This window comes from Bacillus cereus group sp. BfR-BA-01309 (assembly GCF_022664315.1).
GTDB classification, from domain to species: Bacteria; Bacillota; Bacilli; order Bacillales; family Bacillaceae_G; genus Bacillus_A; species Bacillus_A mobilis.
Genome location: NZ_JAKUHE010000011.1, coordinates 1 through 219,124, shown reverse-complemented (window position 1 = coordinate 219,124; position 219,124 = coordinate 1). Strand labels below are relative to the sequence as shown.

The following is a 219,124-nucleotide window of genomic DNA, read 5'->3' as shown; positions in this document are numbered from 1 at the left end:
GCATGAAGCCCCCCTCAAGATGAGATTTCCCATAGCGTAAGCTAGTAAGATCCCTGAAAGATGATCAGGTTGATAGGTTCGAGGTGGAAGCGTGGTGACATGTGGAGCTGACGAATACTAATAGATCGAGGACTTAACCATATAATATGAAGCAAATGTTATCTAGTTTTGAGAGAACATAAAAAACTTATTGACTTTTAAAGTGAATAAGTTATAATAATGATTGTCTCAAAAGAATAATGTCTGGTAATGATGGCAGAGAGGTCACACCCGTTCCCATACCGAACACGGAAGTTAAGCTCTCTAGCGCCGATGGTAGTTGGGACCTTGTCCCTGTGAGAGTAGGACGTTGCCAGGCAATATTATTCCGCAGTAGCTCAGCGGTAGAGCTATCGGCTGTTAACCGATCGGTCGTAGGTTCGATTCCTACCTGCGGAGCCATTGGAGAGCTGTCCGAGCTGGCCGAAGGAGCACGATTGGAAATCGTGTATACGTCACAAGCGTATCAAGGGTTCGAATCCCTTGCTCTCCGCCATAGGATTTATAATATTTGGCCCGTTGGTCAAGTGGTTAAGACACCGCCCTTTCACGGCGGTAACACGGGTTCGAATCCCGTACGGGTCACCACTTTGGAGGATTAGCTCAGCTGGGAGAGCACCTGCCTTACAAGCAGGGGGTCGGCGGTTCGATCCCGTCATCCTCCACCATATAAATTATATAAATAGTATTATCGCGGGGTGGAGCAGCACGGTAGCTCGTCGGGCTCATAACCCGAAGGTCGCAGGTTCAAATCCTGTCCCCGCAACCAAATGGTCCCGTGGTGTAGTGGTTAACATGCCTGCCTGTCACGCAGGAGATCGCCGGTTCGACCCCGGTCGGGACCGCCATTTTAATAAGGCTCGGTAGCTCAGTCGGTAGAGCAGAGGACTGAAAATCCTCGTGTCGGCGGTTCGATTCCGTCCCGAGCCACCATTTATCTTAATAATATACGCCGGCTTAGCTCAATTGGTAGAGCAACTGACTTGTAATCAGTAGGTTGGGGGTTCAAGTCCTCTAGCCGGCACCATGTAAGTTTCGGAGGGGTAGCGAAGTGGCTAAACGCGGCGGACTGTAAATCCGCTCCTTCGGGTTCGGCAGTTCGAATCTGCCCCCCTCCACCATTTACATAGGGGCATAGTTTAAAGGTAGAACTGAGGTCTCCAAAACCTCCAGTGTGGGTTCGATTCCTACTGCCCCTGCCAAATATATTTACACAACATGGCGGTTGTGGCGAAGTGGTTAACGCACCGGATTGTGGCTCCGGCATTCGTGGGTTCGATTCCCATCAGTCGCCCCATTTTTATTTTTAAAATTACAAATAATCTAATGGATACTTACATATAATTAAGTAAGAAATCGATGGGCTATAGCCAAGCGGTAAGGCAACGGACTTTGACTCCGTCATGCGCTGGTTCGAATCCAGCTAGCCCAGCCATTTTTGCGGAAGTAGTTCAGTGGTAGAATACAACCTTGCCAAGGTTGGGGTCGCGGGTTCGAATCCCGTCTTCCGCTCCAATAAAATTTAATATGGCGGCATAGCCAAGTGGTAAGGCAGAGGTCTGCAAAACCTTTATCACCGGTTCAAATCCGGTTGCCGCCTTTTCTTTTGTGCCGATGTGGCGGAATTGGCAGACGCGCACGACTCAAAATCGTGTTCCTTCGGGAGTGTCGGTTCGACCCCGACCATCGGTATCATGAACGGCGTAAAAAAGCTCTATACTAACTGTATAGAGATTTTTTGTTTTCTTCACGTGACAAAATAAGCACAAAAAGTGTGCGGAAAAATTAAAAGGATAAAAACAAACATTCATTTTTATCCTTTTAATTCCGGTATTCTATACAATATTCTCTTTGAGTACTCTAGAGAGAATTTCTCCAGCCCGGTGACATGAAGTTAAATCCGACACCACCAGTAGATATTAGCACATTATCAGCTGTTAATTTTGTAATTTCTAAAAACTTCTTTTTAAACTCTTCTCTGTTGTACTTATACATGGTTGAGTGGCACGCCCACATGTGCGTTGAAGTACTCAACCAGTCCCCTAATTCCTTTAATTCAGGAAACGACTCAAATTGAATTGGTTCATCTAATTTCATAAATCTTACTTGATAGATAGTTGGGTTTAACTTCTCGCCAATTCCTTTAAGACCATGTGCTTTTTTCTCATTTGAATGTGTCATAATTCTCCCCCCATCTTCCCTTCAAATTTTTTCCTGTTTTTATTATACAACGATAGAAAGTAATTATGGTAATATTATGGAAATTGTTATCGAAGATATAAAAAAACTCTAACAGAAATGTTAGAGTTTTTTTGTTAAATTGTGCTATGTGCTTCTAAAATTCGTAATAAACGTAGGAATTCATGTATAATATAACTTGTCGAAAGAACAAAATGATAGTGATTTATATTATGTCTGTAATATGAATCAAAAATGAACTTTTTATATTTCTTTTAAAAATGTGTTGAATACACATTATATTTCATATTAATATTTTTATGTAGATTTAAAACGGGAAAGAGAGTGGAAAGTATGGGTCGTAAATGGAATAATATTAAGGATAAAAAAGCATCAAAAGATGCAAATACAAGCCGTATATACGCGAAATTTGGACGTGAAATTTATGTGGCAGCAAAGCAAGGTGAGCCAGATCCAGAATCAAACCAAGCGCTTAGAGTCGTATTAGAACGTGCGAAAACATACAATGTACCAAGAACAATTATTGATCGTGCAGTTGAAAAAGCAAAAGGCGGTTCAGAAGAAAATTATGACGAGCTTCGTTATGAAGGATTCGGACCAAATGGATCTATGGTAATTGTAGATACACTTACAAATAACGTAAACCGTACTGCAGCAGATGTACGAGCTGCATTTAGCAAAAACAGTGGTAACATGGGTGTAAACGGTTCTGTAGCGTACATGTTTGATGCGACAGCTGTTATCGGTCTTGAAGGTAAAACATCAGATGAAGTTCTTGAAATTTTAATGGAAGCAGATGTAGATGCACGTGATATTCTTGAAGAAGAAGATGCTGTTATCGTGTATGCTGAACCTGATCAATTCCATTCTGTACAATCTGCACTTAAAGATGCTGGTGTTGAAGAATTCACAGTTGCAGAATTAACAATGCTTGCACAAAGTGATGTAGAACTTCCTGAAGATGCTCAAGTACAATTTGAAAAAATGGTTGATGCATTAGAAGATCTAGAAGATGTGCAACAAGTTTACCACAACGTAGACTTAGGAGAATAATCCGATAGAAGCCCCCTGTTCGTTTAACGGATAGGGGGCTTTTTTTATGAGGTTAATTAAGTTGATGAATTAGTAAAGGTATTTTGTTGTAGACAGGGAATATGCTTATAGGGATATGTGAAATAATCATTATTGCTAGGAGGCTTAATATGGAACATAAAACACCAAAGCATATCGTTGCCGTAGCAGGCTATTTAACAAATGAAAAAGGTGAAGTGTTATTGGCTAAAGTACATTGGCGAGCGGATACGTGGGAAGTTGCCAGGAGGACAGGTGGAAGAAGGAGAAGCGCTCGATAAAGCAGTTTGTAGGGAAATGTTTGAGGAGACGGGTTTGACTGTGAAGCCGCTTGGAGTTACAGGTGTTTACTATAATGCTTCTATGCATATTTTATCTGTTGTTTTTAAAGTCGCATATGTGAGCGGTGAAATACAAATTCAGCCTGAAGAAATACAAGAGGCTAAATTTGTTGCTTTAAATGAAGAGAACATAGATGAGTACATAACGCGTCCTCATATGAAATCCAGAACGATTGATGCGATGAGAGCGACACATTTTATTCCATACGAAACGTGGGAAGTGCAGCCGTATAATTTAATAGCTAGATTATAAAGAAAAGGGTAGCTGGTTTGAGATACAATCAGATCACTACTCTTTTTTGTATACTGTTTAAGAAAAAGGTCAAAATAATAATAGTGCTAGTATTGATTTTGAGAACGTTTGTTCTGTATAATGTATGATATATTGTATACATTTAGATTACTAGATACTTACAAATATATATATTTGTAGATGATATAATGAAAATAGGGTGTTTTAATAGGGAAGTATAGGCTTAAGGTATACTCTACTATTGGTTTAGCATACTCTATATTCAATATTTCAGATGAATAGTAGATAAAAAAAGACTGTGATACAATACTTTTTTACCCCGTTATTTGCCGGACAGCCCGATTGGGGAGGGCTGATTAAAGTTTCACTTTATACCTTACAATGATGTAAGGTACGTGTAAGAGAAATCGATGGGATGTTTTTTTACAACAAGGTATTCTTAAAGTAAGAGTTATACGCTGTGTGGAAAAGAGGTGTTCAAGATGAAAGAACGAGTATTATCTAGGGTGAACTATCATCAAAAAGTTGCATTAAATCCAATGACTAAATTCTTTTATAAAGCCATTATTTTATTATTATTGTTAAGTTGTACGTTATTATTCATTGGAAATGTAATGATTGAGCAAAGTGATATTAGTAAATTACATGTACCGGCTAAGTTAGAGGTGCCAGAATCATTAACATATGCATTTATTGCGACAGAAGATAAAAGGTTTTATCATCATAACGGTTTAGATTATATAGCGATTGTCAGAGCCTCTGTTGAGAATATAAAGGCTGGTGGTGTTGTGCAAGGCGGAAGCACAATTACACAGCAGTTATCCAAAAATGCTTTTTTAACAAATGAACGTACATTTTCTCGTAAGTGGAAAGAGATTTTCTATACGAAAAAAATTGAACGCACATTTACGAAGGATGAAATTTTAAAATTGTATGTAAGCAATATTTATTACGGAGAAGGAGCATGGGGAATTGAAAAAGCGGCAAACCTTTACTTCGGTAAAAAAGTAAGCCAATTAACGCTGGCTGAAAGTGCAATGATGGCTGCTGTAGTAAAGGCACCTGCTTATTACTCGCCTGCACAAAATTATGATAAGGCCGTAGAGAGACGAAATGTCGTTTTGAGATTGATGGAGAAAGAAGGCTATATCAATCATGATGAGTATGTGCAAGCAGTTAGTGAGAAGTTAGTCATTCGTCATGATATCACAACAGAGCAGTCGATGTTAAATAATGCGCGTGAAAAAGCAGTAAGCTAAAGGAAGTTCCTACATAGGAGCTTCTTTTTTGAATAAATTGTGACAAAAGGCGACACAATATTGTCACAAATGTTCTGTTTTTGTAATTTATGTGAGCGTGTTCATTGCGTGACGCATATAAGTGTTGATATTATGTGTATTGTGTACAATGCTGTATACAGAATATGAATTTAAAGAGGAATGTATATGAAATCAAACAAACTCATGGCTCTTGGTATAGTTTTTTCTATCGCAGTATTGATTGTAATTGGAACAATTGCGTATAGCATCATAAATGACAAAAAAGATAAAGGGAATGAGATGTTTGCTTATTCCACACAACAATCTTTAGGGAAAGATGATGCACCAGTTAAGGTAGTTGAATTTGGAGACTTCAAATGTCCTGCTTGTCGTACTTGGGATGTAACAGTATTACCACGATTAAAAGAAGAGTATATTGATAAAGGTAAAGTGCAGTTATATTTTATTAACTTCCCGTTTATTGGAAAAGACTCTGATTTAGGTGCAGCAGCTGGTGAAGCAATTTATAAACAAGATCAAGATTCATTCTGGACTTTCTATGATGAGATTTATCAAAGTCAAAAGAAAGACACGGAAGAATGGATTACAGAAGAATTACTTCTTAACATTGTGAAAGAGAAGCTTCCGAAAGTTGATGTAGAACAATTTAAGAAAGATTTACACAGTAAAGAAATAAAAGAAAAAGTACGTAAAGATTCAGATCGTGCTCAAAAATTAAAAGTTCAAGGTGCTCCTTCAGTATACATAAACGGAAATCTTGCAAACCCTGATTTCGATAGTATGAAGAAGGCGATTGATAAAGAATTGAAAAAGTGATGAGCTACTCATCACTTTTTCGACTTTTTTCGATAAAATTCTTGCTTCCGTTTTTTTAACATGCTATACTACTTTACATAAGTTATTCTAATATCTTATATTTATTTCATATTTGCGGGTGTAGTTTAGTGGTAAAACAAGAGCCTTCCAAGCTCTGGTCGAGAGTTCGATTCTCTTCACCCGCTCCAAATTTTATTAAATATTTTTCTATAAATTGTGATCAACGCAGTGTTTCGTTTCTAAGATAAACGAGGCATTGCGTTTTTTAATGTTTGAAAAAGATAATTGTATGCGAAAATAGAAGTAAAGAATAGTATTCCAAAAGTGAATTGCTAACTAATATAGACGTTACATAAAGGGTGAATTCATCTGAGGAGGCGATTAGGAATGGATTTTGAACAATTAAAGCAAGATGTAATTGCGTATAGTAAAACAATTGGTATAGATAAAATAGGCTTTGCTAGTGCTTCACCATTTGAGGAATTAAAGCAGCGCTTAATCCAACAGCAACAATTAAATTATCAATCTGGATTTGAAGAGCCTGATATAGAAAAAAGAACGAACCCACAACTTTTACTACCTGGTGCAAAATCAATTATTGCGATTGCATTAGCGTATCCTTCAAAATTAAAAAATGCACCATTAAGTAAGCGTGGAGAACGCCGCGGGATTTTTTGTCGTGCTTCTTGGGGACAAGATTATCATCTTGTTTTACGAGATCGTTTGCAAAAATTAGAAGCATATTTAATCGAAAAACTTCCCGATATAGAAGTTAAGTCAATGGTTGATACGGGAGAGTTAAGTGATCGAGCTGTTTCGGAGCGTGCCGGTATTGGGTGGAGCGGTAAGAATTGCGCTATTATTACACCCGAATTTGGTTCGTATGTATATTTAGGAGAAATGATTACAAACGTTCCATTCCCACCAGATCAGCCAATAGAAGATCAATGCGGGAGCTGCACGAAATGTATTGATATTTGTCCTACAGGTGCTTTAATACAAGGAGGACAGTTAGACTCGAAGAAATGTATTGCATTTTTAACACAGACGAAAGGATTCCTACCGGAAGAATATCGTGACAAAATAGGAAACCGTATATATGGATGTGATACATGTCAGACTGTTTGTCCAAAAAACAAAGGAATGGATTTTCATAACCACCCTGAGATGGAACCGGATCCTGAGTTAGTTAAGCCGCTATTAACACCACTTTTAACAATTAGTAATCGTGATTTTAAAGAGAAATATGGAATTATGTCTGGTTCATGGAGAGGTAAAAAGCCGTTGCAACGAAATGCAATTTTGGCACTTGCTCATTTTAAAGAGGCATCAGCAATTCCTGATTTAATAGGTGTTATGAAAGATGACCCAAGACCAGTACTTCGCGGAACGGCAGCATGGGCACTTGGGAAAATTGGTGGAGATGGCGTGGGCGAAGCCATTGAAAAAGCAATGCAGCGTGAGAAAGATGAAGAGGTTCTTCATGAAATGAATCGCGGACTTGAATTGTTAGCGCAGAAAAAAGAGTAGATAATATCTCCCTTTTTCATATTGTAATATGGGAGGGAGACGAAATGGTTGTAAAAATAAATATTGAAAAGCAAGTACAACAATTTTTAGCCTATATAACAGAAAAAAGAACAAATGTAGAGGAGATTGCTGAAGATTTATTCCAGATAGCACAGAGAAAGAAACAATTGTTTCAAAAGCGTAATGCACATATAGTGAAAGCAACTGCGGACGTTTCTTTCATGAGACAATTAAATAATAGCAATCATCAAGAAATTGATTATCAAATACATTTTAAATATTTAATTAAGCATAAAGAATTATTTTATATCGAAGAGGAACAACTAAAACGAAGAGTTTGTTTAAATAATAGCCGGATAATAGGTGATTATGCTATTGAAGTGCCGGAAGCAGTTGGCATGAGTGAGACATTAGAAAGAGAAGTTATAAAAGAGAAGTATGGTTCTTATCAGTATAATCGTTTAGAGGCAGTTAAATATGCAGAGCGTTGGTGGGATGATCGAAACCCTGTATATCGTAATTTCCCTGATAATTGTACGAATTTTATTTCTCAATGTCTTCATACTGGAGAAGTACCAATGAATGGATATCCTAATATTCGTAAAGGATGGTGGCAAAGGGAGAATCAGTGGAGTTGGAGCTGGGCTGTCGCACACTCTTTTTATTGGTATTTATCAGGTGCTACAACAGGGCTTCGGGCAGAAGCGGTAGAAAGGCCAGAAGATCTTATTCTTGGTGATGTCATTGCTTATGATTTCGAGGATGATGGTAGGTGGAATCATACGACGATTGTAGTAGCAAAAGACGCAGATGGTATGCCACTTGTAAATGCACATTCAGCGAATAGCCGTCGGCGTTATTGGAACTATGAAGATTCTAGTAAATATACACCACAAATGAAATATAAATTCTTTCACATTATTAATGGGTAGAGATTTTTCGCTCAAGTGGTATAATACGTAGTAGACAAAAAATAGAGGTGAATATCGCGTGGGAGTACATGTTGTTTTATATCAACCAGAAATTCCAGCAAATACAGGGAATATTGCTCGTACTTGTGCAGCAACTGGAACAGAATTACATTTGATTAGACCGCTTGGATTTTCAACGGATGATAAAATGTTAAAGCGTGCAGGACTAGATTATTGGCAGCACGTGAAAGTTACGTATTATGATTCAATTGAAGAATTTTATGAGAAAAATAACGACGGTGAATTCTTCTATTTAACAAAGTATGGCGAGAAAGCTCATACAGCGTTTGATTATAGCAAACGTGAGAAGGATTACTATTTTGTATTTGGAAGAGAAACAAACGGTTTACCAGCTAATGTAATCGAAGAAAATTTCGATCACTGTTTACGTATTCCAATGACTGATAAAGTGCGCTCATTAAATTTATCTAATACAGCAGCTATTTTAATTTATGAAGCATTCCGTCAGCAAAATTATCCAGGATTAGATTTAGAAATTGTTTATTAAAAGTCGCCATATGGCGACTTTTTTTCTAAAAATAAAAATAATATATAATCATACATTTAAAAAAGGGTACATATTCATATAGAATGGGGATATATGAATAAAAATAGATTAGACGGGTTGAGATAAATATGAAGGAACGATATAGTAATCAAAATACCTTTTTAAGTATGATAGATATGGATTTAATAAGAAGAGGATTATTACATGCTATTCAAGATTTAGTATTTATTGTGAAAGTTATGGATGATGAAACCTTTAAATATATTTATGTAAATAAGATAGGTATGGATTATGCGAAGCTAAGCGAAGAATGTTATGGAAAAACGTTCGCTGAAGTATTACCGGAAGATACGGCGGAAATATTACAAGTGCAATATGCAAAAGTAGCGAGCGAAGCGAAAGCACATACCTTTTGTGATGTAGTTAGTTTACCAACTGGTAATTTACATTATGAATCTTCACTTAATCCTGTATTTGATGAAGAAGGAGTATGTCAGTTTATTATTTGTATTACAAGAGATATTACAGCTCAAATTGAGGAGAAGATTGAAATAGAGGAAAAACAAATGCTATTTAAGTCATTACTAGAATATAATAATGACTCCATTATATCTATAGATTCTATAGGTAGAATTACATATGCAAACCCAGCGACGTATGAAATATTTGGGTACCGATATGAAGAATTAAACAATAAATTTATTTTTGAATTTATTAATAAAGAATATGAAAAAGATTTCCAAATTATATTTAAAGGATCCATGCAAGGAAAAGCGAAGCAAATTGTTTCAAAGAAATATGTTCATAAAGAAGGGTACGAGCTCTATATTTCTTTGAGAACTATTCCAATTATTGTGAACGGGGAAATTGTCGGGATATATATTGTTACGAGGGATGTTACAAGGCAAGTATTAAATGAGATGAGAACGGAATATTTAGCTTATTATGACCAGTTAACAGGATTAATGAATAGAATTTCATGTACAAATAAGTTAAATGGTTTTTTAAATAAGAAGATAGATTTTGCGTTTATTTTTATAGATTTAGATGAATTTCATCTTATTAATGATACTTTTGGCCATAAAGAAGGAGATAAAGTATTACAAAAAGTTACAGAATGTTTAAGCAGTTTTAAAATAGACGGTATGCACTTATTTAGAGAACACGATGATCAATTTGTTATGTTAATAGAAAATATAACGAAAGAACGTGTAGAGATAGTTGCAAAAAACATACTAAAAAAGATTAGTGAACATTTTGTAATCGAAGAAGAAGACGTGTATTTAAGTGCGTCAATCGGAATTGTAATGGCTCCAACAGATGGAGAGGATGAAAAAATATTATTCCAAAGAGTTGATGCTGCTTTGGAAAAAGCAAAAGAAAAAGGAAAAGGGTATTATCATTTTTATTGCAATGGATTAGATTGTGAACGTGAACAAAGATTTATAATAGAAAACCAATTACATCGTGCTATAGAAAAAAACGAATTCTTCTTATATTATCAGCCACAAATGAATATTGAAACGAAAAAAATAGTTAGTATGGAAGCTTTAATAAGGTGGGAGAATAAAGAATTAGGATTTGTCTCCCCCAATCAATTTATTCCGTTAGCAGAAAGAACAGGATTTATTATTAAGCTTGATGAATGGGTAGTAAATGAAGTGTGTCAGCAAATACGTGAATGGTTAAATAAAGGATATGAAGTGGTCCCGATTGCAGTTAATATTTCAGCCAGGCACTTTCGTTCTATTACACTAATAGAGATGATTACACGAGCGTTACATAAGTACAATGTACCAGCTCATCTATTAGCGATAGAGGTTACAGAAGGAGCCCTTATACATAAAGACATATCGAAAAGAGTATTGCTACAATTAAAAGAACAAAATTTAAAGATTCATTTAGATGATTTTGGGACGGGATATTCATCTTTAAGTTATTTAAAAACGTATCCAATTGATACTTTGAAAATCGATCGTTCCTTTATGGAAGGTATACATGTAGATGAGCGTGATACGAATATTACGGCTGCGATTATTCATTTAGCTCATACTTTGGAATTGAATGTAATTGCAGAAGGAGTAGAAAAGGCAGAACAAATACAATTTTTGAAGGAAAAGAATGTGAAGTTTGTACAAGGTTATTATTATAGCAAACCACTATCAAAATACGACGTGGAAAATGTGTATTATAAATAATTAATAAAAAAAGTGATGTGCTAAGAAGCACATCACTTTTTATGTGTACCGGGTTTATCATTGTAACCGGATGTAAAAATAGCTGTAAGAAATGTGAGTGATACACCTAAAATTAATAATAATTTCATACTAATATCCCTCCTAATTTTTCAGTTTATGAATCTTAAATATGAATCGAAATGTATGTAAGGTTCTTGGAAGAAAAGAATTTATTTAAAATGAATAGCGGTGTAAAATCTTTAATACCTATATTATACAGAATTTTCTTTGAATTTTGGAGAGAATTTTATTGCACTACTGTATATTTCATTTTGATTTAAAGAATGTTTGAGGACATCCTAGCATACCTTTTATAATAATCCGATTGAACAAGGAGATGGGGGAGGAGCTATAATGGATATTCTAAAAAAAATTGAACAGCATCGAGAAGCAGAAGAACGCTTACAATGGGAAGGTACGTTTGCGGAGTATTTAGAGCTTGTGAAGGAAAGACCATGGGTGGCTCAAACAGCACACTCTCGCATTTACAATATGATAAAAGATGCTGGAATTGAAGAGGTAGATGGTAGAAGAAAGTATAACTTCTTTAGTAATCAGCTATTTGGATTAGAGGATGCTTTAGAACGTCTTGTAGAAGAATATTTTCATCCATCTGCAAAACGATTAGATGTTAGAAAACGTATTTTATTATTAATGGGTCCTGTTAGTGGGGGGAAATCAACATTAGTTACGATGTTGAAACGAGGATTAGAAACATATTCCCGAACAGATCGAGGAGCAATTTTTGCAATTAAAGGTTGTCCAATGCATGAAGATCCACTTCATTTAATTCCGCATCATTTACGAGATGAATTCTTTGATGAGTATGGAGTTAGAATTGAAGGGAATTTATCACCACTAAACGTTATGCGCCTAGAGCAAGAATATGGTTCAAGAATTGAGGATGTAGTTGTAGAGCGTATTTTCTTCTCGGAAGATCGCCGTACAGGGATTGGTACATTTAGCCCGTCTGATCCTAAATCACAAGATATCGCCGATTTAACAGGTAGTCTGGACTTTTCAACAATCGCAGAATATGGTTCAGAATCAGATCCACGAGCGTATCGCTTCGATGGAGAATTGAATAAGGCAAACCGTGGGATGATGGAATTCCAAGAGATGTTAAAATGCGACGAGAAGTTTTTATGGCATTTATTATCGCTTACGCAAGAAGGGAATTTCAAAGCGGGAAGATTTGCGCTTATCTCAGCAGATGAATTAATTGTAGCGCATACGAATGAAACGGAGTATCGTTCCTTCATAGCAAACAAGAAAAATGAAGCATTGCACTCAAGAATTATTGTAATGCCAGTTCCATACAATTTACGAGTGAGTGAAGAGGAACATATTTATGAAAAAATGATTCGTGAAAGTGATGTATCCAATGTGCATATTGCACCACACACACTTCGCGTTGCAGCAATGTTTACGATTTTAACTCGTTTAAAAGATCCGAAGCGTCCAGATATTGATTTAATTAAAAAGATGCGTTTATATGATGGAGAAACAGTAGAAGGTTATAATGCGATTGATGTAGAGGAGCTACAACGTGAATATCAAGATGAAGGTATGAAAGGTATCGATCCTCGTTATGTTATTAACCGAATCTCTTCTACAATTATTCGAAAAGAGGTACCATCTATTAACGCATTAGATGTACTTAGGTCGCTAAAAGACGGGTTGGATCAGCATCCGTCAATTAGTAATGAAGATCGAGAGCGTTATATGAATTTCATTTCATTAGCGAGAAAAGAATATGATGAAATTGCGAAGAAAGAAGTACAAAAAGCATTTGTATATTCATATGAAGAATCAGCGAAGACACTTATGGATAATTACTTAGATAATGTTGAAGCATATTGCAATAAGTCGAAATTACGTGATCCATTAACAGGTGAAGAAATGAGTCCAGATGAAAAGCTAATGCGCTCAATTGAAGAGCAAATTGGAATTTCAGAAAATGCTAAGAAAGCATTCCGTGAAGAAATTTTAATTCGCATTTCTGCTTATGCGCGTAAAGGAAAACGCTTTGATTATAATTCACACGAGCGTCTTCGCGAAGCGATTCAGAAAAAACTATTTGCTGATTTAAAAGATATAGTGAAAATTACAACATCAACGAAAACGCCAGACGAAAATCAGCTTAAGAAAATCAATGATGTTGTTGCACGCTTAATTGATGAGCACGGCTATAATTCTTCATCTGCGAATGAATTATTACGCTATGTAGGTAGCCTGCTAAACCGATAGTTTGATAACAAAACGCTGTCTCTTGTATTTTGCGGGACAGCGTTTTATTATCCATTCATATGTGTAAAGTGTCATACCTTGTCCAAATATAATAAATTAAGATGCAATTTCATGAATTTATTGTCAATTATTTTTACAATATGCATATGATAGAGTAACCAACCATTCATACGAAAAAAGCCAACACAATACAATATGTTGCAAAGTGTAAATGTGTGCAACTATGCATTGTGTTTCTTTCTTATCAACGGCTGAATGTTTCTTTCTAGTATATGAGTGGCAAAATTTTGTTTAGAATGCTCGGGGTATTATATGAAAAACGTTATATATGTTTATGGGATGAATTTCGATGGGCAGTTACCTTTCATTCTTGCTTGCACAGTATAAAATAAAATTTCTAGCTTGCTGTTCATATAGGAAGACAATTACAGTAAGGAGGGAAAGAAATGGGTGAAGAAAACCAACCAAATTATACGATTTCACAGGAAAACTGGTCCCTCCATCGCAAAGGATATGACGACCAACAACGCCATCAAGAAAAAGTACAAGAGGCAATTAAGAATAATTTACCCGATCTTGTAACAGAAGAAAGTATAGTTATGTCTAATGGCAAGGATGTTGTAAAAATACCAATTCGTTCTCTAGATGAATATAAGATTAGATACAATTATGATAAAAACAAACACGTTGGGCAAGGAAATGGTGACAGCAAAGTTGGTGATGTCGTTGCGAGAGATGGATCAGGTGGTCAAAAGCAAAAAGGACCAGGAAAAGGGCAAGGAGCAGGAGACGCGGCTGGAGAGGATTATTATGAAGCTGAAGTCTCTATTTTAGAATTAGAGCAAGCGTTTTTCAAAGAGTTAGAGCTGCCTAATTTAAAGAGAAAAGAAATGGATGAAAACCGGATTGAACATGTTGAATTTAATGATATTAGAAAAACTGGATTATGGGGAAATATTGATAAGAAACGAACGATGATATCTGCATATAAACGAAATGCAATGCGTGGTAAAGCATCCTTCCATCCAATTCACCAAGAAGATTTAAAATTCCGTACTTGGAATGAAGTATTAAAACCAGATTCAAAAGCAGTTGTATTAGCGATGATGGATACAAGTGGATCGATGGGAATATGGGAGAAGTATATGGCACGTAGCTTCTTTTTCTGGATGACAAGATTTTTACGAACGAAGTATGAAACAGTAGATATTGAGTTTATTGCCCATCATACGGAGGCAAAAGTCGTTACAGAGGAAGAGTTCTTTTCAAAAGGAGAAAGTGGCGGAACAATCTGTTCTTCTGTATACAAAAAAGCACTTGAGTTAATCGATAATAAATATTCACCAGACCGCTATAATATTTATCCATTCCATTTTTCAGACGGTGATAATTTAACATCAGATAATGCTAGATGTGTAAAGCTTGTTGAAGAGTTGATGAAGAAGTGTAACATGTTTGGATATGGGGAAGTGAACCAATACAACCGCCACAGTACCCTCATGTCAGCCTATAAAAATATTAAAGATGAGAATTTCAGATATTATATTTTAAAGCAAAAAGCAGATGTATTCCACGCAATGAAGAGCTTCTTTAGAGAAGAATCAGGAGAGAAAATGGCATAACCCCTTTAAAAAGGGGTTATTTTTTTGTAAACTTTTTATTTTCCTAGTTGACAATGAAAATGAAAATCATTATCATTTATTCGAGATATGATTACATTTAGATTTATATATTTTGGAGGAGATGTAAAGTTGAAAAAAATAAAAGAAAACATATAAATGCAATGTTAGTGGCTGCGACATTATCGTTGCCGTTTGCGGTTTATGCGACACCTGTCTTAGCGACTACTGCTGCTACAGAGAGTATGGCTGCACAAAGTCCAAAAAAGCATGTTTTTGATGCGGTAATTAAGGCTTATAAAGAGAACTCAAATGAAGAGTCATATGCAACTGTATATATAAAAGATCCAAAGCTGACGATTGAAAATGGGAAAAGAATAATTACAGCAACATTAAAAGATAGTGATTTCTTTGACTATCTGAAAGTCGAAGATAGTAAAGAGCCAGGTGTCTTCCATGATGTAAAGGTGCTTTCAGAAGATAAAAGAAAACATGGAACGAAAGTTATACAATTCGAAGTAGGTGAGTTAGGAAAAAGATATAATATGCAAATGCATATTTTAATTCCCACTTTAGGGTACGATAAGGAATTCAAAATTCAGTTTGAAGTAAATATGCGTACATTTGTAGAAAGCGATATAGAAGAGGATGAAGAAGAACAAATTGAAGATACACAAAATATCATACGTGATAAACGATTACAACAAGTAATTAATAAAAATGTATTAAATAGAAAAGATGTAAATGAACATATATTTGAAGAAGATTTAAAAGAAATTAAAGAGTTAAATATATATGCAGGTCAAGGAATTGAGAGTCTAAAAGGATTAGAGTATATGGAAAATCTAGAAAGACTAATAATACAAGGGTCTGATGTACGAAATATAGCTCCTATTTCACAGCTAAAACGTTTAAAAGTAGTTGATCTATCTTTTAATAAAATAGAAAATGTTGAGCCGCTTGTAAACTTAGAAAGACTGGATATATTAGAGCTACAAAATAATAGAATTGCTGACATTACTCCACTGAGTCAACTTAAAAAGGTTAGAACAATTAACTTATCAGGTAATAAAATTAGTGATATAAAGCCTTTATATAATGTTTCTTCTTTAAGAAAGCTATATGTAAGTAATAATAAGATTACTGATCTTACAGGCATTGAGCAAATGAATAAGTTAGGGACATTAGGGGTAGGAAGTAATGGGCTTGTAAATATTGAACCAATTAGTAAGATGAGTGGCATTGTGGAACTTGATCTTCAAAAAAATGATATTAAAGATATTACATCATTATCTAAACTAGCTGGCTTACAATCACTTAACTTAGAAGAAAACTATGTTTCGGATGTATCACCACTTAGTAATTTGAACAATTTATATGATTTAAAACTTGCGACAAATGAGATTCGTGATATAAGACCTATTCATGAATTAGGAAAACGAATTAAGATTGATGCTCAAAGACAAAAAGTCTTTTTAGATGAAGCCTACATGAATGAAGAAGTGAAAATTCCTGTATATGATTTAAATGGGACAGCGCTTCAAAATATTGAGTGGAAGAGTGAAGGCGGAAGTATTACGAACGGAGCAATAAAGTGGAATAGCCTTGGAGAAAAAACGTATGAATTTAAGATGGATACTGGCGAAAGTAAGATAAGGTTCCAAGGAAGGATAATACAAAATATCGTTGAAAAACGAGAAGAGAGTTCGAACGTAATTCAAGATATGAAACTAAGACAATACATGAATAAACATAATTTTGAACGTAAAAATGTAAATACACCTATAACGAAAGAAGATTTATTAACAGTTAAGGCTTTGAAAATTACGGATGGGAAAAAAGAGGGCATAACAGATTTTTCTGGATTAGAATTCATGACAAATATGGAAGAATTGACATTACAAAATGTTAATATGGAAAATGTGGAATTTATCTCAGGTTTGAGAAATTTGAAGTCAGTAGATTTGTCCTATAATCAAATTGAAGATATTAAACCACTTCATTCATTAGAGAATCTTGAAAAATTAAATATTAACAATAACGGTATAAAAAATGTTCCCGAACTATTTAAGATGCAGAAATTAAAAACTCTAGACCTCTCAAATAATAAACTGGATAATGCTGCTTTGGATGGAATTTATCAATTGGAAAATCTAGATGCATTGTTAGTAAATAATAATGAAATCAATAATTTAGATGAGATTAGCAAAGTTAGCAAATTGAATAAGCTTGAAATGATGGGCAATAAAGTACGAGATATTTCTCCATTAGCTAGCTTGAAAAACTTACAGTGGTTAAATTTATCTGATAATAAGATTAAAGATATCTCTACTTTATCTTCTATGCTTGATTTACTTAGCTTGAAATTAGCTGGAAATGAGATCCGTGATGTAAGACCGATTATTCAATTGGCTCAATGGATAACAGTTGATATTAAAAACCAAAAAATTGTTTTAGAAGATGGACAAATGAATCAAGAAATCCAAATTCCTATCTACGATTTAGAGGGAGAAATCTTCGAAGATATTGAACTGAAGATTGAAGACGGTATCGTTACCGATAGAGGAACAGTCGTATGGAAAACCCCAGGAGAAAAAGTTTATGCATTCTCCTTAAATGGAAATTATCACGGTCTATCTCTATTATTCAATGGTACAGTTATGCAAAATATAGTAGCGAAAGAAGAACCGAAAGAACCAACACCAGAAGTTGAAGGTCCGAAAGAAGAGCCAAAAGAACCAACAAAAGAAGAAGTAAAAGAACCAGCAAAAGAAGTTGAAGAACCGAAAGAAGGAGTAAAAGAACCAGTAAAAGAAGTTGAAGAACCGAAAGAAGAGCCAAAAGAACCAACAAAAGAAGTTGAAGGTCCGAAAGAAGAAGTAAAAGAGCCAGCAAAAGAAGTTGAAGAATCGAAAGAAGAAGTAAAAGAATCAGTAAAAGAAGTTGAAGAACCGAAAGAAGAGCCAAAAGAACCAACGAAAGAAGTTGAAAAACCAAAAGAAGAGCCAAAAGAACCAACAAAAGAAGTTGAAAAACCGAAAGAAGAGCCAAAAGAACCAACAAAAGAAGTTGAAGAACCGAAAGAAGAAGTAAAAGAACCAACAAAAGAAGTTGAAGAACCGAAAGAAGAAGTAAAAGAACCAGCAAAAGAAGTTGAAGAATCGAAAGAAGAAGTAAAAGAACCAACAGCGGAAGTTGAAGAACCAAAAGAAGAAGTGAAAGAACCAACAACAGGAGTTGAAGGATCGAAAGTCGAGGTAAAAGAACCGGCAAAAGAAGTTGAAGGATCGAAAGACGCAGTAAATCAATCAGCAGTAGTTCAAGAACAAAACGTGAATAATCAAGTTGTGAAAGAAAAAGTAGTAGAGAATCAAAAAATGAAAGAAAGTAAACCAGCTGTTAATAAACAAGAAGAAAGTAAGAAATCATTAGGAGCAACAGGTGGGCAAGAAAATAATGTATCTTTATTTGGTGGCTTAGCATTAGTTCTTTCAGCATTAAGTATGTTTGTATTTAGAAAGAAATTATTTAAGAAATAAAAACGTTTTATCTTACTATAACGCAAAATAATTATATGATTTTTTGAGAAGACATTATTATGGCGATTTCATTTTGAAATATGCTTATGATAATGTCTTTTTTTTTGAAGGATATAAATGGAAAAAGTGTAAATGTATTAGAGAAGGAGGAGAGGTTATGCATGTTAGTTCTATTTTGAAAATTGAAGAGGTGGCAGCATGTATTGCGAATATGAATAAAGATGCTACTCATCATGTTGGTTATTGTGGAGATGAGAAAGAGGAGTTGTTACAGACAATTATTCATGATTTTTCGGATATAGGATGGGAACAATCTTTTGTTGCTACTTATGAGAATAATAATTTAATAGGTGTATTAGGATTTGATGTGGATGAAGTAAAAAAATGTGCAGAGATTTGGGGACCGTTTATTCTTTCAGCGAATTGGGAAGAAGTTGCTTTACATATGTGGAAGGAACTTATCGAAAAGGTGCCTTTTCATATTGAAAAGTTTTATGGTTTTTATCATGTGGAAAATAATAATTGTGCCCGCTTAATGAAGGAGTTATATGCAAAAGAACAAGATCGACATAGTATTTTCAGTTTAAGCCATAGTATTGTAGAAGAACGTAGTATATGTAATGTAGAAGAAGCTTTACCAAAGGTATTTGAGCAGTTTATCTCTTTACACAAGAATACTTTTCCTAATACATATTATGAAGGAAATGAAATTATCGAACGTTTAAGTGATACGAATAAATTATTTGTAAGTATGAAGAATGATAAGTTAGAAGGTTACGTATATGTTGAAGTAAATCCGGAGTTTCAAGAAGCGAATATCGAATTTATTGCAACTGCTGAAAATAGTAGAAGAAAAGGTGTCGGAGAGCGGTTATTACAAGCTGCTATTCGGTATATTTTCTCGTTCCACGGGATGAGAGAGATAGAGTTATGTTTGAATACGAATAATGATCGTGCGATGAAGTTGTACAAGAAAGTAGGTTTTGAGGAGAAAGCATGTTTACAACACTATATAATAGAGTAAAAACCCATTCGTATGAAGAGTATAATTCATACGAATGGGTTTTATTTAATTTACTTTGCCGCCCTCAGTAATAATGGATTCGGGTGCTAATCTTTACATAACTTTTTTTATTTTTTTCGGAACTTCTTTCGTTTGCGAATTAACATCTTCTTTTCGCAGCTCTTTAAAGAGCGAAGTAACCATAAGAACAACTACGATAGAAAATGGTAGTGCTGCGATTATAGCTGCAATTTGTAGTGCATTTAATCCTCCAGCTTGTAATAAAAGAGCTGCAATGATCGCGATTGTTAATCCCCATATAAGTTTTAAACTATTTTTCGGTGATAAGCTTCCGTTACTCGTTTGCATTGAAACAACAAACGTTGCCGAGTCGGCAGAAGTAACGAAAAATGTGGCTACTAAAATTAACCCGATAACCGTTAAAAATGTAGAGAATGGTAGGTGTGAAATAACAGCAAATAATCCAATCTCTGTACCGTTTTTTGCGATTTCATCAGCTATTCCAAGCGATTGGAACATTTCCATATGGATAGCGGTACCGCCAAATACTGCAAACCAAAATGTACAGATAAGAGTTGGGACTAATACAACTCCAATAATAAATTCTTTTATTGTGCGCCCTTTAGAAATACGAGCGATGAATGTACCGACGAATGGAGACCAAGAGATCCACCATCCCCAATAGAAAATAGTCCAGTTTTCAATCCAAGAAGAAGATTTTTCATTAAATGCTCCTAAATTTAATCCCATACTAGGTAAAGCTCCGATATAAGAACCGAGTGTAGATGTGAAATATTTCATAATAAATACAGTTGGTCCTAAAAGTAAAAAGGAGATGAGTAATATACCTGCAAGAGAGAAATTTAAGTTACTCAAATATTTAATCCCACGATCTAAGCCCGTTTGTGCGCTTGTTAAATATAAAACAGCGAAGATGGCGATAAGTACGAGCTGTGTAAGTAAAGTGTTATGAATAGAAGGGAATAAATAGCTTAATCCTCCGGCGATTTGTTGAGCACCAATCCCAACAGATGGCACAATACCGAATACTGTAGCTAAAACAGCTAAAATATCGACTGTTTTTCCGATAGGAGAATTTTTCGATCGATTAAATAATGGAGTAACTGTAGCCCCAATTGTGCTACCTTTTTGTTTGCGGAATGTGAAATATGCAATTGTTAAAGCAACCATTGCGTATAGTGACCATGGAAAGAGACCCCAGTGGAAAAATGAATATTGCATAGCGAGCTTGGCGCTTTCCTCTGTACCTGCTTTTCCTGTTAATGGATTTGTAAAATGTGAAATTGGTTCAGCGATTCCATAAAAGAGGAGTCCAATTCCCATTCCTGCTCCAAACAACATGGATAGCCAAGATGGATAACTATACTTTGGTTTTTCTTCATCTTTACCAAGACGAATAGAACCGTACTTAGAAAATGCTAAATAAGTGGCTAAAATAATCATTGCGGTCATAAGTAGAGAGTAAAACCATCCAAATTTATTGAGGATAAATGAATTTAAGGAAGATGTAACACTTTGTAAATCATAGCCTTGTATCCAACTTGCCGGGGTAATTCCCCATATGATGAATAATGTTGTTAGCAAGATGGAGATATAAAATACACTGTTCTCTTTTTTTATCATAGAATCCCACCCTTGTTTAATAAAGTTAACAATTATATTAATCATAACAATTAAAAGTTGAATTGTCAAAAGATTCCCTTTTTAATGCATGGAAAAGGACTGTTTAATCGCTATAGATTCATACCTATTGGAGGTTAGATAAAGGAGAGGTTGTTCACGATATGTACAAAATGTAAGAAGAAATAATATGAAATATTGCATTTTATATTTTTATATCTAGATTTTATGTTAAATTCTTGGATGGAATATTTAAATAGGGGGCAAGGATATGAACAAGAAATCAAAAATTAATAAAATAATGCTTAGCATTAGTACAATGGCTCTATCACTGGGGGCAATTCAAACTCATGTATCAGCAGAAGAAAAGGTGCCATATAATGTATTGCATTCGAAACCGGTTGGAATCGAAAAGCCAGTAGATGAGATTGGGCACGTTTCTAAAGCAGAGGAGACATTATCGTTTAAAGAACGGTTACAAGTAGGAGACTTCTCGCAGCGACCAGCATCTATTATGAAGAGCTCAGAAGTAAAGCAAATGAAAGAAAGCTATTCAATGGCTGATTTAAATAAAATGAATGATCAAGAATTAGTTGAAACACTAGGGGGTATTAAGTGGAATCAAATTACAGACTTATTCCAGTTCAATGAAGATGCAAAGGCTTTTTATAAAGACAAAGGAAAAATGCAAGTGATTATAGATGAATTAGCTCATCGAGGTAGTACATTTACGAAAGATGATTCAAAAGGAATTCAAACGTTTACGGAAGTGTTACGTTCAGCTTTTTATCTTGCATTTTACAATAATGAATTAAGCGATTTAAATGAGAGAAGCTTCCAGGATAAATGTTTACCTGCTTTAAAAGCAATCGCAACAAATCCAAACTTTAAGCTAGGTACATATGAGCAAGATTCAGTCGTATCTGCATACGGTAAATTAATCAGCAATGCTTCAAGTGATGTAGAAACGGTTCAATACGCAGCTAATATTTTAAAACAATACAATGATAATCTTCGTACGTATGTAGACGATCGTATGAAAGGACAAGCTGTATACGATATGATGCAAGGTATTGATTATGATATGCAATCTTATTTATTTGAAACCCGTAAAGAGGCAAAAGATACAATGTGGTATGGGAAAGTAGATGGGTTTATTAATGAAATAAATCGTATCGCTCTTCTAAATGAAGTAACACCAGAAAACAAGTGGCTCGTTAATAATGGAATTTATTTCGCTAGTCGTTTAGGGAAGTTTCATAGTAATCCTAATAAAGGATTAGAGGTTGTTACACAAGCAATGCATATGTACCCGCGTCTAAGTGAGCCATATTTTGTTGCAGTAGAACAAATTACAACAAATTATAACGGGAAAGATTATAGCGGGAATACAGTAGATTTAGAGAAAATACGTAAAGAAGGAAAAGAACAGTACTTACCAAAAACGTACACATTCGATGATGGATCTATTGTGTTTAAAACAGGGGATAAAGTATCAGAAGAAAAAATTAAGAGACTATACTGGGCTGCAAAGGAAGTAAAAGCACAGTATCATCGTGTAATTGGAAATGACAAAGCGTTAGAGCCAGGCAATGCAGATGATGTATTAACGATAGTAATTTATAACAGTCCAGAGGAGTATCAGTTAAATAGACAACTGTATGGATATGAAACAAACAACGGTGGAATTTATATTGAAGAAACAGGAACATTCTTTACATATGAGCGTACGCCAGAGCAAAGTATTTATAGTTTAGAAGAGTTATTCCGTCATGAGTTTACTCATTATCTTCAAGGGAGATATGAAGTGCCAGGTTTATTCGGAAGAGGGGATATGTATCAAAATGAAAGATTAACTTGGTTCCAAGAAGGAAATGCAGAATTTTTCGCAGGATCTACTCGTACAAATAATGTAGTACCGAGAAAGAGCATTATTAGTGGATTATCATCTGATCCTGCAAGCCGTTATACAGCAGAGCGCACATTATTTGCTAAATATGGTTCTTGGGATTTCTATAATTACTCATTCGCATTGCAGTCTTATTTATATACACATCAATTTGAAACGTTTGATAAAATTCAAGACTTAATTCGTGCAAATGATGTGAAAAATTATGATGCTTATCGTGAGAATTTAAGTAAAGATTCTAAACTAAATAAAGAGTATCAAGATTATATGCAGCAGCTAATCGATAATCAAGATAAATATAATGTACCGGAAGTAGCAGATGATTATTTAGCTGAACATGCACCAAAATCGTTAACAGCAGTAGAGAAAGAAATTAGTGATACGATGCCTATGAAAGATGGGAAAATGACAAAACATAGCTCACAATTCTTTAATACATTTACATTAGAAGGTACGTATACGGGTAGTGCAACAAAAGGTGAGGCAGAAGATTGGAATGCAATGAGTAAGAAAGTAAATGAAGCGCTAGAACAACTGGCACAAAAAGAGTGGAGTGGCTACAAAACGATTACAGCATACTTCGTCAATTATCGCGTGAATAGCTCAAAGCAATTTGAATATGATGTAGTCTTCCACGGTATCGCAAAAGATGACGGAGAAAATAAAGCCCCAACAGTTAATATAAATGGGCCTTATAATGGGCTTGTAAAAGAAGGTATTCAATTTACCGGTGATGGCTCAAACGATGAAGATGGAAAAATAGTCTCTTATTTATGGGAATTTGGAGATGGAAGCACAAGTGCAGAGGTTAATCCAGTACATGCATATGAAAGAGAAGGAACTTATAAAGTGGCGTTAAGAGTAAAAGATGATAAAGGTAAAGAGAGCAGAAGCGAAACAACTGTTACGATTAAAGATGGAAGTTTAACAGAATCAGAACCAAATAATCGTCCAGAGGAAGCAAATCGTATTGGGCTAAACACTACTATAAAAGGCAGTCTTATAGGTGGGGATCACACCGATGTTTATACATTTAATGTTGCATCAGCGAAAGATATCGATATTTCCGTTTTAAATAAGTATGGAATTGGGATGACATGGGTACTTCACCATGAATCAGATATGCAAAATTATGCCGCTTTCGGTCAAGCTAATGGAAATCATATAGAGGCAAAATTTAATGCAAAACCAGGTAAGTATTATTTGTATGTATATAAATATGATAATGGCGATGGAACGTACGAATTATCAGTAAAATAAATACTTTTCCAATGTATGTTTAACTTTACTTTTTGTGGAAAATAGTATATTATATAGATATATAATATATCGGTTATTTACTAGGAGGAGCCTGTCACAATAGGTTTCTCCTGTTCTTTTTTAGAGACCTGTTTTACAGGCTTTTCTTTAAAGAGTAAATAACTGAAAATTAAGAACGATAATCTTTGAAAGAGGTGGGGCATACACATAACAAAAAAGGATTGTTTAAGAGAGGGGGATAAGAAATGGTTTTGTTTGGTTATCCACTTGAAATAATTTATTTATATGGATTTATTATTGCTACTATACTCACTGTTATTTATATCTTTTTTGGAGATATATTTGAATCCATATTTAGTTTTGGAGGCGGATCTGTATCCGTTGTTACTTTATTACTTAGTTTTTTCGCCATGTTATGTGGACTTAGTTATATAGGAGAATATTTATTTTCCTTTAATAGCATTCTTATTTTTGGAGCTGCATGTGCTATATCCTTTATTGGTGTATTCATAATGAAAATACTAATTTTAAAGCCGATTGCAGAAGCAGAACAAAATACTGTGCAACGTATGGATGAATTTATAGGTTGCAAAGGAGAAGTCATTACAACAATTCCTACAGAAGGATTTGGTGAAGTATTAATCTCCTCCCAATTTGGAAGTAATGCAATTCCAGCTAAAACAATTGGGAAAAAAGATATTTCACAAGGAACTGAAGTTATTATTGAGGGAGTCCAAGATGGTGTTTTGCTTGTACAGAACATCGCTTATTCTTTAAAGAAACCAAAATTATAAGGGGGAATTTACATGACGATTCCATTAATTATCGGTGGAGTATTACTCGCAATTTTAATTCTACTCATTTTAGTATTCATTACAAAGTATCGAACAGTTGGACCAGATGAAGCATTAATTGTTACAGGAAACTGGCTTGGCGGCGGGAAAAATGTAGTTACCACTGATGATGGAAAGAAGATTAAGATTATTCGTGGTGGCGGTACTTTCGTAGTTCCGATTATGCAAAGAGCAGAGCCCTTAAGTCTATTAAACTACAAATTAGAAGTGGGAACACGTGATACGTATACGAAACAAGGTGTACCGATTACAGTAAACGGTGTTTCTATTATTAAAGTAGGATCTACCATTGAAGAAGTTTCTACAGCAGCTGAACAATATTTAGGAAAAGAAACAGAAGAGTTGAAAATAGAAGCAAAAGAGGTTTTAGAAGGGCATCTACGTGCTATCTTATCTTCTATGACAGTAGAAGATGCGTATAGTAATAGAGAGCAATTTGCTCAAAAGGTGCATGAAGTAGCTTCTACAGATTTAAAGAAGATGGGACTTCGCATCGTTTCCTTTACAATTAAAGAAATCATGGATAAGAACGGTTATTTAGATGCACTTGGTCAGCCGCAAATTGCGACAGTTAAGCGTGATGCAACAATTGCGAATGCAGAGCGTGAAAAAGAAGCTCGTATTGAAAAAGCTCGTGCTGAGAAAGAAGCGAAAGAAGCTGAATACCAACGTGATGCCCAAATCGCTGAAGCTGAAAAACATAAAGAGTTAAAAGTACAATCTTATAAGAGAGAGCAAGAACAAGCTCGTGCAGATGCGGATCTTTCTTACGAATTACAACAAGCGAAAGCGCAACAAGGTGTTACAGAAGAGCAAATGCGCGTTAAAATCATTGAGCGTGAGAAACAAATTGAATTAGAAGAAAAAGAGATTGCGCGTCGTGAAAAGCAATACGATGCAGAAGTAAAGAAAAAAGCAGATGCAGATCGCTATGCTGTTGAGCAATCAGCGGAAGCAGAGAAAGTAAAACAAATTAAAAAGGCAGATGCGGATCAATATAAGATTGAAGCTGAAGCGAGAGCTCGTGCAGAAGAAGTACGTGTAGAAGGTTTAGCGAAAGCGGAAATCGAAAAAGCGCAAGGTCAAGCAAAAGCAGAAGTACAAAAAGCACAAGGTACAGCGGAAGCAGATGTTATTAGGTTAAAAGGTTTAGCGGAAGCAGAAGCGAAACAAAAAATTGCAGAGGCATTTGAGTTATATGGCCAAGCGGCAATTATGGATATGGTTCTTAACATGCTTCCAAGTTATGCGAAGGAAGTTGCAAGCCCACTTAGCAACATTGATAAAATTACAGTTGTCGATACAGGCGGCGGTGGTAAAAATAGCGGCGCCGGAAAAGTTGCAGGTTATGCGACTGATTTAATGGCAACGATGCAAGAAACATTAAAAGCTTCTTCTGGCATTGACTTAAAAGAGTTATTAGAAGGATTTGCTGGAAAAGGAGCAGTACAACAATTATCAAACGATAAACCTGTTGTATCTGTAGTAGAAGATGAGAAAAAAGAAGTAGCAAAAGATAAAGAATAGCAAAGTGAGGAACCTCTAGTAAGTGAGATACTAGAGGTTCTTCTGTGAATTATAATATTTCGAATAATATACATTTTTATATATTGTTTTAATTATATAAATTATATAGAATGAAAAAGGTATGTATCAACTCTTCAATAGAGAAAGATATAGAGAGTCACATTGATACATTTTAATCGTAAGATTTATATAAAGAAATTAAATGTAAGGTAATTACATTTAAAACGGTATGGAGGGGTAGAAACATGTTTCAAGGAAAATTAAGGAGTAGTAGCTTAAAAGCAAAGTTACTTGTATCATTTGTTATCATTTTAATTCTTCCAAGTATTGTAATTGGTTGGACGTCTTATCAACAAGCGAAGACAAATTTTAATGAAACGATTTCACAATCGGCGAAAGACAATATAAAAATTTTGGATAATGTAATTAATAAAGAATTGGATAGTAAAAAAGTAGATGCAGTTTATTTTACGAAGTTATTTACACAATCAAGTTACCAAGCGGATCAAATACAAAATATCCAAAATAAACTAGAAGAATATAATAAGTTACATCCAGAACTGGAAGCCATCTATACTGGAACCAGCAATGGGCAGTTTATTCAATCACCGTCTATTCAAATGCCAGAAGGATATAATCCTACAGAAAGAGATTGGTATAAAGAGGCAGCGAAAAAAAGTGGAGAAGTAATTATTACAGCTCCATATAAATCAAAAACGACAGGAAATATTGTTATTACAATAGCGAAACAAAATGAGGATAAGAGCGGTGTTCTCGGTATTGATTTAATTATTAATGATATCGTAAACACTTCGAAGATGGTTAATATCGGTAAAAGTGGATATGTAGCAATTTTTGATCAAGATAAAAATGTAGTAGCGCATCCAACGATGAAGCCAGGGGATAAGGTAGAAGAGAAGCTTGAAAAAAAGTTGTATAAACAAGAAATAGGTGATTTTAATTTCACATTAGATGGTGAAGAGCGCCATATCACTTTTAAAACAAATAAGATAACTGGATGGAAAATAGCAGGAATTATGCCTTCAAAAGAAATTATTGAAGCAGCTGAACCTATTTTCTATAAAACGATAACTGTTATTGGTATTTCATTAATAATTGGTGGGATTTTAATTTACTTCATCATTGCTTCTATTATTAATCCGTTAAAACAACTTGTTATATCATCGAAAAAAATTAGTGAAGGCGATTTAACAGAATCCATTACAGTTCATTCTAGGGATGAAATTGGACAGCTAGGAGAAAGTTTTAACGAGATGGCAGCATCATTACAGAAGGTTATTTCCAATATAAATACTTCAGCAAGTCATGTAGCGGCATCTTCAGAAGAATTAACAGCTAGTATGAAGCAGACGAGTGAAGCGACGGAACAAATTACACAAGCGATAGAACAAGTGTCGAGTGGAGCGGAAATACAAACGAAAGAAGTTGAAGAAGGCGCAACATTATTAGAAGAAGTTACAGAAGGAATTCAGCGTGTTGCAGATAGTTCTTCATTAGTATCCACAGCATCTATGTATACGAAGAAAAAGGCTGAAGATGGTGGGAAGTTAGTTGAACAAACTGTGAATCAAATGCAATTAATCCATGAGTCTGTTTCACAATCAGATAAAGTGATTGTGTTGTTAGATGATAAATCGAAACAAATTGGAGCAATCCTTGAGGTGATCCAACATATTGCAGAGCAGACAAATTTATTAGCATTAAATGCTGCCATTGAGGCTGCGAGAGCTGGAGAGCAAGGAAGAGGATTTGCAATTGTAGCAGATGAAGTGCGAAAGTTAGCAGAACAATCAGGACAGTCTTCTACGGAAATTGGAAAACTAGTAAAAGAGATACAATTTGACATAAAAGAGACAGTAAGTTCTATGAAGCAAGTTGGAACAGAAGTACAATCAGGACTTGTAGTTGCAAATGAAACGAAGCAAAGCTTTGCTGAAATATTGAAGTCTACAGATGATACAGTTGTACAAATTGATAGTATGGTAGAAGTAGCGAAACAAATGACAGTAGATGCAAAACAAGTTAGTGCATCTATTAATGAAATTGCAGCTACGATTGAAGAAAATGCAGCAAGTGTTCAAAATATTGCTGGTTCTTCAGAAGAACAATTAGCTTCAGTAGATGAAATCAATGCAGCAGCAGTTCATTTATCGCAAATGGCAGAAGAATTACAAGAGATGATTGGGAAATTTAAAGTGTAATAAAAAATGTTAAGAAACGAGGTAGTAATTGTACTTCGTTTCTTTTTTTATTCCGCTATTTGTGGGGTGATTAAAGTTTCGCTTTATGAAGATAAAAAATAAAGAAATATAGAGTAACCGTGTTATGATTAGGTGTAATTATAAAAGACTGTAAATTCGTTAAATTCTATCTTTAATCATGTTAGGGGAATGGTTTTGAAATTTAAAAAGTTAAAACTACAACCGAGAATTACGATAACAATTAGTACACTTATTCTAGTCGTACTTCTATTAACAAGTTATTTATTTTATTACATATTGTCTGAAACGGTAGAAGAGCAAATTGGGAAACGGGCTTTGCATGTTGCGAAAACAGTTGCTGCTATACCTGAAATAACGGAAGCTTTTCAAAAAGAAGATCCAGCTTCTATTATTCAGCCAATTGCAGAAAAAATTCGAATTGATACAGATGCTGATTTTATTGTAGTTGGAAACAAAGAGGGGATTCGATATGCACATCCTAAGCGAGATAAAATAGGAGAAGAAATGGTTGGTGGAGATAACGAAGGGGTTCTATTAGAAGGAAAATCATATGTTTCGAGAGCAACTGGATCATTAGGCCCTTCATTACGTGGCAAAGTTCCAATCCGTAATCAGGAAAATGAAATTATTGGCGTGGTGTCTGTTGGATTTTCAATGGATGATATTCATGGTGCCGTAGAAGTGTATGGAAAGCGTGTATTTTGGATTACAATAATCGGTCTTTTAATTGGAATAATTGGCTCTATATATTTAGCGGGAAGTATAAAAAGAATGATGTTTGGGATGGAGCCAGAAGAAATTTCATCTTTATATGAAGAGCATAGTACAGTAATTCAATCTGTACGTGAAGGGATTATTGTTATTGATCAACATGGCATGATTAGTTTAGTCAATCAAGCGGCTTATGATATTCTTTCGCTAGATAGACAACGAAATATTATTGGAGAATTTATTTTAAATGTAATTCCTAATTCAACAATACTAGATGTATTTCAAACTGGTGAAGAACAGTTTGATCGTCAATTAAATATAAAAGGGCAGGCTGTGATTGCGAACCGTCTACCTATTAAAGTAAAGAATAAAGTAACTGGCGTTGTATCGAGCTTGCGTTTGAAATCTGAAATGGATCAATTAACAGCAGAATTATCTCAGACGAAGCAATATACAGAGGCATTACGAGCGCAAACACATGAATATAACAATTTATTGTATACGCTTTCAGGGCTTATTCAGTTAGAATCATATGAGGATGCTTTAGAGCTTATTCATAAGGAAACAGCGGTATATCAAGATTTTGTTCAATTTATTATGAAGCGAATTCAAAATCCATGGTTAGGTGGGATTTTAATTGGATTATATAACAGAGCAAGAGAGTTGAAGATTGATTTTATGCTAGATCGAGAAAGTAGCTTAGACAAATTAAGCCCGCACATTGAGAGTAATTATGTCGTTTCTATTTTAGGAAATTTAATTACGAATGCATTTGAAGCGATTGAAAGAAATGAAGAGAATGATAAGAAGGTAAGAATGTTTGTAACTGATATCGGAGAAGAAATAGTAATTGAAGTGGAAGATTCAGGACAAGGGATTCATGATGAAGTCATTACTAGTATATTCTATAAAGGCTTTTCGACGAAAGAGGGCGGGAAGCGAGGATATGGATTAGCAAAAGTGAAAGAGTTAGTAGAAGATTTAAATGGAAGTATTGCAATCGAAAAAGGGGATTTAGGTGGTGCATTATTTATTATCGCATTACCAAAAGAGAGAGGCGAATTGTAATGGGTGAGGAGATTGAAGTATTGATTGTAGAAGATGATATTCGAATTGCGGACATTCATCGTCGTTTTACTGAAAAAGTTGAGGGATTTAAAGTAATTGGAACAGCGACGACTGGAGAACAAGCGAAAGAATGGCTAGATCTTGTGAAGCCGCAGCTCGTTTTATTAGACGTGTATTTACCTGATATGCAAGGAACGGAACTTGTTACATATATTAGGCATAATTTACATGATACAGATATTATTATGATTACAGCTGCATCGGAAACAGATGTAGTGAGGCATGCTTTACGAGGCGGAGTAACAGATTATATCGTAAAGCCACTTATGTTTGATCGATTTAAAGCAAGTTTGGAAGGTTATCAAAAAAAGATTGTGCAGCTGAAGAAAAATAATCAATTATCTACAGAACAAATAGAACATTTATGGTCTCAAAGAGGCGTAAAGGGAAATGAAATAGAATATGCGCCGAAAGGGATCGATCCTTTAACTTTAGCAAAAATAAAAAAGCATATGTTAATAGTGAATGAAGAAGGAATTACAGCAGAAGTGTTAAGTACAATGGTAGGAGTAAGCCGGTCAACAGCGAGGCGCTATTTAGAGTATTTAATATCTGGAAAGAAAGTTCATGCGGAGCTTACATATGGGAGTGTAGGGAGACCAGAGAGACGGTATTTTCTTGTTTCTTCATAACAAAAAACAGTAGAGAATTACATTTCTTCTACTGTTTTTTTGCGTCTTATATTGGAATAATCCCAATTACAATTCCAGTAATCAACATCACCATTGTCGTTCCAACTGCCCACAATAAAGTGAAGCGTTGATGTTCACCAAAATCAACTTTGGCCATTCCGACTAATAAATAAGTGGAAGCGACAAGAGGACTTAATAAGTGAACAGGTTGCCCAAGTAATGAAGCACGTCCCATTTCAGCTGCACTAATTCCGTAAGCAGCGGCAGCTTTCGTTAAAATAGGTAATACTCCGAAGTAAAATGCATCATTGGACATGAAAAATGTGAACGGCATACTAAGAAGAGCTGTAATAATTGGTAGTTGTGGTCCAAGAGCGTCTGGTATAAGAGTGACTACACTTTGAGCCATTGCATCTACCATTTTTGTTCCTGATAGAATCCCAGTGAAAATTCCAGCGGCAAATACGAGAGAAACAACTGCTAATACGTTTCCTGCGTGAGAAGCAATACGTTCTTTCTGTTGTTCTAAGTTCGGATAGTTAAGCATAACAGCAATCGCGAAAGCAATTGTAAATAAAACAGGTAACGGCATAACTTCTAGTATAAGGCAGACAAGTAAGGTAACAGTTAATAAAAAGTTAATCCATAGAAGCTTAGGGCGTTTATGAACGGCAGCTTCTACTGTTGCAGCTTGCTCATCCATCGTTTGCATTTGCTTTAAATATTGTACATCCATAATTCCTAATCGTTTTCTTTCTTTTGTTCCAAGATAGTAAGCAACGAAAACGACCCAAATTGCACCAGCGATCATTCCTGGTATAAGTGGTGTAAAGAGTTCTGATGCGTCTAGTCCAAGAGCACTCATAACCCGAGCTGTCGGTCCACCCCACGGTGTAAGATTTGTTACTCCTGCTCCTAACATAACAACCCCAGCTAATATAAGTGGATTCATTCCAAGGCGTTTATATAGTGGGTACATTGCGGAAACAGTAATCATATACGTTGTTGTTCCATCCCCATCCAATGAAACGATAATCGTAAGAATCGCTGTACCAACAACAATTTTTAAAGGATCTCCTTTTACAAATTTCAAAATCCTACTAATGACAGGATCGAATAAACCGCTATCAATCATAATTCCAAAATACAAAATAGCAAACATAAGCATAATACCAGTAGGTGCTAGTTTTTGAATCCCTTCTAACATCATAGGTCCCATATTTGCATAAAAACCGCCAATTAATGCGAAAGTAATTGGAATTAATATTAATGCTACTAGTGCCGACATACGTTTCGTCATAATTAAAAACATAAAGACAAATACCATCGCAAATCCAAGTAGTGCTAACATGTAATCTCCCCCTCGAAAATGATTGCGCTTTCAAAATGTAATGAAAATTCAGATAAAATGTTTTTTGTTTATCATAAAATCAATCATTCAAATGGTAAATAATTTGAAAAATAACATCATTAGAAGCATAATTTTTATTTTGGTCATTTTGTTCACAGGAGTTAATTTGAATTTTTAAAAAGTAAGCTGCTCTCCGTAAGAATGGTAGAATAAGATGAAAATATTGAAGTGTGAAATAGGGAGTAGATTTTATATGAAAACGAGAATGGAAGAGATTTATAGTTCTTATGAAGGAAAAGTAGAAGAGGTTTTTGTTAAAGAATCTTCTTACGTATATGAGTGGGAAAAATTAATGATGATCCGAAAAAATAACGGTGAACTTGAAAAAGTTGCGATCGGTATTAGTGGAAATATAAGGTTAGTAAATGTAGTTGTTGGACAGCAAATTAATACAGATACATTATTAGTTAAGTTAGAAGATGATTTATTAATTACAGGTTGTGAATGATGAGAGATGTGTAGATATGACTACACATCTTTTTTGTTCCATATATTACAAAAAGAACATTATTTTTTCACAAATCTCACACAAGTTTTTGATATTCTCCTAGTGGAAGATACGGTTAGGGAGGAAATGAAATGAGAACAAAGTATGTGATGCTTGCTATATGCTTATTTTTTGTCTTTACAATAGTAGGATGTGGCAAGAAACAAGTAGAGGCTGTGGTAATTGATGAGAAACATGATAAATGTGATATTTGCCAAATTGGGGTAATGGATAATCAATTTGCAACAGAAGTTATTTTAGAAAATGGAAAAGCGTTAAAGTTTGATGATATCGGTTGTATGTATAAATGGATGGAGATTAATCCAGGAGAAAAGACGAAAGAAAAATTTGTTCGCGATTATGATTCGAAAGAGTGGATTTCATTAGAAGATGCGACTTATGTATATGATAAAACAATAACGACACCGATGGCTTATAATGTTATTTCATTTGAAAGTAAAAAGGATGCAGAGAATTTTGTGTCTAACTATAAAGGGAAAGTTCTTTCATATAAAGAGCTAGCAGTGCATAAATGGGAAATGAATAAAGAGATGATGGGGAACCCGAAAAAAGGAAATCACGGTGGGCACCATTAATAATAAAAAAGGCAACTACATAGTTGTCTTTTTTTATTATTACTCAGGTGCAAATATAGAAAAGGTGTAAAATTTTTAGAAGAACGGTTACAATGGAATATAGTAACCTAAAGCAATCATGTATGTACTTTTTAGAAATGTATACAAATGCGGTAAAATCGTGCTAAACTAATTGCTGCGCTAATATAGGTTGAGAAACTTCGGTATAAGTTTGGATAATCCGATTAAAGAAGGAATATAAAGGGCTTATGGATAAATGTACTCAAGAAGAGTTATTGTATGTGATGGAGGAATGGTTAAGAAAACATTATCTTTCATAGGAGCTGTAGTTGTGAGAAAACAAAAAATTTTATTATGTATGTTATTAGGACTTTTAATGACGGTAGTGGCTTGCGATAAGCAAGAGGAGCCAGAATCGAAACCGGTTCATGTGAAAAACGAAAAGAAAAAAGAAAAGCATAAAGAACAGGAAGAACCTAAAGAAGAAAAAAGTATAAATTTAATGGACAAACAGTTGCTACTTTCTGCGACTCTTGGAGACACAGAAACAGCTATGAAGCTGATTCAAGATGGAGCCAATATAAACGTAGAAGGTGACAATGGAGAAACGCCAATCCTTGCAGCAACGTATCAAAATCATGTAGAGACAGTTAAATCGTTAATTGGTGCAGGGGCTAATCTTGAAAGTAAAGATGAGAAACAAAGTAATCCATTTCTTTATGCAAGTAGAGAAGGCTATACAGACATTGTAAAGCTACTAATTAATGCAGGGGTTAATACGAAAGAAATTACTAAATCAGGTGGAACAGCACTCATTTCCGCATCTGAACGTGGCCATGTAGAGGTAGTAAAAGAGTTATTAGAGCATACGGATATTGATGTGAATTATAGAAATGCTCGCGGTGGAACAGCTTTAGTAGAAGCAATCGTATTAGGAAATGGTAGTGAAAGCCATAAGAAAGTAATTCAAATGCTTATTGACCACGGGGCGGATGTAAATATGGCCAATAAGGAAAATGTTACACCACTGCAATATGCTGAAAAAAGAGGTTTTAAAGATATTGCAAATATGTTGAGGGTAGCTGGAGCGAATGAAGTCGTACAGCCACAACCACAACCGGTGGAATAATAAGTATGAAATAATCCCATTTAGATAGACAGGATGAAGAAGTCATTTCGTATGATGGATTCAGTAATGTGTATGTGAATGGGATTTTTGTTTTGGGCATGAAAAATAGATTATGAATGGTATATGGAGTAACTAAGGAGGATATAAATGAGGCTCTCAGAACTTGATTTAATAGCAATTCAGGTAGAGGTTTTATTTGTTCATAATCAAGTAGGAAAAATGAAATATGTAAATGAACAAGGAAATCCAAAAGCACCACGCTTTTTTCTTGGCGGAACTCGTGAAGGTAGTATAACGAGATATCATTGTGATCTGGATGATGAAACGGTAGGTCAGATTGAGAAATTAATTCGAGAACCTTCAAATCATATAGAATTAGCTAAGATCATTGATGTATTAAATGAAGAAAGAACAGTAAAAAATATTTGGATGGGCCCTGCTTTCATGTTCTCTAATAATTTACATAAGCCAACTAGAACAATACAGATAACAGAGAAGAATAAAGAGCTTTTGCGAGAAAATTTTCCTAATCTAATAGAACAGATGGAATGGAGGCAACCTTACTTTGCAATTGTAAAAAATGAAAAGGTAGTTTCTATATGTTGCAGTGCTAGGAGTACGCCTGTAGCTGCTGAGGCGAGTGTGGAAACTTTAGCGGAGTTTCAAGGGAATGGATATGGTGCTGATGTTGTTACAGCCTGGGCGATATCAATACAAGAAGAAAAACGCATTCCACTTTATAGTACTTCTTGGGATAATTATGCTTCACAAGCAGTTGCGAGAAAACTAAAACTGATTAACTATGGAATGAATTTGCATATCACTTAAATTTAAAAAATAGTTGTTTGCTGTTGGGATTCATTCGTATATTTAGATTATCGTTAAAAAATATGGTGAATATTAACATTCGATTAACACCTAATTAACAATCTATCAAAACTGACTTAATAAATGCGTAATATAGTAAAGGTAACAGAATAACTAGGGTAGAGAACATTTGAGAACACCCGCTTACATATAACGTGCCACTTTCTTAGGTGTGCTCTATTTCCTAGAGTTCAAATAAGGAGAAAGGTGTTCTATGTAAGTAGGTGTTTTTAGTTTGGATAAAAATAGAAAAGCTAGGTGGAATAAATGTTCAAAGAACCTTATATTGCGATGATAAAGGATTGGAAGGGGTACAAAACATACAAAAAATTACCGAAAACAGTTTTTCTTATGACTGGTTCAATGCTGGAGTTACCAGAGCGTGTATATGAATTACAGAAACATGGACATGATGTATTTCTTCATTGTGATTTTATACAAGGTTTAAATACAAATACAGAGGAAGCCCTTTTGTATATTCAAGATGTTATTGGGGCGCAAGGCATTATTTCAACAAAAGGCTCGACAATTCGAAATGCTAATAAAATTGGATTAAAAACGATTCAACGCATTTTTATTGTTGATACTTTGTCTCTTACAAAATCAATTGAGAATTGTAAAACGACTAAACCGAATGCGGTAGAGATTATGCCTGGTATTATGCCTTCCATTATTAAGCGGTTAGCAGAGGAAATAGAGTTTCCTATTATTGCAGGCGGACTAATTCAAACACGAGAAGATGCGGAAATTGCTATTCGTGCAGGAGCAAGTGCGATTTCAACGAGTCATTATGAAGTATGGATACAAGAAGAAAAAAGGAGTGCAATCTTGTGATTGAATTGAAAAATGTTTCAAAGGTGTATAAAAATGCGGAAGAGATAGCGGTTAAAGGTGTATCGGTTCACATTAAGAAGGGCGAGTTTTTTGTTTTAGTTGGGCCTTCAGGATGTGGGAAAAGTACACTATTACGAATGATCGCTGGTTTAGAAGAGATTTCTTCGGGAGATTTAATTATTAATGAACATGTTGCAAATGATTTAGAGCCGAAAGACCGTAATCTATCAATGGTATTTCAAAATTATGCACTATATCCACACTTATCTGTAGAAGAAAACATTTTATTTGGACTTAAGGTAAGAAAAATACAAAAAGAAGAGCGACAAAAGCGATTAATGGAAGCAATTGAAATGGTAGGACTGAAAGAGTATGTAAAAATGAAGCCAGGACAGTTATCAGGGGGACAAAGACAGCGTGTGGCACTTGCTAGGGCGATCGTGAGTCAAGCACCGATCTGTTTAATGGATGAACCACTTTCAAATTTAGATGCGAAATTACGTGCGCAAATGAGGATTGAAATTAGAGAAATTCAGCAACGTCTAGGAATTACAATGATTTATGTTACTCATGATCAAATAGAAGCGATGACTATGGGAGATCGTATCATGGTCTTAAATAAAGGAAGTATACAGCAAGTTGGAACACCACTTGATATATATAACGAACCCGCGAATGAATTTGTTGCAAGTTTTATAGGTTCTCCTTCGATGAATATAAATGATGGAGAAGTGGACAAAGAAAAAGGCGTATTACATATAGGACAATTGCAAGTTCCGTTATCTATTGGACAGTTAAAGCAATTACCAGAAGGAACTATTCGAATAGGTATGCGTCCTGAACATATTACACTGTCTGAGGAAGGGCAAGAAGTGACGCTACAATCTGTGGAAGTATTAGGGAATGAATCTATATTAAATTTCGCGGTAAATGGAACAACTTGGAGTGCGAAAGTCATTGGACAGCTACTCCTGAACAAAGGTGACAAAGTAAAATTATTATTCTCGCAAGAAAAGTTATGCTTCTTTCACCAAAATACGAATGAACGGTTAAAAGTGGTAGCTGAAGAAGAGTTGAAAGTGGTGGCGAAATAATGATTGAAGTAGGTAAGTTACCAGCTCAAGCAAAAGTGTCAAAAAAGAAGAATTTATGGAGTAGAACGAAAGATTTAAGAGTAGGATTATTGTTTTTGGCGCCATCTATTTTACTGTTTTCAATTTTTCTTTTCTATCCATTATTTAGAACGATCTACTATAGTTTTTATTTAACAGATATACACGGAGAAGCTAATCTTTTTGTTGGCTTAGAAAATTATCAATACCTATTTTCTGATCCTGCTTTCTACAAGAGTATAAATTCAACTTTATTATTTGTTGTATATACAGTGCCGACGAGTATTATAATCGCTTTATTTCTTGCATTGATTGCAAATGGAAAAGTAAGGGGTGTTGGGTTATTCCGTGTGTTATTTTCTTCCACTATGGGAATATCAGTAGCTGCTAGTGCGGTGATTTGGCTATTTTTGTTTCATCCAAGTGTAGGGTTATTTAATAATATATTAGCCTCTATGAATCTACCTGCAATCGCATGGTTAACGAGTCCAGATTGGGCGTTGTTCTCTGTATCGGTTACAACGGTTTGGGTGAATACAGGATTTGCATTTTTAGTTATATTAGGTGGTTTACAAAATATTGATACGTCTTTATATGAGAGTGCATCTATAGATGGTGCTAGCTATTTATATAAGCTTCGTCGTGTTACATTACCGATGCTATCACCAACTTTATTCTTTATCGTGACAGTAACGTTAATTAGTGCGTTTCAAAGCTTTGGAAAAATTGATATTTTAACGCACGGTGGGCCAAATGATGCAACGAATTTAATTGTGTATTCGATTTATAAAGAGGCATTTGTGAATCATCAATTTGGAACGGCAAGTGCACAAGCGATGGTATTATTTATTTTCATTTTCATTGCTACATTACTTCAATTCAAGTTTGCTGAGAGAAAGGTGCATTATAAATGATCGTTAAACAGTGGAAACAAAATTTCCTATTATACATGCTGCTCATTATTAGTGCAGTAATGGTATTTTTTCCTGTACTCTATGCGTTTTTAATAAGCTTTATGACACCAGATGATATTCAAATGAGAAGGTTATTTCCGACCCAATTTACTTTTGATAATTTTATTAATATCTTTCAAAAAGTACCGCTGTTTACATACCTATATAACAGTTTAATCGTATCAACAGTCGTTATGATTGGACAACTTATCGTATCAAGTTTAGCGGCTTATGCTTTTGTCTTTCTTCAGTTTAAAGGAAGAAACCTTATTTTCTTCCTGTTTATTTCAACGATGCTTATTCCGTGGGAAGCGACGATGGTACCTAACTTTTTAACGATTCAAAACTTTGGTTGGATCAATAGTTTTGCTGGGATGACAGTGCCGTTTTTTGCAACAGCTTTCGGTATTTTCTTACTTCGTCAACATTTTATGACGCTTCCAAATGAACTGAAAGAAGCTGCTTTTATTGAAGGAATTGGAAATGTAAGGTTTTTATTTCGTGTCGTAATTCCGTATTGTAAAACGAGTTTTATTACGCTTGGAGTATATAGCTTTTTAACAACATGGAATATGTACTTATGGCCACTCTTAGTGACCACTGATGAAAAAGTGAGAACAGTCCAAATTGGTATAAAGCAGCTTCAGTCTCAAGAAGTTGCAACTGATTGGGGAAGTGTAATGGCCGGTGTTACGGTTATTGTAATTCCAACATTGATTTTACTATTTGTAGGGCAAAAGCAATTACAACAAGGGTTAACAAAAGGTGCAATTAAATAACGAAGAGAAGGTGAATGTAAAATGAATTTAGTTAAAAAAGGTGCTGCTCTATTAATGGCAGCAACAATGGCATTATCTAGTGCCGCTTGTTCAAATAGTAAAACGGAGGGGAAACCTGAAGCACAGGCAAAAGTAGCACCAGTTGAAAAAAATGGTGATAAAACTGTAATTCGTTTCTGGCACGCAATGGGTGGAAAAACACAAGGTGTATTAGATGGGCTTGTTGCAGACTATAATAAATCGCAGAATAAATACGAGATAAAGGCAGAATTCCAAGGGACATATGAAGAGTCTTTAACGAAATTTAGAACGATGTCTGCAACGAAAGAAGCACCAGCTCTTGTTCAATCGAGTGAAATTACAACGAAATATATGATTGATAGCAAAAAGATTACGCGAATTGATAGTTGGATAAAAAAAGATAAGTATGATACTTCAAAGTTGGAAAAAGCAATTACAAATTATTATTCAGTTGATGGGAAAATGTATTCTATGCCATTTAATTCATCTACACCAGTATTAATTTATAATAAAGATGCTTTTGCAAAGGCGGGCTTAGATCCAGAAAAAGCTCCGAAAACGTATGCGGAATTACAAGAAGCAGCGAAAAAGTTAACGATTAAAGAAGGCGGAAATGTAAAACAATATGGATTCTCAATGCTGAATTATGGTTGGTTCTTTGAAGAATTGTTAGCGACACAAGGAGCTTTATATGTAGATAATGAAAATGGTCGTAAAGATGCTGCAAAGAAAGCGGTATTTAACGGTAAAGAAGGACAAAAAGTATTTGGAATGTTAGATGAATTAAATAAAGCTGGTGCACTTGGAAAGTATGGAGCAAGTTGGGATGATATTCGTGCCGCGTTCCAGTCTGGACAAGTTGCTATGTATTTAGATTCTTCAGCTGGTGTTCGCGACTTAATTGATGCATCTAAGTTTAATGTAGGCGTGTCGTATATTCCGTATCCAGAGGATTCGAAACAAAATGGCGTTGTTATTGGTGGAGCATCATTATGGATGACGAATATGGTTTCAGAAGAAACACAACAAGGTGCTTGGGACTTTATGAAATATTTAACGAAGCCAGACGTACAAGCAAAATGGCATACTGCAACAGGCTATTTCTCTATTAATCCAGATGCATACAATGAACCGTTAGTAAAAGAGCAATATGAAAAATATCCACAGTTAAAAGTAACAGTGGAACAATTACAAGCGACGAAGCAATCTCCAGCAACTCAAGGAGCATTAATTAGTGTATTCCCAGAATCAAGGGATGCGGTTGTAAAAGCATTAGAAGCAATGTATGACGGAAAGAATAGTAAAGAAGCGCTAGATGAAGCTGCAAAAGCAACAGATAGAGCAATTAGTATTTCAGCTCGTACGAGTCAAAAATAAGAGAAAGCCGTATCCTGATAAAGGATACGGCTTTCTTTACAAGGAGATAAGGGATCAAAAAAATGAAGAAGTCTTATCTTCTTTTATATGAGTAAAGGGTCTAGAATGAATTTTGTCCTTTTCATTATTTGTTTAACTCCATTGCAACTTGTTTGCCATTTACGAAAACCTCTGCCACTGCTACTACAACTTCCATCACTTTTTTCATGTCTCATCTCTCCTTGTTTTTTGTTTCATTTCTTACTTTTAGTATAAGGAAATATAGCAATTGCAACTATCGAATTGGATGACAAGAGACTTACATTGTTGTAAGGATAATAGTTTAGTTTGTAATAAATGTGATTCGGAATTACAGTTCGTAACTTTCTGATGTTTTGAACTATAATTAGAAAGGGGAGGGATAATATGAAAAGAATTCTTGTTATTAGTGATATTCATGGAGAAATAGAAAAGTTTGAACAGTTATTGGAAGAAGCTCAATACGATGCGAGACAAAATCAATTGATTTTATTAGGGGATTATGTAGATCGTGGTCCAAATGCACGTGCAGTAATTGAAAAGGTAAAAGAGTTAAAGGAAGAGGGCGCTCTTGTTCTAAAGGGCAATCATGAAGATATGATGATTAAGGCGTTAACGACTGATGAGGAACGTTCATGGAACCATTGGGTAAAAAGAAATGGTGGAGATAAGACTTTATATAGTTATGGATTTGTAGAAGAAGATATTGTGGTTAATGAGGGAGATTTCCAAAAACCGATTTTACAATCTCATGTTTTAGAGGAACATGTAAAATTTATTCAAGAATTAGATCATTACATTGAAACAGAAGAGTATATATTTGTACATGCTGGTGTTGAGCCAATGAAACGAGTTTCTGAATCTGAACCATACACGTTAATGTGGATCCGTAATGAATTTCATAATGGATATAGCGGGGAAAAGGTTGTTGTATTTGGTCATACGGAAACAAAAACGCTTCATGGTAGTGAGGATTGCGGAGTATATTTTGGTAGTAATCGTATTATTGGAATTGATGGCGGAGCTGTGTATGGTGGTCAGCTAAATTGTTTGGAGTTGCCGAGTGAAAAGGTATACGTAGTAAAAAGTTGAAAGAGATAAGGGGAATCTTATTTCTTTCAATTTTTTATTAAGCTAAATTTAAGGAAGAGCTTGTATAATAAGTCTTCTAAATTTTATATCGAGAAAAACGTTAAAATGTAATTATAAATAGAATTGAACAATATGGTGGAAGGTGAGAATATGCGCTTACTCGTAGTAGAAGATAATGCTTCTTTATTAGAATCTATTGTCCAAATATTACACGACGAATTTGAAGTAGATACAGCATTGAATGGGGAAGATGGATTATTTCTAGCACTACAAAATATATATGATGCCATTTTGCTTGATGTGATGATGCCAGAAATGGACGGTTTTGAAGTGATTCAAAAAATACGTGATGAAAAGATTGAAACACCAGTCCTATTTTTGACAGCGAGAGACTCTCTAGAAGATCGCGTGAAAGGGTTGGATTTTGGTGGGGATGACTATATCGTTAAGCCGTTTCAGGCTCCAGAATTAAAAGCAAGAATTCGTGCTTTGTTACGACGAAGTGGTAGTCTAACAACAAAGCAGACCATTCGCTATAAAGGGATTGAACTGTTCGGAAAAGATAAAGATATTCAAGTAGATGGACAAGGTATTAAGCTAACATTAAAACAATATGAGCTTCTAGAGTACCTTGTTCAAAATAGCGGAAAGATTTTAATGCGTGAACAAATTTTTGATCGTGTTTGGGGATTTGATTCAGATACGACAGTAGCAATTGTAGAAGTGTATGTACATCATTTACGTAAAAAATTAGAGCCATTCGGTTATCAGAAAGATATTCAAACCGTTCGAGGTATTGGATACATATTAAAAGAACAATGAAAAAGGGAAGTATGTTTCAGAAGACGCGTATTCGATTGACTATATTGAATTCATTAGTATTTATCATTTTGATAGGCATATTAGGTAGTATTATTTATTCGTACACATATAAGCGGATTTATAGTGGAGTAAATGAATCGATAGAAAAAGCCGTTCAACATAGGGAGAATGCAGATGATAAAAAACTACCTAAAAAAATTAGAGGATATCCTCCAATTGGGGATCCGAGGATAATGGAATTAACTTGGAATGGAAACACAGTGGAGATAGGTGTTGAAAACGGCAAACGCCGTTTTATCTTTGAAGATAATTTGGAAAAGTTTTCGCCAAAGAAATTAGGAACTTTGCAAGATATAGAGGCGCAAGGGATATATTTTAGAACATTTGCATTTCAACAAAGTGGAAAAATAGTTCAAATCGTACGTGATATAACAGCTGAAGAAGAAATGTTAAATACTTTATTTTTAATTCTTGTTATAGGTTGTAGTGTAGGAAGCCTATTTGCAATAGGAATCGGCTTTTTCTTAGCTGGCAGGGCGCTCGTACCCATTCAAAATTCATGGGAAAAACAGCAACAATTCGTGTCGGATGCATCGCATGAATTAAGGACACCACTTGCAGTTATTCAATCCAAAACAGATATATTATTTCAGTCACCATCTGCGACAATAGAAGAAAAAGCGATGGATATTTCTACGATTTCAAAGGAGTGTAGACGGTTATCTAAGCTTGTAGCTAATTTATTATTGTTAGCACGTTCGGATTCTAATCAAATTGAGATGGATAAGAAAATATTTGAAATGGATACATTGTTAGAAGAAATAGTAGATCCATATAAAGAGATTGCTTCCTATCAAGAAAAAGAGATGATATTGAAAGTAGAGCATGGCATATCATTTATGGGTGATAGAGAGCGAATCCATCAAATGATGGTCATATTGTTAGATAATGCGATGAAGTATACGAATGAAGGTGGGCATATTCAAATAGATTGTACGCAAACGAACAGCTCGATTCGTATACGAGTGAAAGATGATGGGATAGGAGTAAAAGATGAGGACATCCCAAAACTATTTAATCGTTTCTATCAAGGAGATAAAGCGAGAAGTGCGTCAGAAGGAGCGGGATTAGGCCTTTCAATCGCGAACTGGATTGTAGAAAAGCATTATGGGAAAATATCAGTAGAGAGCCAATGGGGAGAGGGTACTTGCTTTGAAGTGATTCTTCCTAAAAACCAAAGAATATAAGTGAGAAGACGATCTTGTTTTTACAAGGTCGTCTTTTTTTAAGGGAAAGTTAAGAAACTATTTTTAACATGTATTATATACGGAAAGTTCGTCCTATGAAGAAGTGATTATAAAAAGGTATTTGAGCAGATTATATCAATCAGAATGTTATTTCGATTATGTATAGTATTAAAAAATTTATGGGCATGATGGAAAAGAAATTGTAAGAGGGAGGAATTAATTTTGAAAAAGAAAATGATGACGGTATTCACTATTGGAGTAATGAGCTTAAGTATATTAGGGGGTGCCTCTCCTTCTGAAACAGCAAAAGGAAAGACAAATTACACGCAGCGCAGTAAAGAACAATTAAATAATGGAAAGGTACATGCTGTACACACAGAAGAAAAGGCGGAGAATCTAGGTATTGAAACGGAAGGTAAAGAACAAATTACGCTAGAAAAAGAGATCCATGAAACAGAAGTAGGAAGAGAAGCTGAGCAGTTAGGAATTGTGATTGAAGGAAAAGATGTTGGAACTCTTTCAGAAGAAATCTATGAAACAAAAGTGAAGCAAGAAGCGTTAAAGCTAGGCATATCTATAGAGAATACAACGATTGTAAATTTAATTAATCAAATTAATACGATTAAAATTAATGATGAAGCGGATAAATTAGGCATTTCAACAAATAGAAAAGAAATAGAAGACATTGCGGAGGAAATCTATGGAACGAAAGTAAGAGAGGAAGCAGGGAAGTTAGGTATTCCCCAAAAAGGAAAAGAGATAGAAACGTTAGCACAAGAAGTGTATGAACAAAAAGTACAGGAAGAAGCAAAAAAATATCATATTGATTTGTATGGTAAAGATATATATCAAGTATTAAAAGAAATTAATGAGCAAAAAGTATTACAAATGGCAGATGAGCTTAATATGGATAAAACGAATATGAACGTTCAAGAATTAGCCGAAAAAATAAAAAAAGATCAGCCTGAAAAAGGAAAAGAACTAAATTTTGTACCGGTGATTCGCACGGATGCTGACGCGTTTTATTCTTATTTAACGAACTAAAAAGGGCGTGAGAGTGATACGGAGATGGAAGTGGTATTTATGTATGGCCTTACTCGGTATAGCAGTATGGAACGTATATACAAATGGAATTACAAAGTATATGGAGAAGTTAACATTCTTCAATATACAAGGCGGAAAAGAAGCGGAGTTTAGTAAGAATGATGAAAAGGTTATCTTATCAAATGTACCTTTAATTCAGCAATTACCAGAGCTAGATAGAGGATGCGAAGTAACGAGCTTAGCGATGTTATTACAATATGCAGGTGTTTCAGTAGATAAGATGCAATTGGCAAGTGAAATCAAAAAGGTTAATTTTTTAGATGACGGTGTAAGAGGGAATCCGAATGAAGGATTTGTAGGAAATATTTATACTTTTTCTGAATCTGGATATGGTGTATATCATGAACCACTTTTTCAATTAGCAAAAAAATATTTACCTAATAAAGCTGTAGACTTAACAGGGAAGAGTATAGAAGAAATGTATAAGAGTGTAAAATCAGGACAACCGGTAGTTATGATTACGAATGCAACATTTGCACCATTAGATGAGGAGGAATTTACTACATGGGAAACAAATAGCGGAGATGTTTCTATTACGTATAATGAGCATTGTGTTGTGCTTGTTGGATATGATAAGGAATTTGTATATATTCGAGATCCTCTCAGTGAAAATTTGGATGTAAAAGTACCGAGAGATCGTTTTGAAGAGGCATGGATGCAAATGGGGAGTCAGGCGATTAGTTATGTGAAAAGCAATTAGTAAGGAAAGGGATGTAAGGAATTATAAGAGGAGTTTTTGTGGGTGTATTTTGTTAAGAAATAAGAGAACTTCAGCTTATTATATAAGCTGAAGTTCTCTTATTTTTTATGATTAAATCTTTAGAAGTAGTGAATATGTAAAAATGCATAATTGACGAAAAAATTACATGTTATCATTATATATTGTTTTATACATGTTTATTGTATAAAATTACACAAGTATTCGCATTACATCAAGGAGGCTTATTATGCAAAAAATATTTAACTGGGTTAAATGTATGAGTATCAAGAAAAAATTAATCATTTCATTCTTTCTTATTTTAATTATACCAGGATTTATTATCGGTGGTGTTTCATATCAAACTGCCAAAACAAATTTTGAACAACAAATCACAGGTAAAGCAAAGGAAAACATTTCGATTTTAAATACTGTTATTTCTCAAAATATAGAAGAGAAATTTGTTGATGCAGCATACTTTGCAGACATCTTAACAGAGGATACATATCCAAACGGGCAAGAAGAAATAGTAAGAACGAAGTTAGCACAATATATAAAACTTCATCCAGAAGTAGAAGGCATTTATATTGGAACGCAGACGGGAAAGTTTATAAGAGAACCATTTATCCAAATGGCTGATGGATATAATCCAACAGATAGATCTTGGTATAAAGAAGCGCATGAAAATAAAGGGAAAGTAATTGTTACTCCACCATATCAATCAGCATCTACTAAAAATATGGTAGTGACAATTGCTAAAGAAGTAAAAGATGGTAAAGGTGTTATAGGAATTAACTTAAATTTAGATAACATCTTAAAAATTTCCAAAATGATTAATATTGGTGAAAAAGGTTATGCAGTTATTTTAGATCAAAATAAGCAAATTGTTAGTCACCCATCCAGAAAACCAGGTGTAAAAGTTACTGATCCTTGGATTAAACCAATTTATGAAGAAAAACAAGGAAATGTGTCTTATACAGAACAAGATGATAAAAAGAATTTAATCTTTGCAACAAATGAGAAAACAGGATGGAAAGTAGTTGGGGTTATGTTCGACGAAGAAATTACCCAAGCTGCGAATCCCGTTTTTTATAAGACTTTGATTGTCATAGCTATCGCTATTGTATTTGGTAGTGTATTAATTTATTTCATTACAAAGTCTATTACAAGACCATTAAGAAAAATAGCTGACTCGGCACATAAAATTAGTAAGGGAGATTTGACAGAGAAAATTACAATTCATTCCAAGGATGATATAGGGAAATTAGGGAATTCATTTAATGAAATGTCTGCCTCTTTACAAGATGTAATTACTCAAATTAGTTTTTCAGCAGAACATGTCGCTGCATCGGCTGAAGAGTTAACAGCGAGCGTACAGCAAGCAAATGATGCGACAGATCAAATTACAATTGCAATGGAACAAGTATCAGGTGGGGCTGAATCACAAAGTCAAGGTGTTGAAGAAGGTGCGGCTACATTACAACAAGTAAATACAGCAATTCAAGATGTAACTGGAAGCGCGGAATCAATTTCTCTCTCCTCATTACATGCGAGAGAAAGAGCTGAAGAAGGGGAAGAATTGGTTGAACAAACAGCAAAACAAATGCAGTCTATTTCTAGATCGGTATCCGAGTCAGATGCTATTATTAAACTTCTTGATGAGAAATCAAAACAGGTAGGAGCTATTTCTGAAGCAATTCAAAACATCGCGACTCAAACGAACTTATTAGCTTTAAATGCGGCTATTGAAGCAGCAAGAGCTGGTGAACAGGGCCGAGGGTTTGCTATTGTAGCAGATGAGGTTAGAAAATTAGCGGAGCAATCAGGAGAATCATCTGGAGAGATTGCAAATTTAATTGCAGAAATTAAGGCTGATATTGAACATACTGTTAAGGCGATGGATAATGTGAATGGGGAAGTTCAACAAGGCCTTGATGTTGTAACAAAAACGAAAGTAAGTTTTACGGAAATTTTAAGTTCTACTACACATATTGTTTCTCAAGTGAATCAAATGGTAGAAACAACGAAGAGAATTGCTGGAGATGCAAATGAAGTGACAAATGCTATTGATGAAATTGCAGCGGCTGCAGAAGAAAATACAGCTAGTATGCAAAGTGTTGCTGCTTCAACAGAAGAACAAATGAATTCGATGGAAGAAATTAGTTCAGCTTCGCAGAATTTAGCTGAGATGGCCGAAGAACTACAAGCGATGACTAGTAAATTTAAAGTATAATAACAGCAGATAAGTAAGGTGAAAATAATATCACCTTACTTATTTTTCTATTTAGTAATTAGGGGAGTCATTAACGGGATGAAAAAAAGAAAAAGACTATGGAATTTATGGAAAACGATTACATTGTTAGTTTGTACAGTTGTAATTTTTTCTTTACTTGTGACAGATATATTAATTAGTCATAATGTAGAACGGACGACGGAAGATAGCCAGGCAGAGAAAGCAAAAACAATTGCACACATTGTGGCGAATGATTCGATTGTCATCGATGGTTTGACTGGGAAAGCAGATACTTCTGCAATCCAAACGTATACAAATAGAATATTAAAAAACACAGGTGTTCAATTTATTGTAGTTATGGACATGAATGGAATAAGAAAATCACATCCAAATCCTCACAAAATAGGTCATCATTTTATTGGGGGAGATGAAGGGCCTGCATTGAAAGGAGAGGAACATGTATCGCTGGCAGAAGGAACTTTAGGTATTTCAATGCGAGTGTTTGTACCTGTATTTTCTGAAACAGGTGAACAACTTGGAGCGGTGGCTGTTGGTATTTCAGCAGATAATGTAAAAGAGAGAGTTAAGGAAAGTAGACATATCATTTATATTGGAGTTGGGGTTGGAGTACTAGTCGGAATTATAGGAGCAATATTACTAGCTAGACATATAAAGAAAAGTTTATTTGGTCTTGAACCTCACAGGATAGCAAAAATTCTTGAAGAAAGAAATACGATGCTACTTTCTGTAAAGGAAGGTATTATTGCTGTAGATAAAGAGGCCAATGTAACTTTAATAAATAATGAGGCAAAACGATTGTTTAAGAAAAGTGGTCTTGAAGAAGATTTTATTGGTAAAGATGTTGAGTTGTATATGCCTAATTCACGTATAAAAGAAGTATTACAAACGGGAGAGGTACAATTAAACGAAGAACAAAATATTTATGGAATTACGATTGTGACGAATCGTGTTCCTTTATATGTAAAAGGAGAAATAGTTGGTGCGATTGCAACATTTCGTGATAAAACAGAGATTAGAAAATTAGCAGAAGAATTAACTGGTATTAGACTATATGCGGAAGCATTACGGGCACAATCGCATGAATTTATGAATAAAATGCATGTCGTATTAGGGCTTACACATATGAAACAGTATGAAGAATTACAGAAGTATATAAGCGGTATGGTATCAGAGCATCAATATGAAATTGGTGGGGTTATGGAAAGAATAAAAAGTCCAGTATTTGCTGGTTTTTTACTTGGGAAACTTAGCTATGCTAGAGAGGAAAATATAAAATTAATCATAAATGAAGACTCTTACATGCCGGAAATAGATGATGAAAGTATTATTCATGAACTAATTACGATTGTCGGAAATTTAATTGATAATGCATTAGAGGCAGTGATGAATTGTGAAAAGAAGCAAGTTGAACTTGAGATACAATATGGGGATACATTAACCATTACAGTACAAGATACGGGGAAAGGTATACCAGAAGAAGAAATAGGGGCATTATTTACGAAAGGCTATTCCACAAAGGGAGATAACCGTGGTTATGGCTTGTATCTTGTAAAAGAAAGTATACAGAGAATAAATGGGGAAATTCATATGCATTCATTAGTAGGAAAGGGAACAACGATAACAATTGAAATACCTAGAGGTAGGGATGAGAGGCAAATATGATTAAAGTTTTAATTGTAGAAGATGACCCGATGGTAGCGATGTTAAATACGCATTATTTAGATCAAGTAGGAGGGTTTGAACTTGTTCAAGCAGTTAACTCCGTTAAAGAAGCGATAGAAGTATTAAAGGAATCACGAGTAGATTTAGTATTACTTGATATTTTTATGCCTGAAGAAACTGGATTTGAGCTTTTACTGTATATTCGGAACCAAGAAAAAGAAATCGATATTATGATGATTTCAGCTGTACATGATATGGGAAGTATTAAAAAAGCATTACAATATGGTGTAGTAGATTATTTAATTAAACCATTTACATTTGAACGATTTAAAAAGGCGTTAACTATATATCGAGAAAAACTTACTTTCATGAAAGAACAACAAAAAATTAGTCAATCGGAATTAGATTCGTTAATTTTGCAAAAAGAAAAAAGAGAGCCTACTGTCACTAAAGAGCTTCCAAAAGGATTAACGAAGCAAACGATGCGATTAATTTGGCAGAAGATCGAGTCGCTGAATGGACGAGCATTTACAACAGACGAAATGGCACAGTTAGTAGGAGTTTCAAGAGTTTCTATTCGAAAGTATGTAATGTTTTTGACTGAAATTGGAGTATTAGAAAACGAAATGGTGTATCAAAATGTGGGAAGACCAGTGAGTAAATTAAGATGTATTGACCAAAATAAAATAGAGTTTTACGTATAAGCGACTTATTATAAGTCGCTTATACTTTTTTTAATTACAAAATCAATTACAAAACTTACAAAAACTATTTTTACTATTGAAAGCGTTTTAATATTGTTATTAAGAAAACAAGGGGGTGCCATATGGGAATTCAAAAGAATGTGGAAGCGGTATCATTTCCTGAAGGAAATGAAGCACAAAGAGAATCGTTCGCTTCTAAAATTATGAATGTAAAAATCGGTGTTATACCTTTACCGTTATATGTAGTATTGGCTGCTATTATTTATGGAGCATCTGTATATAATAAATTGCCAGCAGATATGATTGGTGGATTTGCAGTTATTATGATCATGGGTATTTTCTTAGGCGACATTGGGATGAGAATTCCAATTTTGAAAAATATCGGTGGTCCAGCAATACTTTCGTTATTTATTCCATCATTACTTGTATTCTTTAACTGGATGAATCCAGCTTCAATGGAAGCTGCAACTATGTTAATGAAAAAATCGAACTTTTTATATTTATATATTTCTTGTTTAGTAGTCGGAAGTATTTTAGGAATGAACCGTAAAGTGTTAGTACAAGGTTTCGTTCGTATGTTTATTCCCTTAGTAGTAGGGACGTTAGCTTCTGTAGCAGTAGGATTATTGGTCGGTTCACTATTTGGATTTGAAATGAAGCAAACATTCTTCTTTATCATCGTACCAATTGTGAGTGGTGGTATCGGGGAAGGGATTTTACCATTGTCATTAGCTTATAGTGATATTTTAAATGAATCATCAGCAACGTTTGTATCGCAACTTATTCCAGCGGCTATTATTGGAAATATGTTCGCAATCGTGAGTGCAGGGTATATGAAGCGTTTAGGTGAGAAGAAGCCGGAACTTAGTGGTAACGGTGTATTAGTGAAAACAGATAATCAAGCAGAGTTATTAAAAGAACAAAATACAGAGAAGCCAATTGACTTCTCATTAATGGGAGCAGGTTTATTAATTGCGTGTACGTTCTTCATCTTTGGAGGATTTGCTTCTAAGTTCATCGGTATTCCTGGAGCAATCATTATGATTTTTTCAGCAGCACTTGTGAAATATTTTAAATTAATGCCAGCAAAAATGGAGCAAGGAGCATTCCATTTATATAAATTTATTTCGAAGAATTTAACTTGGCCGTTAATGGTCGGATTAGGGTTGCTATATATTCCGCTAAAAGACGTAGCAGCAGTTCTTTCAGTAGGATATGTTGTCGTGTGCGCATCAGTTGTTCTTACAATGGTAGCATCAGGTTTTCTTGTAGGGAAAGTGATGAAAATGTATCCAGTTGAATCAGCAATTGTAACGGGATGTCATAGTGGTTTAGGCGGAACTGGAGATGTTGCTATTTTATCAGCTTCAAATCGTATGGAATTAATGCCGTTTGCGCAAATTTCGACACGTTTAGGCGGGGCAGCAATGGTTGTAACAGCGACAATTTTATTAAAAATGTTTTCATGATCAAACAAGCTAGCTATATTCATATAGCTAGCTTGTCAAATTAAGGGGAGATTATAAGTATGTTAGAGAATCAAATTAATGAAAGATCATTGTTACTGCATAAAGAATTAGTAGGGAAAATTGAAATTACAAGTAAAGTAGAAGTAAATTCAGCGGATGATTTAAGCCTGACATATACACCAGGTGTAGCGGAGTCTTGCAAAGCAATTGCGGCGGATGAAGAAACAGTGTATGACTATACGGCACGCGGTAATATGGTGGCAGTTGTTTCAGATGGAACAGCGGTACTTGGTTTAGGGAATATTGGACCGAAAGCAGCTATGCCTGTTATGGAAGGGAAGAGCATTTTATTTAAGAAGTTTGCGAATGTAGATGCTTTCCCGTTATGTTTAGGTACGACTGATGTGGATGAAATCGTTACCCTCGTGAAAAATTTAGAGCCTACGTTTGCAGGAATTAACTTAGAAGATATTGCGGCACCACGTTGTTTTGAAATTGAAAAGCGATTAAAAGCAGAAACAAATATTCCTGTATTCCATGATGATCAACATGGAACCGCTATTGTCGTCTTGGCAGCTGTTATTAATGCATTAAAAGTTGTTAGCAAACAAATGGATAATGTAAAAATTGTTATTAACGGTGCGGGTTCGGCAGGAATTGCAATTGGAAAATTATTATTAAAGGCTGGTGCAAAGCGCATTACGTTAGTTAGCTTAGAAGGTATTGTTTGTGAAGGTGAATCATGGATGAACGAAGCACAAATTGAAGTTTCTAAAAAGACAAATCGAGAATATGTGCGTGGAACGTTAAAAGAAGCGATTCATCAAGCTGATATTTTTATTGGCGTATCTGCTCCTAACGTATTAACGAAAGAACTTGTACAAACGATGAATGAGAAAGCAATTGTGTTTGCTATGGCGAATCCAATTCCAGAAATCTTCCCAGAGGATGCATTAGAGGCTGGGGCAGCTGTAGTAGGAACCGGGCGCTCGGATTATGCGAATCAAGTAAATAATGTATTGGCGTTCCCAGGGATATTCCGTGGTGCGTTAGATGTGCGCGCGACGGATATTACAGAAGAGATGAAATTAGCGGCAGCATATGGGATCGCTAACATCATTACGGACGAAGAACGTAATGCGAATTATGTAATCCCGAATCCGTTAGATAAAAGAGTTGTTCCAAGTGTTGCGGAAGCAGTAGCGAAGGCAGCTATTGATTCAGGCGTGGCGCAAATTACGACAATACCAAGTTATTAATAGCAAAAAGCAGTGCCTAAAAAGGCACTGCTTTTTTGAGATAAGAAATCAAAATAATGAAGAAGTGTAGAATTATTTATGTTTCTTCACTATTTATTTAATTCCATTGCAACTTGTTTACCATTTACTAAAACCTCAGTTACTGCTACGATCACTTCTATCACTTTTTTCATCTCTCATCTCTCCTCGTTTCATTTCTTACTTTAAGTATAAGAGAAGAGAGATACTTCAACTATCGAAGTACATGACGTAGAAATTACATTGTTGTAAGAAAGTGGTTTATTTTTGTCATTTTACTTAGCGGTGATTACAAATTGCTCATAATATTTTTCATTTACATATATGTTTAATACCCATAATCCAGATGAAGGTAGTGACATAGTGAGTGGGAGTTCGGTTGTAGTAGAATCAATTGTATTTGAAGTAGTCCAAGTTGGTTTAGAAGTTTCTTGTTGAAAGAGTACGGGTGTTGGGGTTACTGATCCTTGTTTTAGTGCAATAATAGATAGTTTTCCAGTTGGCATTTCAGGATCTAAAAAGTACCACATCATTTCATTTTTTTCATTTGCGATAATAGGTCTATCGGCCATTGCGACTTTTTCTTCGATGCCTTTTAAAGGTATTTTTTCTTGTATGAAGGAGGGTGTTTCTTCCCAATTTACATCTTTTAAAACGCTAAGATGAAAAAAGGAAGGTGCATTAACTTGAGTGGATGACGTTGTGATGGCTTCTTTTTTAGATGCTTTTGAATCAGGTTGTGCTTGTGTGCATCCAGCGATGAGAAAGGAAAAAAGTAGCATAGTTCCGATTTTTTTCATGGTGTCACACTCCTAATTTTTATTGTTAGTGTAATTGTATTTGCTAGAAAGCGGGACAATTCCTTTAAAACGTCAAAAGAGGTCGTAAGTTTTGTACGACCTCTTTTGACATTTTCTATATTTGCTCAGTTGTAAAGGTTGGTTCTCGTTCTTTTTGCGGCATCGTTAAGAAAATAACAGAAAGAACGATACATACGCCGCCTAGTAATTGATATGCTCCAAAGGATTCATTTAGCCAAGCGATTGAAACAATGGCAGCTACAAGTGGTTCAATGCTAGATAAAATGCTTGTTTCTGTTGCTGCTAAATATTTCAGACTACCGATATAAAGAAGGAAAGAAAGGGTGCCACTTATGATGATAAGAATAAGCATAGAAAAAGTTTTTGGTGTGAAAGTTTGTGAAAGCTGATTCCATTCAAACGAGCGATTACAAATAAGCAGGGCAATGCCGCCGATTAACATCCCCCAGCCAATTACTACAGTTGTTCCGCATTCTTTAATAAGAGAAGCTGGATGAAGGGTATAAAATGCAAAGCCAATTGCTGTTAATAGACCAAAAATAATGGCTTCTTTTGATAAAACAATATTTTCAATTGAACCGTTTGTAATAATAAAGTACGTTCCCGTTAGGGCAGCTATAATTGCGAGTAGTTGCATAGAAGCAGGGAATTTTCTTTGTCCAAATGCGACATAAATGGTAATAAGAACAGGACCTAGAAATTGAAACAATGTCGCTGTGACCGCATTACTAATATGAACTGTTTCGATAAAGGCATATTGGGCACCGAGCATGCCGAGAATAGAGAAAATAATAAGTTGTATAGAATGTCTAGGATGTTTCCAAATTTGAAATATGTTTTGTTTCTTTATAAGCAAGAAAGATAAAATAAATATTCCCGCAAGCAACAAGCGTATCGTCAAAAAATCAATTGATGATACGTTAGTATGTTGAAATAGCCACTGAATCATTGGGCCAGATAATCCCCATAAGGTAGCTCCTGTAATAATCATAATGAGTCCAATCCGTCTATTGTTGTTCATGATCATGCATCTCCTCTCGAGTATTTGATTTTTTATGTGTGACATGATAAAAGGAATTATATATAAATTCTGGTACTGTAAAAAGTATCAGATTTCAGTTTTGTTAAGGGGTCAGATGTGATGTTAGAATTAACGCCTAATTTAAATATGAATAGTAAAAAGGCATTGTACGTGCAATTGTATGAGTATATAAAAAAAGAAATTAAAGATGGAACAATTTCGGCTTTTACAAAATTACCTGCAAAAAGAAAGCTCGCGAGCTATTTACAAGTGAGTAAGAATACAGTAGAAGCGGCTTACGAGCAATTACTTGCCGAAGGTTATATAGAGTCGGAATCGAGAAAAGGTTATTTTGTATGTAAAGTTGAACAAATGATTTATATAGAAGGAAGCGAAGAGGAAGTAGAAGAAGTACCGTTTCGGCAGGAGAACTATAAATTTGATTTCACCCAAACAGGAGTTGATACGAATACTTTTCCGTTCACTATGTACCGCAAGCTTATAAATGATGTATGGCAGCCACATAATAATGAGTTGCTTTTTCTTGGACACCCTCAAGGGGAATTGAGCTTAAGGGAGGAAATTGCGAACTATTTGTATGAATCTAGAGGTGTGCGTTGTTCAGCTAGCCAAATCGTATTAGGCGCGGGTACACAAATATTAGTAAAGCTGCTGTTTCAATTGTTAAAAGGAAGCAATTATGCAGTTGAAAACCCAGGTTATCATAGGAAAATGGTCGTTTTTGAACAGGGCGAAAAGAAGGTTCAAATGTTGTCTTTAGATCGGGACGGAATTTGTATGGCAGATTTAGAAAATAGCGATGCAAATGTTGTATTTGTAACTCCCTCTCATCAATTCCCATATGGAATGATTATGCCTATTACGAGAAGGACGCAGCTTTTACAATGGGCGAAGAAAGAAGAAGATAGATATATTATTGAAGATGATTACGATAGTGAATTTCGCTATTCAGGAAAGCCAATCCCAGCACTACAAGGACTAGATACAGATGGGAAAGTTATTTATATGGGGACGCTATCAAAAGCTTTGTTGCCCTCATTACGGATGAGCTATATAGTATTACCGAAGAATTTAATTAACAAGTATCAAAAGGAATACTTGTTTTATACACAAAGTGTTTCAAGAATGGATCAAGAAGTGATAAGAAGGTTTTTAAATGAAGGCTATTGGGAAAAACACATTCATAAAATGCGTGTCGTTTACCGAAAAAAGAGGGATCGACTTGTCTTTGAAATAGAAAAGTATTTCTCTAATCGTGTTGAAGTAATAGGAGAAGATTCGGGATTACACATTTTATTACAAGTGCATAATGGAATGCGAGAAGGAGAACTCATTCAAGAAGCTGCAAAATATAGTATTAAAATATATCCTGCTTCTACGTACTATAAAGACAGTACTGCACCTGAAAATGTAGTTTTACTTGGGTTTGCGATTTTATCAGAAGAAGAAATTGCGAAAGCAATTCAACTACTACATAAGGCATGGTATACAAGAAAGTAAAAAAACATCCTCCAAGCATGAGGATGTTTTTTATTATTTATTTTCATCTAAGAATAAGACCATATGCTCTTCGTCCCAATATTGTCCGTTATATTTTAACGAACGTTCTTGTACACCAAATGTTTTAAATCCTAATGATTCATAAAGTTTTTTTGCTCCATCGTTGCCAACAACAACATCAAGCATAACTTGTTCTACTTCTAAAGATTTAGCAAGTTCAAGACATTCTTTAATAAGTGCTTTTCCTGCTCCAAGTCCGCGTGCTTTTGGAGATACATATACAGAACCGATTTTAGCTTTATGTTCTTGTTTTACATATGGTTTCGTTTCCAGTGTTGCAACCCCAATTAATTGTCCATCTTTAAATGCACCTAGCGTATAGTTTTCATCTTGTGCTAATTTTTGTGCTTTATATTCAATCGCACACTCTTTATTAATAATATCTTCATAAGAAGAGCTGAAAGCTTCAGGGTTTTGCTTTAATCCTTCTACACGAAGTTCTAAGTAAATTTCCGCTTCGTCTTTTGTTAATACATGGATATCCAATTATATCACCCTCCAAATCTTTGCAAATGTACCTTTATTTTATATTGAAATAAGAATAATTTCAAAAGCTTAGCTTATATGAGCTGATTTTATGAACAAAATAACACCAGTAGTGTTTACTACTACTGGTGTTTTCACACGCATCTTATTCAAAAGGTAGCTCAATTATAAAGTTTGTTCCTACTCCTAATTGGCTTGTTACTAGAATAGAACCGTTATGCAATTCTACAATTTCTTTTGCAACAGCTAGCCCGATACCTTTTCCTCCAGTAGCTCTCGTTCTGGATTTATCAACACGATAAAAACGATCAAAAATATGTGAGACATCTTCTTCAGGAATACCTTCTCCTTCATCGTCTACACTTATTGTAAAAGAATCTGTTTCTGAGATTACGCGTATCGTAATAGTTGTGTTTTCTGGCGAATGTTGATAAGCATTGTGTAATAAATTTAACATAACTTGTTCCATACGTCTTTCGTCTATGCAAACTTCTAAATCATCTTTGCAATATACATGGAGTTGCATCTGTTTATTTGTTAATGTTGTTTTTGTTTTTTCGACCATTCGTTCTAAAAATGGTTGAAGAATCACTTTTTGTTTTTTTATAACAAACTGGTGTTGTTCTAATTGCACTAGCATAAATAAATCTTGGACGAGATCGGTTACACTATCTGTTTCATCCTCAATGATTTGTAAGTATTCTTCACGCTCTTCTTTCGTTAAAGAGTCTCTCTTTGCTACCTTCGCATAACCTTTCATATAGGTCAATGGAGTTAATAGTTCATGGGCGACACTAGCGAGAAATTCATTGCGTTCTTTTTTCATATAAGTCAATTCACTGGATAAATCTTCAATCGTTTTTGCTAAGCTTCCAAGTTCATCATTCCGTTTAATACCTAATTGAATTGGCTTATTTAATTTTGACATTTTTTCTGTCGCCCTCTTCATTTTTATAAGCGGTTCTGTAATAACACGAGAAAAAACAAAGACAGAAATAGTCGTTAAAATAATCGTTAAAACACTAATGATCAGAAATTGATTCATGAGTTTAAGTAACATTTTTTCTAAGAAAGATGTCTTTAATAACATATATAACTTACCTTGAAATCCTTGAATTTCAATTGGACTTACTGTTGAGATGAATTTTGATTTTTTCCAATTTCTTTCAATGATTAATCCGTCTTTTGGGATAGGTTCTGTTTTACAAGTAAGTTGTTTTTTCATTTCTTTTGTTACGGGTTCTGAGTTAGAAATAATTTTCCCTTCATTGTCAGTGATAATGATAGATATATCCGAGTTAGCAATTAACTCGGATTCAATTAATCCTTCAGCCGCATGTTCGATAGTGAACTCTTGATACCCATAACGTTTTGGACGTTCAGTGTATGGCTGTTGTTTAGCACGTTCATTCCACTCTGCACGTTTTTTTAGTGTTTTACTATAACGATTTCCTTTCTCTAAAAGAGCGAGCGTTTCCTCTTCAATCCGCATTGTTGAAATACTTTTATAAAAAGATACGAAAGCAATTGTTTCAATACATAAAGCTAATATTAAAAAGTATGTCCCAATTTTAAGTGAAAGTTTACTCATTTTCTCACCATACCTTATTTCATATAAAGGGTCAGTGGTATACTATTGTCCACTGACCGAAGTAATTATTCACTTTTCCATTTATATCCGACTTTATAGACAGTTTCTAAGTGATTTTCAATTGGAAATCCTTTTTTACGTAATTTATCACGGATATTGCGAATATGTGAATCGATCGTTCTATATTCAATGTCTGTTTCATAACCCCAAATTTTTTCGATTAGATCATCTCGACTATAAGCACGGTTTGTATTTTGTAAAAATAGTCCAAGTAACGAAAACTCGATAGGTGTCAGTGAGATTTTTTCATCATAAACTGTGACAGTATGTTTCGTTTTATCCCACTCGATACCATTGAAGCTAACGAAGCCATCTTTCTTTGTACGCCGTAATATAGCCTCGATTCTTGCGACTAATACATGCTCATCAAATGGTTTTGTAATATAGTCATCCGCGCCCATAGTGAGGCCTTTCACCATATCGTAATTTTGATTACGAGCTGTTAGCATAATAATTGGAACGTTGGAAATTTGACGGATTTGATAGCAAGTATCCCATCCATCCATATTCGGCATCATAACATCTAACAAAATAATATCGAAGTCTTTTTGTTCTATTAACTTTAGTGCTTCAAGGCCAGAAGTAGCTTTCATACAAAAATAGCCACGAGGACTTAAGAACAGATCTAATAATCGTAACATACGTTCTTCATCGTCTACTAATAAAATTTTTACCATAATCTTGTGCACCCCAAACTGTTCATTCTACTTGTATAGTTTACATGAAAATAATAAAAAACTCTTTTTATGTGTTTGAGTGGAAGAGTGATTTTTTCACTCAAAGCAATTGACATAAAAAATGCACTAGTTTTGCACAACTATTTTTTATAATAGAAAACGTAGCGACACAAAATACCCTATGTTGCGACATAACGTCATGTCATTTTATTTATAAAATGACAATTCCATTCTATTGTGTATGTGAGATAGAGAGGTTTTTCGTATTCACCTCGCATCGGATAAGAAAAAATTCCTATCTCACACTTTTTTTAAAAGGAGATCATACACATGAATCCAAAAGAAGAAATTTCAAAAAAAGAAAAGCAAGATCGTAATACGGTTGTCATGTGCATTGCCGTATCTATGGTTATTATTATAAGTTGTGTAAATAAAATTTTGGGGATTTTATAATAACGAAAAAAGCTTATTGCTTCTTAAGAAGCAATAAGCTTTTTTCGTTATTAGGGGAATAGTTCTATATAATAAACCAAGGTAAAATTGCTAACCCAGAAGTTACAATTGCTGTAGTAAATATTAAAAGCATAGCTCGTTTGTTTTGTTTCATGTCACATTCTCCTTTATATATCAATTGAATGCTATACGTTCATTTTATGATTGTTGCCTCACTTTATACTTTTAGTATAATGAATGGAAAGGTTTGGTACGATCGATAAAGGTGACATGAAGATTACATTGTTGTAATGAAAAAAGCACCTTCCTTAATAAGAAGATGCTTTTAAAAAAACTATATTGAAGTATTAATCATTTAAGAACAAAACCATATGTTCCTCGTCCCAATATTGACCGTTATGTTTTAATGAACGCTCTTGTACGCCGTAAGTTTGGAAACCTAATGATTCATATAATTTTTTGGCACCAGCGTTACCAACTACAACATCGAGCATAAGTTGTTCTACATGTAATTTATCGGCGTTTTCAATAATTGCTTTAATTAGAGCTCGTCCTGCTCCAAGGCCACGCGCTTTTGGGGAAACAAAAACGGAACCGATTTTTGCTTTATGTTCTTGTTTAATGAAAGGCTTTGTTTCTAAAGTAGCAATGCCGATTAAATCGTTATCTTTGAAGACCCCTAGAGTATACTTATCCGGATTGCTTAATCGTTTTGCCATAGCAGCTACAGGATCCTCATGTTTCAGAACATCTTCATAAGAAGAGCTAAAAGCTTCCGGGTTTTTCGTTAAACCTTCCATACAAACTTTTAAATATATTTCTGCGTCCTCTGTCGTTAATAAGCGAATTTCCATAGTTGTAACCTCCTTGGTCGATTTCAAATCAAATAAATCCATTATTTTTATAAGATTGTGTATGCGTTTTGTTAGCAGTCTCTTTTAATTTGTAAAAGAATGAAAAGATATATGCTACAATGTTTTGTTTTTAATATGTAATGAAATTATATATTAACTTTATTAACTATTCAAGTCTTTAATATATTACATTTTTATAACTAAAATAACTCCTCGGTTGAGGAGTTATTTTAGTTATTCGATTGATAACCATCAATTCGCCTTGGATGGGTGTAAATATTACAAGATTCATTTCTAATAAATCCTACGACTGTAATGCCTAAATCGTGAGCGAGTTGCAATGCTAATTTTGTTGGAGCGGATTTAGATAGAACAATTTCACATCCGATTTTTGAAACTTTGAGTAGAATTTCGGATGAAATGCGCCCGCTAAATGCAATGATTTTTCCTTTAACGGATATATCGTTGCGCAAACAATGGCCATATATTTTATCTAATGCATTATGTCTTCCGATATCCATTCTTGATAGGAGAATATTGTTTCGATCACATAGAGCGGTATTGTGGACACCGCCGGTTTGGCGAAATGTAGTGGAAGATTGTTGTAAAGTATTCATTAAATAAAAACATTCTTCAGGAGTAATTTTCACGTGTATATCATGTAAATCTTTTGCTTTTGCTGCATCGTTAACGAAAATAAAACCTTGTCTACCTTTTCCACAGCAAGAAGTGATGTAGCGCTTATTATATAAAGTTTGATAGAGTGGATTTACTTTTGATGATCTTACATGGACAATTCCGTTATCTTTTTGCACCCATAGTTCTTCCACATCTTTATAAGAAGAAATAATCCCCTCAGAAATTAAAAAACCAATTACCATATCTTCAATATAGGTTGGTGTGCATACGACTGTTACATATTCTTCACCATTCAATTTAATAGTAATAGGAGATTCTGTAACAATCTCATCAAGCTGTTTTGAAAATGTACCAGATTGATAGCGTACAATTGTATAAGTTTCTTGCGTAGGCTCCATATTAAATTCCCCTTTTTTATGTATTTCTCTCCCATATTTATCATAAAACAATGGAAAAAATAAAAACACCTATTAGGAAGAAGATCACAGATTATTTTGGTTATTATTGTATATGTACGATATAATAGAACTGTAGAATAGTGATATTTTCAAGCTTTCGTAGTTATACCTTATAACATCTAGAATCGACTTCATAAGAAAAGTATTCGGGCAGAGCGTTTCAAAAATATGTACAGTAATGCGATTTTGAAAACGGATTCATAATTGTGTTGTACAGTTGGTTGTAAGGAGAGGGGAAACTATGGCAGAACAGACAGTCCGTGTAACCGTGGATGGTAAAGAATTTTCCACATCAGGTGAAAAGACGATACTACAATTATTTAACGAGAGTAATTTGGAACATCCTCAAATTTGTCATGTACCAGAAGTAGATCCAATTCAAACTTGTGATACGTGTATTGTAGAAGTAAATGGGAAGTTATTACGTGCTTGTTCAACGAAATTAGAGAATGGTATGCATATCGAAAGACAGTCCCAGCGTGCAAAAGAGGCACAGACTGAGGCAATGGATCGTATATTAGAGAATCATTTATTGTATTGTACCGTTTGTGATAACAATAATGGTAACTGTAAAGTCCATAACACCGTACATATGATGGGAATTGAAGAACAGAAATATCCGTATGAGCCGAAAGTAAGTGCTTGTGAAGTGGATATGTCACATCCGTTTTATCGGTATGATCCAAATCAATGTATTGCTTGTGGACAGTGTGTAGAAGTATGTCAAAACTTACAGGTTAATGAAACTATATCGATAGACTGGAACTTAGATCGTCCACGTGTTATATGGGATCATGGTGTAAGTATAAATGACTCATCTTGTGTAAGTTGTGGACAGTGTGTAACAGTATGTCCGTGTAATGCGTTAATGGAAAAATCAATGTTAGGTGAAGCTGGGTTCATGACAGGATTAAAACCAGATGTGTTAGATCCGATGATTGATTTTGTAAAGGATGTAGAGCCGGGATATAGTAGTATTTTAGCGGTTTCAGAAGTAGAGGCTGCCATGCGTAAGACGAAAGTTAATAAAACAAAAACAGTTTGTACATTTTGTGGTGTTGGTTGTTCCTTCGAAGTATGGACGAAAGATCGCCATATATTAAAAGTTCAACCTGTTTCAGATGCACCGGTTAATGGTATTTCCACATGTGTAAAAGGTAAATTTGGATGGGACTTTGTAAATAGTGAAGATCGAATTACGAAGCCATTAATTCGCCAAGGAGATATGTTTGTTGAAGCTTCATGGGAAGAAGCATTAGAAGTTGTTGCTTCTAACATGCAGCATATTAAATCTGAATACGGCAGCGATGCATTTGGATTCATTTCTTCTTCGAAAGTAACAAATGAAGAGAATTACCTTATGCAAAAGCTAGCTCGTCAAATATATGGAACGAATAATGTGGACAACTGTTCTCGTTATTGTCAATCTCCAGCGACAGACGGTTTATTTAAAACTGTCGGTATGGGCGGGGATGCTGGAACAGTGAAAGATATAGCTGAAGCAGGCCTTGTTATTATCGTTGGTGCGAATCCAACAGAAGGACATCCTGTACTTGCGACGAGAGTAAAACGCGCTCATAAATTACACGAGCAAAAACTAATCGTAGCAGACCTTCGTAAACATGAAATGGCAGAGCGTGCGGATTTATTTATTCATCCGCGCCAGGGTACGGATTACGTATGGCTTGCTGGTATTACGAAATATATTATTGATCAAGATTGGCACGATAAAAAGTTTTTAGCTGAAAATGTGAAGAACTTTGATGAATATAGCAAAATGTTAGAAAAGTATACGCTTGATTATACAGAAGAAATTACGGGGATTTCAAAAGAAAATCTGAAAGACATGGCCCGTATGGTATATGAAGCAGATGGTACTTGTATACTTTGGGGAATGGGTGTAACGCAAAATACAGGAGGAAGTACAACGTCCGCTGCTATTTCAAATTTACTGCTTGTTACGGGTAACTATCGTCGTCCTGGTGCAGGTGCATATCCATTACGAGGACATAATAACGTACAAGGTGCTTGTGATATGGCAACATTACCAAACTGGCTTCCAGGTTATCAAGCAGTATCAGATGATACGCTTCGTGCGAAGTTTGAAAAAGCATATGGTACAACTATTCCGAAAGCACCAGGATTAAATAATATTGCAATGTTACTTGCAGCGGAAGAAGGAAAACTACGTGGTATGTATGTCATGGGTGAAGAAATGGCTTTAGTCGATTCAAATGCGAACCATGTGCAACATATTTTATCGAATTTAGATTTCCTCGTTGTACAAGATATGTTCCTATCAAAAACAGCTCGTTTTGCTGATGTTATTTTACCAGCGGCACCAAGCTTAGAAAAAGAAGGAACGTTTACGAATACAGAGCGCCGTATTCAAAGATTATATGAAGTATTGAAACCACTAGGTGATTCTAAACCAGACTGGTGGATTTTACAAAAAGTTGCTCGTGCACTGGGCGGGGATTGGAATTATGAAAGTCCAAGTGAAATTATGGACGAAATTGCATCACTTGCACCGTTATACTCTCAAGCAACGTACGACCGTCTAGAAGGATGGAATAGTTTATGTTGGGGTAGTCATGATGGTAGCGATACGCCGCTATTATATGTAGATGGATTTAACTTCCCAGATAAACTTGCTCGTTTATCATTAGATGAATGGGTGCCACCGTTTGTAGCGCCAGATGAGTATGATTTACTTTTAAATAATGGTCGAATGCTAGAACATTTCCATGAAGGGAACATGACGAATAAGTCGGCTGGTATTTTATCTAAAGTATCTGAAGTATTCGTTGAAATCTCACCTGAACTCGCTATAGAGCGCAATGTGAAAGATGGTGGTCTTGTGGAATTAGCATCGCCATTTGGAAAAATTAAAGTACAGGCGCTTGTTACAGATCGTGTAACGGGGAAAGAGCTATATTTACCGATGCATGCAACAGTAAATGAAGAAGCGATTAATATTTTAACTGGGACGGCAACAGACCTTTATACATGTACACCAGCATATAAACAAACGATGGTGAAAATGCGTGTATTACGTGAAAAAGGAAATCGTCCGTTACCGTCTTCAAACCCGCGAGATAAAAAGCGTAATCCGCAAAATGGTGTTGAAATCGAGCAAAAATGGCAAAGAAAACAATACGTATCACTTGTGGACTAGGGGGCGAAGATAGTGGCGAAAGAAATTACGTTAATTAAAAAGAAAGTTGTAACAGAGGAAGAACAGAAACAGCAAGTAGCAGATGAACTTCTAAATGAGCTATCTAATAATCGCGAAGCAGTAGAGGAAACGATGCAGCTTTTAGCACAGTTGCAGAAGGCTGGGATATTAGATGCGGCGATTAGTTTACTTGCTGCGAAGGAAGATGTTTCAAAAATTGCTGTGGAGCAATTAAATCGTGAACCAGTTAAAAATGCACTCAACAATATGATGGGGGCGGGGGAAGCGTTATCCGCAGTTGACCCAGAAGTAACGAAGCAAATCACATCGAGTTTAGTTACTGGATTGCAATTTGCAACAGATGAATTAAATAATGGTAAAAAAACAAAAGTGATGGATTTCTTTAAAGTGTTAAAAGATCCAGATATCAATAGAGCCATTACATTCGGTTTTAGCTTCTTGAAAGCATTTGGGCAAGGGCTAGAGAAAAAATAGAGTAAATGAAAAAAGTGATGGGAAGTAGCCATCACTTTTTTCATTTTATGTATAAGAGTGTTCATGTTAGGCGGAATATATTATTATTAAAAAGATGGATTAGAAATGGAAATATGGAATCCATCTCAAATATCGTTTTAGAATGTGGAGGAATATATGCAACACCGTAAAAGACTATCTATACCAGGAGTAATGAGACATTCCTTTCAAACTGTTAGATTTGCTTTTTGGAATGTGTTAACATTCCAACTTGCTTATAAATTGTTAGCAGCGATTGTGTTTATCCCACTTTTCGGTATTATTTTCAATAAGTTGTTGTACTTTGGTGGGTATGCAAATGCAACAAATGATGAGTTATTAGCATTTTTGAAAACACCATACGGGATTTTGGCGATTGTAATTTTATCTATATTGGCATTGTTTCTTATCTTTACAGAGTTTGCAGTACTTATTATCATTTCGTACTTCGCTCATAAAAGGCAAAAGGTGAGATTACGTCCAATTTTGTATAAAACAGTAACGTATTTACCTTCCCTATTTACATATTGCTTACCTGGATTTGTTTTGTATGCAGTTGTACTATTACCACTATTAAGTATGGGATATAAATCTGCATTGATTCCTGAAATTCAAATTCCTAATTTTATTACAGGTGAACTATTTAAGACAACAATGGGGCAAGTTGGGTATTATACTTTCTTTGCTGTAGTTGCCTATTTAAATCTTCGTTGGATTTTTGTTTTACCTATTATTGTTTTAGAGGAAAAGCCGTTCCGCACGGCAGCACGCAAAAGCGCAAACTTAGTAAAAGAAAGTTTCTTTAAAGTATTGTTCTTTTTAGTAGGTTTTTTCATATCTGTAGGAATCATCTTTCTTTTATGTGTAGGAATTTATTTACTTTGTCTGTGGGGAGTATATGAATTTACAAACCCAGAAGGGACATTTGCGCTGCTAGCAGAGTCAACTATTTCAGTCTTCTTAACAAGTACATTGTATCTATTTAGCTTTATTATGACGCCGTTTTACATTATGGCATTAACAAGATTGTATTTACAAAAGGTTCCGGTTGAAGATGTTTTATTAGAAGAAGGATTAGATTATTCGAAAACGAAAGCAGATAAATGTTTCTTCCAAAAACATCGTTGGAAATTTATTGGCGTATATATTGTAGGAATTATTACTGCCGGAATGGTTGTTGCCTTCATTGTGACCTTTATTACAAACACATATAAAGAACCAATTATTATGGCTCATCGTGGTTATATTTCAAAAGGTGTAGAGAATACGAAAGAAGCTGTGCAGGGTGCTATTGATGCGAAAGCAGATTATGCTGAAATTGATGTACTGCAAACGAAAGACGGTGAACTAGCAGTTATACATGACTTGAAGCTAAAACGTCTTGCTAATGCTAATGTTCATGTGTCAGATTTAACGATGGACGAGTTAAGACAGCTTACCCTTAGTCAAGATGGATTTTCAGGACAAATCAGTACCCTTGATGAAATCATTAAGCTGGCAAAAGGGAAAATCAAGCTTAATATTGAAGTGAAGCTTCATGGTGGCGAAAAAGATTTCGTAAACAAAGTATTAAAAGCGATTAAAGATAATGAATTTGAGAAGCAATGTGTCATTCAAACGTTACATTACCCGCTTATTAAAGAGTTTAAGCGTGCAAATCCAGATATAAAAGTCGGATATATACTGTATGCAAGTAGAGCTAACTTAAAGAATGTGAAAGCAGATTTTTATGTAGCGGAAGAATATATGTTAAATAAGAAGTTAGTAAAAGAAGCAAGGAAGTTAAATAAGCCAATTTACGTATGGACAGTAAATGATATGGAAAGTTTAAAGGGATATTATAAGCTAAACGTAGATGGTATCATTACCGATTATCCTGAAGATGCACGTGAAACAATTAAGATGCTAAAAGAACAAGAAGCGGAAGAAAGTGATCTGTTTGATAAAATTAGTGAAACAACAGATGATTTATTTTCCAAGTTATTTATAAGTTACCCAGCTGCTGGCTAGATGCCCGCAGCTGTTTTTTTATGAAAAGAATATATCCCTAAAGTATTGTGTAAATTAATAATTGTATATGTATACGGCATCATTGGGTTTTTTTACATTGTTACATTATTGTCGAATAATAAATGATTGCTACTTATTTTTAAGGAGTATAATGAGAATAGAGTGATAGATAATGAAATGGAATGAAGAGGCTAATAGAATCAATGTTCCATATATTTACACTATTCTAAATATATAAACTTTAAAAAAATGGTATGTTAGCGTTTTCATAATTTTTAAGTTATGCTAGAATAAGGACATAAGTTATTAATTATTACAAAAAGAAAAAAGAATCTCTTTTTTCTGTTAATTATAAGGGGGCATTTCATTATGCGTATTGGGGTACCAGCAGAAATTAAAAACAACGAAAACCGTGTGGCAATGACACCAGCAGGTGTTGTACATTTAATTCGTAACAATCACGAAGTATTCATTCAAAAGGGTGCAGGTTTAGGATCTGGTTTCACAGATGCTCAGTATGTTGAAGCGGGAGCAAAAATTGTTGATACAGCTGAAGAAGCTTGGAACATGGAAATGGTTATGAAAGTTAAGGAACCAGTTGAAAGCGAATACAAACACTTCAGTGAAGGTTTAATCTTATTCACATACTTACACTTAGCTCCAGAACCAGAATTAACAAAAGCATTAATCGAAAAGAAAGTTGTTTCTATTGCATATGAAACAGTACAATTAGAAAACCGTTCTCTACCATTACTTGCACCTATGAGTGAAGTAGCTGGTCGTATGGCTGCACAAATTGGTGCACAATTCCTTGAGAAAAACAAAGGCGGTAAAGGTATCTTACTTGCAGGTGTTCCAGGGGTTAAACGTGGTAAAGTAACAATCATCGGTGGTGGACAAGCGGGTACAAATGCTGCTAAAATTGCAGTTGGACTAGGTGCGGATGTAACAATCATCGACTTAAGTGCAGAACGTCTTCGTCAATTAGATGACATTTTCGGAAACCAAGTAAAAACTTTAATGTCTAATCCTTACAATATTGCAGAAGCTGTAAAAGAGTCTGATCTTGTAATCGGTGCAGTATTAATTCCAGGTGCAAAAGCGCCAAAACTTGTAACAGAAGAAATGATTAAATCAATGGAACCAGGTTCTGTTGTTGTAGATATCGCGATTGACCAAGGTGGTATTTTCGAAACAACTGACCGTATTACAACTCATGATAACCCAACTTACGAAAAACACGGCGTTGTTCATTATGCAGTTGCAAACATGCCAGGTGCGGTTCCACGTACATCAACTCTTGCATTAACAAACGTAACAGTACCATATGCAGTACAAATTGCTAACAAAGGCTATAAAGAAGCTTGCTTAGGCAACTCTGCATTACTAAAAGGTATTAACACATTAGATGGTTATGTAACATTCGAAGCAGTTGCAGAAGCTCACGGTGTAGAATACAAAGGTGCTAAAGAATTATTAGAAGCAGAAACAGTATCTTGCTAATAGAAGCATTATACAAAACAAAATCGAACAATATATAAAACAACATGAGAAGAGCTAAGAGTGAAGATCTCTTAGCTCTTCTTGGCAAAAGGGGGCATACATCGTGGCCAACCTATTTAAAAAGAAATCCGTTACGCAATTGTTAGGGGAAAGTAAAAGTAAAACTTTAACGAAAACGCTAGGGGCATTCGACCTAACAATGCTAGGGATTGGTGCGATAATCGGTACAGGAGTTCTAGTATTAACAGGATTAGTAGCAGCAAGAGATGCTGGTCCAGCAGTTATTTTTTCATTTATGATTGCAGCAATTGTTTGTGGATTTGCAGCATTATGTTATGCAGAAGTTGCATCTACACTTCCAGTTTCAGGTAGTGTGTACACATATTCGTATGCAACAATTGGTGAATTTGTTGCCCACTTAATGGGATGGACACTGCTATCCGTATATGTCGTAACGACTGCTGCAGTAGCCGGAGGATGGACGGGTTATTTCCATAACCTAGTGAGTGGATTAGGACTTGAAATTCCTAAAGCATTGTTAACGATTCCGGCACAGGGTGGTATGGTGAACTTACCGGCAGTTATCGTTACGTTGGTGATAACTTGGTTACTATCACGAGGTACGAAAGAAAGTAAGCGTGTGAATAACATAATGGTATTAATTAAAATTGGTATTGTTGTTTTATTCATTGCAGTTGGTGTATTTTACGTGAAACCAGAAAACTGGATACCATTTGCACCGTACGGCTTAAGTGGAGTCTTTGCCGGAGGAGCAGCAGTATTCTTTGCTTTCTTAGGATTTGATGCATTAGCAACTTCTGCTGAAGAAGTGAAAAATCCGCAACGTGATCTACCGATTGGTATTATTGCTTCGTTAGTGATTTGTACAATCATTTATGTTGTAGTTTGTCTCGTTATGACAGGTATGGTTTCTTATAAGGAATTAGATGTACCTGAAGCTATGGCATATGTGTTAGAAGTTGTAGGACAAGATAAAGTGGCTGGTGTAATTGCTATTGGAGCTGTAATCGGTATTATGGCTGTAATTTTCGCTTACATTTATGCAACAACTCGTGTATTCTTCGCAATGAGCCGTGACGGTTTATTACCAAAATCTTTCGCGAAAATTAACAAGAAGACTGAAGCGCCAACATTTTCAGTTTGGTTAACAGGAATTGGTAGTGCTTTAATTGCTGGATTTATCGATTTAAAAGAATTGTCGAATTTAGCGAATATTGGAGCGTTATTAACATTCGCCATGGTTGGTGTAACTGTTATCATTCTTCGTAAAACGCATCCGAAATTACAACGTGGATTTATGGTACCACTTGTACCGATCTTACCGATTATTTCAGTTGCATGTTGTCTATTCTTAATGGTAAATTTACCATTAAAAACATGGATATACTTCGGTGTTTGGTTAGCAATCGGAGTGGTTGTATACTTTGTTTATTCGAAAAAACATAGTCATTTAAAAGACGATGGAAGTTCGCAGGATAATTTAGAACAAGCTAATTAACAGCTAATTAAAAGGGATATAAGTATAGGTAAGCCTTGTGCGTCTAGGGAACGCGCAAGGCTTTTTCTTTTGTGCAAAATATACATCTTTTCTTGTATGAGAATGTAATGGATGCGGAAAATATGGGTAGATCTTTTTTAAATGTGAACGAAATGTTCAAAAAAATGTATGAGATTTCATTGACACATATGAATAGGCGCTCATATAATAAGAGTATAAGATATATGAATGATTGTTCATATGTTCAAATGAAGAGGTGAGCTATAATGGCTGGAAATAAAGTAGAAACACCACAAGAGACATGTTCTCAAACGATAATTCATGAAGAAGTTGTTGATCAAGTAAAACAAACAATTCCAACTGATGAAAGTTTAAGTAAAGTAGCAGAATTATTTAAAGTATTAGGTGATCGTACACGTACGAGAATATTACATGCGTTATTTGAAGCTGAAATGTGTGTTTGTGATTTAGCGTATTTATTAGGAATGACACAATCATCTATTTCACATCAGCTTCGTGTGTTAAAGCAAGCGAAACTTGTAAAGAATCGTAAAGAAGGCAAGGTCGTTTATTATTCGTTAGCTGACCAGCACGTAATTCATATCTTCGAGCAAGCGTTTGAACACGTAAACGAGGAAGAATAAAAAAGAACGCGAGGTGGGAGAACGATGGCTGAAGCATTAGTGAAAAAGAAACTGGTGTTAGAAGGTTTAGATTGTGCGAACTGTGCAATGAAAATTGAAAAAGGCGTTGGGAATATAGAAGGAGTAAATTCTTGCTCTGTAAATTTCGCGACAAAAACAATGGTTTTAGAAACAGCACAAAATAAAGAAAGCGAAGTTGTTACAGAAGCAAAACAACTCGTTACAAAATTAGAACCGCATATTAAAGTACAAGAAGAAAAAAACACAAAAGTAGCAAAAGAAGTGTTTATATTAGAAGGTTTAGATTGTGCAAACTGTGCGATGAAAATTGAAAATAAAGTGAAAGAAATGCCGGCCGTTTCAGAAGCAACTGTTGATTTCGTATCAAAGAAATTAAGAGTTGAAGTAGCGAATAAAAGAGAATTAGAAGCGACTGTAGCAAATATAACGAATGTTGTTCAAAAGTTAGAACCAGATGTGAAAGTTGTTCGTGAAGAAAAAGGTGGTCATGACCACGGACATAGTCACGACCATGGTGAAGCAAATGTGAAAAAGATGGTAGGACGATTAGTGGTCGGCGGAATTTTGACAGCAATTGCTGCATTAGCTGGCTTACCACAAATGATAACGATTCCGTTATTCGTCTTAGCATATTTATTAATAGGTGGAGATATCGTTTGGAGAGCGGTAAGGAACATAACTCGCGGCCAAGTGTTCGATGAGAACTTCTTAATGGCAATTGCAACACTAGGAGCTTTTGCGATTCAACAATATTCAGAAGCTGTTGCGGTAATGCTATTCTATCAAGTAGGGGAACTATTCCAAAGTATTGCGGTCAATCGCTCCCGAAAATCAATTACTTCATTAATGGATATCCGTCCTGATTATGCGAATGTGAAGGTTGGAAATGAAACGAAACAAGTATCACCAGAAGATGTACAAATCGGTGATTATATTATCGTGAAGCCTGGTGAGAAAGTACCATTAGACGGAAAAGTAGTTGAAGGAACATCAATGGTAGATACTTCAGCATTGACTGGTGAATCTGTACCACGTGAAGTTGAAGTTGGAAATGACGTATTAAGTGGTTTTGTGAACCAAAATGGTGTATTAACAATTGAAGTTACAAAAGAATTTGGTGAATCAACTGTATCAAAAATTTTAGATTTAGTTCAAAATGCAAGCAGTAAAAAAGCGCCAACAGAAAACTTTATTACGAAGTTCGCGCGTTACTATACTCCAGTTGTAGTTATTACAGCAGCGATCATGGCGTTTATTCCACCACTTATTTTAGAAGGAGCTACATTCTCAGAATGGATTTATAGAGCTTTAGTGTTCTTAGTAATCTCTTGTCCATGTGCGTTAGTTGTATCTATTCCTCTTGGATTCTTTGGAGGAATTGGTGGTGCATCTAAAAGTGGTGTGTTAATAAAAGGAAGTAACTATTTAGAAGCTTTAAATGATGTGAAATATATTGTTTTTGATAAAACGGGAACATTAACAAAAGGTGTCTTCAAAGTTACAAAAATGGAACCAAGCGAAGGCATTAAAAATGAAGAATTATTAGAGTATGCAGCATTTGCTGAAGTGTATTCTAATCATCCAATTGCACAATCGATTCGAAAGGCATATGGAAAATCAATTGATGAAAAAATAATTGATGATTATAACGAAATTTCTGGTCACGGTACAGTCGTAAAAGTACAAGGAAAAGAAATTTTTGCAGGTAATGCTAAATTAATGAGAAAAGAAAACATTACATTTAAGCAACCAGAAACGGTAGGTACATTAGTTCACGTTGCTGTAGATGGAGAATATGCAGGTTATATCGTTATCTCTGATGAGGTAAAAGAAGATTCAAAACAAGCAATTCAAAAATTAAAAGAACTAGGTATTAAGAAGACAGTCATGTTAACTGGTGATGCAAAAGCAGTTGGTGAAGCTGTCGGTAAGGAATTAGGTTTAGATGAAGTTCACGCAGAATTATTACCGCAACAAAAAGTAGAAGAGATTGAAAAAATTGATGCGGCGAAGAACGGAAAAGAAAAAGTTGCTTTCGTTGGTGATGGCATTAATGACACACCGGTATTAGCAAGAGCAGATGTTGGTATTGCGATGGGTGGTTTAGGATCAGATGCAGCGATTGAGGCGGCAGACATCGTTATTATGACTGATGAGCCTTCAAAAATTGCAACAGCCTTAAACATCGCAAAACGTACACGACGCATTGTATGGCAGAATATCATCTTTGCATTAGGGGTAAAAGGATTAGTTTTATTACTTGGTGCTTTCGGTATCGCAACAATGTGGGAAGCTGTTTTCTCAGATGTTGGTGTGACACTACTTGCAGTGTTAAATGCAATGCGTGTACTACGAGTGAAAGATTTCTAAAAAAGAGGACGCAACCTGCGTCCTCTTTTTTAGGTTATTTTGTTGAAATTGACTCAATAAAATAATAGCAAATATTATTTTAGAAATAAATAACGTAATATTAAAATTTAAAAATAAAAATATTTGTCTTATTATTTTAATATATTTTTCGCGAAGATACATATCGTATTGAAAAAACAGAGAAGGAGAAGCTTCTCTGTTTTATCTTTGTATATTTTTTTCAACTTGTTCTCGAACAGTTTGAATGTAATTCATTTTATGATCCCAACAGTCTTGACTTAAATCGACAGGGTACTCTTCGGGATTTAAAGTTCGCATATACTCTTCCCAAAATAGCGCGAGACTCTGTTCATTATATTTTTGAATATCTAATATACCTGGTAGTTCATATGTTCTTTCGCCGTTAACGAAAATGTCTTTATGCAGTTCGCGAGCTTCAAAGTTTGTTACAAATTTACTTATATACGTGTGAACAGGGTGAAACATTTTTAAGCGTTCTTCTTTTCCAGGTTCTTCAGAATCTAATGCAATATAATCGCCTTCGGCATGATCATTAACTCGATTGATAATGCGATAAATTCGTTTCAGTCCTGGAGTCGTAATTTTTTCAGGGTTAGATGAAATTTTAATTGTATCATTTAACTTTCCATCCGTATCTTCAATCGCAACTAGTTTATAAACAGCCCCTAATGCCGGTTGCTCAAAGGATGTAATCAATTTTGTTCCAACGCCCCATACATCAATTTTTGCTCCTTGAGATTTCAAATGCATAATTGTGTATTCATCTAAATCGCTAGAAGCAATAATTTTTGTATGTATAAACCCTGCTTCATCTAGTAGTTTTCTTGCTTTTTTAGATAAATAAGCCATATCACCACTATCAAGGCGAATGCCATAAAAATCGATACGATCCCCGAACTCTTTCGCGACGCGAATCGCATTTGGAACACCTGATTTTAAAGTGTCGTATGTATCAACGAGAAAGACGCATTTTTTATGGGTTTCAGCGTATTTCTTAAACGCGACATATTCATCGCGATACGCTTGAACGAAAGAGTGAGCGTGTGTGCCGGATACAGGTATCCCGAATCGTTTTCCAGCACGAACGTTACTCGTAGATGAGAAACCACCAATAAAGGCAGCGCGTGTGCCCCAAAGAGCAGCGTCAAACTCGTGAGCACGTCTTGTGCCAAACTCTAAAAGTTCATCATTATTTGCAGCGTGCTTCATACGAGCAGCTTTTGTTGCAATTAATGTTTGGTAATTCACAATGTTTAACAGGGCAGTTTCAATAATTTGTGCTTCGCCGAGCGGTGCATCAACACGTAATAAAGGCTCGTTATTAAATACAACTTCACCTTCTTGCATACTTCGAATGGTCCCAGTGAATTTCATATTTTGTAAATACTTAAGGAATTCTTCTTCAAATTGTAATTCTGCTAAATAAGCGATATCGCTTTCGGTAAAGCTGAAGTTTTCTATGTACTCTACAATCTTTTCAAGACCAGCAAAAACAGCATAACCGTTCTCGAATGGAAGCTTTCGAAAGTATAAATCAAACACTGAGCGGCGATTGTGAATACCATCTTTCCAATATGTATAAGCCATATTAATTTGATATAAATCTGTATGTAAGGCATAGCTATCGTCTTTATAATAAGTCATCGCGAAAACACCTCCATAATTTGGTTATAGTATACCAATTTTTTATCGTTCGTAGCAAAGAATGGATATGAAAGTATAGTCAAGAGGGAAAAAAATGAAATATTGCATATTTTTTAGAAAATTAACATTTATCAATTTATATTTCTCAAGATTTTATGTATTATTAGAGTAATGGGGGTAATGAGAATGGAGGAGGACAATGCAACAAACATTAGAAAAAATAGGCAAACAAGTCTTTTATAAACGGCTACAGCAAAAAATGACACAAGAAGAATTATGTCAGGGCATTTGTTCTGTCTCATACTTAAGTAAGATCGAAAATGGAAAAATCGAAGCATCAGAAGAGATTCTACAATTGCTCTGCACAAGGTTAGAAATTGCCGTGACGGATTTGAGAGATGTAGAAGAAGATGTGAAGGGGAAGCTGGATGAGTGGTTGAATGCACTCGTTCATTTGGACAAGCAGCAAGTAGAACGCATATATGAAGAATTACAAGGTGAAATGAAGCATGTTTTGGATTTTGAAATTATAAATTATTATAAGTTACTTTATACGCGGTATTTAATTATGAAGAGGAATTTTCCTGCTGTCGAAGAAGAGTTAGAGAGCTTAAAGAAGATGTACAAAAAGTATTCACCATTCCAAAAATTATTATATACGTATAGTAAAGGATTATATTATTTTTTACAACATAGATATAAGAGGGCATTGGAGTATTTGACTCGAACAGAAGTAATGGCAAAGGAACAAGGGTATCATGAAAATGGGATATATTTCAATTTAGCTCTTGTTTATAATGAATTGGAAGTTGAACATATGACTTTACATTTTGCTAATGTAGCAATGGAAGGATTTAAGAATGAATATAAGTTCCGTTATGTGATAAATTGCCAGTTACTTATTGCGTTGAGTTATATACAAAAAAAACAATATAATGAAGCACTATCTATTTATAATAATATTTTGAGGGAAGCGAATTCTTTTGCCGATAAAGAAAGCATAACAGCTATTGCTTTAAATAATTTAGGTTTCTTGTACTATAACTTAAAAGATTATGAAAAAGCTAAAGATTATTATTTGCAATGCTTAAAGTACAAGAAGGAAGAGGATTTAAATTATATTGATGCAGTGTATGAGATCGCTTTACAGTGTATTGAATTAAAAGAATTTGAGGAAGCGAAAGATTGGATTGGTAAAGGGATAGATATTGCGAAGAGGGATGAAAAGTATAAAAGTATGCTATATATACTTTTAATGCTTAAGCATAAACACTTTGAAGCTAAAGATGTTTATAAAAAGTTTTTAGAAGTTGAGGCAATCCCATTTTTTAGAGGCGAAGAGAATAAAAAGGAATTAAAGATGGTGTATTTAGAACTAGCAGGATATCACGAAGAATTATTAGAGTTTAGGGAAAGTAATAATTATTATAAATTAGCAATTAATTTATTAGAAGAAAAGGGAGGAAAATAGTATGAAAAAGAAAATTATTATTGGTGCTTTGGCTTTGGTAGCTGTATTAGTGGTATTGGAACCACAATATGCTTGGACATCGGATATCTATGGTCAAGGAGAAAAAGTAGTTGAAGTGGTAAATTCTTAAATAAAAACCCCTTTCCAATCGGAAAGGGGTTTTTCAATATTTGTTCCCCAAAAATCTACAAAACTTGAGAAAATAATTAATTGAATTTTTAGTATATTAATAGTGGAAACATAATGCTACGATAAAGCTACTCTTTTTCACAAAAATTTTTTATTAGGGGGAAGGTTATATGAAAAAGAAGAGTTTAGCATTAGTGTTAGCGACAGGAATGGCAGTTACAACGTTTGGAGGGACAGGCTCTGCATTTGCGGATTCTAAAAATGTGCTCTCTACGAAGAAGTACAATGAGACGGTGCAGTCGCCGGAGTTTATTTCTGGTGATTTAACTGAGGCAACTGGTAAGAAAGCAGAATCTGTTGTGTTTGATTATTTAAACGCGGCAAAAGGTGATTATAAGTTAGGGGAAAAGAGTGCGCAAGATTCTTTCAAAGTGAAACAAGTGAAGAAAGATGCTGTAACTGATTCAACAGTATTACGTTTGCAACAAGTTTACGAAGGAGTACCTGTATGGGGGTCTACTCAAGTAGCTCACGTAAGTAAAGATGGTTCTTTAAAAGTATTGTCTGGAACAGTTGCGCCTGATTTAGACAAAAAGGACAAGCTGAAAAATAAAAATAAGATTGAAGGCGCAAAGGCAATTGAAATCGCGCAGCAAGATTTAGGTGTAACACCGAAATATGAGGTAGAACCAAAAGCGGACTTATATGTATATCAAAACGGTGAAGAAACAACATATGCATACGTTGTAAACCTGAACTTCTTAGATCCAAGTCCAGGAAATTACTACTATTTCATTGAAGCAGACAGTGGTAAAGTGTTAAATAAGTTTAATACAATCGATCATGTGACGAATGATGATAAGTCTCCAGTTAAACAAGAGGCTCCTAAGCAGGATGCAAAAGCGGTTGTAAAGCCTGTAACAGGAACAAATAAAGTAGGAACTGGTAAAGGTGTATTAGGAGATACGAAGTCGCTTAATACAACATTATCTGGATCATCTTACTACTTACAAGACAATACGCGCGGAGCAACGATTTTCACATATGATGCGAAAAACCGTTCAACATTACCAGGAACATTATGGGTAGATGCAGATAATGTTTTCAATGCAGCGTATGATGCAGCGGCAGTAGATGCTCATTACTATGCAGGTAAAACATATGATTATTATAAAGCTACATTTAATAGAAACTCTATTAATGATGCAGGAGCGCCGTTAAAATCAACTGTGCATTATGGAAGTAAGTATAATAATGCATTCTGGAACGGCTCACAAATGGTATACGGAGATGGTGATGGTGTAACATTCACTTCATTATCTGGTGGTATTGATGTAATTGGTCACGAATTAACGCATGCGGTTACGGAGAATAGCTCGAATTTAATTTATCAAAATGAATCAGGAGCGCTAAATGAAGCAATTTCTGATATCTTTGGTACTTTAGTAGAATTCTATGATAATCGTAATCCAGATTGGGAGATTGGTGAAGACATTTACACGCCTGGAAAAGCGGGAGATGCACTTCGCTCTATGAGTGATCCAACGAAATATGGTGATCCAGATCATTATTCTAAGCGTTACACGGGTTCAAGTGATAACGGTGGGGTTCATACAAACAGTGGTATTATTAATAAACAAGCTTACTTATTAGCAAATGGCGGTACGCATTCTGGTGTAACTGTAACTGGTATCGGTAAAGATAAGCTAGGTGCAATTTATTACCGTGCAAACACACAATATTTCACGCAATCTACTACATTTAGCCAAGCGCGTGCTGGTGCAGTACAAGCTGCAGCTGATTTATATGGTGCAAATTCTGCTGAAGTAGCAGCAGTTAAGCAATCATTTAGTGCTGTTGGTATAAACTAAGGCTGTAAGAGATAGCTATTAATAAAATATCTCAAAAATAAAGAAGGAGCATAGGCTCCTTCTTTATTTTTTTCTCCATTTTTTCCACAAATAATACAATCCGATACAACCCGCGATTGTTACAATCCACTTCGCTTCATTTGTACCATTCATGACATGGTATGCAGAATATACTTCAATCAATAAGGACGGTATTTTACCTATTGTACTGGCAATACTGAAGGATAGTAATGACATTTTGCCTAGAGCCGCAAATAAAGTCACGATACTGGATGGAATAAATGGAATAAAACGAAAAGATAGGACGAGTAGAAAGGCCTCTCTACCTTCTACGTAAAGAAGGCGTTCTACCTTAGGATACTTATTTACTTTATCGTGAGTGAACTTTTGAAGGCCTAGACGATAAATATAAAACGAGATAATAGCCCCTAAGGCCTCACCTATGATCGAAATGATTGTACCGTTTACTACGCCAAAGAGCTGTATGTTAATGGCGGTTAAAAAAATACTAGGGATAAAACCTAAAAGACTGATGATGATGTTGATTAAGATACTAAGTGGAATTGCGATTGAATAATAGTCTGTTAAGAAGTTTTGAATTGTTTCAGCCATTGTTTAAAATCCTTTATCTTTTTTTGCATTACACCATATTTCTATTGTGTAGGCAAGTGCAAATTTACATAATGTAGGAAAATGTTGATAAAACACCATATATATACCTTATAAGGGTATTGGGTATATAAAAACAGGGGTATATTTTTACGATTTAAAAACATCGAATAAACCTTGAGTTTAAAAGGTTTATTCGATGTTTTAAGAGGTGATTTGATTCGGGAAATAATTGAAAAAATATAGGGGTATATTACAGGTGAGGGCCGAAATAGTAGTTTTATGAAATTAGGGTGGTAATATGGAAAAATAGACGTGGAATTTTAAAAATGTATATGTTTTTTCTATGTGAAATTGACTTTTAGTGAAGTTACGATAATAATCATGGAAGAGGTGATATGATGAAACGAATAAGTAGTCTTTTCTTGAGTGGTTTAATGGCGTTAATGCTGATCTTAAGTGGATGTGCAGGAAAAGAACAAAAAACAGAGAAACAAACAGGAAATCAATCGACATCAGTAGAAAAAATTAGTGATAATATTTTAGATGAAATGGAAGGACCACCTAAAAATGGTCATACGATTGAAAGACATGTAGGGAAATCAGAAGAGGATTTGAAGAATCGCTTGAAGACAGATAAAGTATCAGCGGCAAGTACATACTATGATAAGGAAACAGCGACGAAAGCTGTAAAAGATAGTTTGAAGCAGCATGATAAGGAAATTCAAGATTGGTTAAAAAATTCTAAAGAGGCTCGTCTCGTATTAAATACAACTCATTCATTCCCGGTTGGAAAAACGGTAATAAAGAAAAATATGAATGTAAAAGACAAGCTAGTAAAAACTGTTACTGTTTTGGCGAGAGATAAGTCAGGAGATTTAGGATATAAGATCATTACTTCTTATCCATCTGATAAATAAGAAGGAGGAGTACATATGTATACGACATTACAATACTTTCTTAAATCGTACTGTACGTTAAGTGTTCATGAAGATGAAATAGTAGGCGTGATGGAAGAGTTTATAGAGCAAGAAGATGAAGAGATTGTTTTGAAATTACGCGATGAATTATTATATATGAAGAAAAAGGATACTTGGGAAGAGGCGTGCGTATTAGCTGCGAAGCAAGGGAATCGTATGTGGTCGTTAGAAGAAACGAAAGACCATCTTGAAGCTTTTTTACTATTATTGCAAAAGAAAAAGGCGTGAGTAGATCACGCCTTTTTCTTTTTGGAAATTTGCTTGTTTATCCCGCTTTAATGGGCAGTAAGACCCCCACCTCAAAATTCAGCGAAAGCAAAGAAGTTAGGTGGGGGATCAACTGCCCATAAAAGTCCGATTGGTTCAACTAATAATCAGTGGGGGATGAAGAAAACCCCCACTGATTAAAGTTTCACTTTATTAGCACCTCATTGTTTTGGAGCGCTTTTATATACGCTTTTTGAAATTTGTCCATTTGAGATCACTTCACCGTTTTGTGTTACTTTTTTATACGTTACCGCTGTTATTTTATCATTAGCTCTACTAATTACTTGAGAAGAAACTTCAACATTTTTACCAGTATTTGTGCCGAAAATACGAGTAGTAATACTACCTCCATTTGAAAATGCTTGAATATAAATATGATTGCCTGTATTGTTTTTAAATTGTAAATCCGGACCATAATCTGCCACTGCTGCATCTTGCCCAAGTGGTAAATAATTTACAGGCATGGAATGATTGCTTCGAGAAACAATTCCTAAATCTGCCCTTAAAGCGGCGCTATATAAAGTACTACTAACTTGGCAAACACCTCCACCTGCACTTTGTATAACTTTACCTTCTGAAAATACTGCTGCGGATTTATAACCATGTGCCGCATCCGTTACGCCGACACGGCCATTAAAACTAAACGTTTCATCAGGTGCGACAATAACTCCACTTAAAGTATTAGCTGACTTATTTACGTTATAGGATTGGTTTCCATTACGACCAGCCATTGGAGTTGAATATTCAGCAATTACTTCTTTAATCCCCATTTTCTGTATATCTTCTGTAGAACGCTCAGGTTTTAAGAGTGTAACTGGTAACGTAACGTCTGATGTGCCAGAAGTAATGGCCTGTTTCGTTAAATCAGTTAACTTTCCTTTATCAATTTTTTCTCCATTTTGACTTTGACTAATATTTACTGTAGAGCCTTCAACATTTAATTCTGCATTAACAGGATTTTTTAGTGTGTCATTATACTTATCTTTCATAAAGCTTTCATAAGCAGTTGTATTTAATTGAGCTGTTAATTTATAATCACGTTTTAATTCACCGTTTTCAGCCTGCTTTCGCATTTTGTAACGATTCATTGTATTTCCTTCTTGTTCTTTAAAGATTTTGTCGATAATATCTTTTTCTTTATAATTTATCCCTAAATCTTTCCATGTGTACGTTTGTTTATCATTTTGGAATATGTACGTAAGAGATTTTTGATCTAATTCAGTTACCTTTTGATTAATAATTGCTTGAATATCTTTTTTATTTTTTCCATCGAGAGAAATACCTTCAAATGTAGTATTTGGTAATGCAGTAGTATCTAATTGATTATTTAGTTTGGATACATATTTATATCCACCAACACCGCCTACACAAAGTAATATGCCTCCAGTAATTGCAGAACCAATCAGTATTTTACTTAGCTTCATTTATTTCCCCCCAGAAATTTTTGTATAAATATATGTATTACATTTTTTGTATAAAAATGATGAAAATAACATTATGTACGTACTAGTATACTATTATTTCCACTATGTGTGTAATGTTTTTATAAAAAACGTTACACTGTTGTAATAATTGTCTCTTTTTGTCACAATATGCACGAGAAATATGTTGAAAATTATAATAAAAAGGCTGTCTAGAAAGATCTAGCAGCCTTTTTATTATAATTTTTTATGTTCATTTTTATTCGTAACACCGAGATGTTCTTGTAGTGTTGTCGAAATGTTATTGACGCTTTTTTCGTTTGGAACGTAATAATAAATACCGTCTATATATTTATCAGTACCTTCTACTTGCATTTTGTCCATTTTTAAATTGGAATCCATTGAATTCTTGGCAATGGTCATCATATCATCAAAAGTTAAGTTTGTTTTTAAGTCTTTATCAACAGCGTCTAGTAGACCACCGATTTTATTAATGGAATTAAGCGATAATGCTTTTTGAGCAATGGCTTCTAAAACAAGTTGTTGTCGTTGACCGCGCATATAATCACTGTCGATATGACGAGTTCTAGCTAGTGCTAATGCTTCTTCTCCATTTAAATGTTGACGTCCTTTTTTCAGATGAATGGCATCTGCTTCGTCTTTACTATTTTGTTCCGTAAACTCAACCGGAACATCGACAGTAATACCACCAAGGGAGTCGACAATTTTAATAAATGATTTAAAGTTGAATTTTACATAGTAATCAACTGGAACATCTAAAAAGTTCTCTACGGTATCAATCGTGCTGTCTACACCACCGAATACGTGCGCGTGTGTAATTTTATCGTATTTATCACGTGATTTAATGAAGACACGTGAGTCACGTGGAATACTGACAAGTTTAACAGATTTGTCGTTTTTATTAATTGTTGCAAGTAATAGCGCATCCGTGCGAGTTGCTTTTCCGTAATTCTTATCCCTAATCTCACTTTCATCAACACCCATAATAAGTACGGAAATGTTGTCAGTCATAGGTTTCACGGCTTTTTCACGTTTGCTGGATTTGTCCCCGCGGCCCAGTTCAGAATAAGCATTATTTAATACAGACTTTGCTTTACTGTATATATGGAAGGAATAGCCCCCTGCTCCAAGTGCTATAATCAGTAATGGAATAAGCAGGAACCAAAGGAGGCGTTTTTTCTTTGAGCGTCCTTTTTTGGCTCGAGTATCTTTGTTCATATCGGATTTCATCATTTTTTCTCCTTTAAAACTATCAAAGTATATACGTCTAGAAGCACATTCAAACAAATAAAAAATATTGTACGCTAAATAAAAGCGATTGTACATGTATAAAAAATAGATGTCTTGATTATTTATAAAGACATCTATTCGTTATTGTATACAAAAGATAGGGATAAGAAAATGATAAAATTTTACCTGATTACAACATAATGCTTACAATAATTGCAGATAAAATGCTAACGAGAGTAGCTCCATATAGTAATTTAAGGCCAAATCTGGCAACGACATTTCCTTGTTCTTCGTTTAGCCCTTTTACCGCACCTGAAATAATGCCGATAGAAGAAAAGTTGGCAAAAGAAACGAGGAAAACAGAAATAATACCAACTGTACGGGGAGAAAGGCTATTAGAAATTTTACTAAGGTCCATCATTGCTACAAATTCATTTGTTACAAGCTTCGTTGCCATAATGCTACCAGCTGTGACAATTTCAGAACTTGGTACACCGATAAGGAATGCAATAGGCGCAAAGACGTACCCAATTAATTGCTGGAAAGTAATGCCGAATATAATGAGGAATAGGTCATTTATGCAACTCATTAATGCGACGAATCCGATGAGCATTGCACCGACAACGATTGCTACGCGAAAACCATCTAGAATGTATTCTCCAAGCATTTCAAAAAAGCTTTGCTTTTCTCCTTTAATTTCTAAAATATCCTCGTCATCTTTCACATCGTAAGGGTTAATGATGAGTACGATAATAAACCCGCTAAATAAATTGAGAACGAGTGCGGTTACTACATATTTAGGCTCGATCATTGTCATATAGGCACCTACGATAGACATAGATACGGTTGACATGGCAGAAGCGCAAAGTGTATAAAGGCGGTGTTTTGGAATTTGAGCTAATTGCTTTTTTACCGTAATAAATACTTCAGATTGGCCGACAATGGCAGAGGCGATAGCGTTGTAAGATTCTAATTTCCCAAGGCCATTTATTTTACTAAGGAAGTAACCGATCCAATGAATAAAAAATGGTAGTATTTTGAAATGTTGTAGTATACCAATTAAGACGGAAATGAAGACGATTGGTAATAATACAGTAAGGAAAAATGGCATTTCACCTTCATTGGTAAGCCCCCCAAATACGAAGTTTATACCATCAGCGGCATACTCGAGTAGCTTTGTAAACAGACTGGAAATGACCCGAATAAGTATGAGACCGATTTCTGTATTTAATAATAAATAGGTTAAAATTAACTGTATAATAAGCATGATGAAAATTGGTTTAAATTTAATATGTTTCTTATTGTTGCTAGCAATATAAGCAAGGAAGAAAACAACGATAAGTCCCACGAAAAAAGTAATAAATTTCATAGTAAGCCCCCTAAAAGAGATATTCTGCTATATATGTTTTTCATTTCAAGGGAGAATATGCATCTTTGGTAAAGAAAGGAATAGAGAGAGCATGAATATATGTAGAGTGCACCACGTTGCAATTATTTGTTCGAATTATGAAGCGTCAAAGGATTTTTATACTCGGATATTAGGTTTTAAAGCGATAAATGAAGTATATAGAAAGGAACGAGGTTCTTATAAGTTAGATTTATGTGTAGGGGAAGAGTATCAAATTGAATTATTTTCATTTCCAAGTCCGCCTGAGCGCCCAAGTTTCCCGGAAGCGGCTGGACTTAGACATTTAGCATTTGCTGTTACAAATATAGGAGAAGCTGTGAAACATTTAAATGAATGTGGTGTAGAGACTGAATCGATACGCATGGATGAAATAACCGGAAAAAAATTCATCTTTTTCCAGGACCCTGATGGACTACCTTTAGAATTGTATGAGGTTTGAAATTGGTGAATTTTATATAGGGTTGCTTTTGCGTAAATGAAGAAACTAAAGTGAAACTTCTTTTTTAAAGGAGGTGTAACTTTAGCTAAGAAAGCTAAAGGGCATATGTGGATATTTTAAAATTGCTGATGGTAGTCATTCTTATTGCATTAACAGGTTTTTTTGTAGCTGTTGAGTTTGCAATTATTAAGGTGCGTAGCAGTCGTATTGATCAACTCGTTAGTGAAAAACGAAGAGGAGCATTGGCAGCTAAAAAAGTAACTTCAAATTTAGATGAGTATTTATCAGCATGTCAGTTAGGTATTACAATTACTGCTTTAGGACTTGGGTGGTTAGGCGAGCCGACTATAAAACATTTACTCGAGCCGTTGTTTTTAAAACTACATTTATCTCCTGCAATTGCAAGTACAGTTTCGTTTATTATTGCCTTTGCAGTGATTACGTTTTTACATGTTGTCATTGGTGAACTTGCCCCGAAGACGCTCGCTATACAAAGGGCAGAGCAAGTTAGCTTATTATTATCGAAGCCAATTATTTACTTTTACCGAGTAATGTATCCGTTTATTTGGGCTTTAAATGGTTCAGCAAGGCTTGTAACAGGTTTATTCGGATTACATCCGGCTTCTGAACATGAAGTAGCTCATTCGGAGGAAGAATTACGATTAATCTTATCTGAGAGTTATGAGAGTGGAGAGATTAATCAAAGGGAATTTAAATATGTAAATAATATTTTTGAATTTGATAATAGAGTCGCAAAGGAAATTATGGTACCTCGTACGGAAGTTGTAGGTTTATATGAGGACGAATCATTTGAAACACATATTAAAATAATCGCACAAGAAAAATATACGAGGTATCCCGTATTTGGTGAAGATAAAGATGAAATTATTGGGATGGTTAATGTAAAGGATTTATTTATTCGTTATATGGATGGTAATCGAGATGAGGAGTGCTCGATTACGCCGTATACAAGGCCAGTTATTGAAGTACTAGAAAATATTCCTATACATGATTTGCTATTACAAATGCAAAGAAAACGAATTCCATTAGCTGTATTATATGATGAATATGGTGGTACAGCGGGGATTGTTACATTAGAAGATATTTTAGAAGAAATTGTTGGAGAAATCCGAGATGAATATGATGAAGACGAGCACCCGCCTATAGAGCATATAAGTGAAGGGTGTAAAATCGTAGAGGGAAAAGTGCTTATTAGTGAAGTGAATGATTTATTTGGCATACACTTAATTGCTGATGATGTAGATACAATTGGTGGCTGGATTATGGTACAAAAGCAAGTCGTTGCTGAAGGAGATGTTATTGAAAAACACGGCTTTTCTTTTAAAGTTCTCGAAAAGGATATGCATCAAATTAAACGAGTGGAAATAAAGAAGGTAGAAGAATGATTTTCTATAAATTGTTATCCCGCTATTTGTGGGCAGTAAGACCCCTACCTCAAAATGTAGCGAAAGCGAAGAAGTTAGGTGGGGATGAACAAAATCCCCACTGATTAAGGTTTCAATTTATAAAAGGTATATATAGAAAAATAAATGTTTGCGCTTTCAAAAGAGGTGCTATATAGTGAAGGTGGATACTGAAAAATTCTTCTGAATGATACTCGTATTTTTAGATGGCGAATTTTTTAGACAAGGATTTAGAATGAAAAGCATAGGTGATGAAAATGATAGCAACGAAGGATATACGTATAGAAAAAGATTTTTTAGGTGAAAAGGAAGTACCGAGTGTAGCTTATTATGGTGTACAAACATTACGTGCTGTTGAAAACTTCCCGATTACAGGATATCGCATTCATCCGTCACTCATTACGGCAATGGCAATTGTGAAAAAAGCGGCGGCACTTGCAAATATGGATACTGGTTACTTAGCTAAAGACATTGGACATGAAATTGCAGAAGCAGCGCAAGAAATTGTTGATGGAAAATTCCATGATCAATTTATCGTGGATCCGATCCAAGGCGGTGCTGGAACTTCTATTAATATGAATACAAATGAAGTAATCGCTAATCGAGCGTTAGAACGTATGGGTTATGAAAAAGGCGAGTATGCAAAGATTAGCCCAAACACGCATGTGAATATGGCTCAATCCACGAATGATGCGTTTCCAACGGGAATTCATATTGCAACTCTTATGATGTTAGAAGAACTTCTTATTACAATGGAAGAACTTCATGCTGCTTTCCGTGCAAAAGCAAAAGAGTTTGATCACGTCATTAAAATGGGACGTACACATTTACAAGATGCTGTTCCGATTCGTCTTGGACAAGAATTTGAAGCGTATAGCCGCGTGCTTGAGCGTGATATAAAAAGAATTAAACAGTCTCGCCAACATTTATATGAAGTGAACATGGGGGCGACAGCTGTTGGTACGGGATTAAATGCAAACCCTACGTACATTGAACAAGTGGTTAAACACTTGCGAACATTTAGCGGATTCCCACTTGTTGGTGCAGAGCATTTAGTTGATGCAACGCAAAACACAGATGCATACACAGAAGTATCTGCAGCATTAAAAGTATGTATGATGAATATGTCTAAAATTGCGAATGACCTTCGTATTATGGCATCTGGTCCACGTGTTGGATTGGCGGAAATTCAATTACCAGCTCGTCAACCAGGTTCGTCTATTATGCCAGGGAAAGTAAATCCTGTTATGGCAGAAGTAATTAATCAAGTTGCTTTCCAAGTAATTGGTAATGATCATACAATTTGCTTAGCATCAGAAGCAGGACAATTAGAGTTAAACGTAATGGAGCCTGTACTCGTATTTAATTTAATTCAATCTATTAGTATTATGAATAACGGATTCCGTGTATTCCGTGAATATTGTATTAAAGGAATTACAGCAAATGAAGAATTGCTGAAGCAATATGTAGAGAAGAGTGTTGGAATTATTACGGCAGTTAACCCTCATATTGGTTATGAAGCAGCATCTCGTATTGCACGTGAGGCAATTGAAACAGGAAAATCTGTTAGGGAGTTATGCTTAGAACATGGTGTACTGACAGAAGAAGAATTGGATATTATTTTAGATCCATTCGAAATGACGCATCCTGAAATTGCTGGTGCTTCTTTACTAAAGAATAAGAAGATGTAATGTGAAAAAACACCGATCCATTTGGATCGGTGTTTTATTTTTAAAAGATATTAAATACAGAGTTCAATTGAAGTAAGCTAATAATAGCTAAGAAGATTAAACTGTATTTCATTGCTGTTTTAAATAGGGCAGATTCTTTACCAACTAGTCCAACTGCTGCACAAGCAACTGCTACAGATTGTGGTGAAACCATTTTTGCCATTGTACCACCTACTACGTTTAATGCAACAAGTGTAGAAGGAACGATGTTTAATTGATCTGCAGTTACTGCTTGAAGCGGTGCGAATAATGAACCACTTGATACTACTGATCCTGTAATGAATACGCCAATCCATCCTAAGATTGGAGAGAGAACTGGGAATGCATTACCAGTAGAAGAAAATGCAAGTCCAAGTGTAGATGACATACCAGAGTAGTTCTCTACGTAAGCTAAAGCGATAACGCTACAGATTGTATATACTGGAGCTTTTAGTTCTTTCATTGTTTCCACTACTAATTCTTTAACCATTTTACCTTTTACACGGTACACGATAAGTGAAACGATAATCGCTAATACGATTGCAGTAGTTGTAGATGAGAATACATCAAATTTGAAAACAGCTGCGAAAGGTGTATCAGCTTTTGTAATAGGTGTAGTTTTCATAACAGCATTATGAAGACCAGGGAATTGAATGTTAAATACTAAGTTCGCTAGTGCGCCATCCGGAGCAAATAAAGCTTTAATTGGTTTTAAATTAAAGATTGTTACGAATGCAGTTAAGAATACGAATGGAGACCAAGCATATAAAATTTGATTGAATGTATGAGATACTTTTTCTTCTTGTTTTTCTTCTTTAGTAGAAGATTTTGGCTGCCAAACACGTAAGAATAATGCAAGAGAGATCATACTTACAACGGCTGCGAAAATATTAGTAAGTTCTGCACCTAAGAAGTAAGTTACAAGGAACTGAGTAACCGCGAAAGAAACACCACTTACAAGAATACCTTGCCAAGTTTCTTTAATACCTTTAATTCCATCAACCATTGATACAAGTAAGAAAGGTAAAACAATACTAATGAAAGGTAAAATAAGAACAGTTTGACGACCGATAGTTAATGCATCTAGTTCAGTTAATTGTGCTGGCACTGTAACTGGGATACCCATAGCACCCATAGCACCACCAGCGATGTTTGCTACTAAACAAATACCAGCTGCTTTTAATGGATTAAAGCCCATACCTACCAGTAATGCAGCTGTAATAGCAACTGGAACCCCTAGACCAGCTGCGCCTTCTAAGAAAGCACCGAAAGAATAAGCGATTAATAATACTTGTAAACGTTGGTCATTTGTAATGCTTGAAATACTATCACGAATGACATTGAATTGCTCTGTTTTAACAGTTAATTTGTAAAGGAAAATTGCTGCGATAACGATAGTACAAATTGGATAAAATCCAGATAAAACACCGAATCCGGCAGATGCTACAGCTACAGTTGCTGGCATTTTATAAACGAATATAGCAAGAATAATAGCGACAATCACACTGTAAAGGCCAGCCATGTAACTTTTCATTTTCAGTCCCATTAAACAAATGATGAAGCAGAAAATTGGAAGTGCTGCGATTAGTGCAGATAACCAAATATTGTTTAATGGGTCATAAATTTGTGTCCAAGTACTCATAATAATGACAACTCCTATCTATTTTATGTGAAGAAATTCACATTATTTGTGAAACAATTCACAATCAACTTACATGCTTAGTATATTCTCCTTCAACACTATTGTCAACGTAAAAAAGTATAATTATTCCATAATAGTGTTAAAAGAAATACTTTGTTCATAAAGTAGACAAAAAGCACACTCGAATCTATTTGAGTGTGCTTTATAAAGTAAAGCTTTATCCCGCATTCGCCAAAATTTGAAATATGATTCATATTATCCACTAATAGCAGGATAAATTATTTGCATATTCTTTTCTTTTATTTGTTTCTATATTATTGATCCTACAGCTCTATAGTAGAGGCCGTCTTTGTATCAAATATGAAAGGATGGTGTAATTCTTAAGATTTGATAGGGAGCACAGACTGTCCCATTTGATCAAGTCAGAAAGGGACAGTAAATGCATTTAATAGGAAGTATTCCATCACAGTTCAAGCTATTGAACACGAATTAAAAGGCAATAAGTTAATTTTTTTTGGTACGGTATCTTTTTTACTGAAAATTCCTTTTAGTGTAACAAAGAGGTTAAATATACTCCAACTACTTTACGAAAGGTTATCAATTATAGATGATATTTTACGATATTATTACTACACGTTGCAATGAGGTGAAAATATAACAAAAAGCCTGATAAAACAACGTTTACAAGCAAAGTATTTGCAGCCCGTTGTTTTGCTTTTTCGTTATATCATATAGTATAATATTCAAAATCAGCAAGGATTATTTCCTGAGTTCTTTGCTGGTTAAGATGGAAAAAATTTTCGGCTTTATAAGTTGATAAAGTTATGTCGTAACAGGAAATATAAGAACAGATATATAAATAAATAAAAAGAAAATAAAAACGAAAATGAGGGGAACTTTATGAGCCAAAATCAATTCGAATGTCGTATTTCAGAAGAAGATGTACAAATGTTAAGAGCGTTAGCGCATCCGTTACGTTTACGCCTAGTAATGGAACTAATGCAACGTGGAACTTGTAATGTAACACAATTACAGGAAGTGTTAGAAATTCCACAATCAACGGTTTCGCAACATTTAACGAAATTAAAACAAAATAAAGTAGTGCGCTTTGAAAGACGAGGACTAGAAGTGTATTATCAAATTCATAATGATAAAGTAAGTGAAGTTGTAAAAACATTATTTTCTTAAAATTTGAATATTATGGAAAAAGACGTGTGGGATATACGTCTTTTTTTTATTTGTCAGAAAGGTAATAGGAGAGAAAATGTTAGCATGAAAGGAAGAAAAGGCTATCCATTAAAATGCTGCTATATGGAATATATTCTAAAGGGGAAAGAAAAGATAGAAAGGAGTGTAGTAAGTAAAAGGAGGAATAGTAGTATGGATGTAAAACGTGTGAAACAAATTTTATCTTCTTCAAGTAGAATTGACGTTACATATGAGGGCGTCCCAGTATGGATTGAGAGCTGTGACGAGCAGAGTGGAGTTGCTCAAGTGTATGATGTATCTAATCCTGGAGAAAGCGTTCACGTGAACGTGACGGCTTTAGAGGAGAAATGATAAAAAAGACGCTTCTAATTTTAGAAGCGTCTTTTCGAGTGTTATTCCATCATACTCGAAACTTTTTTAGAGAAGAGAAGGAGTACAAGTCCTAAGACGATAACAATGATACCGATACTTGCAAATACTTCAAGGTAGCCTAATGATTGTGTAAAGGAAGCAAGTTTACCTGCTAACCAGTTAGCCATACCCGTACCAGCTAACCATACCCCCATTAGTAATGATGCTAATTTTACAGGAGCGATTGCACTTACCATTGATAGACCGATTGGTGATAAGAATAACTCACCAATTGTATGGAAGAGATAAGTGATAACGATGAATAATAAGTTCGCTTTTACAGTTATATCTGCTTCACTACTTCCAGTTTTTAGAACTGCTAATGTTAAAACAAGGTAACCTATACCTAGTAAAATCATACCTAATGCCATTTTTGTTGGTACTTTTAAATCACCGCGTTTTGTTTTAGAAAGTTTTAACCATAGCATAGATACGAATGGTGCAAGTAGTACGATGAATGCTGGGTTAACTGATTGGAACCAAGATGTTGGAACTTCCCAACCGAAAATTGTACGATCAACAAATTTATTTGTATAAAGTGTTAGAGAACTACCAGCTTGTTCAAATCCTGCCCAGAAGAACACTACGAAACAAGTTAAAATTACAATTGCCCAAGTACGATTTTTCTCTTGTTTTGTTAAAGGTTTCTTTTCAACTGCAGGTTGATTTTTTGACTTTTTACCGACAACTGTTGTTCCTGCTTTACCAAGGTAACGAGGAGCTAATAAGTTGAAAACAATTTGTCCAATAATCATACCGATACAAGCTGCTAAGAATCCGTATTTATATCCCATTACAATAACGCCATTAGCGCTTGTTTTAAAGAAATCTTCTGCTAAAAATCCACAAATAAGTGGAGCAAAGAAAGCACCTACGTTTATACCCATATAGAAGATAGTAAATGCACTGTCACGACGTGAATCATTTTCACCATACAATTCACCTAACAGTGTAGAAATATTTGGTTTGAAGAATCCATTACCAATAACTAATAGTATTAATCCAAGGAATAGTCCTGTTTTTGTATTCATTGAAAATAGTACAAAGTTACCGATTGCCATAATAATTCCGCCGAGAGTAATGGCATGACGTCTTGTGATATAGTGATCCGTTAGCCATCCGCCTATAATTGGCATGAAATATACTGCCGCTGTAAAAGTACCATATAATTGCACTGCGACTGCCTTATCAAATCCTAACCCACCACTAACAGCAGCAGTTGTTAAATAAAGAACTAAAAGGCCACGCATTCCATAATAACTAAATCTTTCCCACATTTCTGTTAAGAACAACAAGTACAACCCTGGTGGATGTTTTTTTGGTGATTGTTGCTCTCCAGCTTTGTCTAATTTTAAAGCTGCATCCATTTTTGTTTCCCCCTAATCCTGTATAACGGATATTTATGTAATCATTTTAATTTACAAAATATTTAGAAGTCAATAGAATTATATGGAAATAGAAAGAAAATTTCTAAAAAGGTTCTATTTTTTCTTCGACCGTTACTGTATTTTGCCCTGAAAACGAGATGATAAGCGTTTTCAAATGTAATAATTGAATTCTAAAAGAAAATAAAATAGTGATTAATCAGAAAATTTAGATTAAAATATTTATTCTGATATAGAGAAAATATATTTTATTTACTTTTATAATATAACATATTGGGAATAAAAATACAAAATGAAATAATGTGACATTTAAGTGAATTGAAAAAACAACTCCCTCTGTTGGAGGGAGTTGTTTTATTTAGCAAAGCGTGTTTCGATATCATCTAATAGTAGGTTAGCAGCCATTACACCACCAGCTGTATTCCAAATAACATCGTCAACTTTGTATGCTTTATTATTTTTCACTGCATTTAAATTTTTAAATAGAGGATCATTGATATATTCTTTTTCTAATTCAGAACCTTTTTTCTCGTTGCCTTTATCGAATGTGAAGTAGAATAATACATCGCCATCCATTGCTGAAATACGTTCTTTAGAAACGTTACGTTCTGCAAAGTCCTCTTTATTTTGATCACCAGGACGTTTAAACCCAAGTTCTTTTAAAATAACACCAGAGAATGTATCACCGTGATAAATACGAACATCGCCAGGCATGAAGCGAACCATAGAGATTTCTTGATTTACTTTATCGCCTAGTTTAGCTTTTAATTCTTTCATACTTTTATCGTAATCAGCTAAAACCTTTTGACCTTCTTTTTCTTTATTTAATGCTTTTGCATAAAATTTGAAGTTATCTTTCCATTCACCACGTAGCGTTTCAGAGAACACAGTAGGTGCAATTGCTGTTAGTTGCTCGTACACTTTTTCGTGACGCATTTTGTTACCGATAATTAAGTCTGGTTTTAAAGATGCGATTGTTTCCACGTTCACTTGTCCTTCATCACCAACAACTTTTACATCTTTCATTTTATCTTTAATATGTGGATACCATGGATCACCAGTCCAAGATTTTACAGCCCCAACTGGTTTCACACCTAGTTCAAGTAAAGCTTCAGTTCCTTCATTTGTTAAAATAACTACACGTTTTGGATTCGCAGGAACTTCTGTTTTACCCATTGCATGTTCAACCGTAATCATTTCTTTTTTCGTATCTTCTTTTGTTTCCTCTTTCGTATTTGATTTTCCACAAGCACTTAAAAGTAATGAAAAGGCTAGTAAAAGTACAAATACTGTAAACGGTTTCTTTCGTGTTAAATTCATTATGTACCCCCTACATACTGAGAAGTTTTTTCAATAGCAAGCATGATAATAATACTTCATGGTCCAATTGTCAATGAAAATAATTCTCAATATCGTTGACAATGAGAATTAAGTTGAAATACACTTACAACGTATCATTATACATTGAAGGGGAAACGCTGCATGTTATTAAAAACAAATCAAGCAAAATGGATTGGATTATTTGTTGGAATCATTGCGGTTGTTATTTGTATTTGGGGAAGTATTATTTTCGGATATACAAATACGAGCTGGAAATTAGCGTTAGATGCTTTTTTTCATTTTAATGGTTCTAATGAACATATTATTATTCAAAATGTGCGTCTACCAAGGGCATTAATTGCAGCTAGTGTTGGTGCTAGTTTAGCCATTGCAGGTTGCCTTATGCAAACTTTAACGAAGAATCCACTTGCTTCTCCAGATTTTATTGGATTAAATTCAGGTGCTGCGTTTTTCATAGTTGTAGCAATTGTTATTTTTTCCGTGACATCATTATCAGCTTTCACATGGATTGCCTTTTTAGGGGCAGCAATTGCAGCTGTGCTTGTATTTGCTTCTAGTTCTTTAGGAAAAGAAGGGACGACGCCTCTTAAGTTAACATTAGCAGGGGTCGCAATTAGTGCGTTATTTTCATCATTAACACAAGGGTTACTGGTGTTAAATGAAAAAGCGCTTGAAGAGGTATTATTTTGGCTTGCCGGATCTGTGCAAGGAAGAAAGTTAGAAATTTTACAATCTGTATTGCCGTATTTATTAGTAGGCTGGATCGCATCTCTTATGATGGCAGGGAAAGTAAATACATTAATGATGGGGGAAGACGTTGCAAAAGGACTTGGACAACGAACGATTTTAATGAAATCATTCGTACTACTTATTATTGTCCTGTTGTCTGGTGGCTCAGTTGCGGTCGCTGGTCCAATTGGATTTATTGGTATTGTTACCCCGCATTTTGCCAGATTTCTAGTTGGAGTAGATCATAGGTGGAGAGTACCGTATAGCGGGTTGTTAGGTGCAATACTATTAATCTTAGCTGATATAGCAGCAAGATATGTCATTATGCCACAAGAAGTACCAGTAGGGGTTATGACAGCATTTATCGGGGCCCCATTCTTTATTTATATTGCACGTAAGAGAGGGCTTAGCAAATGAAGAAGTATATTCCGTTTCGTATAGGAAAAGGCGGGCTCTCGTTTTTAATGTATAAACGAGCTTGTCTCGTCTTATTCAGTTTACTAGTTGTTTTAATAGGATTATTTTTTGCGAGTGCAGGTATGGGAGACATGAAAATTGCTCCTTATGATGTATGGCAAGCGATTACTGGCAATGGCGATGCGATGTCAAATATGGTTGTAAATAAGTTTCGTATGCCGCGTATTTTGATTGCGATCCTTGTAGGAATCGCACTTGCTGTAGCAGGATGTATTTTACAAGGCCTCGTTCGAAATCCACTGGCTTCACCTGATATCATCGGGATTACAGGTGGTGCGAGTGTCGCAGTTGTATTATTTTTAGCTCTATTTAGTGATAAAAATAATGCGCTAACTGTAAGCATTCATTATATGCCGTTAGCAGCCTTTGCTGGAGCTACAATTGTAGCGCTTTTTGTATATTTATTCGCATGGAGAAATGATGGGTTATCACCGATTAGTCTTGTTTTAATTGGTGTTGGTTTTTGGGCATTGACGAAAGCAGCAACGACTTTGTTTATGTTGTTAGCGCCAATTTATCAAGCGAGCCAAGCGAATGTATGGATTACAGGTACTGTTTACGGTTCTTCATGGCAAAACGTTATGGTACTTGCGCCGTGGGTTCTCATTTTAACGATAATATCATTTATAGCTGCTAGACATTTAAATGCTCAGGAGCTAGGGGATGATATTGCGGTAGGACTTGGTGTTCCTTTAACGAAGTCACGCGTATTCATGTTATTACTGAGTACAGCTTTAATTGGTGGAGCAGTTGCTTTCGCCGGAGGAATTGGATTTGTCGGTTTAATGGCGCCTCATATTTCACGAAGACTAGTTGGTTCTTTATACGGTGCATTACTCCCAGTTGCGGCGATTGTTGGTGCAATTTTAGTACTTGCTGCAGATTTAATTGGGCGTACAGTTTTCACACCACTTGAAATTCCAGCAGGGGTATTTACATCAGCAATTGGTGCACCTTATTTTATTTATTTACTTTATAAAAGTCGGAATTCATAAAGGGAGATGAATATGCAAAAAGCATTAGAGACGAAACGTTTGACGCTGTCTTATGGTGAAACAATTATTATTGATGAGTTGAATTTAGAAATTCCAAAAGGCGAAATTACAATTTTTATCGGTTCTAACGGTTGCGGGAAATCAACTTTATTACGTTCACTAGCTAGATTATTAAAGCCAACAGCTGGTGACATTTTGTTAGATAATCAAGCCATTCAAAGTATGCAAACGAAGCAAATCGCTCGTCAAATGGCCATTTTACCGCAAGGACCACAAGCACCAGAAGGGCTTACAGTATTGCAACTTGTAAAACAAGGTCGTTATCCATATCAAACGTGGCTGAAGCAATGGTCAGAAAAAGATGAGGAAATGGTACAAAAAGCACTTGCAGCAACAGGTATGACAGAGTTTGCTGAGCGTGATGTGCATGCTCTTTCAGGTGGACAACGTCAACGTGCTTGGATTGCAATGACGCTTGCACAAGATACCGATATTATTTTACTGGATGAGCCTACTACATATTTAGATATGACTCACCAAATTGAAGTGCTAGATTTATTATTCGAATTAAATGAAACAGAACAAAGAACAATTGTTATGGTATTACACGATTTAAATTTAGCATGCCGCTATGCAGACAATATTGTAGCCATTCAAGATAAACAAATATATGCACAAGGTAAGCCGGAAGAAGTAGTAGATGAGAAGCTAGTACGTGATGTATTCCGAATGGAGTGTCAAATCAGTACGGATCCATTATTTGGGACGCCACTTTGTATCCCACATGGAAAAGGAAGACGTGTACGGAAAGAGGTTGCTCAAGTAATGAGATAATGAAAAAAGACGATGAGGATTCATCGTCTTTTTTATTTTTTACAAGAAAATAAGAGGAAGAGGGGAATTCGTAAACGTCGTTCATATTCTTCTTTGCTCTGAAAAAAATTTTGATTTGGTGTAGCTTCTTTTATATTTGTAATCGTAAATCCAGCTTGTTGTAATAATGTAAAATATTCTTCCGTTGTACGATGATATTTAATAACTTCTTGATCAATCCAAGGTTCAACGCGTTTTCCCATTTTAAAATAATCATCGACGAGCCAGCTTGTTCTTTTTCCGCTCGTTTGCAAGCTTTCAAATGAAGAAGTAATAACAGGGTGTTGAACACTAAAAGTAAAGGTTCCATTTGTTTTTAAAGCTTCGTACACGTTTTGAAAAATGATAGGAAGATGTTCAATATAATGTAAGGCGAGTCTAGACGTTACTAAATCAAAAGTAGCAGGAGGGTATGTGTAGTCTTTGAGGTTTAAACAATGGACGGTTCCATTTTTATTTTCTAGTTGTTTTTTAGCTTTTTCATACATAAGTTCGGAGCCTTCAATACCAGTGTAACAGTGGCAGCCATTCTCTAATAATTCCTCACCAAACTTGGCGTCACCGCAGCCTAAATCGAGGATTTTCTTTCCTTTTACATCACCAATGAGTTGAAAGAAGGCTGGTTTTTCAAGTGATTCATTTGGGCTATTTTCTCGGTATCTTCGTTTCATATATTGTTCAAAAAATGCTTCGTTATTATATACATCAGATTCAGTAAATGCCATGATTGAAGCCCCCTTAAATATTTTTTTTATTCTACCAAATATGAAAAGTAAATGATAGATTTCTTGTAATGAATCATATATAATCTAGAATTGTAAGCGGTTACTTTAAACTATTTTTCTATAATAAATTCTGAAAACGTGTTAAGCTAGTAGAGGGATTATTAGAACTATTAAGACAATAATTCGCTTACATGAACGATGGGAGGCTTCACAATGTCTAGTAAAACACTTGCGAAATTTTTAGAAGAAAATTTAGAGGATTTAAAATCAAAGGGGCTTTATAACGTAATTGATCCGCTTGAGAGTTCAAATGGACCGATCATTACAATTGGCGGAAAAGAATATATTAACTTATCTTCAAACAACTATCTTGGATTAGCAACAGATAGCCGTTTGCAAGAAGCAGCAATTGGTGCTATTCATAAGTACGGCGTTGGAGCAGGAGCTGTTCGTACAATTAACGGTACTTTAGATTTGCATATTAAATTAGAAGAAACAATTGCAAAGTTTAAACATACAGAAGCAGCGATTGCTTACCAATCAGGATTTAACTGTAATATGGCAGCGATTTCAGCCGTTATGGATAAAAATGATGCGATTCTTTCAGATGAATTAAACCATGCTTCTATCATTGATGGTAGTCGTCTATCAAGAGCGAAAATCATCGTTTATAAGCATTCTGATATGGAAGATTTACGCCAAAAAGCAATCGCGGCGAAAGAATCAGGTCTTTACAATAAATTAATGGTAATTACAGACGGTGTCTTCTCAATGGATGGAGATGTTGCAAAACTACCAGAAATTGTTGAGATTGCAGAAGAATTAGATTTAATGACATACGTAGATGATGCACACGGTTCAGGTGTACTTGGTAAAGGTGCAGGAACTGTAAAACACTTCGGTCTGTCTGATAAAGTTGATTTCCAAATTGGTACATTATCAAAAGCAATTGGGGTAATTGGTGGATATGTAGCAGGGAAACAAAACTTAATTGACTGGTTAAAAGTTCGTTCACGTCCATTCTTATTCTCTACAGCATTAACACCAGCTGATGCAGCAGCTTGCATGAGATCAATTGAAATCTTAATGGAAAGCACAGAGTTGCACGATCGTTTATGGGAAAACGGTCGCTATTTAAAACAAGGGTTAAAAGAACTTGGCTTTAATATCGGGGAAAGTGAAACGCCAATTACACCTTGTATTATTGGTGACGAAGTATTAACACAAGAATTTAGTAAACGTCTAAATGAAGAAGGCGTATATGCAAAATCTATTGTGTTCCCAACTGTAGCAAAAGGAACAGGACGCGTTCGTAATATGCCTACAGCAGCTCATACGAAAGAAATGTTAGATGAAGCAATTCGTAAGTATGAAAAAGTAGGGAAAGAAATGGGCATCATTTAAGTAACGACATCTTTTGAATAGCTTGCAAATGAGGAGTGGGGAAAATGAAAAAAATTCTAGTAACCGGTTCTTTAGGGCAAATTGGTTCTGAACTAGTAATGAAACTTCGTGATGTATACGGTGCATCAAATATTATTGCAACAGATATTCGTGAAACAGATAGTGAAGTAGTAACGTCTGGTCCATTTGAAACGTTAGATGTAACAGATGGACAAAAACTACATGATATTGCAAAGCGTAATGAAGTAGATACAATTATTCATTTAGCAGCTTTACTTTCAGCAACAGCAGAAAAAAATCCGTTATTTGCTTGGAATTTAAATATGGGTGGACTTGTAAATGCATTAGAAGCAGCTCGTGAATTAAACTGTAAGTTTTTCACACCAAGTTCTATCGGTGCATTCGGTCCATCAACGCCGAAAGATAATACGCCACAAGATACAATTCAGCGTCCTACTACGATGTATGGGGTAAACAAAGTAGCAGGAGAATTACTATGTGATTATTATCATCAAAAGTTTGGCGTGGATACGCGCGGTGTACGTTTCCCAGGTTTAATTTCTTACGTAGCTCCTCCAGGAGGCGGAACAACTGACTATGCAGTTGAAATTTATTATGAGGCGATTAAAAAAGGCACATACACCTCATACATTGCAGAAGGAACATACATGGATATGATGTATATGCCAGATGCTTTACAAGCGATCATTTCATTAATGGAAGCTGATCCAAGTAAACTTGTGCATAGAAACGCGTTCAATATTACAGCAATGAGCTTTGAGCCAGAGCAAATCGCAGCATCAATTCGTAAACACATCCCGACGTTTACAATGGATTACGCTGTAGATCCTGCTCGTCAAACAATCGCTGATAGCTGGCCAAACTCTATTGATGCAACAGCAGCAATGAACGAGTGGGGCTTTAAAGCAGAATACGATTTAGACAAAATGACAACCGACATGTTGGCTAAGTTAAAAAAAAAGCTCACAGCTGAGTTAGTGATGAATTAATAGTAAGGGTCGATTCTTAGGAGTCGACCCTTTTATTTGCATTTTAGAAATATACAAATAATTACAAGTGTGATAGAATGAGTTAATTTGTGCATAAAGGGGAGAGATACAATGGAGAAATGGGAGTTAGCAAAGGAAATTTACAATACGTCACGTTTAACGGGAACATTTAAACTTCGATCGGGACAAGTATCAAATCAATACTTTGATAAGTACTTATTTGAATCTAATCCAGTACTGTTATTAGAAATTGCTAAACAATTGAAAGAGCTCATTCCTCCAGAGACAGAAGTACTCGCGGGTTTAGAAATGGGAGGAATCCCAGTGGCAACAGCATTATCTTTACAAACAGGTATACCTGTTGTATTTGTAAGGAAAGAAGCGAAGAAATACGGTACATGTAAGTTAGCAGAAGGCGTTGATATTACGGGGAAAAATGTTTGTGTTGTTGAAGATGTTATTACGACAGGCGGGCAAATATTATTAAGTACGAAAGATTTAAGGGAACTGGGTGCGAAAGTACACCATGTTCTAGGCGTCATTGAACGAACGAAAGAGGGAAGAGAAAACCTATTAGAAGATGGCTTACAGCTACATTCTTTATTTACAATGGATGAGTTAATTGAAGGAGAAAAGCGACATGCAAAGAGTTGACGTCGTATATGCATTAATACATGATGAAGAAACAGATAAGATATTAATGGTACATAATATAGAACAAAACGTTTGGTCACTGCCGGGTGGGGCTGTTGAAAAAGGTGAAATATTAGAGGAGGCACTAATAAGAGAAGTGAAAGAAGAGACAGGTTTAACTGCCGTGGCAGGTGGACTTGTTGCAATCAATGAAAAATTCTTTGAAGCATCAGGGAATCATGCAATACTTTTTACATTCCGAGCAAATGTAGTAAAAGGTGAACTGATTGCGGAAGATGAAGAAGAAATTTCTGCAATAGAGTGGGTGGATCGAACGATCGCAAATGAACGATTCCCATTCTACGATGGAGGATTCGAGGCATTATTAGAAGTAGCCATTCCATACAAGTTTCAACCAGAAACAAAGTGATTGAAAGAAAAAAACAGGAGCGCAAGGCTCCTGTTTTTCTATTCAATCGTTTTCAGTAGTAACTTTTTCAATAGTGGTTTAATCTTCAGGCGTAAATCTTCAGCGTGATTTGCAACTAAGAAGTGATGGTTATAAATGTTCTTCATTAATTGATAAGTTGCTTCTTTCGCTTCGCCTTCTTCGATGAAGATTCCGATTACTTCCATACCACTTTTACGAGCAAGTTTGACAGCTTCATGCGTATCTAAAATACCGTCTTGTTGATAGTCTAGCGCAGAAGGTTCACCGTCTGTAAAGACCAGTAGGAATTTATGCTTTTCTGGTCTTTTCGCAAGCTTTTCAGAAACGATACGAATAATATATCCGTCGCGGTTATCTTCTTCTTCGCGAAGCTGCATAATTTCGGGACCAACGTTTGGTAACGTTGAGTTTTTATACGTTACAACTTCATGGATAACGTTCGGCTTATCTTCAGGTTTAGCACTAGAAGCATCCTCCCAAAATCCGCTAATAGCATGCGGGATTTTTAAAGATTTCAACGCTTCATGGAATAGGACCACACTCTTTTTCGTTTCTTCCATTTTGTTATACATAGAACCAGAGCAGTCCACTAACAATTGGAATGCAACATCGAGTTCTTGTGATTCTTGTCCTTTTTTATAAAACATGCGCGGCTGCTTTTCAGTATAAATACGAAGGAATTTCTTACGAAGTCTTCCGTAGTATTTATCACTATTTGCATTCGTTTTATTTTCAATCGTTTTTTCGATAATTTTCTTTAATTCTTTTACATCTTTATTAACGACTGATTTGATAGCTTGGTAATCTTTTTTCTCATCGGTATTTGCTTTGCGAGCTTCTTTAAATGTATGAGAGGCACCAACGTTATACTTACCGTATGCACCCTCGTTTTGGCTAGAAGCGTGTGAAGCTCTTGCTTCTTCTGTATCAGCGCCATCAAAATTGGATTGTGTACTCTTTTGAGAAGTACCTTGTACAGAGCCAAGTGCTTGGTCGCCATCTTCTGATTCACGAGCAGTGTCACCCATCATATTTGTTTTTGTTCCGCTTTCTAATTCAAAGCGTAAAAAGTTCTCGTTTTCGTTATTTTTATTTTCACGATGCCATGTGGAGAAACTTTCATCCATTTTGTTTTTGTTTTCATCGTCATCTATGAGCTGCGTATCATCATTTGCTAAATCTTCGACGCGACAGTTCTTTTCATCTGCAATGACAGATAAATAAAGCGGAGCATGTCCGAAATAATTGTTCAGCATATCACTTTCAAGAAGCCCCTCTAAGCGATAGCGAATCTTTTCAACGATATACATAATATCTTCCGTATTACGAGCTTGGAATGTTTCATGCAAAATTGCTTCAATTTGCTCGAAATATTCATTATTAAACATTTCATATTTATCGCTCGTTAATGAAAGATAGCAGAGACAAAATAGACGATCACCGTGATAGTTACGAACACGATTGATTTCATTTTGTGAGCCGAAGTAATTGCGATACATTTCTTTTCTTCTTTTAAAAACATGCTTTGTGCCAGGGCGTAAGTTTTTTACGATTTCCTCAACACGTAAATCTTCTAATAGAACAAATAATTGTGTTAAAAACTTTTTTAAAGGTGATTCTTGTAATTCAATCGCATAAGAACGAATTAAAGTCATGTCCGAGTAATGTTTATTACCAAGTGCTTTTAAAAACACTTCGCTTTTTAATCCGATTACTGTATCTTCTTCTTTTCGATCATCCCAAAAGTGACTAATGACAACCTTTTTTTCAATTTCGTCGTAGTATGCTTTATAGCCATACTCAAGATAGGCATCATCTTCTTTTAGAAGAGCATACATTAAGTTTTCCATTTGTAGAAACAGCGACGCATCAATTTTTTTGTCACTAAAAATTTGTCTCATGAATTATCCCTCAAAGAAATAACTTTCTGCTAATTCACGGACAGTCATTTGTTCTGTTTCATCGTTTAATTTTGCGATAATACTACGTTCGATTGCGCGCATAACAGGAATATATACACCTAAATCACATGCGTCGATAATGCCACGAATACTTGCTGCCTCTTCACTTACACGTCCATCACGAGCTAAAGGCATAAGGTCGCTTGCAAATGCAACGAACTTTTCAATTGTTGCAACATCATTTAATTTTGATTCAGCTAATAATAGTTCTTTTAATGTATCACCTTGAATGTAAGGAACTTCAATAATAACGAAACGGTTTTTTAATGCTTCGTTTAGTTCACTTGTACCAACGTAACCTTCATTAATTGCCGCAATTACACGATACTCGTCATCACCGTATACAACTTCTTGTGTAAACGGGTTAGTAATCATTTTACGATAATCTAACGCACCGTGAAGAAGTGGTAACGTTTCAGGTTTTGCCATATTGATTTCATCAATATATAGGAAATGACCGCTCTTCATTGCTTTCATAAGAGGACCGTTAACAAATGTAACTTCAGATGCGCCATCTTTCGTTTGTAGCGTGTTGTATCCTAAAATACCTTCTACATCTAGGTCAACAGAACAGTTAATGCTATGCATTGGTTTTTGGAATAAAGAAGAAAGAGTTTCAGCTAGTACTGTTTTACCACTACCAGTTGGTCCTTTTAATAGAATATTTTTGCCAAGAAGAAGTGCTGTAATAGCATCTTCAATAATGCTGTTATCAGACGCTTTATATATTTTCTTACCAATTAAATGTGCATTTTCACCAGCTTCTTGCTTATTCTTTTCGTGAATGTTTGAGAGCTGTTGTTTTAAATCAGCATGTATATGAAATTGTTCTAACATGTATTTCCCACCTAACATTATTTTCATAAAGTAATACATCTTATGATAACTTGTTTTAATATGGTATGCAAAGAAAAGGAGAGAGGGGAAATGGAAAAGAAAAAGCAATCAATAGTACATTGATTGCTTACAGTAAAGGAGAAATAAGCCTCATAAAAGACTCTAATATTCGTTTTTTGATACTTCTTTTTTGGAATGCGTTCCATTTAATTTCCGTGGAATGCTTAAAGTCATCTTCAAAATCACGTTTAATATCATGAACGGTTTCTGATTCATATAGTACGCTAATAAGTTCGTAATTTAATTCAAAGCTACGTACGTCCATATTTGCTGTTCCGATTGTCGCGATTTTATCATCAATGAGTACAATTTTTGCATGCATAAAACCATCTTTATAACTATAAATGGAGGCACCGGCTTTTAAAAGTGGAGTGAAGTAGGATTGTGATGCTTGATCACTAATAATACTATCACTTTTACCAGGGTATAAAATGCGTACATCTATGCCAGATATTGCACTTAAACGTAATAATGTTAAGGTTTCTTGATCTGGGATAAAGTATGGTGTAGCGATCCAAATCGATTTTTTTGCAGATCCCATAACGGCTAATAATGTATTACGAATGCTTTTATCATCTGAGCTTGGTCCGCTCGCTACAATTTGCACAGCACCTTCTGCATTTGAAATTTCTTTGCCTGGGAAGTATTGTCTATTCATAAATTGATCCCAAGAATAGTTGTTTAAACCACTAGAGGCATAGAGCCAGTCCTCTAGAAAAATTGCTTGTAATTTGTATAGTGCTTTTCCTTCTATTTTTAAATGACTATCACGCCAAACAGGAAATTTTTTTGAACGACCAAGATATTCATCACCGACGTTGAGCCCACCAGTAAAACCGATTTCTCCATCTACAATAACAATTTTTCGATGGTTACGATAATTGACAGTTTCAAGTAACCAAGCTGAAAAAATAGGATCAAATTCAACAATTTCAATTCCAGCTTCTTTCATAGGTTGTAAAAATCTTCTTCTTAAAGTATTACTTCCGAGTCCATCATAAAGGAATCGTACAATAACACCATCTTTTGCTTTTTTTATTAAAGCATCTCGAACTTTTGTACCAATCTCATCAGATTTATAAATATAGTATTGAATATGTATGTGATGTTTTGCTTGGTCGATAGCTTGCAAAATTTCTGAGAATGTTTGATCGCCATTTGTTAAAAGTTTTGTAGTTGTTTTATCTGCGGCAGGTCCGCCTCCAAATTTTTGTACGACTTCTGTTAAATGTGTAGAACGTTCATGTAAGGGGACTGTGAGTGATAATTCTAGTCGTCTTCCTTCTAATATTTCACGGAATAGTTTTCTTTGTTCTTCTGAACGATGGAGATGTTTTTTTCTTCTCCAACGGCTACGACCGAAAATAGAATATAAAAGCACCCCTATAACGGGAAGAAGTGCTAATACTAAAAACCACGCTAAAGTGCTTTGAGGAGACCTATTTTCGATAAAAATAACGAATGAAATTCCTACGATTGTAATAGACCATAGGGCACCGACAAATGTATATAAAGAAATAAACGATGTATTTAATAGGAAAAGAACGATAGATATAATTACAAATATTAATAATAATTGAACGATAGGCTTCTTCATTTCTATAAAATTCCTCTAATCTTTCTTAAATATAGACTTCTAATATAAAAAGGTATAATCCGACATTCTTATTATAAAGTGTTTTGTTTTTTTTACAAAATATAGGCAGTTTCCCCATGCTTTCCGCATTTGTCCTACATACAGTATATTATTACGTTATTATCCCGCTATTTATTGGTTAATAAATAGTGTAGGAGGGACAAAACCTTTGCCCCTTATATAGAAAAGGGGATAATCATATCATGGATTTGTAGCAGGTGCATGCTGAAACTTAGGATATGGTTATCCATATTATGTGGTTTCTTCTTATTATATAGGTTACTAAAAAGGTCCGTACTATTCGTACAATACCTATTAAGATGAGAAAATGGAAAAGGAGAGGGGAAATATGAATTATATAGAAAATAACGGATTGTATTATCGTCATAATCATGGAGGACACCATCATAATGGCGGGCATCATCACCATGGTGGACACAATCATTATGATCATCATCATCATCATCATCACGGTGGCGGATGGGGCTGGGGCGGCGGCTCATGGGGCGGTGGATTTTTCCCTGGAAGTTTTGCTGGAGGCATGTTAGGCGGACTTACAGCTGGTGCATTAACGGGTGCAGCAGGTGGAGGCTACTATCCAGCACCATACCCAGTAACTTATCCTGCGCCATACCCCGCACCATATCCAACGCCATATCCGGGGTATCAGCCAATGCCATATCCGTATTAAACAAAAAAAAGAGGCTATCCTCTTTTTTTTGTTTAATAAAGTATTTATTTATAAAATATTTCCAAAATAAAGGTGAAAATATGTTAATATTTTGTTATTATAATTCAAAAACGTACATACTAATTTTAATTTTTATATTATTATTCGTGAATAGCTGTGTAGTATGTTTAAACTGCTATTTCTATATTAGAGAAAATAGGTTAGATGCGAGAGAAATCAGTAGGAAATTAGAGTTACATAAAGACATGTAAGAGAATGAAGAAGGTATAATAAAGTAAGCTAATTATAACGATTAGAAACTACTATTTATAATTGAAACGGTATTATATTGCTTTTTATTACAAATAATATTATGTTATTTTAATCGGCATATTTCAAAACGTGATGTATGTAAAGGACGATTATTAGGAAATGAAATATCTCTATTTCTATGAAAAGAAACAAGTTGTGCTTTAGTCAGATGGGAAGCAAGGAGAGATGCGCATGCTAGAACAAAGAGGTCATGCATTATATGACTCTTCATTGCGAGATTTAAAGTTAGCATTAGATGAGTCTTCAATTGTTGCGATTACAGACCGAAATGGTCGTATTACATATGTAAATGATAAGTTTTGTGAAATCTCCAAATATACACGGGAAGAGTTAATAGGGAAAGATCATCGTATTTTAAATTCAGAATATCACCCGAAAACATTTTTTCAAATTCTATGGAAGCGCATTTTGAGCGGAAAAGTATGGAGAGGTGAGATTCGAAATCAAGCAAAAGATGGGACATATTATTGGGTTAAAACAACAATTGTTCCATTTTTAAATGAAAAAGGAGAGCCATACCAATTTATTGCGATCCGAAATGATATTAGTAGTAGGAAAGAAGCAGAACAGAGGTTGCGGTTAAGCGAAAGTCGTTATAGGGAGCTTGCGTATCATGATGCTTTAACGAGTTTACCGAACCGATTACAGTTACTAACGACTGTAAATGAGATGATTGCAGGCAAAAAAGAATTTGGTATGATTTACTTTGATTTAGATCGTTTTAAATTAGTAAACGATACGCTAGGTCATATGATAGGGGATTTACTTTTGAGCGAAGTTGCTTCACGGTTGCATTATGTGCTAGGAGAGAAAGATGTTCTGGCTAGGCTGGGTGGCGACGAATTTGTGCTGTTAACAAAAAAATATACACAAGATGAAATGAGGCAGTTAGCGACATCTGTGTTGTCGTGTTTTCAGGCACCATTTATGCTTGAAGGTCATGAAGTATACATTTCAGCTAGTCTAGGGCTGTGCTCATATCCGCAAGACGGACAAGATGTAGAAACTCTATTGAAAAATTCGGATTTAGCCATGTATAGCGCGAAAGAGCAAGGCAGAAATGCCGCGTGTTTCTTTACAGATGAATTACGTGCGAAAATAAATCGTAGAATGAAAATTGAATTTGCTTTGCAAAAGGCAATTCGTGATGAAGAGTTAGACGTGGCACTGCAGCCTATTATTGATTTAAAAACGAAGAAATATACTGGTATTGAGGCTTTAGCACGTTGTTCGACAGAAGAAGGACCTATTTCGCCAGGCGAATTTATTCCAGTAGCTGAAGAATCTGGACTTATTATAAAATTAGGAGACTGGGTATTAGAAAAGTCATGTCGCTTGTTTAAAACATTGCCAGATTACGAAGAAGGTCTAAAGCTATCTGTGAATTTATCTATACAACAATTAATGCAAAAGCGTTTTATTTTATCTGTACGTAGTATTTTAAGGAGAACGGGATTTCCACCGAATCGTTTAATTTTAGAAATAACGGAAAGCATTGCTGTTCGTCATTTTGATTATATTATTGCTACATTACAAGAATTAAGAAATATGGGTATTTTAATTGCGTTAGATGACTTCGGAACGGGCTATTCTTCTTTATATTATTTAAAACAACTACCACTGGATATAGTGAAAATTGATCGTAACTTTATTCGTGAATTCCATTATGATCATGCACAGCCAGAGCGAACGATTGTAAAATCTGTTATTGAAATTGCCCATAGTTTAAATTTAGCAGTAGTTGCTGAAGGGGTAGAAACAGTAGAGCAAGAAAGTTTATTACAATCTATGGGTTGTGATTATGTACAAGGATTTTATTATGCGAAACCTTTATCTGTAGGAGAGTTAAAAGAAAAGTTAATTACAGATTTTTAATAAAAAAGAGAAGCCGGTAGCTTCTCTTTTTTTAATTCATTTTTTGTGAGTTTTTCATTAGTACTGGATAAAGAATAAGACCTAGTACGAACAATCCGATTCCTAAGAAGAATGTTTTTAAATCAGCGGTTCCCGTTTTGATAACCCAAATAGAGTATACAAATGCTAATGTAGTAATAATCCCATCCTTTATTCGAGGGCCAGGCATTATATCATATGTTTCTCCTGTAATAACCAATTTGAATTGGTACAGAGTAGAAACAAGGTATGGAATTAAATAAGCTAATGTTGCTACAACGATAGCGAAATTATAAGCTTCTGACACAGTACCAGAAATCGTTGAGAATAAGAAAATTTGCGTCATCACATTTGTAATAAATAATGATTTTGAAGGACTACCTTTTTTATTTGTTTTCGCGAAAAATTTAGGGAAAAGTCCATTCTTTGCTGCCTGGTAAGGTACTTCTGAACTAACAACGATCCAGCCAACTGTAGATCCAAATAAAGATACAAGTGCAAGTAAAGCCATGATATATGCACCTTTAGTGCCAATTGCTAAATTTAACGCGTCTACTAATGGTTTTTGAGATTCTTTTAAAGCATCTTGTGAGAGAGCTCCCATTGTAAGTAGAGTAATTGACATGTAAATAAGAAGAGCGATAATTAATCCGAAAATGGTAGCTTTTTTTACATCACGCTGAGATTTTGCACGGTTAGAAAGCATTACTGCAGATTCAATACCGATAAATGCCCAAAGTGTTGCGATAGCAGCTGAATTGATTTGTCCACCTAACGAAATGGATTGTCCTGCTTCATTCATAAATGTTTGACCGTCTCCGAAATTAGAGGCATTGAAAATGAATAATGTGATTACAATAAACATTGTAAATCCGATAATTTTGGCAATGGTAGCAAGAAGATTCATATTCCCAGCTCGGTCAATATTTTGAGAAAGAATATATTGAATTCCCCATAACATAAGGCTACATACGAGGAAAGTTAATCCTTTTCCGAGTTCTAGTGAAAATCCGTTGATTGAAAAGAGAATTTGCTTACTTTGTAAAACTGGAAAGAATGTTGATAAATATCCAGCAAAGGAAATAATAACAGATGCGGTTGCAGCCCAGTTTGCAGCCCAATATCCCCATGCCATACTGTATCCTGCAACTTTACCCGCTTTTTTTGAAGGGAACATTGCTTGAGCGTAACTTTGTGGTCCAGCTTTTAATTCTGGTTTTCGGATTGCTAAATTTCCAAATACGAGTGCAATCATAAATACGCCAAGTCCTGTAATACTCCACGCAAGTGTAGAACCCATTGGACCCGATACGTGTGCTAAATTTGCTGGGAGCATAAATACGCCACCGCCAACCATATTTCCGATCACAAAAGCTGTTAAAATCCATAATCCCCATTTTTTCGTTTCCATTTTTGTTAACTCCTTTGTAGTAAGTTTTGCTTAAACATCATTTTTTACTAGCTTTTTGGCAATAAAAAAGAGCCATGTAGATAAAAAATACCTACATGGCTCTTCGCCTAACGTAGGTACAACGGGAATAACCCTTGTACCTACGCGTAATTTTTCCGCTAGGTTTCAAGGGTTACGTATGATGATGATGTTTTTGTGCAAATGTAACTACAATTGTTGTATAAGTAAGCATAGTTCTTTGCTCCCTTTCTCCTCTGATTTTGAAGTTAGTATACTACATGTTTTTTTGAATGAAAAGAAAAATATAAAAATTTTTATAAAAATACGTTTTAGAGATTAAATATTTACCTGTATTTTTCCTATACTGGAAAATAAGTGAGAGATTGGCAGAAGAGTGTAGCGTGGTATAATACATATAGAATTAGAAGGTGACAAGGGGCTATTGTAGATGATGAGCAAGTATGAACAAATTTATACAGAAATCAGCAAGTCAATTGATAATAAACAATTAAAAGAGGGATGCAAAATCCCATCAGAAACTGAATTAATGAAGCAGTATGAAGCAAGCCGCGGTACTGTAAGAAAAGCTGTAGATTTATTACAAGAGCGTGGGTATGTTCAAAAAATACATGGAAAAGGTGTTTTTGTTTTAAAGCGAAAAAACATTGAATTCAACTTTGGTGGCATTGTAAGCTTTCAAGAAGAAAATGAACGTTTAGGACGCCATTGTATTACAGAAGTCGTGGAAATGGAGAAAGTAAAAGCGACAAAAGAGGTTGCAAAGCTATTAAATGTGAAAGAGAAAACAGAAATAGATCATATTAAACGCGTACGGAATATTGATGGAGAAAAAGTAATTTTGGATATCAATCATTTTGTATCGGAATATATTCCTGGATTAACGAGTGAAATTGCAGCGGATTCCATTTATAAATACATTGAGAAAGAACTAGATCTTCATATTAGTTACTCACAGAGGGTAATTGAAGTGCAGTCATGTACAGAGGACGATAGAAAGTATTTAGATTTAAATGGAACAGACTATGTTGTCGTTGTGAAAAACTTTACGCACTTTTATGATGGAAGTCAGTTCGAATATACAGAATCACGCCATCGTTTAGATATTTTTCATTTTTCGGATGTGGCGCGGAGGAAGTAAAGAGGTGGAACAAACTATTGTTTCATCTCTTTTTTTATAAAAAAAATACAAACTCGTATATACGAGTGTTGACTAACTTATATATACGAGTTAATATGTAATTGTAAACGGTATCAAAAAAAGAAAAGAGGGACGGGAATATGGGGAAAGACTATCGTCAAACAGCAGAGGAAGTGTTGCAGTATATTGGTGGGAAAGACAATATTGAACAAGCTGCGCACTGTGTAACAAGGCTCCGTATCGCTTTAAAAGATGAAAGTAAAATAGATAACGATAAATTGCAGTCTGTTTCATTAGTGAAGGGAGCGTTTCATAACGCTGGGGTATTTCAAATTGTAATTGGTCCAGGAGATGTGGATCGAGTATATGCGGAATTGATAACGCTTGCAGGTATGAAGGAAGCGACAGTAGCTGACGTGAAAGACTCTGGAAATCAAAAGTTAAATCCAGCTCAAAAGTTTGTAAAAGTATTTTCAGATGTATTTATGCCGATATTACCAGCAATCGTAACAGCTGGTTTACTAATGGGAATTAACAATCTATTAGGGGCAAAGGACTTATTTTTTGAAGGTAAAAATTTATTAGATGTGTATCCAAACTTAAGTGGGCTTTGGGATTTAATTAATATGATGGCGAATACAGCATTTGTATTCTTACCAGCACTTGTCGGTTGGTCAGCAACGAAGCGTTTTGGTGGTAGTCCGATATTAGGGATTGTTATGGGATTAATGCTTGTGCATCCAGCCTTATTAAACGCGTGGGACTATGGTAAGGCAGCGACTGGTTTAGATGGACAAAAGATTGAGTACTTCGATATTTTAGGACTATTTCAAATTGAAAAGGTAGGGTATCAAGGTCAAATCTTACCGGTTTTAGTAGCAGCATTCGTATTAAGTAAAGTGGAAATTTTCTTGAAGAAACATGTACCGAATGCAATTCAATTATTAGTTGTACCCATTACAACGATTGTTGTAACAGGTGTGTTAGCATTAGGAATTATTGGTCCAGTTACACGTCATATTGGAGATTTATTAACAGCTGGATTAGTAGGTGTATATGAAACAGTGCCAGTAGTTGGAGCAGTATTGTTTGGAGCATTATATGCACCGCTTGTCATTACAGGTATGCATCATATGTTTATTGCTATCGACTTACAATTAATTGCGCAGCACGGTGGTACATTCATTTGGCCAATGATTGCTCTTTCTAACATTGCGCAAGGTAGTGCGGCACTTGCGATGTTCTGGATTTCTAAAAATCAAAATGATAAAAGTATGGCATCTACATCAGCAATCTCAGCATATTTCGGTATTACCGAGCCAGCTATGTTCGGTGTAAACTTACGAAATAAATTCCCGTTCTATGCAGCGATTATAGGATCAGCTACTGCAGCTATATTTATTACGCTAAATGGTGTATTAGCACCTGCTATCGGAATTGGCGGATTACCAGCATTTATTTCTATCATTCCGAAATCGATTCCAATATTTATTGTTGGAATGATTATCGCAGTTGTTATCCCATTTACGTTAACGTGGTTATTTGCAAAACGAGCAAAACAGAAGTAGGAGGAAGTTAAACATGAAGGATTGGCATAAAAGTGTAGTTTATCAAATTTATCCGAAGAGCTTTAATAGTTATTACAATAAAGAAACCGGTGATATAAAAGGGGTTACAGAGAAACTAGATTATTTAAAAGAACTCGGAGTAGATTATATTTGGTTAACACCGATATACCAATCACCACAAAATGATAATGGATATGATGTTAGTGATTACTACAGTATTGATCCATCTTACGGAACGATGGAAGAGTTTGAAGAGCTTTTAGAAGAAGCAAAGGCACGTAATATTGAAATTATGCTTGATATCGTTGTAAATCATAGTTCGACGGAGCATAAGTGGTTTAAAGAAGCGAAGGAAGATAAAAATAGTCCATATCGTAATTACTATATTTGGCGTGATGAAAAAAATAATTGGCAATCTAAGTTTGGCGGGTCTGCTTGGAAATATGATGAGAAGACAGAGCAACATTTTTTACATCTATTTGATGAGACGCAAGCTGATTTAAATTGGGAAAACGAAAAACTTCGTGAAGAAGTATATGATATGATGCGTTTTTGGCTTGATAAAGGGGTAACTGGATTCCGATTAGATGTTATTAATTTAATTTCAAAAGATCAACAGTTCTTAAATGATGATGGAAGTACGGCGACAAGCGATGGCCGTAAATATTATACAGATGGTCCGCGTGTTCATGAATATTTACAAGAGATGAACCGAAGTGTTTTTGAAGGGAAAGATGTGATTACAGTTGGAGAAATGTCATCTACGACAATTGATAATTGTATTAAATATTCAAACCCTGAGCGCAATGAATTAAGTATGACGTTTAGTTTTCATCATTTAAAAGTAGATTATCCGAATGGAGACAAGTGGACGCAAGCAGATTTTGATTTCATTAAATTAAAAGAGATTATGTCTAATTGGCAAATTGAAATGCAAAAGGGCGGAGGATGGAATGCATTATTTTGGTGTAATCACGACCAGCCTCGTATTGTGTCACGCTTCGGTGATGATAGAAAGTACCGAAATGAATCTGCGAAAATGTTAGCGACGGCTATGCATATGTTGCAAGGCACCCCTTATATTTATCAAGGCGAAGAAATCGGTATGACGAACCCTAAATTCGAGTCCATTAAGCAATATCGTGATGTAGAATCGTTAAATATATACGATATAAAGCGAGAAGAAGGATTATCAAAAGAAGAGATTATCGGGATTTTAAAACAAAAATCTCGTGATAACTCCCGTACTCCGATGCAGTGGAATGAAGAGATAAACAGTGGTTTTACAACAAGTACACCTTGGATTTCGGTGGCTGAAAACTTTACAGAAATAAACGTAGAGAAGGCGTTAGAAGATAAGGAATCTGTATTTTATCATTATCAAAAACTAATCGAAATAAGAAAAACATATGATGTTATTACAGAAGGAAAATATGCTATTTTAGATGAAAATCATCCTAAGATTTGGGCATACACACGTACTGTAAATGATGAGGTATTACTTGTTATCAATAACTTCTATGGAGAAGAAATAACGTACGTTGTACCAGCACATGTTCAATTAGATGGAATGAAACAAGAAATACTACTGTCGAATTATAAAGATTCCAGCAAGGATATTACAAACCTTAACTTAAGACCATATGAATCAATCGTCTATCGATATACGAAATAAAGTGAAACTTTAATCAGTAGGGGGTGTTTATCCCCCACTGATTATTAGTTGAACCAATCGGGCTTTTACGGGCAGTTGATCTCCCCATCTAACTTCTTTACTTCCATTGAATTTTGAGCGGAGGCTTACTGCCCGTTAATGCGGGGTAGAAAGGTTGTATGCCCGCGTGGCATACAACCTTTTATTTTAAGACACCACTATACAAAATGCTTACTTCTACCTCAGGCTTAAATTTTACTTTTGCATAATCTTTATTCCAATTTTTTTTCTTCCATAAGTCAGGATGATAAGCAATGAGATGTCTACCAATTCCGAAAGCATCACAATTTGCTTTTTGTAGTTTGTTTGTTATTTTTTTCGCTTCTTTCGTAAGTTGTTTTGATAGTTCCTTATCCAGTTTTTTTCTGGCTTCCATTTTATAAATATTATCCCTTGGGGCTTCAAGTGCTATTACTTTTAGTTGGAGCTTAATGTGAGCATAAACATTTCCTTTTTTATCTGTTGTTATTTTTAAGTCTCGTTTTAACTTTCGATTGCTAATTTCTATTGCTAAATAATCAGATGTCTTCTCTGATCCATCACTAGTAAGTTTCTGGATTATACGGGCATTTGTTCCCATTTTTCCAGTTAATAATACGAATAAAACAGATTGTTTCAAAGGTAAATGACCAGTTAATTTATCATTGTTAAATAAAGCTAACCCGTTTGTAACTACGTCTTTTCCTTTTATTTTTATAGAAGGGAGGGTAAAGTCTTTACCGGGATCTAACATTTTTGTAGCAGCTGTTTCTAAAGTTTCTTTTGGAAATACACTCATATCTTCTAAGCTTTTCACTTTTTTCTGTAGAAAATCTCCAATTAGTAAATTTCCTATTTTCTTTTTTTTGAGTATCTCCGATGTTTCACCATCTACTGCAATAAGTTTTACTAAAGCAGTTGGGTTTGTTGGGTCTCGAAAGCTGACATCTAAATAGGGGAGTATACCCTTTTTTAGAATTTTGGTTCCTAGTAATTGAACACCATATTTGAAATAGCGAATATTCCCAGTCACATTTTTTTTTAAGGCATCGCTTGTATCCATTATGTTATGCCCCGTTGCTGAATGTATTTCATTCTCAAATGAAGATTGCTCTCCGCTTGAACTTTTTACGAGCTCGATTGTTTGCTGAAGTTTATTCTCTTCCGTAATATCAGCTCCAATGCTATAAGCTAACCTTGCCTCCCTTAATGGTTCTTGGTCCCAACAGCCAGAAAGGAGGGAACTAGTACATAATATAAAGGCGAATTTAGCTCTTTTTTTGAACATACTGTTCTCCTTTCTTATTTCTTATTACAGAATAAAGTAGAAATAAAAGAGGGAGGACAACGATAAAAATATAGGTGAACTTATCGGTGAAATTTGAAATCACTTTTAATTGTTCAGGTGTATCTATAAATACGGCGACGCTAAAAGAAATGAGTCCAACAATAGGGACAGCTTTTTTATGATTAGCAAGATTGAATATGTGTCCAATTCCGATAGAAGCAGCGCAATAATAACTAGCGATAGAAGCTACAACTGTTATCATCCAAATTGGTATGAATAGTAAATCGGTTCGATCTATAATCCCGATATGTAAGGAGCGTAATAAATAAGCAACTGGCTCTGGAATAAGCTCAATTTGCTTTGGGCTAAATACGATAAAGCAAATCCAAACGGTAAAAGCATAAAAAAGAGTTACGAATCCGTTAGCGATAGAAATTGCTTTTAGCTTTGCCACAGCAGTCCCATTTACTTTAGGAAATGCGATGAGAAAAATTTCAAAACCATACATAGCTGTAATTGTTTCCTTTGCTGCTTGGATTATATTCCACCATCCGGCTTCTGTAATAGGAAAAATATAAGAAAAATCAGCTCGAGAAAGCCCAAGTCCAATTAAAAGTGCCATTGGCAAAATAAGAATAGAAGCCATAACATAAAATCGCACAATTACTTTAAATGTATTATAGGCTACGTAGCAACAAGCTATTGTAAATAAGATGAGAATGGCAGACCAAGGAGTTGCCTGTAATATCCAAACTTTAATGACATTACAAGCGTTTAACATAACTGTCATACCGATAAGAGTAAAATAAAAAACATAAAGAAACCCTAATAGTTTTCCAAATTTATTACCAAATAGCATACAAACACTTTCATACATATCTGCATCAGGAAATCGTTTTAAGAAAAGCCACATAAGTAAAATGATTAGTTGAATTGCCAATCCAGCGATGAGTGCAGAAATCCAGCCGCCACCTTTAGCAATTGGATGAAGGCGGTTAGGTAGAGAAAGTATCCCCACTCCGATTTGGCATTGAATAACGAAAAAGGTAAATTGAACTAGCGAAATTTTACTTTGCGTGTTTGTCACCGTCCTCATCCTCTCTCGTTACATGTTGGCGCTGCATTTTTTTCGGTTTTGGATCATGTGGTCTTTCCCAAAAAGACCAAATTGGTAGTCTTACGAAAGAATCTTTCATATCTTTAATCCGCATTGGGGCAACAGGAGAAAGATATGGTGTATGAAAAGAATGAAGCTGACATAGGTGAACGAAAGTTATAATTAGACCGAATGATATTCCAACATATCCAAATATGGCAGCAAGGAGCATTAATGGAAAACGAAGAATTCGAACAGCTGAACTCATATCGTTTGATGGAACGAGAAAAGACGCAATGGCAGTTAAAGCTACAACGATGATCATCGTATAAGAAACGAGCCCAGCTTTTACAATCGCATCCCCAATTACTAAACCACCTACAATACCGATTGTTTGTCCAACGCGGCTTGGCAGACGAATACCAGCTTCCCGTAATAACTCGAAAATTAACTCCATTAAGAGGGCTTCAAAAATAGGAGGAAGCGGTACTTTCTCTAATGAAGCTTTAATTGTATACACAAGTTCGAGTGGCAACACATCAGGATGAAAAGCGACAGTTGCAATATATAAAGCTGGTAAGAGAAAGGCAATTAAAAAACTTACTAAGCGAATCATTCGGACGAAAGAACCGACAATCCAGCGGTTATTATAGTCATCTGGTGATTGATAGAAAGCGAATAATGTAACAGGTACGATGAGCGCTGTTGGATCTCCGTCAGATAAAATAGCAACTCGTCCTTCCATTAAATTTGCTGCGACTCTATCTGGACGCTCTGTATTTAATTGCTGTGGGAAGGGTGAGAAAGACGTATCCTCTATAAATTCTTGTATGTATCCTGGAGGCATAAGTGCGTCCGTTTTAATCGTTTCTAACCTTCTTTTTACTTCTGTAACGAGATCTTCATTCGCTATGTTTTGCATATAAGCAATTGCCACTTTCGTGTGCATTTCTTCACCAAGTGTGAAATATTTAACGACGACATTTGGACTTTTTATGAGTTTACGAATAGAAGCTAAATTGGTTGCTAAATCTTCTACAAAACCAGTATGCGGTCCACGTACAATACCTTCATTATCAGGTTCTGTTATATCTCTCTTTAAAGATAAAGCCGTTTCGAAAATACAAAAACTGTCGACATGTTCATGAAAATATAAGGATTTTCCTTGTAATAAAAGCTGTACCCCATAATTCAAATTCGTTTCTTTTTTCATATTTAACGTAGAAAAAGCTTTCTCTAAAGATAAATCAGACCGCGTTAATAATGGCTCAAGAGCTAATTGATGAATCAAATTTGGATCGGATAAAGATTCGATATATAAGATCGTTCCTTTTCCGTTTTGAAAAGGGAGATCTAATTTTTTTATATCATCAGAATGGAAAAGTTTATTTTCAATGTAATTAATGTTCTCCGGAAGTGATGGAAACATATGCTTTTTATTATTATCTTGTTGTGAACTCTTCTGTTCGGACATACTTTCCATCTCCTTTACGTTGAAATTATTTCTGTTAATTTTTGCTTTTTGTGAGAAAATTATGCTTGGATTATTTGGAAAAAGTAGGGGGGATGGAAAGAAAGTATATATTTGAGATATTAATATATATCTTTTGTACTATAAGGTGGTAAACCTAGCGGTATGTATAATTACATCATTCGATGAATAGGAAATTTAAGAAAAGCGATTTATAATACTAGTATTGTGTCTTGCCTTTTTAGGTACAGTACACAGCCGGTGATTGGCTAGTGGAGGTTCTTCCATTTTGCCAGTGCCGGTTTTTTATTGGATAATAGAGAAAATGAAGTTTTATAAAGAAAGAAGGGGTTGTTTTGAAGGATGTAAATTCTATCTTTATGAGAGAAAAGATTGCTAGTTCTTATCTTTATTTCATTTCTTTTCTTGGTTTTATTACTATAACTATATCTTTACTTGAAATTAAAATCCCTTCTTATCCAACGATATTAATATTGTTATTAATATTTATGGGGATTGCAGAGTATTTTCCTGTACGATTTTGGAGAGGAACTAGCTCGCTTACCTTTCCGATAATTTACGCTATGAGTTGGCAGTTTGGAATCCATATAACTATTATTGCTATTGTACTCGTAACACTAATTATTCACCTGCATCGTCGTTCGCCGATGCAAAGAATGTTATTTAATAGTACTCAGCATGCGCTTAGTTTGATCTTGGCTGAATGGTTTTCAAATAAATGTATGTCCTTATTAATTAACAAGATAGATATGTCAGTTCTATATGAAAATTTAATATCTTTGTTATTATTTTGCGTGTTTTTTTGTTTTTTTAACAACCGCTTTTACGATTTGTTAATGATACTCCTTCCGCAACCATATTCAATCTATCAGTGGTATAAAAAAACTGTAACTGTATTTCTTTGCGAAACTTTTGGTTTCTCTTATGCAGCACTGATGCATGTATTGATTAGTACATATAGTGTGGAAGTAAACGAGGTTACAGTATTGTTTTTCTTTTTTCCACTCGTAGCAGCTTCAATTATTAGTTCTTTTTCTATACGGATAAGGATGGAGAAGGAACGATTATATGAGTTATTTCTTATTACGACCGAAATTAGTCGAGGATTAACCGGAGGAAACTTAAAGCATATTAAACAAGCACTTAAAGGTTTTTTCGGCATACAAGCATATGTAATATGGACAAAAGATGATGGGAACTGGAATATTCTATTAAAAGATGGGAAAGTCCGCTTTGATATTTCTGACCATTCGGAAAATTCCGGGGTGTTCGAGGAACTCTCTAAAAATCTAGTATTTAATGATTGGAAAATTGGTACTGCTCCTGGAGATGAAATATTTGATAGTGTCATACGCTCACTTGTATATTTTCCTCTTATTGTAAATGATGAACTAGTCGGAATGTTTGTTGCAGGGAAAAGTAGAACTGCAGGTTTTTTTCCGGAAGATGTACAGTCATTAGCTACATTTTCTAACCAATTAGCTAACGTAGTTAAAACAAGGATATTGATTTCTGAGCAGGAAAAAAGAATGATTTTAGAAGAAAGAAATAGAATCGCAAGAGAGATTCACGATGGTATTGCGCAAACATTAGCCGGGGTGATATTTCAACTAGAATCCGCGCAGAAAAAATACCGTGATAAACCAATAGATATGCAGCAAGTAGTAGAGAAAAGTATAAAAGATTTACGAAGAAGCTTAGGAGAAGTTCGCTATTCTATTTATGCTTTAAAACCATATCCGACACAACAATTAGGACTTAAGCAGGCGATAGCGAGTAAAATAAAATCTTTAAAACAAGAATACGAATTAGATATTACATATCATGAAAGAGGTCATGCACGTGCGCTTAGTTTTTCAAAAGAAAGGGTTATTTTTGATACATTACAAGAGAGTTTGCAAAACATTGTAAAACATGCAAAAGCAGAAAAGACTGATGTTTTACTTAGCTATCAAAGTGAGCACGTGCTTTTAAGGGTTAAGGATAATGGAGTTGGTTTTTCATTATTTGAGTCTATGGTTAAAACGAAGAATGAGCCACATTATGGTATATTACATATGAATGAACAAGCTGAACAATTAGGGGCTACTTTACAGATTGATAGTTCTGTAGGGCAAGGGACAAAAATTACACTGTTAATTCCAGATTCACAAACAAGGGGTGCGTAAAATGATTAAAATATTAGTAGTGGATGATCATGCTTTTTTACGGGACGCAATTCGGAGCATACTAGAGGATGAATCTGATATGAAAGTGGTTGGAGAAGCTAGTTCTGGGGATGGAGTATTGGGAAAAGTAGAAGAATGTGAACCAGATTGTATTTTGATGGATATTAATCTTCCGGGGAAAAATGGCATTGAAGCTACAGAGTTAGTGAAAAAAAAGTATCCGAATTGCCGAGTACTTGTGTTTACAATGTATGAGCATGATGAGTATTTAATGGATGCACTTCAGGCCGGTGCTGATGGTTATTTACTGAAGGATTCATCATCGGAGCAGGTAGTAGCAGCAATTCGAATGTTATATCGAGGCGATTCCGTTATTCATCCGCGTATGACTAAAAAATTGATTACATATCATCAGCAAAAAATGAAAGTAGAATCAAATGAAAATGAACTGACGGAACGTGAAAAGGAAATTCTTTTTGAATTAGTAAAAGGACTTAGTAATAAAGAAATTGCTGAAGTTCTATATATTAGTGATAAAACAGTTAAAATTCACATCAATAAAATTTTTAAAAAACTAAATGTGAAAAGTCGATCGCAAGCAGTGATTTATGCAGTTCGAAATCACCTGGTTCCGTTGGATTAATTAAAAGAACTATTGTGTCTCTTTATTCTATATTACAAAGAATAAGGGATGTGATAGTTCTTTTGTACTATGTAGACCTCGAATCATTTGAACAAAAATACTCCTTTTGTTCAATTTTCAGAAAAGTCAGATTGTGAAATAATAAAAACAGAATTATAGTTTAACCCAATTAATACTTCATTTTATGAAAATCTGTTATTGAAAATAAATTGTGGGGGGTTTTTATAGAAAATTATAGTGAGAAGTTTAGGGATGGTAGTAGTGTTGGAAATTCTTAATTATAGAAATAAAATTTTAAGATTAATAGAATTTTCAATGTTAAATGGGAATTTAAGAATCAATTTGTTTCAAAAATAATTTTACTAATGGGGAGATGCAATATGAAAAAAGGGAAGTTTGGAAAGATTCTTATTGGAACGCTAACAGTTGGCATGCTATTGTCTCAAGGAATTCCATATAACGTATTGGCAGAAGAGGTAAATGCATCTGCTTTAAAGGGTATTGATGATGTAAATACCGTATTGAAAGGACTTACAACGGAACAACGTAATGCTTTGAAAACGTTAGATACAAAACCAGGTTTTGTTATTTCACCAGGAATCAATACAGCTAGCCCTGATAATGTCAATGTAATTGTAGAATTTAAGCAAGCACCTAGCAAAATTGAGGTGTTAAAAGAAGCGGCTAAAGGGAAAAAGTTAGCTCTTTCAAATGCGGAACAAAAGGTAGAGGCATCACATAAAGGATTTAAAACAGAGCTTGAACAGCTTCAAAAGAAGAAAGACAAAGGGACGAATTTTAAATCTGCCAAAATAACAAGAGAATATAAGAATGCTTTTAATGGGGTAGCAATGTCGTTACCAGGAAATATGATTGAAGACTTAGTTCGTACTGGTATTGTTAAGCGTGTATGGGAAGATCGTGAGGTCAAAATCGATTTGCCGAAAGAAACAGCTAAGGCGGGTGTCGAGCCAAAAATGGCAGATAGTGTACCACAAATTGGTGTGGACAAGCTACACGATGAAAAAATAACAGGTAAAGGAATTAAGGTGGGGGTACTGGATACAGGTATTGATTATAACCACCCTGATTTAAAAGATGCATATAAAGGATATCGTGCAAAGCAAGGTGAAGATCCAAGCAAAATTGATCCAAACTCTATAAAGGGATGGGACTTTGTTAATAATGATGCTGATCCAATGGAGACAACGTATAAGGATTGGCAAAATTCTGGAGGCTATCCTGAGTTTTATGATGGAAGTGCATATTATACATCCCATGGTACTCATGTAGCCGGGACAATTTCTGCAGACAAAAAGAATAATGTAGATTATGCGGTTAAGGGCGTTGCTCCAGATGTGGATTTGTATTCATATCGTGTATTGGGGCCGTATGGAAGTGGTCAAACAAGTGGTATCCTTGCTGCGATTGATAAAGCAGTGAAAGACGATATGGATGTTATCAATTTATCATTAGGAGCGGCTATTAATGATCCTTTATATCCTACTTCTGTGGCAGTGAATAATGCCGTGTTATCTGGTGTTGTTACAGTAGTAGCTGCAGGGAACACAGGTCCAGAAGAAGGGACTCTTGGATCACCTAGTGCGGCGGCACTTCCAATTACAGTTGGAGCAAGTGACGCTGCGATGACTACCCCAACGTTTTCTGCCTCTGCAGGTGATGTACATGTAGATAAGATGATGCTACTTGGAAAAAGCTTTACTGATAAGCTTGAAGATTTAAAAGGTCAATCTTTATCAGTTGTACATGCAGGAATTGGGAAATCAGTTGATTTTACAGGAAAAGATGTAAAAGGAAAAATAGCTCTTATCCAACGCGGTGAGATTACATTTGATGAGAAAATTAAAAATGCTAAGGAAGCAGGCGCAAAGGCTGTAATTGTATATAACAATGTTGATGGTGAAATCACAAGTTATCTTGGAGAAAGCACTTCATCTATTCCATCGTTCCGCTTAACAAAAGTAGATGGTGAGAAATTACAAGCAAAAGCTGCCCAAGGGGATGTGGCTTTAACATTCGGTGAGCTTAGTAATATAAAAACAGAGGGAGATCATTTAGCTGATTTCAGCTCTCGTGGTCCTGCAACGAAAACAGATGATATTAAACCGGATATTGTAGCGCCAGGTGTGTCTATTTTCTCAACTGTTCCTGAATATATTAATGATCCAAAGGATGGAGAAAATTATCCGGTAGCGTATGGACGTATGTCAGGTACATCTATGGCAACTCCTCATACTGCGGGGGTAGCAGCACTCATTTTACAAGAGCATCCAAACTATAGTCCATTTGAAGTAAAAGAAGCGCTTATGAATACTGCGGTTGACTTAAAAGAAGAGCGTTCTGTATTTGAAGTAGGATCAGGTCGAATTGATGCGTATCGTGCGGTTCATGCAGATACATCTATTGAGGTTATTGATAAAACATCAAACGTTGTAAATGATGAAGAAGTAGAAATTGAAGAAAAAACAGGTTCTATTGCATTCGGGTATAAAAATCAATTGGGAAATGGACCTATTAAAGATAGTCGAAAAGTCCTAATTAAGAACAGCAGTAAAACAGATGGGAAAGAGTTTAAATTAGAAGTAAAGTTTTCACCAACAAATGTAGGTGTGAAGGACGCAGCGAAGAATGGTGTGAAGTTGAACGTACAAGATTCTATTAAAGTGGCTCCTAGTACATCAGGGGAATTTAGCCCTGAAATTATCATTCCGGAAAACGCTGAGTTCGGTAGATATGAGGGATATATTCATATTTCAAATAAAAATAATGAAAAAGAAGTATATCAAGTGCCGTTTGCAGTGAAGTTCACAGAAAAGGGGATTGAATCTGTAGATTTACTGAGAGATGCAATGGCAACAGATTCATCTAAATTCCATCCATTTATGGAAAGACCTAGTTCGCCTTTGACATTTAAATTAAATAGTCCTCTTGAAACCATTGATGCAGTTGTGAAGGACCGAAAGACAGGGAAGGCATTAGGAGTCGTTGGTACACTTAATGCAAGTAGTCTAACACCAAATGTTGAGTATATGATGTTTTCTGGTATGGGAGGGTATGTACTTCCATTCACAGGAGATCCAGCTCATCCAATTGGGGATAAACCTGTTATGTTGCCTGATGGAGATTACGAATTGAACTTCGTTGGATATGATAAAGAAGGAAAATCTTATACGAAAGGCGATAGCATTATCATTGATAATGTAATACCTGAAATGAAATTTAAGGATGTACAACCTGGTATACACGAAGTCAATGATTCCATGTTTAAAGAAGAAGACGGCCAACGTGCATTATGGGTGCATGGTAATATTTATGATTCTACAGTAGATGCATTAAAGGCAAAAGGCTTGCAGTATGATCAAAAAGCGAATCAAATCGTATATTATCAAAACTCAGCCTTCCCATCAGGTTGGTTGAATACAATTCAAGCAAATGGTGATTTTAAATTTGGAGTACTTCCAGAGGAAATAAATGAACCGTTAAATTTAAAATTATTTGGATATGACCTTGCCACTGCAGGGAATATGGCAACTGGATATAAAGATTATGTCTTTGTAAAAGAAGGGACAGAATATGCTGTTCCAAGTTATGACAAGGATAAAATAAAATTAGGTGAAAAAATTACGTTAACTTTGAATCTTAATAATGTAAAACAGCTTATGTCAGGTACATTTGAAATTCCTTATTACAAGCAGTTATTTAAATTTGTAGATGTGAAACCAAATCCAGCACTTACGGAATATGTAAAACAGCATGGACTGAACCTTAAATTAGAAGATCCGAAGATAAATGAAGAAGGAACTTGGGAAAATAAGGTGAAAGTTGGCGCGTCATTGGAAGGAAAAGAATTTAAAGGGTTAGATGGTGATACACCATTTTTAGATGTGACATTCGAAATGACGAGTGATGAATATTTTAATGATTTAACTGTATTTGGAGCAGATAAGTTCACTTATACAAAAGCTGGTGCATCAGAAGGTATTGACATTCCTGTGTTTAAAGATAAATCTTTTGCTATTGTTTCAAAACATTCAACGGTTACAGGATATATTGGTCCGGAAGCTTTCTTGAATGAAGAGGGGTATTTAGGTAAGAAAGACTATACAAAACTAGGAGCAAAAGTGTACGCAGTTGGCAAGGACGGAAAGAAATATACAGGAACGATTAATGAAAATGGGCAATTTGAGATTCATAGTGTTCCAGTAAGCGATAAAGAATATGATATTTTCGTAGAAATGCCAGGTCATTTGAATAGTAAATTAACAACAAAAATAGGGAAGATGCAAGACGGTGAATTAGTGGGACAAAACTTTAAAGCTGACATGGATGATAACCTTGCGGGTGATGTAAACGGCGATAAAATGGTAGATATTCAAGATGCTAGAATAGCAGCTTTATCGTATGGAAAAGGAAAAGTATCTGTAAAAGATGGAGATATAAATCAAGATGGTGTTGTAGATGAAACAGATATTCGTTTTATTGAGAAAAACTTCTTGAAAAAGGGGCCAGATGCTAAAGGGAATCAGAAACCGAAAGAAAATGTAGGGCCAGTGACATTAGATAAAATCTTACGTTCTATTGGCTTAGAACCAAAAAAATAGGTGGACAAACTTCTAGAGTAAATAATGCAATCAGACAATGAATAGTAAATGAAATGAGATTGGCTAACAAATGACCGGTAATGATTTACGGTAACATTACCGGTTATTTAAAAAGTAATATTCGTTTTGGTACACGAAGTAACTAGTTTAAATTTAGTTCAATTTCGTTGTGGGACAAGGTAGTTGCTTAAATTATTTTGTGGGATGGAAATAAGGTTTGTAGTTTGAACTTTAAAAATAGGGGGACTTGTGAAATGAGTATGAAGAAAAAACTTGGTATGGGTGTTGTAACTGCAGCGCTTGGTTTATCTTTAATTGGCGGGGGAACATATGCGTATTTTAGTGATAAGGAAGTATCACAAAACACGTTTGCAGCGGGTACTTTAGATTTGAGTGTTAATCCTGAAGTTGTTATTAATGTCGACAATATTAAACCAGGTGATGAAATGGAGCGTGGTTTTCAATTAGTAAACAAGGGAACCTTAGCAATAGGAGATGTAAAACTCCTGACAGATTACAGTGTAATTGATGCTAAAGGAGATAACGGAAATTCTGATTTTGGTGATCATATCCGTGTTGATTTCTTGTGGAATTTGGATAAAAATGAGGTTCCAATTTGGTCTACTACCTTATCTGAATTAAAGGTAGCTACGCAAAACGGCAGTATTCCTGATCTTGTACAAAAAGGTGTTGTAGACCGAGAAGGAAATGGACTTGCTCCTGGTGATGATGATACTTTCTATGTAATGTTCACATTTGTAGATAATGATGAAGAGCAAAATGTATTTCAAGGAGATTCATTAAAATTAAATTGGACTTTCAATTCAATGCAGACAAAAGGTGAAGAGAAGTAAAAATAAATGTTATATACGAGAATCAATTGATGAAGAATTGATAAATAGAACTTTTAATAGTGTAAAGGTTGATTTAGTGAATCAACCTTTTTTGCTATTCATAGCAGTACTTCTAATATTTATGGCGAATTGAATAGAGGGTATATAGGAGTGATGGAAACACATGCCTTTTGCTATTATTCTGTTGTGAACCCTTCTGTTCGGTCATATTTTTTACATTGAAATCATTTTTGTTAATTTTTTCTTTTTGTGAGAAAATTATGATTGGATTATTTGGAAAAAATAGCCTTGAAAGTTACGTTACGTCATCTTTTATACTTAAGGAAACACAGAGTAGGGGGATGGTGTATATGATTTTGAAAAGTATGTGGGGATGGAAAGAAATCTTATATTTATTTATGTTTGTATTCATTATTGTTCCAGTAACAGTTGAATCTCTTTTTTATGACTATGCTTTACAAGTAATAGGGAACGCATTATATGCGGGAGTATTAATGGGATTTATAATGGCAGTGATATTTACTACTGTAGTTTATCTTTTTTGTATAAAAAGATATAAATTGTCGTGGAAAGACATTGGAATTCGGAAGCTTTCATGGAGAAATTTCCTATGGACAGTGGTAGCGCTAATTTTCTTAATTATAGTTAGTATTGCTATATTAATGATAATGGAGAAAATGGGTATTTCTTTTGAAAATAGTAAAACGGAAACAATCCAAAATGATAAATCAATATACGCGTTCTGTATCGCGGTAATTGGAGCAGCAGTTATATCACCAATCTATGAAGAAATTTTGTACCGAGGTGTTTTTTATACGTTTTTTCGTGATAGATATGGCATATGGGGCGGGGTGCTTATAAGTTCCATAATATTTACCGTTGTCCATATTCCAACATATAACACATTACCAGTGAACTTTTTAAGTGGAGTAGTATTTGCGTGGTTATATGAGAAAACAAATTCTATTCTATCAGCTATGATTGCCCATGCACTATTCAATTTCATAGCAGTACTTCTCACATTTGTGTCGAATTAAGAAGATATATAGGAGGGATATAGATGGAAATAGCTGTAGAACGAGTTTTTACAAGAGAGATTTTAGCGGGGGCAGCAAAGGCATTTCATGTAACAGTGGAAGAAAAGCCACTTGGAGACTTTGAAAATTATATTTTTAAGGCGAAGGGCGATCATGGTGAAGATTACGTATTACGTTTAACACACTCTTCTCACCGTTCAAAAAAAGAAGTCGAAGCTGAACTAGATTTTTTACGATATGTTGCGGAGCATGGGGCAAAGGTAGCAGGGCCTCTTTATTCAACGTCTCAAAACCTTGTAGAAGAAATTGGAGCAGAGGATGGAACCTTCTTTTTCGCTTCCTTATTTACATATGCAAAAGGTGAGCAAGTAAAAGGGGAAGAATCATCTTATTGGGGAGACGCTTACTTTGAAGCGTGGGGAAAAGCGATTGGCCAACTGCATCGCCTAACAATGAACTATCCTAAAACAGACTATCGTGATACGTGGGAAGAAGATGAAAGTGGCATTGTTAATGAATTAGAAGATGATCAAGTGAAAAAGATTGCAGCGGTATTAATGGATGAAATAAAGGTCCTTCCAATTGAAAGAGAAACGTTTGGTCTTATGCATGGTGATATTCATCCAGGTAATTTTCATTATGATGGTAAAGAGCTAACAATCTTTGATTTTGATGATGCGGCTTATAATTATTTTATACATGATTTAGCGATGGTTCTCTATTATTCTGTTTTATTTACACCGTGGACAGTGGAAGAGAAGACTGATTTTGCTCGTAAACAGCTACAAGTGTTAAGAAAAGGATACGAATATGAACATAAGCTAGCGGATAGTTGGTATGAATCGTTACCGCTATTTTTACGCTTACGCGATATAGGTTTATATGGCACGCTCCAAAAGAAGTTTAAGGGGAAAGATATGCCAGATAACTTTCGGGAATTATGTGAAGAATTATATGACAGAATTATAAGCAAAGAAGCGATTGTGAATATATAATACATTTTGTTCAAAACAAAGTATATAAAATAAATATATACTTTGTTTTTTTATACAAAAATATGTTTGTTTTATTAAAATAATATTGTCATAGATTCGGTATACATTTATAATTTTTATATATTCTGAAAATTCTTTATAAAGAAGGAGGGGGAATATTGGAAGCTATCGTAAATTGGATAAATAATATTGTTTGGAGTCCAGCACTTGTTTATTTATGTTTAGGAGTAGGTTTATATTTTTCCATTCGAACGAGGTTTTTACAAGTAAGGCATGTAGGAGAAATGGTGAAGCTGACATTTAAAGGAGAAAAATCAGAGGCTGGTGTTTCTTCGTTCCAAGCGTTAGCGCTTTCGTTATCAGGACGCGTTGGGACAGGGAATATCGCTGGGGTAGCAACAGCAGTTGCATTCGGTGGACCAGGAGCTGTATTTTGGATGTGGGCAGTAGCCTTTTTAGGAGCAGGATCAGCTTATGTAGAATCAACACTCGCGCAAATATATAAGACGAAACATCAAGGACAGTTTCGTGGTGGACCTGCTTATTACATTGAAAAAGGTTTAGGTGTGAAATGGTATGCATTAGTATTCGTTGCAGCGACAATTATTGCAACGGGGCTTTTATTGCCAGGTGTGCAAGCAAATAGTATTGCCGTAAGTTTAGAAACAGCTTTTGGAATTAACACTACCGTATCAGGGGCTTTATTAGTTGTTGTATTAGCTATTATCATCTTCGGTGGCGTAAAGCGAATCGTTAACGTTGCACAAGTTGTCGTACCGTTTATGGCAGTTGGTTATATTTTAGTAGCTTGCGTTATTGTTGCTATGAATATTGAAAAATTGCCAGAAGCATTTATGTTAATTATAAGAAGTGCTTTTGCATTAGAAGCGGCTTTCGGTGGTATTATCGGTTTAGCAATTTCTTGGGGAGTAAAACGTGGTATTTATTCCAACGAAGCAGGGCAAGGGACTGGACCACATGCAGCAGCAGCTGCGGAAGTATCACATCCAGCTAAACAAGGTTTAGTGCAAGCATTTTCCGTTTACATTGATACATTATTTGTTTGTTCAGCAACAGCATTTATGATGATTATTACAGGCATGTATAACGTGTTTGATGCAAGCGGAAAAAACTTTATCGTAAATAAATTAAATGGTGCTCAGCCAGGACCAGGATATACACAGGCAGCGGTAGAATCTGTTTTCCCTGGATTTGGAAACGGTTTCGTTGCAATCTCGTTACTATTCTTTGCATTTACAACAATTATGGCGTATTACTACATTGCAGAAACGAATATCGCGTACTTAAATCGAGATAAAGACCGTCCTTGGCTGTCTATGGTACTAAAGTTTGTATTTTTAGGAGCTGTATTCTACGGCTGTATAAAAACAGCAGCAACGGCTTGGGCTTTAGGTGACATCGGTGTAGGAATTATGGCATGGGTAAATATCATTGCGATTTTACTATTACAAAAACCTGCATTAGTTGCATTAAAGGATTATGAAAAGCAGAAAAAGGAAGGAAAAGATCCAGTATTTGATCCAGGGCCATTAGGAATTAAAAATGCTGATTTCTGGGAGCATGAATACGGGAAAGATAAGAAAGAAGAAGTATCTTGATAGAATAGAAATGGAGAAGCAAAGGGACAATCCCTTTGCTTTTTTTATGGACAAAATAAGGCTGGAAGTTATTTTTTTGCCCATTTTTGAATATAAAAAGAATGTACATGCTTTGTTAGGGGAAGGGGGGAGTATGTTGATAGAGTTTCGTAATGTAAATAAATATTATGGTACTTTTCAAGTTTTAAAAGATATTAATGTACAAGTGAAAAAAGGTGAAGTGGTAGTAGTTGTTGGGCCGTCCGGATCAGGAAAAAGTACGTTGCTACGGTGTATAAATCAGTTAGAGACAATTACAGATGGAGCGTTAATTGTACAAGGTACGGAGGTACACAATGCAAAAACAGATATGAATGAATTACGCCGAAATATTGGAATGGTCTTTCAACATTTTTATTTATATCCACATAAAACGGTTCTTCAAAATATTACACTAGCACCGATTAAAGTAAATAAAGTTTCAAAAGAAGAAGCTGAGAAAACAGCGATGTTTTATTTAGAGAAGGTAGGAATCCCAGAGAAGGCTAGTGTATACCCGCATCAACTATCTGGAGGACAACAGCAAAGGGTAGCAATTGCTAGGGGGCTCGCAATGCAGCCAGAAATTATGCTATTTGATGAGCCTACGTCTGCCCTTGATCCAGAGATGATCGGAGAAGTACTTGATGTTATGAAAACGCTAGCTAAAGAAGGGATGACGATGGTCGTTGTCACGCATGAAATGGGATTTGCGCGAGAAGTGGCAGATCGGATCTTATTTATGGATGATGGCAAGATCATTGAGGATACAACACCGGCGCAATTTTTTGCAAGTCCTGAACAAGAAAGGGCGCGTCTATTTTTAAGAAGAGTGTTAAATCATTAAAGGAGGAATTTCATGCTTAAAATGAAAAGGTTATTTACGTTAATCGTATTCTCATGTTTATTCGTACTTGTCGTTGCTGGATGTGGAAGTAAAAAAGATGAGGCGAAAGAAACGAATACGAAGCAAGGCGGGGCTGTGGAGCAAATTAAAAAGCGCGGGAAGCTAGTAGTTGGGGTGAAGAATGATACGAACTTATTTGGATTGAAAAATCCTTCAACAGGGCAAGTAGAAGGGTTTGATGTTGATATCGCAAAGGCGCTTGCGAAAAAAATCCTTGGAGATGAAAAGAAACTAGAATTAAAAGAAGTAACGTCTAAAACGCGTATTCCACTACTGAAAAACGGTGATATTGATGCAATTATCGCAACAATGACAATTACGGAAGAACGTAAAAAGGAAGTAGATTTTTCAGATGTATATTTTAAAGCAGGGCAATCGTTACTTGTGAAAAAAGGAAGCGATATTAAAAATATTGATGATGTGAAAAAAGGTGTGAAAGTGTTAGCGGTAAAAGGCTCAACGTCTACAAATAATATACGCCAAAAATCTCCAGAGTCGACTGTATTAGAATTTGAAAATTACAGTGAGGCATTTACGGCGTTAAAAGCAGGAAAAGGGGATGTTTTAACGACAGATAACGCAATTCTTTACGGCATGGCGAAACAAGATTTAAATTATGAAGTTGTAGGGAAAATTTTCACGGATGAGCCGTACGGAATTGCGGTACAAAAAGGTGCAGATGATTTAACGAAAGAGATTAATAGCTTACTAAAAGATATGAAGGCGAACGGGGAGTACGACAAATTGTATGAAAAATGGATTGGGCAAAAACAAGAGTAGTAAAGTGATAGTTTAATTAATGGAGCTGTATTCCCATTGATAAATAGCAAGAGGATGAGGGGATACTCATCCTCTTCTTGTAAAGAAAGAGGGGAGAATATGTGCCTGATTTTTCTATATTAACGAATAACATTGATATGTATTTAGAAGGCTTTAAATATACAGTGATGTCTAGTGTAATTGCGTTAATAGGCAGCTTTATTTTGGGAGTAATTTTGGCTGTAATGCGTATTGCACCTATTCGTATTTTAAATTGGATAGGATCAGCTTTTGTAGAGTTTGTAAGAAATATTCCACTCGTATTAATTGCATTTATATTTTATTTCGCTTTACCTGTAATAGGAATTACTTTAAATGGTTTTGTAGCAGGAACAGTTACGCTTACCGTATATACGGCAGCATTTATTGCAGAAGTCATTCGCGCTGGGATTTTATCAGTTGCAAAAGGTCAAATGGAAGCGGCGCGGTCTTCAGGATTAACGTATGTACAGGGAATGTATTATGTTGTTTTACCCCAGGCGATGAAAATCGTAATCCCTCCTTTAGGAAATCAATTTCTCAATTTAGTAAAAAACTCTTCCATACTTGGAATTATCGCTGGTACGGATTTAATGTATCAAGGAGACTTAATTTCAACGAAGACATTTGTTACGTTCGACGTCTATATATTTGTCGGGGTATTTTATTTAATATTAACAATTCCGCTCAGTATGCTAGTGCGTTATTTAGAAAAACGCTTAGCAAAGGAGGCGGTGTAAATGGATTTTAAGGGAGCAATAACAGGTGATCATATTCTGTTCTTATTAAAAGGATTACTTATAACATTAGAGGTAGCGCTCGTAGCAATTGTACTTAGCTTTATTATTGGTAGTGTAATAGGGATATTGCGCTATATGAAAATCCCCGTAGTCTCACAAGTATTAGGAATTATCGTTGAAGTGATTCGAAACTTACCACTACTTTTAATTATATTTTTCACGTATTTTGCACTTCCAGAAGTAGGATTGAAATTAGAAATTATAACAGCTGTAATTGTTGCTTTAACAGTATTTGAAGCAGCAATGATATCTGAAATTGTTCGAAGTGGTCTATTATCGATTGAAAAAGGTCAAATTGAGGCCGCAATATCTTCAGGATTAACGTATGTTCAAGCACTTTGGCATATTATTTTGCCACAAGCATTAAGGAGAATGGTCCCGCCACTTGTCAGTCAGTTTATTTCATTGCTGAAAGATACATCATTAGCAGTTGGTATATCACTGCCAGAGCTTATGCATAATGCTCAAATTATTAGCGGACAGAATGTAAATTATATGATTCCAACGTTTATAGTAGTAGCTTGTATGTATTTTATCGTAAATTATAGTTTATCAATTTTATCGAGAAGATTAGAACTCCGTTAACTCTTACAAAATATGTAAGAGTTTTTCCTTGTTTATCCTTATTTCCCTCTAATTAGAATCTAAATCTCGTTATAATTCGATTTTTTATATTGTTTTATCAGAAAAGTTTTAATTTTATATAGAAATTGTAACCGCTTTCGTGTATATTTTTATTATCAGAAAATTTTAACAAGATATAGGGGTATCGGTAGGGGGAGGATTTAGATGCAGCAACCAACAAATGAGAAATTACATCGTACGATGAAGAGTAGACATTTATTTATGATCGCATTAGGTGGTGTAATCGGAACTGGTTTTTTCTTAGGTTCAGGTTACACCATTAATCAGGCGGGACCAGGGGGAGCCATCCTTTCATATTTAGTGGGCGGATTTATTATGTATTTAACAATGCTTTGTCTTGGAGAGTTAACGGTAGCAATGCCAGTTTCAGGCTCTTTCCAAAAGTATGCGACGAAGTTTATTGGACCAGGAACGGGCTTTATGATCGGCTGGCTATATTGGCTTGGCTGGGCAGTAACAGTAGGACTAGAATTAACGTCAATCGGTTTAATGATGAAAAGATGGTTTCCGAATGTTGATGTTTGGGTATGGTGTCTTGTATTCGGCGTTATTTTATATGCTTCAAACGCTATCTCAGCGAAGAGTTATGCTGAATTAGAGTTTTGGTTCTCTAGTATTAAAGTAGTTACAATTCTTGCATTTGTTGTTCTTGGTGGTAGTGCATTATTAGGGTTTATATCATATGACGGAAAAGAAGCAGCACCTCTTTTCTCTAACTTTGTAAGCGATGGTGGATTATTCCCGAATGGACTAGCTGCTGTATTACTTACAATGATTACAGTTAACTTCTCGTTCCAAGGAACAGAGTTAATCGGGATTGCAGCGGGAGAAAGTGAAAATCCAGAAAAAACAATTCCACGTGCGATTCGTAATACAGTATGGCGTATTATGTTATTCTTCATTTTAACAATGACAATTTTAGTCGGATTAATTTCTTGGAAGGAAGCTGGCGTAATTGAAAGTCCATTTGTAGTTGTATTTGATAAAATTGGTATTCCATACGCAGCTGATATTATGAACTTCGTTATTATTACAGCGTTACTATCTGTAGCGAATTCAGGATTATATGCGGCAACTCGTATATTATGGTCACTTGCAAATGAAGGAATGGCACCAACTTCTTTCAAAAAAGTAAATAAACGAGGTATTCCAATTACAGCGCTAGTCGTAACGATTGCGGTAGCAGGGTTATCTTTATTCACAAGCTTCCTTGCAGAAGATACAGTATACATGTACTTATTATCTATAGCTGGTTTATCGGCTGTATCAAGTTGGATTATTATTGCTCTATCGCAACTTCGCTTTAGAAGTCAATATATAAAAGGCGGAGGAAAGTTAGAGGACTTAAAATATAAAACACCGTTATATCCGATTGTTCCTATTTTAGCTTTAATTACAAATAGTATCGTTGTTATTAGTTTAGCGTTTATTCCGGAACAAAGAATGGCGTTATACTGTGGTATTCCATTTATCATTTTCTGCTATATATATTATTATATGAGTAAGAAACGGAAGAAACCGATGAAAGTGGAGATGGAAGCGAAGTATGAAAATAAAAATTAAGCATGATGATATACAGGCAGATTTATCGTATGGTTCATTAGTGATTGGAAAAGAAGATGGGTATTCACCGTTACAATTACTCGTTTCTTCTATCGCAGGATGCAGTGCAATTGTCTTTCGAACAATTTTAGAAAAGAAACGTATTACATACGATACGTTTACAATTGAGACTGAAATTGGTAGAAGTGAAGCTTTATCAAAACCAGTTGAAAGTGTTCATTTGCATTATAAAATTAAAGCACAAAACATTACAGAAGAGCAATTGGACAAGGCGCTACAACTTGCAGTGAAAAATTGCACGATTGTTCAATCTGTAAAAGATAGTATAAATATTACGGAAACAATTGAACTAATAAAGTGAAACATAAAAACGTGAGAATACGGCTCTCACGTTTTTATGTTTTTAACAGAGGGGGAAATATAATGGAATGCTTAGGGTGTAAATTAGCAAGCGGAGAGGAAAACATATATAAAGTATATGAAGATGATTATGTAACATGCTTTTTAGATCATGAACCTTTCTATCCAGGACACACTTTAATCGTGCCGAAGCAACATGTTGTAGAAGTGGACGAATTAGATGAGGTTATAGCAAAATTTATTATGGATGCTTCTAAGCTTATTGCAAAAGCGATTAAGCTATTATATAAACCAGATGGAATTACGATTTGCCAAAATGGTGGAATCTTTAACGAGTTAACGCATTATCATATGCATGTCGTGCCAAGATATAAAGAGCGCTCTTTTGCTGAGTTTTATACGGTGCAACCGGGAGAAAAGCAGAATCATAACTTGGAAGAGACAAAGTATTTGTTAAAAGAAGTGATAGAGCAAATGCTGTTTACTGAAAAGGCGTAAGAGGGATGTTCTTAATGGAACAGTCAGGAAAATTCTAATAAACAAAAGCCCAATTTCTCAGTTAAAATAGAGGAATTGGGCTTTTGTTTATTCTATTATTAAATTTTATCTATAAAAAGATTTTGCAGTGTCACAAAGTATAGCACCCATTCGTTATATAGAGTGAGAGGAGGAATTATATGAAAGTTACAAACAACGATTATGAAAAGATGGAAGAGCTATATGAGTTGTACGAACAAAAAATTTATTATGTAGCTTATTCTATTTTAAATAATATTCAGCAGGCTGAAGATGCGGTTCAAGAGACGTTTATTACTCTTTATAAGAACTTGGAAAAGCTCCATAGCTTGAGCAGTGAAGAGCTTAAACGCTATATTTTGAGGGTCGCGAAAAACAAGGCGATTGATAGTTACCGGAAAAATAAACGACATGAAACATTTTTAGAAGAATATGAAAGAGAATCAATAGAAGCAGTAGATGAAAATGTTGAAGAGTGGGAAAAACGTAAAATGTCTGAGGTTCAAATTGATGCATTGCTAAAAGAATTAAATGAATCTAATAAACAGGTGTTTAAGTACAAAGTCTTCTATAACTTAACGTATCAAGAAATTTCAAATGTCATGGGGATAACCGAAGCGAATGTCCGCAAGCAGTTTGAACGCGCTCGAAAAAGAGTTCAAAATATGATAGGAGGTATACAACATGACGAATTCAAAGAACTCCAAAGAAATATATGAACTTGCTGAAAAAATTGCTTTAGATGATTTTGATAAACTCGAAGAAAAACATGAATTTTCACATACATATACGCGCAAAAAGAAATTGTTTATGGAGGAAATGAAGCTGAAAGATGGACAACCGCAGAAAAATCGTAAAAGACATCGTATGTTAATCGCTGCTGCTTGCTTATTGATCGGCATGCCGACAACTGTTTTTGGTGCAGTGAAAGTCTATAATATGATTGTTCAAAAACAAAATTACGAAGTAAATGTTTCCTTAACAAATAAGGATTCGAAAAAGAGTGATCAGTGGTATAAGTTGAAGATTGGTAAATTGCCAGAAAATATGGAAGCAATTGATGACTCTGCTATGAAATATTCATTTAAAGATAACTATGCAAAGGGTGGATTTTCTTTCATTCTTTGGAGAGTAGGAAAAGATTCGAATTTTAAAACGCTGTACTCAAAAAGCTACGAAGAGAAAGAGATAAATGGTAAGAAAGCAGTGATTGTCCATAGAGACACCGGAGGCAAAGAATTACCGTTTAACAGACAGGTCTTTCTGCTTTTTGAGAAAGAGGGGATTATGTTAGAAAGTTTTATTGGAGCCGATGTAAATGAAGAACAAATGATGGATGTCTTAGCGAACATTTCACTTGAGCCCACATCAAAGGAAAAGGCATCATCTATATCAAATTATGATGAAGATCGTTTTAGCAAAGCGAAAGAATCAACAAAACCGAGCGTTATTCCTTTGAAAAAAAATAGCAAACAACTATTTAGCGTAGGTCAAACGGTTCCAGTAACCATAGATAACATTGGGAGTAACAGCAAACTTGAATATGTTATCGAAAAAGTGGAAGTCTTTGATTCAATCAAAGATTTTAAACAAGAGAACTTTAATGAATTGGGACTAGAAATACTAAGCGAGAATAAGGCTTTAGATCAGACGAAAAAATTGCTACCGTACAAACGAGATGTATATAAAGTTGGAAATGGTAAAGATTCAATTGACGAATTAGTAGAGTCAAAGTCCGTTAATCTCAAATTTGTCTACCTGACAACAACAGTGAAAAACATTGATAAACAGGCGACAAAAGAAATCTATATGCATCCACGCATACAAATGCTTACATCTAAAAATAATGCATGGAACTATGCTGGAAAAGATGGGATTGCCGAAAAAAGTATTATGACGGGCGAAGTTGATTATTTAGAACCTCACGGAGATGGAAAAAGCTTTTATAATATTGGTAGTATCACACCAGGGAAAACGGTGAAAGTTAACTTAGGTTATTTTGTAGATGAAGATAAACTAGATTCAATCTTTCTGGATGCTTTCAATTACAGAGGGACTGGCGACACTGAAAATATGAATGCGAAACATCGTTGGTGGTTTGACATTCGTCAACAGTCAAACAACTAGGAACAACTAGACTAAAAAGCTGCTTATATTTAGCAGCTTTTTTCGTCTTCATACATATGTAAAATTTCTTTCGCGCGCATACGTAAACCATCTATTAATTCTTTCGGTTTTAAAACTCTTGCATCTTTTCCAAGTCTATAAAACAAAGGGGTAATAAAGTTAATTTCTCCTTTATCTATTGTTGAATGTATATATCCTGTTCCGTCTTCGTTTACTACCACGAATTCTTCAAGATAAGGAACGCTTTTACATTGGCGCACGCCTTCTGCTGTTAATGAGACATGTAACTGGGTAGGAATGTGTACTACGTTAGAGCTCGAGTCGAACCATTCTTCTAAATTCATGAACGTCTCTTCATTTTCTTCTGTTGATAATATAGAAAGAATACGATCAACGCGATACAGTAATACTTTTTTTCTACTGAGGTCATAGGATGGTAAGTACCATAGCCCATCATGAGCGTATACACCGATAGGATGAACATGTTTTGTTTTTATCCCCGATTTAGATTCATATTGAAAGTGTAAATTTTTATTCTCGATAGCTGCGGTTAACACTTCGTTTAAAAGAGGTGTATCAATTGCTCTCTTCGGATTCCAAAAAGCAATATAAGAGCGTATTTTATCAACTTTCGCTTTCGCATCATGTTGTAGAGAGCTATACAGTTTATGCGTAACGGAATTGATTTCTGTATTAAAAGGTAAGTCTCGATAGTAACTTAAAGATTGAAACGCAAAAAAGATGGAGACTGCTTCTTCTTCGGTAAATAAAATGGGGGGAATGACTTTATTCGTTAATACTTTATATCCTCCGTTACGACCTTGTTCAGCATAAATAGGTAATCCCATATCACTTAAATCTACAATGTATCTATGGACAGTACGAACGGAAATATTAAATTCATCAGCTATTTCCTGAGCTGTAAATGTTCTTTTTGTAGAAGCGAATATAAGAATATCTAATAAGCGTTTAGCTTTTGACAAATGTATCACCTTTTTCTTTTTAAACATGACATAAATTGTCGTGTTTTATTGATAGTATATTGTTTACATCATAATGTTATCAAGATGAGATGCAAGGAGGAAAATGAGATGTCACGTGAAGTTGTTTTATTTATAGCCGCTAGTTTGGATGGATATATTGCGAAAGAAAATGATGATTTAGAGTGGTTAATGGAAACCGAAGGAGAGGGAGATAACGGTTATACAGAAATGTATGAAACGATTGATACAATAATTATGGGAAAACGAACGTACGATTATGTAGTAGAGCATACAGAAACATTTCCGTACTTAGATAAAGCATGTTATGTTTTTTCTCGTTCAGAAAAAGGTTCAGACGGAAACGTGGAGTTTGTAAACGAAGATGTAGTGGAGTTTACTAAAAGGTTAAAAGCACAAGAAGGATCTAAAATATGGATGGTTGGTGGAGGAAGTTTACTGAGTGAGTTCTTTAAAAATAATCTAATTGATGAATATATCGTTACGATTACACCGCATATATTAGGTTCTGGAGTTCCATTATTTCAAGACAAGAATCCAGAAATTAATTTAACTTTAACCGATACGAAACGTTTTGGGCAATTTGTAAATTTATATTATAAAGTGAAACTTTAATCAGTGGGGGTTTTCTTCATCCTCACTGATTATTAGTTGAACCAATCGGACTTTAATGGGCAGCCCGACCCCCGCCTAAATTCTTTGCTTTCGCTGAATTTTGAGTTGGGGGTCTTACTGCCCATTAAAGCGGGATAAAGTAAAATGATAAAGAAACACGACTACCATCAGTAGTCGTGTTTTTGTATGGATGGTAATGAAATGATAAAGCAAGACCCGTGATCGACTTCGCTCGTTACAGTAACATTCCCGCCGTGTAGTTCTACAATTTCTTTTACGATAGATAGCCCTAAACCAGTTCCGCCTGTAGCTCGTGATCTTGCTTTATCAACTCGATAAAAGCGGTCGAAAATGTGAGGGACGTCTTCAGGAGGAATACCTTCGCCTTCATCTTCAATGGTAATAGAGATATTTTTATGTTCTTCTGTAACAGAAATGTTTATATGAGAATGTTCTTTTGAATGTCTATAAGCGTTATTTAACATGTTTATTATAACTTGTTCAAATCGCTGTTCATCTAAGTTTACTACCAGTGTAGGAGGACAAGAGAAAGAAACTGTAATGTATCTTTCTTTATACATGGCATTTACTTTTTCGGCTATGCGAGTAAGGAAGGTGTGTAAATGTACTTCCTTTACTTGAATAGAAAAGTTATGTTGCTCCATTTGTGCAAGTGAAAATAAATCTTGAACTAAGTTCGTAATATAATCAGACTCATCTTTTATAATAGATAAATATCGCAAACGTTGCTCAGGAGATGTGGTTTCTTTTAAAGCAATGTCAGCATAACCTCTTACGTATGTTAACGGTGTTCGTAATTCATGAGCAACACTTGCTAGAAATTCACTTCGCTCTGTTTTCATATAATGTAAATCATTAGCAAGCGTTTGAATAGACGATGCTAGTTCACCAATTTCGTCATTGCGAGTAGTCGTTAACGAAACGGATAAATCGCCTTTACTCATTTTTTCAGTGGCATGTTTCATGTGTAACAATGGTTTTGTTAACAACCGTGATAATAGAAAGATGGTGATGACTGTTAATAGAAACGTAATGACTCCGGCAATAATGAATTGTTTTGTTAGCCCGTTAACCATTTCCTCGATTGATTCTGTTCCGAGAAACATATATACATAGCCTTCCGTTTTTTCAGCCACTACAATGGGGCTCACTGTACATATATAATTAGATGTTTTCCAATGATTCTCTATAATTGCTCCGTCATGATCTGTCCGTGTTTGCATCTTTTCAATATGCTTTTTTATCGTAGTATTTATTTCATTGGATTTAGCTAGCACATCCTTATTTGCATTTGTAATAACGACAGTGGTTTCGGCTTCGGATTCCATTAGTGCAACATGGGAGATTGTTTGCTTATCAAAATACTTTTCAAGGACATCTCGGTGACTATTTCCGCGCTTTAATAAAGCTGTCATTTCTTCATTTACTCTATTGTTAACGAGGCTATAATAAAGCAAGACAAATAGAACACTTTCGATTAAAAGTGTAACAATTAAAAAATAAAATCCGAGTTGAATAGAAATTCGCTTCATCGTTTTGCTCCTTAATCTAGAGTATCAACCCATCGATACCCGACTCCGTAAACAGTTTTTAAATGGTGATCAATAGGGAAATTAACTTTTCGTAATTTATCACGCAAATTACGAATATGTGAATCGACTGTTCTATCTTCTGTATTTGTATTTAGTCCCCAAATTCGTTCAATGAGCTGATCACGGCTTAATACGTAGTTCACATGACGTAAAAATAATCCGAGTAAAGAGAATTCGATTGGAGTGAGGAGAAGCTCTTCATTATCGACAGAGATGAAATGCTTTGCCTCATCCCATAAAATACCGTGATATTGGATTTGCGCGTGTTGATTCGTTCGCCTTAAAACAGCTTCAATTCTTGCGAAAAGCTCTTCTTCATGGAAAGGTTTTGTTACGTAATCATCTGCTCCAAGTTTTAACCCTTGGATGACATCAACCGTTTGATCACGAGCCGTTACCATAATGATAGGAACGTTACTAAAGGATCGAATTCTTTTGCACGTTTCCCAACCATCCATCTTTGGCATCATAATATCGAGTAAAACAAATTTGAAGTTTCGATTTTCTATATGTGAAATAGCTTCTTCCCCGGATACTGTACATACGCAGTTGTATCCGATTGGAGTAAGATAAAGCGTTAATAATTCAAGCATTCTCGGCTCATCATCTACGAGTAGTATATCGACCATAGAGTACCTCCGCATTTGTAGTTATTACTTAAATTGTAAGTCAAAATCATGAAGAAATGGTGCAGATTATCATGCATCTGCATAATTTCTTCAGAATTGCTTGTTATTGTAAAGTTGAAATTTCATTTTAGGTAATCATATTGGCTCGAAAACAATTCATACGGAGGCGGTATAGTGAAAAAGATGACCCGAATCTTTGGGATAACAATAATTACAGCAGTTGGTCTTGCTGCATGTGGACAAACGAACATGGATCATAAAAATCATGAATCTAAAGAAGAGAAACAAACAGAGCAAAAGGAAATGAAAATGAATCAGGAGGTAACTGCGCCGAAAGAAATGAACGAAGGGGCGTTGAATAATTTATTAACGACAAGTTTAAAAAATGTAACGAGATTAAACACAAACGATTCTTTGCAAATGTCAGTACTAACTTCGCAAACGATATGGCCAGCAACGCATAAGGAGAATCAGCCAGGCGCTATTATTTTAGTACCAGTAAATGAGTGGCAATTAGGTATTGCGAGTGCGGATCTTATTCACCATCCGAATAACGGGCCGATTTTATTTATAGAAAAAGAAAAGGTACCCGAAATGACGTTAAAAGAAATAAAACGATTAAATCCGCTCGGAACGAAAGATGGAACACAAATTATGGTGATGGGGGATATAGGTGCATCTATCCTAGAGCAATTAAAAGCATATAAAGTAAAGCAAATAAAAGAAACGGATCCAGCTATATTTGCTAAAGATGTCGATAAAGAATATGCCGATATAACAGGTAGCTATCCAAATAGTGTTATTATCGGTTCGTCTGAAGAGGAAGGGCGTTTATATACAACACCAGCTGTAAATTGGATCTCTCATATGCCAGAACCGCTTTTATATACAGAAAAAGATAAGGTGCCAGAAGCGACGATAGAGGCATTAAAGATGAGAAAAGATAAAGCGAATATATATGTATTAGGACCAGAAAAAATTATTTCAAAAACTGTAGAAAAAGAGTTAAGTAAATACGGGAAAGTAACGCGTATTAGTGGTGAAACCCCAACAGAAAATTCCGTTGCCTTTGCGAAATTTAAAGATACAAAAACGAAATTTGGCTGGGGATTCACCAAACCAGGTCATGGTTTATCATTTGTTTCAAGCAAAACACCAGACTTAGCAGTTGCAGGAGCACCTTTTTCGCATATGGGTAAACACGCACCTGTTGTATTGTTAGAAGAAGGTAAAGCTTCACAACCAGTGTATGACTTCCTTGCTAGTATTCAGCCGAAGTTTAAAGATGACCCAACACTTGGACCGTATAACCACGGCTTCTTATTAGGAAGTACGAGTGATATTTCATTTGAAACACAAGGTATATTGGATGAGAGGTTAGAGATTGTTCAGGAAAGTGGTCAAGGGCACGGTGGACATTAATATAATGAGCAAGGGCGCTACTAAGGTAGTGCCTTTTTCTTTAGGAAACTTTTACATAGCAAAAATCTCTCTACTCGTTATATAATAGCCTTCGTGCAGTCGGCTTAGATTTTCTTATGGAGAAAATCAAATGAGAAAAGAGTAGAGGAGTGGTATTTTGTTTCAAACGATAAAAAATGATTGGTTCTCCAATGTGAGAGGGGACGTACTATCAGGAATTGTTGTCGCTTTAGCGTTAATTCCAGAAGCGATCGCTTTTTCTGTTATTGCAGGCGTGGATCCGACCGTTGGGTTATACGCTGCCTTTTGTATTGCAGTTACCATTGCATTTGTTGGTGGAAGAACTGGGATGATTTCAGCTGCAACAGGTGCAATGGCATTATTAATGGTAACGCTCGTGAAAGATCACGGTTTGCAATATTTATTTGCCACGACAATATTAACGGGGATTGTTCAAATTATTTTTGGCGTGTTCAAACTGAGCTCATTTATGAAGTTTGTTCCTAAATCCGTTATGAGTGGTTTTTTAAATTCACTTGGAATTTTAGTTTTTACAGCGCAATTGCCGCATTTTAAAAATGCAACTTGGCAAATGTATGGACTTGTCGCATTAGGACTTGCAATTATATATGTATTTCCACGTATTACGACGGCGGTACCGTCTACACTTATTTCAATTATCATCGTGACAAGTATTGCACTTATGAGCGGATTACAGTTAAAAACAGTCGGGGATATGGGAAGTCTGCCGAAAGAATTACCGTTCTTTAGCATTCCTGACGTGCCTTTTACACTTGAGACATTAGGGATTATTTTACCGTACGCAGTTATGCTTGCAATTATTGGTTTACTCGAGTCATTATTAACAGCTTCAGTTTTAGATGATATGACGCATACGGAAAGTAATAAGCATAAGGAAGCACGGGGGCAAGGTATTGCAAATATTGTTGCTGGTTTCTTCGGAGGAATGGCAGGATGTGCAATGATTGGACAATCTGTTATTAATATTAAATCAGGTGGACGAGGTCGTTTATCAACATTTGTAGCGGGCGGATTTTTAATCGTATTACTATTTGTTTTAGGTGACTATGTCGTTCATATTCCAATGGCAGCATTAGTTGCAGTTATGATTATGGTTTCAATCGGAACATTTGATTGGAACTCTGTAACAACGATTCATAAAGTACCAAAAGGAAATGCATTAGTTATGATCGTAACAGTTGTGATTGTCTTAATTACACATAATTTAGCATTAGGTGTAATTATCGGAACAGTAATTAGTGCAGTTTTATTTGCATTCAATATGGCAAAGATTCACGTGAAACATTTATATATTGAAAATAAGAAAATATACGAAATTCACGGTCAACTGTTCTTTGCATCTACAGCAGCCTTTATAAATAACTTTTCATTCAATGAATATGTAAAAGAAATTGAGTTGAATTTTACCCACGCACACGTATGGGACGATTCAGCGGTAGCCGCAATTGATAAAGTTATCATGAAGTATGAACAAAGTGGCGTGAAAGTAAGTATAACGGGATTAAATGAACGAAGCTCGAAAATCATTTCAAATTTAGCTACTTATAATAAAAGAATTGCAAGTTAGAAGCCTCCTTTTTAGGGGGCTTTATTATATAATACGAGTAGGATAACGAAAAGGGGATTCAGCATATGTACAAACAAATTATATTAGCATGTGACGGTTCTGAACATGCACTTCGAGCAGCGGAACATGCAACATATATTGCGAAATTTAATGAAGAAACAAATGTTGAAGTTGTGTACGTAGTAGATAATAGAACGGCAAAATCAGATATTATACAAGGTCAAACAGATTTAGAAACAATATCGGCTAGCCGAAAAGATAAATTAAAAGAGATTGAAGGTTTATTAAAGAAAGAGAACGTTTCTTATACAATTACAATATTACATGGCGATCCTGGAGATACGATTGTTCAATATGTAAATACAGGAGATATAGATCTTGTTATAGCTGGAAGTAGAGGGTTAAATACATTGCAAGAGATGGTGCTTGGTAGTGTCAGTCATAAAATAGCAAAACGTGTGAAATGCCCGGTGATGATTATTAAATAAATTGAGTGAGATATTTTGTAGTGTAAGCAAGACCTTGATATGATTCGAGGTCTTTTTTGACGTATAAAGGGAGAGAGCTTGGACATACTAGATATATAACTTTAAAGGGAAATTATTAACTTACAAATTTGTAAGTTTGTTGTTAGTGAAATCGATGTTATGAAAATTATTCCATTGGTAAAATAAACATATCGAAGGGGAGAGAGGGAGGATGAAAAAGATGAAAGCATTTCAAAATTTATCATATAGTCAAGGTGTCGGTCTTATTTGTTTAGGAGGATTTGCTGTATCTGTTACGTTAGCTGTTGTAATAAAGATGATTCATCAAATCTTTTAATCTTATGGTAAGGAAGGAATTGGTTGTTATTAATAGTAAGAGAAGGGTTATAAATGAAAAATAGCTCCTGGCATATATGTAGATGCTAGGAGCTATTTTCTTATTTCTCTGTTTCTGCTTTATCACTTGTTACGCTAACGTTACCCCATTTATATTGATCCACTGGTGTATATTTATAATCTTTTACGCGATTATTTACACCTTTTAAGTCAAATTTATAATGAAGTGGAATTAATGGCACTTCATCATGAACTAATTTTTGCCATTTATCGTATACATCTTTACGGTACTTTTCATCAGCAGCTTTTGGAGAAATACCTTCTTTTAATAATTCTGTGTTTTTGTCAGTAGCCCAACGTGTGTAATTGAACGATGCGTCTTTAGCCCAAATACCAGAAGGGTCTGGATCAGATGCAGTTCCCCAAGCTGCCGCGAAAAGATCAACTTTTGGATCATCTTTTTTAATCATATCGTAGAATGAGTTGAATTCATGCAAGCGACCATCAAGAAGCTCAACTTTTAGCCCGATGTCTTTCCAAGATTGAATAAAGAATTTTGCAAGTGGTTCACTTACATCGCTACCACTCATTGATAAGAAATTAGCTTTAAATTCTTTACCATTCGGATCTTCGCGGAATCCATCCCCGTTCGTATCTTTATAGCCAGCTTCATCTAATAACTTTTTAGCTTTCTCTACATCTTTATCATAGGCACCAATTTTATTGTTATGATATTTTGGTAGAGATGGTGGGATTGGTGAGTTAGCCGGATAACGTAGGCCGTGATATAATTTTTCACCAATTTCTTTTCGATCAATAGCATACGCCATCGCCTGACGTACACGAACATCTTTAAATTTTTCCTTATCCATCACTACTTCTTCTTTTTCTTTATCCATATGGCCTAATTTAAAGCCGATATAACTATAGTATAAATCGGTTTTACCGACTAATTGTGCATTTTTTAATTTACTTACATTTGGATACTGATCGGCACTTACTTCAGCAATGTCAATATCGCCATTTTTTAAGGACGCGTTAACAACGGAAGGGTTAACAACTTTTAAAACCATGCTTTTCAGCTTTGGTTTTCCGCCATAATAGTCATCAAAACGTTCGAATTCAACGGATTCTCCAGGAGTAATTTTCTTCACTTTAAAAGGTCCGAAACCAATTGGGTTTTTACGGATTTTATCAGATTCTGCTAATTTATCGATTGGTACATCTCCTAAATATTTCTTATGAAGAGGGTATGCCCAAAGCCCAGTTTTCACTGAAGGATTCGGCTCTTTATATGTAATCGAAATTGTTTTTGGATCCGTTACTTTTATACCTGAAATTTTGTCAGCTTTTCCATTGTGGTAATCTTCCATACCTTCAATCATTTGCATTTGAGTGTCATAGCGAGAACCGGCATATTGTTTGCTACCAATTACAAGATAAGAATATTCTAAATCCTCTGCAGTAACAGGATTTCCATCATGCCATTTTACATTATCTTTAATTTTCAGTGTAATTGTCTTTTTATCTTTAGAAATTTCATATGTAGCAGCACCATCATTCGTGTATTCCCAGTTTTCGTCATTTGATAATAAAGATTCATCGAAAATTGTAATGACTTGGTTATCAGGATCTCCTTCATATACAGCGAAATTTAAAAGTCCTTCAAATGGTGTATTAGAAACAAGACCATATGTTAATGAACCATCTTTAACTTCTTTTTTATCATTTTTAACAGATGCACTAAATTTATTTGTATCTACTTTTTTTGTGCTGCTCGTTTTTTCACTACCACCACTGCCCCCACATGCTGAAAGTAGTAATGTTGAAACCGCAAGTGTACTTAATACTTTGAAAACCTTTGGCTTATTTGTCATTTCTTCCACCCCTTATCCTTTTCTTTGTCTTGCGTCGGCCGAACGGCGTAGCGCTTGACCAATAAAATTTATACACAGCATCAATGTTAAAATCATGACTGATGCGGGTAACCAAATCCACCATTTCTCTTGTAATACATCTGGATTTCTAGCATAACTAACAAGTGTACCAAGGCTTGGTGTACTTTCAGGTAGACCAAATCCTAAGAAAGTTAGACCAGATTCAATACCGATGTTTCCAGCAAGGTTTAATGTAACGCTAACAATGATAATGGAACTTAAGTTAGGTAGTACTTGGAAGAGAATGATCTTCCAGTTTGGTGTTCCTAAAGTTTTTGATGCAGAGACATAATCGAGTTCTTTTTCAGTTAATACTTTTGAGCGAATTAATCTTGCCTTTCCTGTCCATAAGAACACGCTCATAATTAAAATGAAAGTGAAGATATTGAATGTAGGAACAAGTGTAATAAATACAATTACAAGCATTAAAAATGGTAAAACCATAACGAAGTCGATAATGCGCATAATGATATTATCAATTGCTCCTCCAAAATAACCGGCAATTAATCCAATTGAAAGACCAATTAAACAAGAAAGAATAGTAATTGCTAATCCAATTGTAAAAGAGTTACGTGTACCAATAATAAGTTGGCCGAAAATATCGCGTCCTCCATAATCTGTTCCTAACCAATGTTCAGCAGAGGGAGGAGCATAAATAGCGAATAGATCAACTCGTACAATATCTTCTTGTTTCATAATAAAAGATGTTGCGTAGACTGCTAGTAATAAGATTGCTAGGAAAACAAGTGAAAACATTGCTAATTTATCTTTACGAAGTTCTCGCCACATAATAGAGAAACCAGAAGGGCTTTTTTCGTAATGAACAACTTCAGTTTGTTTTTCAGGGTTTGCTAACATAACGTCTGCTCCTTTCTTTAATCAATACGAATACGTGGATCGACGATGCTTAGAATAATATCTGAAAGGAGAGTTCCAAGTAACGTTGCAAATCCAGTAAACATAACGAGTGCAGTTATTACACTAAAATCGCGTTGAGAGATAGATTGTATAAATAGTTGTCCAATTCCTGGATAGCTAAAAATACTTTCTAAGAAGATGGCACCGCCAACCAATCCTGTAATTTCATAACCTAAGAAGGCTGCAATTGGTAAGAATGAATTTCGTAAAATATGTCTAGAATAGATTTTTGATTCTGGAACACCTTTTGCTCTTACTGTACGAACAAAATCTTTATGTTTCGTATCGATAATTTCGCTTCGTAAATATTGAACTGTACCAACTGTTGCAATTAATGCACCGGATAAAGCTGGTAATAGAAGGTGATTCAATTTGCTTAAATAGTAAGCAAATGTACCTGTTGCAACTTGAGGATCTACGCTACCACCGGTTGGGAATATTGCAAACTTAAATCCGAATAGGAAGAGCATAATTAATGCAAATATAAATAGTGGTGTAGCAAATCCTAGATAGTTGTAAATGGTAATGAGTCGATCAGCCCATGTATCATTCCACCGCCCACTTATAACTCCTAGTGGTATGGCAATTAAATAAGTAAGAATAAGAATGACAAGTGCTAAAGATACTGTGTTTCCAAGTCGTTCTCCAATTAAATCGGTTACTTTCATTTTATGTGCATAGGAAATACCGAAGTCACCTTGGACAGCATTTTTAATCCAGCGAACATATTGTGTTGCAACTGGGTCATTTAATCCAAGCTTTTCACGTTGTTCTTCAATCACTTTTGGATCCGCTTTTGGATTCATTGCTCTGCCGGTTAAGGCATCGCCTGGCATTGCCTTAGCTAGTAGAAAGACAAGTACACTTAACACGAATAATTGCGGGATCATTACTAAAAATCTCCGTAATATAAACTTCCACATGTTTTATCACTCCCTTATGGTAATGCCACCCGGTGCGTTGGCGAGATTGGTTTTAAATCATAAGCCCGACCGTTTTCATTGAAATAATTTTCGTATGACTTCTCGTATTCAGAGCTTACTTGTTGACGGAGCTTACGCTGTCTCTCTCTGTTTTCAGGACGAATATCAGGAATTGCTGATATTAGGCGCTTCGTATAAATATGTTGCGGATTACTATAAATTTCTGCACTAGTTGCTTCTTCGACAATACGTCCGCGATACATAACACCGATACGATCACACATATGACGAATTACACCTAAATCATGACTAATGAATAAGTATGTTAGTCCGAGCTCAGCTTGTAGATCCTGCAAGAAGTTTAATACTTGAGCTTGTACAGAAACATCTAGTGCTGATACAGGTTCATCGGCGATAATAAGCTTCGGCTTTAATGTAAGAGCGCGTGCAATACCAATCCGCTGCCTTTGCCCACCAGAAAATTCATGTGGATATTTATAAATTGACTCTGGATTTAGACCAACTTTATCAAGATATTCTTGAACTGCTCTACGTTCTTCATCAGGTGAGAGCTTCTCAAAATTTCGAAGAGGCTCAGCAATAATGTCGAGAACACGTTTCTTCGGATTTAATGATGAATATGGATCTTGGAAAATCATTTGAATATCTTTTCTTTGTTCACGTAACTCAGAGCGACTTAACTTTGTCAAATCTCTATTATTAAAATGAATGCTACCCTCTGTTGCTTTCGTTAAATGCATAATTGCTTTACCCGTTGTTGATTTACCACTTCCTGATTCACCAACGATCCCGTATGTTTCACCCGGTTGTAATTCAAAACTTACACCATCGACAGCACGCACGTAATCTAATGTGCGGCCGAAGAAACCACCTTTAATTGGGAAATGTACTTTTAAATCTTCTACTTTAAGCAGTGCCATGAGTTACGTCATCTCCTTTCTTATCTTGGAAGTTGAAATGCTTGTAGCAAGTACAACGCACCCAGTGGTCTGGTTTTACTTCATGTAAAATTGGATTTTCCTCATGCTGATCAGGTCTAATCCATGGAATTCGAGCTTGGAAGCGACAACCTGTGCGAGGAAGCTTTGCTAACGTAGGAACCACCCCTTGAATTACATGCAATTTTTCTTTTTCAGCATACGCAGATGGAATGGAGTTTAATAGAGAACGAGTATATGGGTGAAGAGGGTTATTAAAAATCTCTTCAACTTTTCCTGTTTCTACAACCTGTCCAGCGTACATAACGACGATACGATCGGCTGTTTCTGCGACAACACTTAAATCATGAGTAATTAAAATGATGCCCATTTTCGTTTGTTCTTGAATAGATTTTAGTAAGTCTAAAATTTGTGCTTGGATGGTTACGTCAAGAGCCGTTGTTGGCTCATCAGCAATAATGAGTGCTGGGTTACAAGCAATTGCAATTGCGATAACAATTCTTTGTCTCATTCCGCCAGATAATTCGTGTGGGTATTGTTTATATGTAAGTTCTGGTTTTGGAATACCAACTTGATGGAGTAGTTCTAAGGTGCGTTTTTTCTTTTCAACTTTTGAAAGGCTTGTGTGGTAATCTAAGTTTTCTTCGATTTGTTTTCCAACTGTCATAAGAGGATCAAGTGCTGTAAGAGGTTCTTGGAAAATCATGCCGATGTTTGATCCGCGTACTTTATTCATCTCTGCGGCCGACATAGTTAGTAAATCCTTATCTCTATAGTTAAGCTGCCCTTGTAATTTTGTATTTGCTTCATTATGCAGTCGCATAATAGAAAGGGCAAGTGCACTTTTTCCGCAACCTGATTCACCAACGATCGCGACAATTTCATTTTCATGGACAGTTAACGAAACATCATCAACTGCGGCATGATAGTGATCTTGTATGCGAAAGGAAGTCTGTAAGTTTTCAATGCGAAGAAGTGGATTCTTCATGGCTATCCCTCCATCTTTTCAGAAAAGACTAAATATTTTGTATGTTGTTGTTATTTTAATATAAATTGACAATGTTTGACAAGCATAAGTTGAGAAAATATTCAAAAATCTTTTTATACAAAAATTGAATGCAGTTGTATTAGTAGTTGAAGTGTTTTGGAAGCGCCAACATATATGTGTGAGGGAAATAAATCTTTTGTAAGAAAAAAGATTTATATGTAGAAAAAAGAGAGGTGTTCTGGAAAGAACAGCCTCTCTTTTTTTGATAAGAATAATATTAGTACTTAAGCTTGTTTTTGTTTTGCAGATCCTGTGTTTAAAGTAAGAGCAAGGAAGAACATTGCAAGTACACAAGATACAAGTAATAAGATGAATCCGCCATCCCATCCGAATGCATCTACGATAAAGCCCATAGCTGCGCTAGCAAAAGTAGCTCCACCTAGGTAACCGAAGAACCCAGTTAAACCAGCTGCAGTTCCAGCAGCTTTTTTTGGTGCTAAGTCTAGTGCGTGTAGGCCAATTAACATAACAGGTCCATAAATTAAAAATCCAATCGCGACAAGTGCGATACTATCAACCATTGGATTACCAGGAGGGTTTAGCCAGTAAACAAGAACGGCGATGAATACACCAACCATAAATAAAATACCAGCAGGTGCGCGGCGCCCCTTAAACAGTTTATCACTCATCCATCCGCAAAGAAGTGTACCTGGAATACCAGCCCATTCGTATAGAGCGTAAGCTGTACGAGAGCTACTATGGGTAAAACTTTTTTCCTCTACTAAATAAGTAGGAGCCCAGTCTACAACGCCGTAACGTACGAAATAAACGAAAACGTTCGCGATAGCGATGTACCATAAAAATTTATTGTTTAGTACGTATGTAAATAAAATTTCTTTTACTGAAAGTTCGCGTTCTCGATCTTTTACTTTTTCATCTGATGGATATTCTCCAGTATGTTCTTCAATAGAAGGTAATCCACAAGATTGAGGTGTATCTCTCATCGTAATTAATACATAAATACCAACTAAAATTGAAAGAATACCTGGGAAGTAAAAAATACTCTTCCAGTCATTTGCAAAGAAGTATAAGCCTAATGTCACAAGAGAAGGCATAAGAGCGCCACCGACATTATGAGCAACGTTCCAAATAGACATTTTTGTACCACGTTCACTAATAGAGAACCAGTGGACCATCGTACGACCACAAGGAGGCCATCCCATACCTTGTACCCAGCCATTTAAAAACTGAAGGACAAACATAAGTATAATGCTCGTTGTAATGAAAGAAAATGAGCCGAAAATAATATTAATGATACCTGATAAAAATAGCCCAGCTGCTAAAAAGTAGCGAGGATTACAACGGTCGGATACGATACCCATAAGAAATTTACTTAATCCGTAAGCGATAGATACTGCTGAAAGGATAACCCCAAGTTCCCCTTTGCTAAAGCCTTGTTCGATTAAGTATGGCATTGCTAGTGAAAAGTTTTTTCGAACAAAGTAGTAACCTGCATAGCCGATGAAGATACCTAAGAATACTTGTAAACGTAATTTACGGTATTCGCTATCAACGCGATCAGCTGGTAAGCGTTCTGCGTGGGGCGCAGGTTTAAATAATTGTGTGAAAAACATAAAATGAAAATCCTCCCTAATGAATTCGAAATGTTGTGAGTCAGAGAGAATATAAAAAGGCCATGAAATATAAAAAAGTTTCCTTTTTTATGATTCATAGCCGTGTACTCCGATTCTCCGTGACTGTCAATATTAACTTCGTCGAAAATTATACAACTTTGTGACAAAAATGTAAACGTTTTTATAAATAAAAAGTATTGACGGATTTTGTTCGTGGGATTAATATTTAAATACATTAAATATTTTATTGCTTAAATAAGAGGTGGATAACATGCCAAATGATATGACGCATATCGATAAAATTCAAGCTCTTGCCTTTTCAATTGGAAAGAAAATGCAGACGGAGTTATTAGAACAAATGCAAGCAACAGGACTTACACCACCGCAGTTTTATATTTTAAAGATTTTAGATCATTACGGTGCTTCAAGAGCGACAAAATTAGCAAAAAAGATGTATGTAAAGCCTAGCGCAATTACAGTGATGATTGATCGCCTAATTGACCAAGAGCTTGTAGAACGCTACCACGACAAAGATGATCGTCGTGTTGTCGTCATTGAGTTAACAAAAAAGGGGAAAGCTAGAGTAGAAGAAGCAATGATCGCTCGTAATGAGCACATTGCAAAATATTTCTCACATTTAGAATTACAAGAAAGAGAAGATTTGTTACACCTCTTTGAGAAGTTAGAAACAATTATTTGCGGGACACAAGAGAAAAAAGAGAATAACTAAGAGGAATTGAGGAGATTACATGGAGCAACAAGAAAACATAAATAGAAAGTTGCTGTTAATCGGTTTAATAATCGCGATGCTATTTGCTGCATTAGATGGAACAATCGTTGGTACAGCAATGCCGCGTATCGTCGGCGAACTAGGCGGATTAAGCTTAATGACATGGTTAACAACAGCTTATATGTTAACATCAACAACAGTTGTACCAATTGCAGGTAAATTAGCGGATTTACTTGGCCGTCGTAACGTATATATAACAGGGCTAGTTATCTTTATGGTTGGTTCAGCGTTATGTGGTATGGCAAATGGTATGACAGAATTAATTATTTTCCGTGGTATTCAAGGTCTTGGTGGCGGTATTATGATGCCAATGGCTATGATTATTATCGGAGATATGTTCACGGGAAAAGAACGTGCGAAATGGCAAGGTATTTTTGGTGCATTATACGGCCTTGCTTCTGTAATTGGACCACAAGTGGGTGGTTGGATTGTAGACGCAGTAAACTGGAGATGGGTATTCTACATTAACTTACCAGTTGGTATTTTAGCAACAATCTTTATTGCAATGGGATTAAAATCACATAAACAAACAGGACCGATTAAAATTGATATCGCTGGAATCTTTACAATGATTCTCGGTGTTGTAAGTTTATTACTTGCATTAACATTTGGTGGGAAAGATTACCCATGGGATTCTTGGCAAATTATCGGGTTATTTGCATTAGCTCTAATTGGTATCGTTAGCTTTATTATCGTTGAAACGAAAGCAGAAGAACCGATTTTACCGATGCATTTCTTTAAAAATCGCACATTTACATTACTGAATGCGATTGGATTCTTTATGAGTATCGGAATGTTCGGTGCGATTATGTTCGTACCATTCTTTATGCAAGGAATTGTAGGAGTAAGTGCTGCTGAATCAGGAACAATCATGACGCCAATGATGATTACTATGATTGTGATGAGTATTATCGGCGGGCAACTTGTATTAAAAGTTGGTGTAAAACCACAAATTATTACAGGAATGCTTATTATGGCTGGTGGTTTCTGGTTATTAACAACGATGGATATGCACACAACTAAATTAACTGCAACTTCTTATATGATGGTTATCGGTTTAGGAATGGGTCTTGTAATGCCAACATTAACATTAGCGTTACAAGAAAGTTTCCCGAAAAAAGACCTTGGTGTTGTAACATCATCAAGTCAGTTCTTCCGTCAAATCGGTGGAACATTTGGTATTACAATTTTAGGATCAATTATGAATAACACTTCAGGTACAACGTTAACAAAGAATTTAGTACCTGTATTAGATACATTCCCGAAAGAAGCGGGACAAATGGTAACGAAATTTAAAGATATGATTCATACAGACCCACAAGGTTTATATTCGATGCTATTTAGTCCAGAGGCATTAAAACAAATGCCAGAAGCATTTGCTAATAGCATTGTACCAATCTTGAAAAACTCTTTAGTAGACTCACTTCATACTGTATTCTTAACAGGATTAGTATTTATCGTGGTAGGTGCCATCTTTACGATTTTCTTACAGAAGATTAAACTATCAGATCGTAAAAAAGGTGCTGAAGAGCCGGCTGCAGAGGAAAAAGAACAAACTGTATCATATTCGTAATGAAAAAGCATCGCCTTATGGCGGTGCTTTTTTTGAGTATAACCTTAAAAGCTTTTTCGTGAGAAATGATTGACGTATTTCTAGAAATGCGTTATATTATTTTCTGTAAACGGTTACATGAAATGGAGAGGGAAGAGAATGAGTACGATTAAAGACGTTGCGAAATTAGCGGGAGTATCTGTTGCGACCGTTTCCAGAGTGTTAAATAAAAATGGATATGTTCATGAAGATACATTAAAGAAAGTAGAGCGAGCAATTGAGATGCTAGATTATAAACCTAGTACAGTAGCGCGTTCACTGTATAATAAAAAATCTCGTTTAATTGGCTTAGTTGTTCCCAATATCGTGAATCCATTCTTTCCGGAAGTTGCACGTGCCGTAGAAGATGTAGCGCATAAGCAAGGATACACAGTTGTCCTTTGTAACTCTGATGAGAGTTTAGAGAAAGAAAAGCAATATATTGATGTACTTAGGCAAAATAATGTGGATGGATTTATTGTAGCAACAAATCCACAAAATAGTGTTAATTACATGAAGTTGTCTGTTCCAGTTGTTGCAATTGACCGTATGTTTAATGAACGTATTCCTACTGTATATGCAGATAACTATGCAGGGAGTCAGGCAGCGACAAAGTTATTAATAGATAAAGGCTGTAAACATATTGCGCATATTCGCGGACCGCGTGACGTAAGCACCGCTAATGAACGCTTTGAAGGTTTTGTAGACGTTATTACGCAAAATAATCTTTCTTATATGATTGCAGAGAGTACATTTGATCCAGCTAATAGTGAGCGTGTAGCGGTGGAATTATTAGAAGAATACCCACATATTGATGGCATTGTTGCTGGAAATGATTTAATTGCAATAGGTATTGTAAAGGCTGCACTTCAAAAGGGGATTTCTATTCCGGATGATTTACAAATTATCGGATTTGATGGGATTTCTTTAACAGAGATGATGTATCCATCTATTACAACTGTTGCACAGCCAATTTATGAAATGGGGAAAATTGCAACAGAGCTGTTGTTAGAGCGGATGGAAGGAAACGTATTAGAAGAGAAACACTATCGTTTACCGATTGAAATTATAGAACGAAATACAACGAAGTAAGGAGATGAAATAGATGCCAAATATTGCAGTAGTAGGTAGCATTTCAATGGATTTAGTGGCCGTTTCAAAAAAACGTCCGAAAGCAGGGGAAACAGTAATTGGTGAAGCATTTCATACAATTCCAGGAGGGAAAGGAGCCAACCAAGCAGTTGCTGCAGCTAGATTAGGCGCAAATGTAGCGATGGTTGGCGCGGTAGGAAACGATAATTATGGAACTGTAGTTAGGAAAAATTTAGAGAACGAACGTGTCTTTATCGACTATGTGGTACCGGTTACAGATACAGCGACAGGAATTGCTCATATCGTTTTAGCAGAAGAGGATAACAGTATTGTTGTCGTGCAAGGGGCAAATGCTCTTGTAAATGAGTCGGTTGTAGATCGTTCAAAAGATCTTCTTATAAAAGCAGATATGGTTGTTCTTCAACTAGAGATTCCACTTGAAACAGTAAAATATGTATTGGCTATTTGTGAGGAACACAAAATCCCGGTTATGTTAAATCCAGCACCAGCACAAGTGTTATCAGAAGATATTTTAGAAAAGGCAACTTATATTACGCCAAATGAACATGAGTGCCGCATCGTATTAGATGATTTCACATCAACAATTGAAGATTTACTGGCTAAATATCCAAATAAACTATTGATGACAGAAGGTTCTAACGGTGTACGTTTCCATAATGGGACGGAGATTGTACATGTTCCTAGCATTGCTGTTGATGTAGTAGATACGACTGGAGCTGGTGATACATTTAATGGAGCATTAGCAGTTGCGCTTTCTGAAGGAGAAGCACTTCAAAAAGCAATTCGTTTTGCGAATATTGCTGGTGGCCTTTCTGTAACGAAGCTTGGGGCGCAAGGCGGTATGCCAACGAGAGATAAAGTGTGTGAAGTGCAGGTGATTGTCGGATGAAAAAGCATGGTGTATTGAACAGTGAGATTGCATCAGTCCTTGCTTCACTTGGGCATACAGATACGATTGTAATCGCAGACTGCGGGTTACCGATTCCTGACGGAGTAAAACGAATTGATTTAGCTGTTGAGATTGGAAAACCTAGCTTTTTAGACGTATTGCAAGTGGTAGCCGATGATATGGCAATTGAAAAAGTGACGTTAGCAGAAGAAATCATTAACAATAATGCGGAAGTAAATAAAGAGATTGAGCTGAAATTAATAGAGCCAGCGTTTGAATATGTATCTCATGAACAATTTAAAGAGCATACGAAGAAAGCGAAGGCGATTATTCGTACAGGAGAGGCTACTCCTTATGCCAATGTAATTTTACATGCAGGCGTAATTTTTTAATAAAGGGAAGTGATGGGAATGCGTATTGAAATGAAAAATATTTCAAAGGCGTTCAATGGCAATCCTGTTTTGAAGAATGCACAGTTTATGATTGAAACAGGAGAAGTTCATGCATTGATGGGGGAAAATGGAGCGGGTAAATCAACGCTTATGAAAATTTTAACAGGTGTATATAAAAGAGATGGTGGAACAATCACGATTGATGGACAAGAACAAACTTTTAAAAATGCGAAAGAAGCAGAAGAGTACGGTATTGCATTTATACATCAAGAATTGAACATATTATCGAATTTAACAGTAGCTGAGAATATGTTTCTCGGTAAAGAGTTAATGTATGGGAAGACAGGTATTTTGCGTACGCGTCAAATGAACGCGATTGCGCAGCAGCAACTAGCGGAGTTAGGGTTACATGTAAAAGGCGCTATGTTGGCAGGAGAGTTATCGGTTGGACAACAGCAAATTATCGAAATTGCGAAAGCGTTAATGACAAACGCGAGCGTTATTATTATGGATGAACCGACAGCTGCATTAACAGATCGTGAAATTGAAACGTTGTTTACTGTCATTAATAAATTACGTAAAGAAGGGGTTTCGTTCGTTTATATCTCACACCGAATGGAAGAAATTTTTTCAATATGTGATGCCATTACGATTTTACGTGATGGGGAATACGTAGGAAAGAGACTCATTCCGGAAACATCATTTGATGAAGTAGTGAGTATGATGGTGGGGCGCAGCATTGGTGAACGTTACCCAGAACGAAATAGTCAAATTGGCGATGTTATTTTTGAAATGCGTAATGGAACGAAAAAAGGGAAGTTTGAAAATGTTTCGTTTCAAGTTAGAAAAGGTGAAATCCTTGGTGTTGCTGGCTTGATGGGAGCTGGCCGTACAGATATTATGAAAGCTATATTTGGATACGAACCGTTAGATTCTGGCCAAATTTTCATAAATGGACAAGAAGTAAAGATTGATAGTCCAATAGATGCGATTAGACAAAGAATAGCTTTCATTACAGAGGATAGAAAATCTGAAGGGTTAGTGTTAGATTTCTCAATTCGAGAAAATTTAACTTTACCGAATTTAGAAAGTCTTTCAAAGGGAAGTGTCCTTAGTAACGAACTAGAACAGCAGTTTACAGCGGATATGATGAAGCTACTTAATGTGAAAGCATCTAGTGGAGAGCAAGCAGTGAAATCTCTTTCTGGTGGAAATCAGCAAAAGGTTGTTATTGCAAAATGGCTAGGTATCCACCCGCAGTTACTCATTTTAGATGAGCCAACAAGGGGTGTAGATGTTGGAGCGAAAAAAGAAATTTACTCTATTATGAATAAGCTTACTGAGCAAGGCGATGCCGTTATTATGGTATCATCTGAGCTTCCAGAAGTTTTAGGAATGAGTGATCGCGTTCTTGTCATTCATGAAGGAAAAGTCGGAGGCATTTTAGAGAAAGATGCGGCATCACAAGAGTCTATTATGGCACTAGCTACAGGGGGAGAGTAAGAATGGCTAAGAAGGGGAATGTATTACAACAACTCGGTTCTTTAATCGGTTTAGTATTAATTATCGTCGTAATTACAGCTTTAAATCCAGCATTTATTGAAATTCCAAATTTATTTAATATACTGCGTCAAGTATCGATTAATGCGCTTATTGCATTCGGAATGACCTTTGTAATTTTAACAGGGGGTATTGACTTATCGGTAGGTTCTATTTTAGCATTATCAAGTGCACTTGTTGCTGGAATGATGGCAAGTGGCATGGACCCGTTTCTTGCAATGGCAGTTGGATTATTGGCTGGTCTTGTAATGGGGATTGTAAACGGTATCATTATTGCGAAGGGAAAAGTAGCTCCATTTATTGCGACGTTAGCAACAATGACTATTTTTCGTGGGTTGACGCTTGTTTATATGGACGGACGTCCGATCACTGGTCTTGGTGATCATTTAATGTTCCAAATGTTTGGACGCGGTTATTTTCTCGGTATTCCGGTACCAGCTGTTACAATGATGATCGCTTTTGCAGTACTGTACTTCATTTTGAAGAAAACGACATTTGGTCGCCGTACATTTGCGATTGGTGGAAATGAAGAAGCAGCAGCATTATCAGGTATTAATGTTACGAGAATTAAAGTAATGATTTATGGTCTTTCCGGAATTTTGGCAGCGCTTGCAGGTATTGTCTTAACATCACGACTAGATTCTGCACAGCCAACTGCAGGTACTTCTTACGAATTAGATGCAATTGCAGCAGTTGTATTAGGTGGAACAAGCCTTTCTGGGGGAAGAGGCTGGATCGTTGGTACATTCATCGGTGTACTTATTATCGGTGTACTAAATAACGGTTTAAATTTATTAGGTGTATCTTCCTTCTTCCAACAAGTTGTAAAAGGACTTGTAATCTTACTAGCTGTATTAATTGATCGTCGAAAAGAAGCGTAATGGAGGGATAGTTCATGAAGAAATGGTTACTTATACTCGTTGCATGTATTATGGTCATTACTGCTGGTTGTTCAATGGAACCACCAGAATGGGCAAAGGATTCTAGCGATAAAGGTCGAAATAAAACTATTAAAGTTGGATTCTCTGTTTCAACTTTAAACAATCCATTTTTTGTGACTTTGAAAAAAGGGGCAGAAAAGAAAGCGAAAGAAAGTGGCATTGAATTGATTGCTGTTGATGCACAAAATGATGCAGCAAAGCAAACGAACGATGTTGAGGATTTAATTCAAAAAGGTGTCGATGTAGTTGTTATTAATCCAACCGATTCAGACGCTGTTGCTTCAGCAGTCAGTGCGGCAAATGCAGCAAATGTCCCTGTTATTACTGTAGACCGCGTTGCAAATTCAGGTAAAGTTGTTTCTCACATTGCCTCTAATAATATTGAAGGTGGTCAAATGGCTAGTGATTACATTCGTGAATTAGTTGGCGAGGGAGCAAATGTTGCTGAATTAGAAGGAATCCCTGGCTCTTCTGCTGCTCGTGAGCGCGGGAAAGGATTCCATAACGTAGCGGATAAGTCTTTAAAAGTAGTTGCAAAACAAGCAGCTGATTTTGATAGAGCAAAAGGATTATCTGTTATGGAAAACATTTTGCAAGCAAATGGTGATATTAAAGCCGTGTTTGCACATAACGATGAAATGGCATTAGGGGCACTTGAAGCATTGAAGTCTTCTGGAAAAACGGATGTAATCGTTGTTGGTTTTGATGCAACAGAAGATGCTGTAAAGGCGGTTAAAGATGGGCGTATGGCTGCAACAGTTGCTCAAAAACCGGAATTAATCGGGGAGAAGGCGATGCAAACAGCAAAAGAGATCACGCAAGGTAAAAAAGTGGACAAATCTATTCCGATTGAATTAGAGCTTATTAAGAAAAATAAATAAATATAAAATGAAAACCAGGAAGGAAGAATAACAAATGAAATTCTTTATTGATACAGCAAACATTAACGAAATTAAAGAGGCAAATGCATTAGGCGTATTAGCTGGAGTAACGACAAACCCATCACTTGTAGCAAAAGAAGGCGTAGATTTCCACGAGCGTATTCGTGAAATTTGCAGCGTTGTAGAAGGTCCTGTAAGTGCAGAAGTAATTAGCTTAGAAGCTAATAAAATGATCGAAGAGGGAAAAGAATTAGCGAAAATTGCTCCAAACGTTGTTGTAAAAGTTCCGATGACAACAGAAGGTTTAAAAGCAGTAAAAGCATTCTCTGACTTAGGAATTCGTACAAACGTTACACTAGTATTCTCAGCAGTTCAAGCATTACTTGCAGCTCGTGCTGGTGCGACATACGTTTCACCATTCTTAGGTCGCTTAGATGATATCGGTCATAACGGCATGGACTTAATTCGCCAAATTGCAGAGATCTTTGCAATTCACGGCATTGAAACAGAAATCATTGCAGCATCTGTACGTCACAGCGTTCACGTAACTGACGCAGCATTAAATGGTGCACATATTGCAACAATCCCAGCAAACGTAATTGCTTCATTAGTGAAGCATCCATTAACAGATCAAGGAATTGAGAAATTCTTGGCTGATTGGGAAAAAACACAAGAGAAATAATAGAAAATCGAGAATCCTAGTTTAATTGACTAGGGTTCTTTTTTATTTAAAAGAATTTTCATGCAATTTTGCATATTGTCTTTTAAATTTGTTATATAAGCTATTTAATATATATCAAATCACTTTTTATTTTTCATATTTCGACATAAAAAGGTAGAAGTTCTGACCAGAAAACTGGAGGGCATGATTCTATAACAGAAAGCTTAACGTTTATAGAATTATGCCTTTTTATATAGGGAGGGCAGAAAGTAAAGATTTTGATTTAAATGCACTTATTTATCTGAATTTTAAGTTTTATAAAAGGAGAGAAATAGAATGAGAAGAAAAGCGCCATTTAAAGTGTTATCATCATTAGCAATTGCGGCAATTATCGGATGCACATCTGTAATGAGTACGCCGCTAGCATACGCAGAAACACCAGCAAAAGAGAAAGAAAATGTATCTACAACACCAATTGATTACAATTTAATTCAAGAAGATCGTTTAGCGGAAGCACTGAAGGAAAGAGGAACAATAAATCCAGCCTCTTCTAAAGAAGAAACGAAAAAGGCTGTAGAAAAGTACATTGAAAAGAAACAAGGCGATCAGGAAAATAAAGAAATTCTTCCAGCAGATACTGCTAAAGAGGCATCTGATTATGTGAAAAAAGTAAAAGAAAAGAAAATGGAGGAAAAGGAGAAAGTAAAGAAACCTGAAAAAAATGTGAGTCCTGAGCAAAAACCAGAACCAAATAAAAAGCAATTGAATGGACAAGTCCCAACTTCTAAAGCAAAGCAAGCCCCTTATAAGGGATCTGTTCGAACTGATAAAGTATTAGTATTACTCGTTGAATTTAGTGATTATAAACATAATAATATTGATCAAACGCCAGGCTATATGTATTCGAATGATTTTAGTAGAGAGCATTATCAAAAAATGTTATTTGGTAATGAACCGTACACATTATTTGATGGTTCAAAAGTAAAAACGTTTAAACAATACTATGAAGAGCAGTCTGGCGGAAGTTATACGACAGATGGATATGTAACGGAATGGCTAACTGTTCCAGGAAAGGCGTCTGACTACGGTGCTGATGGTAGCAGCGGTCACGATAATAAAGGACCAAAAGGCGCACGTGATTTAGTGAAAGAAGCTTTACATGCGGCTGCTGAGAAAGGGGTAGATTTATCTCAATTTGATCAATTCGATAGATATGATACAAATGGTGATGGAAATCAAAATGAACCTGATGGTGTAATTGATCATTTAATGGTAATCCATGCTGGTGTTGGTCAAGAAGCTGGTGGCGGTAAATTAGGTGATGATGCAATTTGGTCACATCGTTCAAAATTAGCAGTAAATCCAGTAGCGATTGAAGGTACAAAATCAAAGGTAGATTACTTTGGTGGAAAAGTAGCGGCGCATGATTACACAATTGAACCGGAAGATGGAGCAGTAGGTGTATTTGCACATGAATTTGGACATGACCTTGGCTTACCGGATGAATATGACACGAAATATACTGGATTGGGTTCACCTGTCGAAGCGTGGTCATTAATGAGTGGGGGTAGTTGGACAGGGAAAATTGCAGGAACAGAGCCAACTAGTTTCTCACCACAAAATAAAGACTTCTTACAAAAGAATATGGGCGGCAACTGGGCAAAAATTTTAGAAGTAGATTACGATAAAATTAAGGGTGGAGTAGGAGTTCCTACATATATTGATCAAAGTGTTACGAAATCCAATCGCCCAGGCGTTGTACGTGTTAACTTACCAGGTAAAAGTGTTGAAACGATTAAACCTGAGTTTGGAAAGCATGCATATTATAGTACAAGAGGAGATGATATGCATACAACACTAGAAACACCATTCTTTGATTTAACAAAAGGAACAAATGCAAAGTTCGATTATAAAGCAAATTATGAGTTAGAAGCAGAGTGCGATTTTGTCGAAGTGCATGCAGTAACAGAAGATGGAACGAAAACATTAATTGATAGACTTGGAGAAAAAATAGTCCAAGAGGATAAAGATACAACAGATGGAAAATGGATGGATAAATCATATGATTTAAGTCAATTTAAAGGGAAAAAGGTGAAACTGCAATTCGATTATATTACAGATCCAGCTGTAACATATAAAGGTTTTGCGATGGATAATGTAAATGTAACTGTTGATGGACAAGTTGTATTTTCTGATGATGCAGAAGGACAGTCTAAAATGAATTTAAATGGTTTTGTTGTTTCTGATGGAACAGAAAAGAAAGCTCATTATTACTACTTAGAGTGGAGAAACTATGCGGGATCAGATAATGGGTTAAAAGCAGGAAAAGGCCCTGTGTATAATACAGGTCTTGTCGTTTGGTATGCAGATGATAGCTTCAAAGATAACTGGGTTGGGGTGCATCCAGGTGAAGGATTCCTTGGTGTGGTAGATTCTCATCCAGAGGCACTTGTTGGCAATTTAAACGGAAGACCAACTTACGGTAATACGGGCATGCAAATTGCAGACGCTGCATTTTCATTTGATCAAACACCAGCATGGAGTGTAAATTCATTAACACGTGGGCAGTTTAACTATTCTGGGTTACAAGGTGTTACCACTTTTGATGATTCAAAAGTATATAGTAACAAACAAATTGCAGACGCAGGAAGAACAGTTCCAAACCTTGGACTTAAATTCCAAGTTGTTGGCCAGGCAGAGGATAAATCGGCAGGCGCTGTTTGGATTAAGCGTTAATAAAATGGAACTTTAATCAGTCGGAGGTGTTCATCCACAATGATTATTAGTACACACTTCCTCGTATTCGTCGAATTTCGAGGCGGGATTCTTACTGTCCGCAAATAGCGAGATAAAATAAAAGCACATTCTTCATTCGAAGGATGTGCTTTTTCTTTGTACATTAAGGTATTAATTTATCTATGTGTAGTGTATCAAATTATGTGGGGAAAAGAAGTATTTCCGAGGAAATTGTCGAAAGGATTTCTTTGTTTTTTATGAAATTGACTCGAAGAACTTTCAGTATATCGGATGGGAATTAATTATTTTAATATGGTAAATGTTCTAATTGGAAAAAAAGTAAATACATATTTTTAAAGGTTTTACAAATTTAAGGTGTCGAAATTTAATTATTTTTAAAAAATAAAATTATATATTGCTTTTAGTTTTTGTTTTAAGTAAAATTCATAGGGAATTAATAAGATAATAGTTTAGTAGTTTAATGTAATATTCTTTCGGAAAAAGAAAAGTAGCACGTAGTAAATTTTTAATTTGTAAGTAAAGGGAGAGTAAAGTAATTGAAAGCATGGAAAAATGTATCGTTTGTTATGAAAAGTAGTATCTTTTTATTATGTTTAACTTGTATGTTTTTTATTGTGCCAAGTACAAATGCGAGTGCAGAAACAGTTAAAATTTATCTAGATCCAGGGCATGGGGGAACAGATACAGGTGCTATTGGAAATGGTTTGAAAGAGAAGGATTTAACATTAGATATTGCTTTGCGAATTCGTAATATTTTAAATTCTGAGTATGCAGGTCATGAGATTAGAATGAGCCGTACAAGTGATGTGTATCCTACATTAGCACAAAGAACGAATGATGCTAATCAGTGGGGAGCAAACTTCTTCTTATCTGTGCATATCAATAGTGGTGGAGGAACAGGCTATGAGGATTACAGTTATCCGAATGTAGGTGCTCCTACTACAACGTATCACCAATTGATTCATCAAGAAATTATGAAAACAACTGATTTTGTTGATCGAGGAATGAAAACAAGTAATTTTCATGTGTTAAGAGAGACAAATATGCCTGCAATATTGACTGAAAATGGATTTATTGATCGAGCTGAGGATGCTGCAAAGCTTGCCAATGCGGATTTTAGAGAGCAGCTTGCAAGAGGACATGTAAATGGATTAGTAAAATCATTTAATTTACAAAAGAAAACATTCTTACTTCGTGTAAAGGCACCTGAATTATACTATTATAACCAACCTGATTGGAATGCAAAAGCAGGGACTGTGAAACAGGGAGATGTGTTTACTGTTGTAGAAACATTAACTGTGAATGGTTCGAAAATGTATAAATTAAAATCTGGAAATTATATAACTGCGAATCCAGCATATGTTGAAATTATAAATTAAAAGGCTATACATAGAAAGACAATGATGGGATTAACCCATCATTGTCTTTTTTACTTTGTTTTTTTCTTTACTTTTTATTTTGTTTCTTACATAAATCATTCCAGCGAATGTTAATAAGAATGCAGTTCCGATAACGAAGCTGACGCTAGGGGATGCCCCGATTGCTCCAACTGTAAAGGATCCAGCAACAACTCCTAATGAGAAGAAAGCATAAAACAATCCGAATGCTTTTCCGCGCTTATCATCTGTCGTATTTTCAACAAGTAACGCATTTATTGATGGGAAAAGGATAGCGAATCCAATGCCATAAATCATCATAACGATAAAGAGCATACCTTTTGTTGTGAATAATCCAAGTAAAGATAACGCGAATGCCATTACTGCAATACCAATTAGCATGAGTTTTGAACGATTAAATCGATCGTAAATACGATTTGTTGGCAGCAAGAAGAAGAGGATAGCGGTAATTCCGAATACACTTAACATCATACCTGTTGTAGATGCTTTAAGTGCTAATGCCTCAACTTTCACTGGGAGCATATACGTGACAATTCCTTGTGAAAACATTAGTGTGAAAGCACCAATATATGCTTGCAATAACGGTTCTGATTTCAATAGCTCAATCATATCTTCTTTGTTCATCATTTGTGTTCTTGAAGTATCTTTTCTTGATACGTTATTTGGTAAGAAGAATAGAGATACGATTGTACCAAGGACCATTAAAATAGAAATGGTAATGAACACCCACTCTATACCAGCGGTAGCTTTCATAATCCCACTGAAAGCGGGTCCTACAATTGCCGCTGTTCCAACAGCAGCACCAGATAGAGCCATTGCCTTACCTTGTCTTGCTGAATTTGTTTGTTTTGATAAAAACGTAAAGGCAGCAGGAATTAAAAATCCGTCACTAAATCCGTGCATAAAGCGCACAACTAATAGTTGTTCACCACTTTGAACAACGGTGTATAACAAGACTATGAAACTCGTAAGCCCCATGCTTATATAAAGTATTTTTTTTGCACCAAATTTATCGACAGCAGCGCCAGCAATAATATTACCGATCATATTAGCGAATGAGTACATACCGACAACTAGCCCAATAATAAGAGGAGATCCTCCAAGACTTTGAGCGAACGTACTCATAATAGGTAATTGTGAAAATGTATCTAGAAACGCTACAATAACAATAAAGTAAATAAAATATTTCAAGCGATATTCACCTCTCCTATGCTATTATGGCATACTGCTAATTTCAACCGCAATGAGATTGAATTAACAGATGTGGAAAAAAGTACAAAGTGACAAAATATTGAACATTATTTGTTAAAATTTAGTGGAAATTAGATTGTTTTTTTGAAATATATGGATGGAAGTATTATAATAGATTTGTAAACTTCACCAGGTTAAGTATATACGTAGAGAGGGATGTATAAAATGAAAGCACTACTTTGGCATAATCAACGTGATGTACGAGTAGAAGAAGTACCAGAACCAACTGTAAGACCAGGAGCAGTTAAGATTAAAGTGAAATGGTGTGGTATCTGCGGAACAGACTTGCATGAATATTTAGCAGGACCTATTTTTATTCCAACAGAAGAGCACCCATTAACACACGTAAAAGCACCGGTTATTTTAGGTCATGAGTTTAGTGGTGAGGTAGTTGAAATCGGTGAAGGAGTTACTTCTCATAAGGTGGGAGATCGCGTCGTTGTAGAACCAATTTATTCTTGTGGTAAATGTGAAGCTTGTAAACATGGACATTACAATGTTTGTGAACAACTTGTTTTCCACGGTCTTGGCGGAGAAGGCGGCGGTTTCTCTGAATATACAGTAGTACCAGAAGATATGGTTCACCATATTCCTGATGAAATGACGTATGAACAAGGTGCACTTGTAGAACCAGCAGCAGTAGCCGTTCATGCAGTACGTCAAAGTAAATTAAAAGAAGGGGAAGCTGTAGCAGTATTTGGTTGTGGTCCAATTGGACTTCTTGTCATTCAAGCAGCTAAAGCAGCAGGAGCAACTCCTGTTATTGCAGTAGAACTTTCTAAAGAACGTCAAGAGTTAGCAAAATTAGCAGGTGCGGATTACGTATTAAATCCAGCTACTCAAGATGTACTAACAGAAATTCGTAACTTAACAAATGGTTTAGGTGTAAATGTGAGCTTTGAAGTAACAGGTGTTGAAGTAGTACTTCGTCAAGCAATTGAAAGTACAAGCTTTGAAGGACAAACTGTAATTGTTAGTGTATGGGAAAAAGACGCAACAATTACGCCAAACAACCTTGTATTAAAAGAAAAAGAAGTTATCGGTATTCTTGGATACCGTCATATCTTCCCAGCTGTTATTAAATTAATTAGCTCTGGCCAAATTCAAGCAGAGAAATTAATTACGAAAAAAATCACAGTAGATCAAGTTGTTGAAGAAGGATTTGAAGCACTTGTAAAAGATAAAACACAAGTGAAAATTCTTGTTTCACCTAAATAATAGAGAATAGTAAAAAGTAGCCCTTTTCTAGAAATAGAGGAGGGCTACTTTTTTTCTATACAGAAAGGTGATAGACTTTCCTTTAACTACAGGTATTTTGTTTGGAAGGGGAAGTCGAATGCTTTCATTTATGTTGACATTGAAACGGATGCTAAAAGCTTGTTTACGAGCGTGGAAAGATAAAGAATTTCAAGTGTTATTCGTATTAACATTTTTAACATTAACGTCTGGTACGATTTTTTATAGTACAGTTGAAGGGTTACGTCTTCTTGACGCTTTATATTTTAGTGTGGTCACGTTGACGACTGTCGGTGATGGGAATTTTAGTCCGCAAACGGATTTCGGAAAGGTATTTACAATCTTATACATATTTATTGGGATTGGACTAGTATTTGGATTTATTCATAAGTTGGCAGTTAATGTACAACTGCCAAGTATATTATCAAGTAGAAAAAAAGAGTAAAGCATGTGGATGCTTTACTCTTTTTTACATTAGTTTAGACAAGTATTTGCAGTAGCTTAACAATACTTTATTACAATATAAGTGCATTCAATCATTATATTCACTATGTATAAAGTTATAATGATATGAAAATCTGCATATTTTAATTTAGTGATAGAAATTTCATGAAAGGTGGGATATTCTAGTCATAGGTTAACCGGACGATATCATAGGATCCTAACAAAAAGTTTGCAATAATTCAATTATAAAATGGAGGATTTCAAATGAAAAAGAAAGTACTTGCTTTAGCAGCAGCTATTACATTAGTAGCTCCGTTACAAAGTGTTGCATTTGCTCATGAAAATGATGGGGGAAGTAAAATAAAAATAGTTCACCGCTGGTCTGCTGAAGATAAGCATAAAGAAGGCGTAAACTCTCATTTATGGATTGTAAACCGTGCCATTGATATTATGTCTCGTAATACAACACTTGTAAAACAAGATCGAGTTACACAATTAAATGAATGGCGTACAGAGCTAGAGAACGGTATTTATGCTGCTGACTATGAAAATCCTTATTATGATAATAGCACATTTGCTTCACATTTCTATGATCCAGACAATGGAAAAACATATATTCCACTTGCAAAGCAGGCAAAAGAAACTGGAGCTAAATACTTTAAATTAGCTGGTGAGTCATACAAAAACAAAGATATGAAACAAGCATTCTTCTATTTAGGATTATCCCTTCATTATTTAGGAGATGTAAACCAACCAATGCATGCGGCAAACTTTACAAATCTTTCGTACCCACAAGGGTTCCATTCTAAATATGAAAACTTTGTAGATACGATAAAAGATAATTATAAAGTAACGGACGGAAATGGATATTGGAACTGGAAAGGTACAAATCCAGAAGAGTGGATTCATGGAGCGGCAGTAGTGGCGAAACAAGATTACTCTGGAATTGTAAATGATAATACGAAAGATTGGTTCGTAAAAGCAGCTGTATCACAAGAATATGCAGATAAATGGCGCGCTGAAGTTACACCAATGACAGGTAAGCGATTAATGGATGCACAACGTGTTACTGCTGGATACATTCAGCTTTGGTTTGATACGTACGGAGATCGTTAAGTATTTAAAAAAGGTCAAATCTCACAATAGAGTATTTGGCCTTTTTTATCACTATACAACACATGGAGGTATGAATCGTGAAACGTAAATTGCTAAAAAGTATACTTAGCGTTGGAATCGGTCTAGCGGCTTTATATAATGGATCCTCGGCTCAAGCGGAAGTGTCTACAAATAAAAATGATACATTAAAAGTGATGACACATAACGTGTACATGCTATCAACAAACTTATATCCGAACTGGGGACAAAGTGAGCGTGCTGATTTAATTGGGGCAGCGGATTATATAAAGAATCAAGATGTTGTTATATTAAATGAAGTATTTGATAATAGTTCTTCAAACCGTTTATTAGGAAATTTGAAGAAAGAATATCCAAATCAAACAGCGGTATTAGGTCGTAGTAACGGAAATGAATGGGATAAAACGTTAGGTAGCTATTCATCTTCAACGCCTGAAGATGGGGGTGTTGCAATCGTGAGTAAATGGCCGATCGTTGAGAAGATTCAATATGTATTTGCAAAAGGATGCGGGCCAGATAATTTATCAAATAAAGGATTTGTATACACGAAAATCAAGAAAAATGATCGTTTCGTTCATGTAATTGGGACGCATTTGCAGGCTGAAGATAGTATGTGCGGAAAAACTTCACCTGCATCTGTACGTACAAATCAGTTAAAAGAAATTCAAGATTTTATAAAAAATAAGAATATACCAAATGACGAGTACGTCCTATTTGGTGGTGATATGAACGTGAACAAAGTAAATGCAGAGAACAATAGTGATTCAGAGTACGCATCCATGTTCAAAACATTGCACGCTTCTATTCCATCTTATAAAGGACATACAGCAACTTGGGATGCGACGACAAACAGTATTGCGAAATATAATTTCCCCGATAGCCCTGCCGAGTATTTAGATTATATTATTGCAAGTAAAGATCATGCGAATCCATCATTTATAGAGAATAAAGTATTACAACCGAAATCTCCACAGTGGACTGTTACATCATGGCTCAAAAAATATACGTATGATGATTATTCTGATCATTATCCAGTAGAGGCAATTATTTCTATGAAGTAGTCCTAAAAAAGTTTCTTCTTAAATAAGAAGAAACTTTTTTATTTTGTAGAGGAAATTTCAACTTTCTTTCCAATATGTATAAGACATATTGAGAAGAGGAGAGAAAAAATGTGGATAGAGGAATTTTTAAAGAAGTTCCATTACCGTGTGCATTTTTGGATGAAGTGGCTTTAGATAGAAATATTCAATCGATTATAGAATTAAGTGGAAATAAGAAGATTCGTATAGCGAGTAAATCGTTACGTTCAGTTCCGGTTATGCAAAAGATTTTAGCTGCAAATGATCGATTTCAAGGTATTATGTGTTTCTCACCTAGGGAGGCTTTGTTTTTAATTGCACAAGGATTCAATGATTTATTACTCGGATATCCTGCTTATGATGAAAGAGCTTTACATGAAATAAGTTTGCTAACAAAGCAAGGGCTCATTATAACTTGTATGGTGGATTGTGAAGACCATATTGTTTATTTAGAAAAAATTGCTGAGAAGTCTAAAGGGTGTTTTCGTGTTTGTTTGGATATTGATATGAGTAGTCGTTTTTTTCAATTTCATTTTGGGGTAAACAGATCACCGGTAAAAGGTGTGCAAGGTGCTTTGAAAATAGTAAAAAGGGTGAAAGAATCATCATTTTTAATACTAGATGGTGTAATGGGATATGAAGCCCAAATTGCTGGGGTAGGAGATCACATACCAAATCAGCGAGTGAAAAGTAAAGTGATTTCGTATTTAAAAAAGAAATCAGTGTTAGAAGTTAACGAAAGAAGAGGACGTATCGTAAAAGAAATACAAAACCTAGGTATTGAACTAAGGTTTGTAAATGGGGGAGGAACAGGAAGTATAAAAACAACCGAGCAAGATAATTCAGTTTCAGAGATTACAATAGGTTCTGCTTTTTATGCCCCGAAGCTGTTTGATTATTATAAAGAGGTGCAATTTCATCCAGCTGTCGGATTTGCTTTACCAGTTGTACGTAAACCAGCCCCGTATATTTACACTTGTCTAGGTGGTGGATATATTGCTTCAGGCGCAATTGGTAAAGATAAAGAACCCGAGATTTGGAGGCCAAATGGTGCGGAATTATTAGCTTTAGAAGGTGCTGGCGAGGTACAAACACCGATTTTTTATAACGGTGAGGACCGGATAGAGATAGGAGATTCTATCTTGTTTCGCCACAGTAAAGCTGGAGAGTTATGTGAGCGGTTTCCGTTTTTATATCGTGTGAAAGAAGGAGGGATTGTTGGGGAGTATTCAACATATCGGGGGGATGGCCAATGCTTTCTATAAAGGGACAAAAATGGAAAAATTGGACAGGGAATGTAGAAGGAACGCCGCATTATACGATGTATCCAGAAAGTATAAAAGATGTAGTAGAAGTTGTAGAGCTTGCACGAAAAGAAGGGAAGAAAATTCGTGTTGTCGGTTCAGGACACTCGTTTACACCTCTTGTGCAGACGGAAGAAATTTTAATTTCTTTAGATGAATTGAAAGGTATTGTGAATATCGATGAAGAGCAGATGGTTGCCGAAGTGTGGGCAGGAACAAAGTTACATGATTTAGGGAAGTTACTTGCAGAAAAAGGTTATGCGCAAGAAAATTTAGGGGATATTGATTCACAATCGATTGCAGGAGCGATTAGTACAGGGACTCATGGAACGGGTATTACCTTTGGTAGTTTATCAACACAAGTTATAGAAATTACCGCAGTTTTATCTACAGGTGAGAGTATAGTTTGTTCGGAAACTGAGAATGTGGAATATTGGAGAGCCTTTCAGTTATCACTTGGAATGTTAGGTATCATTGTAAAAATAAAATTGCAGGTTATTCCAGCCTATTCGCTCGTTTATAAAAGTGAAAAACAGTCATTATCTACTGTAATGAACAAGCTAGAAGAATATAAGAAGAATCGCCATTTTGAATTTTTCGTTTTTCCTTATTCTGATGAAGTGCAAGTGAAATTTACAAATGAAACAACAGGTAAAATAAGTGATTTAAAATGGCATAAACTAAAGGTAGAGTTGCTTGAAAATAAGATGTTTTCTTTGTTATCTAAAGGATGTAAATGGTTTCCTTCTATCAGTAAAGGTGTAAGTCGATTATCGGCTAAAGCTGTACCGAATACAAAAATAATTGGTCCGAGTTACGAAGTATTTGCTACATCTCGCGCGGTTCCATTTTATGAAATGGAGTATAGTGTTCCTTCAAAGTATATGCGGGTCGTTGTAGAAGAAATATCAAACCTTATTGAAAAGAAAAAGTATAAAGTGCACTTCCCAATTGAATGCCGTTATGTGAAAAGTGATGATATATGGCTCAGTCCAGCATACGGAAGGGATTCAGCGTACATTGCTGTTCATATGTATAAAGGTATGAAGTATGCTGCTTATTTTGGTGAGGTGGAGAAAATTTTTCTAAAGTATGAAGGGCGCCCGCATTGGGGGAAAATGCATACGTTAACGTACGAAAAATTACAAAATATATATCCGGAAATGCATTCGTTTCTAAAGGTGAGAAAGTTACTAGATGAAGCAGAAGTGTTTTCAAATCCTTACATAGAAAAATTATTTACGATTATGAAAAAAAGCTGACAAAGTATTACTTGTCAGCTTTTTTTAGTATGATCGCATTTCTTGTTTGACTAATGTGCTCGTAAAATAGTAACTTATCACGACTAAATACATGTAATAAAACATGAATAATAAATAGACCGTTAATTACGAGTTGGAATAATAATATAACTACTAATACTAAAGGCTCTTTAAGATTTAAGATAGAGCTACTCGAAAGAATATAATTGATTCCGCCTAGAATGAAATAGAATATACCGTAGCGGATGAATAATTCTTTTAGTGTAATACGCTCTGCTTGCCCTTTAATGTAAATCCGAAGCAATGCTTTTCCTATTGTTCTTCCATTTGTAAAGTATGGAATGATAATAAAGTAAATGAAGACTGAACATGTAATGAAAAGAAGTTCGTATACATTTGTATAAGATTGGATGTTAGCGATAAATAGTGAATTTCCTTTGTTTTTAATGAACGGTACAACGATAGATAAGAAAATCCAATCAATTTGCATAGCGATGAGACGACGAATAAATCCAACTGGTTTCGTTTCTAAATCAATATGAATATCTAATTCGCTTGTTTTTGGAAGGAAGTACGTAAATATTGGTGCAATGATAAAACCAATTACGCCGCCTAGTGTGTTTAAAAACAAATCATCAATATCAAATAAGCGATAGGCACAATTATAAATACCATATAATCCAGTTACTTGTGTTAATTCAAAGAACAGTGAAAGGCAAAAAGAAATACACACTGTTTGTAAGAAGCTACGTCGGAAATAATAACGTAAGTATATACCAAATGGAACGGTTAATAGAACGTTAAAAGCGACTTGTAAAAACGCAGATTCCTTTAATAAATAGAAGTAGGTAGCTGGCTTCGTTAAAATTGCCGAGGTATGATTACTAATCTCTTGTATGAAATAAAATGGCGAGAGTTGCATATGTTGTGTATTAGCCGGTTGTAGGCTACATGTATCATATGTTTGTGGCAAAGGTAAGATAACAAGAAAATAAGCATTTAATACATAGAGTAATAGTGAATATAAAATAAATGAACGCCATTTATTCAAATAACCGTATTTGCGATAATTAAATATTAAAAAAGGGATTAATAGAAACATCGCTAAAATAGGAAATAAAATAAATGCTGTTTTTATTGGAAATAAATATGCAGTCAAAATGAAGCTCCTTTCAATGAAAATTCGTTTATCATTATAACGTTAAAAGAACCTTAAAACAAAATTAAAATATTTCGAAATAGAAAAAATTACAAACCTCAATGGAATTAAGTTATAATAAATTTAATATAAGAATATTATGATTATCATTAGTTGAGAGAGGGTACAAGATATGCGATATGAGCTTTTTTCTGTAAGTGGGGATCATATTACAACCTTTGAAAGTGCATGGCATTTTCAGGAGGGAGAACAGATTTTTGTTCATGATGATCAAACAAAACGAAATTTTATTATTATCCGCCTAACGCATGATGTATTTCAACAAAATAAACATGTTATTCGTTTGTATTGTCAAGAAAAGAAAGTGTACGCATAAAAAGGCTCCTCTTACTGTACAGAAAGGTAAGAGGGGCTTTATCATTATAAAGATATAAAAAAGCGAGTCATCCTAGTTTAATAGAATGACTCGCCTTTTGCTTTGTAAGTTTCATTTTATAAGAAAATAAGAGTAAGTACACCTACGATAATGCAATAGAAAGAGAAATATTTTAAATTTCCTTTTGCCATAATGTTCATAAACCATTTTAACGAAATATATGTCATGATAAATGTTGCGATAAACGCAACGACATAGGGTACGAATAATGTATCTAGGTTTGGATCTTTTGCAATGTCTGTAATACTTAGTAATAAACCACCTAAGCTAACAGGGATATATAGTAAGAATGAGAAACGAAGAGCTGTTTCTTGCTTCATACCAAGTAACATCGCTGCTACGATTGTTGCACCTGATCGGCTTATTCCAGGAATTAGTGCGCAAGCTTGTGCTAATCCGATGATAATTGCATCTTTCATAGAAAGATCGCCATCATTTTTACGTCCACGCAAGTTTCTAATAATCCAAAGGCCGACAGCAGTAATAAGAAGGGAAATCCCAACCATCTTCACGCCTTTTAAGTACTGGTCGATATAGTCTTTAAATAAAACCCCAATAACGCCTGCTGGAATAGTCGCAATAACAAGGTAAATAATAAAGAAGAAATCTGATTTTGCGTCTTCTGCTCTTGTAAATATATAAGATAGACCATTCTTAGTTAGACGAATTAAATCATTTCTATAAATAAGTAATACAGCTAATAATGAAGCTGAATTAACAAGTAGTTCGAAGCTAAACCCTTCTATTTTTAGTCCTAGCAAATGCTGTGCTAAAACGAGGTGACCACTTGAAGAAATCGGAATTGGTTCTGTTAGTCCTTGGAACAGACCAAGAATTAAATATTTTAAAATGTAGTAAAATTGTTCCATAATAACCTCCTTGTTTATTAGTCGAAAGAAACAACTTGTCCATTATAACAAAGATACGGATGAATATTGAGAAGGAATAAATATTCGAAATATAATAAAAATCCCTTATAACAGTATAAGGGATTTTTATTATTAATGAGAAACTACTGTTTCTTCAAGACTTTTCGTTAATTGAACATCGACTTTCTCAGCATCATGAATATGATTCATAATAGTCGTATTTAACTTTTGGAACATTTGTTGTGTATTAGCGAATTCACGTAATATATCGTCATTACAAGATTTTTGGTTTTCGATAGCTTTAATAACATTTGTAGCACCGCTTTGTAACGTTTGAATCATAATTAAGATGTTTTCAATTCTAGCGTTTGTATCGGCACTCATTTCTACACCTTCATCGACTAAGTGTAAATTATCTTTTGTGTTATCGTATGCCTTTTCGATTTCTTCTTGAATTTTTTTCGTTAAGTTGCCGATGTTTTTTGTACTTTCGGCTGTACTTTCCGCTAGTTTTCTTACTTCATTGGCAACGACAGCGAATCCTTTACCGTGCTCTCCAGCACGCGCAGCTTCAATACTCGCATTTAATGCAAGTAAATTTGTTTGTGCTGCAATGTTTTGGATGACTTCTACAATTTGCTCGATTTCTTTTGAGCGCTCACTTAAATGATTCATACTATTAGAAGTGCGCTGAGATTGTTCACCTAATTTATTAATTACAATAAGTAAACGATGAACAGATTCTTTCCCTTCATTAGAACAGTCAATAATTTCTTCAATTGACTGAATTAAGCTTTGTTCTTTTTGTAACATTTCATTGTTCAATTCATTGGAATGTGTTGTACGCGTTGAAACATTTTCGAAACATGAGCTTAATTGTTGAACTAAATTTTGGAGCGCATTGTGTTGGTTATTTACAAGTTTATGTTCTTGAACAACGCTTTGTACACGATCGTGGATAGAAGAAATGGTCTCTTGTTGTTCGATATCTTTTTGTTTTAATTCTGCTTCTAGTTCTTGTATACGACTTTCTAATTGATCAATTTTATGTTGGAGTGATTTTTTTTGAGTGAACATATATTTATTTCAACCGCCTTTAGAAGTTATATTTTCTCTATATTTGGATTTTAGCATCTTTTATAATTTTTAAATATAGGAATTGTTAAATATTTAAGAATCTATTACATTTTATTCATAATTCTCTTTTTTTCGTCATGAAAAATAAACTGTATTTAATGGTATTGTAAACAAACTGTAAAATAAATCATGTATAACTGTATAAGAAGGGAGTCGGATTATGAACTATTTTAAGCGAATCAGTAGTCTAGTATTAGCAGGAATTATCGGTCTTTCTAGTACAGTCGCTGTAAAAGCAGAGTCAAACGACGAGAAACTTAACAACATGCAACAGCAATTGCAGCAAAACGATGCAGATATGCAAAAGAAAGAGCAAGAGAAGCAAGCTGTTAATAAAGAAATTAAAGGTATCGAAAACGAACTACATAATTTAAATAATACAATTGCAAAAAATAAAGAGGATCAAGCTGCTATTCAACGTAAAATCGATGAAACACATAAGCAGATTGAGCAAAAAAAGAATGAAATTGTCGTTTTAGAGGATAAAGTCCTTGCTCGTAAGGATATTATGAGAAAACGTATGGTTTCTGTTCAAAACAGTTCAAATACAAGTTTAGTAGTAGAAGTTGTAGTAGAGTCAAAAAACTTTGCAGATTTCTTACAACGTATGAACGCGGTTTCTACTATTCTAGAAGCTGATAAAGAAATTTTACGTCTACAAGAACAAGATCTTCGTCAAATTGAAGAAGATAAGAAAACAATTGACGAGAAAGAAGCGTCTTTAGTAGTAGACAAACAAAAATTAGCAAAAGCACAAGCTGAGTTGCAAGATAACTTGAAAAAACGTCAAGATAACTTACAAACAGTTCAAGCTAAATATAATGCGATTGCAAGCCAACTTAATTTAGCAGCAGAAGAAAAGGCTAAAATTGAGTCAAATATGAAGGCAGTTCAAGAAACAATTGCTCGTGAGCAAGAAGCAGCAAGAATTGCAGCAGAAGAGCGTGCGAAAGCAGAAGCAGCTGCAAAGGCTGAGCAAGAGGAGTTAGCAAAAGCAAAGGCAGCGGTAGCTAAGCAAAAAGAGGAACAGGTAGCTAAGTCGGCAGAGCCTGTAGCAAAAAATACATCACCAGAGTCTAAGCCTGACACGAAACCAGCTAAAGGTGGAAAAGAATTTTATGTAACAGCAACAGCTTATACAGCTGACCCATCTGAAAATGGCTATAAACCGGGTGAAACTGTAAAATCTAAGTTAGGACATAATTTAACTGCAAATCCAAACATGAAATTAATTGCTGTAGATCCAGCTGTTATACCTTTAGGCTCTACTGTGTATGTAGATGGATATGGAACGGCGATTGCTGGAGATACTGGTAGTGCAATAAAAGGGCATATAATTGATTTATTAATGCCAAATTCAGCTCAAGCAAATGAATGGGGCAGAAGAACAGTTAAAGTTACAATCTTAAATTAAAAAGAAATCCAACTTTACAATACGTAAAGTTGGATTTTTTTTACAAAAATAATGTTAAGTTTAGTTTACATTTTGTTAAGGATAGCATACAATGAAATTAAGAGGTGGTAAATTTGTCCATTTTAAATAGAGTGAAGGAATTAAGAGCTCGCTTTAATTTTTCGCAAAGTGTATTAGCAGAAAAGGTTGGAGTGACGAGACAAACAATCGCTGCAATTGAAAAAGGGGATTATGTTCCTTCCTTGTTATTAGCACTTACGATTTGTGATGTATTTCAGTTAAAGATGGAAGATGTGTTTGTTTTAAATAAGGAGGGGGAAGAGGATGAATAGACTCGTATTTTCTTATATGCTAAATGTACTTTTAATGGTATTAGCAGGTTGGGCGTTTATTGAGTTGTATTATTTTACTATTGAAGTCGCCAATTTTATTCAAACGGAGAGAGTACTATCTGAAATTTCAATGAGTTTAATGCCGCTAATATTACTTTTAATATTTGGTATTGTATCGACTATTCTTTATAAAATTCAAAAGAAAAAATATAAGAAGCTCTCGTATTGGATGTTTCCACTATTATTTCCTCAAGAAGATGAGAGGGAAAAGGCAATTACAGAAAAGGCTTGTCGTACTACATTTATGTCACTATGGTACGTGTTGCCTTGTGCGGTTGGTTTTTTAACTCTTTCTCCAATTGCTAATCTATATGTTCCTGCATATCCGGTATATATTGCATTTAGTATTTTCTTTATTCAAATGACGATTTTTCACGTATCCTTATATCGAAATAAAATCGCTTAAAAAGAAACCTTCTTGCACGTGCAAGAAGGTTTCTTTTCAGCTTACACTTGTACATATAGCAATATTATCTTATCATTTTATATAGAGTAAGATTTTGTAAGGGAAAGGAATTGTATATGAATAAGCAAAGAATTTATAGTATAGTAGCAATCCTTCTATTTGTTGTAGGTGGTGTGTTAATCGGAAAGCCATTTTATGATGGATATCAGGCTGAAAAGAAACAGACTGAAAATGTACAGGCTGTTCAAAAGATGGATTATGAAAAACATGAGACGGAATTTGTAGATGCTTCGAAAATTGATCAACCAGACTTGGCAGAAGTAGCGAATGCATCATTAGATAAGAAACAAGTAATTGGCCGTATTTCGATCCCGAGTGTTTCATTAGAACTTCCTGTTTTAAAATCTTCTACTGAGAAAAACCTATTATCAGGTGCAGCAACAGTAAAAGAAAATCAAGTAATGGGAAAAGGGAATTATGCATTAGCAGGGCATAACATGTCTAAAAAAGGTGTTTTATTTAGTGATGTGGCCTCTTTAAAAAAAGGTGACAAAATTTATTTGTATGATAATGAAAACGAATATGAATATGCGGTTACTGGTGTATCTGAAGTAACTCCTGATAAGTGGGAAGTTGTCGAGGATCATGGGAAAGATGAAATAACGCTTATTACATGTGTATCTGTTAAGGATAATTCTAAGCGTTACGTTGTTGCTGGTGATTTAGTAGGAACGAAGGCGAAGAAGTAAAAAAGAAGGTCAACTCTTTAGAGAGTTGACCTTCTTTTTTACTAATGTTGAGAAATAATAGAATATTTTAGTTGGTATTTAAGTATTTTTCTATTTATGTATAATAAAGTTAGAATTCAAGATTTTGGGAGGAATAAGTGTGAAACAACAGGTGAGAAAACTTCTTTTAACAACAAGTGTAGCGTTATTGGTAGCTCCAATTTCAGCTTATGCGCATCCAGGACGTACAGATGCTAATGGGGGACATACGTGTCGTACAAATTGTGAGAAATGGGGATTACAGTACGGGGAGTATCATTATCACAATAAACCAGCTTCTAGTAGCGGTGCAACAAGTCCAGCTCCTAGCTCTAATAATAATGGTGCTGTAGAAGCTGAAAGACAAGCGGAAGCGCAGCGCAGCAATGCGGAGGCTGAAAAACAACGTGCTGCAGAGGCGCAGCGTAAAGCTGAAGAAGAGAGACAACGTGTAGCGGAGGAACAAAGGAAAGCAGAGGAAGAGAGACAACGTGTAGCTGAAGAACAAAGAAAAGCAGAAGAGGCACGTAAGCAAGAGGAAGCACAGCGTCAAGCTGATATGGAAAAAGGGCAGCTTGAGGGACAAAAAAATGGAGAGACTGATTTTAAAGCAGGGAAAAATGATACGGAATCACATTTAACTGGAAAATCAGATACATATAAAGAAGCATTTAAAACTGCCTATGCTGCATCTTGGTCTTTAGAAGAGCAGAAGAAAACGCATTTTGAAAAAGGAAAAGAGCAAGGTTTAGCACAAGAGACGATGGAAGACAGTCAAATTGCTCCGGAGTTTAAGTCGAACTTTGCAGAAGGTTTCCAAGTAGGGAATAAAGAAAGAACAGAAAAAATTGAAAAAGAGCAAGCTGAACTAGGGGAAAAGGCAGGTAAGGAACTAGCTGGAAAGAATCCTGGAAATAGAGAGAAAGATGTGTACGTGAAGGCGTATGAAACAGCTTATGAAAAGGGCTATAAGTCTACAAAAAAAGCAGTAGAAAAGGCTGGCTATAAGTATGCATTTGAAAACTATGATTTGAAAATTCCTGCTAAGTATGAAAAAAATGAATCGTTAAAGAAATGGTTTATTGAAGGATTTAAATCAAATAAAAAAGCAGCAGAAATTAGAGAAGAAGGATATAAAAAAGGAGACAGTTGGCTTGCGTTCTTCTATAAGAATTTTGTGCCAAGTGAATATAAAGAACATAAAGAGCTGTACGAACAAGCGATAGAAAAAGGTAAGAATGCATAAAAAAGATGAGGGGAAATCCCCTCATCTTTTTTTAATCCATCCATTTCACTAGTTTCTTAGAAATTAGTAATAAAACACAACCTAATACAATTGCTACAGCTCCGATTACGGTAAATACTTCAGCATATCCAAGTGAGGTTGTGAAGCTTGCCAGTTGTCCACCTAAAATGTTGGCGATTCCTGAGCTTGCTAACCATACTCCCATTAATAAAGAAGCAAGTTTTACTGGGGCAAGTGCACTGACCATTGATAGTCCAACAGGTGATAAGAATAGCTCACCTAACGTATGGAAAAGATACGTAAAGACGATAAATAGTAAGTTTGCTTTTTCTGTAATGTTATGTTCATCACTACCTGTTTTTAATGTAGCTATAACGAGAATGATATAACCGATACCGAGCAAGATCATACCAAGCCCCATTTTTGTTGGGATTTTTAAATCCCCGCGCTTGCGAGTTGCAAGTTTTGCCCATAATGCCGAAATGACTGGAGCAAGTAAAATAATAAATAATGGATTGACCGATTGGAACCAAGATGTTGGAACTTCCCATCCGAACACAGAGCGGTCTACAAATTTGTTTGTATATAATGTTAATGAACTACCAGCTTGTTCAAAGCCAGCCCAGAAGAAGACAACAAAGCATGTTAAAATGACGATAACTGCGGTACGTTGTTTTTCTTTTTTTGTTAACGGTGTATCTCCTACTGATGGTTGTCCATCTGTTGTTTGTAAATCGCGAGTTGGTTTTTTACCGATATCACCAAGGAAGCGATTTGATAGTGTTGTAAATAAAATTTGTCCAATGATCATTCCGATTGAAGCGGCTAAGAATCCGTAACGGAATCCGTAATGTACGACGCCATCAACCGTTGTTTTGAATAAATTTTCTGATAAAAACCCACAAACGAGTGGAGCTAAAAATGACCCGACGTTAATACCCATATAGAAAATGGTAAATGCACTATCACGTTTTGGATCATTCTCTTCGTATAATTCTCCAACAAGTGTAGAGATATTCGGTTTGAAGAATCCATTACCGATAATAATAAGCGCTAATCCGAGGTATAGGCCGACTTGGTTTTGCATGGCAAATAGTGTAAGGTTACCGATTGCCATTGTTATACCACCAATTGTGATCGCTTTTCGTCTACCTAGGAACCGGTCTGTTAAGTATCCACCAATCATTGGTGTGAAATAACAGGCTCCAGTATAAAATCCGTAAATAGAGAGTGCCCATGCGGGACTAAACCCAAGACCACCGCTTACTAAAGCTGTTGTTAAATATAATGTTAATAATCCTCGTAATCCATAGTAACTAAATCTTTCCCACATTTCTGTAAAGAAGAGTAAGTATAAACCTGGAGGATGTTTCTTTTTTCTTTGTTGTTCTCTTTCTAGTTGTATCGCTGATTCCATGTTATTTTCCTCCTGACACAAACAAAAACAAAGTTAATAATTTTGTACATTTAATATTTTACCTTATTAACTATTATAAGTCAATAAAGGTTGATTTTTCAGAAGAAATTGGAAAAGAGATATAGCTATAGAATGGGTGTTTCTTTTATGTTAGACTATGGACTATGTTTTCTTTGTAAGGATGCGGTTTATTGCACTTTTTTATATGTGAAATTGATTTCATAAAAGATGAAATTAAAGAAGGAGAAAGAAATGAAATTGTTACAGAAAAAAGAAATTTTACTTATTAGTCTTATGTTATTCTCGATGTTCTTTGGAGCGGGGAATCTTATATTCCCACCTTTCCTTGGGTATGAAGCAGGAGAACATGTGTGGGTTTCATTAGTAGGTTTTATTATATCAGCAACAGGTCTTCCTATATTGGGCGTTATTGCGATTGCAAAAGCAGGAAGTTTTCAAACGCTAGCGGGTAGAGTTCATTCTTCATTCGCCATTATTTTTCCGTGTCTCGTGTATTTATTTATTGGACCAGGACTTGGTATACCACGTGCAGGAAGTTTAGCGTTTGAAATGGGACCAGGTCAGTTCTTCACAGAATCGGGAAGTATAGTTTTATTATGTTACACGGTTATTTTCTTTAGTATTGTGTACTGGTTAAGTTTATCACCGTCTAAATTAATGGGGTTGTTCGGAAAAGTTTTAACACCGTTATTATTAGGTATGATTGCCCTTATCTTTATAAAGAGCATGTTTACATCAGTAGGTAGTGTGAAAGAGGCTGCTGGAAACTATGGACAAGCTCTTATGTTCCAAGGGTTTTTAGATGGATACTTAACGATGGATGCATTAGCAGCTTTAATTTTTGGGATTGTTATTGCAAATGCTTTACGTGCAAAAGGTATTGAAGATGATAAAGGTTTAGCGAAATATATGAGTATTGCTGGAATTGGGGCAGGACTATTATTATCTATTATTTATGTCATACTTGGATATGTTGGTTCAATTAGCGGTTCGTTAGGTACATTTGATAATGGGGCAAATGTATTAGCACAAGTGATGACGACGTTATTTGGACAAGGTGGAGTCGTTTTATTAGGTCTTATTTTTACGATCGCGTGTTTATGTGTTTCAATTGGACTTGTTACATCTTGTAGTCAATTTTTCGCAAGTGCATTTCCGAAAGTAACTTATAAATTTTGGGCATTTATATTAAGTTTTGTTAGTATGATTTTAGCTAATTTAGGATTAACACAAATTTTAAAAGTATCAGTACCTATTCTTGGATTTATTTATCCAGTTGCATTAACGCTTATTATTTTAGGGTTATTCCATAAGTATATTGGAAAGTATGCATACGTATATGCAGTAACAGTTGGGATTGTAGCGGTATTTAGTGCAATCGATATTTTCAATAAAAATGTGATGATGAATCAGTGGACATTAGTATTGAAATACATTCCGTTTTATACAGAAGGTGTGGGATGGATTGTTCCGGCTATTATAGGTGTTTGTATTGGCGTTATCGTGAGTATTGTTTTAAATAAGAAGAAATAAGCCAAAGGTGTTTTCCTATTTCGGAAAACACCTTTCTTTTTTGGAAAAATAGTATTGAAAATGAATAGACTAAGAGTATGATAAAGATAATTGGTAATATATAGGTTGAGTGGAAAAATCAGTGGTGAGGGGAGAGCTTATGAAGGAAGATTTAAATAAGAAAATAGAAGCACTCGAAACGACAATTGAAACGATGCAAGAAGCTCTTTTTGAATTGAAAGCAAAACAAAGAGAAATAGAAGTAGAAAATGCTCAGCGACATGTTAGTAAGGAAAAGAAAGAATATATTAAAACGGTGATGGAAGAAAAGCAAAAAGAAGAAGTAGTTACAATAAAAGAGCCTGTGCAAGAACTTGAGATAAAACAAGTGGATATATCTGCTTTTAAACCAGAACCCTTTAATATTATTAAGTTTTGTCAAACTTGGTTACCACGCATATTTGTTGGCATTATGTTACTTGGAGTAATATGGTTATTTAAAGCAGGGGTAGATGCCGGATTATTAACACCAGCAATACGAATTGTGTTTGGTATTGTCCTATCTATCGGTTTTTATTATGTAGGGGATATTCAAATAAAACGAGAGCGGCAAGCGTTAGGATTAGTATTAGCAGGAGGAAGTATTACGGGTATAGTTTTAACGACATTTGCGGCACATTATTTATATGGTTTTATTCCAGCAAGTGTTGCGTTTGTATGTAATATTGCATGGGTCATTTTAGGTATTTATGTAGCGAAGAGGTATCAATCGGAATATCTGACTATCTTCGTAGCGGTAGGAGCTTTCTTCGTACCATTCTTATTAAATAGTACGACTCCTAATCCGTATATTTTCTTTGGATATGAGACGATACTAACACTTAGCTTGTTATGGTATGCGTTGAAAAATCGTTATCAGTATTTATATATGATTTCTTATGTTATTGCTGCTATCGTCCTTTTCGTCTTCTTTGCTATTATGTCAATGTTAGTAGAGGATTTGCAAATACAGTTAGCGGTTGTTTATGGTTTGATTCACTTGCTATTATTTTGGCATATGTTTACGGAGAGAAGTTTTATAGTAGAGCCACGCTTGGCGATATTTAGTGCGAATGCAGTTTTCTTTATATTAGCCATTTCAAAAATACCTGAATTTACAACATGGGGATTAATGATTAGTGCACTCGTGCACGCTATTATGTTCGTGTTTGAATATAGGAAGAATCGACATTCTACATTTACAAATCTTTTATTTGGTTTCGCAATGGGTGCATTTAGTTTAGCGATTTTATATGAGTATAGTTTAGTGAATGCAGCAATTGTATTATTATTACAAGGTTTCCTCGGAATGGTGACTGCAATTAAAGTAAAACAACAGATAAAATTGTATGTTAGTGCGACGATTTATGCGATTGGAATGATACAGACTATTTTTAGCCCATTTGATCATTTCATTTCAGTCGGGTTCGTTGCTCATATTATTTTAATAGGTACATTTTATTACTGCATGAAACAAGCGAAAGATGTGTTAAGGAGCTTTGGAAAATATGTTTATTCTATAGCACTCTATTGGTTTATGGTTATCGTATTTATTGCAATTACTAGAGTTGGTGAAGTGCTTTCTACAGATGGAAGTATAATAAGCGTATCTGTATCGTTATTATGGATGGTATATGCATTATTTGCCGTTTGGCTTGGACGGAATAAAAATATGAATGAAATATTGTATGCCGGCTTAGTCGTGTTAGTCGTAACGATAGGGAAGCTATTCCTTTTGGATTTACCAGAAGTATCAATGATGATCAGGGCAGTGTTATTCTTAATAGTAGGTAGTATAGGTATCGTTATTTCAAGGATGTTTTTCTCAAAAGAAGAGAGGTAAAAAGAAGGCAATCCGTATGAGGATTGCCTTTTTTATTATTTCTTATCAATTATTACAGCTTCATTGTATTTCGCTGTTGTATTTTGGCGTAGACGAAGCGTTGCTTGTCCAGTCGTATTTGGATTGATTTGCACATTTACAATCTTCTCAGAAGAACCTAAGCTGTTTGTTGTGAAAGAAAATGCACTGCTATATCCAAAAGTAGATGGCCAAGTACCATTTGTATTTTGAACTTTTGCTACTTGTGTACCGCCAGTAGTGAATATACCTAAAGAGTAATTAGTGTATGTTGTGTTTGGTAATAAGTTATTTACTTGAATTTTGATTTGGAACACTTCATTGTTTGGTAGAGTGCTAGGGTGTGTAACTACGTAGTCGTTTGCTGTTACGGCACCGTTATAACCGTATGAACCTGCTTTAAAAGTATTTGTATTAAACCATTGATAACCTGCATTTGGTGCACTCCAAGGTTCAGGTTGTGGTTCAGTTGATAAGCTTGGTTGTTCAAATGTTTGTAAAGTGGTAGGTAAATCAAGTTGTAAACCATTTACTTGATCTAAACTTGTAAATGTTTCTTTATTCGATAGCCAATTTACGATATTTTCTAGTAAGATAGCATCGTTTTCTTCTTTATAACCATCGTAAGTTTTCTTTGTTTGACCAGAATCTTCACGAACGTATTTTGGCGATGCATCCTCAACAGGAGAAGAGTCACCGATAAAGGCAGCTTTTCCAAGTCCTACTTTAGCGATAGCAGCATAAGGACCCTCTGCAACACCACCGCCGTTATAAACACCGCTATCAACAGCATTATTCCATTTTGACGGGTTTTCTGGAAGATAAACAAGTCCTTTTGCTAGTTTTGGGTTTGTGATTGCTAGAGTAGAACCAGCATGCATTGCTACAGATGAAACACCTTGTGTAATTCCGAATGATTGTTCAGGTGACACAATATTTTTAGCAGAAACATCACCAATTGCATTGTAGCGGAAGCGAATACCGAAGTTATCAGATAGCCAATCAGAGCTTTCTACTCCTTGCATAGCTTGTGAATTTGCTTCCTCGCTAGACATTCCTTTTGCTGGATTATCCCAAGCGCCGCGTCTATATCCATTAAAGACTTCAGAAGAGTCCCAGCGATTTTTATTACGATCTGCATTATAATGATCTGCAATAAAGAAGATACTACCGCCGTTTTTCACATATTGTAACATTGCATCTTGTTCAGATTTCTTGTAAGGAATATTGGCTTCTGGGACGATAAATACATTGTAGTCTTTTAAATCTTCATACGTAATCGGTGTTGATTTGCGAAGTTCTTTTACATGATATCCGTTTTTGGCAATACCGTTTCCGAAGTCAGAAAAGCCGCCATCAATAACCCAGTCAGCTGTCCCGGCAGTTTGACCGTGTGTATTATCGAATAAGACTTTCTTCCCGCTATTTTGATTTACAACTTTTGCAGCAATTTCAGGTGCTGGGTCTACTGAGCTTTCGGCATAAGTAGACGGAATGAATGAAGCTCCTATACTTAGTGTAATTGCTGTTGCTAAAGAAAATGTAATCCATTTTTTATTCTTCATAGAAGAATCCCCCTAATAAACATATTTGCTTTAATAATGTAATCTATTTTTTGGGGGAAAGAAAGATAGAAAATATTAAATAGTGTAAAGATAGCGTTAATTTGATTGAGAAATATTTGTGTGAATAATGAAAAAATCCCTTCCTAGTAATTAGGAAGAGATTTTGGGCTTAACTAATTTTGGAATTAGGTGTTTCATCAATTTTATGGAACCCTTTCATATAATACACGATAGCTAAACCAATAAGCCAAATTGGGCCAACAATTAATGCAATTCTTGTATCTTCTGAATACGCCATTATACCTAATACTAGTGCAAGGAAAGCGAGTGAGAAATATGAACTTAATGGATATAAAGGCATTTTATATGATAGCTTGTCCTTTTTATCAGTTTGCAATCCTTTACGGAATTTAATTTGAGCGATTAAAATGATGCCCCAAGTCCAAATTGCCCCGAAAGTTGAAATACTAGTGAGCCATGTAAATACTTTTGCAGGTACAAGATAGTTTAATATAACACCAACGAGTAAAACGATAGCTGTTGCTACAATCCCTTGACTTGGAATGCCGTTTTTATTTAAACGACCGAATCTTTCAGGAGCTTTCTTCTGCTGAGCTAATGTATATAGCATACGGCCTGTACTAAATAAACCACCATTACAAGAAGAAAGAGCTGCTGTTAATACGACAAAGTTAATAATCCCTGCTGCTTTTGCGATACCGATTTGCTGGAATGTTAAAACGAATGGACTTCCTTTCTCACCAAGTTCGTTCCATGGATAAATTGCCATCATAACGAATAGAGCCCCAACGTAGAACAGTAATATTCTCCAAAATACGTTATCGATTGCTTTTGCGAGTGTTTTTTTCGGATTTTGAGCTTCACCTGCTGTAACACCGATTAATTCAACGCCTAAATAAGCGAATAACACCATTTGTAAAGAGAGCAATAACCCAGAAAAACCATTTGGGAACCAGCCACCATGTGACCAAAGATTTGAGATGCCAGTAGCGATACCACCGTTTCCGAATCCGAATAAAATAATACCAGCTCCAATAATTATCATACAGATAATTGTGACAATTTTTATGAGAGCAAACCAAAATTCAAGTTCTCCAAATACTTTTACGGATAAGAAGTTGAAAGCACTCATTAATAATAGAGCGAGTAACGCCCAAGTCCAGCGTGGGATATCTGGGAACCAGTACTGCATGTAGATACCAGCTGCTGTAATTTCAGCCATACAAGTAACAACCCATAAGAACCAGTAGTTCCAACCGGTAATGTAGCCAGCTAGTGGTCCAAGGTAATCAGAAGCATATTTACTAAAAGAACCGGCAACAGGTTGTTCAATTGCCATTTCTCCGAGCGCTCGCATAATGAAAAAAATAACGAGTCCAGCGATCATATAACCTAGTAGAATAGAAGGGCCAGCTAGCTTAATAGCAGAAGCGGATCCTAAAAATAGTCCAACGCCAATAGCTGAACCGAGTGACATTAAAGTAATATGTCGTTCTTTTAAACCTCGATTTAAAGTTCCAGATTTGTTTGTGTGCTGCATAAGAAGAATCCTCCTTGTAGAGTGAACGATATTTGAATACGTTTACTAAATGTTTAACTATTTCAAATTATAAAACATTTCCATCTGTTATGCTACAAAAATAAACATAGTTAACTGTACTACATCTATACTTGTCAGACTTAAACTTAAAATTCGAACTATTAGCGAATATATTGACTCTTCTTTTTATTGATTGTTAAGATTAAGTATTATATTTTCTCACATACTAGTAAGAAAAGAATGTGTGATAATAATTCAGATGTAGGAAGGGTACATAACCATGTTTCAATTACAAAAATATAACACTTCTGTGAAGCAAGAGCTTTTAGCTGGCATCACAACTTTTTTTACATTTGCGTATATTCTTGTCATCAATCCGAAAATATTATCTGATGCAGGTGTACCATTTGATCAAGCTTTTACAGCAACTATTATTGCGACGGTTGTAGGGACGCTATGTATGGCGTTTTTAGCTAACTATCCAATTGTTATTGCTCCAGCTATGGGAATGAATGCGTATTTTGCTTATTCTGTTGTTCAACAGGCAGAGGGGATTACATATGTCATTGCATTTTCGGCAGTATTTGTAACAGGTATCATTTTTCTTTTATTATCTTTCACTTCATTTAGGCAAAAGCTAATTGTCGCAATTCCTGATAGTTTAAAACATGCAATTGCAGGTGGAATTGGACTATTTATTGCTTTTATTGGATTACGCCTTTCTGGAATTATCGTTGATCATCCATCTAATTTAGTTACGATTGGTGATTTTCATTCTCCAGCCGTTATTTTAACTTTAATTGGTTTAATATTAGCGGCGGTATTAATGGCATTGCGTGTGAGCGGTGCATTATTTATTAGTATGATTGTGACGGGAGTTATCGCCTTCTTTACAGGGCAACTGAAGTTTACAGATAAAATTGTTGCGATGCCTCATTTACCAGAGGGTATTATCGTTTCAAACCCAATCAACGCCTTTTCAGATGTAATTGAATACGGATTATATGGTGTTGTATTTTCATTTTTACTTGTACTGTTATTTGATACAACAGGTGCATTACTTGGTTTAATTAAACAAGCAGGCTTAATTACAGATAATACTGAGAAACGTTTTGGTAAAGCGTTTATTGCAGATGCAATTGGTGGGACTACAGGCTCTATCTTTGGAACGAGCCCAACAGCAGCGACGATTGAATCGTCAGCAGGTATTGCTGCAGGTGGTAAAACAGGATTAACAGGTATTGTCGTTGTTGGCCTAACGATTATAACCGCATTCTTCAGCCCTGTGATCGCTTCTTTATCAAGTGTAGCCGCTATTACAGCTCCTTCATTAATTATTGTAGGCAGTTTAATGGCGCAAAGTCTTCGTGATATTAATTGGAATGAATTTGATGATGCATTACCAGCATTTTTAATTTTCGTTGGTATTCCGTTAACGTCTAGCATTGCGAATGGAATTGCAATTGGATTTCTAGTGTATCCAGTCTTAAAGATTGTGAAGGGGAAAGGGATGGAAGTACATCCGTTACTATACTTATTTACAATTTTATTTGGATGTCATTTATTCTTATAATATAGATATAGGAGAGGGAGCTTCTTATGAGAGGCTCCTTTTTTGTGTATAATAAAGTGAAAATCAAATTAATGGTGTAAAATATAAATTACTTAATGGAATATATATGTTACAATACGGGTAGAGGAGGAGCATGAATGGCTGTCAGTAAAATAAAAGTCGCGCGTGTTCAGTTAGATTTAACACAGCAACAATTAGCAGAAAAAGTAGGCGTTACAAGGCAAACGATTAGTTTAATTGAGAAGGGGAAATACAATCCGTCTTTAGATTTATGTTTGAAAATTTGTTATGCGGTAGACAAAACATTAAATGATTTATTTTGGGAGGAAGAGGAGTGAGGGGATGAGAATCGTGAAAGATGAACGTTTAATGATTGAGGGGCTAAAACATATTAGACTCGTTTTCATCTTACAAAATATCGTCATACTAGGTATTGTTTTTTATCGCTACGTTTTGCAAGATGCAGGATATGAAAGTGTTTCAGATTTATTAATGGTATTTATGTGCGGGATAATAGTTATTAATTTTTTAAACTTAAAAAATTCAGTGGAAGTGTATGAGCATACGGGCGGAGTATTGCGTAGTTATTTTATGAAGCTATTATTCATCCCGGTAGGTATTGTTATTGGTATTTTAGCTATTTGTATCGTTGTAACACCGGATATTTCGATAAAGGAAATTAGTATAACAGGACTTATTATGTTTGCTTGTTTTTTAGTTCCTAGTTTGTTTATATACATATATATGAAGAGAATAAAAAGTGAAGATTGAAATATAAGAAAAGCTTTCCCATATTGGGGAAAGCTTTTCTTATATTCTTTTATATAGTACTTTATGAAGGCCAATCGGTTCAATTTCAAAGATTTCACCATGTTCCTGGAAGCCTAAGCGCTTGTAATAGTCAGCTACAGTAATTCGGCCATTACACCACAATATATTTGCTTGGCGTTCTTGCAAGACTTGCTCCGCCTTCTGAATTAAGGAGCTTCCAGCACGTTTGTTTCGAAATTCAGGTAGTGTGGCCATTCCTCGTAGACGATAATGAACACCTGCTAGTAAGTCAGGATATATTTCTTTTGCGAAGGAAGCGATACTAATCAGTTCATCGTTTATAAATGCGCCTAAGTGAAAGGTGTCTGTCTCATAGTCGGAAGAGTATTTACAATCTGCTAATGTTTGATTCGGGCGTAAAATTTTTTGACGTAATACGTAAGTTTCAGATCCCTCAATATTTTTCACGGTAATCATCTTAACATCCTTTCTTATAAGGCGTTTTCTGTTAGTTGTATAAAGAAATAGGCAGGTGCGGCGAAAAGTCCGAGTATGCTAGCAGTTCCGAGAAGGAGTGAAAGTAAGAGGCAAGAGTATTTTATTCCATTCGATTTTTTCCATCCGTAACTACAAATTTCAATGCTAACACCGATGAGAATAATGGCAACGAGTATTTCCGCCAATAATAAAAGAGCTAAAGTTACAATAGACATAATGTGATCCATCCTCATAATATGTGATAGTAACATTTTACCATATGAAATGGAAAAAAATGCCCCTCAATTATGTGAGGGGCATTTTCTATTCTAATATGTTTTTCAACGTATCAATATGTTCTTTTGAACCTGTGACAAGTAATGTATCACCATGTTGTAGTCTCGTATCACCATGCGGGATTAATGCTTTATTACCGCGGTAAATTTGAATAACGAGTACATCGCCTAAAAACGGAAGGCGACGTAGTGCAACACCGTTATATGTATTGCTGCGTAGTTCAACTTCACGAACAGTTTCGTTTGCTGTTGTAATTAAGCGAACGAGACTCGGTTTATCAATTAGTGCACGTAACAGAATACGTGTAGAGTTAATTGTTGAGAATACGGCGATATGTTCTTGCGTTGCTTTTTCTTGTAGAAGCGGATCTTCTACACTTGCAATAACATGTTCAACACCTAGTTCTTTTGCATGTTCTGCTAATAATAAGTTTTGTTCATCATCGCTTGTTGCAACAACAACGCGGTCTGCGTTAAATGCTGTTTGTTCAGTTAATGATGCGATTGTGATGTCATCTAATTTTACGATAGGGAAGTCATGTGATTTCGCTTCCTCATCATTTATTTTATTTTGACGCATCATATATAGTGTTACGTCATAATCTTCTCGTTTTAAATCAAGTGATAACGGAAGGGTAATTCTGCTCGCACCAATAATAGAAACTTTTGGTTTTGGTGTTTCTACTTTTGGGAACATTTTTTTAAATAATATAGGTGCAAAAATACAAGTAATAACTGCGCTTAAAATAAGAGAAGCAGATAAACTTGGACTAATGATCCCTAGTTTTTCACCAATTTGTGCAGCTGCAATAACTAAAGAAAGTGTCGAAGTTAATAAGATGGCACTTCCTAGTACGATATTACGTGGATACCATTTTCGTAAGACGAGTGATGGTAACAGCTTTGAAATAAAGAGTCCCACAATTAAAATTGGGATCATTAGCATACTAGAAGGTTCTTTAAAAATAGACCAAACCTCTAAGTTTACACCAACCATCACGAAGAAAATAGGAATGAAGAAACCATATCCGATGGAATCCAGTTTTTCAACCATATCTTCATTTGGTGATAATAACGATACGAGCACCCCTGCTAAGAAGGCACCTAAAATATTTTCAGCTCCAACAGATTCAGATAACCCAACTAATATTAAGATGAGTGCAAAAACAGCTCGTGTATCAATTTGTACACTACCAGCTTTTAAGCTATCTAAGTATGGAATGTTTTTAAAACGCTTTGCAAAGAAGTAAATGACAATACCAGCGCCGAATAGAAGAAGAAGGAGCCACATGCTTTGGCCGCTTTCGGAATTTAATCCGACGAATACAGCGAGTAAAATCATTGTAACTAAATCTGCAATAACAGCGACTAATAAAATGATTTGTCCGATTGCCGTTTTTCCTAAGTTGTTTTCTTTTAATGTTGGTACAACAACACCTAAAGAAATAGTTGAAATAATTAAAGTCATAAACATTGCATTATCCACGAATCCTAGCCATACGAATAGTAATGATAGGGCATAAGATAAGATGAAAATAAATAAGAAGATAATGCTTGCTGCTTGGAATGTGTTTGGTTCGTTTGTCGTATTCTTTTTCCCTTTTTGTTTAAAGATAGAAAAATCAATTTCTAAACCGCTTAAGAACATTAAGAAGATAAATCCTAGTGTCGATAAGACTTGAAGCCACATATCTGGCTCAATAATATTAAACCCACTTTTACCTACAAAGATTCCTGCGATGATTTCTGCAACAACGACAGGAAGTGCTTTTAATTTAAAGCGTTGTAACAAAAGGGGAACGAAAAACGCGATTGCAACGACAACCATAAGTGATAGAACAGAAGTATGATGTTCCATTGCGTTCTCTCCCTTCAAATAAATATAGTACTTATTTAGCCATATAATAGGTAGAAAAGCAACGCATATGGATTCGATTTCATAAAGAAAGAGTTTTCTTAACATTTGTCATAATAAGTATATTTTTCATGATTTTGTTGTTAATTCCGTAATGTGGATGTAATAGGGAAGGGGATAAAAAAAGACTGCTGAGGAATCTCAGCAGTCTTTTTCATGTACATTACATTGAGAAGAAGATCCATACAGTTAAACCAACAGTTGCAGTTGCAACGAAGAAACTGTATATCATAGTAAGAATTTGAACTCTTCCTTCTCCTTCTTTTAAATGCATGAACATAATTAATTGTAACAACGCTTGCGCAACAGCCATTACGATAATAGTTGTTAAGATCGTTGAAAGTGGCAAGTTTGTATAAAGTGCCACGTATAACGCTAGAAACGTTAGTGCAAGCGATAAAATAAATCCGAAAACGTGTGACCAAGGGAATCCGCTATGCGCATGCCCGTTTGCTTGGTTGTTATTTTGATCCATTTACGCCACCATCCCGTTCAAGTAAACTAGTGTGTAAATAAAGACCCAAACTAGATCAAGGAAATGCCAGTATAAGCTGATAATGAATACTTTACGCGCTGTAACTGGTGTTAAACCTCGTTTTAAAATTTGGATAATAACACAAGTTGCCCAAATGATACCGCCTGTTACGTGGGCTCCGTGCGTTCCAAGAAGAACGAAGAATGCAGATAGGAAGGCACTTGTTTGAATTGTTGCGCCTTCACCGATGTACATAATGAACTCTTCGATTTCAAAGAATAGGAAACCTGCACCTAAAAGTAATGTAAGGATGAACCATCCAAGCATTGCTTTTTGGTTGTGCTTACGCATTTCGTGAATTACGATACCACATGTGAAACTACTTGTTAAAAGTAGTAATGTTTGAATTAAAAGCGTTTTAAGTTCAAACAGTTGCGCTGGAGTTGGGCCATCAGCCGTACGACCAGCAAGTACTAGATAAGAGGCGAAAAGTGTTGCGAACAGCATAATTTCAGCCCCAAGAAAAATCCAGAATCCTAGGATATTCAATCTGCTTTGCTCGGATTGATATTCCAAAGGTAAGCTTTTATCTAAAGCCGCCATATCATTTCACCTCTCATGCTATATGTTCTGTTTCTTTAATTTCATCAACGCTTACGTAGTAGCCATCATCATAATCGAATGAACGATAGATTAAGCAAGCTAAAATACCAACGCCGCCGATTGCTGCAAGCCAGAACCAGCTAAATACTAATGCGAAACCTGCAAGACCGAAGAATAAAGACGCAATAATAGGCACGCCAGAGTTACTTGGCATGTGAATTGGTTTAATATCTTCTGCTGCTGGTGTAACTGTTTCTCCGCGTTTTTTCATGTACCAGAAAGCATCAGCTTCTTTGATTTCAGGAAGTTTCGCGAAGTTGTAATGTTGTACAGGAGATTGAGTAGCCCATTCAAGTGTACGGCCATCCCATGGATCTCCAGTTGTGTCACGTTCACCGTGACGAGCACTCCAAATTACGTTGTAACAAAGAAGTAGGAAACCAATACCCATCATTACCGCACCAACAGATGCGATTTGGTTTAGCCATCCCCATCCAAGACTTTCAGAGTACGTGTACATACGACGAGTCATACCGTCTAAACCTAAGAAGTACATCGGGAAGAAACAGATATTGAATCCGCTCATAAAGATCCAGAATGTCCATTTACCTAGGCGTTCATTTAACATATGACCAGTCATTTTTGGATACCAGAATGTGAATCCAGCAAGCATAGCGAATACTGTACCTGCGATTAATACGTAGTGGAAGTGAGCAATTAGGAAGTAGCTGTTATGGTACTGATAATCAGCTGCTGCCATACCAAGCATAACCCCTGTAACCCCACCAACTACGAAGTTTGGAATAAATGCCAATGACCAAAGCATTGGAACTGTAAAACGAATACGTCCTTTATACAGTGTAAACAACCAGTTAAAGATCTTAACCCCGGTTGGAATCGAAATCGCCATTGTCGAAATCGAGAAGAATGAGTTAACCGCTGGACCTGCACCCATCGTGAAGAAGTGGTGAAGCCATACGACGAAACTTAGTAAAGAAATTGCAACCATTGAGTATACCATCGCACTGTAACCGAATAGACGTTTACGTGAGAATGTACTAATGATTTCAGAGAAAATACCGAATGCCGGTAAAATAACGATATATACTTCAGGGTGACCCCATACCCAGAATAGGTTGGCCCATAACATTGGCATACCGCCGCTCGCCATCGTAAAGAAGTGAGCATCGAATAGACGGTCAAATGTCATTAATGCAAGAGCAACTGTTAATACTGGGAAAGCGAAAATAATGATAATCGTTGTAATTAAGATTGACCAAGTAAACATTGGCATTCTCATTAAAGTCATACCAGGTGTACGCATTTTTAAGATAGTAACAAGGAAGTTAATACCGGTCATTAGCGTACCGAGACCTGAAATCTGTAATGCAATTGCGTAGTAGTTATTTCCTACACCAGAAGTAAACTCTGTACCTGCCATTGGGAAGTAAGAAGTCCACCCAGCGTCTGGAGAACCACCGATTACGAAAGCGATGTTGAATAACATTGCTCCGACAAAGAATAACCAGAAACTTAAAGCATTTAAGAACGGATATGCAACGTCACGAGCACCAATTTGTAATGGTACTACAAGGTTCATTAATCCCATAACGAATGGCATCGCCATGAAAAGAATCATAACTGTACCGTGTGTTGTGAAGATTCCGTTATAATGTTCAGCATTTAAATAAGTTGTTTCTGGGAATGTTAACTGTGCACGGATCATTAAACCGTCCATACCACCACGGAATAACATGATAACCGCAGAAATAATATACATGGCCCCAATCTTTTTATGGTCAACAGTTGTTAACCATTCGTCCCAAAGCCATTTCCATTTTTTATACTTTGTTAGTACGAAAATGATTGCTAATGTCACAAGAACGATAGAAGCGTCTGCACCGTAAATAATCGGGTCACCTGTGACAAAGAATTCATCAAGCTTCACTGTGTTCACTCCAATCTGTTGGAATAATAGCTATTATTTTTTGTTTTTGTAGTAGTTGTAATCACAATATTCAAGTGATTTTGGATCTACATAACTTAAGTGGTGACTAGAGAATGTCATACGACCAACTACACCAGGTTTAACAATTTCGTTGTACTTATCTTCTGTTAGTTTAGGAGCAGTTTGTTGTACTTCTTTAACCCACTTGTCATACTTCTCTTTAGTTTTTGCTTCAACTTCGAATTCCATGTGAGTGAATCCTTCACCAGAGAAATTCGCGCTACGGCCTAGGTAAGAACCTGGCTTATCAGCTTGTAAATAAAGATCCATAATCATACCATCCATAGTGTACTTCATACCACCAAGTTCTGGTACCCAGAAAGCATTCATTGGACCGACAGAAGTCAGTTTGAATTGAATTGGTACACCAGCAGGGATGTTTAAATAGTTAACGGTTTCAATTTTTTCCTCTGGGTAACTGAATAACCATTTCCAGTTTGCAGATGTAACATAAATCTCAACTGGTTTAATATGTTTGGACTCTGCCGGAACCTCTTCCGAAGCATAAGTTGCTTTTACTGTTGGAATCGATAATGCGATAACGATAATAACAGGAACAAGCGTCCAAATGATTTCTAATAATGTGTTACCGTGTTGTTCAGGTGGCTCATAGTCCATATTCTCTGGTTTTTCACGATAACGAATCAAGATGACTGTAAACAAGATGAATACAATTGCGATAATTAATGACATAAGCAAGAATGACCAAACAATTAAATCATACTGTGCTTTTGCAACAGGTCCTTGCGGATTTAATACTGCGAGTTTCTTATCACAGCCACCGAGGAACAGAAGTAATGATAACGGAAGAAGCGAAGCCAGCTTCCAAAACGTTTTCTTTAGTTGCACGATTGAAAATCTCCTTTCTCCTTGGATTGAAACTATGCCAATAAAACAATATAAACCTATTAATTTATAGATGGCAATAGTTTTTGCGATATTGTTAAAAAATAGACACAAATGCACACTTTTTAAGGTGAATATCATTTGTAACTTGATAACATTGTAAACCATTTTCCAGTTAAAAACGTGATTGTGGAAATTTTAAGATAAATAAAGTTATACCAAGATATCCAAGAAATAGAAAAAAACTATCTTATCATAAGAAAGATAGTTGAATATTTTGTATATTTAGTTTACTTCTTTTTTTAGATGTATTTGTTGTTCAAATGTGACAACTTTTTTATATTTAAAATGGTATAAAATGTAACAGATGATCATAAATGGAATACCGCAATAAAGAGCAATTCTCTGATCTGGGATGAAAGCTAAACTAACAAATGTAATGAAATTGAGTGAGAATGCTACGATTGGAACGATTGGATAAAGCGGTGTGCGATATTTTAAATCATTAATGTTTCCACCGTTTTTTAAGAAGTTTCTACGGAAGAAAAACTGTGAAGCTGCGATTGACATCCAAACTACGACAGCGGCCATAGCTGCAATAGATGTTAAAACTAAAAATACAGTATCTGCCGCAAATATACTTGTTAATAGAGACAAACTTGCAAAGATTAGACTGAAAATTAATGCGTTTAGTGGCACACCTTTTTTCGTTAACTTTGTAAAGGCTGGACTTGCCATTCCTTGTTTTGCCATTGCCCAAAGCATACGAGAATTTGCGTATAGACCAGAGTTGGCTACGGATAATACTGCTGTAATAATAACAAAGTTCATAATGTCAGCTGCATATGGAACACCAGCTACATCAAATACAAGTACAAATGGACTTTCGACTAGATTAGCCTCTTGCCATGGGAGTAAACCTACAACAACCGATATTGCTAGGACGAAGAAGAAGAGAGTTCGCCAAATGGTATTTTTAATCGCTTTTGGAATTGTTTTTTCAGGGTTTTCACTTTCTCCTGAAGCAATTCCGATTAATTCTGTTCCTTGGAAGGAGTAATTTACTGTAATCATCGTAAGAAGAACAGCTAATGCACCGTTTGGAAATAATCCGCCATTTTCAGTGAAATTGTGAAGCATTGGCGCTGGTTTTCCGTTAAAGTCTAGTAGACCGAACATAACTGCACCACCGAGTACGATGAAAACAACAATGGTTGCGACTTTTACACTTGCGAACCAAAATTCTGCCTCTGCATATGCCTTTGCTGATAATGCGTTTACAAGAAAGAGTGCTGCTGCAAATGTAACACACCAAATCCAAGAAGAAACGTCTGGAAACCAACGTTTCATTAAAATACTTACAGTTGTTAACTCTACCCCAACTGTAACAGCCCAATTTAACCAATACATCCACCCGACAACAAATCCAAAACCAGGTGAAATAAATTTGCTTGCATAGCTTTGGAATGAACCTGCTTCTGGCATAGCAACTGATAATTCACCAAGACATAACATCGTTAAATACATAACAAATCCACCAACTAAAAATGCAAGAATAGCACCACCAGGACCGGCGTTATGAACGATTTGACCAGATCCCATAAATAGGCCAGTTCCAATAACACCACCAAGTGCAATCATAAATAGGTGTCTACTTTTCATTGTTCGTTTTAAATCTGTTTGTTCTACTTGTTGATTCATATGCCCCTCACCTCGTTATTTTCTTGTATGTATGAATTGATTTTCATTCCGAGTTTTTAATCATAAGTGGGGGATGTGGCACATACTCGGTTTATTTATTATGAAATGAATGGAGTATGTAAAAATACGAACTATGACTAAATACTCTAAGAATGTTTTTATTAACAAGGTGATATCTTCACTATGTTAATTATTTAGATTTTAGCAAAAATATTCAGAAAAGTATATTGTTTTTTCTTTTTATTAAAAATAATTAGAATTTTATAACGATGGAAGTGTGAACAATAGTTCACAGAATCTTTCTAGCAAACTAGTAAGAAGAAAGGTACAATGATAGAAGGTATGTCTGTAAAATAATAATTAATGGAGTTTTGTTTAAAATGAAAAAGTTAAAATATCTTTTTGTTTTTGGAATTATATTTGCTGCCGCGTTTTTTATAGGGAAAGATAAAATTATGCAAAAGGCGCAAGTGTTCCGTTTAGAGTTTCTATCTGAAATGAAAGAAGCGACGATGATTGAAAATGTTCCGTTTATAAAACAGTTACCAGAATTACCTCGTGGATGTGAAGTTACAAGTTTGGCTATGTTGCTGCAATACAAAGGTATACAAGTAGATAAGATGCAACTTGCTAGCGAGATTCATCGTGTTCCGTTTGAGCAAAATGGTTTACGTGGAAATCCTTATGAGGGGTTCGTTGGAAATATTTATACGAAGGCAGAACCAGGATATGGTGTATATAATCAACCTATTTTTAATTTAGCAGAAAAATATATTCCTGGAAAAGTAGTGAATTTAACAGGTAGAGACGTGCAAGATATGTATAAAGTAGTTAGTTCTGGGTCGCCAGTATGGGTCATTATTAATACAACGTTTAAACCACTCGCTGAGAGTAGTTTTGAAACATGGAAAACAAGCTCTGGCGAAGTGAAAATTACATATTTTGAGCATAGTGTAGTAGTAATTGGATATGATCAAAACTTTGTGTATGTAAATGATCCTCTGAAAAATAATCCGCGTTTGGCTGTTCCGCGAGCAGAGTTTGAGAGAGCTTGGGAGCAAATGGGGAAACAAGCAATCACTATTTTATAATAATGAAAAAGTCATCTTTTTGATGGCTTTTTATTTTTAAGTTATAGAGGTAGAAAATTCAGAAGATTCTTTTAAAAGTTAACAGTTCACGTTATAATAACATTTAACTTAGTGAAGAAGGGATGAAGAGAAATGGATGTCGCAAAGGAACTTGTTTTATTAAAGAATCAGTTGATTGAGTGGAGAAGGCATTTTCATAAGTATCCAGAGTTATCTTTTCAAGAAGAAAAAACATCACAGTTTGTATTCGATATACTTCGAGAAATCCCGCATTTAGAAGTGTCAAGACCTACTAAATATAGTGTAATGGCAAGGTTAATTGGTAAACAACCTGGTAAAACTATCGCGGTTCGTGCTGACATGGATGCTCTTCCTATTCACGAAGAAAATGAGTTTGATTTTATTTCTACATATCCAGGTGTGATGCATGCATGTGGCCATGATGGACATATAGCGATATTACTTGGGGTTGTACATAAGTTAGTAGAGGAAAGAGAGAAGGTTAAAGGGGAGGTTCGTTTTCTCTTCCAACATGCGGAAGAAAACTTTCCTGGTGGTGCAGAGGAAATGGTTGCAGCAGGTGTAATGGAAGGTGTGGATTATATTATTGGTGCTCACCTTTGGGCAGCGTTAGAGGTTGGTAACATAGGTGTAATTTATGGTCCTGCAATGGCTGCCCCAGATGTTTTTAAAATTACGATAGAAGGAAAAGGTGGACATGCTGGAATCCCTCATGAAACGGTTGATAGTATTGCAATCGGTACACAAGTTGTTGCACAACTTCAGCAAATTGTATCTCGCCTCACAGATCCGCTAGATTCTCTTGTAGTATCTGTTACACAATTTCATGCTGGGACAACTCATAATGTAATTCCAGAACAAGCGGAGATTGAAGGGACAGTGCGGAGTTTAAGACATGAGTTACGAGAAGTAACAGAGAAAAGGGTTGAACGGATTGTGAAGCATGTGACGGAAGCTTACGGGGCGAAATATACGTTTTCTTATGAATATGGATATCGACCGGTAGTAAATGATTATGAAGTTACAGAGGTTATTGAACAAACAGCATTACAGCTTTATGGAAGGGAACGAGTTACTCGTTTACAGCCGACGATGGCTGGGGAAGATTTTTCAGCGTTTTTACAAAAGGCGCCAGGGACATTCTTTTTTATCGGAGCAGGAAATAAAGAGAAAGGAATTATATATCCTCACCATCACCCTCGTTTTACTATTGATGAAGATGCATTACCGGTTGGAGTGGAAGTCTTTGTATCCTCCATTATGAATTTTATAAGTAAAGGAGAATGAGATGAAGAAAATACACGTATTAGCGCTTATTCCAGTTTTTTGTTTAGTTGTTGGACCGGTATTTGCTAATTCAGTTACTCCTTACGTATTAGGGATGCCATTTTTATTATTTTGGGTATTATTATCGGTGCTCATTACGTCTCTTTGTATGGGACTTGTGTACGTATTTGATCCTGCTAATAAGGGGGATGTGAAATGACCGCATTACTTATCATTATATTATTTTTGTTTCTCGCACTATTTTTAGGAATTCGGGCACAACATGGAAAAGATATGAATTTAGAGCAATGGTCAGTTGGTGGAAGAGGGTTTGGCACTATTTTTGTTTTTCTTCTGATGGCAGGTGAAATTTATACGACTTTCACATTTCTAGGCGGAAGTGGATGGGCGTATAGTAAAGGAGCGCCTACTTTCTATATTTTAGGTTATGGTGCATTAGCTTATATTTTATCTTACTTTTTATTGCCGCCAGTTTGGAAGTATGCGAAAGAGCATAACCTTGTTTCACAGCCAGATTTTTTTGTGAAGAAATATAAGAGTCAGACACTTGGCATTATCGTTTCTATCATTGGGGTTATTTCGATAATTCCCTACCTTGTTTTACAGTTAAAAGGGTTGGGGATTATCGTTTCGGAAGCATCTTACGGAAGGGTATCACCGGTTATTGCAGTTTGGATTGGTGCAATTGTCATAACGATATATGTAATGGTTTCAGGTATACACGGCTCTGCTTGGACGGCCGCTTTGAAGGATATTATGATCTTGTTTATCGTTATGTTTTTAGGTATATATTTACCGTACCATTATTACGGAGGGTTTCAGCCGATGTTTGAAGCGGTAGAAGCAGCGAAACCTGGATTTTTATCTTTACCTGATGAAGGAATGAGTATTTCTTGGTTTGTTTCTACTATTGTATTAACAGCTCTCGGTTTCTATATGTGGCCCCATACATTCGCTTCTGCTTTCTCTGCAAAAAATGAAAAAGTATTTCGTAAAAATGCGGCAATTATGCCACTGTATTCTTTAGTTTTACTTTTCGTATTCTTTGCAGGGTTTGCAGCTATCTTGCAAGTTCCTGGATTAAAGGGAGGGGATGTAGACCTTTCGTTATTCCGTCTGGCTCTTCAAACTTTTGATCCGTGGTTTATCGGGATTATTGGTAGTGCTGGAGTTTTAACGGCATTAGTGCCGGGTTCTATGCTTGTAATGGCTGCTTCTACATTATTAGCAAAAAACATTTATCGAACAATGGTCCCATCTGCTTCAGATAGACAAGTTGCTAAAGTGGCGAAATTATTTGTTCCTATAGTAACACTTGTTGCAGTATTGTTTACATTTAAAGGAGGAGAAACGATAGGGGCTCTTCTTTTAATGGGATATAGTATAGTGACACAACTTTTCCCTGCACTTGTATGTAGTTTGTTTCCACGTCAGGTTATTACGAAACAAGGGGCAATTGCAGGCATGGGGATTGGATTGTTAGTGGTCGCATATATTACTTTATCGGGCTCAACTATAGCTACGATGTTTCCAGGTTTCCCTCAATATATAAAAGATTTAAATGTAGGTATAGTCGCCTTGTTAATAAATATGATTGTGATGTTTATCGTTAGTGGATTCACGAAAAATGTGTCTATAAAAGCAGACAATATAATAGTAGAAAAGTAATCCATGTACTAGAGCTATCTTTGAAAAGAGATGGCTCTTTTTTGTATATATTTTCTTCTATTAGCGGAATCTAACTAAAAACTTGTTGAAAAGGAAGTTAGGTGGGGGACTTGTTAGAGCTAAAAGGTAACTTAGTTGAAGTTATGAAAGAAATTAGGGATGAGTTAGGTTCGCCTAATGATTTAACAATTAGGGAAGTTGCCCTTGCTGGTAGTTTTACACGCTGTGCTGTTATTTTTTTATGTGGGTTAACGGATAAGGATAATGTTTATAAATATGTAGTTCGTACACTTCAATATGAAGAAGTACATAAAGAAGAAGCTGTTGTTCAAACATTATTGGATCGTTTTATTTCTATTGCCGAAGTCGGTAAGAAGACAACGTTTCCGGATATTATAAATGCGATTTTAGCAGGAGATACGGTTATATTAATTGATAATATTCAAACCGCTATCGTGATTAATAGTAGAGCGTGGGAAAAAAGAAGTTTAGAACCGCCGGTAACAGAAGATTTAATACGTGGACCGAGGGTTGGATTAAATGAAGATATTAACGTGAATAAAATGTTAATTCGCCGTAGTTTACGTGACCCAAAGCTGAGATTTCAATCTTATATTATGGGGAAGAGATCCCAAAAAGAAGTGACTTTAGTATATATAGAAGACATTATAAATCCTTACATTGTAAAAGAGCTAGATCGGCGTCTTCAATCGATAGTAACAGATGTCGTTTTTGAGACGGGTACGATTGAGCAATTAATTCAAGATAATAATTTGTCACCGTTTCCGCAGTTTTTGAATACGGAAAGGCCTGATAATATTGTGGCCTCATTAGCGAAAGGAAAGGCAGCTATTTTGGTGGATGGCTCACCATTTGCTCTTATAGCCCCGCTAGTATTTGTTGATATTTTTCAATCTGTGGAAGATCACTATGAGCGTTGGGTAATTGGAACTTTGTTAAGAATTTTGCGGATGGGTTCTGGTATAGTTGCAGTTTTAATGCCGGCGATGTATGTAGCGCTCGTCTCATATCACCAAGGACTTATTCCTTCTAAACTGGCGTATTCAATTGCTGGGGCGAGGGAAGGTGTGCCATTTCCTGCCTATATAGAAACATTAATGATGGCATTAACGATGGAGTTAATACGAGAAGCGGGAATTAGGTTGCCAAAACCGATGGGGCAAACAATTGGGATTGTAGGTGGGCTTGTAATTGGAGAAGCAGCGGTGAACGCAGGAATTGTAAATCCGTTTTTAGTTATCATTATTGCGGTTACAGCTATTGCTACCTTTTCTCTCCCTGTATATAGCATTACGATTACGTTTCGCATTTTACTTTTTGTCTTTGTTTTAGCAGCGACTGCTTTTGGTTTGTATGGAATTATTTTAGCGCTTATCGCACTTGCAGTTCATATTACGAATTTAAAGAGTGTTGGTGTCCCGTATACAACGCCTATTGCTCCTGCATTTTATAAAGATTGGAAAGAAGAAATTATTCGCATGCCGAAGTCGATGTTAAAAGATAGACCAGAGTATTTACAAACGAAAGATTCTACAATTCGTCCAAAGGAGCGAGAATAATTGAAACCATTTAAATACGGGGACGAAGAAATTGGATCTCGGGAACTTGGATTTGCGGTATCTTCAACCATTATTGGTATAGGTGCATTATCTATGCCAAGGGATATTGCCGACCAAACTTTATTTTCAGATGGTTGGATTATTTTGCTTCTTGGCGGATTGATATGTGCGTGTTTAGGTTGGTTTGTGACTCGGGTAGCTATTTTATTCCCAAAACAAAATTTTGTTCAATATACGAGTGAGCACTTGACGAAGCCTGTTGCATATACAATTAGTATCATTTTAGTGCTAACATTCGTTGCTTTGACAGCATATGAGGCACGGAAAATTTCAATTATTTCACAAACGTATTTATTTAGTGATACGCCAATACAATTGTTATCTTTCTTTTTTTTGTTAGTTGTTGTTTATGGAATTGCTGGATCTAGGGCTGCTTTATTAAGGTTAAATGTATTATTCTTACCAATTGTTTTAATTGCGATCGTACTGCTTTCTTTATTGAATGTGAATTTAATGGAAGTAGATAATTTACTACCTGCTTTTCAAACGGGCATCAGTCAATATGCTGTTGGAGTGAAGAATTCTATTTTTACGTTTATTGGATTTGAGGTGGCTTTATTTTATGCAGTGATGTTAAACGAGACGGCAAAAAAAGCGCCGATGGCAGTTGCGAAAGCTGTGATGGTAAACGTCTTGTCTTATATTTTAATTTATTTAACTTGTATTAGTGTGTTTACATATATGACAACCCGGGGATTAACATATCCAACGATTGAATTAGGGAAGGAAATCGAAATTGGTGGGGGGTTTTTAGAAAGATTCGATGCGATTTTTTTTACGACTTGGATTATTACGATTTATAACACGACAGCGATGTATTATGACGTCGCATCTTTATTGTTTTGTGCTATGTTTCCGAAAGTTAAGAAGCATATCTTTATTTTCGTAAGTGCTCCTATGATTTTTATGCTGAATATGATCCCTGGTAATTTAAATACTTTATCAAATTACGGAACGTATTTAGCTTGGATAGATATGGGCTTTGTTGTGTTAGCGCCTTTGCTCGTTTTAATTGTATATAAAATAAAAAGAAGGAATGGTAGAAATGAAACACCTTCTTAAAATTATAATGCTTCTAGTGTTAGCGGGATTGATGAGTGGATGCTCTGAGCTAGAAGAAATAGAAGAAAGAGGATTTGTAGTCGGTGCAGCTTATGATATTGTGAAAAAAAAGGAATCGAATCCGATTATGAAAGGGACGTATCAGATGGTACTTCCCAGTAAGTTAGCGCAGCAAGGTGGACAAGGTGGTGGGGATAGCGAAAATTATATTAATGTTAGTGCGAAAGCGGATAGTGTCTTTGAGCAAATCCGAATTATCGCCAAAAAAATTAGTCGCTCATTATTCTTTCCTCATATACAAGTGATAATTTTTTCTGAAAAATTATTAGCGAATCCATATGTTTTACAAAATACATTAGATGTGTATATTCGTGATCATGAGATGAGACGAAATATTCGTTTATTCGTTTCTAAGAAAGATGCCGAAGCTATTTTGAAGCAGAGTGCGAAGCCTGAAAATTTACCAGCGCAGTATATTGATATGCTAGCTGAACATCCTCCGAAAAATGCTCAAATGATTGAGGCTGCAAGAATTGGTGAGGTGCAGCAAAAAATGATTGCTAACAGAAGCTTCGTATTACCTATTCTTGAACTAACGAAACAAGGGGTACAAATGAACGGGGCAGCGTTGTTTCGGGGGAAGGATAATAAGTGTGTAGGCAGTTTGGGTGGAGAAGAAACATTAGGAATGAATTATGTAATAGGTAAGAAAATTGGCGGATTCTTTACGATCCGTAAGCAAGACCAGCTTATTACATATGAAATTCATAAGATGCACCGAAAGATTAAAGTATCTACAGAAGATGTCACAAAACCGAAGTTTGATATTCATTTATCTTTTGAAGGCACTTTAGCGGAGGTACACTTTAGTGATCATAAACAAATTATGAATGAAAGTCGATTGAAGAAAACAATTGCGGAGGAAATGGAGAAGCGTATCCAAAAATCGATTAAGCTTGTTCAAAAAAAATATAAGGTAGATGTATTAGCGTTAGGAGAAGTATATAAGCGGCATAATTATAAAGAATGGAAGAAGATAGATAAGAATTGGGATCAAGGTGAAAATTACTTTAGTAATGCTGAGGTTACTGTTCATGTTCATCCGACCATTGAGCATTCTGGTTCAGCCTTACCGAAAAGAGTGAAATAAGGTGATGTAAGTTGTTTACTGGTCTAGGGATTAGTTGCACGATATTAATGGCGGTTCTTCCGGGAGCTATATACTTTATTCATAAGAAACTCACAATGTATGGAGCACAGCCTTGGAATACTGATGCGCAAAAAAAGAAACCTGAATAATTTCAGGTTTCTTTTGTACAAAGCATATGTGAAGGGGGATACCTTCTATGTATGCTTTGCTTTTATACAAGCCCTAACCAATGTACCAATTGTGTAGAGAGGAATGTCACAACAATGGCGATAACGGTAGGGATTGCAAACGATAAGAATGTCCATTTTGCACTTTTTGTTTCTTTATATATGTTAACCAGTGTTGTTCCACATGGGAAATGAAGAAGTGAGAACAACATTGTGTTTAACGCTGTTAACCAAGTCCAACCATTTTCTAAGAATAGATTTTTAATTTGATTAAAATCATCTATTTCAGTTAAAGCTCCAGTTGATAAATAAGACATTAATAAAATCGGGATAACAATTTCGTTAGCTGGTAGTCCGAGAATGAACGCAGCTAGAATAAAACCGTCAAGTCCTAGCATTTTAGCGAATGGGTCTAGGAAGTTTACAAAATACATAAGTAAGCTTGTGTCACCGATGAAAATGTTAGCAAGTAACCAAGTTAATGCAGCCGCAGGAGCTGCTACAACTATAGCTCGTTTTAAAACATAAATAGATTTATCGAGTGTTGCACGTACAATTGTATTCCAAACTTTTGGCTTACGGTACGGTGGTAACTCAAGAGTGTAGTGAGTTGGCACACCTTTTAAAGCTGTTTTTGATAGTACCCAAGAAACAGTTAATGTCATAATAACACCGATTACAACCATCCCAACTACAACGCCAGCAGTAACTAATGTTTGCATACTACCTGTATAACCAGCAGCCATAAATAATGAAGCCATTAAAATTAACATAGGCCAGCGACCGTTACAAGGAACAAAGTTGTTTGTTAAGATTGCAAGCATACGTTCACGTGGGGATTCAATAATACGTGTTGACATAATAGCGGCTGCATTACAACCAAAGCCCATTGCCATTGTTAAAGATTGTTTACCGTGTGCACCGGATCGTTTGAATAAACGGTCCATATTAAATGCAACACGTGGTAAGTATCCGTAGTTTTCTAATAGTGCGAACATAGGGAAGAAGATTGCCATAGGTGGTAACATAACGCTAATAACAGCACCGATACCACGGAATAAGCCAAGTATTAAAATGCCATGTAACCATTCAGGTGCATGTGCTGCCTGGAACCAAGATGTTAAATATCCTTCGGCCCATCCGAAGAATTCAGCAATCATATCAGACGGTACGTTAGCGCCTGCAATTGTAAGATAGAAAATAATAGATAAGATACCGAGCATAATTGGGAATCCCCAGATGGGAGATGTGAAAATTTTATCTAGTTTTTCAGAACGATACAATTTATCGGTATTTGTATATTGAACAGACTCTTTACATATGCTTGCAGATGTTCGATAAATATCTCCGACAATATCATCTCGTATATCTTCTTTTGAGAGTGCTTGTGCATGTTGAATAATATAGTCTAATGGAAGAGCTTTACTGGCTGAGTGAGATTCCATTCATTACGACCTCCCTTACAAGTGGTTCATTATGGTGTTTTTGAAGTGTAGTTAAGAAATTTTTATCTCCATCTAATATACGTAACGCAATCCAACGTGCTGGATACGTATCGCCGAACACTTTATAAATTTGTGGTTCTAATTCTTGAATCATACTTTCGATTTTTTTACTGTAAGAAACCTTAATTGGTGTCGGGATTAGTTTTCTATTTGCTACTTTAGCGATCACACTTAGCAAATGCCCAATACCTACTCGGTTACGAGCAGAAATCTTAACTACAGGTACACCAAGCGATTTTGCTAATTTCTTTTCATCAATAACGATGCCTTTTTTCTCCGCTTCATCAATTAAGTTGATACAAATGACTACGTTGCTTGTCATTTCCATCACTTGTAGTGCTAAATTTAAATTTCTTTCCATTGCAGTTGCATCTATAACAACGACAGTTACTTCTGGTTTTTCAAATATAATATAATCTCTTGCTACTTCTTCATCCGCAGAATTGGAATATAGTGAGTAAGTTCCAGGTAAATCTATTAATGTATATTTACTTCCGTTATGTTCGTATTCCCCTTCAGCTTTTAAAACAGTTTTTCCCGTCCAGTTTCCAGTATGTTGTTTTAAGCCTGTTAAAGTATTAAATAATGTACTTTTCCCGGTGTTCGGGTTGCCAGCTAAAGCAATGCGATGTTTGCTCATCTGAAATCATCTCCTATTATTACCCCGAAAATAAGGGAACTTTCTTCCTTGCGTAGTGCAATAGTTGTATTGCTTACTTGATAAGCGACCGGATCTCCAAGTGGACTGCGCTGTAATACTTTAATCGTTGCCCCAGGGATAAATCCTAAATCTAATAAACGTCGTTTCATAGTTCCTTCTAATTGTATCTTCTCAATTTGTACAAACTCTCCTGTTTTAAATTCGGAAAGTGGTTTTGTATTAGCCGATACCATAAAAGTTACCTCATCTCTATATTGTTAGTTTAAGTTTAAAAAGTTTCCTTAGGTAAACTTTTTGTTAGTAATATAGTAGACTACATTGGAGGATGCTGTCAATTGGTACTTTAAAAATATTCATTTATTTTTAGAATTGTTCCAATTTATTTAGTTGTACTAAAAAATATTACTGAAATTCTGTTGAATGTAAATGAAGTAAGAGTGTAAAAGTTAAAAAATATAATGGGTTTGTAAATATATTTTTAACTAAGAGGGGAAAAGAGCGAAAAACATTTACATTGAATTTACATTGTTAAGACTAAATTTACATTACTGCTTAATTAATGTGGATTTTGTTGGGTTCTTTAACTATAAATGTTGGGATTCCTAGCTTTTAAAGAGTATTATCGTCATTTACTTAAAATTAAAAATTGCTTAACACTCACATAATATTGTTGTCCTACAATGAATTTGTGTTCGAAAGAAAATGAATTCGAAAAGCGATAATCCAAATGGGGGTACAAGACATGGTTATGAAAAAAGGTATTAAATTTTCTTTAGCAGCTTTAGTGGTGGCAGGAGCGTTAGTTGGATGTGGGAAAGCAGAAGATACAGCTAGTAAAGAAACTGCTAAAGGAAGCGATAATACAAAACAAGAATTATCAGGTACGATTGCAGCAGCTGGATCTACAGCTCTTCTACCTCTTGCGGAGGAAGCTGGAAAGAAATTCATGGAGAAAAATTCAAAAGTTTCTATTCAAGTTCAAGGTGGCGGTAGTGGAACTGGGATTAACCAAGTAGCATCGGGTGCAGTGCAAATTGGTAATTCAGATGTTCCATCAGGAGATAAAATAAAAGATGCTGAAAAAGCAAAAGAATTAGTAGATAACAAGGTTGCGGGTATTGCATTCGCACTTGTCGTAAATAAAGATGTAAAAGTTGATAACTTAACAGTACAACAAGTACAAGATATCTTCACTGGTAAAGTAACAAACTGGAAAGAGGTAGGCGGGAAAGATGAAAAAATCAACGTAATTAACCGTCCAGCTTCATCTGGTACACGTGCTACATTTGAAAAGACAGTTATGAAAGAAGCGAAAATTAATGATGGAACTGGTACAACACAAGATTCTAACGGTGCAGTAGAGCAAGCGATCAATTCTACGCCAGGATCAGTAAGTTATTTAGCGATGTCTTACATGGTTGGCGATAAAAAAGGTGCACTACAAACAGTGAAAATTGATGGTTCTGAACCAAAAGTTGAAAACATTTCGTCTGGTAAATATCCATTCTGGTCTTACGAGTACATGGTAACAAAAGGTGAAGCGAAAGAAGCAACGAAAGCTTACATTGACTATGTAAAAGGTAAAGACTTTGAAAAGCAAGTAGAAGATATGGGTTACATTCCAATGTCTAAATTAAATAAGTAATAAAATTTTATGGGGCTGGCTGCAAGGCCAGTCCTGTTCATTTCAATCTATGAAGTGGGGTCTGACCTGTGATGAAGGGGAAAAAACAAATTAATTACGTAAAAAGTGAGTATATAGGAAGATCGCTTGTTACGTTTTGTGGTATTTTTATTGTTTTAATTACATTAGCTATTATTGCGTTTATTTGCGGTAAAGGTATTCAATCTTTTACACAAAGCGGTATCTCATTTACTGAGATGTTAACATCGACAAAGTGGAATCCAAATGCTGACGAAGGAACCTTTGGGGCTTTGATTTTCATTGTAGGTTCAACAGTAGTTTCGTTAGGTGCGGTTATTATTAGTGCACCAATTGCTATAGCTCTTGCTATATTCATGAATTTAATTTCGCCGAAGTTTGGAAATAAAGTATTGAAGCCCGTTTTAGAATTATTAGTTGGTATCCCTTCGGTTGTATACGGATTATTAGGGGTTACGATTTTAGTGCCGCTATTACGTGATTCGTTCGGGGGAGTGGGCTTTAGTTTAATTGCAGGTATTGTTGTATTAAGTATTATGATTTTACCTACTATTGCTAGTATCGCTTCTGATGCAATACGCTCTGTTCCATTTGATTATTTAGAAGCTTCTTATGGTCTAGGATCAACGAAATGGCAAGCGGTTAGCCGAGTGATTGTTCCTGCTGCGAAAAAAGGGATTTTAACAGGTATTGTTTTAGGTTTAGCGCGTGCTTTTGGTGAAGCATTAGCGGTTCAAATGGTAATCGGGAACACAATTAGATTACCAGAAGGAATATACAGTCCTACAGCAACGTTAACTGGTATTTTGACAATGGACATGACAAATACATTGAACGGAACTGCTTGGAACAATGCGCTATGGACTTTAGCGATGATTTTACTTGTTATTTCATTCCTGTTTATTTTAGTAATTCGAGCGATTGGACAAAGAGGTGAGCGATAATAATGAATGCAAGAACGGTAAATAAAATTTGGACAGGTATCTTTTACGCAGTTGCAGCTTTAGTTGTAGCTCTTCTAGTATTCTTAGTGTTTGAAATTTTGCAAAAGGGATGGGGATTTTGGGATCCTAATTTCTTGTTTGGAGAACCAAGTAATACAAGAGCTGGTGGTGGGATTGGTCCACAGTTATTCAATTCCTTCTACATGCTTGTTATAACGCTTGTTATATCTATTCCTCTTGGGTTAGGTGCTGGAATATATTTAGCAGAGTACGCAAAACAAGGGCGTTTTTTAAATTTTGTTCGTTTATGTATTGAGACAATGGCGTCTTTACCTTCTATTGTTGTTGGTTTATTCGGTTTGTTAGTGTTCGTTACAATGACAGGCTGGGGATACACAGTAATGGGTGGTGCTCTTGCTCTAACTATTTTAAACTTACCAGGTTTAACACGTGTTTGTGAAAATGCAATTTCAGAAGTTCCTCATAATGTAAAAGAGGCAAGTCTTGGATTAGGTGCAACGAAGTGGCAAACGATTGCTCGTATTATTATTCCATCGTCATTACCGCAAATTATTACAGGTGTTATTTTAGCGGCGGGTCGTATATTTGGGGAAGCGGCCGCACTGATTTACACAGCGGGTTTAACATCCCCGATTTTAAATTCAGCAGCGGACTTCTCAAGTCCTGCGCATCCTTTAAATCCATTTAGACCAGCTGAAACATTAGCGGTTCATATTTGGAAGTTAAATTCTGAAGGAGTTATTCCAGATGCGAAGTTGATCGCGACAAAATCTGCAGCTGTATTAATTATTATGGTATTACTATTCAACGTTATTTCGCGCTTAGTAGCATCTGTATTGCACAAACGTTTTACAGGAACGAAAAGAAAAAGTAAAACGACGAAGAAGGTAAAAGCAGCATAAATGATAAAGAGGAACTCTCTGCTTATAAGTAGGGAGTTCTTTTTGTATTTTAATATAGAAGGAATAGATGTAAGGATTGTTGAATTTGTAATTGATTATATAGAAGAATAGGTGTGGATGAGAGGGGAAGTTAATTTGTTTTTTCTGCAAATGTCAGGTTTTCCAGGATCGGGAAAATCCACAGTTTCTAAGTATATAGCGAAGTTAACGGGTGCTGTAATTGTAGATCATGATGTTTTGAAATCGGCATTGTTACAATCATTAGAAATGAAAGGGATTGAATCGACGGTTGTTGGAGGAGTATCATACGATATTGAATGGGTATTGATTGATTCTTATTTAGAACAAGGGCATAGTGTGATATTGGATAGCCCATGTCTATATGAAGGGATGATTGAAAAAGGAATGAAGCTATCTAATAAACATGGTGTGAAGTATAAATATATCGAATGTTATCTTAATGATATGGAAGAGATTAATAATAGGCTACAAACACGTAAGCGTATGGTCAGTCAGATTGGACGAGTGGATTCGGAAGTAGCTTTTAAAACGTGGTTAGATGGTAGTAAAAGACCTTTAAATATCGAATGTCTTATTGTAGATTCTGGTAAGCCTTTAGAGCGATATGCTCAAAAAATGATGGATTATATGAGTAGGTAGAGAAAAAGAGTTATCTTCATTCATGAAGATAACTCTTTTTCTTTTAAATATCAGGTGTTTCTGTGGAAGTGCTTATTTTTCTACGAGAGCGTCTTTTTCTCCCGATTTTATCTAATAGTTCATACATAACTGGAACGACTACTAATGTCAGAACGGTTGAGACTGCTAAACCACCGATAACAACGACTGCCAAACTTTTTGATACCATGCTTCCTGCTTGTGATTGACCAAATAGGAGAGGAAGCATCGCGACGATTGTCGTTATAGCTGTCATAATAATTGGGCGTAATCTAGTGGAACCCGCTTCTAGTAAGGCATCTCTTGTTTCCATTCCGTGTTCCCTATTTTGTTGCACTCTTTCTATTAATACAATAGCATTTGTAACGACAATCCCGATTAACATTAATGCGCCAATCAAGGAATTTATATCAACGGGTGTTCCTGAAATGATTAATCCTAAAATACCGCCAACAGCAGCTAATGGCAAGGAGAATAGAATTGCAAAAGGAGCGCGCGCCTGTCCGAAGGTGATAACCATAATTAAATATACAATCCCGATTGCAATCCCCATAATTTTGAATAAATCTGTGAAGTTTTCTTGCATAGATTCAGTTGCGCCTGCAATAGTTACTTTTGCGCCGTTAGGTAAGTCTAGTTTAGCTATCGTTTCGTTTACTTCTGCGCTTACTTTACTTAAATCTTCATTTGAGGCCTCAGCAGTAATTTGAATCGTTTCTTTTCCGTCTTTATGGAAAATTTCTGTTTGAAGTTGCTTTTCTGAAATAGTTGCAATGTCTTTTAAAGGAATTGGTCCATTAATAGGTGATAGTATGTTTGTGTTTAAAATGTCTTCTCGTTTAGTAATGTTTTCTTTTTTGTGTTCTATTATAATAGTTGTTTTTTCATTATTGATTGAAACTTCACCAATAGGTGATTTCTTCATAAGGAATGCTACTTGTTGTGCTGCCAATTCTGGTGTTAATCCTAGTTGTTCGGCCTTTGTTTGATCAATATGGATTTGCCATTCTTTCTTAGAGTCTTCTAAATTCGTTTTTACTTTAGATAGAGCATCCGTATCTTTTAGTTTTGTTTCGACTAGAGTAGCAGCCTCTTTTAAATTCGTTTCGTTAGTAGCTGTTACGTTAAATTGCAAATTGTTGCCGCCGCCAGAGCTTGAATAACTCATTTTTATATAATCCAGTTCAGCGGGTTCAAAGGTTTTATTTTCTTTTTTTAACTCTTTAATATATTGATCAATATTAGAGCCTTTCTTGAAGACTACTAATATACTTGCGAGATTATTTTTGGTCGTTTGCCCCCATTGTGCATCTTCTGAGCTAGATCCCATTCGTAAAATAACATCCGTTACATCCGAGTTAGAAAGTAATTTCTTTTCGAAATCGAAAGCTTTTTGTTTTTGCGTTTCAGGAGCGTAATCAGCTGGGAAAGTCATGTTAATAGATAACATTGTGTCGTCTTCAGATTTTATATTCGCTTTCGGTAGTAATACATAGGCTGCAATCGATCCTGCGAATAATAAAAAAGAAGTAAGTAGAATAATGAATTTATGCGAAAGAGCCCACTTTAATGTAGCGACATATCGTGGTGAAGAGCTTGGCTTTCTGTGCTTTGTTTTTTTGAGTAGTAAAAAAGCCATAAGTGGAACAACTGTTAGTGCGACGATTAAGGAAGATAATATAGAATATACAACTGCTAATACCATAGGTAACATTAATTTTCCGATTACTCCGGATACGAGTCCGATAGGTAAGAAAACAGCGACTGTTGTTAAAGTAGAAGAAGTAATTGCAACGGCGACCTCTTTCGTTGCGTCGAGAATAATATCTTTAGAGAAAGATTCTTTTTGTAAACGACGGAAAATATTCTCAATGACAACGATGCTATCATCGACGAGACGTCCAACGGCAACTGCTAAACCACCAAGAGTTAGGATGTTAAGTGTGATGTTAGATTGGTGTAGTAAAAAGAGTGTTAATAAAATAGATAATGGAATACTGACAACAGCGATGAGTGTCGTTCGGAAGTTACGCAAAAAGATTAAGATAATTAGAGTTGCAGCAATTGCCCCAAGGATGACTTCTTTTCCCATGCTAGTAACAGCGTTTTCAACTTGTTCATGAGTTGAGGCTAAAAGTTTAATAGAAAACTGATCTTTATATTGTTTACTTATATCTTTGATTTTTTTATCGATTTCTTTTCCGATTGCAACCGCATTTTTGCTTGGCTCTTTCATGATGATTAATCCAGTGCCTTCTTCTCCGTTTATATGTGAGATTGTATCGTAGTGTTGTTTCAGTTCAATTTGAGCAACATCTTGCAATTTTACTTGAGGTGCAACGGTAATGTTTTTAATAGCATCTACATTTTTGATATCCCCAATGACGCGAAGGTTATATTCTTCTTTATTAACGGTAACGGCTCCAGCTGGAGTGGAAGTTTCTTTTCCTTGTAAAACTTTTAATACTTGTTCTGTTGTTACGTTTTTATCTTTTAATTGATTTGGGTCTAGTACGATAGATAATTCAGAAGTTGATTTTCCGAAAAACATAACGTTAGCAACGCCATCAATGCTTTCGAGTTGTGGTACGATTTCTTTTTCGATTTGTTTTTCATCTGCTTTTGAAAATCCATTTTGTTTCTGGATTGCAATTTGAGCGAGTGGAATCATAGAAGTATTTAATTGGCTCACTACGGGTTTTGTTGCATCTTTAGGTAGTCTAATTGTATTAATGGCTTTTTCGACCTCGCGTGCTGCATCCTTCATATTTGCTTTGGATGTATACGCGATATCAATGCGTGATAATCCCTCGTGTGTAGAAGAGGTGATGCTATCGATATGTTCTAAATTGCGAAATTGTTTTTCAAGAGGATCTGTTATTTCTTTCGTCATTGCTTCAGCGTCAAGTCCTGGAGATAAGGTTGTGACAGTGACTGCAGGATTATCGATGCTTGGTAAAAATTCCATAGGTAATTTGGAACCGGAATAAACGCCGAGTATGGAAATGAGAAAAACCATGATGATAACAGCGGCGCGGTTTTTTAACGAAAACTTTGTTAACCTATCCATAAAGTAATTCCTCCATCGGTTTATTTATAGTTGAGTACGTCCTTTCTTACTATATAACAAAAAATGGATATTTTTCATTAATTAAATGTAAAAAAATTCTAACAATAATCTTAAGTTAATGTTTTTAGTACAAATTTGTTGTTTATCCCACTATTCGCTGGACGCTAAGACCCTCGCTTTAAAATTCGGTTGGATTCGAGCGGTCTGATCCGTTAATAATCTTCGGGAAGAACAAAATCAAAAATCAGCATGTTCGCTTTATTATAGAAAGTGAACATGCTGATTGGAGAGGGAAGTACTGAATCTCTTTTTTAGTGTGGATTGATTTGTACTGTTATATTGTTGGCCTATAGAGAGGTAAATGGTATGGGCTTTATTATAGAAGAGAATAGGCTTATAAAATGCGGTTGGGTCAATTAGAGTGTATCGGTATACAATTTTAAATGGCTGTTTTCTGTAGAGGGGATGAGGTGTTCCTATATAGAAGAAAATAGGTTGGATATTTTTTTGTGTTTTTTTATAAAAAACACTTGTTATTTAAAAACCATGATGGTATATTAATAAACGTCGCTGATGCGGAAACGCAGAAAACGACAAAAAAGAAATTTTAAAACATGGTTGACATCGAAAAATGAAGATGTTAATATGATGAAGTCGCTTCTGAAGCGGCAGACAAGTTCTTTGAAAACTGAACGAAACAAACAACGTGAAACGTCAATTTTTATTTTTAGATGCTAGACAAACTAACTTTATTGGAGAGTTTGATCCTGGCTCAGGATGAA

Annotated in this window: 181 protein-coding genes, 16 tRNA genes, 2 rRNA genes and 4 pseudogenes; 149 read left to right on the top strand and 54 right to left on the bottom strand. The window is 35.4% G+C overall.

Features of this window, described 5'->3' with window-relative positions; genetic code table 11:
• The 17 genes from MR115_RS21160 to MR115_RS21080 form a co-directional block, all read left to right on the top strand.
• A 23S ribosomal RNA gene (locus MR115_RS21160) occupies nucleotides 1–141 on the top strand; the annotation flags it as partial.
• Nucleotides 142–242: 101 nt separating this feature from the next.
• Nucleotides 243–358: ribosomal RNA gene (gene rrf / locus MR115_RS21155) — 5S ribosomal RNA — on the top strand.
• Nucleotides 359–366: 8 nt separating this feature from the next.
• Nucleotides 367–441 (top strand) — tRNA-Asn (locus MR115_RS21150).
• Nucleotides 442–443: 2 nt separating this feature from the next.
• A tRNA-Ser gene (locus MR115_RS21145) sits at nucleotides 444–535 on the top strand.
• Between the two features lie 17 nt (nucleotides 536–552).
• Nucleotides 553–627, top strand: a tRNA-Glu gene (locus MR115_RS21140).
• Between the two features lie 4 nt (nucleotides 628–631).
• Nucleotides 632–707 (top strand) — tRNA-Val (locus MR115_RS21135).
• A 24-nt stretch (nucleotides 708–731) separates the two neighbouring features.
• Nucleotides 732–808, top strand: a tRNA-Met gene (locus MR115_RS21130).
• A gap of 3 nt (nucleotides 809–811) precedes the next feature.
• Nucleotides 812–887 (top strand) — tRNA-Asp (locus MR115_RS21125).
• A gap of 9 nt (nucleotides 888–896) precedes the next feature.
• Nucleotides 897–972: transfer RNA gene (locus MR115_RS21120), tRNA-Phe, on the top strand.
• An 18-nt stretch (nucleotides 973–990) separates the two neighbouring features.
• Nucleotides 991–1,066: transfer RNA gene (locus MR115_RS21115), tRNA-Thr, on the top strand.
• A 10-nt stretch (nucleotides 1,067–1,076) separates the two neighbouring features.
• Nucleotides 1,077–1,160, top strand: a tRNA-Tyr gene (locus tag MR115_RS21110).
• Nucleotides 1,161–1,167: 7 nt separating this feature from the next.
• Nucleotides 1,168–1,241 (top strand) — tRNA-Trp (locus MR115_RS21105).
• A gap of 19 nt (nucleotides 1,242–1,260) precedes the next feature.
• Nucleotides 1,261–1,336 (top strand) — tRNA-His (locus tag MR115_RS21100).
• Nucleotides 1,337–1,399: 63 nt separating this feature from the next.
• Nucleotides 1,400–1,474: transfer RNA gene (locus MR115_RS21095), tRNA-Gln, on the top strand.
• Between the two features lie 5 nt (nucleotides 1,475–1,479).
• Nucleotides 1,480–1,554: transfer RNA gene (locus MR115_RS21090), tRNA-Gly, on the top strand.
• A gap of 14 nt (nucleotides 1,555–1,568) precedes the next feature.
• Nucleotides 1,569–1,639: transfer RNA gene (locus MR115_RS21085), tRNA-Cys, on the top strand.
• A 10-nt stretch (nucleotides 1,640–1,649) separates the two neighbouring features.
• A tRNA-Leu gene (locus MR115_RS21080) sits at nucleotides 1,650–1,731 on the top strand.
• A 168-nt stretch (nucleotides 1,732–1,899) separates the two neighbouring features.
• Here MR115_RS21080 and MR115_RS21075 read toward each other — a convergent pair.
• Nucleotides 1,900–2,220: a DUF3884 family protein gene (locus MR115_RS21075; protein WP_061680182.1), complete on the bottom strand. Its 321-nt coding sequence runs from the start codon at nucleotides 2,218–2,220 to the stop codon at nucleotides 1,900–1,902.
• A 351-nt stretch (nucleotides 2,221–2,571) separates the two neighbouring features.
• Between MR115_RS21075 and MR115_RS21070 the strand changes: the two genes are divergently transcribed.
• The 13 genes and pseudogenes from MR115_RS21070 to MR115_RS21010 all read left to right on the top strand — a co-directional run bounded on the left by MR115_RS21070 (nucleotide 2,572) and on the right by MR115_RS21010 (nucleotide 19,677).
• The gene (locus tag MR115_RS21070; protein ID WP_000532956.1) at nucleotides 2,572–3,291 is read left to right on the top strand and encodes a YebC/PmpR family DNA-binding transcriptional regulator; all 720 of its coding nucleotides are present in this window, start codon (nucleotides 2,572–2,574) and stop codon (nucleotides 3,289–3,291) included.
• A 149-nt stretch (nucleotides 3,292–3,440) separates the two neighbouring features.
• Nucleotides 3,441–3,903, top strand: a pseudogene (locus tag MR115_RS21065) (NUDIX hydrolase).
• 482 nt (nucleotides 3,904–4,385) lie between these two features.
• Entirely contained in the window at nucleotides 4,386–5,162 is a 777-nt protein-coding gene (locus MR115_RS21060; protein WP_242242657.1) for a transglycosylase domain-containing protein, read from the top strand.
• Nucleotides 5,163–5,348: 186 nt separating this feature from the next.
• Nucleotides 5,349–5,999: a DsbA family protein gene (locus tag MR115_RS21055; protein ID WP_000841317.1), complete on the top strand. Its 651-nt coding sequence runs from the start codon at nucleotides 5,349–5,351 to the stop codon at nucleotides 5,997–5,999.
• 114 nt (nucleotides 6,000–6,113) lie between these two features.
• Nucleotides 6,114–6,187 (top strand) — tRNA-Gly (locus tag MR115_RS21050).
• 199 nt (nucleotides 6,188–6,386) lie between these two features.
• Entirely contained in the window at nucleotides 6,387–7,529 is a 1,143-nt protein-coding gene (gene queG / locus MR115_RS21045) for a tRNA epoxyqueuosine(34) reductase QueG (RefSeq protein WP_060629454.1), read from the top strand.
• A gap of 44 nt (nucleotides 7,530–7,573) precedes the next feature.
• Nucleotides 7,574–8,461 (top strand): amidase domain-containing protein, encoded by an 888-nt coding sequence (locus MR115_RS21040; RefSeq protein ID WP_242242656.1) that lies wholly within the window; start codon nucleotides 7,574–7,576, stop codon nucleotides 8,459–8,461.
• Nucleotides 8,462–8,519: 58 nt separating this feature from the next.
• The gene (gene trmL, locus MR115_RS21035; protein WP_242242655.1) at nucleotides 8,520–9,008 is read left to right on the top strand and encodes a tRNA (uridine(34)/cytosine(34)/5-carboxymethylaminomethyluridine(34)-2'-O)-methyltransferase TrmL; all 489 of its coding nucleotides are present in this window, start codon (nucleotides 8,520–8,522) and stop codon (nucleotides 9,006–9,008) included.
• Nucleotides 9,009–9,136: 128 nt separating this feature from the next.
• Nucleotides 9,137–11,206, top strand: coding sequence for a sensor domain-containing protein (locus tag MR115_RS21030; protein ID WP_242242654.1), 2,070 nt, complete (start codon nucleotides 9,137–9,139; stop codon nucleotides 11,204–11,206).
• A 393-nt stretch (nucleotides 11,207–11,599) separates the two neighbouring features.
• The gene (locus MR115_RS21025) at nucleotides 11,600–13,495 is read left to right on the top strand and encodes a PrkA family serine protein kinase (protein WP_097818125.1); all 1,896 of its coding nucleotides are present in this window, start codon (nucleotides 11,600–11,602) and stop codon (nucleotides 13,493–13,495) included.
• A gap of 446 nt (nucleotides 13,496–13,941) precedes the next feature.
• Nucleotides 13,942–15,117 (top strand): sporulation protein YhbH, encoded by a 1,176-nt coding sequence (gene yhbH, locus MR115_RS21020; RefSeq protein WP_063263516.1) that lies wholly within the window; start codon nucleotides 13,942–13,944, stop codon nucleotides 15,115–15,117.
• A gap of 161 nt (nucleotides 15,118–15,278) precedes the next feature.
• Nucleotides 15,279–18,653, top strand: a complete 3,375-nt coding sequence (locus MR115_RS21015; protein WP_242242653.1) for a leucine-rich repeat domain-containing protein — start codon at nucleotides 15,279–15,281, stop codon at nucleotides 18,651–18,653.
• A gap of 157 nt (nucleotides 18,654–18,810) precedes the next feature.
• Nucleotides 18,811–19,677: a GNAT family N-acetyltransferase gene (locus MR115_RS21010; RefSeq protein WP_242242652.1), complete on the top strand. Its 867-nt coding sequence runs from the start codon at nucleotides 18,811–18,813 to the stop codon at nucleotides 19,675–19,677.
• 93 nt (nucleotides 19,678–19,770) lie between these two features.
• Here the strand turns inward: MR115_RS21010 and opuD are convergent, their stop codons facing one another.
• Nucleotides 19,771–21,321, bottom strand: coding sequence for a glycine betaine transporter OpuD (opuD, locus tag MR115_RS21005; protein WP_242242651.1), 1,551 nt, complete (start codon nucleotides 21,319–21,321; stop codon nucleotides 19,771–19,773).
• A gap of 268 nt (nucleotides 21,322–21,589) precedes the next feature.
• Here opuD and colA point away from each other — a divergent pair, with 268 nt between their 5' ends.
• The 7 genes and pseudogenes from colA (at nucleotide 21,590) to MR115_RS20975 (ending at nucleotide 31,582) form a co-directional block, all read left to right on the top strand.
• A complete protein-coding gene (colA, locus tag MR115_RS21000; RefSeq protein WP_242242650.1) occupies nucleotides 21,590–24,487 on the top strand; it encodes a collagenase ColA in 2,898 nt (965 codons plus the stop codon).
• 245 nt (nucleotides 24,488–24,732) lie between these two features.
• Nucleotides 24,733–25,281, top strand: a complete 549-nt coding sequence (locus MR115_RS20995; protein WP_242242649.1) for an NfeD family protein — start codon at nucleotides 24,733–24,735, stop codon at nucleotides 25,279–25,281.
• 12 nt (nucleotides 25,282–25,293) lie between these two features.
• Nucleotides 25,294–26,868, top strand: a complete 1,575-nt coding sequence (locus MR115_RS20990) for a flotillin family protein (protein WP_000155003.1) — start codon at nucleotides 25,294–25,296, stop codon at nucleotides 26,866–26,868.
• Between the two features lie 245 nt (nucleotides 26,869–27,113).
• Nucleotides 27,114–28,148 (top strand): annotated as a pseudogene (locus MR115_RS30255) (HAMP domain-containing protein); the annotation flags it as partial.
• Nucleotides 28,143–29,090, top strand: coding sequence for a methyl-accepting chemotaxis protein (locus MR115_RS30250; RefSeq protein ID WP_375337819.1), 948 nt, complete (start codon nucleotides 28,143–28,145; stop codon nucleotides 29,088–29,090). The pseudogene MR115_RS30255 and the gene MR115_RS30250, both read left to right, overlap by 6 nt.
• 189 nt (nucleotides 29,091–29,279) lie before the next feature.
• Nucleotides 29,280–30,890, top strand: coding sequence for an ATP-binding protein (locus MR115_RS20980; protein WP_472926391.1), 1,611 nt, complete (start codon nucleotides 29,280–29,282; stop codon nucleotides 30,888–30,890).
• Nucleotides 30,890–31,582: a response regulator gene (locus MR115_RS20975; protein ID WP_242242646.1), complete on the top strand. Its 693-nt coding sequence runs from the start codon at nucleotides 30,890–30,892 to the stop codon at nucleotides 31,580–31,582. Before MR115_RS20980 ends, MR115_RS20975 begins: the two co-directional genes overlap by 1 nt.
• A gap of 46 nt (nucleotides 31,583–31,628) precedes the next feature.
• Here MR115_RS20975 and MR115_RS20970 read toward each other — a convergent pair whose 3' ends face one another.
• On the bottom strand, nucleotides 31,629–32,933 hold the full coding sequence (locus MR115_RS20970) for a CitMHS family transporter (RefSeq protein WP_000880453.1): 1,305 nt from the start codon (nucleotides 32,931–32,933) through the stop codon (nucleotides 31,629–31,631).
• 253 nt (nucleotides 32,934–33,186) lie between these two features.
• On the opposite strand from MR115_RS20970, the gene MR115_RS20965 reads away from it, so the two are divergent.
• From MR115_RS20965 to MR115_RS20875, 20 genes and pseudogenes are all read left to right on the top strand, one after another.
• Nucleotides 33,187–33,441 carry a hypothetical protein gene (locus tag MR115_RS20965; RefSeq protein WP_242242645.1) on the top strand — a complete coding sequence of 85 codons (255 nt, stop codon included), beginning with the start codon at nucleotides 33,187–33,189 and terminating at the stop codon, nucleotides 33,439–33,441.
• Between the two features lie 131 nt (nucleotides 33,442–33,572).
• Nucleotides 33,573–34,076, top strand: a complete 504-nt coding sequence (locus MR115_RS20960) for a nitrous oxide reductase accessory protein NosL (protein WP_242242644.1) — start codon at nucleotides 33,573–33,575, stop codon at nucleotides 34,074–34,076.
• Nucleotides 34,077–34,332: 256 nt separating this feature from the next.
• Nucleotides 34,333–35,205, top strand: coding sequence for an ankyrin repeat domain-containing protein (locus MR115_RS20955; RefSeq protein WP_242242643.1), 873 nt, complete (start codon nucleotides 34,333–34,335; stop codon nucleotides 35,203–35,205).
• Nucleotides 35,206–35,352: 147 nt separating this feature from the next.
• Complete coding sequence (locus MR115_RS20950; RefSeq protein ID WP_097818133.1) at nucleotides 35,353–36,033, top strand: GNAT family N-acetyltransferase; 681 nt, start codon at nucleotides 35,353–35,355, stop codon at nucleotides 36,031–36,033.
• 306 nt (nucleotides 36,034–36,339) lie between these two features.
• Entirely contained in the window at nucleotides 36,340–36,906 is a 567-nt protein-coding gene (locus MR115_RS20945) for a glycerol-3-phosphate responsive antiterminator (protein WP_000472008.1), read from the top strand.
• Nucleotides 36,903–38,000 carry an ABC transporter ATP-binding protein gene (locus MR115_RS20940; RefSeq protein ID WP_242242642.1) on the top strand — a complete coding sequence of 366 codons (1,098 nt, stop codon included), beginning with the start codon at nucleotides 36,903–36,905 and terminating at the stop codon, nucleotides 37,998–38,000. Before MR115_RS20945 ends, MR115_RS20940 begins: the two co-directional genes overlap by 4 nt.
• Nucleotides 38,000–38,932: a carbohydrate ABC transporter permease gene (locus MR115_RS20935; protein ID WP_242242641.1), complete on the top strand. Its 933-nt coding sequence runs from the start codon at nucleotides 38,000–38,002 to the stop codon at nucleotides 38,930–38,932. Before MR115_RS20940 ends, MR115_RS20935 begins: the two co-directional genes overlap by 1 nt.
• Complete coding sequence (locus MR115_RS20930) at nucleotides 38,929–39,750, top strand: carbohydrate ABC transporter permease (protein ID WP_061676998.1); 822 nt, start codon at nucleotides 38,929–38,931, stop codon at nucleotides 39,748–39,750. The genes MR115_RS20935 and MR115_RS20930 overlap by 4 nt, the downstream gene beginning before the upstream one ends.
• Before the next feature lie 21 nt (nucleotides 39,751–39,771).
• Nucleotides 39,772–41,148: an ABC transporter substrate-binding protein gene (locus tag MR115_RS20925; RefSeq protein ID WP_242242640.1), complete on the top strand. Its 1,377-nt coding sequence runs from the start codon at nucleotides 39,772–39,774 to the stop codon at nucleotides 41,146–41,148.
• Nucleotides 41,149–41,553: 405 nt separating this feature from the next.
• Nucleotides 41,554–42,258 carry a metallophosphoesterase family protein gene (locus MR115_RS20920; RefSeq protein WP_242242639.1) on the top strand — a complete coding sequence of 235 codons (705 nt, stop codon included), beginning with the start codon at nucleotides 41,554–41,556 and terminating at the stop codon, nucleotides 42,256–42,258.
• A gap of 150 nt (nucleotides 42,259–42,408) precedes the next feature.
• On the top strand, nucleotides 42,409–43,080 hold the full coding sequence (locus MR115_RS20915) for a response regulator transcription factor (protein WP_242242638.1): 672 nt from the start codon (nucleotides 42,409–42,411) through the stop codon (nucleotides 43,078–43,080).
• Nucleotides 43,077–44,327 (top strand): sensor histidine kinase, encoded by a 1,251-nt coding sequence (locus tag MR115_RS20910; RefSeq protein WP_304657959.1) that lies wholly within the window; start codon nucleotides 43,077–43,079, stop codon nucleotides 44,325–44,327. Before MR115_RS20915 ends, MR115_RS20910 begins: the two co-directional genes overlap by 4 nt.
• A gap of 222 nt (nucleotides 44,328–44,549) precedes the next feature.
• Nucleotides 44,550–45,371 carry a transporter gene (locus MR115_RS20905; RefSeq protein ID WP_242242636.1) on the top strand — a complete coding sequence of 274 codons (822 nt, stop codon included), beginning with the start codon at nucleotides 44,550–44,552 and terminating at the stop codon, nucleotides 45,369–45,371.
• Between the two features lie 13 nt (nucleotides 45,372–45,384).
• A complete protein-coding gene (locus MR115_RS20900; RefSeq protein ID WP_242242635.1) occupies nucleotides 45,385–46,131 on the top strand; it encodes a C39 family peptidase in 747 nt (248 codons plus the stop codon).
• Between the two features lie 247 nt (nucleotides 46,132–46,378).
• Nucleotides 46,379–47,422, top strand: a pseudogene (locus MR115_RS30335) (HAMP domain-containing protein); the annotation flags it as partial.
• Nucleotides 47,414–48,361: a methyl-accepting chemotaxis protein gene (locus tag MR115_RS30330; protein WP_472926392.1), complete on the top strand. Its 948-nt coding sequence runs from the start codon at nucleotides 47,414–47,416 to the stop codon at nucleotides 48,359–48,361. The pseudogene MR115_RS30335 and the gene MR115_RS30330, both read left to right, overlap by 9 nt.
• Before the next feature lie 78 nt (nucleotides 48,362–48,439).
• Nucleotides 48,440–50,044, top strand: coding sequence for a sensor histidine kinase (locus MR115_RS20890; protein WP_242242633.1), 1,605 nt, complete (start codon nucleotides 48,440–48,442; stop codon nucleotides 50,042–50,044).
• Nucleotides 50,041–50,748, top strand: a complete 708-nt coding sequence (locus MR115_RS20885; protein ID WP_242242632.1) for a response regulator — start codon at nucleotides 50,041–50,043, stop codon at nucleotides 50,746–50,748. The genes MR115_RS20890 and MR115_RS20885 overlap by 4 nt, the downstream gene beginning before the upstream one ends.
• 122 nt (nucleotides 50,749–50,870) lie before the next feature.
• The gene (locus MR115_RS20880) at nucleotides 50,871–52,217 is read left to right on the top strand and encodes a 2-hydroxycarboxylate transporter family protein (RefSeq protein ID WP_073517335.1); all 1,347 of its coding nucleotides are present in this window, start codon (nucleotides 50,871–50,873) and stop codon (nucleotides 52,215–52,217) included.
• A gap of 59 nt (nucleotides 52,218–52,276) precedes the next feature.
• Nucleotides 52,277–53,476: an NAD(P)-dependent malic enzyme gene (locus MR115_RS20875; protein WP_242242631.1), complete on the top strand. Its 1,200-nt coding sequence runs from the start codon at nucleotides 52,277–52,279 to the stop codon at nucleotides 53,474–53,476.
• Between the two features lie 293 nt (nucleotides 53,477–53,769).
• On the opposite strand, the gene MR115_RS20870 is transcribed toward MR115_RS20875, so the two are convergent.
• Both MR115_RS20870 and MR115_RS20865 read right to left on the bottom strand, forming a co-directional pair.
• Nucleotides 53,770–54,294, bottom strand: a complete 525-nt coding sequence (locus MR115_RS20870) for a DUF4871 domain-containing protein (protein ID WP_242242630.1) — start codon at nucleotides 54,292–54,294, stop codon at nucleotides 53,770–53,772.
• Between the two features lie 115 nt (nucleotides 54,295–54,409).
• Nucleotides 54,410–55,336: a DMT family transporter gene (locus MR115_RS20865; protein WP_242242629.1), complete on the bottom strand. Its 927-nt coding sequence runs from the start codon at nucleotides 55,334–55,336 to the stop codon at nucleotides 54,410–54,412.
• 120 nt (nucleotides 55,337–55,456) lie between these two features.
• Between MR115_RS20865 and pdxR the strand changes: the two genes are divergently transcribed.
• On the top strand, nucleotides 55,457–56,857 hold the full coding sequence (gene pdxR / locus MR115_RS20860; RefSeq protein ID WP_242242628.1) for a MocR-like pyridoxine biosynthesis transcription factor PdxR: 1,401 nt from the start codon (nucleotides 55,457–55,459) through the stop codon (nucleotides 56,855–56,857).
• A 33-nt stretch (nucleotides 56,858–56,890) separates the two neighbouring features.
• Here the strand turns inward: pdxR and MR115_RS20855 are convergent, their stop codons facing one another.
• The 3 genes from MR115_RS20855 to MR115_RS20845 form a co-directional block, all read right to left on the bottom strand.
• A complete protein-coding gene (locus tag MR115_RS20855; protein WP_000351216.1) occupies nucleotides 56,891–57,403 on the bottom strand; it encodes a GNAT family N-acetyltransferase in 513 nt (170 codons plus the stop codon).
• Nucleotides 57,404–57,548: 145 nt separating this feature from the next.
• The gene (locus tag MR115_RS20850) at nucleotides 57,549–58,994 is read right to left on the bottom strand and encodes a HAMP domain-containing sensor histidine kinase (RefSeq protein WP_242242627.1); all 1,446 of its coding nucleotides are present in this window, start codon (nucleotides 58,992–58,994) and stop codon (nucleotides 57,549–57,551) included.
• 65 nt (nucleotides 58,995–59,059) lie between these two features.
• Nucleotides 59,060–59,731 (bottom strand): response regulator transcription factor, encoded by a 672-nt coding sequence (locus MR115_RS20845; RefSeq protein ID WP_061676982.1) that lies wholly within the window; start codon nucleotides 59,729–59,731, stop codon nucleotides 59,060–59,062.
• A 330-nt stretch (nucleotides 59,732–60,061) separates the two neighbouring features.
• Between MR115_RS20845 and MR115_RS29875 the strand changes: the two genes are divergently transcribed.
• On the top strand, nucleotides 60,062–60,184 hold the full coding sequence (locus MR115_RS29875) for a hypothetical protein (RefSeq protein ID WP_001068388.1): 123 nt from the start codon (nucleotides 60,062–60,064) through the stop codon (nucleotides 60,182–60,184).
• 347 nt (nucleotides 60,185–60,531) lie between these two features.
• On the opposite strand, the gene MR115_RS20840 is transcribed toward MR115_RS29875, so the two are convergent.
• Together MR115_RS20840 and fdhD are read right to left on the bottom strand one after the other, a co-directional pair.
• Nucleotides 60,532–61,038, bottom strand: a complete 507-nt coding sequence (locus MR115_RS20840; protein ID WP_000405874.1) for a GNAT family N-acetyltransferase — start codon at nucleotides 61,036–61,038, stop codon at nucleotides 60,532–60,534.
• A gap of 230 nt (nucleotides 61,039–61,268) precedes the next feature.
• Nucleotides 61,269–62,075 (bottom strand): formate dehydrogenase accessory sulfurtransferase FdhD, encoded by an 807-nt coding sequence (fdhD, locus tag MR115_RS20835; protein ID WP_242242626.1) that lies wholly within the window; start codon nucleotides 62,073–62,075, stop codon nucleotides 61,269–61,271.
• A 301-nt stretch (nucleotides 62,076–62,376) separates the two neighbouring features.
• On the opposite strand from fdhD, the gene fdhF reads away from it, so the two are divergent.
• From fdhF to MR115_RS20800, 7 genes are all read left to right on the top strand, one after another.
• Entirely contained in the window at nucleotides 62,377–65,313 is a 2,937-nt protein-coding gene (gene fdhF / locus MR115_RS20830) for a formate dehydrogenase subunit alpha (protein ID WP_242242625.1), read from the top strand.
• A 12-nt stretch (nucleotides 65,314–65,325) separates the two neighbouring features.
• Entirely contained in the window at nucleotides 65,326–65,808 is a 483-nt protein-coding gene (locus tag MR115_RS20825; RefSeq protein WP_071720958.1) for a helical membrane plugin domain-containing protein, read from the top strand.
• 156 nt (nucleotides 65,809–65,964) lie between these two features.
• A complete protein-coding gene (locus tag MR115_RS20820; RefSeq protein ID WP_242242624.1) occupies nucleotides 65,965–67,836 on the top strand; it encodes a glycerophosphoryl diester phosphodiesterase membrane domain-containing protein in 1,872 nt (623 codons plus the stop codon).
• Between the two features lie 369 nt (nucleotides 67,837–68,205).
• Nucleotides 68,206–69,339, top strand: coding sequence for an alanine dehydrogenase (ald, locus tag MR115_RS20815; protein ID WP_001219751.1), 1,134 nt, complete (start codon nucleotides 68,206–68,208; stop codon nucleotides 69,337–69,339).
• Nucleotides 69,340–69,442: 103 nt separating this feature from the next.
• Nucleotides 69,443–70,858 carry an amino acid permease gene (locus MR115_RS20810; RefSeq protein ID WP_001284886.1) on the top strand — a complete coding sequence of 472 codons (1,416 nt, stop codon included), beginning with the start codon at nucleotides 69,443–69,445 and terminating at the stop codon, nucleotides 70,856–70,858.
• A gap of 266 nt (nucleotides 70,859–71,124) precedes the next feature.
• Complete coding sequence (locus MR115_RS20805) at nucleotides 71,125–71,502, top strand: ArsR/SmtB family transcription factor (RefSeq protein WP_000918377.1); 378 nt, start codon at nucleotides 71,125–71,127, stop codon at nucleotides 71,500–71,502.
• A gap of 24 nt (nucleotides 71,503–71,526) precedes the next feature.
• The gene (locus tag MR115_RS20800; RefSeq protein WP_242242623.1) at nucleotides 71,527–73,893 is read left to right on the top strand and encodes a heavy metal translocating P-type ATPase; all 2,367 of its coding nucleotides are present in this window, start codon (nucleotides 71,527–71,529) and stop codon (nucleotides 73,891–73,893) included.
• Nucleotides 73,894–74,094: 201 nt separating this feature from the next.
• Here the strand turns inward: MR115_RS20800 and MR115_RS20795 are convergent, their stop codons facing one another.
• Nucleotides 74,095–75,558, bottom strand: coding sequence for a nicotinate phosphoribosyltransferase (locus MR115_RS20795; RefSeq protein ID WP_242242622.1), 1,464 nt, complete (start codon nucleotides 75,556–75,558; stop codon nucleotides 74,095–74,097).
• A 199-nt stretch (nucleotides 75,559–75,757) separates the two neighbouring features.
• On the opposite strand from MR115_RS20795, the gene MR115_RS20790 reads away from it, so the two are divergent.
• The 3 genes from MR115_RS20790 (at nucleotide 75,758) to MR115_RS20780 (ending at nucleotide 79,029) form a co-directional block, all read left to right on the top strand.
• On the top strand, nucleotides 75,758–77,029 hold the full coding sequence (locus MR115_RS20790) for a tetratricopeptide repeat protein (protein WP_242242621.1): 1,272 nt from the start codon (nucleotides 75,758–75,760) through the stop codon (nucleotides 77,027–77,029).
• Nucleotide 77,030: 1 nt separating this feature from the next.
• Nucleotides 77,031–77,159: an NprX family peptide pheromone gene (locus MR115_RS20785; RefSeq protein ID WP_016089358.1), complete on the top strand. Its 129-nt coding sequence runs from the start codon at nucleotides 77,031–77,033 to the stop codon at nucleotides 77,157–77,159.
• 169 nt (nucleotides 77,160–77,328) lie between these two features.
• Nucleotides 77,329–79,029: a M4 family metallopeptidase gene (locus MR115_RS20780; protein ID WP_242242620.1), complete on the top strand. Its 1,701-nt coding sequence runs from the start codon at nucleotides 77,329–77,331 to the stop codon at nucleotides 79,027–79,029.
• Nucleotides 79,030–79,092: 63 nt separating this feature from the next.
• Here MR115_RS20780 and MR115_RS20775 read toward each other — a convergent pair whose 3' ends face one another.
• Nucleotides 79,093–79,641, bottom strand: coding sequence for a TVP38/TMEM64 family protein (locus MR115_RS20775; RefSeq protein WP_061676971.1), 549 nt, complete (start codon nucleotides 79,639–79,641; stop codon nucleotides 79,093–79,095).
• Between the two features lie 398 nt (nucleotides 79,642–80,039).
• On the opposite strand from MR115_RS20775, the gene MR115_RS20770 reads away from it, so the two are divergent.
• Both MR115_RS20770 and MR115_RS20765 read left to right on the top strand, forming a co-directional pair.
• Entirely contained in the window at nucleotides 80,040–80,558 is a 519-nt protein-coding gene (locus tag MR115_RS20770) for an RNase A-like domain-containing lipoprotein (protein ID WP_142332110.1), read from the top strand.
• 15 nt (nucleotides 80,559–80,573) lie between these two features.
• On the top strand, nucleotides 80,574–80,846 hold the full coding sequence (locus tag MR115_RS20765; protein ID WP_048541658.1) for a hypothetical protein: 273 nt from the start codon (nucleotides 80,574–80,576) through the stop codon (nucleotides 80,844–80,846).
• 200 nt (nucleotides 80,847–81,046) lie between these two features.
• Here the strand turns inward: MR115_RS20765 and MR115_RS20760 are convergent, their stop codons facing one another.
• The 3 genes from MR115_RS20760 to MR115_RS20750 all read right to left on the bottom strand — a co-directional run bounded on the left by MR115_RS20760 (nucleotide 81,047) and on the right by MR115_RS20750 (nucleotide 84,926).
• On the bottom strand, nucleotides 81,047–82,309 hold the full coding sequence (locus MR115_RS20760; protein WP_242242619.1) for a VanW family protein: 1,263 nt from the start codon (nucleotides 82,307–82,309) through the stop codon (nucleotides 81,047–81,049).
• 234 nt (nucleotides 82,310–82,543) lie between these two features.
• A complete protein-coding gene (locus MR115_RS20755; protein WP_063261606.1) occupies nucleotides 82,544–83,560 on the bottom strand; it encodes an LCP family protein in 1,017 nt (338 codons plus the stop codon).
• Between the two features lie 187 nt (nucleotides 83,561–83,747).
• A complete protein-coding gene (locus MR115_RS20750; protein WP_242242618.1) occupies nucleotides 83,748–84,926 on the bottom strand; it encodes a NupC/NupG family nucleoside CNT transporter in 1,179 nt (392 codons plus the stop codon).
• Nucleotides 84,927–85,017: 91 nt separating this feature from the next.
• Here MR115_RS20750 and gloA2 point away from each other — a divergent pair, with 91 nt between their 5' ends.
• The 3 genes from gloA2 to aspA all read left to right on the top strand — a co-directional run bounded on the left by gloA2 (nucleotide 85,018) and on the right by aspA (nucleotide 88,519).
• Nucleotides 85,018–85,404, top strand: a complete 387-nt coding sequence (gloA2, locus tag MR115_RS20745; RefSeq protein WP_242242617.1) for an SMU1112c/YaeR family gloxylase I-like metalloprotein — start codon at nucleotides 85,018–85,020, stop codon at nucleotides 85,402–85,404.
• A 107-nt stretch (nucleotides 85,405–85,511) separates the two neighbouring features.
• Nucleotides 85,512–86,810: a hemolysin family protein gene (locus MR115_RS20740; RefSeq protein WP_097820156.1), complete on the top strand. Its 1,299-nt coding sequence runs from the start codon at nucleotides 85,512–85,514 to the stop codon at nucleotides 86,808–86,810.
• Nucleotides 86,811–87,085: 275 nt separating this feature from the next.
• Complete coding sequence (gene aspA / locus MR115_RS20735; protein ID WP_000562161.1) at nucleotides 87,086–88,519, top strand: aspartate ammonia-lyase; 1,434 nt, start codon at nucleotides 87,086–87,088, stop codon at nucleotides 88,517–88,519.
• Nucleotides 88,520–88,559: 40 nt separating this feature from the next.
• On the opposite strand, the gene MR115_RS20730 is transcribed toward aspA, so the two are convergent.
• The gene (locus MR115_RS20730; protein ID WP_063261601.1) at nucleotides 88,560–90,179 is read right to left on the bottom strand and encodes an L-lactate permease; all 1,620 of its coding nucleotides are present in this window, start codon (nucleotides 90,177–90,179) and stop codon (nucleotides 88,560–88,562) included.
• 900 nt (nucleotides 90,180–91,079) lie between these two features.
• Here MR115_RS20730 and MR115_RS20725 point away from each other — a divergent pair.
• Both MR115_RS20725 and MR115_RS20720 read left to right on the top strand, forming a co-directional pair.
• Nucleotides 91,080–91,367, top strand: a complete 288-nt coding sequence (locus MR115_RS20725; RefSeq protein WP_000081429.1) for an ArsR/SmtB family transcription factor — start codon at nucleotides 91,080–91,082, stop codon at nucleotides 91,365–91,367.
• Nucleotides 91,368–91,559: 192 nt separating this feature from the next.
• Nucleotides 91,560–91,739, top strand: a complete 180-nt coding sequence (locus MR115_RS20720; protein ID WP_000382683.1) for an acid-soluble spore protein H — start codon at nucleotides 91,560–91,562, stop codon at nucleotides 91,737–91,739.
• A gap of 41 nt (nucleotides 91,740–91,780) precedes the next feature.
• Here the strand turns inward: MR115_RS20720 and MR115_RS20715 are convergent, their stop codons facing one another.
• Nucleotides 91,781–93,166 (bottom strand): peptide MFS transporter, encoded by a 1,386-nt coding sequence (locus tag MR115_RS20715; RefSeq protein WP_242242616.1) that lies wholly within the window; start codon nucleotides 93,164–93,166, stop codon nucleotides 91,781–91,783.
• A gap of 372 nt (nucleotides 93,167–93,538) precedes the next feature.
• The gene (locus MR115_RS20710; RefSeq protein WP_242242615.1) at nucleotides 93,539–94,504 is read right to left on the bottom strand and encodes an ABC transporter substrate-binding protein; all 966 of its coding nucleotides are present in this window, start codon (nucleotides 94,502–94,504) and stop codon (nucleotides 93,539–93,541) included.
• A gap of 162 nt (nucleotides 94,505–94,666) precedes the next feature.
• Here MR115_RS20710 and MR115_RS20705 point away from each other — a divergent pair, with 162 nt between their 5' ends.
• Genes MR115_RS20705 through MR115_RS20695 form a run of 3 tightly spaced genes read left to right on the top strand, consistent with a single transcriptional unit; the run spans nucleotide 94,667 to nucleotide 97,560 of the window.
• Nucleotides 94,667–95,671 (top strand): FecCD family ABC transporter permease, encoded by a 1,005-nt coding sequence (locus tag MR115_RS20705; RefSeq protein ID WP_242242614.1) that lies wholly within the window; start codon nucleotides 94,667–94,669, stop codon nucleotides 95,669–95,671.
• On the top strand, nucleotides 95,668–96,726 hold the full coding sequence (locus MR115_RS20700; protein ID WP_063261597.1) for a FecCD family ABC transporter permease: 1,059 nt from the start codon (nucleotides 95,668–95,670) through the stop codon (nucleotides 96,724–96,726). Before MR115_RS20705 ends, MR115_RS20700 begins: the two co-directional genes overlap by 4 nt.
• Nucleotides 96,727–96,738: 12 nt before the next feature.
• Nucleotides 96,739–97,560 (top strand): ABC transporter ATP-binding protein, encoded by an 822-nt coding sequence (locus tag MR115_RS20695; protein WP_017560402.1) that lies wholly within the window; start codon nucleotides 96,739–96,741, stop codon nucleotides 97,558–97,560.
• A gap of 32 nt (nucleotides 97,561–97,592) precedes the next feature.
• On the opposite strand, the gene MR115_RS20690 is transcribed toward MR115_RS20695, so the two are convergent.
• Nucleotides 97,593–98,324 carry a class I SAM-dependent methyltransferase gene (locus MR115_RS20690; RefSeq protein ID WP_242242613.1) on the bottom strand — a complete coding sequence of 244 codons (732 nt, stop codon included), beginning with the start codon at nucleotides 98,322–98,324 and terminating at the stop codon, nucleotides 97,593–97,595.
• Nucleotides 98,325–98,537: 213 nt separating this feature from the next.
• Here MR115_RS20690 and MR115_RS20685 point away from each other — a divergent pair, with 213 nt between their 5' ends.
• The 4 genes from MR115_RS20685 to MR115_RS20670 all read left to right on the top strand — a co-directional run bounded on the left by MR115_RS20685 (nucleotide 98,538) and on the right by MR115_RS20670 (nucleotide 101,801).
• Nucleotides 98,538–99,728 (top strand): glycine C-acetyltransferase, encoded by a 1,191-nt coding sequence (locus tag MR115_RS20685; protein ID WP_000095914.1) that lies wholly within the window; start codon nucleotides 98,538–98,540, stop codon nucleotides 99,726–99,728.
• A gap of 44 nt (nucleotides 99,729–99,772) precedes the next feature.
• On the top strand, nucleotides 99,773–100,738 hold the full coding sequence (locus MR115_RS20680) for an L-threonine 3-dehydrogenase (RefSeq protein ID WP_000723117.1): 966 nt from the start codon (nucleotides 99,773–99,775) through the stop codon (nucleotides 100,736–100,738).
• A gap of 111 nt (nucleotides 100,739–100,849) precedes the next feature.
• A complete protein-coding gene (pyrE, locus tag MR115_RS20675; protein WP_242242612.1) occupies nucleotides 100,850–101,392 on the top strand; it encodes an orotate phosphoribosyltransferase in 543 nt (180 codons plus the stop codon).
• A complete protein-coding gene (locus MR115_RS20670; protein WP_088061835.1) occupies nucleotides 101,379–101,801 on the top strand; it encodes an NUDIX hydrolase in 423 nt (140 codons plus the stop codon). Before pyrE ends, MR115_RS20670 begins: the two co-directional genes overlap by 14 nt.
• Before the next feature lie 38 nt (nucleotides 101,802–101,839).
• Here the strand turns inward: MR115_RS20670 and MR115_RS20665 are convergent, their stop codons facing one another.
• From MR115_RS20665 to MR115_RS20655, 3 genes are all read right to left on the bottom strand, one after another.
• Nucleotides 101,840–103,723, bottom strand: coding sequence for a vWA domain-containing protein (locus tag MR115_RS20665; protein ID WP_242242611.1), 1,884 nt, complete (start codon nucleotides 103,721–103,723; stop codon nucleotides 101,840–101,842).
• 3 nt (nucleotides 103,724–103,726) lie between these two features.
• Complete coding sequence (locus MR115_RS20660) at nucleotides 103,727–104,620, bottom strand: ATP-binding protein (RefSeq protein ID WP_060629515.1); 894 nt, start codon at nucleotides 104,618–104,620, stop codon at nucleotides 103,727–103,729.
• 127 nt (nucleotides 104,621–104,747) lie between these two features.
• Nucleotides 104,748–106,277 carry a cardiolipin synthase gene (locus MR115_RS20655; RefSeq protein WP_242242610.1) on the bottom strand — a complete coding sequence of 510 codons (1,530 nt, stop codon included), beginning with the start codon at nucleotides 106,275–106,277 and terminating at the stop codon, nucleotides 104,748–104,750.
• Between the two features lie 388 nt (nucleotides 106,278–106,665).
• On the opposite strand from MR115_RS20655, the gene MR115_RS20650 reads away from it, so the two are divergent.
• Together MR115_RS20650 and MR115_RS20645 are read left to right on the top strand one after the other, a co-directional pair.
• Nucleotides 106,666–107,007: a cobalt transporter gene (locus MR115_RS20650; protein ID WP_242242609.1), complete on the top strand. Its 342-nt coding sequence runs from the start codon at nucleotides 106,666–106,668 to the stop codon at nucleotides 107,005–107,007.
• Between the two features lie 483 nt (nucleotides 107,008–107,490).
• Entirely contained in the window at nucleotides 107,491–109,194 is a 1,704-nt protein-coding gene (locus MR115_RS20645) for a putative bifunctional diguanylate cyclase/phosphodiesterase (protein WP_242242608.1), read from the top strand.
• A gap of 31 nt (nucleotides 109,195–109,225) precedes the next feature.
• Here the strand turns inward: MR115_RS20645 and MR115_RS20640 are convergent, their stop codons facing one another.
• Complete coding sequence (locus MR115_RS20640) at nucleotides 109,226–110,623, bottom strand: amino acid permease (RefSeq protein ID WP_242242607.1); 1,398 nt, start codon at nucleotides 110,621–110,623, stop codon at nucleotides 109,226–109,228.
• 448 nt (nucleotides 110,624–111,071) lie between these two features.
• Here MR115_RS20640 and treR point away from each other — a divergent pair, with 448 nt between their 5' ends.
• The 3 genes from treR to treC all read left to right on the top strand — a co-directional run bounded on the left by treR (nucleotide 111,072) and on the right by treC (nucleotide 115,025).
• Entirely contained in the window at nucleotides 111,072–111,782 is a 711-nt protein-coding gene (treR, locus tag MR115_RS20635; protein ID WP_242242606.1) for a trehalose operon repressor, read from the top strand.
• 140 nt (nucleotides 111,783–111,922) lie between these two features.
• Nucleotides 111,923–113,350, top strand: a complete 1,428-nt coding sequence (gene treP, locus MR115_RS20630; RefSeq protein ID WP_098373956.1) for a PTS system trehalose-specific EIIBC component — start codon at nucleotides 111,923–111,925, stop codon at nucleotides 113,348–113,350.
• A gap of 13 nt (nucleotides 113,351–113,363) precedes the next feature.
• Complete coding sequence (treC, locus tag MR115_RS20625; protein WP_242242605.1) at nucleotides 113,364–115,025, top strand: alpha,alpha-phosphotrehalase; 1,662 nt, start codon at nucleotides 113,364–113,366, stop codon at nucleotides 115,023–115,025.
• Nucleotides 115,026–115,206: 181 nt separating this feature from the next.
• Here treC and MR115_RS20620 read toward each other — a convergent pair whose 3' ends face one another.
• Genes MR115_RS20620 through gerKA form a run of 3 tightly spaced genes read right to left on the bottom strand, consistent with a single transcriptional unit; the run spans nucleotide 115,207 to nucleotide 118,901 of the window.
• Nucleotides 115,207–116,331 (bottom strand): Ger(x)C family spore germination protein, encoded by a 1,125-nt coding sequence (locus MR115_RS20620; RefSeq protein ID WP_242242604.1) that lies wholly within the window; start codon nucleotides 116,329–116,331, stop codon nucleotides 115,207–115,209.
• Nucleotides 116,312–117,418: a GerAB/ArcD/ProY family transporter gene (locus tag MR115_RS20615; protein ID WP_242242603.1), complete on the bottom strand. Its 1,107-nt coding sequence runs from the start codon at nucleotides 117,416–117,418 to the stop codon at nucleotides 116,312–116,314. The genes MR115_RS20620 and MR115_RS20615 overlap by 20 nt, the downstream gene beginning before the upstream one ends.
• Entirely contained in the window at nucleotides 117,399–118,901 is a 1,503-nt protein-coding gene (gene gerKA, locus MR115_RS20610; protein WP_242242602.1) for a spore germination protein GerKA, read from the bottom strand. Before gerKA ends, MR115_RS20615 begins: the two co-directional genes overlap by 20 nt.
• Nucleotides 118,902–119,254: 353 nt before the next feature.
• On the opposite strand from gerKA, the gene MR115_RS20605 reads away from it, so the two are divergent.
• The 16 genes from MR115_RS20605 (at nucleotide 119,255) to MR115_RS20530 (ending at nucleotide 138,591) form a co-directional block, all read left to right on the top strand.
• Nucleotides 119,255–121,087: a GAF domain-containing sensor histidine kinase gene (locus MR115_RS20605; protein WP_242242601.1), complete on the top strand. Its 1,833-nt coding sequence runs from the start codon at nucleotides 119,255–119,257 to the stop codon at nucleotides 121,085–121,087.
• Nucleotide 121,088: 1 nt separating this feature from the next.
• Nucleotides 121,089–121,730: a response regulator gene (locus MR115_RS20600; RefSeq protein ID WP_242242600.1), complete on the top strand. Its 642-nt coding sequence runs from the start codon at nucleotides 121,089–121,091 to the stop codon at nucleotides 121,728–121,730.
• Between the two features lie 380 nt (nucleotides 121,731–122,110).
• The gene (locus MR115_RS20595; protein WP_242242599.1) at nucleotides 122,111–126,352 is read left to right on the top strand and encodes a S8 family serine peptidase; all 4,242 of its coding nucleotides are present in this window, start codon (nucleotides 122,111–122,113) and stop codon (nucleotides 126,350–126,352) included.
• 254 nt (nucleotides 126,353–126,606) lie between these two features.
• Nucleotides 126,607–127,206 (top strand): TasA family protein, encoded by a 600-nt coding sequence (locus MR115_RS20590; protein WP_242242598.1) that lies wholly within the window; start codon nucleotides 126,607–126,609, stop codon nucleotides 127,204–127,206.
• 350 nt (nucleotides 127,207–127,556) lie between these two features.
• Complete coding sequence (locus MR115_RS20585) at nucleotides 127,557–128,243, top strand: CPBP family intramembrane glutamic endopeptidase (RefSeq protein WP_242242597.1); 687 nt, start codon at nucleotides 127,557–127,559, stop codon at nucleotides 128,241–128,243.
• Between the two features lie 23 nt (nucleotides 128,244–128,266).
• Entirely contained in the window at nucleotides 128,267–129,238 is a 972-nt protein-coding gene (locus MR115_RS20580) for a phosphotransferase enzyme family protein (RefSeq protein WP_242242596.1), read from the top strand.
• A gap of 158 nt (nucleotides 129,239–129,396) precedes the next feature.
• Nucleotides 129,397–130,857 carry an alanine/glycine:cation symporter family protein gene (locus MR115_RS20575; RefSeq protein ID WP_061676365.1) on the top strand — a complete coding sequence of 487 codons (1,461 nt, stop codon included), beginning with the start codon at nucleotides 129,397–129,399 and terminating at the stop codon, nucleotides 130,855–130,857.
• 136 nt (nucleotides 130,858–130,993) lie between these two features.
• Complete coding sequence (locus tag MR115_RS20570) at nucleotides 130,994–131,722, top strand: amino acid ABC transporter ATP-binding protein (protein ID WP_242242660.1); 729 nt, start codon at nucleotides 130,994–130,996, stop codon at nucleotides 131,720–131,722.
• A 12-nt stretch (nucleotides 131,723–131,734) separates the two neighbouring features.
• Nucleotides 131,735–132,562, top strand: coding sequence for a glutamine ABC transporter substrate-binding protein GlnH (gene glnH / locus MR115_RS20565; RefSeq protein ID WP_242242595.1), 828 nt, complete (start codon nucleotides 131,735–131,737; stop codon nucleotides 132,560–132,562).
• A 101-nt stretch (nucleotides 132,563–132,663) separates the two neighbouring features.
• Nucleotides 132,664–133,320 (top strand): amino acid ABC transporter permease, encoded by a 657-nt coding sequence (locus MR115_RS20560; RefSeq protein WP_061676362.1) that lies wholly within the window; start codon nucleotides 132,664–132,666, stop codon nucleotides 133,318–133,320.
• Entirely contained in the window at nucleotides 133,321–133,965 is a 645-nt protein-coding gene (locus MR115_RS20555) for an amino acid ABC transporter permease (RefSeq protein ID WP_242242594.1), read from the top strand. It abuts the gene before it with no gap.
• A gap of 204 nt (nucleotides 133,966–134,169) precedes the next feature.
• Complete coding sequence (locus MR115_RS20550; RefSeq protein WP_097817895.1) at nucleotides 134,170–135,588, top strand: amino acid permease; 1,419 nt, start codon at nucleotides 134,170–134,172, stop codon at nucleotides 135,586–135,588.
• Complete coding sequence (locus MR115_RS20545) at nucleotides 135,572–135,949, top strand: OsmC family protein (protein ID WP_242242593.1); 378 nt, start codon at nucleotides 135,572–135,574, stop codon at nucleotides 135,947–135,949. Before MR115_RS20550 ends, MR115_RS20545 begins: the two co-directional genes overlap by 17 nt.
• Before the next feature lie 11 nt (nucleotides 135,950–135,960).
• Nucleotides 135,961–136,446, top strand: coding sequence for an HIT family protein (locus tag MR115_RS20540; RefSeq protein WP_242242592.1), 486 nt, complete (start codon nucleotides 135,961–135,963; stop codon nucleotides 136,444–136,446).
• Nucleotides 136,447–136,625: 179 nt separating this feature from the next.
• Nucleotides 136,626–137,183 (top strand): RNA polymerase sigma factor, encoded by a 558-nt coding sequence (locus MR115_RS20535; protein ID WP_098870580.1) that lies wholly within the window; start codon nucleotides 136,626–136,628, stop codon nucleotides 137,181–137,183.
• Nucleotides 137,149–138,591, top strand: coding sequence for an anti-sigma factor (locus MR115_RS20530; RefSeq protein WP_242242591.1), 1,443 nt, complete (start codon nucleotides 137,149–137,151; stop codon nucleotides 138,589–138,591). The genes MR115_RS20535 and MR115_RS20530 overlap by 35 nt, the downstream gene beginning before the upstream one ends.
• Before the next feature lie 29 nt (nucleotides 138,592–138,620).
• On the opposite strand, the gene MR115_RS20525 is transcribed toward MR115_RS20530, so the two are convergent.
• Nucleotides 138,621–139,601 carry a helix-turn-helix transcriptional regulator gene (locus tag MR115_RS20525; protein ID WP_242242590.1) on the bottom strand — a complete coding sequence of 327 codons (981 nt, stop codon included), beginning with the start codon at nucleotides 139,599–139,601 and terminating at the stop codon, nucleotides 138,621–138,623.
• A gap of 81 nt (nucleotides 139,602–139,682) precedes the next feature.
• Here MR115_RS20525 and MR115_RS20520 point away from each other — a divergent pair, with 81 nt between their 5' ends.
• On the top strand, nucleotides 139,683–140,207 hold the full coding sequence (locus MR115_RS20520; RefSeq protein ID WP_073517280.1) for a dihydrofolate reductase family protein: 525 nt from the start codon (nucleotides 139,683–139,685) through the stop codon (nucleotides 140,205–140,207).
• Between the two features lie 167 nt (nucleotides 140,208–140,374).
• On the opposite strand, the gene MR115_RS20515 is transcribed toward MR115_RS20520, so the two are convergent.
• Together MR115_RS20515 and MR115_RS20510 are read right to left on the bottom strand one after the other, a co-directional pair.
• Nucleotides 140,375–141,760, bottom strand: a complete 1,386-nt coding sequence (locus MR115_RS20515; protein WP_242242589.1) for a sensor histidine kinase — start codon at nucleotides 141,758–141,760, stop codon at nucleotides 140,375–140,377.
• Nucleotides 141,761–141,771: 11 nt separating this feature from the next.
• Nucleotides 141,772–142,449, bottom strand: a complete 678-nt coding sequence (locus tag MR115_RS20510) for a response regulator transcription factor (RefSeq protein ID WP_242242588.1) — start codon at nucleotides 142,447–142,449, stop codon at nucleotides 141,772–141,774.
• A gap of 174 nt (nucleotides 142,450–142,623) precedes the next feature.
• Between MR115_RS20510 and MR115_RS20505 the strand changes: the two genes are divergently transcribed.
• The 4 genes from MR115_RS20505 to MR115_RS20490 all read left to right on the top strand — a co-directional run bounded on the left by MR115_RS20505 (nucleotide 142,624) and on the right by MR115_RS20490 (nucleotide 146,305).
• Nucleotides 142,624–143,871, top strand: a complete 1,248-nt coding sequence (locus MR115_RS20505) for a cell wall-binding repeat-containing protein (RefSeq protein ID WP_242242587.1) — start codon at nucleotides 142,624–142,626, stop codon at nucleotides 143,869–143,871.
• A gap of 157 nt (nucleotides 143,872–144,028) precedes the next feature.
• Nucleotides 144,029–145,480 carry a SulP family inorganic anion transporter gene (locus MR115_RS20500; protein ID WP_242242586.1) on the top strand — a complete coding sequence of 484 codons (1,452 nt, stop codon included), beginning with the start codon at nucleotides 144,029–144,031 and terminating at the stop codon, nucleotides 145,478–145,480.
• 65 nt (nucleotides 145,481–145,545) lie between these two features.
• The gene (locus MR115_RS20495; protein ID WP_088028452.1) at nucleotides 145,546–145,968 is read left to right on the top strand and encodes a universal stress protein; all 423 of its coding nucleotides are present in this window, start codon (nucleotides 145,546–145,548) and stop codon (nucleotides 145,966–145,968) included.
• A gap of 211 nt (nucleotides 145,969–146,179) precedes the next feature.
• On the top strand, nucleotides 146,180–146,305 hold the full coding sequence (locus MR115_RS20490) for a DUF4027 family protein (protein WP_242242585.1): 126 nt from the start codon (nucleotides 146,180–146,182) through the stop codon (nucleotides 146,303–146,305).
• 100 nt (nucleotides 146,306–146,405) lie between these two features.
• On the opposite strand, the gene opp4A is transcribed toward MR115_RS20490, so the two are convergent.
• The 6 genes from opp4A to glpT all read right to left on the bottom strand — a co-directional run bounded on the left by opp4A (nucleotide 146,406) and on the right by glpT (nucleotide 153,663).
• The gene (gene opp4A, locus MR115_RS20485) at nucleotides 146,406–148,181 is read right to left on the bottom strand and encodes an oligopeptide ABC transporter substrate-binding protein (protein WP_242242584.1); all 1,776 of its coding nucleotides are present in this window, start codon (nucleotides 148,179–148,181) and stop codon (nucleotides 146,406–146,408) included.
• A 12-nt stretch (nucleotides 148,182–148,193) separates the two neighbouring features.
• On the bottom strand, nucleotides 148,194–149,099 hold the full coding sequence (locus MR115_RS20480) for an ABC transporter permease (RefSeq protein ID WP_132134712.1): 906 nt from the start codon (nucleotides 149,097–149,099) through the stop codon (nucleotides 148,194–148,196).
• 17 nt (nucleotides 149,100–149,116) lie between these two features.
• Complete coding sequence (gene opp4B / locus MR115_RS20475; RefSeq protein WP_098254745.1) at nucleotides 149,117–150,082, bottom strand: oligopeptide ABC transporter permease; 966 nt, start codon at nucleotides 150,080–150,082, stop codon at nucleotides 149,117–149,119.
• Nucleotides 150,083–150,096: 14 nt separating this feature from the next.
• Nucleotides 150,097–151,023, bottom strand: coding sequence for an ABC transporter ATP-binding protein (locus MR115_RS20470; protein WP_001196373.1), 927 nt, complete (start codon nucleotides 151,021–151,023; stop codon nucleotides 150,097–150,099).
• Entirely contained in the window at nucleotides 151,010–152,029 is a 1,020-nt protein-coding gene (locus MR115_RS20465; RefSeq protein ID WP_242242583.1) for an ABC transporter ATP-binding protein, read from the bottom strand. Before MR115_RS20465 ends, MR115_RS20470 begins: the two co-directional genes overlap by 14 nt.
• 284 nt (nucleotides 152,030–152,313) lie before the next feature.
• A complete protein-coding gene (gene glpT / locus MR115_RS20460) occupies nucleotides 152,314–153,663 on the bottom strand; it encodes a glycerol-3-phosphate transporter (RefSeq protein ID WP_071721017.1) in 1,350 nt (449 codons plus the stop codon).
• 271 nt (nucleotides 153,664–153,934) lie between these two features.
• On the opposite strand from glpT, the gene MR115_RS20455 reads away from it, so the two are divergent.
• The 11 genes from MR115_RS20455 (at nucleotide 153,935) to MR115_RS20405 (ending at nucleotide 166,617) form a co-directional block, all read left to right on the top strand.
• Nucleotides 153,935–154,393: a MarR family winged helix-turn-helix transcriptional regulator gene (locus MR115_RS20455; protein ID WP_242242582.1), complete on the top strand. Its 459-nt coding sequence runs from the start codon at nucleotides 153,935–153,937 to the stop codon at nucleotides 154,391–154,393.
• 19 nt (nucleotides 154,394–154,412) lie between these two features.
• Entirely contained in the window at nucleotides 154,413–156,026 is a 1,614-nt protein-coding gene (locus tag MR115_RS20450) for an MDR family MFS transporter (RefSeq protein WP_071721019.1), read from the top strand.
• Nucleotides 156,027–156,164: 138 nt separating this feature from the next.
• Nucleotides 156,165–157,136 (top strand): ribose operon transcriptional repressor RbsR, encoded by a 972-nt coding sequence (gene rbsR, locus MR115_RS20445; protein WP_242242581.1) that lies wholly within the window; start codon nucleotides 156,165–156,167, stop codon nucleotides 157,134–157,136.
• Between the two features lie 13 nt (nucleotides 157,137–157,149).
• Nucleotides 157,150–158,046, top strand: a complete 897-nt coding sequence (rbsK, locus tag MR115_RS20440; protein WP_242242580.1) for a ribokinase — start codon at nucleotides 157,150–157,152, stop codon at nucleotides 158,044–158,046.
• Nucleotides 158,043–158,438 (top strand): D-ribose pyranase, encoded by a 396-nt coding sequence (gene rbsD, locus MR115_RS20435; RefSeq protein WP_073517268.1) that lies wholly within the window; start codon nucleotides 158,043–158,045, stop codon nucleotides 158,436–158,438. The genes rbsK and rbsD overlap by 4 nt, the downstream gene beginning before the upstream one ends.
• A gap of 18 nt (nucleotides 158,439–158,456) precedes the next feature.
• On the top strand, nucleotides 158,457–159,941 hold the full coding sequence (gene rbsA / locus MR115_RS20430; RefSeq protein WP_242242579.1) for a ribose ABC transporter ATP-binding protein RbsA: 1,485 nt from the start codon (nucleotides 158,457–158,459) through the stop codon (nucleotides 159,939–159,941).
• A gap of 2 nt (nucleotides 159,942–159,943) precedes the next feature.
• Nucleotides 159,944–160,879, top strand: coding sequence for an ABC transporter permease subunit (locus tag MR115_RS20425; RefSeq protein ID WP_001074641.1), 936 nt, complete (start codon nucleotides 159,944–159,946; stop codon nucleotides 160,877–160,879).
• A 14-nt stretch (nucleotides 160,880–160,893) separates the two neighbouring features.
• The gene (gene rbsB / locus MR115_RS20420; RefSeq protein WP_242242578.1) at nucleotides 160,894–161,820 is read left to right on the top strand and encodes a ribose ABC transporter substrate-binding protein RbsB; all 927 of its coding nucleotides are present in this window, start codon (nucleotides 160,894–160,896) and stop codon (nucleotides 161,818–161,820) included.
• 34 nt (nucleotides 161,821–161,854) lie between these two features.
• Nucleotides 161,855–162,502 carry a fructose-6-phosphate aldolase gene (gene fsa, locus MR115_RS20415; protein WP_060629556.1) on the top strand — a complete coding sequence of 216 codons (648 nt, stop codon included), beginning with the start codon at nucleotides 161,855–161,857 and terminating at the stop codon, nucleotides 162,500–162,502.
• A 315-nt stretch (nucleotides 162,503–162,817) separates the two neighbouring features.
• Nucleotides 162,818–165,217: a M6 family metalloprotease immune inhibitor InhA2 gene (inhA2, locus tag MR115_RS20410; RefSeq protein ID WP_242242577.1), complete on the top strand. Its 2,400-nt coding sequence runs from the start codon at nucleotides 162,818–162,820 to the stop codon at nucleotides 165,215–165,217.
• A 623-nt stretch (nucleotides 165,218–165,840) separates the two neighbouring features.
• A complete protein-coding gene (locus MR115_RS20405) occupies nucleotides 165,841–166,617 on the top strand; it encodes an N-acetylmuramoyl-L-alanine amidase (RefSeq protein ID WP_242242659.1) in 777 nt (258 codons plus the stop codon).
• 30 nt (nucleotides 166,618–166,647) lie between these two features.
• Here the strand turns inward: MR115_RS20405 and MR115_RS20400 are convergent, their stop codons facing one another.
• Nucleotides 166,648–167,826, bottom strand: a complete 1,179-nt coding sequence (locus MR115_RS20400) for an MFS transporter (protein WP_242242576.1) — start codon at nucleotides 167,824–167,826, stop codon at nucleotides 166,648–166,650.
• Between the two features lie 225 nt (nucleotides 167,827–168,051).
• Between MR115_RS20400 and bdhA the strand changes: the two genes are divergently transcribed.
• From bdhA to MR115_RS20370, 6 genes are all read left to right on the top strand, one after another.
• Complete coding sequence (bdhA, locus tag MR115_RS20395; RefSeq protein WP_242242575.1) at nucleotides 168,052–169,104, top strand: (R,R)-butanediol dehydrogenase; 1,053 nt, start codon at nucleotides 168,052–168,054, stop codon at nucleotides 169,102–169,104.
• 118 nt (nucleotides 169,105–169,222) lie between these two features.
• Complete coding sequence (locus tag MR115_RS20390) at nucleotides 169,223–169,567, top strand: potassium channel family protein (protein ID WP_132134690.1); 345 nt, start codon at nucleotides 169,223–169,225, stop codon at nucleotides 169,565–169,567.
• A gap of 263 nt (nucleotides 169,568–169,830) precedes the next feature.
• Entirely contained in the window at nucleotides 169,831–170,682 is an 852-nt protein-coding gene (gene cerA / locus MR115_RS20385; RefSeq protein ID WP_063261556.1) for a phospholipase CerA, read from the top strand.
• 77 nt (nucleotides 170,683–170,759) lie between these two features.
• Nucleotides 170,760–171,761, top strand: coding sequence for a sphingomyelinase C (gene sph / locus MR115_RS20380; protein ID WP_242242574.1), 1,002 nt, complete (start codon nucleotides 170,760–170,762; stop codon nucleotides 171,759–171,761).
• 110 nt (nucleotides 171,762–171,871) lie between these two features.
• Nucleotides 171,872–173,044, top strand: a complete 1,173-nt coding sequence (locus MR115_RS20375) for an amino acid deaminase/aldolase (RefSeq protein WP_242242573.1) — start codon at nucleotides 171,872–171,874, stop codon at nucleotides 173,042–173,044.
• The gene (locus MR115_RS20370; RefSeq protein ID WP_242242572.1) at nucleotides 173,032–174,345 is read left to right on the top strand and encodes a D-arabinono-1,4-lactone oxidase; all 1,314 of its coding nucleotides are present in this window, start codon (nucleotides 173,032–173,034) and stop codon (nucleotides 174,343–174,345) included. The genes MR115_RS20375 and MR115_RS20370 overlap by 13 nt, the downstream gene beginning before the upstream one ends.
• A 7-nt stretch (nucleotides 174,346–174,352) precedes the next feature.
• Here MR115_RS20370 and MR115_RS20365 read toward each other — a convergent pair whose 3' ends face one another.
• Complete coding sequence (locus MR115_RS20365) at nucleotides 174,353–175,504, bottom strand: VanZ family protein (RefSeq protein WP_242242571.1); 1,152 nt, start codon at nucleotides 175,502–175,504, stop codon at nucleotides 174,353–174,355.
• Nucleotides 175,505–175,676: 172 nt separating this feature from the next.
• Between MR115_RS20365 and MR115_RS20360 the strand changes: the two genes are divergently transcribed.
• Nucleotides 175,677–175,880 (top strand): hypothetical protein, encoded by a 204-nt coding sequence (locus tag MR115_RS20360; RefSeq protein WP_001268328.1) that lies wholly within the window; start codon nucleotides 175,677–175,679, stop codon nucleotides 175,878–175,880.
• 116 nt (nucleotides 175,881–175,996) lie between these two features.
• Here MR115_RS20360 and MR115_RS20355 read toward each other — a convergent pair whose 3' ends face one another.
• Nucleotides 175,997–176,809, bottom strand: a complete 813-nt coding sequence (locus tag MR115_RS20355; RefSeq protein ID WP_097817871.1) for an undecaprenyl-diphosphate phosphatase — start codon at nucleotides 176,807–176,809, stop codon at nucleotides 175,997–175,999.
• Nucleotides 176,810–176,941: 132 nt separating this feature from the next.
• Nucleotides 176,942–177,460: pseudogene (locus MR115_RS30245) on the bottom strand (methyl-accepting chemotaxis protein); the annotation flags it as partial.
• A gap of 646 nt (nucleotides 177,461–178,106) precedes the next feature.
• Between MR115_RS30245 and MR115_RS20345 the strand changes: the two are divergent.
• From MR115_RS20345 to MR115_RS20325, 5 genes are all read left to right on the top strand, one after another.
• A complete protein-coding gene (locus MR115_RS20345) occupies nucleotides 178,107–179,360 on the top strand; it encodes a 3D domain-containing protein (RefSeq protein ID WP_242242569.1) in 1,254 nt (417 codons plus the stop codon).
• Nucleotides 179,361–179,473: 113 nt separating this feature from the next.
• Nucleotides 179,474–179,692, top strand: coding sequence for a helix-turn-helix transcriptional regulator (locus MR115_RS20340; RefSeq protein ID WP_142331704.1), 219 nt, complete (start codon nucleotides 179,474–179,476; stop codon nucleotides 179,690–179,692).
• Nucleotides 179,685–180,158, top strand: coding sequence for a DUF2178 domain-containing protein (locus tag MR115_RS20335; protein WP_242242568.1), 474 nt, complete (start codon nucleotides 179,685–179,687; stop codon nucleotides 180,156–180,158). Before MR115_RS20340 ends, MR115_RS20335 begins: the two co-directional genes overlap by 8 nt.
• Nucleotides 180,159–180,274: 116 nt before the next feature.
• The gene (locus tag MR115_RS20330; protein ID WP_071721043.1) at nucleotides 180,275–180,907 is read left to right on the top strand and encodes a class A sortase; all 633 of its coding nucleotides are present in this window, start codon (nucleotides 180,275–180,277) and stop codon (nucleotides 180,905–180,907) included.
• Between the two features lie 139 nt (nucleotides 180,908–181,046).
• Complete coding sequence (locus tag MR115_RS20325; protein ID WP_242242567.1) at nucleotides 181,047–182,171, top strand: YHYH domain-containing protein; 1,125 nt, start codon at nucleotides 181,047–181,049, stop codon at nucleotides 182,169–182,171.
• Between the two features lie 31 nt (nucleotides 182,172–182,202).
• Here MR115_RS20325 and MR115_RS20320 read toward each other — a convergent pair whose 3' ends face one another.
• Entirely contained in the window at nucleotides 182,203–183,588 is a 1,386-nt protein-coding gene (locus MR115_RS20320) for a peptide MFS transporter (RefSeq protein WP_000443151.1), read from the bottom strand.
• A gap of 252 nt (nucleotides 183,589–183,840) precedes the next feature.
• On the opposite strand from MR115_RS20320, the gene brnQ1 reads away from it, so the two are divergent.
• Together brnQ1 and MR115_RS20310 are read left to right on the top strand one after the other, a co-directional pair.
• Entirely contained in the window at nucleotides 183,841–185,142 is a 1,302-nt protein-coding gene (gene brnQ1 / locus MR115_RS20315; protein WP_242242566.1) for a branched-chain amino acid transport system II carrier protein BrnQ1, read from the top strand.
• A gap of 139 nt (nucleotides 185,143–185,281) precedes the next feature.
• Nucleotides 185,282–187,003 (top strand): DUF2339 domain-containing protein, encoded by a 1,722-nt coding sequence (locus MR115_RS20310; protein ID WP_242242565.1) that lies wholly within the window; start codon nucleotides 185,282–185,284, stop codon nucleotides 187,001–187,003.
• 35 nt (nucleotides 187,004–187,038) lie between these two features.
• Here MR115_RS20310 and MR115_RS20305 read toward each other — a convergent pair whose 3' ends face one another.
• On the bottom strand, nucleotides 187,039–188,586 hold the full coding sequence (locus tag MR115_RS20305) for a DUF2194 domain-containing protein (protein WP_242242564.1): 1,548 nt from the start codon (nucleotides 188,584–188,586) through the stop codon (nucleotides 187,039–187,041).
• A gap of 169 nt (nucleotides 188,587–188,755) precedes the next feature.
• Nucleotides 188,756–190,147 (bottom strand): amino acid permease, encoded by a 1,392-nt coding sequence (locus MR115_RS20300; protein WP_098596820.1) that lies wholly within the window; start codon nucleotides 190,145–190,147, stop codon nucleotides 188,756–188,758.
• A gap of 280 nt (nucleotides 190,148–190,427) precedes the next feature.
• Here MR115_RS20300 and MR115_RS20295 point away from each other — a divergent pair, with 280 nt between their 5' ends.
• From MR115_RS20295 to MR115_RS20285, 3 genes are all read left to right on the top strand, one after another.
• Nucleotides 190,428–191,720 carry an NCS2 family permease gene (locus tag MR115_RS20295; protein WP_061676320.1) on the top strand — a complete coding sequence of 431 codons (1,293 nt, stop codon included), beginning with the start codon at nucleotides 190,428–190,430 and terminating at the stop codon, nucleotides 191,718–191,720.
• Between the two features lie 137 nt (nucleotides 191,721–191,857).
• Nucleotides 191,858–192,058 carry a helix-turn-helix transcriptional regulator gene (locus tag MR115_RS20290; protein ID WP_000301181.1) on the top strand — a complete coding sequence of 67 codons (201 nt, stop codon included), beginning with the start codon at nucleotides 191,858–191,860 and terminating at the stop codon, nucleotides 192,056–192,058.
• 4 nt (nucleotides 192,059–192,062) lie between these two features.
• Nucleotides 192,063–192,491 carry a hypothetical protein gene (locus MR115_RS20285; RefSeq protein WP_242242563.1) on the top strand — a complete coding sequence of 143 codons (429 nt, stop codon included), beginning with the start codon at nucleotides 192,063–192,065 and terminating at the stop codon, nucleotides 192,489–192,491.
• Between the two features lie 39 nt (nucleotides 192,492–192,530).
• On the opposite strand, the gene MR115_RS20280 is transcribed toward MR115_RS20285, so the two are convergent.
• The 8 genes from MR115_RS20280 to MR115_RS20245 all read right to left on the bottom strand — a co-directional run bounded on the left by MR115_RS20280 (nucleotide 192,531) and on the right by MR115_RS20245 (nucleotide 200,812).
• Complete coding sequence (locus MR115_RS20280; protein WP_242242562.1) at nucleotides 192,531–192,968, bottom strand: GNAT family N-acetyltransferase; 438 nt, start codon at nucleotides 192,966–192,968, stop codon at nucleotides 192,531–192,533.
• Between the two features lie 14 nt (nucleotides 192,969–192,982).
• The gene (locus MR115_RS20275; protein ID WP_000926994.1) at nucleotides 192,983–193,240 is read right to left on the bottom strand and encodes a DUF4022 family protein; all 258 of its coding nucleotides are present in this window, start codon (nucleotides 193,238–193,240) and stop codon (nucleotides 192,983–192,985) included.
• A 52-nt stretch (nucleotides 193,241–193,292) separates the two neighbouring features.
• Entirely contained in the window at nucleotides 193,293–195,122 is a 1,830-nt protein-coding gene (locus tag MR115_RS20270) for a monovalent cation:proton antiporter family protein (RefSeq protein ID WP_242242561.1), read from the bottom strand.
• 220 nt (nucleotides 195,123–195,342) lie between these two features.
• On the bottom strand, nucleotides 195,343–195,654 hold the full coding sequence (gene qoxD / locus MR115_RS20265) for a cytochrome aa3 quinol oxidase subunit IV (protein ID WP_000372611.1): 312 nt from the start codon (nucleotides 195,652–195,654) through the stop codon (nucleotides 195,343–195,345).
• Nucleotides 195,655–196,257, bottom strand: coding sequence for a cytochrome aa3 quinol oxidase subunit III (gene qoxC / locus MR115_RS20260; protein ID WP_000729314.1), 603 nt, complete (start codon nucleotides 196,255–196,257; stop codon nucleotides 195,655–195,657).
• Between the two features lie 13 nt (nucleotides 196,258–196,270).
• Nucleotides 196,271–198,205 (bottom strand): cytochrome aa3 quinol oxidase subunit I, encoded by a 1,935-nt coding sequence (qoxB, locus tag MR115_RS20255; protein ID WP_000762374.1) that lies wholly within the window; start codon nucleotides 198,203–198,205, stop codon nucleotides 196,271–196,273.
• 33 nt (nucleotides 198,206–198,238) lie between these two features.
• On the bottom strand, nucleotides 198,239–199,114 hold the full coding sequence (locus MR115_RS20250; protein ID WP_046957295.1) for a cytochrome aa3 quinol oxidase subunit II: 876 nt from the start codon (nucleotides 199,112–199,114) through the stop codon (nucleotides 198,239–198,241).
• Between the two features lie 282 nt (nucleotides 199,115–199,396).
• A complete protein-coding gene (locus MR115_RS20245) occupies nucleotides 199,397–200,812 on the bottom strand; it encodes an amino acid permease (protein WP_242242560.1) in 1,416 nt (471 codons plus the stop codon).
• Nucleotides 200,813–201,192: 380 nt separating this feature from the next.
• On the opposite strand from MR115_RS20245, the gene MR115_RS20240 reads away from it, so the two are divergent.
• The 8 genes from MR115_RS20240 (at nucleotide 201,193) to MR115_RS20205 (ending at nucleotide 208,880) form a co-directional block, all read left to right on the top strand.
• On the top strand, nucleotides 201,193–201,903 hold the full coding sequence (locus MR115_RS20240) for a C39 family peptidase (RefSeq protein WP_144535715.1): 711 nt from the start codon (nucleotides 201,193–201,195) through the stop codon (nucleotides 201,901–201,903).
• Nucleotides 201,904–202,035: 132 nt separating this feature from the next.
• Nucleotides 202,036–203,211, top strand: a complete 1,176-nt coding sequence (locus tag MR115_RS20235; protein WP_242242559.1) for an amidohydrolase — start codon at nucleotides 202,036–202,038, stop codon at nucleotides 203,209–203,211.
• 1 nt (nucleotide 203,212) lies between these two features.
• Nucleotides 203,213–203,410: a DUF3311 domain-containing protein gene (locus MR115_RS20230; RefSeq protein WP_000719861.1), complete on the top strand. Its 198-nt coding sequence runs from the start codon at nucleotides 203,213–203,215 to the stop codon at nucleotides 203,408–203,410.
• Nucleotides 203,407–204,879, top strand: a complete 1,473-nt coding sequence (locus MR115_RS20225; protein WP_242242558.1) for a sodium:solute symporter family protein — start codon at nucleotides 203,407–203,409, stop codon at nucleotides 204,877–204,879. The genes MR115_RS20230 and MR115_RS20225 overlap by 4 nt, the downstream gene beginning before the upstream one ends.
• A 101-nt stretch (nucleotides 204,880–204,980) precedes the next feature.
• A complete protein-coding gene (gerLA, locus tag MR115_RS20220) occupies nucleotides 204,981–206,459 on the top strand; it encodes a spore germination protein GerLA (RefSeq protein ID WP_242242557.1) in 1,479 nt (492 codons plus the stop codon).
• Nucleotides 206,460–207,581 carry an endospore germination permease gene (locus MR115_RS20215; protein ID WP_242242556.1) on the top strand — a complete coding sequence of 374 codons (1,122 nt, stop codon included), beginning with the start codon at nucleotides 206,460–206,462 and terminating at the stop codon, nucleotides 207,579–207,581.
• Nucleotides 207,565–208,731: a Ger(x)C family spore germination protein gene (locus MR115_RS20210; RefSeq protein WP_242242555.1), complete on the top strand. Its 1,167-nt coding sequence runs from the start codon at nucleotides 207,565–207,567 to the stop codon at nucleotides 208,729–208,731. Before MR115_RS20215 ends, MR115_RS20210 begins: the two co-directional genes overlap by 17 nt.
• An 11-nt stretch (nucleotides 208,732–208,742) precedes the next feature.
• Entirely contained in the window at nucleotides 208,743–208,880 is a 138-nt protein-coding gene (locus MR115_RS20205; protein WP_061658275.1) for a hypothetical protein, read from the top strand.
• A gap of 62 nt (nucleotides 208,881–208,942) precedes the next feature.
• On the opposite strand, the gene MR115_RS20200 is transcribed toward MR115_RS20205, so the two are convergent.
• Genes MR115_RS20200 through MR115_RS20190 form a run of 3 tightly spaced genes read right to left on the bottom strand, consistent with a single transcriptional unit; the run spans nucleotide 208,943 to nucleotide 211,297 of the window.
• Entirely contained in the window at nucleotides 208,943–210,343 is a 1,401-nt protein-coding gene (locus tag MR115_RS20200) for a nucleoside recognition domain-containing protein (protein ID WP_046953770.1), read from the bottom strand.
• The gene (locus tag MR115_RS20195; protein ID WP_242242554.1) at nucleotides 210,321–211,043 is read right to left on the bottom strand and encodes a FeoB small GTPase domain-containing protein; all 723 of its coding nucleotides are present in this window, start codon (nucleotides 211,041–211,043) and stop codon (nucleotides 210,321–210,323) included. Before MR115_RS20195 ends, MR115_RS20200 begins: the two co-directional genes overlap by 23 nt.
• Complete coding sequence (locus MR115_RS20190; protein WP_242242553.1) at nucleotides 211,040–211,297, bottom strand: FeoA family protein; 258 nt, start codon at nucleotides 211,295–211,297, stop codon at nucleotides 211,040–211,042. The genes MR115_RS20195 and MR115_RS20190 overlap by 4 nt, the downstream gene beginning before the upstream one ends.
• Nucleotides 211,298–211,806: 509 nt before the next feature.
• Between MR115_RS20190 and MR115_RS20185 the strand changes: the two genes are divergently transcribed.
• The 4 genes from MR115_RS20185 to MR115_RS20170 all read left to right on the top strand — a co-directional run bounded on the left by MR115_RS20185 (nucleotide 211,807) and on the right by MR115_RS20170 (nucleotide 215,254).
• Nucleotides 211,807–212,709, top strand: coding sequence for a phosphate ABC transporter substrate-binding protein PstS family protein (locus MR115_RS20185; RefSeq protein WP_000245106.1), 903 nt, complete (start codon nucleotides 211,807–211,809; stop codon nucleotides 212,707–212,709).
• A 71-nt stretch (nucleotides 212,710–212,780) separates the two neighbouring features.
• Entirely contained in the window at nucleotides 212,781–213,671 is an 891-nt protein-coding gene (gene pstC, locus MR115_RS20180; protein ID WP_242242658.1) for a phosphate ABC transporter permease subunit PstC, read from the top strand.
• 2 nt (nucleotides 213,672–213,673) lie between these two features.
• Nucleotides 213,674–214,594 carry a phosphate ABC transporter permease PstA gene (pstA, locus tag MR115_RS20175; RefSeq protein WP_061676307.1) on the top strand — a complete coding sequence of 307 codons (921 nt, stop codon included), beginning with the start codon at nucleotides 213,674–213,676 and terminating at the stop codon, nucleotides 214,592–214,594.
• A 135-nt stretch (nucleotides 214,595–214,729) separates the two neighbouring features.
• Complete coding sequence (locus MR115_RS20170; RefSeq protein ID WP_242242552.1) at nucleotides 214,730–215,254, top strand: P-loop nucleotide/nucleoside kinase family protein; 525 nt, start codon at nucleotides 214,730–214,732, stop codon at nucleotides 215,252–215,254.
• 43 nt (nucleotides 215,255–215,297) lie between these two features.
• Here the strand turns inward: MR115_RS20170 and MR115_RS20165 are convergent, their stop codons facing one another.
• On the bottom strand, nucleotides 215,298–218,342 hold the full coding sequence (locus MR115_RS20165) for an efflux RND transporter permease subunit (RefSeq protein WP_242242551.1): 3,045 nt from the start codon (nucleotides 218,340–218,342) through the stop codon (nucleotides 215,298–215,300).
• Nucleotides 218,343–219,124 lie beyond the last annotated feature (782 nt).

Bases quoted from the DNA above. Each gene is read 5' to 3' on its own strand.
- MR115_RS21075 (WP_061680182.1), bottom strand. From the start codon at position 2,220: ATGACACATTCAAATGAGAAAAAAGCACATGGTCTTAAAGGAATTGGC.
- MR115_RS21070 (WP_000532956.1), top strand. From the start codon at position 2,572: ATGGGTCGTAAATGGAATAATATTAAGGATAAAAAAGCATCAAAAGAT.
- MR115_RS21060 (WP_242242657.1), top strand. From the start codon at position 4,386: ATGAAAGAACGAGTATTATCTAGGGTGAACTATCATCAAAAAGTTGCA.
- MR115_RS21055 (WP_000841317.1), top strand. From the start codon at position 5,349: ATGAAATCAAACAAACTCATGGCTCTTGGTATAGTTTTTTCTATCGCA.
- queG (WP_060629454.1), top strand. From the start codon at position 6,387: ATGGATTTTGAACAATTAAAGCAAGATGTAATTGCGTATAGTAAAACA.
- MR115_RS21040 (WP_242242656.1), top strand. From the start codon at position 7,574: ATGGTTGTAAAAATAAATATTGAAAAGCAAGTACAACAATTTTTAGCC.
- MR115_RS21030 (WP_242242654.1), top strand. From the start codon at position 9,137: ATGAAGGAACGATATAGTAATCAAAATACCTTTTTAAGTATGATAGAT.
- MR115_RS21025 (WP_097818125.1), top strand. From the start codon at position 11,600: ATGGATATTCTAAAAAAAATTGAACAGCATCGAGAAGCAGAAGAACGC.
- yhbH (WP_063263516.1), top strand. From the start codon at position 13,942: ATGGGTGAAGAAAACCAACCAAATTATACGATTTCACAGGAAAACTGG.
- MR115_RS21015 (WP_242242653.1), top strand. From the start codon at position 15,279: ATGTTAGTGGCTGCGACATTATCGTTGCCGTTTGCGGTTTATGCGACA.
- MR115_RS21010 (WP_242242652.1), top strand. From the start codon at position 18,811: ATGCATGTTAGTTCTATTTTGAAAATTGAAGAGGTGGCAGCATGTATT.
- opuD (WP_242242651.1), bottom strand. From the start codon at position 21,321: ATGATAAAAAAAGAGAACAGTGTATTTTATATCTCCATCTTGCTAACA.
- colA (WP_242242650.1), top strand. From the start codon at position 21,590: ATGAACAAGAAATCAAAAATTAATAAAATAATGCTTAGCATTAGTACA.
- MR115_RS20995 (WP_242242649.1), top strand. From the start codon at position 24,733: ATGGTTTTGTTTGGTTATCCACTTGAAATAATTTATTTATATGGATTT.
- MR115_RS20990 (WP_000155003.1), top strand. From the start codon at position 25,294: ATGACGATTCCATTAATTATCGGTGGAGTATTACTCGCAATTTTAATT.
- MR115_RS30250 (WP_375337819.1), top strand. From the start codon at position 28,143: ATGGCAGCATCATTACAGAAGGTTATTTCCAATATAAATACTTCAGCA.
- MR115_RS20980 (WP_472926391.1), top strand. From the start codon at position 29,280: ATGGTTTTGAAATTTAAAAAGTTAAAACTACAACCGAGAATTACGATA.
- MR115_RS20975 (WP_242242646.1), top strand. From the start codon at position 30,890: ATGGGTGAGGAGATTGAAGTATTGATTGTAGAAGATGATATTCGAATT.
- MR115_RS20970 (WP_000880453.1), bottom strand. From the start codon at position 32,933: ATGTTAGCACTACTTGGATTTGCGATGGTATTTGTCTTTATGTTTTTA.
- MR115_RS20965 (WP_242242645.1), top strand. From the start codon at position 33,187: ATGAAAACGAGAATGGAAGAGATTTATAGTTCTTATGAAGGAAAAGTA.
- MR115_RS20960 (WP_242242644.1), top strand. From the start codon at position 33,573: ATGAGAACAAAGTATGTGATGCTTGCTATATGCTTATTTTTTGTCTTT.
- MR115_RS20955 (WP_242242643.1), top strand. From the start codon at position 34,333: ATGTACTCAAGAAGAGTTATTGTATGTGATGGAGGAATGGTTAAGAAA.
- MR115_RS20950 (WP_097818133.1), top strand. From the start codon at position 35,353: ATGAGGCTCTCAGAACTTGATTTAATAGCAATTCAGGTAGAGGTTTTA.
- MR115_RS20945 (WP_000472008.1), top strand. From the start codon at position 36,340: ATGTTCAAAGAACCTTATATTGCGATGATAAAGGATTGGAAGGGGTAC.
- MR115_RS20935 (WP_242242641.1), top strand. From the start codon at position 38,000: ATGATTGAAGTAGGTAAGTTACCAGCTCAAGCAAAAGTGTCAAAAAAG.
- MR115_RS20930 (WP_061676998.1), top strand. From the start codon at position 38,929: ATGATCGTTAAACAGTGGAAACAAAATTTCCTATTATACATGCTGCTC.
- MR115_RS20925 (WP_242242640.1), top strand. From the start codon at position 39,772: ATGAATTTAGTTAAAAAAGGTGCTGCTCTATTAATGGCAGCAACAATG.
- MR115_RS20920 (WP_242242639.1), top strand. From the start codon at position 41,554: ATGAAAAGAATTCTTGTTATTAGTGATATTCATGGAGAAATAGAAAAG.
- MR115_RS20915 (WP_242242638.1), top strand. From the start codon at position 42,409: ATGCGCTTACTCGTAGTAGAAGATAATGCTTCTTTATTAGAATCTATT.
- MR115_RS20910 (WP_304657959.1), top strand. From the start codon at position 43,077: ATGAAAAAGGGAAGTATGTTTCAGAAGACGCGTATTCGATTGACTATA.
- MR115_RS30330 (WP_472926392.1), top strand. From the start codon at position 47,414: ATGTCTGCCTCTTTACAAGATGTAATTACTCAAATTAGTTTTTCAGCA.
- MR115_RS20890 (WP_242242633.1), top strand. From the start codon at position 48,440: ATGAAAAAAAGAAAAAGACTATGGAATTTATGGAAAACGATTACATTG.
- MR115_RS20885 (WP_242242632.1), top strand. From the start codon at position 50,041: ATGATTAAAGTTTTAATTGTAGAAGATGACCCGATGGTAGCGATGTTA.
- MR115_RS20880 (WP_073517335.1), top strand. From the start codon at position 50,871: ATGGGAATTCAAAAGAATGTGGAAGCGGTATCATTTCCTGAAGGAAAT.
- MR115_RS20875 (WP_242242631.1), top strand. From the start codon at position 52,277: ATGTTAGAGAATCAAATTAATGAAAGATCATTGTTACTGCATAAAGAA.
- MR115_RS20870 (WP_242242630.1), bottom strand. From the start codon at position 54,294: ATGAAAAAAATCGGAACTATGCTACTTTTTTCCTTTCTCATCGCTGGA.
- MR115_RS20865 (WP_242242629.1), bottom strand. From the start codon at position 55,336: ATGAACAACAATAGACGGATTGGACTCATTATGATTATTACAGGAGCT.
- pdxR (WP_242242628.1), top strand. From the start codon at position 55,457: ATGTTAGAATTAACGCCTAATTTAAATATGAATAGTAAAAAGGCATTG.
- MR115_RS20850 (WP_242242627.1), bottom strand. From the start codon at position 58,994: ATGAGTAAACTTTCACTTAAAATTGGGACATACTTTTTAATATTAGCT.
- MR115_RS20845 (WP_061676982.1), bottom strand. From the start codon at position 59,731: ATGGTAAAAATTTTATTAGTAGACGATGAAGAACGTATGTTACGATTA.
- MR115_RS29875 (WP_001068388.1), top strand. From the start codon at position 60,062: ATGAATCCAAAAGAAGAAATTTCAAAAAAAGAAAAGCAAGATCGTAAT.
- MR115_RS20840 (WP_000405874.1), bottom strand. From the start codon at position 61,038: ATGGAAATTCGCTTATTAACGACAGAGGACGCAGAAATATATTTAAAA.
- fdhD (WP_242242626.1), bottom strand. From the start codon at position 62,075: ATGGAGCCTACGCAAGAAACTTATACAATTGTACGCTATCAATCTGGT.
- fdhF (WP_242242625.1), top strand. From the start codon at position 62,377: ATGGCAGAACAGACAGTCCGTGTAACCGTGGATGGTAAAGAATTTTCC.
- MR115_RS20820 (WP_242242624.1), top strand. From the start codon at position 65,965: ATGCAACACCGTAAAAGACTATCTATACCAGGAGTAATGAGACATTCC.
- ald (WP_001219751.1), top strand. From the start codon at position 68,206: ATGCGTATTGGGGTACCAGCAGAAATTAAAAACAACGAAAACCGTGTG.
- MR115_RS20805 (WP_000918377.1), top strand. From the start codon at position 71,125: ATGGCTGGAAATAAAGTAGAAACACCACAAGAGACATGTTCTCAAACG.
- MR115_RS20800 (WP_242242623.1), top strand. From the start codon at position 71,527: ATGGCTGAAGCATTAGTGAAAAAGAAACTGGTGTTAGAAGGTTTAGAT.
- MR115_RS20795 (WP_242242622.1), bottom strand. From the start codon at position 75,558: ATGACTTATTATAAAGACGATAGCTATGCCTTACATACAGATTTATAT.
- MR115_RS20790 (WP_242242621.1), top strand. From the start codon at position 75,758: ATGCAACAAACATTAGAAAAAATAGGCAAACAAGTCTTTTATAAACGG.
- MR115_RS20785 (WP_016089358.1), top strand. From the start codon at position 77,031: ATGAAAAAGAAAATTATTATTGGTGCTTTGGCTTTGGTAGCTGTATTA.
- MR115_RS20780 (WP_242242620.1), top strand. From the start codon at position 77,329: ATGAAAAAGAAGAGTTTAGCATTAGTGTTAGCGACAGGAATGGCAGTT.
- MR115_RS20775 (WP_061676971.1), bottom strand. From the start codon at position 79,641: ATGGCTGAAACAATTCAAAACTTCTTAACAGACTATTATTCAATCGCA.
- MR115_RS20770 (WP_142332110.1), top strand. From the start codon at position 80,040: ATGAAACGAATAAGTAGTCTTTTCTTGAGTGGTTTAATGGCGTTAATG.
- MR115_RS20765 (WP_048541658.1), top strand. From the start codon at position 80,574: ATGTATACGACATTACAATACTTTCTTAAATCGTACTGTACGTTAAGT.
- MR115_RS20760 (WP_242242619.1), bottom strand. From the start codon at position 82,309: ATGAAGCTAAGTAAAATACTGATTGGTTCTGCAATTACTGGAGGCATA.
- MR115_RS20755 (WP_063261606.1), bottom strand. From the start codon at position 83,560: ATGATGAAATCCGATATGAACAAAGATACTCGAGCCAAAAAAGGACGC.
- MR115_RS20750 (WP_242242618.1), bottom strand. From the start codon at position 84,926: ATGAAATTTATTACTTTTTTCGTGGGACTTATCGTTGTTTTCTTCCTT.
- gloA2 (WP_242242617.1), top strand. From the start codon at position 85,018: ATGAATATATGTAGAGTGCACCACGTTGCAATTATTTGTTCGAATTAT.
- aspA (WP_000562161.1), top strand. From the start codon at position 87,086: ATGATAGCAACGAAGGATATACGTATAGAAAAAGATTTTTTAGGTGAA.
- MR115_RS20730 (WP_063261601.1), bottom strand. From the start codon at position 90,179: ATGAGTACTTGGACACAAATTTATGACCCATTAAACAATATTTGGTTA.
- MR115_RS20725 (WP_000081429.1), top strand. From the start codon at position 91,080: ATGAGCCAAAATCAATTCGAATGTCGTATTTCAGAAGAAGATGTACAA.
- MR115_RS20720 (WP_000382683.1), top strand. From the start codon at position 91,560: ATGGATGTAAAACGTGTGAAACAAATTTTATCTTCTTCAAGTAGAATT.
- MR115_RS20715 (WP_242242616.1), bottom strand. From the start codon at position 93,166: ATGGATGCAGCTTTAAAATTAGACAAAGCTGGAGAGCAACAATCACCA.
- MR115_RS20710 (WP_242242615.1), bottom strand. From the start codon at position 94,504: ATGAATTTAACACGAAAGAAACCGTTTACAGTATTTGTACTTTTACTA.
- MR115_RS20705 (WP_242242614.1), top strand. From the start codon at position 94,667: ATGTTATTAAAAACAAATCAAGCAAAATGGATTGGATTATTTGTTGGA.
- MR115_RS20700 (WP_063261597.1), top strand. From the start codon at position 95,668: ATGAAGAAGTATATTCCGTTTCGTATAGGAAAAGGCGGGCTCTCGTTT.
- MR115_RS20695 (WP_017560402.1), top strand. From the start codon at position 96,739: ATGCAAAAAGCATTAGAGACGAAACGTTTGACGCTGTCTTATGGTGAA.
- MR115_RS20690 (WP_242242613.1), bottom strand. From the start codon at position 98,324: ATGGCATTTACTGAATCTGATGTATATAATAACGAAGCATTTTTTGAA.
- MR115_RS20685 (WP_000095914.1), top strand. From the start codon at position 98,538: ATGTCTAGTAAAACACTTGCGAAATTTTTAGAAGAAAATTTAGAGGAT.
- MR115_RS20680 (WP_000723117.1), top strand. From the start codon at position 99,773: ATGAAAAAAATTCTAGTAACCGGTTCTTTAGGGCAAATTGGTTCTGAA.
- pyrE (WP_242242612.1), top strand. From the start codon at position 100,850: ATGGAGAAATGGGAGTTAGCAAAGGAAATTTACAATACGTCACGTTTA.
- MR115_RS20670 (WP_088061835.1), top strand. From the start codon at position 101,379: ATGCAAAGAGTTGACGTCGTATATGCATTAATACATGATGAAGAAACA.
- MR115_RS20665 (WP_242242611.1), bottom strand. From the start codon at position 103,723: ATGAGACAAATTTTTAGTGACAAAAAAATTGATGCGTCGCTGTTTCTA.
- MR115_RS20660 (WP_060629515.1), bottom strand. From the start codon at position 104,620: ATGTTAGAACAATTTCATATACATGCTGATTTAAAACAACAGCTCTCA.
- MR115_RS20655 (WP_242242610.1), bottom strand. From the start codon at position 106,277: ATGAAGAAGCCTATCGTTCAATTATTATTAATATTTGTAATTATATCT.
- MR115_RS20650 (WP_242242609.1), top strand. From the start codon at position 106,666: ATGAATTATATAGAAAATAACGGATTGTATTATCGTCATAATCATGGA.
- MR115_RS20645 (WP_242242608.1), top strand. From the start codon at position 107,491: ATGCTAGAACAAAGAGGTCATGCATTATATGACTCTTCATTGCGAGAT.
- MR115_RS20640 (WP_242242607.1), bottom strand. From the start codon at position 110,623: ATGGAAACGAAAAAATGGGGATTATGGATTTTAACAGCTTTTGTGATC.
- treR (WP_242242606.1), top strand. From the start codon at position 111,072: ATGATGAGCAAGTATGAACAAATTTATACAGAAATCAGCAAGTCAATT.
- treP (WP_098373956.1), top strand. From the start codon at position 111,923: ATGGGGAAAGACTATCGTCAAACAGCAGAGGAAGTGTTGCAGTATATT.
- treC (WP_242242605.1), top strand. From the start codon at position 113,364: ATGAAGGATTGGCATAAAAGTGTAGTTTATCAAATTTATCCGAAGAGC.
- MR115_RS20620 (WP_242242604.1), bottom strand. From the start codon at position 116,331: ATGTTCAAAAAAAGAGCTAAATTCGCCTTTATATTATGTACTAGTTCC.
- gerKA (WP_242242602.1), bottom strand. From the start codon at position 118,901: ATGTCCGAACAGAAGAGTTCACAACAAGATAATAATAAAAAGCATATG.
- MR115_RS20600 (WP_242242600.1), top strand. From the start codon at position 121,089: ATGATTAAAATATTAGTAGTGGATGATCATGCTTTTTTACGGGACGCA.
- MR115_RS20595 (WP_242242599.1), top strand. From the start codon at position 122,111: ATGAAAAAAGGGAAGTTTGGAAAGATTCTTATTGGAACGCTAACAGTT.
- MR115_RS20590 (WP_242242598.1), top strand. From the start codon at position 126,607: ATGAGTATGAAGAAAAAACTTGGTATGGGTGTTGTAACTGCAGCGCTT.
- MR115_RS20585 (WP_242242597.1), top strand. From the start codon at position 127,557: ATGATTTTGAAAAGTATGTGGGGATGGAAAGAAATCTTATATTTATTT.
- MR115_RS20580 (WP_242242596.1), top strand. From the start codon at position 128,267: ATGGAAATAGCTGTAGAACGAGTTTTTACAAGAGAGATTTTAGCGGGG.
- glnH (WP_242242595.1), top strand. From the start codon at position 131,735: ATGCTTAAAATGAAAAGGTTATTTACGTTAATCGTATTCTCATGTTTA.
- MR115_RS20555 (WP_242242594.1), top strand. From the start codon at position 133,321: ATGGATTTTAAGGGAGCAATAACAGGTGATCATATTCTGTTCTTATTA.
- MR115_RS20550 (WP_097817895.1), top strand. From the start codon at position 134,170: ATGCAGCAACCAACAAATGAGAAATTACATCGTACGATGAAGAGTAGA.
- MR115_RS20545 (WP_242242593.1), top strand. From the start codon at position 135,572: ATGAAAATAAAAATTAAGCATGATGATATACAGGCAGATTTATCGTAT.
- MR115_RS20535 (WP_098870580.1), top strand. From the start codon at position 136,626: ATGAAAGTTACAAACAACGATTATGAAAAGATGGAAGAGCTATATGAG.
- MR115_RS20530 (WP_242242591.1), top strand. From the start codon at position 137,149: ATGACGAATTCAAAGAACTCCAAAGAAATATATGAACTTGCTGAAAAA.
- MR115_RS20525 (WP_242242590.1), bottom strand. From the start codon at position 139,601: ATGTTTAAAAAGAAAAAGGTGATACATTTGTCAAAAGCTAAACGCTTA.
- MR115_RS20520 (WP_073517280.1), top strand. From the start codon at position 139,683: ATGTCACGTGAAGTTGTTTTATTTATAGCCGCTAGTTTGGATGGATAT.
- MR115_RS20515 (WP_242242589.1), bottom strand. From the start codon at position 141,760: ATGAAGCGAATTTCTATTCAACTCGGATTTTATTTTTTAATTGTTACA.
- MR115_RS20510 (WP_242242588.1), bottom strand. From the start codon at position 142,449: ATGGTCGATATACTACTCGTAGATGATGAGCCGAGAATGCTTGAATTA.
- MR115_RS20495 (WP_088028452.1), top strand. From the start codon at position 145,546: ATGTACAAACAAATTATATTAGCATGTGACGGTTCTGAACATGCACTT.
- MR115_RS20490 (WP_242242585.1), top strand. From the start codon at position 146,180: ATGAAAAAGATGAAAGCATTTCAAAATTTATCATATAGTCAAGGTGTC.
- opp4A (WP_242242584.1), bottom strand. From the start codon at position 148,181: ATGACAAATAAGCCAAAGGTTTTCAAAGTATTAAGTACACTTGCGGTT.
- MR115_RS20480 (WP_132134712.1), bottom strand. From the start codon at position 149,099: ATGTTAGCAAACCCTGAAAAACAAACTGAAGTTGTTCATTACGAAAAA.
- opp4B (WP_098254745.1), bottom strand. From the start codon at position 150,082: ATGTGGAAGTTTATATTACGGAGATTTTTAGTAATGATCCCGCAATTA.
- MR115_RS20470 (WP_001196373.1), bottom strand. From the start codon at position 151,023: ATGGCACTGCTTAAAGTAGAAGATTTAAAAGTACATTTCCCAATTAAA.
- MR115_RS20465 (WP_242242583.1), bottom strand. From the start codon at position 152,029: ATGAAGAATCCACTTCTTCGCATTGAAAACTTACAGACTTCCTTTCGC.
- glpT (WP_071721017.1), bottom strand. From the start codon at position 153,663: ATGTTTTTCACACAATTATTTAAACCTGCGCCCCACGCAGAACGCTTA.
- MR115_RS20455 (WP_242242582.1), top strand. From the start codon at position 153,935: ATGCCAAATGATATGACGCATATCGATAAAATTCAAGCTCTTGCCTTT.
- MR115_RS20450 (WP_071721019.1), top strand. From the start codon at position 154,413: ATGGAGCAACAAGAAAACATAAATAGAAAGTTGCTGTTAATCGGTTTA.
- rbsR (WP_242242581.1), top strand. From the start codon at position 156,165: ATGAGTACGATTAAAGACGTTGCGAAATTAGCGGGAGTATCTGTTGCG.
- rbsK (WP_242242580.1), top strand. From the start codon at position 157,150: ATGCCAAATATTGCAGTAGTAGGTAGCATTTCAATGGATTTAGTGGCC.
- rbsD (WP_073517268.1), top strand. From the start codon at position 158,043: ATGAAAAAGCATGGTGTATTGAACAGTGAGATTGCATCAGTCCTTGCT.
- rbsA (WP_242242579.1), top strand. From the start codon at position 158,457: ATGCGTATTGAAATGAAAAATATTTCAAAGGCGTTCAATGGCAATCCT.
- MR115_RS20425 (WP_001074641.1), top strand. From the start codon at position 159,944: ATGGCTAAGAAGGGGAATGTATTACAACAACTCGGTTCTTTAATCGGT.
- rbsB (WP_242242578.1), top strand. From the start codon at position 160,894: ATGAAGAAATGGTTACTTATACTCGTTGCATGTATTATGGTCATTACT.
- fsa (WP_060629556.1), top strand. From the start codon at position 161,855: ATGAAATTCTTTATTGATACAGCAAACATTAACGAAATTAAAGAGGCA.
- inhA2 (WP_242242577.1), top strand. From the start codon at position 162,818: ATGAGAAGAAAAGCGCCATTTAAAGTGTTATCATCATTAGCAATTGCG.
- MR115_RS20405 (WP_242242659.1), top strand. From the start codon at position 165,841: ATGTTTTTTATTGTGCCAAGTACAAATGCGAGTGCAGAAACAGTTAAA.
- bdhA (WP_242242575.1), top strand. From the start codon at position 168,052: ATGAAAGCACTACTTTGGCATAATCAACGTGATGTACGAGTAGAAGAA.
- MR115_RS20390 (WP_132134690.1), top strand. From the start codon at position 169,223: ATGCTTTCATTTATGTTGACATTGAAACGGATGCTAAAAGCTTGTTTA.
- cerA (WP_063261556.1), top strand. From the start codon at position 169,831: ATGAAAAAGAAAGTACTTGCTTTAGCAGCAGCTATTACATTAGTAGCT.
- MR115_RS20370 (WP_242242572.1), top strand. From the start codon at position 173,032: ATGCTTTCTATAAAGGGACAAAAATGGAAAAATTGGACAGGGAATGTA.
- MR115_RS20360 (WP_001268328.1), top strand. From the start codon at position 175,677: ATGCGATATGAGCTTTTTTCTGTAAGTGGGGATCATATTACAACCTTT.
- MR115_RS20355 (WP_097817871.1), bottom strand. From the start codon at position 176,809: ATGGAACAATTTTACTACATTTTAAAATATTTAATTCTTGGTCTGTTC.
- MR115_RS20345 (WP_242242569.1), top strand. From the start codon at position 178,107: ATGAACTATTTTAAGCGAATCAGTAGTCTAGTATTAGCAGGAATTATC.
- MR115_RS20335 (WP_242242568.1), top strand. From the start codon at position 179,685: ATGAATAGACTCGTATTTTCTTATATGCTAAATGTACTTTTAATGGTA.
- MR115_RS20330 (WP_071721043.1), top strand. From the start codon at position 180,275: ATGAATAAGCAAAGAATTTATAGTATAGTAGCAATCCTTCTATTTGTT.
- MR115_RS20320 (WP_000443151.1), bottom strand. From the start codon at position 183,588: ATGGAATCAGCGATACAACTAGAAAGAGAACAACAAAGAAAAAAGAAA.
- brnQ1 (WP_242242566.1), top strand. From the start codon at position 183,841: ATGAAATTGTTACAGAAAAAAGAAATTTTACTTATTAGTCTTATGTTA.
- MR115_RS20310 (WP_242242565.1), top strand. From the start codon at position 185,282: ATGAAGGAAGATTTAAATAAGAAAATAGAAGCACTCGAAACGACAATT.
- MR115_RS20305 (WP_242242564.1), bottom strand. From the start codon at position 188,586: ATGAAGAATAAAAAATGGATTACATTTTCTTTAGCAACAGCAATTACA.
- MR115_RS20300 (WP_098596820.1), bottom strand. From the start codon at position 190,147: ATGCAGCACACAAACAAATCTGGAACTTTAAATCGAGGTTTAAAAGAA.
- MR115_RS20295 (WP_061676320.1), top strand. From the start codon at position 190,428: ATGTTTCAATTACAAAAATATAACACTTCTGTGAAGCAAGAGCTTTTA.
- MR115_RS20290 (WP_000301181.1), top strand. From the start codon at position 191,858: ATGGCTGTCAGTAAAATAAAAGTCGCGCGTGTTCAGTTAGATTTAACA.
- MR115_RS20285 (WP_242242563.1), top strand. From the start codon at position 192,063: ATGAGAATCGTGAAAGATGAACGTTTAATGATTGAGGGGCTAAAACAT.
- MR115_RS20280 (WP_242242562.1), bottom strand. From the start codon at position 192,968: ATGATTACCGTGAAAAATATTGAGGGATCTGAAACTTACGTATTACGT.
- MR115_RS20275 (WP_000926994.1), bottom strand. From the start codon at position 193,240: ATGTTACTATCACATATTATGAGGATGGATCACATTATGTCTATTGTA.
- MR115_RS20270 (WP_242242561.1), bottom strand. From the start codon at position 195,122: ATGGAACATCATACTTCTGTTCTATCACTTATGGTTGTCGTTGCAATC.
- qoxD (WP_000372611.1), bottom strand. From the start codon at position 195,654: ATGGATCAAAATAACAACCAAGCAAACGGGCATGCGCATAGCGGATTC.
- qoxC (WP_000729314.1), bottom strand. From the start codon at position 196,257: ATGGCGGCTTTAGATAAAAGCTTACCTTTGGAATATCAATCCGAGCAA.
- MR115_RS20245 (WP_242242560.1), bottom strand. From the start codon at position 200,812: ATGAATCAACAAGTAGAACAAACAGATTTAAAACGAACAATGAAAAGT.
- MR115_RS20240 (WP_144535715.1), top strand. From the start codon at position 201,193: ATGAAAAAGTTAAAATATCTTTTTGTTTTTGGAATTATATTTGCTGCC.
- MR115_RS20235 (WP_242242559.1), top strand. From the start codon at position 202,036: ATGGATGTCGCAAAGGAACTTGTTTTATTAAAGAATCAGTTGATTGAG.
- MR115_RS20230 (WP_000719861.1), top strand. From the start codon at position 203,213: ATGAAGAAAATACACGTATTAGCGCTTATTCCAGTTTTTTGTTTAGTT.
- MR115_RS20225 (WP_242242558.1), top strand. From the start codon at position 203,407: ATGACCGCATTACTTATCATTATATTATTTTTGTTTCTCGCACTATTT.
- MR115_RS20210 (WP_242242555.1), top strand. From the start codon at position 207,565: ATGAAACACCTTCTTAAAATTATAATGCTTCTAGTGTTAGCGGGATTG.
- MR115_RS20200 (WP_046953770.1), bottom strand. From the start codon at position 210,343: ATGGAATCTCACTCAGCCAGTAAAGCTCTTCCATTAGACTATATTATT.
- MR115_RS20195 (WP_242242554.1), bottom strand. From the start codon at position 211,043: ATGAGCAAACATCGCATTGCTTTAGCTGGCAACCCGAACACCGGGAAA.
- MR115_RS20190 (WP_242242553.1), bottom strand. From the start codon at position 211,297: ATGGTATCGGCTAATACAAAACCACTTTCCGAATTTAAAACAGGAGAG.
- MR115_RS20185 (WP_000245106.1), top strand. From the start codon at position 211,807: ATGGTTATGAAAAAAGGTATTAAATTTTCTTTAGCAGCTTTAGTGGTG.
- pstC (WP_242242658.1), top strand. From the start codon at position 212,781: ATGAAGGGGAAAAAACAAATTAATTACGTAAAAAGTGAGTATATAGGA.
- pstA (WP_061676307.1), top strand. From the start codon at position 213,674: ATGAATGCAAGAACGGTAAATAAAATTTGGACAGGTATCTTTTACGCA.
- MR115_RS20165 (WP_242242551.1), bottom strand. From the start codon at position 218,342: ATGGATAGGTTAACAAAGTTTTCGTTAAAAAACCGCGCCGCTGTTATC.